This window comes from Roseibium sp. MMSF_3544, from assembly GCF_030732845.1.
GTDB lineage: Bacteria > Pseudomonadota > Alphaproteobacteria > Rhizobiales > Stappiaceae > Roseibium.
This window is the reverse complement of sequence record NZ_JASHKA010000002.1, coordinates 173,015-403,700: the sequence shown is the minus strand read 5'-3', so window position 1 is coordinate 403,700 and position 230,686 is coordinate 173,015. Positions and strand designations below refer to the sequence as shown.

General features: G+C 58.2%; 189 protein-coding genes, 1 tRNA gene and 1 riboswitch (1 of these 191 only partly in view). Of the genes, 70 read left to right on the top strand and 120 right to left on the bottom strand.

Annotation, left to right across the window (positions count from 1 at the left end; genetic code table 11):
- From RBB47_RS04440 to RBB47_RS04425, 4 genes are all read right to left on the bottom strand, one after another.
- Positions 1 to 182: the start of a homocysteine S-methyltransferase family protein gene (locus RBB47_RS04440; RefSeq protein WP_305984536.1), read on the bottom strand. The gene continues 796 nt to the left of window position 1, outside the view; only the first 182 of its 978 coding nucleotides appear in the window; the start codon lies at positions 180 to 182; the stop codon falls past the left edge of the window.
- A gap of 342 nt (positions 183 to 524) precedes the next feature.
- Positions 525 to 1,283: a prephenate dehydrogenase/arogenate dehydrogenase family protein gene (locus tag RBB47_RS04435; RefSeq protein WP_305984535.1), complete on the bottom strand. Its 759-nt coding sequence runs from the start codon at positions 1,281 to 1,283 to the stop codon at positions 525 to 527.
- Between the two features lie 180 nt (positions 1,284 to 1,463).
- Positions 1,464 to 2,717 carry a hypothetical protein gene (locus RBB47_RS04430; RefSeq protein WP_305984534.1) on the bottom strand — a complete coding sequence of 418 codons (1,254 nt, stop codon included), beginning with the start codon at positions 2,715 to 2,717 and terminating at the stop codon, positions 1,464 to 1,466.
- A gap of 100 nt (positions 2,718 to 2,817) precedes the next feature.
- The gene (locus RBB47_RS04425) at positions 2,818 to 3,300 is read right to left on the bottom strand and encodes a type VI secretion system tube protein Hcp (protein WP_305984533.1); all 483 of its coding nucleotides are present in this window, start codon (positions 3,298 to 3,300) and stop codon (positions 2,818 to 2,820) included.
- A gap of 312 nt (positions 3,301 to 3,612) precedes the next feature.
- Here RBB47_RS04425 and RBB47_RS04420 point away from each other — a divergent pair, with 312 nt between their 5' ends.
- Positions 3,613 to 7,077: a BTAD domain-containing putative transcriptional regulator gene (locus RBB47_RS04420; RefSeq protein ID WP_305984532.1), complete on the top strand. Its 3,465-nt coding sequence runs from the start codon at positions 3,613 to 3,615 to the stop codon at positions 7,075 to 7,077.
- 322 nt (positions 7,078 to 7,399) lie between these two features.
- On the top strand, positions 7,400 to 8,419 hold the full coding sequence (locus RBB47_RS04415) for a CHAP domain-containing protein (protein ID WP_305984531.1): 1,020 nt from the start codon (positions 7,400 to 7,402) through the stop codon (positions 8,417 to 8,419).
- Positions 8,420 to 8,510: 91 nt separating this feature from the next.
- Here the strand turns inward: RBB47_RS04415 and RBB47_RS04410 are convergent, their stop codons facing one another.
- The 4 genes from RBB47_RS04410 to RBB47_RS04395 form a co-directional block, all read right to left on the bottom strand.
- Complete coding sequence (locus RBB47_RS04410; protein ID WP_305984530.1) at positions 8,511 to 9,290, bottom strand: IclR family transcriptional regulator; 780 nt, start codon at positions 9,288 to 9,290, stop codon at positions 8,511 to 8,513.
- A 9-nt stretch (positions 9,291 to 9,299) separates the two neighbouring features.
- Entirely contained in the window at positions 9,300 to 10,658 is a 1,359-nt protein-coding gene (locus RBB47_RS04405) for a TRAP transporter large permease (RefSeq protein ID WP_305984529.1), read from the bottom strand.
- On the bottom strand, positions 10,658 to 11,326 hold the full coding sequence (locus RBB47_RS04400) for a TRAP transporter small permease (protein ID WP_305984528.1): 669 nt from the start codon (positions 11,324 to 11,326) through the stop codon (positions 10,658 to 10,660). Before RBB47_RS04400 ends, RBB47_RS04405 begins: the two co-directional genes overlap by 1 nt.
- Positions 11,327 to 11,419: 93 nt before the next feature.
- On the bottom strand, positions 11,420 to 12,583 hold the full coding sequence (locus RBB47_RS04395) for a TRAP transporter substrate-binding protein (protein ID WP_305984527.1): 1,164 nt from the start codon (positions 12,581 to 12,583) through the stop codon (positions 11,420 to 11,422).
- A gap of 177 nt (positions 12,584 to 12,760) precedes the next feature.
- Between RBB47_RS04395 and RBB47_RS04390 the strand changes: the two genes are divergently transcribed.
- Complete coding sequence (locus RBB47_RS04390) at positions 12,761 to 14,359, top strand: GMC family oxidoreductase (protein ID WP_305984526.1); 1,599 nt, start codon at positions 12,761 to 12,763, stop codon at positions 14,357 to 14,359.
- A gap of 90 nt (positions 14,360 to 14,449) precedes the next feature.
- Here RBB47_RS04390 and RBB47_RS04385 read toward each other — a convergent pair whose 3' ends face one another.
- The 16 genes from RBB47_RS04385 to RBB47_RS04310 all read right to left on the bottom strand — a co-directional run bounded on the left by RBB47_RS04385 (position 14,450) and on the right by RBB47_RS04310 (position 37,120).
- Complete coding sequence (locus tag RBB47_RS04385) at positions 14,450 to 15,127, bottom strand: DUF928 domain-containing protein (protein WP_305984525.1); 678 nt, start codon at positions 15,125 to 15,127, stop codon at positions 14,450 to 14,452.
- A 22-nt stretch (positions 15,128 to 15,149) separates the two neighbouring features.
- Positions 15,150 to 17,042, bottom strand: a complete 1,893-nt coding sequence (locus tag RBB47_RS04380) for an adenylate/guanylate cyclase domain-containing protein (protein ID WP_305984524.1) — start codon at positions 17,040 to 17,042, stop codon at positions 15,150 to 15,152.
- Positions 17,043 to 17,240: 198 nt separating this feature from the next.
- Positions 17,241 to 17,612, bottom strand: coding sequence for an H-NS histone family protein (locus RBB47_RS04375; RefSeq protein ID WP_305984523.1), 372 nt, complete (start codon positions 17,610 to 17,612; stop codon positions 17,241 to 17,243).
- A 250-nt stretch (positions 17,613 to 17,862) separates the two neighbouring features.
- A complete protein-coding gene (locus RBB47_RS04370) occupies positions 17,863 to 19,068 on the bottom strand; it encodes an NAD(P)-dependent oxidoreductase (protein WP_305984522.1) in 1,206 nt (401 codons plus the stop codon).
- Positions 19,040 to 21,730 (bottom strand): nitrate reductase, encoded by a 2,691-nt coding sequence (locus RBB47_RS04365; protein WP_305984521.1) that lies wholly within the window; start codon positions 21,728 to 21,730, stop codon positions 19,040 to 19,042. The genes RBB47_RS04370 and RBB47_RS04365 overlap by 29 nt, the downstream gene beginning before the upstream one ends.
- A gap of 77 nt (positions 21,731 to 21,807) precedes the next feature.
- On the bottom strand, positions 21,808 to 22,152 hold the full coding sequence (gene nirD, locus RBB47_RS04360) for a nitrite reductase small subunit NirD (RefSeq protein WP_305984520.1): 345 nt from the start codon (positions 22,150 to 22,152) through the stop codon (positions 21,808 to 21,810).
- The gene (gene nirB, locus RBB47_RS04355) at positions 22,149 to 24,602 is read right to left on the bottom strand and encodes a nitrite reductase large subunit NirB (protein ID WP_305984519.1); all 2,454 of its coding nucleotides are present in this window, start codon (positions 24,600 to 24,602) and stop codon (positions 22,149 to 22,151) included. Before nirB ends, nirD begins: the two co-directional genes overlap by 4 nt.
- 16 nt (positions 24,603 to 24,618) lie before the next feature.
- Positions 24,619 to 26,379 (bottom strand): ABC transporter ATP-binding protein, encoded by a 1,761-nt coding sequence (locus tag RBB47_RS04350; RefSeq protein WP_305984518.1) that lies wholly within the window; start codon positions 26,377 to 26,379, stop codon positions 24,619 to 24,621.
- A gap of 10 nt (positions 26,380 to 26,389) precedes the next feature.
- Complete coding sequence (locus RBB47_RS04345) at positions 26,390 to 27,472, bottom strand: ABC transporter permease (RefSeq protein ID WP_305984517.1); 1,083 nt, start codon at positions 27,470 to 27,472, stop codon at positions 26,390 to 26,392.
- Between the two features lie 80 nt (positions 27,473 to 27,552).
- Complete coding sequence (locus RBB47_RS04340; protein WP_305984603.1) at positions 27,553 to 28,935, bottom strand: CmpA/NrtA family ABC transporter substrate-binding protein; 1,383 nt, start codon at positions 28,933 to 28,935, stop codon at positions 27,553 to 27,555.
- A gap of 387 nt (positions 28,936 to 29,322) precedes the next feature.
- Positions 29,323 to 30,429: a CmpA/NrtA family ABC transporter substrate-binding protein gene (locus RBB47_RS04335; RefSeq protein WP_305984516.1), complete on the bottom strand. Its 1,107-nt coding sequence runs from the start codon at positions 30,427 to 30,429 to the stop codon at positions 29,323 to 29,325.
- 61 nt (positions 30,430 to 30,490) lie between these two features.
- Positions 30,491 to 31,078, bottom strand: a complete 588-nt coding sequence (locus tag RBB47_RS04330; protein WP_305984515.1) for an ANTAR domain-containing response regulator — start codon at positions 31,076 to 31,078, stop codon at positions 30,491 to 30,493.
- 116 nt (positions 31,079 to 31,194) lie between these two features.
- The gene (locus RBB47_RS04325; protein WP_305984514.1) at positions 31,195 to 33,414 is read right to left on the bottom strand and encodes a glycosyltransferase; all 2,220 of its coding nucleotides are present in this window, start codon (positions 33,412 to 33,414) and stop codon (positions 31,195 to 31,197) included.
- Positions 33,415 to 33,428: 14 nt separating this feature from the next.
- Positions 33,429 to 33,881, bottom strand: a complete 453-nt coding sequence (locus tag RBB47_RS04320; protein ID WP_305984513.1) for a hypothetical protein — start codon at positions 33,879 to 33,881, stop codon at positions 33,429 to 33,431.
- An 18-nt stretch (positions 33,882 to 33,899) separates the two neighbouring features.
- Positions 33,900 to 36,821: a caspase family protein gene (locus RBB47_RS04315; RefSeq protein WP_305984512.1), complete on the bottom strand. Its 2,922-nt coding sequence runs from the start codon at positions 36,819 to 36,821 to the stop codon at positions 33,900 to 33,902.
- Between the two features lie 8 nt (positions 36,822 to 36,829).
- Positions 36,830 to 37,120 (bottom strand): hypothetical protein, encoded by a 291-nt coding sequence (locus tag RBB47_RS04310; RefSeq protein ID WP_305984511.1) that lies wholly within the window; start codon positions 37,118 to 37,120, stop codon positions 36,830 to 36,832.
- Between the two features lie 182 nt (positions 37,121 to 37,302).
- Here RBB47_RS04310 and RBB47_RS04305 point away from each other — a divergent pair, with 182 nt between their 5' ends.
- Genes RBB47_RS04305 through RBB47_RS04295 form a run of 3 tightly spaced genes read left to right on the top strand, consistent with a single transcriptional unit; the run spans position 37,303 to position 39,738 of the window.
- Positions 37,303 to 38,382 (top strand): glycosyltransferase family 4 protein, encoded by a 1,080-nt coding sequence (locus RBB47_RS04305; RefSeq protein ID WP_305984510.1) that lies wholly within the window; start codon positions 37,303 to 37,305, stop codon positions 38,380 to 38,382.
- Entirely contained in the window at positions 38,379 to 38,810 is a 432-nt protein-coding gene (locus RBB47_RS04300) for a hypothetical protein (protein WP_305984509.1), read from the top strand. Before RBB47_RS04305 ends, RBB47_RS04300 begins: the two co-directional genes overlap by 4 nt.
- A gap of 1 nt (position 38,811) precedes the next feature.
- Entirely contained in the window at positions 38,812 to 39,738 is a 927-nt protein-coding gene (locus tag RBB47_RS04295; protein ID WP_305984508.1) for a hypothetical protein, read from the top strand.
- 10 nt (positions 39,739 to 39,748) lie between these two features.
- Here RBB47_RS04295 and RBB47_RS04290 read toward each other — a convergent pair whose 3' ends face one another.
- From RBB47_RS04290 to RBB47_RS04190, 21 genes are all read right to left on the bottom strand, one after another.
- Entirely contained in the window at positions 39,749 to 40,321 is a 573-nt protein-coding gene (locus tag RBB47_RS04290; protein ID WP_305984507.1) for a sarcosine oxidase subunit gamma, read from the bottom strand.
- Positions 40,314 to 43,265, bottom strand: coding sequence for a sarcosine oxidase subunit alpha family protein (locus RBB47_RS04285; protein ID WP_305984506.1), 2,952 nt, complete (start codon positions 43,263 to 43,265; stop codon positions 40,314 to 40,316). The genes RBB47_RS04290 and RBB47_RS04285 overlap by 8 nt, the downstream gene beginning before the upstream one ends.
- Positions 43,262 to 43,558, bottom strand: a complete 297-nt coding sequence (locus RBB47_RS04280) for a sarcosine oxidase subunit delta (RefSeq protein WP_305984505.1) — start codon at positions 43,556 to 43,558, stop codon at positions 43,262 to 43,264. Before RBB47_RS04280 ends, RBB47_RS04285 begins: the two co-directional genes overlap by 4 nt.
- Before the next feature lie 10 nt (positions 43,559 to 43,568).
- Positions 43,569 to 44,840 (bottom strand): sarcosine oxidase subunit beta family protein, encoded by a 1,272-nt coding sequence (locus RBB47_RS04275; RefSeq protein WP_305984504.1) that lies wholly within the window; start codon positions 44,838 to 44,840, stop codon positions 43,569 to 43,571.
- 1 nt (position 44,841) lies between these two features.
- Positions 44,842 to 46,248, bottom strand: coding sequence for an amidase (locus RBB47_RS04270; RefSeq protein ID WP_305984503.1), 1,407 nt, complete (start codon positions 46,246 to 46,248; stop codon positions 44,842 to 44,844).
- 4 nt (positions 46,249 to 46,252) lie between these two features.
- The gene (locus RBB47_RS04265; protein WP_305984502.1) at positions 46,253 to 46,456 is read right to left on the bottom strand and encodes a hypothetical protein; all 204 of its coding nucleotides are present in this window, start codon (positions 46,454 to 46,456) and stop codon (positions 46,253 to 46,255) included.
- 36 nt (positions 46,457 to 46,492) lie between these two features.
- Positions 46,493 to 47,644, bottom strand: a complete 1,152-nt coding sequence (locus tag RBB47_RS04260) for a Xaa-Pro peptidase family protein (protein ID WP_305984501.1) — start codon at positions 47,642 to 47,644, stop codon at positions 46,493 to 46,495.
- Positions 47,645 to 47,697: 53 nt separating this feature from the next.
- A complete protein-coding gene (locus RBB47_RS04255; protein WP_305984500.1) occupies positions 47,698 to 48,855 on the bottom strand; it encodes a Xaa-Pro peptidase family protein in 1,158 nt (385 codons plus the stop codon).
- A gap of 122 nt (positions 48,856 to 48,977) precedes the next feature.
- Complete coding sequence (locus RBB47_RS04250) at positions 48,978 to 49,769, bottom strand: arylmalonate decarboxylase (RefSeq protein WP_305984499.1); 792 nt, start codon at positions 49,767 to 49,769, stop codon at positions 48,978 to 48,980.
- Positions 49,770 to 49,791: 22 nt separating this feature from the next.
- The gene (locus RBB47_RS04245; RefSeq protein ID WP_305984498.1) at positions 49,792 to 51,405 is read right to left on the bottom strand and encodes an ABC transporter substrate-binding protein; all 1,614 of its coding nucleotides are present in this window, start codon (positions 51,403 to 51,405) and stop codon (positions 49,792 to 49,794) included.
- A 614-nt stretch (positions 51,406 to 52,019) separates the two neighbouring features.
- Complete coding sequence (locus RBB47_RS04240) at positions 52,020 to 52,829, bottom strand: GntR family transcriptional regulator (protein ID WP_305984497.1); 810 nt, start codon at positions 52,827 to 52,829, stop codon at positions 52,020 to 52,022.
- A gap of 39 nt (positions 52,830 to 52,868) precedes the next feature.
- Positions 52,869 to 53,858: a N(2)-acetyl-L-2,4-diaminobutanoate deacetylase DoeB gene (doeB, locus tag RBB47_RS04235; protein WP_305984496.1), complete on the bottom strand. Its 990-nt coding sequence runs from the start codon at positions 53,856 to 53,858 to the stop codon at positions 52,869 to 52,871.
- Between the two features lie 3 nt (positions 53,859 to 53,861).
- Entirely contained in the window at positions 53,862 to 55,046 is a 1,185-nt protein-coding gene (doeA, locus tag RBB47_RS04230) for an ectoine hydrolase DoeA (RefSeq protein ID WP_305984602.1), read from the bottom strand.
- Between the two features lie 22 nt (positions 55,047 to 55,068).
- Positions 55,069 to 56,061, bottom strand: a complete 993-nt coding sequence (gene eutC, locus RBB47_RS04225; protein ID WP_305984495.1) for an ectoine utilization protein EutC — start codon at positions 56,059 to 56,061, stop codon at positions 55,069 to 55,071.
- Positions 56,062 to 56,063: 2 nt separating this feature from the next.
- Entirely contained in the window at positions 56,064 to 57,071 is a 1,008-nt protein-coding gene (eutB, locus tag RBB47_RS04220) for a hydroxyectoine utilization dehydratase EutB (protein ID WP_305984494.1), read from the bottom strand.
- 8 nt (positions 57,072 to 57,079) lie between these two features.
- On the bottom strand, positions 57,080 to 57,862 hold the full coding sequence (locus tag RBB47_RS04215; RefSeq protein WP_305984493.1) for an aspartate/glutamate racemase family protein: 783 nt from the start codon (positions 57,860 to 57,862) through the stop codon (positions 57,080 to 57,082).
- A gap of 59 nt (positions 57,863 to 57,921) precedes the next feature.
- The gene (locus tag RBB47_RS04210) at positions 57,922 to 58,359 is read right to left on the bottom strand and encodes a universal stress protein (protein WP_305984492.1); all 438 of its coding nucleotides are present in this window, start codon (positions 58,357 to 58,359) and stop codon (positions 57,922 to 57,924) included.
- A gap of 11 nt (positions 58,360 to 58,370) precedes the next feature.
- Positions 58,371 to 59,654 carry a TRAP transporter large permease gene (locus RBB47_RS04205; RefSeq protein WP_305984491.1) on the bottom strand — a complete coding sequence of 428 codons (1,284 nt, stop codon included), beginning with the start codon at positions 59,652 to 59,654 and terminating at the stop codon, positions 58,371 to 58,373.
- An 11-nt stretch (positions 59,655 to 59,665) separates the two neighbouring features.
- Entirely contained in the window at positions 59,666 to 60,244 is a 579-nt protein-coding gene (locus RBB47_RS04200) for a TRAP transporter small permease (RefSeq protein WP_305984490.1), read from the bottom strand.
- Positions 60,245 to 60,329: 85 nt separating this feature from the next.
- Complete coding sequence (dctP, locus tag RBB47_RS04195; RefSeq protein ID WP_305984489.1) at positions 60,330 to 61,340, bottom strand: TRAP transporter substrate-binding protein DctP; 1,011 nt, start codon at positions 61,338 to 61,340, stop codon at positions 60,330 to 60,332.
- A gap of 230 nt (positions 61,341 to 61,570) precedes the next feature.
- On the bottom strand, positions 61,571 to 62,959 hold the full coding sequence (locus RBB47_RS04190) for a PLP-dependent aminotransferase family protein (protein WP_305984488.1): 1,389 nt from the start codon (positions 62,957 to 62,959) through the stop codon (positions 61,571 to 61,573).
- A 63-nt stretch (positions 62,960 to 63,022) separates the two neighbouring features.
- Here RBB47_RS04190 and RBB47_RS04185 point away from each other — a divergent pair, with 63 nt between their 5' ends.
- From RBB47_RS04185 to RBB47_RS04175, 3 genes are all read left to right on the top strand, one after another.
- The gene (locus RBB47_RS04185; protein ID WP_305984487.1) at positions 63,023 to 63,544 is read left to right on the top strand and encodes an Lrp/AsnC family transcriptional regulator; all 522 of its coding nucleotides are present in this window, start codon (positions 63,023 to 63,025) and stop codon (positions 63,542 to 63,544) included.
- Positions 63,545 to 63,635: 91 nt separating this feature from the next.
- The gene (locus RBB47_RS04180) at positions 63,636 to 65,117 is read left to right on the top strand and encodes an NAD-dependent succinate-semialdehyde dehydrogenase (protein ID WP_305984486.1); all 1,482 of its coding nucleotides are present in this window, start codon (positions 63,636 to 63,638) and stop codon (positions 65,115 to 65,117) included.
- A gap of 19 nt (positions 65,118 to 65,136) precedes the next feature.
- Positions 65,137 to 66,507 carry an aspartate aminotransferase family protein gene (locus RBB47_RS04175; protein WP_305984485.1) on the top strand — a complete coding sequence of 457 codons (1,371 nt, stop codon included), beginning with the start codon at positions 65,137 to 65,139 and terminating at the stop codon, positions 66,505 to 66,507.
- 87 nt (positions 66,508 to 66,594) lie between these two features.
- On the opposite strand, the gene RBB47_RS04170 is transcribed toward RBB47_RS04175, so the two are convergent.
- The 4 genes from RBB47_RS04170 to RBB47_RS04155 are packed head-to-tail and all read right to left on the bottom strand — an operon-like array spanning position 66,595 to position 72,596.
- Positions 66,595 to 67,569, bottom strand: a complete 975-nt coding sequence (locus RBB47_RS04170) for a TAXI family TRAP transporter solute-binding subunit (RefSeq protein ID WP_305984484.1) — start codon at positions 67,567 to 67,569, stop codon at positions 66,595 to 66,597.
- A gap of 36 nt (positions 67,570 to 67,605) precedes the next feature.
- On the bottom strand, positions 67,606 to 69,687 hold the full coding sequence (locus tag RBB47_RS04165) for a TRAP transporter fused permease subunit (RefSeq protein ID WP_305984483.1): 2,082 nt from the start codon (positions 69,685 to 69,687) through the stop codon (positions 67,606 to 67,608).
- Positions 69,684 to 70,949, bottom strand: a complete 1,266-nt coding sequence (locus RBB47_RS04160) for an alkyl/aryl-sulfatase (protein ID WP_305984482.1) — start codon at positions 70,947 to 70,949, stop codon at positions 69,684 to 69,686. The genes RBB47_RS04165 and RBB47_RS04160 overlap by 4 nt, the downstream gene beginning before the upstream one ends.
- 3 nt (positions 70,950 to 70,952) lie before the next feature.
- Positions 70,953 to 72,596: a sulfatase-like hydrolase/transferase gene (locus tag RBB47_RS04155; RefSeq protein WP_371932733.1), complete on the bottom strand. Its 1,644-nt coding sequence runs from the start codon at positions 72,594 to 72,596 to the stop codon at positions 70,953 to 70,955.
- A 135-nt stretch (positions 72,597 to 72,731) separates the two neighbouring features.
- Between RBB47_RS04155 and RBB47_RS04150 the strand changes: the two genes are divergently transcribed.
- Positions 72,732 to 73,574: a helix-turn-helix domain-containing protein gene (locus RBB47_RS04150; RefSeq protein WP_305984481.1), complete on the top strand. Its 843-nt coding sequence runs from the start codon at positions 72,732 to 72,734 to the stop codon at positions 73,572 to 73,574.
- 41 nt (positions 73,575 to 73,615) lie between these two features.
- On the opposite strand, the gene RBB47_RS04145 is transcribed toward RBB47_RS04150, so the two are convergent.
- The 8 genes from RBB47_RS04145 to RBB47_RS04110 form a co-directional block, all read right to left on the bottom strand.
- On the bottom strand, positions 73,616 to 74,380 hold the full coding sequence (locus RBB47_RS04145) for an SDR family oxidoreductase (protein WP_305984480.1): 765 nt from the start codon (positions 74,378 to 74,380) through the stop codon (positions 73,616 to 73,618).
- A gap of 62 nt (positions 74,381 to 74,442) precedes the next feature.
- Entirely contained in the window at positions 74,443 to 75,624 is a 1,182-nt protein-coding gene (locus tag RBB47_RS04140; protein WP_305984479.1) for an OsmC family protein, read from the bottom strand.
- A 53-nt stretch (positions 75,625 to 75,677) separates the two neighbouring features.
- Complete coding sequence (locus RBB47_RS04135; RefSeq protein ID WP_305984478.1) at positions 75,678 to 77,189, bottom strand: aldehyde dehydrogenase family protein; 1,512 nt, start codon at positions 77,187 to 77,189, stop codon at positions 75,678 to 75,680.
- Between the two features lie 10 nt (positions 77,190 to 77,199).
- Positions 77,200 to 77,997, bottom strand: a complete 798-nt coding sequence (locus RBB47_RS04130; protein WP_305984477.1) for a nuclear transport factor 2 family protein — start codon at positions 77,995 to 77,997, stop codon at positions 77,200 to 77,202.
- 10 nt (positions 77,998 to 78,007) lie between these two features.
- Positions 78,008 to 78,790: a coniferyl-alcohol dehydrogenase gene (locus RBB47_RS04125; protein ID WP_305984476.1), complete on the bottom strand. Its 783-nt coding sequence runs from the start codon at positions 78,788 to 78,790 to the stop codon at positions 78,008 to 78,010.
- A gap of 17 nt (positions 78,791 to 78,807) precedes the next feature.
- Positions 78,808 to 80,184: a TRAP transporter large permease gene (locus RBB47_RS04120; protein ID WP_305984600.1), complete on the bottom strand. Its 1,377-nt coding sequence runs from the start codon at positions 80,182 to 80,184 to the stop codon at positions 78,808 to 78,810.
- A 5-nt stretch (positions 80,185 to 80,189) separates the two neighbouring features.
- Entirely contained in the window at positions 80,190 to 80,714 is a 525-nt protein-coding gene (locus tag RBB47_RS04115; protein ID WP_305984475.1) for a TRAP transporter small permease, read from the bottom strand.
- Between the two features lie 45 nt (positions 80,715 to 80,759).
- Positions 80,760 to 81,770: a TRAP transporter substrate-binding protein gene (locus RBB47_RS04110; RefSeq protein ID WP_305984474.1), complete on the bottom strand. Its 1,011-nt coding sequence runs from the start codon at positions 81,768 to 81,770 to the stop codon at positions 80,760 to 80,762.
- Between the two features lie 75 nt (positions 81,771 to 81,845).
- On the opposite strand from RBB47_RS04110, the gene RBB47_RS04105 reads away from it, so the two are divergent.
- The gene (locus tag RBB47_RS04105) at positions 81,846 to 82,766 is read left to right on the top strand and encodes a LysR family transcriptional regulator (RefSeq protein WP_305984473.1); all 921 of its coding nucleotides are present in this window, start codon (positions 81,846 to 81,848) and stop codon (positions 82,764 to 82,766) included.
- Here RBB47_RS04105 and pcaQ read toward each other — a convergent pair.
- Complete coding sequence (gene pcaQ, locus RBB47_RS04100) at positions 82,738 to 83,658, bottom strand: pca operon transcription factor PcaQ (protein WP_305984472.1); 921 nt, start codon at positions 83,656 to 83,658, stop codon at positions 82,738 to 82,740. The genes RBB47_RS04105 and pcaQ overlap by 29 nt on opposite strands.
- A gap of 92 nt (positions 83,659 to 83,750) precedes the next feature.
- Here pcaQ and pobA point away from each other — a divergent pair, with 92 nt between their 5' ends.
- The 7 genes from pobA to RBB47_RS04065 all read left to right on the top strand — a co-directional run bounded on the left by pobA (position 83,751) and on the right by RBB47_RS04065 (position 89,721).
- Entirely contained in the window at positions 83,751 to 84,920 is a 1,170-nt protein-coding gene (gene pobA, locus RBB47_RS04095; protein WP_305984471.1) for a 4-hydroxybenzoate 3-monooxygenase, read from the top strand.
- Positions 84,920 to 85,711, top strand: coding sequence for a 3-oxoadipate enol-lactonase (gene pcaD, locus RBB47_RS04090; protein WP_305984470.1), 792 nt, complete (start codon positions 84,920 to 84,922; stop codon positions 85,709 to 85,711). The genes pobA and pcaD overlap by 1 nt, the downstream gene beginning before the upstream one ends.
- Positions 85,704 to 86,081 (top strand): 4-carboxymuconolactone decarboxylase, encoded by a 378-nt coding sequence (pcaC, locus tag RBB47_RS04085; protein ID WP_305984469.1) that lies wholly within the window; start codon positions 85,704 to 85,706, stop codon positions 86,079 to 86,081. The genes pcaD and pcaC overlap by 8 nt, the downstream gene beginning before the upstream one ends.
- A gap of 35 nt (positions 86,082 to 86,116) precedes the next feature.
- Complete coding sequence (pcaH, locus tag RBB47_RS04080; RefSeq protein ID WP_305984468.1) at positions 86,117 to 86,845, top strand: protocatechuate 3,4-dioxygenase subunit beta; 729 nt, start codon at positions 86,117 to 86,119, stop codon at positions 86,843 to 86,845.
- Between the two features lie 3 nt (positions 86,846 to 86,848).
- Positions 86,849 to 87,469, top strand: a complete 621-nt coding sequence (gene pcaG / locus RBB47_RS04075) for a protocatechuate 3,4-dioxygenase subunit alpha (RefSeq protein WP_305984467.1) — start codon at positions 86,849 to 86,851, stop codon at positions 87,467 to 87,469.
- 9 nt (positions 87,470 to 87,478) lie between these two features.
- Positions 87,479 to 88,306, top strand: a complete 828-nt coding sequence (locus RBB47_RS04070; protein WP_305984466.1) for a 3-keto-5-aminohexanoate cleavage protein — start codon at positions 87,479 to 87,481, stop codon at positions 88,304 to 88,306.
- Between the two features lie 95 nt (positions 88,307 to 88,401).
- Positions 88,402 to 89,721: a lyase family protein gene (locus RBB47_RS04065; RefSeq protein ID WP_305984465.1), complete on the top strand. Its 1,320-nt coding sequence runs from the start codon at positions 88,402 to 88,404 to the stop codon at positions 89,719 to 89,721.
- A 16-nt stretch (positions 89,722 to 89,737) separates the two neighbouring features.
- Here RBB47_RS04065 and RBB47_RS04060 read toward each other — a convergent pair whose 3' ends face one another.
- From RBB47_RS04060 to RBB47_RS04050, 3 genes are read right to left on the bottom strand one after another with little or no spacing between them, the layout of a single operon-like run.
- A complete protein-coding gene (locus tag RBB47_RS04060; RefSeq protein ID WP_305984464.1) occupies positions 89,738 to 91,093 on the bottom strand; it encodes a TRAP transporter large permease in 1,356 nt (451 codons plus the stop codon).
- Between the two features lie 7 nt (positions 91,094 to 91,100).
- Complete coding sequence (locus RBB47_RS04055) at positions 91,101 to 91,610, bottom strand: TRAP transporter small permease (RefSeq protein WP_305984463.1); 510 nt, start codon at positions 91,608 to 91,610, stop codon at positions 91,101 to 91,103.
- A complete protein-coding gene (locus RBB47_RS04050) occupies positions 91,610 to 92,644 on the bottom strand; it encodes a TRAP transporter substrate-binding protein (RefSeq protein WP_305984462.1) in 1,035 nt (344 codons plus the stop codon). The genes RBB47_RS04055 and RBB47_RS04050 overlap by 1 nt, the downstream gene beginning before the upstream one ends.
- A gap of 358 nt (positions 92,645 to 93,002) precedes the next feature.
- On the opposite strand from RBB47_RS04050, the gene RBB47_RS04045 reads away from it, so the two are divergent.
- The 4 genes from RBB47_RS04045 (at position 93,003) to RBB47_RS04030 (ending at position 98,618) form a co-directional block, all read left to right on the top strand.
- Positions 93,003 to 93,914, top strand: coding sequence for a LysR substrate-binding domain-containing protein (locus RBB47_RS04045; protein WP_305984461.1), 912 nt, complete (start codon positions 93,003 to 93,005; stop codon positions 93,912 to 93,914).
- Positions 93,915 to 94,013: 99 nt separating this feature from the next.
- The gene (locus tag RBB47_RS04040) at positions 94,014 to 95,018 is read left to right on the top strand and encodes a TAXI family TRAP transporter solute-binding subunit (RefSeq protein ID WP_305984460.1); all 1,005 of its coding nucleotides are present in this window, start codon (positions 94,014 to 94,016) and stop codon (positions 95,016 to 95,018) included.
- A gap of 97 nt (positions 95,019 to 95,115) precedes the next feature.
- Positions 95,116 to 97,047 carry a TRAP transporter fused permease subunit gene (locus RBB47_RS04035; protein ID WP_305984459.1) on the top strand — a complete coding sequence of 644 codons (1,932 nt, stop codon included), beginning with the start codon at positions 95,116 to 95,118 and terminating at the stop codon, positions 97,045 to 97,047.
- Entirely contained in the window at positions 97,044 to 98,618 is a 1,575-nt protein-coding gene (locus RBB47_RS04030) for a sulfatase (protein WP_305984458.1), read from the top strand. Before RBB47_RS04035 ends, RBB47_RS04030 begins: the two co-directional genes overlap by 4 nt.
- Positions 98,619 to 98,703: 85 nt before the next feature.
- Here RBB47_RS04030 and RBB47_RS04025 read toward each other — a convergent pair whose 3' ends face one another.
- The 13 genes from RBB47_RS04025 to RBB47_RS03965 form a co-directional block, all read right to left on the bottom strand.
- Positions 98,704 to 101,361: a methyl-accepting chemotaxis protein gene (locus tag RBB47_RS04025; RefSeq protein WP_305984457.1), complete on the bottom strand. Its 2,658-nt coding sequence runs from the start codon at positions 101,359 to 101,361 to the stop codon at positions 98,704 to 98,706.
- 417 nt (positions 101,362 to 101,778) lie between these two features.
- On the bottom strand, positions 101,779 to 103,569 hold the full coding sequence (locus RBB47_RS04020; RefSeq protein ID WP_305984456.1) for a tetratricopeptide repeat protein: 1,791 nt from the start codon (positions 103,567 to 103,569) through the stop codon (positions 101,779 to 101,781).
- Between the two features lie 38 nt (positions 103,570 to 103,607).
- Positions 103,608 to 104,555: a hypothetical protein gene (locus tag RBB47_RS04015; RefSeq protein WP_305984455.1), complete on the bottom strand. Its 948-nt coding sequence runs from the start codon at positions 104,553 to 104,555 to the stop codon at positions 103,608 to 103,610.
- 49 nt (positions 104,556 to 104,604) lie between these two features.
- On the bottom strand, positions 104,605 to 104,997 hold the full coding sequence (locus RBB47_RS04010) for a DUF4150 domain-containing protein (RefSeq protein WP_305984454.1): 393 nt from the start codon (positions 104,995 to 104,997) through the stop codon (positions 104,605 to 104,607).
- Positions 104,998 to 105,008: 11 nt separating this feature from the next.
- Positions 105,009 to 106,079, bottom strand: a complete 1,071-nt coding sequence (locus RBB47_RS04005; RefSeq protein ID WP_305984453.1) for a pentapeptide repeat-containing protein — start codon at positions 106,077 to 106,079, stop codon at positions 105,009 to 105,011.
- The gene (locus tag RBB47_RS04000) at positions 106,076 to 109,045 is read right to left on the bottom strand and encodes a DUF2169 domain-containing protein (protein WP_305984452.1); all 2,970 of its coding nucleotides are present in this window, start codon (positions 109,043 to 109,045) and stop codon (positions 106,076 to 106,078) included. The genes RBB47_RS04005 and RBB47_RS04000 overlap by 4 nt, the downstream gene beginning before the upstream one ends.
- A gap of 105 nt (positions 109,046 to 109,150) precedes the next feature.
- On the bottom strand, positions 109,151 to 109,855 hold the full coding sequence (locus RBB47_RS03995; protein WP_305984451.1) for a DUF3540 domain-containing protein: 705 nt from the start codon (positions 109,853 to 109,855) through the stop codon (positions 109,151 to 109,153).
- 352 nt (positions 109,856 to 110,207) lie between these two features.
- Positions 110,208 to 111,059 carry a metal ABC transporter permease gene (locus tag RBB47_RS03990; protein WP_305984450.1) on the bottom strand — a complete coding sequence of 284 codons (852 nt, stop codon included), beginning with the start codon at positions 111,057 to 111,059 and terminating at the stop codon, positions 110,208 to 110,210.
- Positions 111,059 to 111,976, bottom strand: a complete 918-nt coding sequence (locus RBB47_RS03985; RefSeq protein WP_305984449.1) for a metal ABC transporter permease — start codon at positions 111,974 to 111,976, stop codon at positions 111,059 to 111,061. The genes RBB47_RS03990 and RBB47_RS03985 overlap by 1 nt, the downstream gene beginning before the upstream one ends.
- Positions 111,973 to 112,854 carry a manganese/iron ABC transporter ATP-binding protein gene (locus tag RBB47_RS03980; protein WP_305984448.1) on the bottom strand — a complete coding sequence of 294 codons (882 nt, stop codon included), beginning with the start codon at positions 112,852 to 112,854 and terminating at the stop codon, positions 111,973 to 111,975. The genes RBB47_RS03985 and RBB47_RS03980 overlap by 4 nt, the downstream gene beginning before the upstream one ends.
- Before the next feature lie 117 nt (positions 112,855 to 112,971).
- Positions 112,972 to 113,844: a metal ABC transporter substrate-binding protein gene (locus RBB47_RS03975; RefSeq protein WP_371932736.1), complete on the bottom strand. Its 873-nt coding sequence runs from the start codon at positions 113,842 to 113,844 to the stop codon at positions 112,972 to 112,974.
- A 203-nt stretch (positions 113,845 to 114,047) separates the two neighbouring features.
- Positions 114,048 to 114,962: a response regulator gene (locus RBB47_RS03970; RefSeq protein ID WP_305984447.1), complete on the bottom strand. Its 915-nt coding sequence runs from the start codon at positions 114,960 to 114,962 to the stop codon at positions 114,048 to 114,050.
- A complete protein-coding gene (locus tag RBB47_RS03965) occupies positions 114,952 to 118,341 on the bottom strand; it encodes an ATP-binding protein (RefSeq protein WP_305984446.1) in 3,390 nt (1,129 codons plus the stop codon). Before RBB47_RS03965 ends, RBB47_RS03970 begins: the two co-directional genes overlap by 11 nt.
- 279 nt (positions 118,342 to 118,620) lie before the next feature.
- Between RBB47_RS03965 and urtA the strand changes: the two genes are divergently transcribed.
- The 6 genes from urtA (at position 118,621) to RBB47_RS03935 (ending at position 126,126) form a co-directional block, all read left to right on the top strand.
- Complete coding sequence (urtA, locus tag RBB47_RS03960) at positions 118,621 to 119,907, top strand: urea ABC transporter substrate-binding protein (RefSeq protein ID WP_305984445.1); 1,287 nt, start codon at positions 118,621 to 118,623, stop codon at positions 119,905 to 119,907.
- 298 nt (positions 119,908 to 120,205) lie between these two features.
- Positions 120,206 to 121,786 carry an urea ABC transporter permease subunit UrtB gene (urtB, locus tag RBB47_RS03955; RefSeq protein ID WP_305984444.1) on the top strand — a complete coding sequence of 527 codons (1,581 nt, stop codon included), beginning with the start codon at positions 120,206 to 120,208 and terminating at the stop codon, positions 121,784 to 121,786.
- On the top strand, positions 121,783 to 123,021 hold the full coding sequence (gene urtC / locus RBB47_RS03950) for an urea ABC transporter permease subunit UrtC (protein ID WP_305984443.1): 1,239 nt from the start codon (positions 121,783 to 121,785) through the stop codon (positions 123,019 to 123,021). The genes urtB and urtC overlap by 4 nt, the downstream gene beginning before the upstream one ends.
- A 4-nt stretch (positions 123,022 to 123,025) precedes the next feature.
- Positions 123,026 to 123,772, top strand: coding sequence for an urea ABC transporter ATP-binding protein UrtD (urtD, locus tag RBB47_RS03945; protein ID WP_305984442.1), 747 nt, complete (start codon positions 123,026 to 123,028; stop codon positions 123,770 to 123,772).
- Positions 123,773 to 123,943: 171 nt separating this feature from the next.
- Positions 123,944 to 124,639, top strand: coding sequence for an urea ABC transporter ATP-binding subunit UrtE (urtE, locus tag RBB47_RS03940; protein ID WP_305984441.1), 696 nt, complete (start codon positions 123,944 to 123,946; stop codon positions 124,637 to 124,639).
- Positions 124,640 to 124,818: 179 nt separating this feature from the next.
- Positions 124,819 to 126,126, top strand: coding sequence for a UDP-glucose/GDP-mannose dehydrogenase family protein (locus tag RBB47_RS03935; protein ID WP_305984440.1), 1,308 nt, complete (start codon positions 124,819 to 124,821; stop codon positions 126,124 to 126,126).
- A gap of 43 nt (positions 126,127 to 126,169) precedes the next feature.
- Here the strand turns inward: RBB47_RS03935 and aroQ are convergent, their stop codons facing one another.
- Positions 126,170 to 126,613: a type II 3-dehydroquinate dehydratase gene (gene aroQ, locus RBB47_RS03930; protein WP_305984439.1), complete on the bottom strand. Its 444-nt coding sequence runs from the start codon at positions 126,611 to 126,613 to the stop codon at positions 126,170 to 126,172.
- A gap of 199 nt (positions 126,614 to 126,812) precedes the next feature.
- Between aroQ and RBB47_RS03925 the strand changes: the two genes are divergently transcribed.
- A complete protein-coding gene (locus RBB47_RS03925) occupies positions 126,813 to 127,043 on the top strand; it encodes a hypothetical protein (protein WP_305984438.1) in 231 nt (76 codons plus the stop codon).
- A gap of 38 nt (positions 127,044 to 127,081) precedes the next feature.
- On the opposite strand, the gene RBB47_RS03920 is transcribed toward RBB47_RS03925, so the two are convergent.
- On the bottom strand, positions 127,082 to 127,624 hold the full coding sequence (locus RBB47_RS03920; protein WP_371932735.1) for a response regulator: 543 nt from the start codon (positions 127,622 to 127,624) through the stop codon (positions 127,082 to 127,084).
- A 275-nt stretch (positions 127,625 to 127,899) separates the two neighbouring features.
- Here RBB47_RS03920 and RBB47_RS03915 point away from each other — a divergent pair, with 275 nt between their 5' ends.
- The gene (locus RBB47_RS03915; protein ID WP_305984436.1) at positions 127,900 to 128,079 is read left to right on the top strand and encodes a hypothetical protein; all 180 of its coding nucleotides are present in this window, start codon (positions 127,900 to 127,902) and stop codon (positions 128,077 to 128,079) included.
- Positions 128,080 to 128,143: 64 nt separating this feature from the next.
- Here the strand turns inward: RBB47_RS03915 and ccoS are convergent, their stop codons facing one another.
- From ccoS to ccoN, 8 genes are all read right to left on the bottom strand, one after another.
- Positions 128,144 to 128,296, bottom strand: coding sequence for a cbb3-type cytochrome oxidase assembly protein CcoS (ccoS, locus tag RBB47_RS03910; protein ID WP_305984435.1), 153 nt, complete (start codon positions 128,294 to 128,296; stop codon positions 128,144 to 128,146).
- 5 nt (positions 128,297 to 128,301) lie between these two features.
- Positions 128,302 to 130,548 (bottom strand): cation-translocating P-type ATPase, encoded by a 2,247-nt coding sequence (locus RBB47_RS03905; RefSeq protein WP_305984434.1) that lies wholly within the window; start codon positions 130,546 to 130,548, stop codon positions 128,302 to 128,304.
- 12 nt (positions 130,549 to 130,560) lie between these two features.
- Positions 130,561 to 131,073 (bottom strand): FixH family protein, encoded by a 513-nt coding sequence (locus RBB47_RS03900; RefSeq protein WP_305984433.1) that lies wholly within the window; start codon positions 131,071 to 131,073, stop codon positions 130,561 to 130,563.
- A gap of 10 nt (positions 131,074 to 131,083) precedes the next feature.
- Positions 131,084 to 132,547: a cytochrome c oxidase accessory protein CcoG gene (ccoG, locus tag RBB47_RS03895; RefSeq protein WP_305984432.1), complete on the bottom strand. Its 1,464-nt coding sequence runs from the start codon at positions 132,545 to 132,547 to the stop codon at positions 131,084 to 131,086.
- 190 nt (positions 132,548 to 132,737) lie between these two features.
- A complete protein-coding gene (gene ccoP / locus RBB47_RS03890) occupies positions 132,738 to 133,616 on the bottom strand; it encodes a cytochrome-c oxidase, cbb3-type subunit III (protein WP_305984431.1) in 879 nt (292 codons plus the stop codon).
- 3 nt (positions 133,617 to 133,619) lie between these two features.
- Positions 133,620 to 133,775 (bottom strand): cbb3-type cytochrome c oxidase subunit 3, encoded by a 156-nt coding sequence (locus tag RBB47_RS03885; protein WP_305984430.1) that lies wholly within the window; start codon positions 133,773 to 133,775, stop codon positions 133,620 to 133,622.
- 4 nt (positions 133,776 to 133,779) lie between these two features.
- Entirely contained in the window at positions 133,780 to 134,514 is a 735-nt protein-coding gene (gene ccoO / locus RBB47_RS03880; RefSeq protein WP_305984429.1) for a cytochrome-c oxidase, cbb3-type subunit II, read from the bottom strand.
- 13 nt (positions 134,515 to 134,527) lie between these two features.
- A complete protein-coding gene (gene ccoN, locus RBB47_RS03875) occupies positions 134,528 to 136,183 on the bottom strand; it encodes a cytochrome-c oxidase, cbb3-type subunit I (protein WP_305984428.1) in 1,656 nt (551 codons plus the stop codon).
- Between the two features lie 295 nt (positions 136,184 to 136,478).
- Between ccoN and RBB47_RS03870 the strand changes: the two genes are divergently transcribed.
- A complete protein-coding gene (locus RBB47_RS03870) occupies positions 136,479 to 137,375 on the top strand; it encodes a DMT family transporter (RefSeq protein WP_305984427.1) in 897 nt (298 codons plus the stop codon).
- Positions 137,376 to 137,391: 16 nt separating this feature from the next.
- Here the strand turns inward: RBB47_RS03870 and RBB47_RS03865 are convergent, their stop codons facing one another.
- A complete protein-coding gene (locus tag RBB47_RS03865; RefSeq protein WP_305984426.1) occupies positions 137,392 to 138,285 on the bottom strand; it encodes a LysR family transcriptional regulator in 894 nt (297 codons plus the stop codon).
- 125 nt (positions 138,286 to 138,410) lie between these two features.
- Here RBB47_RS03865 and glyA point away from each other — a divergent pair, with 125 nt between their 5' ends.
- The 4 genes from glyA to RBB47_RS03845 all read left to right on the top strand — a co-directional run bounded on the left by glyA (position 138,411) and on the right by RBB47_RS03845 (position 143,714).
- Entirely contained in the window at positions 138,411 to 139,733 is a 1,323-nt protein-coding gene (gene glyA, locus RBB47_RS03860; RefSeq protein ID WP_305984425.1) for a serine hydroxymethyltransferase, read from the top strand.
- Positions 139,734 to 139,813: 80 nt separating this feature from the next.
- The gene (locus RBB47_RS03855; protein WP_305984424.1) at positions 139,814 to 140,947 is read left to right on the top strand and encodes a nitrogen regulation protein NR(II); all 1,134 of its coding nucleotides are present in this window, start codon (positions 139,814 to 139,816) and stop codon (positions 140,945 to 140,947) included.
- Positions 140,948 to 140,982: 35 nt separating this feature from the next.
- On the top strand, positions 140,983 to 141,351 hold the full coding sequence (locus tag RBB47_RS03850) for a response regulator (protein ID WP_305984423.1): 369 nt from the start codon (positions 140,983 to 140,985) through the stop codon (positions 141,349 to 141,351).
- A 35-nt stretch (positions 141,352 to 141,386) separates the two neighbouring features.
- Positions 141,387 to 143,714: a methyl-accepting chemotaxis protein gene (locus tag RBB47_RS03845; RefSeq protein ID WP_305984422.1), complete on the top strand. Its 2,328-nt coding sequence runs from the start codon at positions 141,387 to 141,389 to the stop codon at positions 143,712 to 143,714.
- 90 nt (positions 143,715 to 143,804) lie between these two features.
- Here RBB47_RS03845 and RBB47_RS03840 read toward each other — a convergent pair whose 3' ends face one another.
- The gene (locus tag RBB47_RS03840) at positions 143,805 to 144,848 is read right to left on the bottom strand and encodes an AbrB family transcriptional regulator (RefSeq protein WP_305984421.1); all 1,044 of its coding nucleotides are present in this window, start codon (positions 144,846 to 144,848) and stop codon (positions 143,805 to 143,807) included.
- 341 nt (positions 144,849 to 145,189) lie between these two features.
- On the opposite strand from RBB47_RS03840, the gene hemN reads away from it, so the two are divergent.
- Positions 145,190 to 146,566 (top strand): oxygen-independent coproporphyrinogen III oxidase, encoded by a 1,377-nt coding sequence (hemN, locus tag RBB47_RS03835; RefSeq protein ID WP_305984420.1) that lies wholly within the window; start codon positions 145,190 to 145,192, stop codon positions 146,564 to 146,566.
- 18 nt (positions 146,567 to 146,584) lie between these two features.
- On the opposite strand, the gene RBB47_RS03830 is transcribed toward hemN, so the two are convergent.
- From RBB47_RS03830 to RBB47_RS03805, 6 genes are all read right to left on the bottom strand, one after another.
- Complete coding sequence (locus RBB47_RS03830; protein WP_305984419.1) at positions 146,585 to 147,184, bottom strand: hypothetical protein; 600 nt, start codon at positions 147,182 to 147,184, stop codon at positions 146,585 to 146,587.
- Between the two features lie 190 nt (positions 147,185 to 147,374).
- Positions 147,375 to 148,088 (bottom strand): helix-turn-helix domain-containing protein, encoded by a 714-nt coding sequence (locus RBB47_RS03825; RefSeq protein ID WP_305984418.1) that lies wholly within the window; start codon positions 148,086 to 148,088, stop codon positions 147,375 to 147,377.
- A 278-nt stretch (positions 148,089 to 148,366) separates the two neighbouring features.
- A complete protein-coding gene (locus RBB47_RS03820) occupies positions 148,367 to 148,708 on the bottom strand; it encodes a response regulator (RefSeq protein WP_305984417.1) in 342 nt (113 codons plus the stop codon).
- Positions 148,709 to 148,852: 144 nt separating this feature from the next.
- Positions 148,853 to 149,470 carry a response regulator transcription factor gene (locus RBB47_RS03815; RefSeq protein ID WP_305984416.1) on the bottom strand — a complete coding sequence of 206 codons (618 nt, stop codon included), beginning with the start codon at positions 149,468 to 149,470 and terminating at the stop codon, positions 148,853 to 148,855.
- A 33-nt stretch (positions 149,471 to 149,503) separates the two neighbouring features.
- Positions 149,504 to 150,667 (bottom strand): nitrogen regulation protein NR(II), encoded by a 1,164-nt coding sequence (locus RBB47_RS03810; RefSeq protein WP_305984415.1) that lies wholly within the window; start codon positions 150,665 to 150,667, stop codon positions 149,504 to 149,506.
- Between the two features lie 74 nt (positions 150,668 to 150,741).
- Complete coding sequence (locus RBB47_RS03805; protein WP_305984414.1) at positions 150,742 to 151,914, bottom strand: pyridoxal phosphate-dependent aminotransferase; 1,173 nt, start codon at positions 151,912 to 151,914, stop codon at positions 150,742 to 150,744.
- Positions 151,915 to 152,158: 244 nt separating this feature from the next.
- On the opposite strand from RBB47_RS03805, the gene RBB47_RS03800 reads away from it, so the two are divergent.
- On the top strand, positions 152,159 to 155,680 hold the full coding sequence (locus tag RBB47_RS03800) for a PAS domain-containing hybrid sensor histidine kinase/response regulator (RefSeq protein WP_305984413.1): 3,522 nt from the start codon (positions 152,159 to 152,161) through the stop codon (positions 155,678 to 155,680).
- A gap of 21 nt (positions 155,681 to 155,701) precedes the next feature.
- Here the strand turns inward: RBB47_RS03800 and RBB47_RS03795 are convergent, their stop codons facing one another.
- Positions 155,702 to 158,137 carry a bifunctional diguanylate cyclase/phosphodiesterase gene (locus RBB47_RS03795; RefSeq protein WP_305984412.1) on the bottom strand — a complete coding sequence of 812 codons (2,436 nt, stop codon included), beginning with the start codon at positions 158,135 to 158,137 and terminating at the stop codon, positions 155,702 to 155,704.
- A gap of 309 nt (positions 158,138 to 158,446) precedes the next feature.
- Positions 158,447 to 159,127, bottom strand: coding sequence for a response regulator transcription factor (locus tag RBB47_RS03790; RefSeq protein WP_305984411.1), 681 nt, complete (start codon positions 159,125 to 159,127; stop codon positions 158,447 to 158,449).
- Between the two features lie 470 nt (positions 159,128 to 159,597).
- Here RBB47_RS03790 and RBB47_RS03785 point away from each other — a divergent pair, with 470 nt between their 5' ends.
- Entirely contained in the window at positions 159,598 to 160,467 is an 870-nt protein-coding gene (locus RBB47_RS03785; protein ID WP_305984410.1) for a thioesterase family protein, read from the top strand.
- Between the two features lie 100 nt (positions 160,468 to 160,567).
- On the opposite strand, the gene RBB47_RS03780 is transcribed toward RBB47_RS03785, so the two are convergent.
- From RBB47_RS03780 to RBB47_RS03770, 3 genes are all read right to left on the bottom strand, one after another.
- The gene (locus RBB47_RS03780; RefSeq protein WP_305984409.1) at positions 160,568 to 161,098 is read right to left on the bottom strand and encodes a hypothetical protein; all 531 of its coding nucleotides are present in this window, start codon (positions 161,096 to 161,098) and stop codon (positions 160,568 to 160,570) included.
- A 138-nt stretch (positions 161,099 to 161,236) separates the two neighbouring features.
- Positions 161,237 to 162,889: a cisplatin damage response ATP-dependent DNA ligase gene (locus RBB47_RS03775; protein ID WP_305984408.1), complete on the bottom strand. Its 1,653-nt coding sequence runs from the start codon at positions 162,887 to 162,889 to the stop codon at positions 161,237 to 161,239.
- Between the two features lie 106 nt (positions 162,890 to 162,995).
- Positions 162,996 to 165,317 (bottom strand): methyl-accepting chemotaxis protein, encoded by a 2,322-nt coding sequence (locus RBB47_RS03770; protein ID WP_305984407.1) that lies wholly within the window; start codon positions 165,315 to 165,317, stop codon positions 162,996 to 162,998.
- A 332-nt stretch (positions 165,318 to 165,649) separates the two neighbouring features.
- On the opposite strand from RBB47_RS03770, the gene RBB47_RS03765 reads away from it, so the two are divergent.
- Positions 165,650 to 167,719, top strand: a complete 2,070-nt coding sequence (locus RBB47_RS03765) for a DEAD/DEAH box helicase (protein ID WP_305984406.1) — start codon at positions 165,650 to 165,652, stop codon at positions 167,717 to 167,719.
- 44 nt (positions 167,720 to 167,763) lie between these two features.
- On the opposite strand, the gene RBB47_RS03760 is transcribed toward RBB47_RS03765, so the two are convergent.
- Both RBB47_RS03760 and RBB47_RS03755 read right to left on the bottom strand, forming a co-directional pair.
- On the bottom strand, positions 167,764 to 168,870 hold the full coding sequence (locus RBB47_RS03760) for an alpha/beta hydrolase (protein WP_305984405.1): 1,107 nt from the start codon (positions 168,868 to 168,870) through the stop codon (positions 167,764 to 167,766).
- Positions 168,871 to 169,033: 163 nt separating this feature from the next.
- Positions 169,034 to 169,996 (bottom strand): hypothetical protein, encoded by a 963-nt coding sequence (locus RBB47_RS03755; RefSeq protein WP_305984404.1) that lies wholly within the window; start codon positions 169,994 to 169,996, stop codon positions 169,034 to 169,036.
- A 182-nt stretch (positions 169,997 to 170,178) separates the two neighbouring features.
- Here RBB47_RS03755 and RBB47_RS03750 point away from each other — a divergent pair, with 182 nt between their 5' ends.
- A complete protein-coding gene (locus RBB47_RS03750; protein WP_305984403.1) occupies positions 170,179 to 171,345 on the top strand; it encodes a Xaa-Pro peptidase family protein in 1,167 nt (388 codons plus the stop codon).
- Between the two features lie 22 nt (positions 171,346 to 171,367).
- Here the strand turns inward: RBB47_RS03750 and RBB47_RS03745 are convergent, their stop codons facing one another.
- Both RBB47_RS03745 and RBB47_RS03740 read right to left on the bottom strand, forming a co-directional pair.
- Positions 171,368 to 171,811 (bottom strand): DUF4440 domain-containing protein, encoded by a 444-nt coding sequence (locus RBB47_RS03745; protein WP_305984402.1) that lies wholly within the window; start codon positions 171,809 to 171,811, stop codon positions 171,368 to 171,370.
- Between the two features lie 41 nt (positions 171,812 to 171,852).
- Positions 171,853 to 172,875, bottom strand: coding sequence for a ligase-associated DNA damage response exonuclease (locus tag RBB47_RS03740; protein WP_305984401.1), 1,023 nt, complete (start codon positions 172,873 to 172,875; stop codon positions 171,853 to 171,855).
- 133 nt (positions 172,876 to 173,008) lie between these two features.
- On the opposite strand from RBB47_RS03740, the gene RBB47_RS03735 reads away from it, so the two are divergent.
- Together RBB47_RS03735 and pdeM are read left to right on the top strand one after the other, a co-directional pair.
- Positions 173,009 to 175,513, top strand: a complete 2,505-nt coding sequence (locus RBB47_RS03735; protein ID WP_305984400.1) for a ligase-associated DNA damage response DEXH box helicase — start codon at positions 173,009 to 173,011, stop codon at positions 175,511 to 175,513.
- Positions 175,510 to 176,247: a ligase-associated DNA damage response endonuclease PdeM gene (pdeM, locus tag RBB47_RS03730; protein WP_305984399.1), complete on the top strand. Its 738-nt coding sequence runs from the start codon at positions 175,510 to 175,512 to the stop codon at positions 176,245 to 176,247. The genes RBB47_RS03735 and pdeM overlap by 4 nt, the downstream gene beginning before the upstream one ends.
- A gap of 316 nt (positions 176,248 to 176,563) precedes the next feature.
- Here pdeM and RBB47_RS03725 read toward each other — a convergent pair whose 3' ends face one another.
- The 4 genes from RBB47_RS03725 to RBB47_RS03710 form a co-directional block, all read right to left on the bottom strand.
- Positions 176,564 to 177,664: an AI-2E family transporter gene (locus RBB47_RS03725; protein WP_305984398.1), complete on the bottom strand. Its 1,101-nt coding sequence runs from the start codon at positions 177,662 to 177,664 to the stop codon at positions 176,564 to 176,566.
- 611 nt (positions 177,665 to 178,275) lie between these two features.
- The gene (locus tag RBB47_RS03720) at positions 178,276 to 179,061 is read right to left on the bottom strand and encodes a TIGR02186 family protein (RefSeq protein ID WP_305984397.1); all 786 of its coding nucleotides are present in this window, start codon (positions 179,059 to 179,061) and stop codon (positions 178,276 to 178,278) included.
- Entirely contained in the window at positions 179,058 to 179,987 is a 930-nt protein-coding gene (locus RBB47_RS03715) for a sulfite exporter TauE/SafE family protein (RefSeq protein WP_305984396.1), read from the bottom strand. The genes RBB47_RS03720 and RBB47_RS03715 overlap by 4 nt, the downstream gene beginning before the upstream one ends.
- A gap of 126 nt (positions 179,988 to 180,113) precedes the next feature.
- A complete protein-coding gene (locus RBB47_RS03710) occupies positions 180,114 to 184,223 on the bottom strand; it encodes a peptidoglycan-binding protein (protein ID WP_305984395.1) in 4,110 nt (1,369 codons plus the stop codon).
- 420 nt (positions 184,224 to 184,643) lie between these two features.
- Here RBB47_RS03710 and RBB47_RS03705 point away from each other — a divergent pair, with 420 nt between their 5' ends.
- The 7 genes from RBB47_RS03705 to RBB47_RS03675 all read left to right on the top strand — a co-directional run bounded on the left by RBB47_RS03705 (position 184,644) and on the right by RBB47_RS03675 (position 193,548).
- Complete coding sequence (locus tag RBB47_RS03705; RefSeq protein WP_305984394.1) at positions 184,644 to 185,105, top strand: MerR family DNA-binding transcriptional regulator; 462 nt, start codon at positions 184,644 to 184,646, stop codon at positions 185,103 to 185,105.
- Positions 185,106 to 185,471: 366 nt separating this feature from the next.
- On the top strand, positions 185,472 to 187,268 hold the full coding sequence (locus RBB47_RS03700) for an acyl-CoA dehydrogenase C-terminal domain-containing protein (RefSeq protein ID WP_305984393.1): 1,797 nt from the start codon (positions 185,472 to 185,474) through the stop codon (positions 187,266 to 187,268).
- Positions 187,269 to 187,373: 105 nt separating this feature from the next.
- Positions 187,374 to 188,015 (top strand): glutathione S-transferase family protein, encoded by a 642-nt coding sequence (locus tag RBB47_RS03695; protein WP_305984392.1) that lies wholly within the window; start codon positions 187,374 to 187,376, stop codon positions 188,013 to 188,015.
- A gap of 21 nt (positions 188,016 to 188,036) precedes the next feature.
- Entirely contained in the window at positions 188,037 to 189,245 is a 1,209-nt protein-coding gene (locus RBB47_RS03690; protein WP_305984391.1) for an acetyl-CoA C-acetyltransferase, read from the top strand.
- Positions 189,246 to 189,262: 17 nt separating this feature from the next.
- Positions 189,263 to 191,473: a 3-hydroxyacyl-CoA dehydrogenase NAD-binding domain-containing protein gene (locus tag RBB47_RS03685; protein ID WP_305984390.1), complete on the top strand. Its 2,211-nt coding sequence runs from the start codon at positions 189,263 to 189,265 to the stop codon at positions 191,471 to 191,473.
- 143 nt (positions 191,474 to 191,616) lie between these two features.
- Positions 191,617 to 192,747, top strand: a complete 1,131-nt coding sequence (locus RBB47_RS03680) for an AraC family transcriptional regulator (RefSeq protein WP_305984389.1) — start codon at positions 191,617 to 191,619, stop codon at positions 192,745 to 192,747.
- Positions 192,748 to 193,272: 525 nt separating this feature from the next.
- Complete coding sequence (locus tag RBB47_RS03675) at positions 193,273 to 193,548, top strand: DUF6460 domain-containing protein (RefSeq protein WP_305984388.1); 276 nt, start codon at positions 193,273 to 193,275, stop codon at positions 193,546 to 193,548.
- Between the two features lie 23 nt (positions 193,549 to 193,571).
- Here RBB47_RS03675 and RBB47_RS03670 read toward each other — a convergent pair whose 3' ends face one another.
- A complete protein-coding gene (locus tag RBB47_RS03670) occupies positions 193,572 to 194,486 on the bottom strand; it encodes a histone deacetylase (protein ID WP_305984387.1) in 915 nt (304 codons plus the stop codon).
- A gap of 145 nt (positions 194,487 to 194,631) precedes the next feature.
- Between RBB47_RS03670 and RBB47_RS03665 the strand changes: the two genes are divergently transcribed.
- Positions 194,632 to 195,984, top strand: a complete 1,353-nt coding sequence (locus RBB47_RS03665; RefSeq protein WP_305984386.1) for an MATE family efflux transporter — start codon at positions 194,632 to 194,634, stop codon at positions 195,982 to 195,984.
- A gap of 10 nt (positions 195,985 to 195,994) precedes the next feature.
- Here RBB47_RS03665 and RBB47_RS03660 read toward each other — a convergent pair whose 3' ends face one another.
- On the bottom strand, positions 195,995 to 197,089 hold the full coding sequence (locus RBB47_RS03660; protein ID WP_305984385.1) for a quinone-dependent dihydroorotate dehydrogenase: 1,095 nt from the start codon (positions 197,087 to 197,089) through the stop codon (positions 195,995 to 195,997).
- Positions 197,086 to 197,430 carry a DUF952 domain-containing protein gene (locus RBB47_RS03655; protein WP_305984384.1) on the bottom strand — a complete coding sequence of 115 codons (345 nt, stop codon included), beginning with the start codon at positions 197,428 to 197,430 and terminating at the stop codon, positions 197,086 to 197,088. Before RBB47_RS03655 ends, RBB47_RS03660 begins: the two co-directional genes overlap by 4 nt.
- 229 nt (positions 197,431 to 197,659) lie before the next feature.
- Between RBB47_RS03655 and RBB47_RS03650 the strand changes: the two genes are divergently transcribed.
- Together RBB47_RS03650 and RBB47_RS03645 are read left to right on the top strand one after the other, a co-directional pair.
- Positions 197,660 to 198,565, top strand: coding sequence for a thermonuclease family protein (locus tag RBB47_RS03650; protein ID WP_305984383.1), 906 nt, complete (start codon positions 197,660 to 197,662; stop codon positions 198,563 to 198,565).
- Between the two features lie 128 nt (positions 198,566 to 198,693).
- A complete protein-coding gene (locus RBB47_RS03645; protein WP_305984382.1) occupies positions 198,694 to 199,497 on the top strand; it encodes a pyrroline-5-carboxylate reductase in 804 nt (267 codons plus the stop codon).
- A 173-nt stretch (positions 199,498 to 199,670) separates the two neighbouring features.
- On the opposite strand, the gene RBB47_RS03640 is transcribed toward RBB47_RS03645, so the two are convergent.
- Positions 199,671 to 201,329, bottom strand: coding sequence for a lysine--tRNA ligase (locus RBB47_RS03640; protein ID WP_305984381.1), 1,659 nt, complete (start codon positions 201,327 to 201,329; stop codon positions 199,671 to 199,673).
- A gap of 212 nt (positions 201,330 to 201,541) precedes the next feature.
- Here RBB47_RS03640 and RBB47_RS03635 point away from each other — a divergent pair, with 212 nt between their 5' ends.
- Positions 201,542 to 201,955, top strand: coding sequence for a tellurite resistance TerB family protein (locus RBB47_RS03635; RefSeq protein ID WP_305984598.1), 414 nt, complete (start codon positions 201,542 to 201,544; stop codon positions 201,953 to 201,955).
- A gap of 82 nt (positions 201,956 to 202,037) precedes the next feature.
- On the opposite strand, the gene apaG is transcribed toward RBB47_RS03635, so the two are convergent.
- Positions 202,038 to 202,439: a Co2+/Mg2+ efflux protein ApaG gene (gene apaG / locus RBB47_RS03630; RefSeq protein WP_305984380.1), complete on the bottom strand. Its 402-nt coding sequence runs from the start codon at positions 202,437 to 202,439 to the stop codon at positions 202,038 to 202,040.
- Between the two features lie 149 nt (positions 202,440 to 202,588).
- Between apaG and RBB47_RS03625 the strand changes: the two genes are divergently transcribed.
- A complete protein-coding gene (locus RBB47_RS03625; RefSeq protein WP_305984379.1) occupies positions 202,589 to 203,200 on the top strand; it encodes a CDP-alcohol phosphatidyltransferase family protein in 612 nt (203 codons plus the stop codon).
- On the opposite strand, the gene RBB47_RS03620 is transcribed toward RBB47_RS03625, so the two are convergent.
- On the bottom strand, positions 203,197 to 203,970 hold the full coding sequence (locus RBB47_RS03620; protein WP_305984378.1) for a Stf0 family sulfotransferase: 774 nt from the start codon (positions 203,968 to 203,970) through the stop codon (positions 203,197 to 203,199). The two genes, RBB47_RS03625 and RBB47_RS03620, sit on opposite strands and share 4 nt — an antisense overlap.
- A 399-nt stretch (positions 203,971 to 204,369) precedes the next feature.
- On the opposite strand from RBB47_RS03620, the gene RBB47_RS03615 reads away from it, so the two are divergent.
- The 4 genes from RBB47_RS03615 to RBB47_RS03600 all read left to right on the top strand — a co-directional run bounded on the left by RBB47_RS03615 (position 204,370) and on the right by RBB47_RS03600 (position 210,608).
- Positions 204,370 to 206,091 (top strand): AMP-binding protein, encoded by a 1,722-nt coding sequence (locus RBB47_RS03615; protein WP_305984377.1) that lies wholly within the window; start codon positions 204,370 to 204,372, stop codon positions 206,089 to 206,091.
- 3 nt (positions 206,092 to 206,094) lie between these two features.
- The gene (locus RBB47_RS03610) at positions 206,095 to 206,976 is read left to right on the top strand and encodes a bile acid:sodium symporter family protein (protein ID WP_305984376.1); all 882 of its coding nucleotides are present in this window, start codon (positions 206,095 to 206,097) and stop codon (positions 206,974 to 206,976) included.
- Positions 206,977 to 207,210: 234 nt separating this feature from the next.
- Complete coding sequence (locus RBB47_RS03605) at positions 207,211 to 208,329, top strand: 2Fe-2S iron-sulfur cluster-binding protein (RefSeq protein WP_305984375.1); 1,119 nt, start codon at positions 207,211 to 207,213, stop codon at positions 208,327 to 208,329.
- Entirely contained in the window at positions 208,326 to 210,608 is a 2,283-nt protein-coding gene (locus RBB47_RS03600) for a mechanosensitive ion channel family protein (protein ID WP_305984374.1), read from the top strand. Before RBB47_RS03605 ends, RBB47_RS03600 begins: the two co-directional genes overlap by 4 nt.
- 78 nt (positions 210,609 to 210,686) lie before the next feature.
- On the opposite strand, the gene RBB47_RS03595 is transcribed toward RBB47_RS03600, so the two are convergent.
- Entirely contained in the window at positions 210,687 to 211,619 is a 933-nt protein-coding gene (locus RBB47_RS03595) for a DMT family transporter (RefSeq protein ID WP_305984373.1), read from the bottom strand.
- 104 nt (positions 211,620 to 211,723) lie between these two features.
- Between RBB47_RS03595 and RBB47_RS03590 the strand changes: the two genes are divergently transcribed.
- Positions 211,724 to 212,665: a LysR family transcriptional regulator gene (locus RBB47_RS03590; RefSeq protein WP_305984372.1), complete on the top strand. Its 942-nt coding sequence runs from the start codon at positions 211,724 to 211,726 to the stop codon at positions 212,663 to 212,665.
- Between the two features lie 64 nt (positions 212,666 to 212,729).
- Here RBB47_RS03590 and RBB47_RS03585 read toward each other — a convergent pair whose 3' ends face one another.
- Positions 212,730 to 213,929, bottom strand: a complete 1,200-nt coding sequence (locus RBB47_RS03585) for an O-succinylhomoserine sulfhydrylase (protein WP_305984371.1) — start codon at positions 213,927 to 213,929, stop codon at positions 212,730 to 212,732.
- Positions 213,930 to 213,973: 44 nt separating this feature from the next.
- Positions 213,974 to 214,054: riboswitch (SAM riboswitch) on the bottom strand.
- 128 nt (positions 214,055 to 214,182) lie between these two features.
- Between RBB47_RS03585 and RBB47_RS03580 the strand changes: the two genes are divergently transcribed.
- Entirely contained in the window at positions 214,183 to 215,319 is a 1,137-nt protein-coding gene (locus tag RBB47_RS03580; protein ID WP_305984370.1) for a 2'-deoxycytidine 5'-triphosphate deaminase, read from the top strand.
- A 2-nt stretch (positions 215,320 to 215,321) separates the two neighbouring features.
- A complete protein-coding gene (locus RBB47_RS03575; protein WP_305984369.1) occupies positions 215,322 to 215,879 on the top strand; it encodes a YigZ family protein in 558 nt (185 codons plus the stop codon).
- Positions 215,880 to 216,546: 667 nt separating this feature from the next.
- On the opposite strand, the gene RBB47_RS03570 is transcribed toward RBB47_RS03575, so the two are convergent.
- Positions 216,547 to 218,001, bottom strand: coding sequence for a gamma-glutamyltransferase (locus tag RBB47_RS03570; protein ID WP_305984368.1), 1,455 nt, complete (start codon positions 217,999 to 218,001; stop codon positions 216,547 to 216,549).
- 151 nt (positions 218,002 to 218,152) lie between these two features.
- Positions 218,153 to 218,944: an ion transporter gene (locus RBB47_RS03565; RefSeq protein ID WP_371932732.1), complete on the bottom strand. Its 792-nt coding sequence runs from the start codon at positions 218,942 to 218,944 to the stop codon at positions 218,153 to 218,155.
- 154 nt (positions 218,945 to 219,098) lie between these two features.
- On the opposite strand from RBB47_RS03565, the gene RBB47_RS03560 reads away from it, so the two are divergent.
- Positions 219,099 to 219,172: transfer RNA gene (locus RBB47_RS03560), tRNA-Gly, on the top strand.
- Between the two features lie 113 nt (positions 219,173 to 219,285).
- Here RBB47_RS03560 and RBB47_RS03555 read toward each other — a convergent pair.
- Positions 219,286 to 219,690, bottom strand: coding sequence for a hypothetical protein (locus RBB47_RS03555; RefSeq protein ID WP_305984366.1), 405 nt, complete (start codon positions 219,688 to 219,690; stop codon positions 219,286 to 219,288).
- 111 nt (positions 219,691 to 219,801) lie between these two features.
- On the opposite strand from RBB47_RS03555, the gene RBB47_RS03550 reads away from it, so the two are divergent.
- The 7 genes from RBB47_RS03550 to RBB47_RS03520 all read left to right on the top strand — a co-directional run bounded on the left by RBB47_RS03550 (position 219,802) and on the right by RBB47_RS03520 (position 226,273).
- Complete coding sequence (locus tag RBB47_RS03550) at positions 219,802 to 221,223, top strand: tetratricopeptide repeat protein (protein WP_305984365.1); 1,422 nt, start codon at positions 219,802 to 219,804, stop codon at positions 221,221 to 221,223.
- Between the two features lie 45 nt (positions 221,224 to 221,268).
- Entirely contained in the window at positions 221,269 to 221,517 is a 249-nt protein-coding gene (locus RBB47_RS03545; protein WP_305984364.1) for a hypothetical protein, read from the top strand.
- 376 nt (positions 221,518 to 221,893) lie between these two features.
- A complete protein-coding gene (locus RBB47_RS03540; RefSeq protein ID WP_305984363.1) occupies positions 221,894 to 222,145 on the top strand; it encodes a hypothetical protein in 252 nt (83 codons plus the stop codon).
- A gap of 40 nt (positions 222,146 to 222,185) precedes the next feature.
- A complete protein-coding gene (locus tag RBB47_RS03535; RefSeq protein WP_305984362.1) occupies positions 222,186 to 222,968 on the top strand; it encodes a hypothetical protein in 783 nt (260 codons plus the stop codon).
- Positions 222,961 to 223,749 carry an FkbM family methyltransferase gene (locus RBB47_RS03530; protein ID WP_305984361.1) on the top strand — a complete coding sequence of 263 codons (789 nt, stop codon included), beginning with the start codon at positions 222,961 to 222,963 and terminating at the stop codon, positions 223,747 to 223,749. Before RBB47_RS03535 ends, RBB47_RS03530 begins: the two co-directional genes overlap by 8 nt.
- Positions 223,750 to 224,244: 495 nt before the next feature.
- Entirely contained in the window at positions 224,245 to 225,297 is a 1,053-nt protein-coding gene (locus RBB47_RS03525; RefSeq protein WP_305984360.1) for a TRAP transporter substrate-binding protein, read from the top strand.
- 208 nt (positions 225,298 to 225,505) lie between these two features.
- Positions 225,506 to 226,273, top strand: a complete 768-nt coding sequence (locus tag RBB47_RS03520; protein WP_305984359.1) for a sulfotransferase — start codon at positions 225,506 to 225,508, stop codon at positions 226,271 to 226,273.
- A 52-nt stretch (positions 226,274 to 226,325) separates the two neighbouring features.
- Here RBB47_RS03520 and RBB47_RS03515 read toward each other — a convergent pair whose 3' ends face one another.
- Entirely contained in the window at positions 226,326 to 227,054 is a 729-nt protein-coding gene (locus RBB47_RS03515) for a sulfotransferase domain-containing protein (protein WP_305984358.1), read from the bottom strand.
- The gene (locus RBB47_RS03510; protein WP_305984357.1) at positions 227,051 to 228,766 is read right to left on the bottom strand and encodes a glycosyltransferase family 4 protein; all 1,716 of its coding nucleotides are present in this window, start codon (positions 228,764 to 228,766) and stop codon (positions 227,051 to 227,053) included. The genes RBB47_RS03515 and RBB47_RS03510 overlap by 4 nt, the downstream gene beginning before the upstream one ends.
- A gap of 297 nt (positions 228,767 to 229,063) precedes the next feature.
- On the opposite strand from RBB47_RS03510, the gene RBB47_RS03505 reads away from it, so the two are divergent.
- Complete coding sequence (locus RBB47_RS03505; RefSeq protein WP_305984356.1) at positions 229,064 to 229,639, top strand: class I SAM-dependent methyltransferase; 576 nt, start codon at positions 229,064 to 229,066, stop codon at positions 229,637 to 229,639.
- A 28-nt stretch (positions 229,640 to 229,667) separates the two neighbouring features.
- On the opposite strand, the gene RBB47_RS03500 is transcribed toward RBB47_RS03505, so the two are convergent.
- Positions 229,668 to 229,958 (bottom strand): hypothetical protein, encoded by a 291-nt coding sequence (locus RBB47_RS03500; protein WP_305984355.1) that lies wholly within the window; start codon positions 229,956 to 229,958, stop codon positions 229,668 to 229,670.
- 135 nt (positions 229,959 to 230,093) lie between these two features.
- Positions 230,094 to 230,675 (bottom strand): hypothetical protein, encoded by a 582-nt coding sequence (locus tag RBB47_RS03495; RefSeq protein WP_305984354.1) that lies wholly within the window; start codon positions 230,673 to 230,675, stop codon positions 230,094 to 230,096.
- Between the last annotated feature and the right edge of the window lie 11 nt (positions 230,676 to 230,686).

The following is a 230,686-nucleotide window of genomic DNA, read 5'->3' as shown; positions in this document are numbered from 1 at the left end:
GATGCATGGCTCCGGTAATACCGGCGGAGCGCGTCTTGTCCTTCTTCCGTGGCCAGCAACGGGAAAGCAGCGAACAGCGGCAGGTCGATCCCGTAATCGAAAATCAGCGTCGTTTCGATGCCACCGTCCGTGACAAAGAGGTCGCCGCTCATCTGCGGCAGGGTTTTTGCGAGTTGCTTCATGTCGCTTCTCCAATTGCGTTGACAGGAGAAGGATTGGCCAGGGACCGTTTTGCCTGCGTCACAAGTGCCAGCCGGGCTCTGGTCCAAACGTCAAATTTTCGCTAAATCGGCGATCCAGCCCACACTCTCAAAAAAGACTTGGTGCCGAACTTTCCGCAGAGCGTTGCGGCGAAACAGAAACGGCTCGTCGTCCTTTCGGTTCGCGCAGCAGCCCGTTGCGTATGAAACTGCGGCGAAACTTAAAGCAATTGTCGGGATAACGGCGATCTTCAGCTCGTCTGGCGGATCACCTTCGCCAGCAAAGTCAGACGCGCGGCGCGCATGCACACTTGGGCGAAGGGGTCAGTCGTCCGCCTCAAACGCTTCCAGCATTCGAGCCACTTTGGTTTCAGCCGTCTCGAAACGGTTCACGACCGCACGGCAGTGCGGGTTGAAACGGTAAACGTCCCGGAACAGGTCTCCGTCCTCGCGCACGCTTTCGACCGCATCCATCAGAAAGCCGAAGGACAGCGTGTCAATTTCCGTGCGCAGAAAGTCGCCATGCGTGACAACCTGGCCAATGTAGTGCGTCAGGAAAAGGGTTTCCGCCAAAGCCCGGTCGTGCTGATTGGCCGACATTTCCAGAACGACCAGTCCGACCGATTTCAGTGCGGACTTCACGGCATCGTAAGCGGCCGGTTCAAGCGAGTGATCGGTCAGGACGATACGCAGTCCTTCCAGGCTCTGGCCGATCTTCGAATAGCTGTGGGGGCCGAACATCGGATGCGTTGCAATGAAACGCAGCGGGCGCACGGATCGGGCCGAATGTGTTTTCAGTTGCTCGACCGTGTGCATTTTCACAGTTGCCACATCCACCAGCACGCTGCGCTCACCCAGCCTGGGGATGACCGTATCCAGGGTGTCGACGAACTGACCGATCGCGGTCGCAATGATTACGACGTCGCTCTTGCAAACGTCGTCCAGTGAAAAGAATCGGCTACCATCGGGCTCCGCGCGTCTGGAGTGAACGAGGACGCGGACCCCGGGCGCAAACCGGTTGGCAACCTCTTCTAGGAAAGCACCGAACTGCCCATAACCAACGATCCCCAGTGTTTCGATCATTCCCTATTGCCTCCGGACGGTTCCTGTCAGCGTCCGATTAGTTGTTTTTGTGCAGCGGGTAACGATTCCATACCGGCGACACTCGGATTATGCCGTTCTTGCTCGTGCGGGGTAGTCCGCACTCATGCCTTGTATCCGGGTGACCGTGTGCGGTACAGCCCCGTCTTCGCTCGCCACACCTCAAGGATAGGAGTGAAACCCGCGACCATGTCCGGAGCTGTGACCGGCCTTCATGGTGCCGAGCGTGTTTGAGTTCGGCTGCAGAAGCGCCCTAACCTCCGCAAGTTCGGCATCGGTCATAAGCGCGGTAGGATCCCGCTGCCTTTTTTTGGTTTCGATGGTCGCCAGTCGGTCGATAAGCGACTCCTTTCGGGCACTCTGCGTCGCCCTTCTTTTGGCAAGCTTCTTTCCTGCCGTTTTTGCGAAATTATAGCCCAGGCCGACGCCGGTGATGCACGCCACGATTTCGAATGCTTCCACAATCTTCTCAACGACCTGGAACACAGCAAGCGCCTGTTCAGCGCCGTCGATGGTTCTGGAGAGATAGTCTGCCAGAAGGCGGGCGTTCTGCTCGATCAGACACAAGGTCACCAGCATGCAGGTCTGCGCCTTGATGACATCGCCGCTGATCAGGGCATCTCGATATTTTTCCTGGTATTTCCTCGGAAAATTCCAGATTGATTGGTTTGGGAGGTTTCCGCCACCAATGAAATCCGCTGCAAAGGCCGCGATGGGTTGTTCGCGCCGATTGCGCGCGAGTTCCTGATGTTTGTCCCAGGTGTTTTCATAAAAAACGTTTATGCGATCGGCCGCGCGCTTCAGCTTGGTTTGCACCGGCCCCGTCAGAACGGACCGGTAATAGCCGGCTCCAAGCATGGTGACGTCAAGAAGCTCGTCTCGATCAATCATCGCGTCCTTTGTCTCGATGAGATCGCCTTTGATCCCAAGCGAAAACCAGAATTCCCAGACCGTCGGATCCCGCCTCCGTGTATCAAAGGGTCTTCGTAGCCTCAGCCAGACACCTTTGGTGTTCAATATATTGCGCACTCTCAAAAGATAGTCCGCCTCATCGGGATTGTTGGTCCGCGGCGTCAGAGCGTCCGCAGTCAGCATTTTCTTGTGATCGAGGCGGACAAAGGCATCCCGCTCCGAAACCTTTATCCGCTTGTCCAAGATCCGATAAGCCCGGCGTTTCTTCTTCGGGTCGTAGGCAACCAGGTTCCCCCCGCGTCCGATCACCGACGCCTCGATCGCTTTCTTGAATTCCTTCACATAGACCGGGTTCAGGAATTCCGCGTCGATAACCCTTTGAAGCTGAGCAACTTGCCGCTTCGACAACAAGCGCCTCAGGTAAGGCACGGTTGCGATGAGTTCCGTTACATCCGGCGCGCCTAGTTCTCGTGCTTTTCGAAGATTGATTTTCTCATTTGCCATTCGCCTTGCTCCTCAAAAGAACGACCGCTGGCATCGGCGGACCGCCCAAAGGACAAATCCGGCCCATGCCATCAGTTGAATTCAGAATGCACAGGCCTGTTCAGACCTTTGAGTTCCCGGCGATATCCCAGGCAAATTCCGGCGCCGCACCTTTCGAACCGTCGGGCTTTTGCTCGGTGTAGATGTATTTGTACTCGCCGAAGTTCAGAGAAACGCACTCGAACAGCCGCTCATCTTCACTGCCTTCATTGTTGATGCTCGTGACGATGATGTCCTTCATCTCGATCTTGACGTATTCAAGAGGGTTTTCTCCTGCGGCTTTACGGACAATCAGTGTCCCCTTGGAGATGTGTTTGCCGGTGGACAGGTGCTGCAACAAGACGGGTGACGACTTGTCGACATACTTGTTCACCGTGAGATCCATAAAGTGCGCCTTTCCCGATCCCGACCCGCCGCCCATATGCGTGGTGCCGGATTGCGTCGCTCCCCAGGACCAGGCCAGGACGTCAATCTCATCCTTGTGAGTCTTGTCCTGCGCTTCTCCCTTAATGCCTTCCAGTTTGAGAAAATGATCGACAGCCATGTTTGAAATTCCTTCTGTTTGTCTTGTCTGAGGTGTCCCCTCCGGCCTGAATGCTGTCGTGCGTTCAATTGCCGTTAGCCCAAGCTGTTCGCCCAGTGCTGAGAGGCCTGATCAATCACTCATTGGGATCCGCGCTGCGAGGTTACTGCTCGTGTTCAGCGGCGTGTTTCCAAAGCCCTTTTCGCGCGGCTCCTGCAAAGTGACCGGCATTGGATTAAGCGGGCCGCGTTTTGCGTGCGTCACAAAAGCTGGCGAAGCCGCTCCCGAAGCGTTAAATTTTCGCCAAATCGGGTTCTCGGGCGAGGCTGCTGGATGGATCGCGACAATTGTCTGGATATCCGGCTTTTGGGCCGGCTGGAGATACACTTCAAGGACCGTGTGCTGGCGTTCCCGACCAGGCATGCGGGTTTCCTGATCGCGCTCCTTGCGGTAGAAGGACCTTTACGCCGTGAGACCGCGGCCGCCCGGCTTTGGGGTGAGCGTGACGAGGCTCAGGCGCGAGCGTCGCTGCGGCAGACCATCTATCATATCCAGAAGGTCTTTTCCGCCGCTGGCGCGCCGGAACTGGAGGTTTCCCGACAAACGATCTCCCTGGGTCGCCACTCCTTCCGAACCGACATCGACGGCGTTCTAGACAGCCTTGCGACCAATCCCGCCTCTGCGGCAAAAGCTTATCGCGGTGAGCTTTTGGGTGATGTCGGACGCGTCGACCCGGCGTTTCAGGATTGGCTCGACCAGGAACGGCGCTCGCTGGACATGAAGATCTCGGAAGGCACGACTGCTGCCGCGCGGCAGTGTCTGACCAGCGGTGACTGGGCAAGTCTTGAAGCCGTTTCTTCGCTCAGCCTCAAGATCGATCCTTTCAATGAAGAAGCGCTTCGACATCGTATGGAAGCGCTTGCCCAAACGGAAAGACGGGCCTCCGCGCTCGCGCTTTATGAAGACTTCAAGGAAGCTCTGCAGTCCGCACTCGACATCGAGCCCGAACCGGCAACACAAGAGCTCCGCGATCAAGTTGCCAATTGGAACCCCGAGCCGTCGCCGGCGACCGCCCAGGTTCTCCCAACTTCAACTGAATCGGTCTTTCGCGAACGGCGCAGTGTCTCGCTGCTTGCTGTCACACCCTCCGACGTCGCTTCGGATCCGGAAGACTACGCTGCGGACTTCGCGCAGGTGAATTTGCTTTTAAAGGAGATCCTTCAAGACGGCTCGGCACAGGTTCTTGAGCAGGCCGGTCCTGCGGTTGCCTGTGTCTTCGGCGCGTCGGGGCTGGTTGAGCGTCACGCAGAGGCTGCCGCTCACACCGCAAGCGCGTTGGCAGAACGTGCTGTAGATGGATTGAAGATCGCGGTCGTCTCCGGCGACATTGTCGAGGCTGCTACCGAAGGTTCAGACGAAATTGACCTCACTGTCCTAGGCCCGCTCCTGGCAGAGGCGAATGTTCTGTTACAGACAGCCATGCCGGGGGAACCCGCATTCTCGTCGGCGGCGTCATCCAGACTGAAGGCTCGACCGACCCAAAAGTCGTTCATCGCCCGCAACGAAGAGCTGGAAGCCTTACAGTCCGCGTTCCTCCAGGCCCGCGAGGGACAGGCACAGGTTGTCGGTATCGTCGGTGAAGCCGGCATCGGAAAATCAACTCTCCTGCGGCAGTTTCTGGGTTCGTCCAGCGACGCTGAAATACTGATGATCGAAGGCTACGACCGCGAAGCATCACGGTCCTTCGGCGCCATCGCGCGGTTTCTCGCAAGATGGATTTCCGGCGGCGACGATCTGACCCGCGCTTCGGTTGACGAAGCCGTCGCCTCACAAAAGATCCGCGCCGTTCATCGAGACGTGCTTTTGGACCTGCTGGGACTTGCGACCGAGGCCGAACGCGACAGTCTGGTTCGCGAGGAACAACGTCTGAGGGTTTTCAAGCTGGCGAGCGAGATCATTCTCGGGGCGTGCGCAAGAGGCGAGACCATCCTTGCGGTCGAGGATGTGCACTGGCTTGACCGGGATTCAGCTGAATTTCTGGACCGTCTGATTGGAGAGATTTCGGGAGAGTCTCTCACGGTCATCACGACGTTCCGTCCGGAGTTTCAGGTCAGTTGGATCGGACGAAGTTCCTTCCGTCTTCTGCGCCTGACGCCATTCGCGATCGAGGATGCCGAAGCGCTGATTTCGCCCTGGATGACGGGTTTGTCCAACAGCGCGCGCGATCAGGTCCTGCGACGCGCAGCTGGGAACCCGTTCCTTCTCGTTGAGACCGCACGAGCCGTCGCCGGCGGCAGTGCAGATGCCATCAATGTCGTGCCCGCGACTATCCGCGACATTCTCAATGCCACGGTCCATCGCCTGACACCTGACGGGCGCCGAGTGCTGCAGTGTGCTGCGGTGCTGGGTTTCGAGGCGCCGGACAGCGCTATCGCCGCCCTGACGGATTTTGAGGAAACACGCCTGGACGACGCGCTGGCAAAACTCCGGCAGGAGGAGCTGGTGGTTCGAAGCGGGTTCGGAACTTCCTCGCGGCATCGTTTCCGTCACGCGCTGCTTCACGAAGCGGTCTATGCATCGATCCCCAGAGCAGATTCAAAGGTGCTGCATTCCCGGGCAAGCGCGCATCTTCAGGAACGTGAAGACATCGATCCGGCGGCCATCGCACACCACGCCTGGTGTTCGGAGGATTGGCCGGCCGCAGTCGAATGGTACCAACAGGCCGGCGACCGCTTTGCAATGCTGTCTTCCTACGCGCTGGCGGCCGAGGCCTATGGTCACGCAGTGGACGCGCTTGATAAATGTCAGGAGCATCAGGGCTCACAGCAGAAGCGTCTGGAACTTGCCCTCAGACGGCGCCCGGTTCTCGTTCCGCTCGGTCTTTATGAAACAGCCTTGGCGGAACTGGATAAAGCAGAGGCCATCGCCAATCAGATTGACAGCCGCAGTTTCCGCGTCGCTGTTCACATCAGCAAGAGCTACCTGTTCAGTACACATGGCTTTTTGAAAGAAGCCATTGTCCATGCCAGGCATGCGAGTGCCGCATGTGAACCGGAGGAACAGACTGCCTATGAGGCGAAGCTGGCTGAAGGTCAGGCCTTGTCGCTCATGGGTGACTGGCAGTCAACGATCGCGCTCCTTGCCCCGACCGTTCCCTTTTGGGAAGAGCACAGGCACGAAAGGTTCGGCCACACGGGAACGAGATCCGTCTGGTGCCACGGACATCTGTCAAATGCCTTCGGTCTCAACGGGCAGATCGAGGCAGCGCGCAGGCACGCTGAGCGTGCGTTCGACCTTGCCGGCGAAACCAGAAGGCCGCTCGACACCGTCTTCTCGCTCCACCTGCTTGGACGTGTTCAGCTCGTTTCGGGCAATCGCGAAGAAGCACTTTCGCTTTTGATGGAAGCCTTGCGCCGAGCAGAAGAAATCGATGCGCCTATCTTCCGGTCCTGGTTCGCGTGCGATGCGTTCCCTCTGCTTCTGGAGTCCGGGAGAACCGATGAAGCCAGCAATCTGCTGAACCGCCAGACCGAGGTGGCGAAGCAGCTCAAGCTGCACCAGTTTCACGGATGGCTCCGGCTGAACAAATCCGAGCTTCTGCGCAGCAGCAAGCGGTTCAGTGAAGCCGAAGCTGAAGCGGAAGCAGCTCTTTCTTGCGCAAGAGAGATCGGTGACCTTGTTCTGGAGCCGGCGGCGCTGAAGGTGCTGGCACAGTACGAAGACGAAGATGATCGTATGCACGCAATCAAGGATGCACAGAACCTTGCCGAGCAACGCGGCCTTTCGATGTTGCGTTGAAGACCCTCACCAACTCACTTTTCAACCGCGCCGGACGTTTTGACGGTTTTTTAATGCGCCAGGTCACCATTGGCGCAAGGATTTCAGGTGTATGTGACGGCGATTTGACGGGCCACAACGACATTGCGTGGTGTTCGCAGCAAGTCGCAAATTCATACTACGGCTCGTTTTTTTCAGAGTTACGGCACATAAAAGCAATCGATTTGAAAATCAGGAAATGAATTGAAAATTCAAATTTCTGAACGCATTATACAGACTATTTTTCAGCGACTTGCCTGCGAATTCTAAAGTTTTCTCTCATGAGACTTGAGGATCCAGCAAGATGACGTTTCACAATCAACATGCGCTTCAAATACTCAGCAGCAGTTACGCGGACGTTCCGAGCGTCCTGTCACAGCAACAGGCAAAAAAGGCCGCGCGCTACAACGCAAAACGGGCCCGCCGTATCGGTTGGTCGCGCCATTGGTCAGGCGTCTGCCGCGTGCTGAAAATATCTAACGGCCTCTTGCAGGCAGACGACTTCAGCCAGTTTGTTGCACAGTTCCAGATCTCCAGGAAACTCAAACCCGACGGCATGCTGGGAACGGACACCTGGCGGCGCATGCAGGGGGAAGCACGTGTTACGGTCAAAACGTTGCCAACGCCCCCCTGGCTGCCGGTTTCAGCCCCCGGGAGATCCCCGGTCAAGGCGATCGCTGTCGAAGCGCTGAACTTCGACGCGCCCTGGATGGCCATCGCCCTGCGTGAACGCGCGGCCAACTGGATCAATGACGACGGCAGTGCGATCGTCGAGGGCGACACGCGGGTTGACGAAGGCTATTTCGAAGCCTGCCCTTACATGGGAAAACGCGCCTGGGAGCGCAAGCTGAGCGACACACGGAACATCGACAATCATCATTGGTGCTCGGCATTCGTGAACTACTGCCTTCACACCGCGGGGTACAGTCACACCGGCAGCACGGGGGCTTTCTCGTTTCTGCAAAGACGGCGCTGGCGTTTCAAAGCCTTGAACGAACCGAAACGGGGTTGCGTCATTGTGATGAAGCACAACAAGAAGAAGTGGCACCACGTTGCGTTTCTCGATGAAGTCGGTGACCTGCCCTCAGACCCCAAAGGCGACATCAACTCCAAAAAGCACGAGGGCTATTCCATCCTGGGGGGCAACCAGGGCGGCAACAGCGTCAATTCAAAGGAGTTTTACAACTGGACCTTTTATGATGCGAAGGACCAGTACGGTAACAGATCACCCTACCTTTATCCGCTCAGGGGAGCAGATGAAGCAAACTGCAACGTCGAACTGCCGACCGCAGCACCCCACTTCTGCGGAGAGCAATGGCAATAGCGAGTTGTTTCGCTGTCCGGAAACCCGGCCGAAATAGGCAATTGGAAATCCAATAACCCGAGACGACGTTGAGCAAGACGCGCAGCGCGTGTCAATCGAGCACGATCTGTTCGAGACGGGTGGCCGCTTCCTTCAGCTTGGGAAGCTGGGCAATCAGACTGTCAATGTCGAGACGCGGCTTGGGCGCGTGGATGGATAGCGTTGTCATGAGCCTGCCCTGGTCGTCGCATATGGCAACGGCGACGGCGGTCATGTCGTTCATGAATTCCTCGTTGTCGATCGAAAAGCCGCGTTTCCTGGTCTCTGCAAGCTCGCGCTTCAGCTCTGCCGGCTCGACCAGCGTCTGGTCCGTCCTGCGTTCAAGCTCAACGGATGACAGAAACCGGTCAAGAACTGGGCTTGCCAGCGATGACAGGTACATCTTGCCGCTCGCCGTGCAATGGAACGGAACCTGGGTGCCGACCGGAAGCTGAATACGCAGCGGCCAGTGAGTCTCCACACGGTCCAGATACACCATTCCGTCGCGGCCGGGCGCGGCAAGATTGCAGGTCTCGCCGACACTGGACGCAAGATCGCGCATCACCCGTAGCCGTTCCGTCCGGATCCGCTGCGACGAAAGGGTGTTCGTGGACAGCTTTCGCATCCGCCGCCCCGGCCCGAACGATCTGCCATCGAGGCTGCGTTGCAGGAACCCCTCAGACTCGGCCGTGTGCAACAGGCGATGAATTGTCGGTTTCGGCAGTCCTAGCAGATCGCACAGGGTTGAAGGGGCAACTGGAACACCCGCCTTTGCCACTTCCTCAAGAATGACCAGCAAACGTAGATTTGTCGGAATCTTTCCGTCTTCTTCTTTTTCCTGGTCTTCTGACATACTCGGCAATCATCGGTTTGGTAACAACATCAACGCCAATTGAGGTGTCAAAGACACGACGATCCAGACACTAATCAGCGCAAACAGGTATGGAACCGTATAACGAAGTAGCCGGAAATAGGGAACTCCCGTGACACCGGAGGCGACATAAAGGTTGAGCCCATATGGCGGTGTGATGAAGCCAATAGACGCCCCAACCAGGAAAATCACGGAGAAATGGACGGGATCGACTCCGACCGAAGCAGCAATCGGGGCCAGGATCGGCGCCAGGATGATCGTGACCGGCAGGCTCTCAAGAACCATGCCTGAAACGAACACGATCACCATGGACGTGAACAGAACCGCGTGATAGCCGCCCATGGAAGTGACGAAGTCGCCAATCGTCTGCTGCGCGCCAAGCAGGGACAAGATCTGCTGCATGACAACCGAAATGGCAATGAGCGGCGCCAGAATGCCGGTGATCTGTGCCGAGCGGATGACGATGGACGGTACCTCTTTGACAGTGAACCCTTGCACCACCAGCATCTCGGCGTAGCTTTTTTCTGCCACGGGCCGTTCGCTGCGTTTGCCCATGATCTTGTTGAGTGGATAGCTGACAAATCCGGCAATCATGCAGAATCCGACCGTCACACCGGCCGCTTCCGTCGGCGAGAACTTGCCGGTGTAAATGCCCCACAGGACCAGCCCTATGGCGAAAAAGCCGAGCCAGGCACCGAAAGCGGTTTTCAGGATACGGCTGAAATGCAGCGGGATCAGAAAGCCCCAGCCGTTCATCCGACAAATGATCCAGCAAGCCACCTGCATCCCGATCACCATCAATGCTCCGGGGATGATCCCGGCAACAAAAAGGTCAGAAATCGGCAGGTTCATCAGGAAGCCGTAGACGATGAAGATGATCGATGGCGGAATGATAATGCCGACCGTGCCACCTGCCGCCGCCGTCGCGGCAGAGAAGCGCTCGTCATATCCACCCTTGACCATCTCCGGATGGAGCATGGAGCCGATCGTCGCGGTCGTCGCGGAGTTCGATCCCGAGATAGCCGCGAACAGGCCGCACGCCCCGAGCGAGGCCATTGCGAGCCCGCCGCGTATCCAGCCCAGAACGGCATAAGCGAAATCCGACAACCTCCTGGCTATGCCCGACCGGTTGATAAGGTCGCCCGTCAGAATGAAGAGCGGCATCGCCAACAGGGCAAAGCCCTTGTTGAAGACGTTCAGGAGTTCGGCGCCGAGATTGTCGAGCGTTAGTCCGAGCACGAAGGAACATCCGATCACCCAGTAGGCAATCACGAGAAAGACCGGAACGCCGATCATGAACAAAACAGTGACGCTGATGGAGATCAGGGTAACCCAGCTTGCATCCGTCATCAGGTATCCTCCCCGATGACGGCCGCTTTGATCAGCGGCCGGTCGCTGCGCCAATTGCCAATGTCATCCACCAGGTTCTCAAGCACCCGGGCTGCCAGCAGAAGGAACGAGAGAGGTGCGGTGATCAGGAACCACCACTGCATGACATTGTCCGTGCCGAGTACGATCTGAAAATTCGAGGCAGACAGGGCCGTCAGCCTTGTTGTGGTCACAAGAACGATGACAGCGAAGATGAACCACAACACAGCATCGAGGCACAGACACGCCATCTGGGCCCATCGCGGCATGATCATCCGGAATTCGGAAAAGCTCAAATGCGTTCTGAGGCGCACGTTAAATGCCGCTCCAAACCACGTCATGATCATGAAGAGAAGCGGCGGAATGGTGGTTGACCAGGGTTGCTGATTTGCGAAGACAAACCGGTCGATTACGCCCCAAAAGATAATGAAGGCGATGGCGAGATAGCTCCACACCATGATGGTGCGTTCCAGGTGCCGGTCCAGAAACGGGACCAACCGGTAAAGGCCGAGAACAAGCAGCCCACCGATCAATGTCGCAAATGCGCCGAGTACCCAGGCGGCATTCGATTTGAGCGCATTGCGGATTTCCCAACTGTCCTGCGACGCCAAGGCGCTCAGGATCGCACCAAGATCCGACCAGATTGACATGTGGCCCCTCCCATTTCCGCCGGTTTTCCGGGTCTGAATACAATTTGGGCCGGCGCGCTCCCGGCACGCCAGCCCAGATTGCCTAAGCTACGTTCAGCCTCTCCACCAGCGGCGCGGCTCCACGTTTTCCGGCTTCATGTCGGCGGGAATCCGCCGCGCGATGTCGTAGATCTCCTGGTAGGTGTCAATGCCACCTGCCCAGCCGTTCAACCGGTCGCGCCATTCCTGCCAAAGCTGAGGCTGGAATTCAGGCGAGCACATTTCCTCAGCCAGCTTGATTTCGCTTTCCGGCAGGAACGCACACCGGACATTGTTTTCGACAAAGATCGTGTCCGGAAGCTGCGGCTCGGAGAAACCGACCGTCTTGACGAGTGCCGCCTCGTTGGCCGCTTGCACATGAACCTGCGCCCAATAGGCGGACTCCATCACCGCATCCTGCAGCGGTCCTTCGAGGCTGTCGAAGACGCTGGCGGACATGGAGGTGTGCTCGGTGCCGCAGAAGAATTTCAGATCGACCGACTGGCTCACGACGGGCGACATGTTTGCATAGGCGACCGCGCTGGCCCAGGTTTCCGCACCATCGATCAGGCCCTGCTTCAATCCGTCGAGCGTTTCTTCCCAGGCGACCGGAACCGGGTTCAGGTTCAGGGCCTTCATTGCGATACGGCCGAGCTGTGTGCCGGTCACGCGGTTTTTCGTCCCGAAGAGCTGTTCAAGCTTGGTTACGGTCGGCCGCTCTTCCCATCCCAAACCAAGTTGGATGCCGCGCAGCTCGCAATGGCTGAAGAGGAATTTCAGTCCGTGCCGCTTTTCGAGCGGATCACGCAGGATGCGCTGGGATTCAGGGCTGTAGAGGAAATAGTACTGGGATGCCCTGCCCGGGAACATGAAGGCGTAATCCAGAACATTCAGATAGGGCGCGCCACCTGCGGAGTTCTGGGTGGACGCGGCGTAGATGTCGATGATCCCCTGCTGCGTCTTCTCCACACAAGACAGCTGGCCGCAGATCTGATTGTCGCCGATGAATTCGATGCGAATCTCGCCATCAGTGCGCGATTCCAGATCCCGGGCGAACTCGAGCGCGCCCGCCCGTTCGATCAGGAGGTTGCGTGCGTTGAAACCGGCAGCGCCGAACTTGAGTGTGTGTTTGGCCGGTTTTGAAAAGCGCTTATCGTATGTCGATTCTGCAGCCGACGCCAGGTTTGCAAGGCTCATGGCACCGCCAAATGTTCCAGCCGCCAGCAGTGTCGAGCTCATTCCGTAAGTGCCTGCAACGCGGAACAAATCGCGTCGAGAAATCCTGCTCAATTTGTCTACTACACTCATTGCTTCCTCCCTTTTCGCAATTTTTGAGACGTTTTGTTTCAAAAAATGCTAGTTTATTTTCCTCTTTTTGCATAGGCTTTTTTCAAAGAAATAATTGGGAGACCAAAAATGGAGGCTGATTTTGTCGTGATCGGTGCCGGTTCGGCCGGATGTGTCGTCGCCAATCGCCTGAGCGAAGACCCCTCCTGCAAAGTCGTCCTCCTGGAAGCCGGCGGCCCTGATCTGAACCCCTGGATCCACATTCCGGTGGGGTACTTCAAAACGATGCACAACCCCTCGGTTGACTGGTGCTACAAGACCGAACCTGATCCGGGCCTCAACGGACGCTCGATCGATTGGCCTCGCGGCAAGGTGCTGGGCGGATCTTCCTCCCTGAACGGGCTGCTGTATGTGCGGGGTCAGAAAGAGGACTATGACCGCTGGCGCCAGATGGGAAACGACGGCTGGGGCTGGGACGACGTTCTCCCGCTCTTTAAGCGCTCCGAGGACCAGGAACGCGGGGAAGACGAATTTCACGGCACCGGCGGACCGCTTTCCGTTTCAAACATGCGCATTCAACGGCCGATCTGCGATGCCTGGGTCGCTGCTGCACAAACGGCGGGCTATCCGTTCAACCCAGACTACAACGGCGCGTCGCAGGAGGGGGTCGGTTACTTTCAGCTGACAACCAAGAACGGGCGCAGGTGCAGTTCCGCGGTTGCTTTCCTCAAACCTGCCAAAGACCGGGACAATCTCCAGATCATCACGCATGCGCTTGTGAGCCGTGTCGACCTTCAGGGCAAAAAGGTTTCCGGTGTGACTTATCGGGACAGGTCCGGGGTGGAAAAATCGATTACCGTCAGGCGGGAAGTCATCTTGTCAGGTGGTGCCATCAATTCCCCTCAGGTCCTGATGCTGTCAGGTATCGGGGATCCCGGGCACCTGCGTGAAAACGGCATCGAGCCGTTGCACGAACTCTCCGGTGTCGGCCAGGGATTGCAAGATCACTTGCAGGCCCGGCTGGTCTACAAATGCAACGAACCGACCCTGAACGACGAGGTTCGCAGTCTCTACAACAAAGCCCGGATCGCCCTGAAATACGCTCTGTTCAGGGCAGGTCCAATGACCATGGCCGCAAGCCTGGCAACGGGGTTTTTGAAGACCAGGCCGGAGCTTGAAACGCCCGATATCCAGTTTCATGTGCAGCCCTGGTCCGCCGACAGTCCGGGCGAAGGCGTCCATCCCTTCTCGGCCTTCACCATGTCAGTCTGTCAATTGCGGCCGGAAAGCCGAGGTGAGATTCGCCTTGCCGGGCCCGACCCGAAGCAATACCCGAGGATCATACCCCGGTATCTATCAACGGAGACGGACTGCCGGACCATTGTCGACGGTGTCAAGATCGCCCGGCAGATCTCGCGGCACGCACCTCTGAACTCCAAGATCGCGGAGGAATTCCGCCCGGCCGCCAGCCTGGACATGGATGATGACGAAGGCACACTGGACTGGGCGCGCCAGAACAGCGTCTCGATCTATCATCCAACCGGAACCTGCAAGATGGGCACAAACGGCAATTCAGTGGTCGACCCGAAGCTCAGAGTGCACGGTATCGAAGGTCTTCGGGTTGCCGATTGTTCGATCATGCCCGACATCGTCTCGGGCAACACCAACGCGCCGGCCATCATGATCGGTGAAAAGGCATCGGACCTCATCCGCAGCGCCAGCGCCTAGGTGCTGCGGATCAGGCAAAACGGGCCAGCCACGCAGTGCCCGGAAAAGCGCATTCAAGAGACATGCGAAATTTAGAAAACCGGCATCACGTCACTGCGCGCTCGTCTCTGCCTTCAGTCCCGCAGACTGCAAAAGCTGAGTGAACTGTCCTTGATCCTGAATGCGAATCTCGCCGTCAGAACTGCTTTCAACCAGAAACCCCAATGCATCGAACCAGGCACCTTGAGAGGCCGCCTCGGCTGCGGTTTTCGCCGGTTCGCCTGTGACCCTTTCGACCAGACCCCTGGATTGTTCAACGATCTCACTTGCAGTCTCGCCGGTCAGAACGACCGAGAGTTCATAGACCTGCCCGGCTTCCAGCCTGACGTTTTCCGACGCAAGGTCGAGCGTGTAAAGTCCGGGTGCAATTTCGCCATCCAGTTCTATTTTGGCAAGGAGTGGTCCGCCGTTTGCAGGCTTCAGCTCAGCGCGCATTGCGCCCTTGTGGGGCGCAGCCAATGACCAGAGAAGTGCCGGGTGTTCGCTGATACTGATCCCACCGCCTTTGGGAATGAGAAGCTGAACCGTTCCAGGTTTTGCAAAGACCTCTCGCGTTCCCGCCCCTACCCGGTCACTTGGAGCGCCAGAAGCCGGCGGCACGAACACGATTGTCGTTGTCGCGGCCCCATCCAGGGGGTCCGTGTTTACCCAATAATAGAGAAGAGCACCGGCGCCCCCAACCATGGCCGCGACCAGCATCATGATTGTCGTGCGCAAAAAACCGTTCATCGAGATGCCCAACCGAACATTTCTAAAGCAAGTCCTTAATCAGAAATATCTTGTGCTTGTTCCGACCGTCGTCGTGCAGCAATTCTCCGGCGTGCTCGAGCCTGGCGAACTCACCCAAAAGCTGTGCATATTCTTCAGAACAACATACCGTTACGTCATCATCATGTCGATCTTTCACCTGCTTGCCGAAGCTCTCAATGCGTGCAGCGGTATTCACCGTGTTCCCGATAAGATTGTATTTCATGCCATGCGATCCACCGATCGCTCCGCCGAACACTTCGCCGCAGTGCAGCCCGACTCGCAAGTGATAGGGCCAGCCCGTCACATTCTTCGCATTCAGCCGGCGGATGGTTTCACGCATTGCAAGAGCACAGTTGCACGCTGCCCGGGCATTCGCCTGATCTGCTGTTTCTCCGGGGTCAGGCAGAGGCGCACCAAAGGCGACGAGAATGCCGTCACCGGTGTATTTCTCGACAAAGCCCTTGTGACGTGCCGCATCTGCCCCCAGAGCATCAAGGACTGTGCTGATCCATTTCACAAAGTCTTCGGGTTTGGCGATACCGCTCACGCGCGTTGAGCCGGCAATATCAGCATAAAGAAGACTGACGTTCAGTTTGCGCGGAACGGGCTTGCCGCCAACCAGGATCTTTTCCCGCTGCTGCCAGATTTCTTGAGAGAGTTCCGGCGAAAGCTGGCTTTGAAACAGCTTTGACATCATCGAACGTTGACGCCTTGCTGCAATCGAAACAATGGCAAAGGAGATTGAGAACGACGCCAGCCAGGCAAGTGTCACGGGGACGGCCGGAAGCCAGACACCAAACGTCAGAGTAGCAGACATGCCCACCAGAACCAGCATTGCGCCTGCCAGACCGACGAGTATCGTCAGCGCACCACCACGCACAAACAGAGCAATTGCAGCGCCAATCAACGATGCAAGGGCGATCAATACGTTCTGAAGTGTCGTGGACACATCGGACACAGGTCGCAAGCGGTCCGAAGCATGATCCAGGAGCTGTTGCACAACGGCAGCGTGAAGCTGAAGACCGTGCACGAACCGAGCGCCGGTATAGCGGTTTACCGGCGTCTCGAAATGGTCCTTGATCGTTTCGCTGATCAGACCGATCAGCACCACTTTGCCTTCAAGAGCGCTTTTTGGAACAGTTCCGTCGAGCACGTCGCCTGCATTGAAAATGGGAGCGACAGGCAGCTTGTGCTCGTGACGGGTCATGATCTGATAACCGGTCGCATCGAGGCCGGAATAGCTTCCAAAACCCGTTGATAGACGTGCAATTGGCGTGTTGCCGAACATAATGGTTTCCGGCTCGTCCGGATTCGGCTTCGGGTCATCGTAGCCGAGGGCCGTCATCGCGATTTTCATCGGGAAGGACAGTCGCAGCTCTTCCCCATCGGTTACAACGAGGAGTGTTCGCCTGGCCACTCCGTCGACATCGAGAGGCACGTCGGAAAAGCCAAATGTTCCTGCCCGCGCCGATTGCGCCGGGGCCTGAATGAGGATGCCGCCGTCCTGACTGAGTTTTGCGATTGTTATGACGCGAGCGTCTTGCAAAACCTGGTTCAGGTCTTCTGACCCGGGTTGGACGGAGCGATCCCGGTAAATGTCTATGCCGACCACTTTCGCATTTGCGTCAAGAGCTGCCTGGGCGAGCTGTGCCAGGCGCAAATCTGAAAGCGGCCATCCCCATACACCGAGATCGGCTTCTTCCACGGCAACGATCACGACATCAGGTGTCTGGTCCTGGTCAGCCAGGCTGGAGAGAGCGAAGTCGTAGTGAGTCAATTCCAGAGACTGCAACACTCCCAGAAACCGTAGCAGGGCAAAGGCTAGAAAGACGGCGAAGGATATTGCGACCAACAACGCGACCGACATTTTCCTCGACAGTATCCAGCCAGGCATATTCTTCCTTAGGTCGTACTCTCAAAAAACCATTTATCTGTGTGCCAATGGACGAAGAGAGCCACTCACCATCGTAAATGCGTGAGGCAAGATCCTACGCTCTGGTCCGAAAACAACAGCGATTGGTCACAGTGTCACGCTCGCCGTTTGAAAGAAAAGAACCCCTCTCACTGGCATGAGAGGGGCTGATTGAGAAGCTCATTTCTTGATCAGAAAATGATCCTTTTCCTTACCGGCTTTCGCCATTTCGTCCTTGAGCCAGCCGGGTGTGTGGCCTTTGCCACTCCATGTTTTTGCAGCGTCTTTCTTGCTACGATACTTTGGCGGGAGTGTGGTTCTGACCTTGCCTGAAGCCGGTTTGGAGGACGCGATACCGGCCAGTCTCTCAAGCTCATCCACTTCCTTCTGCTTGGCGTCACGTTCCTTCTTTGCCAGATCGAGAAGCCCTTTGGCGGTTTGTCTTATGCTCTCATCAATGCGCTCTCTCAATTTATGCTGTTCCTCAAGCGGAATTTCCTTGAAGAACTCAATTGTCATGTCGCCAAGATCAAGCTTCTTCTTCCCGGTCATTCTTGTCCTCCTAAATCGGGTTTGGCCCCTGAGGACATACTCTTTCCGAAATGAGCGCTTTGTCAAAGGCTCGCCGGCTCTTTCAGTTAATAATCCCAACATGCAATCTAAGGTTCAAACCTTAGGTTCCGAAACCTAAACCCAGTGGGTTCATGAGCAGGAGATCCGATCTGCCTCGTTCAGGACAACTCGCTGAAGTGTGTGTGTCATCCTTCTCATCGGGAGTGCTCTCCAACGCCATAGTCAGTGGTCAGTTGAAAGACAACAGCTGTGGTGAGCTCTTTTCGGGCAGTTTGTTGGTTTGCCCACTTTGCGCCAAAGTCCCGGAAAGAGGCCGTTGATCACTCTTGATTATCGCCTGATCGGGTTCAGGGTCGCCAAACGTGTTGCCTGCGACCCCTGGGATATGGGTTACCTGGACACTCGCCTCGATAAGCCGTTTCACGTCCTTGGACGAAGAGCTGAAACCGTCAGCGCCTGCCGACTTGAGGCGCACGACATGTTTCTTTTGCCGGACGAGTGTGACCATCAGGTCGAATGCCCTCTCGCGTGCAACGCTGTTTGAGTTGTCGCAGCGTCCGACCGATATTCGCTCTGCTTCCCGCCGTGCAAGTTCAAGAACGGCGTCCTCAATTTCGTCGTCGAACAGGATCACGTCGGCGGATTGCAACAGGCGCATGGCTTTCAATGTCAGGTTTTCGACATCGCCTGGACAGACATCCACCAGGCTTACCTTTCCCCCCGGCGCATTATCCGCGTCTTCTAGAAATTCTGCCAAGCCTTCAAATTCAAAGGTTTCCGGCGTGGTATCCGCAGAAAACGCCTGAGCCGTGAAGCGCTCCCAGAAGCGGCGGCGCTCCGCTCCGGCTGACAGGTTCGTCAAAACACGTTTCCGGATGCGTCCGGCAAGCGCCGCCCAGTCGCGCAGTGACAATGGCAGCATCGTTTCGATGCGGCGCCGGATCGCCTGACCGAGGATCGGCGCAACGCCATTCGTCGAGATCCCGATCACAACCGGGGACCGGTTGACGATCGAACCAAACTGAAACTCGCAGTAGCGCGGCGTGTCGATGACATTCACCGGCACGCCTGCGGACCGGGCCGCACAATAGAAGGCCCGCGCCTCACCCTCGTTTGCAGCGTCCGCAATCGCCAGCGCCGCACCCTCAAAGCAATCCACGCTCCAGATACGCCTGTGATGAACGATGCTTCCCTTTACAGTTCCATTGGAGACAAGGGTCGAGAAGGTTTCTTCCAATTGCTCCGCGAAAACGTGGACCTCCGCACCGGCTGCAGCCAGCAATTCCGCCTTCCAGGCAGCTGCATCCGACCCTCCGGCGACAACCACCCTACGCCCTTCAAGCGTGAAGAAAAGCGGCAGAGTCGCCAGACTTTCAATGCGTGCAGGAGCCCGCCTTCGCCGCCGGTCAGCCGGTTTTCGCGAGGTCGCCGGCATCGGTCGCTTCCCTGTTCAACGTGTCCAAAATCGTCTGGATTTCCGAGCGGCAGGAACCGCAATTGGTCCCGGCCTTCAAGCAGCTTCCGATCGCGCTGACGGTTGCCGCGCCGTTTTTCGCCTCAGCAGCGATTTCATGAATGCCGACCTGAAAACAGGAACAGACGATCGCACCCTTGTCCGGGATATTGGCGGGTGGGCGCCCGGCGAGCACCTTGAAGCGCTGAGCCCGCGGCATTGGCGGGGTTTCCAGCAAGGCGCACGCCCACTGCCGCGAAACCGAAACCGGTGCCGATGCGAAAAAGAAGGCAGCCTGAAGCTTGTTGCCGGACCAGCCGGCAATTCGATCTAGACCCGACCTTCGGTCCTCGAATTGCATTATTTCCGCGTCCGCACCCAGGAGGCGCCGACCGAACGATGCCGGATCTGTTGCAGACCCGAAGGCGAACTCGACGCGCCAGCCACCCAGAACCGGCGCGAGCGCCCAATAGTCGGCCTCAAAGAGAGCTGGCTTGTCGCGCATGACTGCAAAGCCATACTGCTCGAGCTCCATCTTTCGCAATGCAACCGGTGTAAACTTCGAGCCCGGCTGACCGGAAACAGGATCCGTGTCCGGTGCGACGACAGTGTCGACCCTCCCGTTCGAGCTCACCTGATCAGTCCAGTGCATCGGAACGAAGACGGTTCCCCGCTGCGCTCTTTCCGTGACCTGTGCACGCACGATCACCCTGCCATACGGGCTTTTGACTTCCATCAGATCCGCGGCGGCAATTCCGGCCTTTTTTGCATCGTCAGGATGGAGTTCGGCATAGGGCTCGGCAATGTGCGAAGACAAGCGCGGTGTTTTCCCTGTCCGCGTCATCGTGTGCCACTGGTCCCTGATCCGGCCCGTGTTGAGCACGAAAGGATATCGCCGTCCGGTCCGCTGAATGTCCCGCTGTTTAACGGGAACAAACGAAGCTTTGCCGCCAGCGGTGTAAAAGTTCCCATTCGCAAAGAAACGGCTGTCGGTCCGACTTTCCCGTTTCCCCCGCAATGGCCATTGCACCGGTTCAAGCGCATCGTAGTTCTCGCTCGGAAGACTTGCCAGGCCACCTATGTCAAAATCGCGTTTCCCGTCATTCTCCAGGGCGGAAAGCGCAGCATGTTCGCGAAAGATCGCGTCTGGTCCCGAATAGTCGAAGGCGTCCTCGAACCCCATGCGCTGAGCAACCTCGCACAGCTGCCACCAGTCGGGCTTCATCTCTTCTGCAAGCGGCAGAAAAGCCCTTTGGCGTGAGATCCTCCTCTCGGAATTGGTGACAGTGCCGTCTTTCTCGCCCCAACCTGCGGAGGGTAACAGAACGTCCGCACAAGCGACCGTGTCGGCAGCGCGGGTGATGTCCGAAACGACGACGAACGGACACGTTTCAAGCGCTGCGGCGACTGCATCTGCATCCGGCAGGCTGTCGACCGGGTTGGTTGCCATGATCCACAGCGCCTTGATCTTGCCTTCCTGAGCGGCGCGGAAGAGATCGACAGCCTTCAGGCCGGGATGGTCCGCGATCACGGGGCTCTGCCAGAACGATTTTACAAGCGACCGATGGTCAACATTTTCGATGGCCATATGGGCGGCCAGCATGTTGGCGAGACCGCCAACCTCGCGCCCACCCATCGCATTCGGCTGCCCTGTAACCGAAAAGGGGCCCATACCCGGTTTACCGATCCGGCCGGTTGCCAAATGGGTATTGATGATCGCGTTGACCTTGTCCGTGCCGGTGACCGACTGATTGACGCCTTGACTATAGACCGTGACGGTCTTCTGCGTCTTTGCGACCATGGTGAAGAAAGTCGCCACGTCCCGGGGCGCCAGACCGGTCTCCTCGGCAATCCGGTTGATCTCGCAAGGTCCTGCCGCTTCAAGCGCTTCGCCAAATCCGTTCGTATGTGCAGCAACATAAGCAGGATCGAATGCGTCCGTGTCTGCTAGAAACGCCAGCAGACCGTTGAAGAGGGCAACATCCGTATCGGGCTTCAGTGCAAGATGCAGATCCGCAATGGCGCAGGTTGCGGTTTCGCGCGGATCGATGACGACCACACGCATATTTGGATTGGCCGATTTGGCGGCTTCGACCCGCTGGAACAGAACCGGATGGCACCAGGCAAGATTGGACCCGACGAGCACAAGAAGGTCGCAGGTCTCCAGATCCTCGTAAGTTCCCGGCACCGTATCGCTGCCGAAAGCACGCTTGTGACCAGCGACCGACGAGGCCATGCAAAGACGGGAGTTTGTGTCGATATTGCCTGAGCCGATAAAGCCTTTCATCAGCTTGTTGGCGACATAGTAGTCTTCGGTCAGGATCTGACCTGAAACATAAAAGGCGACGCTGTCGGGACCGTGTTCGCGGATCGCGTCACGAAAGGTATTTGCGACCAGGTCAAGGGCTGTGTTCCAATCGGTTCGCTCGCCGGCGATCTCCGGATGAAGCAGCCTGTCTTCCATCGAAAGGGTTTCACCGAGGGCCGAGCCCTTCGAGCACAGCCGTCCAAAATTGGCCGGGTGATCCGGATCGCCTTTGATGCCGACCTTGCCGTCAGGCTGCAGAGTGGCAATCACCCCGCAACCTACGCCGCAATAAGGACAGGTGGTCTTGACCGTTTTTGTTTCGGTATTGGCGGTCACCCCCTGCCCTCCTTCTTCTTTCCTCTCCAGACCCGGCCGTTCTCTGCTTGAGCAGGTGCCATCGTCCAAACTTCCACTCATCTCGCCCGGCGGGCGAGATCATCGGCGGCCAGCAACACCTTGCCGTTTTCGACCCTCGCCGCCGTCACCGGCACGGACCCTTCGTCGGCGCCGCGCGCCAGTCCGGTCGCCAGGTCGAAGACCCAATTGTGTAACGGGCAGGTCACGGACGTGCCGTGTACAATCCCCTGGCTGAGGGGACCGCCCTTGTGCGGGCACCTGTCGTCGAGCGCAAAGACTTCGTCTTCCACCGTTCGGAACACGGCAATGCAGCCCGCACCGGTTTTCACCACCCTGGCCCCTTCGCGAGGGATGTCGGACAGGTCGCCGATCGCAACCCAGTTTCTCGTTTCCGCGTTCATTCGGCTGCCTCCGCTTGCAGGACTGCCATCGGCCTGAATTCGTGTTTGTCCTTGCCGGACACGCGCTCGGACCACGGGTCAACCTGGGCAAATTTCTGGCTGAAAACAAAGCGGTCGAAATACGCTTTGCGCTTTTCGGCATCCTCCATGATCTGGCTGCGGATCTCGTCGTAACCGATCCGCTTGGCCCACTTGTAGATCCGTTCCAGATAGTGCCCCTGTTCGCGGTACATCTGCGTCACCGCGACAATGTGCTCGAGCGCGTCTTCTTCCGTCTTCACCAGACCGAGAACTTCGGTACCCTTTATGTCGAGACCGGCCGCTCCGGCGAAATGAATTTCGTAACCGCTGTCGACACAGATGACACCGACGTCCTTGCAAGTTGCCTCGGCACAATTGCGCGGGCACCCCGAAACCGCCATTTTCACCTTGGCAGGCGTCCAGGAGCCCCACATGAACTTCTCGATCTTTACGCCGAGTCCAGTAGAATCCTGCGTTCCAAACCGACACCAGTCCGAGCCCACACAAGTCTTCACAGTCCGAAGTCCCTTGGCATAGGCATGGCCGGACACAAAGCCGGCCTTGCCGAGATCCGCCCAGACCTCCGGCAGGTCTTCCTTCCTGATGCCAAGCATGTCGATCCGCTGACCACCTGTGACCTTGACGGTCGGAATGTCGAATTTGTCGACGACGTCAGCAATTGCTCTCAGTTCCGTGGATGAGGTCATGCCGCCCCACATTCTGGGGACCACGGAATAGGTTCCGTCCTTCTGGATGTTCGCGTGGACGCGCTCGTTGATGAAACGGGACTGATAATCATCCGCGTATTCGTCCGGCCAATCGCTCACGAGATAGTAGTTCAGCGCGGGACGGCACTTGGCACATCCTCCGGACGACGTCCATTCCAGTTCCTGCATGACCTGCGGAATGGTTTTGAGACCCTTAGACTTGATCAATCGGCGCACATCGCTGTGACCCAGATGCGTGCAGCCGCACATTGGCGTCACGGCTGCCGGATTGTAGGCCTCGCCAAGCGTGACCTGCATGAGCTGTTCAACCAGCCCGGTGCAGGTGCCACAGGAGGCCGACGCCTTGGTGTGGGCCCGAACGTCATCAAGCGATGTCAGTCCTTGCTCGGTGATCGCACCGACGATTTTTCCCTTGCAAACGCCGTTGCAGCCGCAGATTTCCGCATCATCCGGCAAGGCTGCAACGGCCGCCGTAGGGTCCAGGGGGGCGCCCCCCTGATAGGCCTGGCCGAAGATCAAAGTCTCGCGCATTTCCGAGACGTCTGACTGTTTTTTCAAGAGATCGAAGAACCAGGGACCGTCGGCGGTTTCGCCGTAAAGCACCGCGCCTATGATCTTGTTGTCCTTCAAAACAAGACGTTTGTAGACGCCGGCAGCAGCGTCACGCAGAACAATTTCCTCACGGTCGTCACCTTCGGCAAAGTCGCCTGCGGAATAAAGATCGACACCCGTGACCTTGAGCTTGGTCGCCGTCACCGATCCGGTGTACTCGGACGCGCCACCCAGAAGGTTTTCAGCGATGACTTCCGCCATTTCGTAAAGCGGCGCGACGAGCCCGTAACACATGCCGCGGTGCTCGACACATTCGCCCAGCGCGAAGATGTCCGGATCGCTGGTGCGCATGTCGTCTCCGACAAGGACACCCCGACCGGTGTCGAGAGACATCTCTTTCGCCAGGTCTGCCGACGGGCGAATGCCGACCGCCATGACAACAATGCTTGCTTCGATTTCCGTCCCGTCGTCCAAGCGGATCGCTTTCACCTTGCCGGTGCCGTCATCGACAATCTCGTGGCTGTTGGCCTTGGTGCGCACATCGATCCCGCGGCGCTTGAACTCCTCTTCCAGCAGAAAACCTGCAGCCGGATCAAGCTGACGTTCCATGAGGGTTGGCATCAGGTGCAGGACCGTCACGTCCATGCCCTGCATCTTCAGGCCAGCGGCCGCCTCCAATCCGAGCAGTCCGCCACCTATGACGACCGCCCGGCCGCCTCTTTTCGCGGCGTCCAGCATTTTCTCAACATCGTCCAGGTCCCGATAGGTCAGAACACCGTCGAGGTCCTTGCCTGGCAACGGAATGATGAACGGATTGGAACCGGTCGCGATCACAAGTTTGTCGTAAGGCGCGCTTACACCGCTCTCAGACGTGACCGTCTTTCCAATGCGGTCGATCTCAGAGACGCGCGCCGACTTGTGCAGCGTGACACCGTGCTCTTCATACCAGGCATCGCCGTGGGTGATGATGTCCTCATAGGTCTTCTCGCCGGACAGGACCGGTGACAGCATCAGGCGGTTGTAGTTCACCCGGGGTTCGGCGTTGAAGATGGTGACTTCGTAGGCGTCCCTGTCCTTTTCGAACAGGTGTTCAAGCATCCGGCCCGGCGCCATGCCGTTTCCGATGATGACGAGTTTCTGTTTTGTCATTCGTCTCCTCCCCGGCTCACTCGGCAGCTTCCACGGCCGCCTTTTGGCGGGCCATGCGGGCAGCACGTTTTTCCTGGATGGATTTCAGTTGCTCCTCGCTCGGATCCGCCCCGCCCTCATAGGCTTCCAGGAAGTCCAGAAGTTCTTCGCGGTAGGCGTAATAGTCCGGGTGCGCGAGCAGTTCCTTGCGCGAGCGCGGGCGCGGCAGGTCAACGTCCATTATGTTGCCGATCCGTGCGTTCGGCCCGTTGGACATCATCACCACCCGGTCGGCGAGCAGAATGGCCTCGTCGACGTCATGGGTGACGCAAACCGCCGTTACCTGGGTGCGCTTCCAAACGTCCATCAGGACGTCCTGAAGTTCCCACCGTGTCAGGCTGTCGAGCATGCCGAACGGCTCATCCAGCAGGAGCAGCTTCGGCGAGAGGGCGAAGGCCCTTGCAATGCCGACGCGTTGCTTCATGCCGTTGGAAAGATCCGCGGCAGCCTTCTGCATGGCGTCGGCCAGACCAACCTTGGAGAGGTAATACTCGATGACGTCGCGCTTCTCGGCCTTTGAGGCATCCGGGTAGACCTTGTCGACGCCCAGAGCGACATTCTCGTAAGCCGTCAGCCAGGGCATGAGACTGGGTGCCTGGAACACAACGGCCCGATCCGGCCCGGCCTCGGACACATGTGTGCCGTCCAGGATAATGGCCCCTTCAGTGATCGGATTGAGGCCGGCCACCATGGACAGCACTGTTGACTTGCCGCAGCCGGAATGGCCGATCAGGGTGATGAACTCACCCTTCTTCATTTTCAGCTCGAACCCGTCGACCACCGTGAGCGGTCCCTTGGGGGTCGGATAGACTTTCTTGAGTTGCGAAAACTCCAGAAAGCGGTCGTCTTTCAAGGTTTCTGACGCCCTTTCATAGGCCGCGGGCAGTTTGTCGTCAGGCTTCATGCGCTGCGTGATCGGAACGATATTCGGAAGAACGATATCGCGTTCCAGATCAGCGCCACGCTCGGCACCGACAGCCATCAGATATTCGGTGATATCAGCGCGGAGCTTGATGAAATCCTCATCGTGGTTCAGCTCGCCGCGGTCGCGCGGACGCTTGAACGGAACAGTGAATTCCGGACCGAGTGTTGCTGTCGTTCCGGGCTTCAATGGGATGATGCGGTCGGCAAGGAGGATCGCTTCGTCGACATCGTTTGTTATCAGAACGATTGTCTTCTTCTCTTGCTCACAGATTGCCGCAAACTCGTCCTGAAGCTTCGCGCGTGTCAGGGCGTCCAGAGCCGACAAGGGCTCGTCCATCAACAGAAGCTCAGGCTGCATCGCAAGCGCTCGGGCGACAGCGACGCGCTGGCGCATACCACCAGACAGCTCAGCCGGCTTGCGATCCCGTGCATGAGCCAGACCGACCATCTCGATATATTTGTCGCAGATGGCCTTGCGCTCTTTCGCGGACTTCTTCCTGAAGACCGTATCGACCGCAAGGGCGACGTTGCCGGTGACCGAAAGCCAGGGCATCAGGGAATAGGACTGGAACACCACGCCCCGATCGGGACTTGGCCCGTCGATCTCCTTGCCCTTGAAGATGACACCGCCTGCGTCGGCCTCGATCAGTCCGGCCAGAAGCGAGATCAGCGTTGTCTTTCCGGTGCCGGAAAATCCGACAATCGCAATGAACTCACCCTCTTCCACCTTCAGGTTGATGTCTTCCAGCACGTCTGTCCGGTCGGCACCTTCGCCGTAGGACTTGGAGACACCGGATATTTCCAGAAAGGACATTAGGGTCTCCTTAGCGGTTGGCGCTGAACGTGAAGGCGCGCTGCAGGGCGAACATCAGCCGGTCGAGCATGAAGCCGATAAGGCCGATGGTCAGAACCGCCACCATGATCTTGGCGAGAGACTGGGAAGACCCGTTCTGGAACTCATCCCAGACGAATTTGCCGAGGCCCGGGTTCTGCGCGAGCATTTCAGCGGCGATCAGCACCATCCAGCCCACACCGAGCGACAGACGGAGACCCGTGAAAATCAGCGGCAGCGACGAGGGAAGCACCAGTTTGGTGATGGTTTTCCAGGTCGGCAGCTGCAGGACGCGGCCGACATTCATCAGGTCCTTGTCAACGGATGCGACGCCAAGCGCGGTGTTGATCAGCGTCGGCCACATGGAGCAGAGCGTCACCGTCACCGCCGAGATCAGAAGAGACTTGGACAGCCAGTCGTAAGGGTTTGCATAGGTCGCGGAGACGATCATGGTCACGATCGGAAGCCAGGCCAATGGCGATACCGGCTTGAAGATCTGGATCAGGGGATTGATCGCACCGTTAAACGATCGGGAGAGCCCTGACGCGATCCCGAGCGGAACGGCGATGATGGTGGCGATCAGAAAACCGAGACCGACTGTCTTGAGCGACGTGCCGATCTGATCGATGTATGTTGGCTTTCCCGTGTAGTTGCGCCACTTGACGCGGTCGGTCTTGCCTTCCGCCTCGAATTTGGCGTTTCGGGTTTCCTGGCGCTCGTAAAAGGCTGCGGCTTTCTCGCGCTCGCGGACATGATCCTCCCAGAGGTTGACCGTCTGTGACCAGACCTGTGCCGGTCCCGGCACGGCTCCGAGCGAGGTTTGAACCTGCGGTGCCAGAGTGCCCCAAAGAACCAGGAACGCGACGATCCCCAACAGCGGGATCAAAAGCACACGTTTCAGTTCGCCCAACTGCTCCTTCGGATTGTCACCGGCCGCGATTTTCATCAGCGGTACGAGCCAGGAAAACCCGAGTGCGTCCAGCCATCCGCCGGTCTTGTTGATCCAGGTGAAGAGTTTTTCTTTCCGGGCAGCCCGGGCGAGATCCGGGGATCCGGCAGTGTCGGCATTGGCCATTGGGTGCGTCCATTAGATTGAAGTAGAAATCTTAGAAGGTGAGCAGCGGACAAAATGCCCGCTGCTCCGGATATCCGGCCTTAGCCGCCAACAACTTCGCTGCCATCGACGATCTGTTTGCCTTTCAGGCCGATCGGCAGGCTGTCGATGTAGGCATTCGGTTGCTTCCCGTCGTAGGGAATGCCGTCGATGATGTCTTCAGCCGGGGTCGGCGCACGATAGCCGTCGGAATCCCACGGGAAATCCTCTTCTGCCACATGACCTTCCTCGACCAGCATGCGCGCGGCTTTCAGATAAGTTTCCGGGAGATAGACGGACTTGGCGACTTCGTCGTACCAGCTATCCGGCTTGTGCTCGGGGATCTGACCCCAACGGCGCATCTGAGTCAGGTACCAGACCGCATCGGAGTAGTACGGATAGGTCGCGTAGTACCGATAAAAGACGTTGAAGTCCGGGATCTCCCGCTTGTCGCCTTTTTCGAACTCAAAGGTGCCGGTCATGGAGTTCGCGATCACTTCCGCATCCGCACCCACATATTCGGACCGCGCGAGCATCTCGACCGCTTCCATGCGGTTGGCGTTGTCGTTTTCATCCAGCCACTTGGCGGCCCGGATCAGCGCTTTGGTGATCGCAAGCGTGGTGTTCGGGTTTTCCTCGGTGAACTCCTTGGTCAGGCCGAAGACCTTCTCCGGGTTGTTCTTCCAGATCTGGTAGTCGGTGATGACCGGGACACCGATCCCTTTGAAGACTGCCTGCTGGTTCCACGGCTCACCAACGCAATAGCCGTAGATCGTGCCGGCTTCGAGCGTTGCGGGCATCTGCGGCGGCGGCGTCACGGAAAGTAGTGCCTCACCCTGGATCTGGCCTGAAATATCGGTCTTGGAATAAAAGCCAGGGTGGATATCTCCAGACGCCAGCCAGTAACGCAGTTCGTAGTTGTGGGTCGAGACCGGGAAAACCATGCCCATGTTGAACGGCTTGCCTTCGTCGATGAACTGATCCACGACGGGTTTCAATGCCGACGCCTTGATCGGGTGAACCGGCTTACCGTCATCCTGCATCTCGATATGCGGCTTCATCATTTCCCAGATCTCGTTGGAGACGGTGATGCCGTTGCCGTTTAGGTCCATGGAGAAGGGCGTCACGATGTGCGCCTTGGTGCCAAAGCCGATGGTCGCCGCGAGCGGTTGACCGGCGAGCATATGTGCCCCGTCCAGCTCGCCCGTGATCACGCGGTCCAAAAGTACCTTCCAGTTGGCTTGCGGCTCCAAAGTGACGAAGAGACCCTCTTCCTCGAAATAGCCAAGCTCATAGGCGACGGCCAGCGGCGCCATGTCGGTCAGCTTGATAAAGCCGAAAGTCAGTTCGTCCTTCTCGACGTCCAACATTTCTGCGAATGCAGACGATGCCGGTACAAAGGCTGTTGCGGCCATCAGGGCCCCCAACGCCAGCCGGCGGGTCATCTGGAATCTTTTTGTGTTCGTCACGTCCTGTTCCCTCTTGTCTTCCGCGTCCGTTTCGGACGCTGGCTCAAAACAAAAAAACCGCCGTCTTGGTCTGCGAAAGGGAGGAGAGGTTGCAGACCAGAACGGCGGCTTTGCCTGGGCGTCCGTCAATGGACGCGATATGATTTAGGCCAGCGTCGGCCACGAAACATTGATAGCACGAAGTGTGCCAACTCAGCCGAAACACCATTTCTTCTTGTTTTTAAGCATGTTACCCCTACGCCCAAATTTGCATCACTGCATGTGATGCACGAATTGTTGGCTGCGAATTGAGGCAAGTGACAGTTTTTTGTGCAGCGCACACACTTGGAGACGCCCGTACCGGATGCAGTCCGCGCGCGCCTGTCATGCCGGCGCGCTGTCAAAAAGACGGATCGATTTTTCCGCCGGCAACACGTCGATCTGCAGTGCGTCCCGGTACAATGCAGGCGAGAAAATGGTGCGGACATCGGCCTCGCCGGCGGCAGAAAATTTCGCCTGCCCCCATCTGACCATCTGATCGTAGAACCATTTCCCGTGAGCGGGAGATGGAGCGGCGGCAGGACCGCCGGAAAACTTCAGAAAGTCAGGACGTGCAACCGAAGTCGTCGCGCCCAGGTGCACATTGCCGCCGAGTGCCGGCCGGCAGAGATCCGGCGCGCAGGCAAGGTAATCAGGTCCGGCAAGCAAGCCGGTCAGGTGTTCGGTATTCTGCGGGTCGGCGCACCAGTCGGCCGCGCGCGCCATGGCACGCATCAGTGCAGCCAGCGTTTCGGGGCTCGATTGCGCCCATTTTCGCGTCACGCCCAGAACCTTTTCAGGGCTGTCCGGCCAGATGGCCTGTTTGTAGGTGACGATTCGCCCCGTCCCGGCGGCAACAGCGGCCGTGTTCCAGGGTTCGCCGACGCAGTATCCGTCCAGTTGCCCGGCCGCGAGCGCGTCTGCCATCAGTTGCGGAGGCAGGACCGTGATCTCGACATCCTTGTCCGGATCGATCCCCGCCGCGGCGAGCCAATAGCGCAATTCGTAGGCGTGACCAGAAAACGGATGTACGACCCCGAACCGCAAAGGTGTTCCGCCATTTGCACCATGCCGGGCAACCGCTTTCGCGAGGGCCAATCCGGTCGAGGACGGATCGCCGTTCCGGTCCGCGCCAAGCTCCGCCATCTGCTGCCAGAGTGCCGCCGACACGGTAATCGCATTGCCGCCGAGCCCCAGGATCATCGGGGCCAGCATGGGAACGGCAAGACTGGTCAGGTTCAGACTCGCGGCAATCGGCATCGGCGCGAGCATATGGGCAACGTCAAAGTGACCCACAGCGACCCGGTCGCGGATATTGGCCCACGAGGACTCGCGCACCAGCTTGAGCGCGATCCCCTCTTCTTCAGCGAAACCGATCTCCTTGGCCGCGACAAGCACCGCGCTGTCCAGAAGTGGAATGAAGCCTGCAAATACAGGTGTCAGCTGCCCCACGACGATCCTCCGATTTCCGATTTGGCCGCCTCTCCCCGGCAAAAATTCTGATTAGGCATGTTCAGTCTCCCAGCAATCCGCTGGCAATTACCAGGCTCTGAGCCACATCGATGATCTTGCGGCTCTGGTTCATGGCCGTGCGCCTGAGGAGGTCATAGGCCTCCTGTTCCGACAGACCTTTCGATTTCATGAGAATGCCCTTGGCACGATCGATGGTTTTGCGGTCCGCGAGTTCGGTGCGCGCATCTTCCAGCTCTTTGGACAACCTGGAAAAGGCCCTGAAACGGCTGACGGCCATGTCGAGGATCGGTTTCACACGCTCGCGCTTGAGCCCGTCGACGACATAGGCCGAGACGCCTGCCTCGACAGCGGCTTCGATCGAGTGGCTGTCCGCCCTGTCCACGAACATGGCGATCGGTCTCTGCGCAGCGCGGGAGACCTGAAACATATGCTCAAGCTGGTCACGATTTGGGTTTTCCAGATCGATCACGATTACGTCCGGATCGATATCCGCGATCTGGCGCAAGAGCCCGTCCATCTGGTGCACGACAATCACCTCGTCGTGGCCGGCATCACGCAGTCCCTCTTCGATGATGGACGCGCGGATCTTGTTATCATCAATGACGAGGATCGAAATGCCACTGCTCATGCCCACATTATGCGCAGCGCTACTTTTTATGCAATCACTTTGCTGCAGTGCGAAAACTGTGTGGCCATAAGATGTGGAAAGCTCACAGCACCGAACCGTTGCAGCAACAAAAATTCTTACCTGAAGACCAGTGACGGCTGCGTCGTATCCCTTGCAAGGACTGTGTCGCAGAGGCTGGCAATTGCCTCCGCCGCAGCACCTGCGCCATTGCCGGCGACGTCTTTGTCGATGTTTGAATGGGCCGCACGCATTGCAGCCCGCACATTGGGATCGAGAAGCTTATCGATCGCAGCGGCGAGGTTGAAATCGGCTGCATGGCGTACGAGTGCCCCGAGGCCCCGACCCTCGGCGAAGCGTGCCCTCAGAATCTGGCGATCCTGCTCGGCGTGCTCGTTCGGCACCCAGACTGTCGGCAATCCTTCGCGAAGATGTTCGGCAAACGTGTTGTAGCCGGCAGCGGCCACGGCGAAATCGAACGCGCGCAGAAATTTGCCGAATGGATACTCGGTCAGCCGGGCCACACCTGCCGGCAATTCGCCTTTGTTACCCGCAATCCGCCACTGCGCAACGGCCGTGCCGACCCCGCTTCGCCCATGCAGGTGGGCGAGTGCGCGCGCGGTCATCACGCTGGTGTCGATATTGTTTCCCGAGCCCAGTGCCACGAGAATGTTGACGTGGCCGGGATCGAGCCCAAGTTCGGCACATGCAGCTTCCCGCTCCAACAATTCCTGACCATCTAGCAGCGTGACCGGTGGGACAGTAAGTGCCTGGTGACGCCGCTCCACTGTCGGGCCATCGTCGCGCGCCCAGGCACTTTCACCCGGCTCCACGACAAGATCGAACATGTCACCCCGGTCGAGGGCATCCAGATCCCGATTGGGACCCCAGAGCGCCCGCCTGATCCAGACACGTGCGACACCGGGACTGGCCTCCAGCGCCTTCATCAGCCCGACGAAGGGAACGTTGCCGTCGAAAATGAGCGCCTTGGGGCGGTAGAATGCGATTGCCGCCGTAAGCGCGCCGACCAGAGCCGCGTTCCAGTGGTCCCGCCGCTCGCCATAGGCAGCGTGGTAGGGCAAATACTCAGCCGCGTAGCCAAAGTCGTGGACAATGTCGACGGCCTGGGAATGACTGAGAAACACGGGAGTGATGCGTTTAGGCAGGCGGCGCGCGATCGCGAGCTGCCGGGTCAAATGCCCGAGGCCAACACCGTTGGTGGAAAAAAACAGGGCCCGGGCTGGCGGAGCAATGTGAACGGCCGGGGCATAGGAGTCCTCACGCGGCTTGCCAATCAGGTCGCGGACACGGGAAACCGCGGCCTGCGGTGAGAAGGCACTTGCAATAAGGTCGCCGGCATTGTCGCGCAGGTCAGCAGCCAGCCCCCTGTTGTCCTGGAACTCGATCGCCCGAGGCGCAATTTCCGACGGCCGGCCATAGATCGCAGCACCTGCAAAAACCGGTCTGTAGCGCGGTTCAAGGAACGGCACGACACCGGCGCGCAAAGCATAGAGGACCTCGACCGGGCAAGGATCGTCAATCGCCTGATCTGCATTTGCGAGAATGTCCAGGTTGGCGAGAAACTCCGTCAATGAAATTTTGTCGTCCGGCCAGATTTCGATTGGTGCCGCCTGCGGCCAATTTGGTCGTTCTGCATCCGGCGCGCCGCGCAGCCGCCACATGATATTGGGCCCGCCAAAGGCGCGCGCGCCTTCACCGACTGTTACCGGCCAAGGGCCCGGCCTTGTGCGGGCGATACTGGCGATACCGACAACCGGACGGGCACGTTCGATCACAGTGCTTGGCTTGGGTGTGAAAGCCGGGACAGTCGGACGCCAGTCATCATTGGTCACGAGCCAGTGGGGGACGGAAAACGAAAGTGCGTCCCGGCATCTGCTTGTCGTCGGTGCCCAGGCAACCGAACCGCCCAAGGTCTCAGCGGCAAAGTCATTCATGCGCTCTCGCTGTTCGTGACCAAGCGAAGCGAATGCCAACGGCCGTTCAAGCGTGACAATGCGGTGATCTGAGCGGATGTTGACCGCCGTTTCGGATACTTCTGAAAACAGACGCGCATCAAACCCAAGGGCCAGTGCGCACTCCACGGATGCACCGGGAGCAAGACGTTTCACCTGACCGCCTTCAATGAGACGGCTGTAGCTCGGATCAATTGTGTAGGGATCGGCCTTGATCGCGTCAGGCGCAACCGCCAGCAATCCGATGCGGTAACCGGCGCCGGCCAACGCTTCCAGCGTGGCCGCATGGGACGGCGCTGCAACGTCACCTCTTCGAATATCAGCAAGAACGCATAGATCAAGCCGGACGGCGGAAGATCGAGCCAATTATTTTATTCCGGTCAAGCTGCCCGGCACCTGAGACCTCCGGGCAATCTGCCCTGGCCGCGCGGGCTGAAAGTGGCACCGCTGAGCTTCGTTTCGCCGCCATCGCGCTCCCGGATCGTTACAATGTAGATGCCATTGCGTCTGACCTGGTTTCGCCCGCTCGCCGGTGAAATCCGCAAATATGCGTCAAGCTTGACGGTTTGGAAGCCACCAGCATTCGTCTGGCTGCGGGCCTGTATCGGCGCATATCCGCCTGATCCGCGACGGCATTCGACAGAGCGGTTGATCGGACCACTGTATCTGAGGATCTGCGTGCCGGTGTCAGTCTGCGTCACATGCCGAAACCCGAGTTGTTTCAGCCTCGAGACCTCAGCGGCAACACCAGGGTCGGCAATGTTAGTGGTCGAGCTGACGCACCCTGCGAGGAAAACCAGCATTACGAATAGAGCTGCACCGCTTTTCATCATTGGTATCCCGCCTGAGTGTTATTGCAATTGCGTCAGTCTCGACAAGACGTCGAGCGTTACGTCGTCGCCCGGCGGGGAGAGCTGGCGCGAGGTAAATGCCTCGTTCATGGCTCTTCTCGTCGCCGGCCCATATTGGCCGTCAGCCGAACCGGACAATGCGCCAAGGCGCGCAAGGATTGTCTGGGCCGCAGCAACGAATTCCGTACGGCTGTAACCAGACGTGCCCTTGGCGACGGCATCGGCGAGATTGGCATCGTCGCTAAGCCCCGCCGCCGTCGCGAACCAGATCAATGCCGCCACCCGATCCTGCGGCACGCCCCGGCCTGCTTCTGTCAACCGGGCCAGATCAAGTGCGGCCCAGGGAACGTCGCCTTCTGCTGCCACACGGAACCAGCGTGCGGCTTCCTCAAAATCGGGCTCAGCACCGTCCGAGGACGCCCAGGCACGACCGGCATCGCGCGCAGCCCAGGGGTTCTTGTCCGCTTCCGAGGCAAGCAGGTCCCGGGCGCGCGGAAGATCCTTGTCAACGCCCCGGCCTTCGACGAGCAAGCGGCCAAGCGCGCGGGCAGCGCCGTAAACGTTGTCCGACATTGCACGCTCGAACAGGGTTGCTGCCCGCGACGGATCGTCGAACAGCGGATGGCGCGACGCATAAACCCTGCCGAGCCGGAAAAACGCTTCGGCATCGTCCTCACGCGCTGCAAGCGAAAACAGACGAACGGCTGCCTCCACGTCCTGGCCGACGCCCTGACCGTTTTCATACATGATGCCGAGCCGCGTCAGAGCATTCGGCACGCCTCTCCCGGCCGCCGTTTCAAACCAGAACCGCGCTTCTTCGAAGTTCTGGGAAATACCGTCGCCGTTCTGATACATGCGCGCCAGCCGGGTCTGCGCCGTCAGCTCGCCGCTCTTTGCCGCCGCCGTATACCACCTCACGGCCTCGTCCGCGTCCTGCTCGACGCCAAATCCCTTCTGGTAGAATTCAGCGATGTTTGTCATCGCCCAGTCGTTGCCCAGATCCGCGCCCTGACGGTAAAAATCGAGAGCCTGGGTGTAGTCCTGGGGAACACCGACGCCAGCCCGGTAGATCCAGGCAAGTGCCGTATAAGCTGCCGTTTCGCCGCGCTCGGCGGCCTGTTCAAACAGCTCCTTTGCGCGGGCGAAATCGCGCGGAACAGCCTGGGCATCCAGATGCATCTGACCGAGATAGACCATTGCAGAGGCGTAGTCCGCGTCGACCGCTCTCTGCTGCCAGACAATCGCCTGATCGTAATCGCCCGCCGAGCGATACGCCCGGGCAAGTTGCGCCCAGAAACGCACCACGTCCGGGAAATTGGCAACAGCAATCTCGCAAACCTCGATGGCGGCATCGAAATTGCGATCTATGATGAACTGGCGCGTTCCGGCCGTGACGCGCTGGCTGTCATAGGGATTGCCCGCCAGGATGTCACAGGCGTCCACATAGACATCCAGTTGAGCCTCAATAGGACTGGTCTCGCCCTCGTTACGCAGAGCCACGCTCTGGAACGTGTCGCGCCCGCCATTCGAGCCGACTTGCGGTGTGTAAGTGAGCTGCTCGTCCTCAGACAGCCAGTGAACCGTACCACCATGCAGTGCTGCTCCGGTGTCCTCGGTCACGACGCCAAGACGTGCTGCGTTCTCCACAAACACCCATCCGGCCTCAACGGCCTCCTTTTTGAGAGGAGTGTCGCCGACACCGATCGCGATTGCCTGCTGCGTCTCGTCAAGCGCAGAGATCAGATCCGACCGCGTGCCGGCCGAAGAGGCAGCGCCCGCATCCGCCGCGGCATCAGGAAGCGCGGTATCGGAAACCAGGATTGCATCCGGATCACCACCCAGTTCCCTGAGCCGGGTTTTCGCGTCCTCCACAAAAGCGCCGCGTGGCATGGTCCGGACATAGGAAGCAAAAGCCTCGGGCCGATCGCTGTCGCGTATGGAGCGCCAGAACGTCCGGTCGATAACGCGACGCGGCGGCAATCCGCCCAACGTGTCAGACGCAACGGACATGCCCGTGGTTGCTGCCCGCAGATCATCGACTTGCGGCAGGAAATAGAACCGGCTTTCGAGGGTACTTGTGGTCCAGGTGATCTGCTCACCACCCGTCGACTCGCGAACATGGCCCCGGATCCGGCGGAAAAGATCGATGATCTCCAGCCCCGGTTCACTGATGTTGTCAGCGATAGCCTGGGTATAGGGGCTGTGCCGGCCCTCGCCGTCATAGGCGACCGACCCTGGAGCAGTGGCAAAGCTGATTACCGTCTCGGTGTCTCCTGCCGTCATTTCCGCAAGACCGGAGCGTCCGGACTGCGCAAGTTGCTCAAGACCCCGGGAGACCTCATCGCGCGAAGCTCCAAGGCTGATGGCGCGCGAGGCTATGGCTTCGGTTTCTTCCTCGGCGATTTCGCCGAACGGGTTGTTGCGGCACGCGTCAAGCAGAACGATGTTCAGCTTGGCCCCTGAGTTGGACATGATGTCGACGAACAACTGCGCGTCGATAGACTGATCGATCAGCTCTTCCACCGAACTCGGCGCGACCGACACAGGCAGCAGGTAATTGCGTCCACCGATCTGGACACCATGCCCGGCATAGTAAAAAAGCGCTTCGCTGCCTTCGCGCAGACGGCTTCTGAAAGTCGCGAGGTCTGCGAGCATTTTCTCGCGATCGCCGTCTATGGTCTCAATGACCTCGAAGCCGGCTTCCCAGAGCTTTTCGGCAACCAGTTCGGCATCATTGACCGGGTTGGGGAGCGCGCCCACTGCGCGATATGCCGAGTTGCCGACGACGAGCGCGACGCGGGACGTGGAACCGGAAAGCGCGTCAGCGGTCTGCGCTTGAGGTTTGACCGGAACGAACAAGACCATCATCGCCACCATGGCGGCGCCTGCTGACCTGAGTAATACCCTCTTTGGCTTGGGCATTCGCGTTCTCAATACAGTCTTTGTCCCTGAGCCTGACTGACGCTGGACCTTTGAGGCCGTCGGACACCGGTCGCGGCGGACGTGCTTTGGTTGAAAGTCGCGATAATCTCGTTTCGCGTCAGGCCGGGGTTTTCCCGCATCAGGCGAAACTCGACAAGCGCCAGAAACGCCGCGTCAGCCTGCGGTCCATCCGGATTCGTGCGCAAGTAGGCACGGGCGGCATCCGCTGTCTCGAACTGTCTTGAGTTCTGCGCAGCGGCCGTGCTCAGGGGGATGCCGAGCACGCTCAACAATGCCAAGACTTTTCCAAGAACCCAACGAGGCATGAACGCATTCACCTGAATTGATTAACGGATAAATATAGAAATTCCTTACGTCAATTAGATGCGACACCGTATATCGTGTCAAGCCTCAGACCGGCTGTCCGAACGTCCCGAGAAGGCCTCTGGCCTGCTGTCCACAGACATGCAAAACTGATCGCATGAACGAAAACGTACTCGTAAACCCAACACCGATAACGTTTTTTCCAGACTATAGGGCAACCAACCCCTATCAGACGTTGCATTACGAGAGTCTTGAGCCAGCATTCAGGGCGGAGCCCGGTACGATCGAGGATGCGCTTGAGCGCCAGGCGGCGGCCCCTGGCAAGCCGCACCTCTTTCATCTGCACTGGGAACACGCAGCCTTCATAGGTTCAAGAGCCGCACGCATCATTGACCGGTTTCTCGACGACATCAGCCGGTTTCAAGCCGGTGGCGGCAAGGTGATCTGGACCATTCACAACCTTGCTCCACACGATGAGCAGAAAAGCGCCGCCAACGCAGATCTTCAGTCAGGACTTGCCCAACTGGCCGACGTGCTGCATCTGCATTCGCTCCCGGCCCTAGCGGCTGCGCGGAGCGAGATAAATCTTCCCGACCGTCAAATTCGCGTGATCGCGCATCAGAACTATGAGGGCGCCTATCCGGTCTACGCACGTACGGCAGCGCGCACGGACCTCGGACTTGCCTCGGCGCGCTTGGTCATTCTGTGCCCGGGGCGCATCGCGCCTTACAAACAACCCTCCGAACTGGCCGAGGCATTTCTTGCCGTCGCAGGATCTGACGACCGGCTTGTGATTGCGGGTGAGACGGCCCGGAATTTCATCTTGAACCTCCCGAAAGACGAACGCCTGGTGCACCGTGACGGCTTCGCGACCCCGGAAGATGTCGGCAAGCTGCACGCGGCCGCCGACTTCGTGATCCTGCCCTACCGCGCTTCGCTCACCTCAGGATCAGCCATTCTCGCGGCAACACTTGGCCGCGCTGTCGTCGGCCCGGATACAGCCGGGCTTCGCGATGTGGTGGCCCCAAATCAAACCGGGCTGATCTACCAGACCGGCGACCTGTCCGAAGCGCTCAAATCCGCCGTTCAGGATGACGCGGAGACATGGGCCGCACGCGGCCGGGCCGCGGCAGAACTTGTGAGCGCGCGCAACAGGACAATCATCGCGGCTCAATGGAAGGATGTTCTCTTGTCCCTGGTACGACCCGCCTTCAAGAGCATCGGAGCCCCCATATGAGAGTGCTTGTTCATCCGCAAGACAAGAGCAAGGAGATTGATATTCCGGCGGCAGACGACACCTCCTGGCCGTTCAATACTGACAGCCCTCTTCTCGAAGACAGAAAGGATCCGGAGACACCCCTGTCGATCATGCTGGTAAACCTTTGCGGCCTGAGCTGGCCGGAGATCGAGCCGCTTCTGCCAGTCGCCCGCACCGGCGCTGACGATCAGGGCATGCTGGCGGTCATTGTCGTCGATCTGACCGACATCGTACCCTTGCGAAACGCGGGTTTTGCGTATGATGTGCTGCCGAATGTTCAGGTGAATTCTTCCATCCTTCCGGATCTTGATTGGCGGGCCTATGTCGCCAGGCGGCGCGCGCTTCTGATCGAGAAGTGGCAGCCCTCGGCGATTGTTCACCTCGGCGATGATCAGGATTGGCAATAGCGTGCTCGATCTTGCGACATGTGACGTTGTGTTTTTGAGTTTCGACGAGCCGAACGCTGACACCCATTATACCCGCGTTCTTGATTATGTGCCGCATGCCAAGCGGGTCGACGGCGTCAAAGGGTTCGACGCCGCCCATCGCAAAGCAGGTGAGATCTGCGACAGCGGCCACGTGGTCACCATCGATGCTGACAACCTGTTGGTGGACGAGGAATTTTTTTCAGGCAGGTTCGAATTCTCACCACGCGACAGGGGCGTGGTGTTTTCGTTCAGTGCGCGCAACGTGCTGAATGCCCTGGAATACGGCAATGGCGGTGTGAAGATCTGGCCGCGCGAAACCCTTATTACGCTGAGATCGCACGAAAACGCCAGGCGGCCGGAGGCAGCCGTCGATTTCTGCTGGACGGTCCCTTACTACCAGGTCAACCGCGTCTTGTCCGAGGTCCACATGACCGCAACTCCGTTCCAGGCATTTCGGGGCGGCTTCCGGGAAGGCGTGAAATTCAATCTTGCAAACGGCACGCTTGCCTATGAGACGTTTCCGGAACTGCCCAAGGGAGAAGCCCTTCTCCAGCATATCGGCGGCGCAAATTATGAACGGCTCCGGATCTGGTGCAGCGTTGGTATGGACAGGCCGAACGGGGACTGGGCGATCTTCGGCGCGCGTCTTGGCTGCGCAATGACTGCGCTCGAGGGGTTCGATCACACCCGCATCGCGGACTATGGCTGGATCCAGAATTTCTGGGATCAGGATGTTCTTGCCGAATGGCAGGACGAGAGCCGACGGCGCGAAAGGACTACAGAACTCGGCAAACGTCTCAACGCGGAATTAGCGCTCGGCATCGCTGATCTCGACGCGGACGCGTCGCGCTTCTTCAAGTCCACTTACCGCGTCCGGCGCGCATTCGGCCTGACCGAAACAGTCTAGATCCCGTCGTTTACGCGACTTCATATCCGTATTGAACGGCGCTTTCGACAAGCAGTTCCCAGAGCGAGACGGCAAAGCTTCTGGGGAGGAAAAGGTTGTATCCGGGTTCGTCGCGCCAAAGCGTTACCCCAATGTGGTGAAACGACGAGGAAGCAACCGAGCCCTCGGGGAAGGCCTGTTCTGAGAGGTTCAGGGGGAGGAAGTGGTTCAGAAGAACGCTTGCCTTGGGACCACTCAAGCGTATCCAAGTTCTTGCAGCCGAAAGATCAAGCACCGCCCTGTCAGCCCCTGAGACCGATGTGCGACCACTTGTTCCGGCTGCCTCAACCAGCCACCATTTTAGCGGCTCGATCCTGAGAAGCGTTCCGTTTGTACCTTCATGAGCACGTCCGGGCCCGGGAGCGCTATCGCACCCGGCAGCTTTCGCGATGTCACCACCAACGCGCGCGAGACTGTCCGGCCAGGCGGCAATCTGGGTCAGGTGAAAACTGGCAACTTCAGCCAGTGTCACACCGCGCGTGCCGTCCCGGTCCACATTGGTCCTGGGCCAATGTCCCTTCAATGCAGATAAGGTCTCAGCCATGCATTCTCACTCCCTCAGGATCGAACATGTGGGGCGATACGATCTCAACGTCGACATTACCGGACCGGACCGGGTCCGCGGCCACGGCGGTCTTGTCCTTCCAGGCCGCTGCCCCCCCGGAAATATAGCCGATGCCGATCCAGTGACCGAGCGCAGGCGAATGGGTAACGGCCGTGATCCACCCTTCCCCAAAACCGGTCACCGCGTCCGGATCGCACAACAGGGAACCGCCCTTGAACCGTTGGCTGCGATCTACCGGAAAAATGCCGACAAGCTGCGGGCGATTTTCACGTAATAGTTCAGAACGTTGACGCAATGCGCTGCCAACAAAAGATTTTTTTGCTGAAGCCATCTTTCCGAGGCCAACATCGTCGATGGTCACTCGGCCATCCAGTTCAGCCCCGGTCACATGGCCTTTTTCGATCCTGAGCGTTCCGAGCGCTTCGAGCCCGTAGAGGCAGCCGTCAACTGCTTCGGCAGCGGGCCACAGCAGGTTCATCATGGCATCGGCCTGTCCCGCAGGAACGTAAAGCTCATAGGCAAGTTCCCCGGAAAAACTGATCCGAGCGATCAGCCCCTCGATCCCGTTCTTGAGCGTTATCCGCGCGACGCCCATGAAAGGCAACACATCGTTGGAGATGTCCTCATCCGCCGCAAGACAGGCTGCAATGACCTCGCGCGCCTTCGGTCCGGCGATCGAAACACCTGCCCAATGATCCGACACGGAAGTCACATGCACTTTCAGGTCCGGCCAGCGCGACTGCAGTAGCTCTTCGAACCATACCATGACCTTGCCGGCATGCGCCGTCGTCGTCGTCGTCAGGTAGTCTTCTTCCCCAAGCCGCCAGGTCGTACCGTCATCCATCACGATGCCGTCGTCGCGCAGCATGATGCCGTAGCGCGCCTTGCCGACGGGCAGTTTGGCAAAGGCGTTGGTGTAAACCCGGTTCAGGAACTCCGACGCATCCGGCCCCTGCACGGCGATCTTGCCCAGCGAGCTGACATCGCAAATGCCAACGGTCTTTCGCACGGTCGCAGCTTCGCGAATATAGGCTTCTTCGATCCCTTCCCCCTCACGGGCGTAGTACCAGGGCCGGTGCCAGACACCGGCATCGGTCATCGTTGCGCCGTGACGCAGGTTCCAATCGTGAAGCGGTGTGCGCCGAAGGGCTTTGAAATGCCCCGCGACACTCCGCCCGGCCAGTGCGCCGATGGCAACCGGCGTATAGGGCGGTCGGAAACGCGTCGTGCCGACATCGGGAATGTCCTTGCCGAGCGCGTCGGCCATTAGCGCCAGGCCGATGACATTTCCCATCTTGCCCTGGTCGGTCGCCATACCGAGTGTGGTGTAGCGCTTGAGATGTTCGACCGAGACAAACCCTTCCTGATGGGCCAGTCTAACGTCATCGCCGGTGACATCGTGCTGGTAATCGACGAAGGCCTTGGCGTGACTGTCCGGGAGGCGCACCTCGTAGACCGGCTGGATCGCATTTTTCCACCCCCCGGGCGCGACTTCCTCCACCTCCTCGCCCATGGCCTTTCTGGCCGCAGCAGCCCCGGACGCGAGGCAGTCTTCACGGCGCCACACACCGGCCGCCGAACCTGCATGGAAAATCGGTTCACTGGTTTCGCCTGGCAGAAAACAGGCAAGACTTTCGTTCCAGAACGGTTTCGCGCCACGGTGAGAAGACAGGTTCACCACAGGTGACCAGCCTCCGGAGACAAGCAACAGGTCGCATGGTTCCTTGCCGGCTGGCTTCCAGCTGTCGCCGGACCTTGAGGCAAATTCGACACCTTCGACGCCAGAACGTCCGATCGCCCTGAGCGGTGCCACGCCGCTTTTCTGTGTGACACCGGAGGGCGTTTCCGGCACGTCTCCGTTGCGCATGTCTGCAAGGAGAACCTCGGCGCCCGCGGAAGCCAGTTCACCGGCAATTCCATAAGCGCCGTCATTGTTGGTTGCGATCGCAATCCGCTGTCCGGGCAAAACACCGAACCTGTTCAGATAGACCCGCGCAGCCTCCGCTGTCATCACGCCTGGCCGGTCGTTGTTCTCAAAGGTAACCGGTCTTTCAAGCGCCCCGGATGCCAGAACCGTTGCCCCGGCCCGAACCGTCCAGAACCGTTGGCGCGGTATCCCCTCGTCCGGGCTGGCAATGTGATCCGTGACCCTTTCCAGAAGCCCGGCCGCTCCATTGTCGTAAAGTCCGAAGGCTGTCGTGCGCGTCATGATGCGCGCGCCCGCAGCTTCAACCGCCCGCACGAGATCAAGACGCTGTTGCTCGGCAGCCGGGTCGGTCAGAAGATCTCCGCCAAGTTCAAAATCCTGCTCCACCAGGATCACATCGCGGCCAGCCTCAGCGGCTGTCAGGGCGGCGCTCAGGCCAGCCGGTCCGGAACCGACAACGAGCACATCGCAAAAGGCATGGGCGTGGTCGTAACAGTCTGGATCAGGTTCGCGCGAGGCCGTTCCCATCCCTGCAGCCTTGCGGATCAGCTTCTCGTACAGCATCCAGAGCCGTGTGCCGTGACCCCATTCAAAAGGCGGCAGGCCCATGAAAGTCTTGTAGTAGAAACCGGCTGCAAAGAACCGTCCGAAAAGACCGTTTACCGCCCCCAGGTCGAAGCGCACGTTCGGCCAGGCGTTCTGCCCTTCAGCGCTCAGACCGTCGTAGAGCTCCTGCATGGTTGCCTTGACGTTCGGCTCCCGCCGAGCGCCCTCGCCCACAGTCACGATCGCCCCGGACTCTTCGACACCGGCCGACATGATCCCCCGTGGGCGATGATATTTGAAGCTCCGCCCGAGAACGCGTTCACCGTTGGCGAGCAGCGCGGAAGCCAGTGTGTCACCTGCGTAGCCGGTCAGTGCCTTGCCGTCCCAGGTGAAGTTGACCGGTGTCGAACGATCGATCCGGCCACCCTTGTCGAGCCGCCGTGCCGTCATTGGTCTGCCTCTTGTTCGTTTGCAAGAGCCGACGCCAGTCCGGGATGAGCTGGACGGACAGACAGGATTTCATGGGTCATCGTATCGCGTTCAACGACAAGCCACATGCGGCAGCCATGTGTGTGCTGCCAGGTCTCAAACTGCACGCCGCAGATGTTGTCTCTGAGGAAGACCGCGTCGTGCCACTCTTCCTTGGACGCATCGAGCGGCGGGTATTCGATCGAGCCGTCGCCGCCATAGGTGAATTCGCTATGGTCACGCATGCCGCAGAACGGACAGGGTATTCTGATCATCTTCTTTTCCTCATCCGTGCAGCTTCGGGTCGGGACCTGCGCCCCGTTCGTCAATCTGAAGCCCCCGCTCGAACCGCTTGAGGTCGAAATTCCGGATCCGCTCATGCGGGCGGTCATTGGCGATCAGGTCGGCGTAATACCAGCCGGAGGCCGGGCTTGCCTTGAAGCCACCGTAGTTCCAGCCGGCGTTCAGGTAGAGATTGGACAGCGGCGTCTTGCAGATGAAATGCGTGCCGTCCATCGACATGTCGACAAGACCCGACCAGTGCCGCAGCAGCTTCACCCGTCCGAGGCACGGCAGAATGGACATGGCCGCCTCCGACACATCCTGGACGATCGGAAGGTTGCCGCGCTGCGCATAGGATTTGTACCAGTCGATGTCGCCGCCGAAGACCATTCCACCCTTGTCCGATTGTGAAATGTAGAAATGGCCGCCGCCGACGCCGAAGACCACGACCTGGTCAAGCAGCGGTTTCAAGGGTTCCGAGACGAAGGCTTGCAGTTTGTGTGATTCAATCGGCAGCTTGCCGAGACCAGCCATGTTCCAGAGCCGCGACGTGCTTCCGGCGACGGCAAAGGCGACCTTCCCTGCGCGGATTGTACCCCGGCTCGTCTCAAGGGCGGTGACGCTGTCACCTTCCCGCTCGATCCCCCGAACTTCGCATTGCTGCAGAATGTCGACACCGCGCTGGTCCGCGCCTCTTGCATATCCCCACGCGACCGCATCGTGGCGTGCCGTGCCGGCACGCTTTTGCACGGCTGCGCCCATGATCGGGAACCGGGCGTTCGGGGCGTAGTTGAGATGCGGTATCGTGCGCTTGAGCGTTTCGAGGTCCCAGATTTCCGCATCGGGCGTGCCGGTCATGCGCATGGTGTTGTAATTGCGCGAAGCTGCGTCAATTGCACCGGGACTGTGCAACAGCGCAACGTGGGACCTCTGGGAGAACATCACGTTGTAGTTCAGTTCGTGGCTCAGGTTTTCCCACAAACGCAGTGAATGCTCATAAAACTCACGATTGCCCGGGCGGGCGTAGTTGGAGCGCACGATCGTCGTGTTGCGCCCGGCATTGCCGCCGCCAAGCCAGCCCTTTTCAAGAACGGCAATGTTCTTCAGGCCATGATTGGCGGCCAGGTAATAGGCTGTCGCAAGACCGTGCAATCCTCCGCCGACAATAACGATGTCATAGTGCGGCTTCGGTTCCGGATCGCGCCACTGACGGCTCCATCCCTTTTGGCCCTTGAGACCGTTCCAGAAGACATTCCAGGCTGAAAATCGCGTCATATCAAGTGTCTACTTCAGGTAATGGGATCGAAAACTTCCCGCATTTCTCAATCTCGTGAGCCACTCGGAACAGACTCTTTTCATCAAAATACCGACCGACGAGCTGCAGCCCGATGGGTAGTCCTTCCGGGTGCAAGCCACAAGGCATCGTGAGTGCCGGATGACCGGTCATGTTGAAGAAAGTGGTGAACCGTGTGATAGCGTTGCCGACGGCTTCGTCGACCCCGTCTCTGGTGGTTTTGACCGTTCCGACCTTCTGCGCGATTTCGGGTGTCGCTGGCGTAAGAATAACGTCGACGTCTTCAAACAATGCGTTTGTCTGTTGCCGGTAGGTCTCGATGAAACGCTTGGCCTTCACATAGTGTTCGGCCAGGAGGCACTGCCCGAGCGCGAGACCTGCCCTGAATTCCTTGCTGTAGAGTTCCCCGCGGTTCTCAAGATGGGCAGAATGTGCGCTAAGCGCTTCCGGCATCTGCACGGTCAGCGAAACCGTGCGGGTATGCCGCATGTCGGGGAAGGTTACCGGAACCAGTCTAGCACCCTTTTCCGCAAGATGATCCTTTACCCGTTCGAGCGCTGATAGAATCTGAGGGTCAGATCTCTCAAAGAAGAAATTGGACGGTATTCCGATTCTCACCCCGGAAATGTCCTCTCCGAGACTTTCTGAATAGTCTTCCTTCGGCAGCTTGACGGAGGCCGGGTCTCTGGAGTCGTATCTGGCAACGAGGCCCAGAATGTCGGCGCAGTCGGCAACCGTTCTCGTCAGGATGCCGACATGATCGAGCGTCCAGCAATAGGGCACGACGCCATGCGTCGGCACACATCCTATAGTCGGCTTCAGGCCAACGAGGCCGTTCAGCGCCGCCGGGGCACGCACGGAGCCGCCGGTATCCGTTCCCAGTGCCGCCGGAACAAGGCCGAACGCGACCGCCGCCGCGGATCCGCTTGACGACCCGCCTGCCAGACGAGTCGGATCGTAAGCGTTGACACACGTCCCATAGACCTCGTTTTCTCCGGTCGCGCCATAGGCGAATTCGTGGAGATTGGTTTTGCCCATGCTCAAGGCACCAGCGCTGCGCAGGCGGGCGATCACAAACGCATCTTCGGTCGCAATCCGGTCGTGGAAGACACGTGATCCCGCAGTCGTCCTGACACCTTCGACATCGAACAGGTCCTTGCTGGCATAAGGAATGCCCGCCACCGGAGACCGCAAGATGTCTTCTTTTGTCAGAGCAGCAGCGCTGCGGGCCGCCTCTTGTGGTGTCTGGGTTATGAATGCGCGGGAAACGGCATTATGCGCGGCAATGCGTTCAGCGAAGACGGAAACGAGTTCTCCCGGCGTGATCCTGTCCGCCCTGATCAGCCCCCTCAGTGACCGGATATCTGCAAATGCGATTTCCGTTGTCATCCCGTTATCTTTTTTGTACCCCCAACGCTGGCGCAGTCGTTCCAAGATCGATCTTCCTCAATGTCTCGAGTTCATCGAGAAGATCCTGGAAACCGGTGATGATGCCCAGTCTCGGGTCGACCAATTCGTCAAGTTCAGCCTGAGACCAGTCATGGCTGGCCATCTGGCTGCAAATCCCTTCCAGGGTTGATCTGGTAAGCGGTTTCAATCGCCGCCTCCTCTTTTCACGATGTCTGATGGGCGTTCATCTGACATTGAGGGTCTCCGGTGTCTGGCCGGTCAGGATTTCCGCACCATCTTCCGTGAGCAGAACGGTGTTGGAGATGAAATAGTCGACAACACCGGTATTGGTGAACCAACTGTGCGCATGAAACACCATGCCGGTCTCCAGTTTGCGTTCGGACTTCGGAAACAGCGATGTCACCATCGACCCGCCGGTCCAGCTCGGCGGAAATCCAATGCCGACCATGTAGCCGCAATGATGGCGATGGTAGTCATGAAGGCCAGCGCTGGCCGCAACCGCCCGCCAGGCATCATAGGCGTCGCCCGCCCTGGCACCCGGTTTCAGTGCCGCACAAATTGCCCTCATGCCCTCTATTGCCAGCTCGGATGACTTTTCGGCACCTTCCGGTGCGCCGCCCACATAGACAAGACGACCCATCGGCGCCTGATACTTGCGGTAAGCGGCACAGGTTTCCAGAAAGACGGCATCACCGTTTCGGAAGACGTCGCCTCGCCAGGTTGTGTGCTCCTCTCCCAATCGTGTGGTTGGTCGGATGAACGGACCAAATCCCGGATATTCGCTGCCCTCCAGTATCATCCTGTTGTGGTAGGCCGCCGCGATCTCGTAGTCACTGGCCCCGTCGCGCACCGCCTCGATCGCCGCCAAAGTCCCAAGATCTGCGGCACGGGCGGCTTTTCGGGTGAATTCCATTTCAAGCGCCGACTTGACTTGCCGCAGATCGTCAACGATGCCGGACGCATCGACCCAGTTCGCATCACCTTCTTGGATAAGTTCAGCATGTCGCGGGGTCAGAAAGAGGCTGCGTTTTTCGATTCCGAGTTGACCTCCCTTCAACCCGAGATCTTCGATGGCTTTCAGGACGAAGTCGGACAGTTCTTCATGATCCTGATGACCGTAGAAGCGCGCGTTTTGAACCTGATTTTCGACCGTGATCTTTTCCATGGCGCGACAGCACAGTGCCATTTCGCCGTTCCGGTTAACTACGAGCACATGCGCGGCAAAGAAACCCCAGTGGTCCAGACCGGTCAGCCAGTAAATGCTTTCGGGAACAGATACCAGGATTCCGTCAAGGTTGTGGTGCGACAGTGCCGCACTGACACGTTCGACGCGTTGCGCGAGCTCGGTTGCCGGAAACGGTTTGGTATCGGGCATGGTTCAAGCGTCCTGGTTTTTCGCCTCGTCGACTGCTCGAGAGCGAATGAGTGTCAATGTTTGCTCAAAAGAATCTGGCGGGGATAGTCGGTGATATAGTCAGATCCTGTTGCAGTAACGACAATCGAGTCACCTATGCGGCCCGCCGTGACACCATCAACCGAAATACCGCCATCCACTGCGAAGGTCATGCCGGGCTTGAGGACGGTCTTGTCCCCCTCTTTCAGTTCAGGTGCTTCGAGATAGGCAACTCCGATGGACCGGCCTGTGCGGTAACCCGTCTCGTAGCCGCGCTCGCGGTAAATCTCGTTGGCGGCTGCAGCGACGTCTTCAGCCGTTATGCCAGGCCGGATCGCGGCAATAGCCGCCTGTTGAGCCGCAATGGCGGCCTCCTGCACATCACGCGCCTGGTCGGTGACGTCACCGATGTGAAACATGCGGTCAAAGCCCAACTTGTATTGCTTGAATTGCGCCATGTTGCAGAAGCAGAAGTAGACAGGGTCGAACTTACGATAGGCCCGGACGCCAGCGCGCCGGTGCACCATCGATGTCTCCGCCCCGCTCTGCAATATCTGTAGATTGTGGATCATCGGCGAGACAAAACGGTCCCATCCGGTGTCTGTCAGGAACCCGGCCGCTTTCCGTGAACCGGCCTCAATAACGGCGATCGCGGATTCATACTCTAGCGCTCCCTCGCTCAACGACTCGTGGGCGGCCGCCATCATGGCGGCCGCGATCTGGCCCGCTTCCGTCATGACGCCTATTTCAAAGTCTGTCTTGATCATGCGCATCTCGCCCAATAGCGAGGAGATATCCTTCAGCGGAACACCGGGATAGGTCTCATCCAGGTAATTGCGAACGATCGCTGGAATGGAGTTCTTTTCAATCCAGACTTCGCGCGGTTTATCACCCAGCGTTTCTGCCAATGCGCGTCCCCATGTGCGTTGACCGATATCTTCCCAGACCCTGATGTCCTCAACCCAGGTCATCTCTGCCACCATCTCGCTTTCCATCAGAGGCGTGATGACAGTTGGAGGACCGTCAGCATGAACAACAAGCAGTGTTGGCCGCCCGAACTCGATGCCGAGATATCCCCAGAAACCGGCGAGATAGGCGATAGAGCTCTCGTCTGTAAAGACGGCAAAACCGATCTTCTCATCGCGCATGCGCTGCTGAAGTTCCGATGTTTTCCGTTTTGCATGCTCTAGCATTCAGAAGTCCCTTTTCGCCCGCTCGTGTTGCACTGGAGTTCGCGAAATTCGCATATAACTGGAGAGACTGCGACGCATCAGTCACAGCGATGAGATCACCGGCTCAAAAACGGGGCCGGCGGTCAGTGGTCCCGAAACAGGATTCCGAGGCCGGGCAATTTGTCGTCAATTCCTGCAAGCCGCAAACAATCCCAAAGCATGGCCTGGTTGCTGGCAATCACCGGTTTTGCCAATGCCTGCTCGATTTCGTCGACAACTTCAATTGTGCGCAATGCGCCGCAACTCATCACGAACGTGTCAGCCTCCGGAACGTCGACCGCCTTTGCGAATTCAACCAGATAATCAGGCGCAACACGGATCATGTCACGATCGTATTGCAGGTTGAGGCCCTGCAGATTGGCGACCTCAAATCCTTGACCTTCGAAGTAGGCCGCCATATTGCGGTTCAGCTCGTCCAGGTAAGGTGTACCTACCGCTATCTTTCGGGCATCGACTGCGTTCAGCGCTCTTCGGACGCCTGACACGAGCGACGTTGCTTTCGCGCCGGGTTGGGCTTTATTCAGCTCTTGTAGCGTCTTTTCTTCTCCAATTGCGACCGAGCCGGATGTGCACGCGAAACAAACCACGTCCAAGCCGTCGTCCGGCAGAATGCGCCGCGCAGAATCTGCAAGCGTTGCTCTGCATTGAGACAGGCTTTCCGTCGAGATTTCGTGCGGCATGACTGCTCTTGAAAAATAGACGCCAACACCATCAGGGGCCCATTCGATCATGTCGCCCTCGATGGTCTGTTCGTTCGGGATCAAAATAAACCCGATTTTAGCACGATGGTTGCGACCCTGGTCGTAGCGAACGTCCCAGCGTCTCGAAGAGAAGCTGGACCGTTCGCCTTCCATCGGTAAGCCATGGTTGGACATCACAACCTCCGGCTCGGGAGCGTTATGCTTCAAACCACCAGCGGCTTGGCGCGCGTGCGCCGTCGCATTCCCAACTGGCAGCAAGGTTGCCACTATGCGCCACGTTGGCACCACGCGCATAGACGAAGTTGTTGAACATCGGGATCACTGTGCCGCCGTCGTCGCGCATGATCACACACATCTCGCGATAGATTTCAGCCCTGATTTCGTTGTTTAACTCAGACTTTGCCTGCAGTAGAAGTTGGTTGAACCGTTCGTTTTGCCAAAAGCTTTCGTTCCATGCCGCATCGTCTTTGTAGGCAAGCGTAAACATCACATCCGGCGTCGGGCGCGCGCCCCAGGATGCGACCAGGAACGGGCGTTTCATCCAGACATCTGAGTAGTAACCATCGTTGGGTTCACGTACGACGTTGATGTCAATGCCTGCACGCTTTGCCTGTTCGGCATAAAGAGTGCACATATCCACCGCACCGGCGAAAGCGCTGTCGGCAGCGGACAGATTGACCGTCAACCCCTCCATGCCGACCTTGCGCAGAAGCGACTTTGCCTGATCAGGATCATATTCGCGCTGCGGCAACCCGTCCGGCCAAAAGGGCTGCACTGGTGACAAGTGAAAGTCGTTACCGATCGTCGCCGTTCCGAACGCTATCTTTTCAATGATTTCGTTCCGGTCGATTGCGAGCTTGAACGCGTTTCGAACGTTTACATCGTCGAACGGTGCTTCGTTGCTTCTCATCGGCATCGTGATGGCGCCACCGGAGGCAACGTTGTCAATCTGTATGCCAGGATGACGCTCAAGAAGGGACAACGTCTTGAGGTCGACCAGCGAAATCGCATCGACATCGCCAGTAATCAATGCTGATTGCCGGGCATTCGGATCATTAAGAATGACAATCCTGAGTTCATCGAAGTAAGCGCCTTCCAAATGCCAGTCCTCGTGGCGCACAAGGTTCCAGGACACGCCGAACTCACCGTCGATAATCTTGTATGGACCACTGCCGTCACCAGATTGCCAGTTGGCTGATCCATCCTCGTTTGCTGGCAGGATTGGCAGGTGATAGTCCGTCATAAGCCATGGCAGGTCGGCATTACCTGACTCCATCTCGAAAACGACGACGTGATCACCATCTGCAGCGATGCTTTTGACACTCGCAAGCAAAGCCTTTGCCGCAGACGTCGTTTCTTCACCCCGATGATGGTTCATGGACGCAATGACATCGGCCGACGTGACGGACTTGCCGCTGTGAAACTTCGCCCGATTGTTCAACTTGAATGTCCAGACCGTCGCATCCTGATTTGCCGACCATTCGACGGCGATATCCGGTCCGAGTGAATTGTCAGGCTCGATCAGCGTCAGATAACTGCGGTGCTGGTGTGCGAGGTGGATCATCTGGCGCGTCGTGTAGGTCGCTGGATCGTGGGTGTCGGACGTATTGCCGTCATGAATACCCCAGCGAAAAGTTCCACCGCGCTTGGGTGCCGCCTTCGCAGCACTGACGCCTAGCAAACTCGAAGCAGCGGCCGTTCCCAAGCCGAATGCCGCAGCCGTCCGAAGAAAATCCCTTCGGCTCAGTCTGCCGAAGCGTGTGGCCGTGACCAAATCATCAATAGAGTCGGTTCCGTAGGTTTTTCGCATTGAAGCTCTCCTGTTAGATCTCGGTACACCGCCGCCGGACATGAACGAGTTATTGGCTTGTTTTCGCCAATCTTGTCGGTGCCTTGTGCGCCCGAAGGGCATCCTGACGATCGCTCCCTTCAGCTCCGGGAAAACGCCGGATTGGAAACAGATTCAGCTGACGGAAATGCCGATTACCTCCAGCTGCGCGTTGTAACCGCACGCCGCCCTTGCTTCGATGTCAGGAAAACATAATTGGTATACCTTTTCAAGCATCTGTTTTGACATTCGGACTTGTCTTCGTTGATTTGCATACCCAATTTACTTTTAACTATTTGTTTTTCAGTTATTTCTTTAAAGGCGTACCAATTTGAAAAAATCTCTCTGCGCTTAAATTTGGAAGGTTTATAAAATATGTATACCAATTTTCGGTGGGGTCGGATCAGTCGAAATCTCACAAGGCTCCTTGCGAGAAACCGTCAGTTTGCCAATCTGCTCAGCGCCGGGAAGCTTGACTTTCTGGAGGTTTAAAAGCCTGTCATCGAACTCAGGGGACTAGCCGCCCGTACAGGCCGACACCTTATCGGTTTGGTGTCAGCACAGCTCATACGCCAGAAAGTGTCATGAATGACCGGTCATTCTTCGGCAATTTCAGGAAAACTCTCTATGTGCGCGATGCGTGAAAGAACAAGAGCAAGATGAAGCTTCCTTGACAGCGCGGCTGCCTGGATATCGCCCAGCAATATGCAATTCTTCAGCAATCTGACTTCGTCGAGCATCTCGCGCGTTTCCGACTTCCAATCGAAGTGAGACAAAAGCAGGAACCAATATCTGGCCGATTGATAAAAAAGCACGTCGGAAAAGTCTCGCAGCGTTTCGTTGTCTGTCAGCGACTGCAGAACTTCATGTATTCTTATGCTGATTTCGCCGAAAGCTCTTTTTTCGGACTTTCCAAGAAGCGACGCTCCCTCAGCGGGCATTTCGAGCAGCGACTTGATGTCACCTTCGAGGTGCTCCAGTTCAGCCCGCACTTCATCACTTATGATTCTTGCCGGCGCATCGGCGATTGCCTCGGTGAGTTTTATCCTGAGCGCGTAGATCCCGCGCATTTGCTCGAGGTCGATGGACGTCACTATTGTACCGCGACCGTGTTGACTGGAGATAAGGCCGTCGTACTCAAGGCGCTGCAAAACCGCACGCATCGGCGTTCGGCTAACGCTGAACTCGTCCGCCAGCAAACGTTCGTTCAAACTGGTGCCAGGAACATAGTCAAGCAAGCAAATCCGTTTGCGAAGCGTCTCGTAAATCGAATTCTTATCCAAGGCACCGCTTTGCTGCATATTCTCCCCTATTGCGGTGTTCTCCGTCGGAAACCGCGAACCAGAGCATTTGCGGGTTTCAGTCGTAACCGCCACAAGACAATTTGGGAATGTCCTTGTTTCCACAAGGTGAACCGCAGCAACACTATCGTCGTTGAACAGTCTTCATACAACCACCGCAATCACGGCGAGGCAGTCGCCCGACTTGATAAGGCCGGGGAAATGACGCGCCATCAGAATGCCGGATCGTTTGGCGTAGTACTCCGTTGGAGAGACGCCCGTTCGGTCGGTTTGCCAGACCTTTGCAACCAGATCCCCTTCCGACACCTCGTCGCCGAGATCCACAACCGGTTCGATCATGCCGTCGATTTCGGAGAACACGAAGCAGTTGCCGTCGGGCATATCGAGGGAGACCGACAGGTGGATTTCCGGCGAACCTTCCAAGATCCCGGCATGGCGGAGCACGTTGCGAACACCCTTCTTCGCAATCGCGATGGAGCGGGCCGTCGCCGTTCCACCACCGCAAAGCTCGGTGGTCACGAAGACCTTGCCCTTTTCCTCAACCGCCGTGTCATACATCCCGACACTGTCGATTTCGAGCATGATGGCCGTATAGGGGGCGTTAAATGCCCGTGCGGCAGCAACACAGGCGGCCTGCTGTTCCTTGTCCTCCAGCACATGCGCGGACGCAAACGGCACGAATTCAAGGGTCTTTCCACCCGAATGGAAGTCGAGAACGATGTCAGCCATCGGGACCAGATGGCTGTCGAAATAATGGGCGATCTTTTCCGTAACCGTGCCATCGGGCCTGCCCGGAAAGGATCGGTTCAAATTCCCTTTGTCGATCGGTGATGTGCGCGTGCCGGCGCGAAACGCGGGGTAATTGAACGCAGGCACGATGATGACGCGACCGCTGACGTCCGATGCTGACAGCGTTACGGCGAGGTCCTGCAGCGCGACGGGCCCCTCATACTCGTCGCCATGATTGCCGCCCGTCAAAAGAGCCGTTGGTCCGTCCCCGTTGCGGATCACCGTGATCGGGATCATGACCGAGCCCCAGGCGGAATCGTCGCGGCTATAGGGCAGGCGCAAAAAACCATGATGGACCCCGTCCTGATCGAACGGGACGGTTGGAACGATCGGATTTTCAGCCATGGATCACTCCTTCACGAACAACTTGCGGGGAACATTGGCCAGACATTCGGGCGCACCGTCTCGAATGACAATGCTCTCGGTGATCTCAAAACCCCAATCCTCCATCCAAAGACCGGTCATGAAGTGGAAGGTCATGTTTTCCTGAAGGACGCTCCGGTCACCGCTGCGCAAGGACATGGTGCGTTCGCCCCAATCGGGAGGATAAGAGATGCCAATCGGATAACCGGTTCGGTTGTCCTTGGTGATGCCGTATTTTTTCAAGGCGGCGAAAAATGCGTGTGCGATGTCTTCACACAGATTGCCTGCCCTGGCCGCCTCCAGACCAGCCTCCATGCCTTCCAGAACCGCCTTTTCAGCGTCGAGGAACGTCTGGGTCGGTTTGCCGAGGAACAAGGTTCTGGAGAGCGGGCACTGATAGCGATGATAGGCTCCGGCCACTTCAAAGAATGTCCCTTCGCCGGACTTCATCGGCCTGTCATCCCAGGTGAGATGCGGAGCGGCTGCATCGCTACCCGATGGCAGAAGCGGAACGATGGCGGGATAGTCTCCGCCGGCACCAAGGTTCGGATCGTATCTGAGGCCGGCATCGTAAATGTCGGCAACGAGATCGCATTTGCGCAATCCCGGCTCAGCCTTTTCCAGGATCCGCGCGTGGATCTTCCCCACCAGCTTCCCTGCCGTGCGCATGTAGGAAAGTTCCTGCTCGGATTTCACCGCACGCTGCCAGTTCACAAGCGCGGTTATGTCCTGGAAACCGGCATTGGGAAGATGCTTTTGCAGCGACGCAAAGGCCGCCGCCGAGAACCAGTAATTGTCCATCTCGACGCCGATGCGCGACGAGGCCCAGCCACGTTCCTCAATCCGCGCCGCCAGATAGTCCATCGGATGCCGTTCCGTTGACTGAACGTAGTTGTCCGGATAGCCGATGATGTTGTCCGGGTCCATGAAACAGGTCCGGAGCGCGCCCTGTGCGTCCTGACCGCGGCCAAACCAGACCGGATCGCCGCCGGGCCCGAGCAGAACAGCCTGATGCACGTAGAAAGACCAGCCGTCATATCCGGTCAGCCAGGCCATGTTGGACGGGTCGGAGACGACAATCACTTCAACGCCGGCTTTTTCCATTGCCGCGCGGGTCTTGTTGATCCGGTCCCGGTATTCTTCCTGTGTGAAATGGAGCGTTGGCTCAATCATGAAGGTCTTCCAGTAAGCGTCAGGAATTGAACGGAGTTCCAGCACCGGCAGCTACTGCCCGCTGACGTGCAAATGTCGCGATGGCCGTGTCCTGTATGCCGGTCCCGGTGAGATCGCAAATCGTCAGGTCTTCCGGCGTGCGCCGTCCTGGCGCCTTGCCCGCAACGATGTCACCCAGTTCATCGAACTGCCTGTCATCGGCGACATGTTCGGCAGCAAGCGCGTGATGCAGTTCGCCGAGTATCCGGGTCTGGGACTGGCGGTCCGGAACATAAAGATCCGCGCGCGTGAAACAGGAAGGATCGAGCTCGTTCTTGTGGTCCTGGTCGGACCCCATCGCCGTGACATGCTGACCCGCCCGCAACCACTCTGCCTTGATCAAGGGCTGTGAGCTCGGCGTCGTCGTGACGATCACGTCCGCTTCCCCGACCGCGTCCTGCAGATGCGTCGTCGGTTTCACGTCAATTCCCAGCGCCTGTGCCATTTCGTGCGCGGTCGCCTCGGCCTTCGCGACGTCCCGCGCCCAATAGCGGGCCTGTTCTATCGGCCTGACAAGACGAAGGGCCTGAAGCTGGAGCTTGGCCTGCGTTCCGGCGCCGACAATGCAGGCCGTCCTGGCGTCTTCAGGCGCCAGATGCTTCGCCGCGACGGCGCCCGCTGCAGCGGTCCTGACATCCGTCAGATAACCGTTGTCCAGAAGCAGCGCCTCGACCATTCCGGTTCGGGCGGAGAACAGGATCATCAGACCGGACGTGCTCGGAAGCCCGATCTTCGGATTGTCGAAAAAGCCAGGCGACATCTTGATCGCAAAACTCTCAACACCGGGCACATATGCAGTCTTTACGTCGACCTCACCGTTATGGTCCGGGATTGCCATTGACAGGATCGGCGGCATCACAACACCGCCTTGCGCCAGAGCGGCAAAGGCGCGCTCGACGCAATCGACGGCCTCAAGGTCGAGATGTGCGATTTCGCGGAGGTCCGCTTCTGTCAGTATCTTGATTTCCGGCACTCTCAGGCCTCCCCTTCGCGTGCCACATCGACGTCTTCGCCGGATATGATGCGCAAATGCATGTTCATGTCGATATTGCATCCGGACAGCACCGCGACCGTCGGTCCCGAAACAGTTACCTTTCCGGCCACCAGAGCCGCCAGGCATACGGCGCCGGATCCTTCAACGACCTGTTTCTCCTGCCTGTAGCCGTGACGAATACCGGCCGCAATCTCTGCTTCGCTCAAAAGAACAATGTCATCCACCAGATCGCGGACCACGTTGAACGTGAACTGGTTGTCGAGCCCGATACCGCCGCCGAGCGAATCCGCCAGCGTCGGCAGTTCCGGCACCTGAACCGGACGACCGGCGTCCTGTGAGGCCGCCATGGCAGCACCACGCTCCATAGAGATGCCAATGATCTTCACGTTAGGCTTGGACGCCTTGATCGCCGCGGCGACGCCGGAAATGAGGCCGCCTCCAGACAGAGGCACAAGCACGGTTTCAACGTCCGGAACGTCTTCCAGAATTTCAAGACCCAGCGTTCCCTGGCCCGCAATGATGTCCTTGTGATCGAAAGGTGGAATGAGGGTCATCCCCTCCTCCGCAACCAGACGATCGACCTCGAGCTGGGCCTCGTCCTGCGACGACCCGACAATTCGGACCTCCGCACCCAGTGCCCGGATACCGTCAATCTTGTTCTGCGGCACAAGTGAAGACATGCATATGATGCAGCTGACACCCGCCTCTTTCGCGGCAAAGGCCAGACCACGGCCGTGATTGCCCGTGGAGACACCGACGACGCCGTTTGCCTTTTCGGCATCGTCGAGCGAAAGAACGGCATTGGCCGCACCACGCAGCTTGAAACTGCCGGTCTTTTGCAAGTGTTCAAGTTTCAGATGAACCGGCTCACCGCGTGCATCAGTCAGGGCTTGGGAGAAAACCGTCGGTGTGCGCAGGATCGTATCCGATATTCTCGCGCGGGCCTCGGCAAAAGTTTCGGGATAAAACTGAAATGCGTGCTGGTTCATGCGGAGCCTTAGGCCTTCTCGCGCGCGAGATCGAGTGAATAGAGTTTTCCGAATTCGGTCGGATGATGATCGGTAAGACCACCCAGGCGGGTCAAGAGCCAGCCCGCAGCCTGGTTTGAAGTCACCACCGGTTTTCCGATACGGGACTCAATTTCACCGACAGCGGTAAGCGCCGGCAAGGCGGTGCAGGAAATGAACAGTGCCTCGGCATCTTCCCGGTCGGCGGCGACGGCGGCATTCACGATCGTCTCGCGACTGAGACGCGCCATGTCACGATCGTCCTCCACGCCGAGGCAGTCGAAATTGACGACATCCAGGCCCTGACCGCTGAAAAACGCCGCCATCGGTTCGCTCGTCGCAATCGTATAGGGCGTCAGCACAGCAATGCGCTGAACGCCGAGTGCCTGAAATGCTGTCATCGCTGCGGCGGTCGGCGTGACGACCGGGACGTCCGGCAACGCCTTCTGAATGGATCTGCGCACTGCATCGTCGCCGATGACGACAGTTGCTGCCGTGCAGCTGTAGCAAACAGCGCTCAACGGCAAGAGGGGCGCAAGCAGCCCGGCCGCATCGGTCAAGCGGGGGGCCATCTGGCGAAGGTTTTCCGGTGTCGTCGGATTTTCGAAGGCAAGCCGCGTCACATGAATTGCGACATCACTGCCTTCGGTTTGCCGGTAAAGATCCCGTTCGCTGGTCATGTCCGTTGCCAGTGCAATCAGGCCGAATCTGGTTGTCGCCGTAGGGCTGAACCGTGCCGCTTCCGGTGACACTGATAGCGCAACTCTTGCCATACTGACTTCCTGATGAAGACGTACCGGTTCAAGCATGAACCGGCCGTTGAGAGAAATGTTCAGACGACCAGCACCGGGCAACCGGCCAGACTGGTAATCTTGTGAGACACGCTGCCGAGAAGAAATCCCTCGACATCGCCAAGGCCGCGGCTGCCGACGACGATCACATCGGCCTCATGCTCCCTGGCAAACTTGACGATCGTTCGCGCCGGCTGGCCAACCTTGACGAAAGCTCGCACAGGATCGGCTCCCGCGTCCCTTGCGAAGGCCTTAGCCTGTTCTGCAATCTCCTTGGCATGATCCCTTAAGGAATCGTCCGTCGGTTCGGGATCGTCCGGGCGCACCATCGACATGGAGGCTTCAAGGAGCGAGTGGTGGCTATAGACAGTCAGGATCTGAAGTTCAGCGCTGCAGGACGACCGCAATCCCACCGCAACTTCCAGCGCCTTTTGTGCACCAACCGAACCATCAACCGCGACCAGAATGTTCTTGAACATGGTTGGCTCCATCAACGGAATGCCAGGTCGCGCAGGAAAAGCGCAATCTGTGGAAAGAAGATCAGTGCGACGGAGACCGAAAGCAGGATCACCGTGAATGGAAAGATTCCGCGGATGACGTCAATATAGGGCCGCTTGAAAATTGCGATCGCCGTGAAGATGTCGCACCCGAAGGGTGGAGTCGCCGAGCCGATGGCCACCTGCAGCGTGATGATCGTTCCTACCAGCACAGGATCAAGCCCGACCGATTTCACGACAGGTGCGAAAATCGGCACCAGGATGAGGATCACGACGATCGGATCGACGAACATGCAGCCGATGAAGAAAGCAATCGAGATCACAGCGAGGACGCCATGCGGTCCCATCTCGGTAATGCCGATACCGGCGAGGATCTGCTGCGGCACCTGTGCGAATGAGATGACCCAGGAAAACGCCGCGCCTGCGCCGACGAGAATAAAGACAACCGCTGTGATCAGCCCCGTGGATTTGGCGATCATGTACATCTCCGGCCATTTCAAGGACCGGAACACGATAAACTCGAGAAACACTGCATAAAGCACGCAGACGGCTGCCGCTTCGGTCGGGCTAAAGACCCCACCATAGATGCCGCCGACGATGATCACCGGAAAACCGAGAGGCCAGACGGCCTTTCTGACTGCGTCGAAGCGTTCGCTCCAACTGGCTTTGGGTTCTGTCGGCACGACCTTTATGGTCGCATAGATCATGCTGTAGGCAGAAAAGAGAACGAGCAGCAGCAGGCCCGGCCCGATACCCGCAATGAAGAGTTCGGCAATCGAGGTGCTCGAAATCACGCCATAAATGATCATGCCTATGGATGGCGGAATGAGAAAGGCAATGTCGGACGCATTGATAATGAGCGCGAGAACGAACGAGTCCTTGTAACCGGCCTTGAGCATGCGTGGCCGAAGGGGAGAGCCGACTGCGACAACTGTCGCCTGTGTCGACCCGGAAACCGCACCAAACAACGTACAGGCCGTTGCGGTGCTGACTGCAAGGCCGCCTTTGACGTGACCGACGAATTTCATGACCATGTCGATCAGGCGCCCGGCGGACTGCCCGCGTGTCATGATGTCGGCTGCCAGAATGAACATCGGCACGGCGATCAGCGATGCCGGGCGAATACCGGCCATCATCTGTTGAACCATGAACTCGGTCTTGCTGAGGTCGCCGAACAGCATCATGAAGCCGGTAAAGGTCGCTGCCAGCAGTGGGATCATCATCGGAAAGCCGACCAGCAGCAGCACGATCATGATGAGGAAAATTGTCAACGCCATCGATTTTCCTCCTAAACCTCGAATTCATCTTCTTCGTACCCCTCAAGCACCTGCGTGGAGAGGTAGATGTCCTTGTCGAAAATGTTCTTGATGGCGGTCAGTGCGTACTGCACACCGGTCATGAAAAATCCGACGGGGACCCAGAGAAAAATCCAGTAGACGGGAATGGCCAGCGCCGGAAGGACCCTTCCAGATGCTGCAACACTCATGATGTAGCGGACGGCGAAATAGCACAGGGCGAACATGGCCAGCGACGTGACCGCCGCAATCACGATCATCACGAGTTTGCGTACGGGAGCTGGCATCATGTCGAAGATCGCGGACATGCGGATATGACGCCCCTGCCTCGCGGCATAGCTAATCCCGGCAAAGGTGATCAGGATGATCAGGATCCGGTTCAGCTCTTCGGAAAAGAAAAGACTGTGCTGAAAAACGAAGCGCCCGACGACGTTGATCACGGTGTTGGCCGCCATCAGAAGAACGCCGAATGCGAGCATCACGGATTCGATCCGGCTGACCACATCGTCGAGCATCCCGAGGATACAGGTCATCTGCGGTTGCTCCGTACCGGTGCTTTCGTCGTTTTTCACCGTTCTCTCCAGCCTGTCTCGAGCCTTACGGGAGCCCGCAAATTTCCGGGCTCCCACACGCGGTTTGTCACCCTCCGGCGACGGGTCAGTCGCGCGTTGCTTCCAGATCGGCTTTCATCTGATCGAGAATGGCCTTGCCGCTGTCACCGGTCATCTCGATGAATTTTGCCTCGACCTCGGCGGCGGCGTTCTTGAAGCAAGCCCGCTCATCTTCCGAGAGGACCGTGATGGTCATCTCCGGCTTGGCTTCCTTGATCTTATCCAGCTCGCTGTCCGCCAGGCTCTTCTGATAGCCGACGATGTAATCGAAGGCTGAAGCGGCCGCGTCCTGGATCACCTTCTGGTCTTCCGCGCTGAGGCCGTCATAGAACTGCTTGTTCGCCATCAGGGCCGTGGTGAAGTTGTTGTGGCCGGCATAGGTGATGTGATCGGTCACTTCGTAGATTTTCGTGGAGTAGAGGAAGAAGGTCGGGTTTTCCTGCCCCTGGATAATGTTGGTCTGAAGACCGCCATAAACTTCGCCCCAGGGCAAAGGCGTCGGTGTTGCACCGAAAGCCTTGTAGGATTCGACCAGAAGCGGGTTGGTCATCACCCGGAACTTGACCTCGTCCAGATCCTCGCAGCCCCTGACCGGTGACTTCGTGGTCATTGCCACCTCACCTTCCGGATACATGGACAGCAGCTCGAGCCCCTGGTTGGCATAAAGCCCGACGAAATCTTCGTTGATTGCCTTTGAGTTCTTGAAGAACCGCCCGAGATGATCCTGATCGGTGGGCAAGAGATAGGGAACGAAGAAAACCTGGGCTTCGGGGATCAATGCGCCCGTGAACCCCGGGGACTGGTTCACAAACTGGAGAAGACCCGCCTGAGTCTGCTCCATGATGTCGGCGGACTCGCCCAAGGAACCATAGGGAAAGAGCGTGATCGTGTGATCGGAATTGGCCTCCACGGCTTCCTTGAATTTCGTTGCATAGACGCCCTGCACATCCGTCAGGGCTTCTTCGAATGCATATTTCCAGTCTGCTGCCTGTATCTGCGAGATACCCGCAAGCAGCATGGCGGTGCCGGAGAGAAGGGCGGTGATTTTGCTTTTCATGTGCTTAACCTGCTTTTGCTGTTCCCTGGCAGCCGCTGCCTTGAGCGCACACACAGACAGTCCGCAGCGGCGAGCCGTCAGGCCTGCCCCTCGGAACCGGTCCACACGCCGAGACGTGGCGGCCGTGAAAAATGTTCTGGGTTGTTGTTATTGTCCTAAATTGAAATGAGGACAATTAAGAGTCAATCAGAATATTAAATCATGACAATTTTTGACTAAAAGGACAATCGTCAAAGCGCCAGCAAAGCAGGCTCCGGCGGGCTCTTGTAAAGACGAGCGATCAATTGCAGTCCATGCGCAAGGGCGCCGTCTTCCATTCCTCCGATACAAATACGAACCCCGGCAGAGACGGCCTGATCCGAAACGGCAAAGGCCGATCCGGGTGCGACGGCGACACCCTTGCGCCGCGCGTGGGCGACGAAGGCTTCCTCGGTCCAGGAGCCCGGAAGCGGCAGCCAGACATGCATTCCGTTCGGGCTCGATCCGAAGGGAATGCCTTCCAGGACCTTCGCCACGACCGCATTGCGCCGCCCAAGCGCGCCCATCTGCCAGGCCAGAAGTTCGTCGGCCGTACCGTTTTCAATGAAGAGTGACGCAATCTCGGCCATGATGGGCGTTGCCACCCAGTCCGTGACCAGGTGCCGGTTGGCGGCAGCGGATGCAAGAAGATCGGGAACCACGAGATAACCGTGCCGGAGTCCCGGCAGCAGGCATTTGGTGAAGCTTGTAAAATAGAAGGTCCGCTCCGGTGCGAACACGGCGATCGGCGGCGGTCTGTCTGGCTGCAAAGGCCCCCAGGCATCGTTCTCAATGATCGTGAAATCGAATTTTCGCGCCAGTTCAGCGAGCGCTTTTCTGCGCTCCTCACCCATCATAAGCGCCAGAGGATTCAGGCCACTCGGCATGACATAGAGAGACTTTACAGGCTTGGCCTTGCAAATCTTTTCAAGTTCGCCCGGCACAATACCTTCGCTGTCGATGGGCACACCCTCCAGACGCAAGTCCAGATACCTGGAAAGTGGCACCAGCGTGTGATGAGACATGGCCTCTGTCAAAACGAGGTCACCTGCATTTGCCGCCGTCAGCAGCGCCGTCGTCATCGCAGACGTCGCACCGTTGGTCATGACGACCGCGTCCGGCGCGCAGCTCAAACCGCAGCGTGCCAGCCAGGAAATGGCCGAACTTTTGAAAGGTTCCAGAGCATTTGAAGGCTTGAACGAAAAGATGCTCGCGTCTGCGAGCGTGCCAGAAAGCTCGGCAAGTGCAGCGCTCATCTTGTCGCGGTGCAACGGTGCGGTTACAGGTTTGAGAATTGAAAGATCGATCAACTGACCGTCGTGACCTGCCGGAACGAACGGCCAATTGGACTTCGCCGGTCCCGCGCTGACAAATGTCCCTCGACCAACCTGCCCTTCTATAAGACCCCGGCGGATCAGCTCGTCATAAGCCCGGCTGATCGTCTGAACGCTTAAATTGAGCTGATAGGCAAGCTCCCGATGGGTCGGCAGGCGCGCGCCGACCTCCAGATCACCGGTGTCAATCGCATTTGAGATCAGGTCGGCCAACGACCGGTAGGCCGGGCGCTGGATTGTTTCGGGGAAGGTCTTCCATATTGTCATGATTTCATACTGACGTTTTTCATTACAATTGACAAGTCAATTCAACCTGTCCATGGTCGCCTCATGCCCGGGCTGAAACTCGACGAACGTGATCTGAAAATCCTGACCATCCTGTCGCAAGAGGGCAGGCTTTCCAAAGCCGACCTTGCAAAGCGGGTCAACCTGTCCCCTACCCCGCTCTGGGAACGTCTCAAGCGACTGGAAGCTGCCGGGATCATCCGCGGATACAGTGCCGACATTTCGCTCAAAAACATTGCCGCCCATATCGAGGTCTTCGTGACTGTCGAACTGGAGAACCACAGGGCTGAGAGCTTTCAGTCCTTTGAGCGCATCATCGAGCGGTTTGAGGAAGTCGTCGCCTGCTGGGCCATCGGTGGCGGCTTCGACTACATTTTGCGGATCATCACAAAGGATATCGACAGCTATCAACGCCTCATTGACCAGCTTCTGGACGGAAAAGTCGGACTGGCGAGGTACTACACATACGTCGTGACAAAACCCGTGAAGCTGCACGGCGCACCGCCGCTTGACCTTTTGCTCAGCGACAACGCCGCAGAGGAAACAGCTGCCAATCAGCCTGAATAAAGAGAATTCCTCTAGCAAGGTTCACCCATTCAGAAGTTTCATCGCGATCCACTCTCTTAATGTCGGCGCATGACAACAGGAGACCGGATTGATGGAAATGTCCCTTCGTCAGGAATCAACACCTCCATTTTTGAACGACAAACGCCTGCTTCGGTCTTTCGCCTATGTCGACGGCAAATGGATTGCCAACAAGGACGGCAGCACTCTCAAGGTTACCGATCCGGCGACCGGCGACGAGATTGGTGAAGTCGCCAGTCTCGATGTTGCAGAAAGCAGGGGCGCGATTGAAGCGGCACATCGAAGTTTTGCGCCCTGGGCGGCACTGCTGCCACAAGACCGTTCAGCCATCCTGAAGCGATGGTACGAGCTGATATCGGACCACCGTGAGGATCTTGCGTTGCTGATGACGCTCGAGCAGGGAAAGCCCATTTCCGAGGCGCGGGGGGAAATCGACTATGGCGCCTCTTTTGTCGAGTTTTTCGCCGAAGAAGCCAAACGCCCGAATGTCGAAGGCGTGACCTCGCATCTTGCCGACGCGGAGGTCGAAGTGTGGATGGAACCGGTCGGTGTGGCCGCGCTGATTACACCCTGGAACTTTCCGAGTGCGATGGTCACCCGCAAGGCGTCTGCGGCTCTTGCAGCTGGTTGTACGGTGGTCGTGCATCCGTCTGCAGAAACACCGTTTTCCTGCCTCGCCCTGGCTGAACTGGCGGAACGCGCGGGCATCCCGGCGGGTGTTTTCAATGTGATCACCGGTGAACCGGCCACAGTCGTTGCTCCCTGGATGGAAGACACACGCGTCAGGGCCCTCTCCTTCACCGGTTCCACGGAGATCGGAAAGCTGCTTTACCGCCAGAGTGCGGACACGATCAAACGCATGGTTCTCGAACTCGGCGGGCACGCGCCGTTTCTCGTCTTTGCCGACTGCGACTTGGACCGGGCCGTGGACGAAGCGGTAAAGGCAAAATTTGCGACGTCAGGACAGGATTGCCTTGGCGCCAACCGTTTTCTGGTGGAGCGGCCGGTGTATGACGAATTCTGCGAGCGCTTTGCGGCCCGCACGGCCGAACTAACGGTTGGATTCGGATTGGATGACCCAGACATCGGCCCGCTGATGAACCACAAGGCGATCGACAAACAGGAAAGCCACGTCGCGGACGCCTTGGCGAAGGGGGCAGCGCTTCTGTGCGGTGGAAGGCGTCATGCCGCCGGTCCTCTGTTCTACGAGCCCACGGTGCTCCGGGACGTTCCCTCGAACGCGAAGATCATGCACGAAGAAACGTTCGGCCCGGTCGCCGCAATCGCACCCTTTGACGACGAAGACGAAGCGCTACGACGCGCCAACGACACCGAATACGGTCTGATCGCCTATGTGCACACAAGCGATCCACGCCGGATTTACCGAGCGAGCCGCCGCCTTCAATTCGGCATGGTCGCGGTGAACCGAACCAAGGTAACTGGCGCGCCCATTCCCTTTGGCGGAATGAAACAGTCCGGTCTCGGCCGCGAGGGCGCCCGCATCGGCATGGCCGACTTCATGGATATCAAATACGTCTGCCGCGACTGGGCGTGACCAAACAAAAGGACAGGAAATGCTTCGCAACGACCAGCTCGATCAGTGGGATCGCGAAAACTTCTTTCACCCCTCAACGCACCTGGCACAGCATGCGCGCGGAGACGCACCGAGCCGGATCGTGGAGACCGGCTCGGGCGTTTACATCGAAGACCGGGACGGTACCAGACTTCTGGACGCCTTTGCCGGGCTTTATTGTGTCAATGTCGGTTATGGGCGTCGGGAAATCGCGGACGCCATTGCCGATCAGGCGCGGAAACTTGCCTATTATCACGCCTATGTCGGTCACGGCACAGAAGCCTCGATCACGTTGTCGAAAATGATTCTGGACCGTGCACCGGCGAACATGTCCAAGGTCTATTTCGGTCTCGGCGGGTCGGACGCCAACGAAACCAATATCAAGCTCGTCTGGTACTACAACAACATTCTCGGCCGCCCGGAAAAGAAGAAGATCATCTCCCGCTGGCGCGGCTATCACGGCTCCGGGCTGATGACGGGGTCGCTTACGGGCCTGGAGCTGTTTCATAAAAAATTCGATCTGCCCTTCGACAATGTCCTGCACACGGAAGCGCCCTACTATTTCCGACGCCCCGATCTTTCGATGACAGAAGCGGATTTCGTTGCTCATTGCGTGTCCGAGCTGGAACTGCTGATCGAGCGTGAAGGGGCCGATACAATCGCAGCGTTCATTGGCGAACCGGCCATGGGCACAGGCGGGCTGGTGCCCCCGCCTGAAGGTTACTGGGAGGCGATCCAGCCGATCCTGAAAAAGCACGATATCCTGCTGATCGCCGACGAGGTCGTCACCGGCTTCGGCCGCCTCGGCTCAATGTTCGGGTCCGGGCACTACGGCATTGAGGCGGACATCATTACGATTGCGAAGGGGCTGACGTCGGCTTACGCACCGCTGTCCGGCTCCGTCATTTCAGACAAGGTCTGGAATGTGCTGATGCAAGGCACGGACGAGACGGGTCCAATAGGACATGGCTGGACTTATTCGGCGCATCCGATCGGCGCAGCCGCGGCGATCGCCAATCTTGAATTGGTCGACAAGCTCGAACTGGTCGCGAACGCCGGCGAAACCGGCGCTTATCTGAAACAAATGATGGCCGAAGCCCTTGGAGATCATCCGAATATCGGCGAGATTCGCGGCGAAGGGCTCCTTGTTGCCGCTGAATTTGTGGAAGACAGGGACAGCCGGACCTTTTTTGACCCCTCGCGCAAAATCGGGCCCGCTTTGGCGGCCGCGCTTCTCAAGCATGGCGTGATTGCGCGTGCGATGCCGCAAGGCGACATCCTGGGGTTTGCCCCACCTCTATGTCTCACTAGAGAGGAAGCCGACGTGATCGTCGACAGGACCCGGAAAGCCGTTTCGGACGTTCTTGGGTGAGACGTCCTCTGGTCTCCTGAGTCGCCCGCAATATAGCCTGCTGCAAAGTGAAATTGGGCGGGAGGCCTTTGCCTCCCGCCCCTGTTCTCATTCAATCGCGCCGACTTCGCGGTAGTAGCGCTCTGCACCCGGGTGAAGTTCCATAAGGCCGCGTTTTGTTGCGGCAAACTTCACGTCGAGGGCCTCTGCCCAGGGGGCTTCGGACGTGACCTGTTCCAGATTGTCCCAGAAGGTCTTGGTGACCTTGTAGACGGTTTCCTCGTCCAGATCGGCGCGCACGCCGATCCCGACAGCCGTGTCGAAGGACATCACCGCATCCTCGTTTTTCTGGCCCTCATACATGCCGGCCGGAACCTCGGCGCGGTAGCGCCATTTGCCGAGCCACTTGTCGACCTCCTCGCCTTCATGGCTTTCCGGACCGATGAAGCGCAGGTTTTCCGTTTCTGTAAACTGGATGAACTGACCGCACGGGTCGAGGCAGCCATTCACGTAGACATCGATCTTGCCGTCCAGAAACGCCTGGAAGCCGGTTTGCCAGTTGGCCTTGATGGCATCGTAGTCCTCGCCTTCGACCAGACCGGTTGTGGATTCAACCCAGCCGCGCGCCGCGTTATAAGCGCCGCCGCCCTGGGGGCCGAGAAAGACCGAAGCTCCCTCGATGTCGTCGAGAACCTGGATGTCGCTGTCGTCGCGAACGGCGAAGTGATACTGGCCGTAAGGAAACCACATCAAGAGCCGATAATTCTTGGCAAGTTCCGGAGCGTCCGCTTCGTTGGCATACATCGCCTTGCCGGCGGACATGAGATTGTAGATCACCGGACTGGTCATGGACATGTCCAGGTTGCCGCGGGCAACTTCCATCATGTGAAGCGTTGCCGCGCCGCCGCCGGAAACCTCGATTTCAATATCGTCGAGATTGTCCGTGACGATATTGGCGAAGGTGGCCATGGTGATCGCCTGCCCGAGGCTGGGCGCGATCGTCGCCATCTTCAAGGTGTCCTGCGCCTGGGCCGGTGCTGCCCAGATCATTGCCGCGCTTGCGGCGATTGCCAGATTCCGCATGTATTGTCCTCCCTGACCAATGCGTATTCAGTTGTTTCAGGCCGACTTCGCGTCGACCGGTGACGGGTCTCCCCCCAGAAACCGATGTCCAATGACGAGGCCGATGCCGGCGACCAACGCGATGCCGGCGACTGCCATGTTCGGGATGAGCAGCGCAACGCCCGCGACACCCCGCAATATGCGCTCGGCGACATTCAGGCGGTTTTTCTCAAACCCTGTCAGGGCCGAGGTCAATAGCCACATGGCGAGCGAGAAGGCGACGATGATCCAGCCGAGATCGAACCAGCTCACGGTGGAAATGTCGATCATTGCCTTCGATGTCGGCACCTCGCCGCCGAACCAGCCAAACAGGACCTGGAGTTTATACAAAACGGCGGGGTGATAGACGAAGACGAACGGAATGATAAAGCCCGCCAGCGCAAGACGCGCGGCCTGGAAGCCCGTGCGGACCGGGTCCGCTCCTGCAATGGGCGCGGCGGCAAAAGCTGCAAGCGCCACCGGTGGTGTCACGGTCGAAATCACCGCGAAGAAGACCACGAAAAGATGCAAGGTGAGCGGTGCGATCCCGACCGCATCAATGCCGGAGCTGAGTGCGATGACGATGATGAAATAGGTTGCCCCCGGTGGCAGCCCCATGCCGAGCACGATCGCGCCAAGGGCGACGACGACCAGCGTCCCGAACAAAGGCCCGCCCGCGAGCTGGGCGAGCAACAGCGACAACCGTCCGCTGAAGCCGGACACCTGGATCAGGCCGACGATCAGACCGATCGCGGTGACGATCACGATGATCGACGCCGACATCTTTCCGGCGCTGACGAAAGCCGCGTACAGCTTGTCAGGCGAGCGGAAACTGCGGAACAGAAGCAACGCGCTGACGAGCGCAACGATGAAGCCATAAAACCCGGCTTTGGGCACTGACGGCTGAGCAAACAGGAAGTAGCTCAAAACACCCAGGGGCAACACGAAGACAAGACACTGCACACGTTCTGCACCGGTCAGTCTCGGACGTGCTTCCTCAGGCAGCGGACCGACGCCCTGCCGCCGCGCTTCGAAATAAACCGTCAGGAACGTGCCAAGGTAAAAGAATGCCGCCGGGATGATCGCGGCAATTACGATGTATCGGTATTCGAGCCCGATCTGTCCGGCGACGAAGAAGGCAACCACACCCATCACCGGCGGCATCACCTGCCCGCCGGTCGAGGCTGCCGCTTCCACGGCAGCCGCAAAGGCGGGCCGGAACCCGGAGCGCTTGATCACGGGAATGGTCATGACCCCGGTCGAGACCACATTGGAGATCGCCGCACCACTCAAGGTGCCGAACAACGCGGAACTCGCAACGGCTGCGTGGGCGGCCCCGCCAGTCAGACCGCCGGTCAGCCGGTTGGCGATCTTCATCAGGAGGTCGCCTGCACCGCTCGCCATCAACACGGCTCCGAAGACGATGAAGATCAGCACGTTGCCGGACACCACCTGAAGGGGCTGGCCGAACATGCCACCGGTTTGCGACCAGAAATTCAGCACCATGGAGCGCATGCTCTGTGCAAGCGTTGCTTCGGACCCAGCCAGAATGCCGGTCCATTCCGGAAGCCAGCCGCGCACGAAGAAGTAGATGACCCAGAAGAGACAGAAGCCGACGATGAAGGAACCGAAATTGCGCCAGGTCAGATATAGAACCAGCACCGTTGCGATCGGAAAGAGGATGAAGTCCAGCGGACGCGCCGACGGCAGGGCACCGCCGTCAACGGCAAAAAGATTTGCGACCCACATGCAGAAGACAAAGGTGGAGAGCGCCGTCAGAACCCACTTTATCCATGGCCGGGTGTCATTCAGACTGAGGAAAGCAACGGCAAAGGAAAACAGGATCGGCAGTCCGAGGATCAGGCCGGTCGGCAGCAGGAAAGCGCGTTCGAATGACCGGAAGCTGCCGCCGAGCCAGTGATCACGCAGAAGCAGCCGTTGCTGGCGACGGGACAGTTCGTCGAAACCGGGTGTCGTGACCTCGATCACCCAACGGACAAACTCGGACAGCGGCCCAGAGGCTGCATAAACCAGAATGACCATGGCGAAGATGAAGGACAGAATGTCGGCGATCCGCTGTTCAAATCTGGTCTCGCTCATTTGGCCGCCTCCGCATTCCGAAGCTGGCGTGCGTTCCAGAGGTAAGTATTGCGGGCCGTCGCGTTAACTTCGCCCTCGGCCAGCTGTTCCATCGCTTCGGCCTTGAGAGTTTCAGCCGGCTCACCGAGCGCTATCAAATGGTCGCACAGTTCCAGGCGCCACTGCGGGTTCGCCGCAGACCGTGCAGCTGTTGTCAGCGCGTCGACACCGCCGGCAAGCTCTGCCATTTGTGTTGCGCGTTCTACCGAAGAGAGCGTGCCGAGATGGGTCGGATTGCCGTCGTACCAGCCGAGAGTCCCCGTCGCAAAAGCGCGGGCCGACCAGCTCGCCTTGCCGTAGAATTCACCGAGCCAGGGTTTTTGTGCAATCTCTTCCGGCAACCTCAGGCTTGCGGCAATGTCGTCCAGGGACAGGCCCTTGTCCATGCCGTCCGCGGTGTGACGCATCACATGCCGGATCGCCGCACCGGTCGTGCTCAGAACGTCGCGGACCCTGTCTTTTCCGAACACCGGCATCGTGTGTCCCGGAGCCAACACGGTGGCACCAAGTCCGGCAAGCAGGTCGAGGCTGTCCGCCCAGGCAGCAAAATCACGATAGGGCGTGCCGCGGATGGCGTAGAGATTGGGAAAAGCGTGATACCAGTTGTCGCCCGGGAACAGAACGCCGGCATCTTCCAGCCAGACGGCCATGTGATCGGCGGTCTCGCCGGGCGCCATGATCAGCTTCGCCCTGACGCCGTCAAGGTCGATTTCCCGATTGCTGTCCACAAGTTCCGTCGGTGGCAGAAAGCCTGCGCCCAGACCTTCCATTGGCCGATCGCCGGGGCCGCAGCCCAGGGAGACGCGCTCTTCCGGTGTTAACCCGACGCCGAACTGCGCAGCGGTTCTGCGGTTCAGCGCCTTGTGTGGTGCAATGATACTGTCGTCCTGGCCAACCAGATCAGACTTGAACTTCGCGTTCGCCAGCACCGGAACGTCGCGACCCTCGGCGAATATGCTCGCGCCCGAAATATGGTCGCGGTGGCTGTGCGTGTAGATGATTCGCCCCACAGGCTTGTCGGTGCGCTTCCGGATTTCCGCAAGCACATTTTTCGCCGCGCCCGTGCTCTCAGACGTGTCGATGACAGTCAGAGAGGTTTCGCCTTCAACAATATGCTGCGTTGATGCCGCGTAGCCCACCGCCGTCCACATGCCCGGCGCCAGTTCGACGATCGACTTTCGAAACTGTGTCTCATTGTGGTGGAGCAAATCGGCGTTGGGCATGGGTCAGTCTCCGGTGTGATCTTGCATCGCCGGGCCGCGATATTTTTCAGTCAACTCGGAAGGTACTTCCGAGCCGTCGACCAGGAACGGCAGAATGCCTTTCCGGATTGATTTTCCTCGCATATTCCTGATGTCGTCGTCGGAGCGCGTGACCCGCTGCGCGCAGCGTCTGCCCCAATCGGCCAACATGGCGTAGAGACGGTCAATCTCCGCCTGATGAGCTGTGCCCTTCGCAAGATCGTGGAACTCGTCCGGGTCCTCTTTCAGATCGAACAGCATCGGCCGGAACCCACCTTCGGCATGCATCAGCTTGTAGCGTCCGTCGAACACCATGAAGAGGCGGCAGTCCTTGGGATCGAGACCCAGTTTCACCGCCTGCTGCGTCGGAGAATAGTCGAATTCGGAAACGGCAAATTCCCGCCACGCCGGGGTTTCGCCGCGAAGCCAGGGCACCAATGAGCGGCCCTCGAGAATATGATCTTGAACCTTGCCGCCCGCGACTTCCACAAAGGTCGGCGCGAGATCGATGGATTCGATCAGAGCGTCGCAGGTCGTGCCGCGCGTGCCGTCGGCTTCAGGGCGCGGATCGTAGACAATCATCGGGATCTTCACGGACGGGTCGTGAAAGAGATCCTTTTCGCCCAGCCAATGATCTCCGAGATAGTCGCCATGGTCCGAAGTCAGGACGATCATGGTGTCCTTCAGCCGTCCGCTGGCTTCAAGATAGTCCAGCAGGATGCCAAGCTGATCGTCGCATTGCTTGATGAGCCCCATATAGGCCGGGATGACCTTTTGCCGGACATCGTCTTTTTGAAAGGCAGACGAGATCAGGTTGTCCATGTAAGCGGCAAAAACCGGATGCGGGTCCTCCCGCTCGGCCTCGTGGCGGCAGGGCGCGGGAACATGGTTTAAGCCGAACATGTCGTGATAAGGCGCCGGGACGATATAGGGCCAGTGCGGCTTGATGTAGCTGACATGAGCGCACCAGGGCCCATTCTGCTCTTCGATGAAATCGATGGTCCTGGCCGTCAGCCAGGGGGTTTCGCTGTCCTTTTCCTGAATGTTTGCCGGCTTGTCGGCATTTTCAAACATCCAGCCGGACGCGATGTTGCCGTCTTTGTCGATGCCCGCATTGGCGAAATCGGCCCAGGGGTTGTCGCCCTCATAACCTTTCGATTTCAGATATTCGTTATAGGGGGAGCGCTTCTCGTCGTAAAAACCATCCGGACCGTAGCCCCAGAGCCCGTCGTCCCGGATCCAGACATCGAACCCGCACTCGGCCTGTCTTGCGCCGATCATGCTGTCAGGCGCCAGCCCCAACCGCTTCATGCCGTCCTTGTCTGCTTTCATGTGCGTCTTGCCGATCAGCCAGCAATCCATGCCGGAGGCGCGCAGGTGATCGCCGAGGGTCTGTTCACCCACACGAAGCGGGAACCCGTTCCAGGCCGCTCCGTGAGAGGACACGTACCGGCCGGTGTAGAAGCTCATCCGGCTTGCGCCGCAGATCGGCGACTGGACATAGGCGTTTGTAAAGCGGACCCCCATCTGCGCCACCTTGTCGAAATTCGGTGTCTGCAGATGCGGGTGTCCGGCGCAGCTGAGGTAATCAAACCTTAGCTGATCATACATGATGAACAGAATATTCAAGCGCGGATTTCTCCACTTTTTTGCCAACCGTACCGGCCGGCTTCCTCCCTCGGGCAGCGCCCGTTTGTTGACAAAGTATTGCCCTTCTTTTTCAGGCTGTCTATTCTCCAGTCCGCTAGGCGGACCGATTGAACCATGGCCGAAACAGACCGGAACGAACGCGTCAGATCGCTGGAACGCGGGCTCGAAATCATCGAGTATCTGTCGCGCCACACACGCTCGTCGCTGGCCGACCTGCGCCAGGCGACCGGCTACTCGAACGCGACCTTGCTGCGCCTTCTCGCAAGCCTTCAACATCGCGGATGGGTCCGGCGCAATATCGTCGAGGGGCAATACGAACTGTCACATTCCATCGGCAAGGTCCTTGGAGAAAAGGCGCGCGCGCATCCGCTCGCAGAACTTGCGGGCCCTATTCTTCTGGAGCTCAAGGGACGGCAGACCGGGCTGCCGTCTGATCTCAACGCGGTGGTCGGCGCGGGGCGGATCGAAATCATCGAGAGCACCCGCCTCCGCGGCCCGATGGCGCCGACGCGGACTGCGCTCGGTATCCGTCCGTCGATGGTTCTGTCTGCGCATGGCCGCGCCATTCTCGCTTTTTCTCCCGAGCGGGTTGCCGAACGCCATCTGGAAAGTATCCGCAACATGGCGAGCAAAGAAGAAACACGCCTTATCGAGAGCGGATTTCTGGAACGTGAAATTGCCGAAACGCGGCAGCGGGGCTTTGGGCTGCGCGAGGCTGCCTATTGGCAAGCACCTTTCGACCCGGGTCCGGAGCTCGGCGCGATGGCAGTCCCGATCATTTCAAAGTCCGGCGTGCATGGATCGATCAGTATTCTCTGGATGATAGATGACATGGATATCAACGAAGTGCTGGCCTTCGGCTGCCTGGACGATCTTCAAAAAGCGGCAAAACGCGTTGCAGAGGTGCTGGACCGAGAGCGAATAAAGGCTCCGGATGTTTTGTCGACGCCTCATTGATCCTGTAGTGACCGCAAGAGACGGGTCGCAATTCCCAACCGCTAAAGTTCCAGCCTGTCGCTCATCGCCATCGCGCTCATGCCGCCGTCGATGGTGATGTCCAGCCCCTTGATCCAACCGCTTTCCGGTGAGGCGAGGAAAACGATAACGTCGGCCACTTCCTCCGGCAGGCCTGGCCGTCCGGCCCGTGCGACATTCCTGGCCATCCGATCTCCGAACGCAGCCGCAAAATCCTTCAGGATACCGGTGCTGACCGCTGCCGGGCTGGCTGAGTTCATTCTGAGATCACGAGCGATCATGTTTTCAGTCTCAGCCATGGTCATGACGATCACTGCTTCTTTGGAGAGATTGTACGCCCGCGTCGCGTCGATGCCGCGGTCCGCGATGAAGCCTGGCAGCGCGTGGCGGTCCAGCGCCATCAGGGCCTTGACCTCATCAAGATTGTCATGCCAGTGCGCACCCGCCCGAGAGGCCGTGTTCACGATGGCACTGCCCGGAACCAGCTTGTCGAGCATGCTGTCCATAAAGCTGCGCAGGCCGAACCAGTTCACCTGCAGGATTTTCTCTTCCAGCCCATCGCGTGGCGGCAACCCGGCATTGTTGATGAGCGCATCGTACGTTCCAGACGCGGCATCCGTCGCTGCGCGGATCGAGTCCGGATCGCTGAGATCCGTCTTGATCCAGTTCGCCACCTGAACCTCGGGTTCGGAGATGTCGAACGCGGTAACCTCGTGCCCGAGGTCGCCCAGTTTCTTCGCGACTTCCGCCCCGATGCCCGATGCCCCTCCCGTCAAGGCAACCCTCATGTCGATCCTCCCAGATCCTCTACGGCTTTGACCCTGAACAATCAGGTCATAGAACCTTCACGTCAAATGCGAACCACTTTCAGCTTGGTCTTCAGATCGGTGCGGCAGAACGCGTGCAGGAAGCAGGTCTGTTCGGAGATATCGAGCATTTCCTGAGCCGTCTCGTCGCTTTCGGTGGTTTCCAGGTAGACATGTGTCTCGATCGGATCGGCCTCGCCCGCCTTTCCGGTGCCACCGGAGGCACCGCCGAGCGAGAAGTGGGTGTCCTGGACAATGCGATAGTCGGGAAGGTCCAGTTTCAGCATGGAGACGAAGCGGCCGAACTGGGTCATGAAACAGAAACCGACACCTGCGCTTATCAGCGTGTTGGCATCCGGTGCCCGGCCGTCTTCAGAGCTCAGGAAACGGAAACTTGTTCCGTGCGGCGAATAGAGCATCTGCTGAATGTCCTTGATGCCGTCGGGCCTCAATTCGGCGATGGCACCCGGGTTGAGGCGCCGGTTCTGTTCGTCGGCCAGACTTGAGGCGGCAGCTGCCGTTCCAAGCGCGACCTCCTTTTTCGGCGTCATGCCGACGGGTTCCACAAGCACGAGGTCGGATGCAGCCGCCGCGCTCTTGGCAAAATGATTGCCAGGGTCTTCGAAAAGGTCGCCCTCGATCTCGGCGACCTTGGCTGTCGGCAGCTCCACGCCGTTCTTGCCGAGTTTGAACAGGCTCTCCAGTTTGCCACGCATGAGGCCATTGAGCGGAGACGCATGAACAGCGTTCATCAGGAACGTGTTGAGCTCGCCGTCCTCCAGATCGCAATCGATCTCGACGCGCAGCTCAACAGGTTCTGCTCCGCCTACCATCGTGCGTTTCGGCATAGAACCTTTCATGGTGTAGTAATTGTCCTGGATCAGCCTCAGCTTGCGGATCTCGACACCCTGCATCTCGGCAAGAGCCAGGATCTCGTTCATGTAGCTGGCGATCATGCCGGTCGTCAGAAAAGCCAGGGGGCACGGCGCCTCGTCATAGCCATTGAGATAAGCGCCCTCATCGGAAACGAGACGCCAGGTGTCACCTGTCTTGGCGGATCTGACCAACGCCTCTTTCTGGAACCCGGACAAGGACCGTACCCAGGTCCGCAAGGCGTCACCCTTGCGGTTGTCCGGCGCATCGATGGTCACTTCATCGGCATTCGAAACCTTGAAGAACGGCGCAAAACTGCTCTCACCGATGATGTTTTCGCCAAGCTGTGCCATGTCTCTTTCCTCCGGAAATTCGTTTTTGTTCGCTAGTTGTCGGGGCAACCGGATCAGTTCGTCTCGCTGAGCAGGAAACCGGCAGGCGCTGAGATGGAATGCGGTTCGGCGAAGGCGAGCGCCCCGTCATAGCCAAGGTTCCGGCCGATGCCGGAATGCTTGAAACCGCCGAAGGGGCCGCGCCCGTCCTGCGCCATCGGTCCGTGACCGTTCAGATAGGTGTATCCGGCCTCAAGACGTCGCGCGATCCGCACAGCGCGTTCAGCATCGACGGTCCAGACGGAGGAGCACAAGCCGAACTCGCTGTCGTTCGCCTTTTCGATCGCCTCTTCCTCCGTGCGGAATTTCATGATCGGAAGGCAGGGCCCGAACTGTTCCTCGCGAACCATCTTGAGCGACGGATCGGCGTCGTAGACCAGCGTGGGTTTCTGGAAAAATCCGCCGCCATTGTAAAGATCCTCATCCGGCACCTGGCCGCATTCCTTCAGATCCGCCCCCTTTGCGCGCGCTTCCGCGATCATGTCCTTCACGACCTTGAGCTGACGCGGATTGTTGACCGGGCCCATGGTGGTTTCCGGCAAAAGCCCGTCACCGACCACGGCGCGTTCGCAGGCGGCGGTAAAGCCGTCAACCACCTCGTCGTAGCGGTTTTCGTGCACATACATGCGCTTGAGCGCCATGCAGATCTGGCCGGACGATCCGAAAGTGCCCCAGTACATCTTGTTGAAGGCGTCTTCATTCAGCTCCGCATCTTCCAGGATCAGAGCCGCGTCATTGCCGCCGAGTTCCAGGGTCACCGGCGTCAGGTTCTCGGCTGCGACCTTCATAACATGACGCCCGACCCCGACGGAGCCGGTGAAATTGACCATCCGCACCAGCGGGTGGCCGGTCAGCGTGTCGCCGATCTGTTTGGCATCGCCAGTGATGATATTGACGACGCCAGGTGGCAGCATTTTTGCGATGATTTCAAGCGTCAGCACGGGCGCCATCGCAGAATCTTCCGACGGTTTCACCACCACCGTGTTGCCGGTGACAAGGGCCTGCGGCAGCTTGGCCCCGAGGATCGACAACGGCCAGTTCCAGGGCACGATCAGCGCGGCGACACCGCGCGGCTGACGGGTGATGATCGTGTCGAACTTCGGCCCGACCTCTGCCGGTCCAAGTTCTTCATCGATGGCAATGCGCTCGCCGTAAGCGGCCGCCTGCATAAACCGATCACCGAGCCTGCTCATTTCCAGAAGCGTTTCGCGGGCGATCTTGCCGTGCTCTCGGGTAAAGAGACGCGAGCGATATTTGACGTCTTCCTCATCTGCCGTCAGCGCCGCCGCAATATCTCGCAGCCTGCGCGCCCGTTCCTGATAACCGAGCGCTGCCCAGGCCGGAAAGGCGGCGTGGGCCGCCTCAACGGCGGCGTTCATGTCTTCACGCGACGCGGCTGCGGCATGACCGACAAGTTCGGCCGGCCTTGCGGGATTGTAGAGATCATAGACGGCACCGCCGGAGGCCGGACGCCCTTCCCCGTTGATGAAAATGTCCGTGGTGATGACTTGGTCCATGTTGGTCATGATCTTGTCCTCAGAACTTCCCCTGGTTGTTCCATTCCTCCGGCGGGAGGATTTTTTCAATGACGTCCCAGTGCTCAACAATCCTGCCGTTTTTCAGCCGAAAAATGTCGAAGACGCAGTAGTGGCTTCTGCCCATCTGCATGTGGCTAAGGGTGACGACGAAATTCCCCTGGCCGATCAGCTTGTGGACTTTCCAGTAACGCATCGCTTCGCCACGGGCTGCAAGCCCGGCCGCAAAGGCTTCGAAACCGTCAAGCCCGTCGCCTGCACCCGGATTGTGCTGATGGTATTCGGCGGCGGATAGGAATTCCGGCGCACGGTCCGCTTCGCCGCGGATAAGGCAGGTATCACAAAACGCCTGCACCAGCGCCTTGTTGGCGTCCGTTTTGTCGAGGTCCTCTATCGCCGTGGCACCGTTCGTCATGGTCCGGCCCGACTTTGTTTCCGTCTCGTAGGCCTGGATGACATCCCAGTGTTCGATCACCCGATCGCTTTCGTCGGTATCGAACAGGTCGCCCGTCACCCACCGGCTCTCTTCGTTGTTGAGGCTTTGATAGACATGCAGGAAGACGTACGGCCCGTCCTCGATTGCCCGGACCACCTCGATATGGCGCACCGGGTTGCGTTCCAGGAACGGGCCGAAAAAATCTGCAAAGCCCTGCTGCCCGTCACCAACGCCGGTGGAATGCTGCGTGTAGCGCGCACCCGTGTGTGCGTTCAGCGCCTCCCAGACCTTGCCGTCCCGGATGCCTTCCAGATAGAGCCCGGCGGCGTGATGGATTTTCTGCGTGCCTGTCAGCGATTGCATGGCGAAGGCCTCAAAGCTGGTGGATTTTGCTCAGGATGTGGCCGGACATGCCGCCATCGACCGTCAGGTTGGCGCCACGAAACCACTTCGCATGATCGCTTAGCGCAAAGGCAACAACGGGCGCGATGTCCTGCGGCGTGCCCGGCCGATCCATATGCTTGCGGTCTTCCTCGGCACGCTCGCCCAGCGTTTTCAGGAAGTCTCCCAAGATGGGTGTATCGACCGGTCCCGGACTGATGCAGTTCATGGTGATGTTTCTGTCCCGCCAGGCCCAGCGGTTCTGCATCGTCCACACGATCAGGGCTTCCTTGGAGAGGAAGTAGGAGCGTCCGCCTTCAGCCTCATTGAGACCTTCGGCTGCGCAAAAACCGGCGACGTCGTCCTCCAGCGACAGGTCCATCGTGCGTTTGACCTGGTCGACCGCATTCGGCCAGCCGAAACCCGCCAGCGAGGCAAGGTTCGCAATCGAGGCGCCATCGGCGAGCTTCGGAACCAGCCCGAGCGTCAGGCGTTGCAGACCGTAAAGATTGACCTTCAGAACGGCCTCTGCTGCCATCGTTGGCGGAACACCTGCGATATTGGCGAGACCGTCCGTGCCCTCAGGCAAGTCCGCGACGAGCGCGTCGATCGAATCCGGATCGCTGAGATCGGCCTGGAAGAAACGGTCCGCGTTCTGAGTCTCGTTGCGGTCAACGCCAATGACGGTTGCCCCCTGCTCCTTGAGCAGCCTGCAGGTTTCAGCACCAATCCCGGATGCCGCACCCGTCACGATAAACGTCTTGCCAGTGTTCATTTGAAACCCTCCCGAGGTCAGCCCACCATCGTCAGTGGCAGGAATATTGCGATTTGAGGAAACAGCGCGAGCAACAGCAGCATGAAGGCCATGGCGAACCAGAACGGCCAGATGCCTCTGAATATCTGTCCCATCGGGACACCCGGCGCGATCGACTTCACGACGAAAACATTGAGCCCCACCGGCGGGGAAATCATGCCCATCTCAAGCACGATCACGACAACGATCCCGAACCAGATCATTTTCATGTCGGCCATGGACGGATCGAACCCGAATTCCAGCGCCGCGATGATCGGCAGTACCACCGGAATGGTCAGCACGAGCATGGCAATGCCTTCCAGGAACATGCCGAGAAACATGTAGATGAGGATGATGATGAGAAGGATGCCATAGTCACCGATTGGCAGGGAGGTCATCAGACTCACGAGCTGTCCGGGCAGTTCGGTGATCGACATGAACGGGATGAAGATGAATGCACCGATGATGATGAGAAACACGGTTGCGGACGCCTTCACCGTTTGAAAGATCACCTCCTTGAGGGCTTTGGCGTTGAGCGAGCGCCGCCAGAGCGCCACCAGGAGCGTCAGGAACGCGCCGACGGAAGATGCTTCAACGGGTGTGAAGAAGCCGGTGTACATGCCGCCAATCGTAAGACCCACGACGACGACAAAGGGGAGAGCCGCGAAAGCGGCGGCCCGGCGTTCCTGCCAGCTTGCGCGAGGACCGGGAGGTCCGGCCTGTGGCCGGCGCAGAACCGTCAGATAAATCGCAGCGATGAAGAGCAGCGTCATCAGAATGCCCGGAATGACCCCGGCCATGAACAGGCGGCCAATGCTCTGTTCCGTAAGCACCGCGTAGATGATCATGCCGCCGGACGGTGGGATCAGGAAGCCGAGCGTTCCGCCCGCTGCCACCGATCCGGTCGCAAGACTGTCCGAATACTCAAACTTCTTCATTTCCGGTAGCGCCACCCGACCCATGGTGATGGCGGCGGCGAGCGACGATCCGGAAAGAGCCGCAAAGCCTGCACAGGCGGCAATTGTCGCGGAGGCGAGACCGCCTTTCATGTGCCCCATCCAGCGGTAGGCGGCCGCAAAGAGATCAGCGGACATGCCGGAAACGCCGGCAAGGTTGCCCATCAGTACGAACATCGGAATGACGAGCAGATTGTAGTTCGACGCCGCCTCAAAGGTTTCGCCGGACAGATTGGACATTGCCGTCTTCAGACCGCGGGCCCAGGCCTGGTCCGGGTCCATGCCGAGCAGCAGGAACCTGTTGGCCGTTGCAACGATGGTTCCGACGACACCAACCAGGATCATTGCCAGTGCGACCGGGAACCTCAGCGCCAGCAGCACGAACAGGATCAGGAGCCCGATGACCCCGAGGGCGGTCATGCTGATCACAGCTCTTCTCCCAATCTGATCTGATTGATTTTACCGCGCAGGACCAGCTGGACCGCATCGCTAGCCAGCACGAGCGCGTAGACCGCTACGCATGTGGCGAGCAGGTAATAGAAGGGCTCGTAGGAGATCAGGAGCTGCTGGGTGGTCTCACCGAATTTCGTGGCCTTCTGTCCTGCCGCGATCAGTTCAAAAGCCATCAGCAGCATCAGCGCACCGCCGACGAGACGCAAAACGAACATCGACCATCGCGCAAAGCCAGGCGACATCCGGCTCTCCATGATTTCAATCTCGATATGCGCGCCGCAGCGCCCGCCAAAAGGAATGGCGATTGCCACAAGGATCACCAGGGAGAGGATCATGAGGTCTTCCGCTCCCCGGATCGGTGCGTTCATCACCTTGCGCATGACGAGCACGTTCCAGGTCCCGAACAGTGTCATGAAGGCCAGCATCGCACCGCCGCACAGGAGCGCGACCCAAACGAGCAGCTTGTCCAGCGCCTTGATCCACAACAGATCGGACATTGGTGATCCTCCACGAAATCGGGCGGCGAAAAGCCGCCCGCGCCATTACTTGTTGATCGCGTCGTAGATTTCCTCGGCATTGTCGATGCCGCGGCTGGAATAGTCTTCGAAGATCACCTTCATGCCTTCGGCAACGGCCGCGTCCATCTTGGCGCGCTCCTCGTCCGAAACCTTGATCCAGCTGACCTTTTCCATCTGCGGGGCGGACTTCATGGCTTCAAGCGAACGCTCGTCCGCACCGTGAAAGCTCTGCGCCCCCATCATGGAGAACGTTTCACCGGCGAGATCATCAATGATCGCGCGATGCTCGTCCGACAGTTCGAGATAGCGTTCCTTGTTCATGGCGACAAAAAACACGGCGAACTGGACCGGCACGTTTTCGATGAAATGGCTTGAAACGTCCCAGAAATTCCAGGGCGGCGTCATGTTGTTGTAGGTCGCCGTGGTGCTGTCGATGGTTCCGGTGCTGAGCCCTGTATACATCTCGGTGACGGGCATCTGTACCGGCACTGCGCCAAGAGCTTCGACCAGCGGTGTCGTCATCGCGGCGTACGGCACCATTTTCGTACCGGCCAGCGAGTCGAGCGTCGAATAGTCACCGGTTGCAGCCCAGGCATTGCCCGCAACGGTGAAAACGCCAAGCAGCTTCACGTCTTCGTATTCATCGGCCAGATGCTCGTCATAGACGGACAACAACCGTTCCGTTGCTTCAAGCGCGGTTGTCGCCTTGCCCGGCGGGATGATGAGCATCGTTTTCGGGAAAATCAAAGGGGTGTAAGCCTGAAGGCCAAACGTGATGTCTGCGACACCTTCCACGGCGCGCTTGTACTGCTGCACCGGTCCGGCGCCGAGCTGTCCGGCCGGATAAACCTTGATGGTCAAGGTCCCGTTGGAACGTTTTTCAACCTCTTCCCCGAACCACTTGAACAGCACCGAGTTCGTGTGGTGCTGCGGCGGGACGAAGTTCGCAACGGACAATTCTTCCGCGGAGACTGTGAGCGGGATCATTGACGCGAGCACAATTGCGGCCGCGCCCAACAGCGATTTCGATTTCATGATTTCCTCCCAAATGTCCGCATCAAGGTAGGGGGGATTCGACATCGAAACCATTCATGCTTATTCATAATAGATATGAACAAATTCGATTTTCACAATCTGGATGGCCAGATCCTGCGCACGTTCCTCGTGATTTTGGAAGAGTCCTCCGTCTCTCGTGCGGCGGAGCGGCTCGAAGTCACCCAGTCGGCCGTAAGCCACACGCTGGCAAAGCTTCGGCAAATCCTCGGCGACCCGCTTTTCGTCAGATCCGGGCAAGGCCTGACACCCACGGAAACTGCGCTTTCCCTGAAGGTTCCGGTGCTTGAGGTTCTCGACGGTCTCAAGTCGCTGACCGATCAACGACCCTTCAACCCGACATCGGAAGATATGCATTTTGTTGTGGCTGCGAACGACATGCAGCGCGACCTGATCTTCCCGCCCCTGGTCCGGCGGTTTCAAACGGAGGGCGTGAAGCTCTCCCTTGAATTCAAACCGTCCGGCGTTCCCAGCGTTTCGCTGCTGCGGGACGCCCGGTGCGACATGATCCTGACACCGATCCCGCCCGATGCACCAGACATGATCCAGCACAAGCTGTTTTCCGGCGAGATGATGTGTTTCTTCGACAAGACCTGCACCGAACCGCCAGCGACGATGGCGGCATATCTGGCGGCACAGCATGTGACGGTGCAGTTCGTCCTCGGCGGCGGATCGAACGACGTGTTGCGGGCACCTGACCTGCCTTTCATCCCTAAGCCGACCGTCACCGTTTCGAATTTCTCCGGCATCACACCCTTTGTTCGCGGCACGAAGATGTTGGCGACCGAACTGGAGTACATGCACCTGTCGACGTTACGCGAACTGGATATGGCACCGCTTCCTTTCGAGACGGAAGTCCTGAGCGTGTTCATGGTCTGGCACGAGCGCTCCACAAACGATCCCGCACACAGGTGGCTGCGCGACACGGTGATCGCCAGTTCCCGTCAGCTCAGGATTTCAGATCCAGATCGTCGATGACCGATTGCACCGCCAGTCGAAAGACGTGCTCTTCGGGGCTCGGCGGTGTGTCCGGCCGTGTCATGAGACCGACAGGGCCCTGGGTCATGTCACTGTCGAACGGCAAGCGGACGAGATGGCCGTCGGCCGTCTCGTTATGGACGACACCGGAGGAGATGATCCAGACGGCATCGGTCCGCCGCGTATAGACCCTTCCAAAGGCACCGGACACGGTCACGATCTTGTTCGGGATTTCACCGACGCCATTGGCGATCAGGAAGCGCTCCACCAGCGGTCTGATTGCCGCCCCTTCCGGCGGATAGATCACAGGCCAATGGACGATGTCCTTGACGTTGGGCCTTTCAAGAAGCGGATGGCCTGTGCGGACGACCAGATCGACACGTTCGGAATAAAGCTGCGTGAAAGACACACCCTCCATCGAGGCGGGACGGCCCAGCCTGCCGATGACAAGGTCCAGTTCTCCAAGTTTCAAACGCTCGATCAGGTACCCGTGCGGGCCGTCCATGATCTGCACCGTGACCTTCGGAGCCAGCTCGGAAAACTCCTTGATGACCGGTGGCATGAAACTGGCCGCGACACTCGGCAAGGCGCCAACCTTGAGCATCGTGCGTGCCTGGTCGCCTTCCTGCTCGACCCCATCAAGGCCCTGTTGAAGACTGGCCAGCGAGATCTGCGCGAAGTGCAGAAAGACCTTGCCCTGTTTCGTCAGGGTTATCCCTGCCCTGTTCCGCGTCATCAGCGTCGCACCAATGATCTCTTCAAGCTCCTTGAGCGTCTTGGAAATGGCTGGCTGTGTCAGGCTGAGTTTGTCCGCAGCAAGCTTCAGGCTCGCCTCCTGAGCGATTTCCACGAAGCACTGGATATGGCGGAACTTGATACGCCGATCGATCATTTACATGCCCATATTGGAAACTAAGTGGCCGAATTTCTCATTTTACTTCTCTTTTTTGAACATTCAATATGAAATCAATCAGGGAGGACTGCATGCGCACACAGGTTGTCATTGTTGGAGGAGGCCCCTCCGGGCTGCTGCTTGGCCAGCTGTTGCACCGAAAGGGCATCGAGACGATCATTCTTGAACGCAAGACGCGCGAGTATGTGCTCGGCCGGATTCGTGCCGGCATCCTGGAAACAGGCCTTGTCGACATGATGCGCGAGGCCGGTGTCTCGGAGCGGATGGACAAGGAATGTTTCATCCATCATGGCACCTGCATCTCCTATGAAAACGAGATGTTCGACATCAATTTTCAGAAACTGATTGGTCAGAACGTCATTGTCTACGGCCAGACCGAAGTCACCCGAGACCTCTATGACGCCAGGGATGCATCCGGTGGCCAGACAATCTTTGAAGTCGAGGATGTCGAGATCCGGGACGTCGACACCGACAAGCCCTTTGTCACGTTCACCGTCGACGGCAGTGCGAGACGGATCGACTGCGACTTTGTCGCCGGGTGCGATGGTTTTCATGGCGTCAGCCGCAAGACGATCCCGGACACGGTTCGCAAGGATTACGAGAAGGTGTTCCCCTTCGGTTGGCTCGGCGTCCTGTCTGAAACACCGCCCGTGCATGAGGAACTGATCTATGCCAACTCCGAGCGCGGTTTTGCGCTCTGTTCCATGCGCAACGAAAACCTGTCACGCTACTATGTGCAGTGCAATCTCAGCGACGATGTCTTTGAATGGAGCGATGACCGGTTCTGGGATGAATTGAAGCGCCGTCTGCCGGACTCCGTCGCCGAAAAACTGATCACCGGTCCATCGATTGAAAAGTCGATCGCGCCCCTCAGATCCTTTGTCTGCGAACCAATGCGTTGGGGCAAACTGTTCCTGTGTGGCGATGCCGCCCATATCGTACCGCCGACCGGGGCAAAGGGCCTGAACACGGCTGCCTCCGACGTGCACTACCTGTTTGAAGGTCTCGTCCAGTACTATCAGGACAAGGACACGCAGGGCATCGACCAGTATTCAGAGCGCGCGCTGGCGCGTATCTGGAAAGCAGAGCGCTTCAGTTGGGCGACCACAAACATGCTGCACCGGTTCCCGGATCAGTCGGACTTCGACCTGAAAATGCAACGGGCCGAAATCGAGTCGCTGCATCACAACGAAATCGCGCAGAAATGGTTCGCGCAGAATTATGTGGGATTGCCGTACTGATGCGGATCGCACGGCTGAAATCTGCGGACCTTCACTGGCAGGAGGACGGCGACCCGGGCGGGTTGCCGGTGGTGTTCGCCAATTCTCTCGGAACCGACCTCAGGCTCTGGGACAAGGTCATTGCGCTTTTGCCGCAGGAGGGCCTTCGGCTGATCCGCTTCGACAAGCGTGGGCACGGCCTGTCGTCCTGTCCGCCACCGCCCTATACGATGCAAGGCCTTTCGGACGATACCGAGCAACTTCTGAACGCGATCGGTGTTTCGAGCTGTGTGTTCGTGGGCCTCTCCATCGGCGGCATGATCGGACAGTTATTGGCGAGCCAGCGACCGGATCTGATCCGCGGCCTGGTTCTCTCCAACACGGCTGCCAAGATGGGAACGCCGGAGATGTGGCAGGATCGGATCGATCGCATCCGACAGGACGGTATCGTTTCCATGGCCGACGCCATTCTTGAACGCTGGTTTGGCGCGGATTTTCGCCGGAGCGAGGAATGCACTGCATGGCGATACATGCTGACGCGCACACCTGTTAACGGTTACAACGGTTGCAGCGCGGCGATTGCGGCAACTGACCTGACCTCAACAACCGCCGAGCTCCGCCTGCCCGTGCTTGGCATCGGCGGCGAACAGGATCTGGCAAGCCCGCCGGACCAGGTGCGGGCAACCACCAGTCTGGTGCCGGGAAGCCGATACGCAGAGATTGAAGATGCAGGGCATCTGCCTTGTGTTGAGCGTCCCGACATTTACGCCGCTCACCTGCTGACGTTTCTGAAGGAGGATCTCCATGCCTGAACGCTATGACCAGGGGATGGCCGTCCGCAGAGCCGTCCTTGGAGACGACCATGTTGACCGGGCCGAAAACGGTCGAACGGACCTGGACGGACCGTTTCAAACGCTGATCACCGAGAGCGCCTGGGGCAATGTGTGGGCGTCGGACGGCATCAGCCCGCGCGAACGGTCCATGCTGACGCTTGCCCTTTTGGCGGCGCTTGGGAATTTCGAGGAAATCCCCATGCACATCCGGGCGACGCAGCGGACCGGTGCGAGCAAGCAGGATGTGCTGGAAGCCTTTCAGCACGTTGCGATTTACGCCGGTGTGCCGCGCGCCAACCAGGCGCTGAAACTGGCCAAACAGACATATGCGGAGATGGAGTCCGAATAGGGCTTTCGTCTACCCTGGCAATCGAGGGAGAAACCATGCTCAAACCAGGCGAATACTACCAGCGCGATCGCACCCGCCAGCCACCGGCGCTTACGCCGGACTACAAGACTTCGGTGTCGCGGTCGCCACAATATTCGATGATCAGCCTTCAGAATTCGGTCTCGGAAATTACCGGTCCCGTCTTCGGACACAACGACATCGATCCGCTCGACAAGGATTTGCTGCAAAACTACGCCAAGCCGGGTGAAAGCGCGATCGGCGAGCGGATCATCCTGCACGGACGCGTTCTCGACGAAAGCGCCAAGCCGGTGCCGAACACGCTCGTGGAGATCTGGCAGGCAAATGCGGGTGGCCGGTACCGGCACAAGAAGGACACCTATCTTGCTCCCATCGATCCGAATTTCGGCGGCTGCGGGCGAACTCTCACCGACGAAGACGGCTACTACTATTTCCGCACCGTGAAGCCCGGCGCCTATCCGTGGCGCAACTGGGTGAACAACTGGCGCCCGGCCCATATCCACATGTCGGTCTTCGGTTCCGCCTTTTGCCAGCGCCTGATCACGCAATGCTATTTCGAGGGGGATCCGCTGATCCCGATCTGCCCGATCGTCAACACGATCCCGGACCCGGATGCGATCGAGCAGCTCACCGCGAAGCTGGACCTCAATGAAACAATTCCGCTGGACACGATCGCCTACAAGTTCGACGTGGTCCTGCGCGGACGGCGCTCGACCCTGTTCGAGAACCGTTTGGAAGGGAACTGACCGATGCCTCAGACGCTGAATTACCTCAAGGAATCCGCCTCCCAGACGGCCGGTCCCTATGTTCATATCGGTCTGGCGCCGGGCGCTGCCGGGTTTGATATCTACAAGCAGGAGCTGGGTTGGGACATCGCCGGCCCGCACGCCGCCGGCGAACGCATCCGTGTTGAAGGCATCGTGATGGACGGCATGGGATCCCCCATCAAGGACGTCCTTCTCGAAGTCTGGCAGGCGAATTCCGCCGGCAACTATGCCCATCCGGAAGGCGGCGGCGAGGTCGAAGAAGGGTTTCGCGGCTGGGGCCGCGTCATCACCGATTTCGAAACCGGCGAATGGGCCTTCGAGACGGTCAAGCCCGGGCCCTGCCAGGGCCGCAATGTCGGAACACAGGCACCACATCTCAGCCTCTGGCTTGTTGCACGCGGCATCAATATAGGCCTCAATACCCGCATGTATTTCGAGGACGAAGCGGACGCCAATTCGAAAGATCCCGTTTTGAACCTGATCGAGTGGGAACGCCGGCGGGCAACACTGATTGCCAAAAGAAGTGAACGGGACGGCAAAGCCGTGTATCGCTTTGAGATCAAGCTTCAAGGAGAAGATGAAACCGTCTTTTTCGATATTTGAGTGAGCCAAATGACAAAGCCCTGCATTATCTGCGTTGCCATCACGGGATCGGTAGCGACCAAGGAGAACAACCCGGCAGTACCCGTCACGGTCGCCGAGCAGCTTGAGAGCACCCATGAAGCGTTTGAGGCCGGTGCGTCCATTGTTCATGCCCATGTGAGGAATGACGACCAGTCGCCTTCGTCGGACCCGGAAAAATTCGCCCGCCTCAAAGAGGGCTTAGAAAAACACTGTCCGGGCATGATCGTGCAGTTCTCGACCGGTGGCCGGTCCGGCGCCGGCCAGGCGCGTGGCGGGATGCTTCCGCTCAAGCCCGATATGGCGTCGCTGTCGGTCGGGTCGAACAATTTTCCAACACGTGTCTACGAAAATCCACCCGATCTTGTGGACTGGCTGGCCGGTGAAATGCGGACTTACACGGTCAAACCCGAGATTGAGGCCTTCGATCTCAGCCATATCCACCAGGCGGCGGCCATGAACAAGGACGGGCGCATTCCTGGCAGGCTCTATGTGCAATTCGTGATGGGCGTGAAAAACGCAATGCCGGTCGACCGCGACGTTTTTGACTACTACATCAAGACCGTCCAGCGGCTCGTGCCCGACGCCGAGTGGTGCGCGGCCGGTATCGGAAGATATCAGTTGACGGTCAACGAGTGGTGCATTGCCGCCGGTGGCCACACCCGCACGGGCCTTGAAGACAACGTCCGCTTCGACAAGGACACGCTTGCCCCGTCCAATGCCGCACTCGTTGAACGCGCGGTTGAGCTCTGCGAAAAGCACGAGCGCCCGGTCGCAACCTGGCAGCAGGCCCGCGAGATCCTGGAGCTGCCACTCTAGGGTGCGGACCCATAAATGAAGCCGTACCCCAGGCGGCTTGACCTGAGTTACCGCTTGGCTCTCAAATGAGGGCATCGCCCAAACTGTTGAGAGCCATGCCCGTTTCCCTGTTTTCCAGCCAAGTTCACGCCGGTCTCTTTTCCGATGACGAACTCCTTCCGCTGCTCGATGATGCCGGCGACGTCGCGCAAATGGTCCGCTTCGAGCAGGCTTTGGCCGTTGTACAAGGACGTCTTGGAATCATTCCCGCAGACGCGGCAAACACCATCGACCGGCAATTGCAGGATGCGGCGATGGAGCCAGAGGGCCTTGCCGAGGGAACCCGGTCGGCAGGCGTACCTGTTCCAGCACTTGTCGCAACATTGCGAAAGATCACCGGTGAAGATGCCGGTAAATGGCTCCACTGGGGGGCAACCAGCCAGGACGTCATCGACACCGCTCAGATGCTACAGGCGAAGGCGTGCCTGGATATCCTGGAAGCGCGGCTCGACCGATTGATCGACACGCTGGAAACGCGCAGCAATCAAAATGCGGAGCAACTGCTTGCCGGCCGCACCCGCAGCCAGGTGTCAACGCCGGTCACGCTTGGATACCGGATCGCGCAATGGGCGCAGCCACTGATCGATGCGAAAAACGATCTAGCTGCGCTCAGAGCGTCTGCCTTGCGGGTCCAGTTCGGCGGCGCCTCCGGTGTGAACAGCGCCATCGCGCCGGACGGAACCCTGGTAGCGCGGGCCCTCGCAGCCGAACTCGGTCTTGAAGACGGGCCGTCCTGGCATGTGAACCGGACGCCCCTTCTGCACCTTGCAGCGTGGCTTCAGCGCGTTTCCACCGCGCTTGCAAAGATGGCCGGCGATCTCATTGTTATGGGGCGCACCGACATTGCAGAAGTCTCGAGCGGAACTGGTGGCGGCTCGTCGACCATGCCCCAAAAATCCAATCCGGTTCAGGCGGAAACCATCCTTGTTTTGAACCAGATAGCCAATCTTTCTCAAAGCGGACTTGCAGCAGCTTCAGATCCACTTGAAGAGCGGGACGGAACGAAATGGCCGCTGGAGTGGATGATGCTGCCCCAGGCGTTCATGGCTGCGGGGTCGGCCCTTCGCCATGCTCAAGCGCTTTCGGACAGCATGCACACGAACGCTAAGCATCTCGACGCCACCGTGGCTGCCAATCCGGAACTCATGGCCGAAACCGCAAGTTTCGTGCTGGCAAAGGCCGGACTGCCGAGGGCCGAAGCGAAAGACCTCGTTGCGAGAGCCGCCAGTGACAGCGCACCGTTCGCAGAGGCTCTCAATAAACTCAGTCCTCTCAAGATCGACTGGCAGACGGCGCTTGATCCGCGCCTGGTCATCGAGCCTTGCCGGGAAATGTCCCGAAGGATATTTGCCAGGCGCACCACTGGACGCGATTGACCTGATATCGGTCGGGCTACCGCAAGACCTGTGGCAACCAGAGGGTGATTGCAGGGAAACTCACCAGAAGGACCACCCGGACGATCTCAGCTCCGAAGAACGGGGCGACGCCCTTGAAGGTCTCGATCATCGGCGTGTCGCGTGCGAGCGATGAGATCACGAAGACGTTCATGCCGACCGGTGGCGTGATCAGGCCGAGTTCCACCACAATCAGGGCCAGGATCCCGAACCAGATTTTCAGGTCTTCGGTGCTCATGCCGAACCCGGCGCCATCCGCTCCCTGGTAGATGCCACCGTTGATTTCGACCAGAACCGGCCAGAAAAACGGGATGACAAGCAGGATCATGGACAGGCTGTCCATAAGGCAACCGAGGAAGATCAGAGCGATCAGCAAAATGATCAGGACCGTCATCGGCTCCAGGCCGGAGCCGGCAATCCAGGCTGCTGTTTCCTGCGGCAAGCCGACCCGCGACATGAAGATCTTGAGAAGCTCAGCCCCCAGGATGATCAGGTAGATCATGCCGGATGTTGCGGCTGTTTCCTTGAGCGCGGACACAAAGTCGCTGCGTGACAGATTTCTTTGAACGAGGCCGAAAAAGAGAACCAGAAACACCCCGACTGCGGCAGCGGGTGTCGGATTGAAGAAGCCAAAATAGATGCCGCCGATCACCAGACCGAAGATCACCAGAACCGGGATCATTCCGACAGTCGCTTCGACGAATTCTGTTTTGTCGGCAACACCGCCCTTAGGGCCCGCCGCCGGTTTGATCGCGACGTAGACTGCAATCGTCAGCAGGAACAGAACAACAGCCAAAAGTCCTGGCAGGAACGCTGCCATGAACATCGTGACAATGTTTGCTTCCACGATGACGGCGTAAATGATCAACACGACGGAAGGCGGGATGAGAATGCCGAGCACACCGCCTGCAGCCAGCGTTCCAGTCGCAAGCGCGCCGGAATAATTGTAGCGGCGCAGCTCGGGCAGCGCGACTTTGCCCATGGTCGAGGCCGTTGCCAGCGACGACCCGCAAACAGCTCCGAACCCGGCGCATCCGGCAATCGCGGCCATCGCCGTGCCGCCGCGCAGCCAGCCGAGCCAGGCATTCGCGCCCCTGAACAAGGCCTGGCTGAGACCGGTCTTGGACGCGATCGCCCCCATCAGGACGAACATCGGCACGACCGAAAGATCGTAGATGGAAAACTGACCATAGGCCAAGGTCTTGAGCTGGCTGAGGACGAGCGCCGGACCGTTCAGCATCATCGTGCCGACGCCGCCAACGAGGATCATCGCATAGGCGATCGGGATCCGGATCGCGATCAGGAAGACCAGCACGGCGAGCGCGCCCAGGCCGAGGACGAGTGCATCTGTCATAGTCCGGTTATCCTCTCGACAGATCTTCCACGTCGCGCAGCAAGGTGACGATTGCCGCCAATGCCAGCAGTGCAAGCGAAATCAGGATCGGGATGAAGGCGAGCCAGTGCGGCACTTGCAGGATTGTTGTTGTGTAGTCGTATTCCCTCTGGTCGAGCATGCCGAAATACATGCGCCAGATCAGCAGAATGGCAAAGCCAAGAGCGGTCAAAGAGCCCAACAGCGTGAAAAAGGCGATCACGCGTTTGGGGGCGCTCGATGTAAAGATATCGGCAGAAACATTGGCACCGACGAGCTGGCAATAGGGCAGAAAGCAAAAGACTGCGACCGCCACGCCCATTTCCGTCAACTCAAAGTCGCCTGGAAAAGGTTTTCCAAAGATCGATCCGATGATCGATACCATGTTCACGGCGACCACCAGCAGCAGCAATATGCCACCAATGAGCGCCCAGCTCGTGATCAGGTGCCTGGCAGCTCCGGCAAGACCGGAGCTGCTTTCTTGTGTTTCAGCCGACATCAGTTGGACGCGTTATTGGCGACGGCCGCCTTGGCTTTTTCGACCAGCGCGTTGCCGTCGATGCCCTTTTCGGAGACCTCATCCACCCAACGGTCGACGACCGGTGCGAGCGCTTCGTTGAAGGCCGCGGTTTCCTCAGGTGACAGGGTGATGTGCGTGTTGCCGGCCTTGGTCGCCAGACCGATGCCGAAGTCGTCGGCGCCTGCCCAGATGTTGCCGACTTCGGCGGCCCAGGTTTCATCGGAAGCGTCGCGGAAAGCCTGCTTCACGTCATCCGGCAGGCTGTCCCAGCGCGCCTTGTTCATTGAGACCTGGAACACGGTGGTGCCGAAACGTTCCTTGTCAGCGCCTTCGATCTGATACTTGGTCTGCTCCTGGATCTTCAGCGGCGGAATGATCTCCCAGGGGATCATCGCACCGTCAATGACACCTTTCTGCAGCGCAGTCGGCAGTTCGGGCACAGGCATTGCGACCGGTGAGGCGCCAAGCGCTTCGATCACCCAGGCGCCCGTGCGGGTCGGAATGCGAATTTTCTTGCCCTCAAGATCCGATGGTGACCGTACTTCGGACTCGGTCATATGGATGCCCTGGCCAGCGTGAACGTGCAGGAACATGACTTCGACACCCTTGTAATCGTCCTTCAGGTCGCTATCGAAAAGTTCCTTCAAGGCAAGGTTTGTTGCCGCGGTATCGTTTTTGTGGACCCCGGGCAGTTCGAATACTTCCGAGCGTGGAAAGAGGCCGGGCGTATAGCCGTTCACGGTCCAGACAAGATCCACGACCCCGTCGCGCACCTGGTTGATCAGCTCCGGCGGACGGCCGCCGAGCGTCATCGCCGGATAGATTTCGATAGAAACCTTGCCGCCGGAATTCTCTTCCACGCGCTTGGCCCAGGGAACCAGCATCTGAGCATGTGCCGGTGCCTTTTCGCCGATGAAATGGTGCAGCTTGAATTCGTGATCCGCTGCCGCGGCGAATGTCGTGCCCGTCATTGCAAAAACAGCAGCGAGTGCGGCATTCTTTAAGTTGAACATGTTTCCTCCTCCAGAAAGTGTTGTGACGCCTGGCTCTCAGGTTCTTTTTTAGGTTGAATTGAAAGTCGACCTGCTCCGCTTGCCTTGGGTCCGTACCCTAGTTCGTCAACAATCGAAAACAACCATTCTTCCGTTGGTCAAGCAAGAATGCAAACGGGTTGCCCGCAGCTTTCAGCACGTCTCTGGGCGTTATCATCATTGATAAAATTGGTAATGTAAATTGAGATATCAGACCATTTAGTTTCCAAATTCAGAAACTAAAGGCAATCCGTGCGCAGTCCACCAGTTTCCCTAGAAGAGTGCGGGGATTGATGGGTCAGCGTTTGACGACAGGCAGCCGTCCCGGCACTGTGGGGGCATGCAACGTGCCGTTCTGACATCGAAAATCCGTTTGCGCCAGTTGCGCTGCTTCGTGGTCGTCGCGCGCAAGAAAAGCTTCGTTCAGGCCGCTGAAGAGCTTGGGCTGACACAACCTGCCGTCAGCCGCAGCGTTCGGGAACTTGAGCAGGTTATCGGCCACAACCTGTTCGACCGGTCCCAGCGGGGCGCCCAGCTCACGAGCCGGGGGCGTGCCCTGATGGAGGCAGCGGAGCTTGGTCTATTGCAGATCAGCCAGGGTATCCAGGAGGCCACAACAGAAGTGGATCTCACGGAAACAATCCGGGTCGGCGCACTTCCCAATGTCTGTTCCCAGTTTCTTCCGGGCGTAATCAGGGATTTCAAGGCCGCCTTTCCGGACGTTACCGTGAGTGTCATTCCAGGTCCCAATGCCGACCTGCTGAGCGATCTCCGGAGCGGAAAAGTCGACATCGTCATCGGTCGCCTGTCGACCGGGGACGCCATGCGCGGTCTGGTGTTCGAGGCGCTCTTCGACGAGCCGCTTGTGTTTGTTGTCGGACAAAGCCACGTGCTCGCATCGGGAAACGCCACGCTCGAGGACGTGCTGGAATATCCGCTGATGTTGCCGCCACCAGGCACAATCATCCGGCAGGAAGTCGATCGATTCCTGGCCAGCCAGGGTGTCGTGAAACTTCGAAACGTTATCGAGACGACGTCCTCTGAGTTTCAAAGGGCGTATTTGCAATGCACGGACTGCGTTGCAGCCGTTCCGCGCGGTGTGGTGCAACAGGACCTGGAACGCGGCGCGCTCATCCAGCTCCCGTTCGGAGAACAGGAACTGACTGGTCCGGTCGGATTGACAACCAATCCAGAGATCGGCCGCAGTCAGGCCCTTTCGGAGCTGCTCACACGGATCCGGCAAAGGCCATAACATACCAAAATTGGTATTCACTTGGCGTATCTTTGCATTTTTTACAACAAAATCGGCATGTTACGGTGATGTATCGATCGGTACAGGGAGGACATCATCGTGCTTGATCTGAGAAAAGTTATCGCCGCAGCCATCTTCGCCACAGCAGCATCGGCCGCAAATGCCAATACTTTGAGCCTTGAAGGTGGTGGCGCAGCTTCGCTGACCGGAATTGTCCCGCAAACCTATGCTCAATTCACATCGTCTGCCGGGCAAGACCTGCAAGTTGTGTTGGGCCAAACGCTGACCCGATCCGCCCTGAAGCTTGCTGCGGGCAAGGTCGATATTGCCGTTGTGCCGCCCCCCGCCTTCCGGGCCATGAGCAAGGGTGTCGGTCCCTATGCAAAGCAGGGTGAACAGGCGGCCAAACTGTCGGAAAACGTTCGTGCGTTGTTTGCCTTCCCGGGCGGTACGTTCCACGCAATCACCTGGGCCGACAGCGGCATTGACGACTGGACCGGCCTTGCTGGAAAACGGGTCTATATCGGCCCGCCGGCCGGCGCTGCCAGCGCCCAGATGCGCGGTTTGGTCGAACAGGCCTCCGGAGGCTTGAAGGCCGGTGACGATTACGAAGGCATACGTGCACCCTGGGGTGCTGCGCAGCAATCCTTCCAGGACGGACAATACGATGTCTATATCGCCTCCGCTGCCGTCGGGTCCCAGGCACTCAACGAGCTCAGCCTCCAGCGCGAGATCCGCATTCTGGGCGTGCCGGATGAGGTCCGCGGAACGGACGGCTGGTCGGGACTTCTGGAGACCGGCGCTTTGACGGAAAGTACAGTTCCGGCAAAGACCTATGCCGGCGTCGTCAATGGCGATGAGGATCTGGTCACCGTGGCGACCTCGATGATGATGTCGGTGAACAAGTCCATGGACGACGACACGGCCTACGCACTGACCAAGGCGTATTGGGACAATCTCGACGCCATGAAGAACTCCAACGCGCTGATGCAGTCGATCAATCCCGACCTGCCACTGGCCGGCGTCAATGCACCGCTTCATCCAGGCGCTGTACGCTACTATCAGGAAGCCGGGATCGAGATCCCCGCAGAGCTGATGCCTTAACGCATCCCGCAGATCGCCGCGCCCCCGACAACCGGGCGCGGCAGCCTCACGCGACTTTCGAACCACCTCATCGTTCCAGCTCAGGGAGGAGCGGACCATGTCCGGTGCCAACGAACATGCCATTCGTCCGACAGGATACCTTGTTTTCATCATCGGGCTTGTGATCGCAATTGCCGGTTTGCTGAACGTCCTGCCGACATACAATGTGCTGCCCCGCATTGGCCCCTTTCCGGTCGAATGGTTCCGCCCATTGTTCTTCTGGCTGTGCGTTCTTTGTTTCCTGGCGGCCGATGCCGATATGCGTCTGAAGGCGCGCAGACTGAGCTGGCTTCATCTCATTGCCTATGCCGTCGCATTCTGTGCGATCACATATGCCTGTTACGATTACTGGCACGTCGGCAAGATCATCGCTGAAAGCGTCATGTTCTTTGGTGCGAGAGAGGCCACGATCGCCTTCGTCGCGGCAATCATCTCCATCTGGGCCTGCGCGATCCTGTGGGGCACGCCGATCGCAATTCTCGGCGGCCTGGCGCTCCTTTACCTAGCAACAGGACAATACTGGCCCGGTCCGTTCCAGACGGCACCGTCTGACTTCTATGACACGATTTCAGCAAATATCTGGTACAACAGCGACCAGGGTATTCTCGGCTCGATCATGGGTGTCGTGCTGACCACCGTCCTGCCCTTCATCATTCTCGGCGCCATTCTGGAAGGGTGTGGTGCGGGCGGGTCGATGATCCGCATCTCCTTCCATCTCATGAAACGCTTCAAAGGTGGCCCCGCATATGCCGCGATCCTTGCCTCTGCATTGTTCGGCACGGTGTCCGGCTCGGCCGTCGCCAACGTGGTCGGTACCGGAGTTGTGACCATTCCGATGATCCGCAAGCGTGGGTTTTCGCCGAATTTCGCTGGTGCTGTCGAGGCCTCGGCCTCAACGGGCGGCCAGATTCTGCCCCCGATCATGGGAGCTGCTGCGCTTGTCATGGCCGATATTGTTGGCGTGAGTTATCTCACGGTGGTTCTGGCCGTGATCATTCCTGCCCTCGCCTATTACCTCAGCCTGTTTCTGGCCGTCTATTTCGAGGCGCAGAAGCTCGGCATCGAAGCCGTCACCGTCGACGACGGCGTCCCGGCGCCGACCGCACAGGACTGGCTGAACCTGATCCTGGTTTTCGGCCCGATCTTCATCATCGTGTGGCTGCTGGTTTCGGGTCTCTCGGCCGCCGGCGCGTCCATTGCAGCAATCCTGCTGCTGGTGCCGCTGAGCTTTATCAATCCGGACATCAGAAAGGCACCTGGACGGCTGATCGGCGCATTGGCTGATGGCGGCAAAACCGTCGGTCAACTGGCCATCGCGATCGCCATTGTCGGCATCGTCGTCTCGACCTTGTCCGCAACCGGGATCCCGACCAAGTTCGCCGTGCTTCTCGCCACCATGTCTAACACCTCGCTGCTGTTTGCTCTGCTGATCGCGGCCCTCGGCTGCATCATCCTCGGAATGGGCATGCCGACGCTTCCAGCTTACATCGCCATCATTTCCGTGATGGGCCCGACGCTGCAGGGCTTTGGCATGGAGCTGTTGAGCGCGCACATGTTCGTGTTCTTCTTCGGTGTTGCCGCGGGTATCACACCGCCGGTTGCCATCACCGCCTATGCCGCCGCGTCGGTCTCCGGCGGCAAACCGATCGGGACCGCGATCGAGGCGACCCGGATCGGGGCGATGATCTTCCTCGTGCCGTTCGCCTTTGCCTTTGACGACGCGATCCTGCTCGGTACCGGCGAAACAGCGCTCTTGCCGGTTCTAACCGCCATCGTCTTCCTCACGGCCTCACTTTACCTGTGTGCCAGCGCTCTGATCGGTCACGACCGGGTGCGCCTCAGCGCTGTGGAACGGTTGATCCGCCTTGCCGCTGCTCTAGCGCTGCTGTCACCGGATCTGTGGAGCGAAGTCGCGGGCCTTGCCGTTGGCGCCGTCCTTGTCGGGAGGCATCTCCTCTTTCAACGCCGTGAACCCAAAGGTGCAGCATGACCAAGCGCCCGAGTTTCGTCCTGTTCATCACCGACCAGCACCGCGCGGACTTTCTCGGCTGCTATGGTCACCCTGTGCTCAAGACGCCGAATATTGACCGCATGGCAGCGTCCGGGACCGTGTTCGACCGATTTTACGTTGCAAGTCCGGTGTGCATGCCGAACCGCGCCAGCCTGATGACCTGCCGCATGCCGGCAAATCACGGGGTGCGCTACAACGGAATTCCGCTGGCGGAGCGCAATGTCACCTTCGTCGATCTGTTGCGCGACGCTGGCTACAAGACTGCGCTTGTGGGCAAGAGCCATCTCAGAACGTTTACCGGCGTTCCGCCCACGCAGAATATTCCACCGGCGCGGCGCGGCTATTACCGCGCCAACGGGCCGCTTGCCGAGGCTGTGCGCCATGACCTGATGGACCCGATCTACCGCGTCGAGGAGCCGGACTTCTGGGCGGGGCCGCAGCCGCGCGTTCCGACCCCGTTTTACGGGTTTGATCACGTTGATCTCGTCACCGGTCACGGGGATCATATCGGCGGCGATTACACGGCCTGGCTGCTGGAGCGCGCGCCCGACGCGGCACAACTCATCGGCGCAGATAATCAACTTCCACACAGTTACACGTGCCCGCAAGCCGTGCGTACCGCCGTTCCTGAAGAGCTCTATTCAACAAGGTACATCGCCGAGCGCGCCGTCGACTTCATCAATGCGCAAAAGGACAGCGACCAGCCGTTTTTCCTGATGGTCAGCTGGCCGGATCCCCACCATCCGTTCAATCCGCCCGGACGCTATTGGGATATGTATGACCCCGAAGACATGCCGGTGCCCGAGGCCTTTCAGCGCAACAACTGGACACCACCGCCACACGTCACCGGTGTCTTGAAGCGCCGGAACGACGGCAAGGCAAATCTTCAGGGCATGAATGCCATCGGTTGCAGTGCTCGCGAAGCCCAGGAAGCGCAAGCCTTGACCTGCGGCATGATCACGATGATCGACGACTCGGTCGGCGACGTTCAGTCCGCTCTGAGCAATGCCAGCCTGCAGGAAGACACCGTGACTATCTTCACTTCAGATCACGGCGATCACCTGGGCGATCACCGCCTTCTCTTCAAGGGAGCGGAGCAGTACGAGCAGATCACGCGCGTTCCCTTCATCTGGTCGGATCCGCAGGCAAATGCTACAGGCCGCACGAACCAGATTGGCCAGACCCAGGACATAGGCACAACTGTCCTGGAGCGTGCCCGGATCGAACCGGCCTGGGGAATGCAGGGACGGGATCTTTTCGGGTCAAAGCAGCGCCCGGTGGCCTTCATCCAATATGCTCATCAGAACAAGATGGACGAGCTCGGTGTCCCGCCGCAAATCCACTCGGTGCGCGATCACAGATACCGTCTTTCCGTCCTGCACGGAATGGATTGGGGTGAGCTCTATGACCTTCAGGAGGACCCGGGTGAGTTCCACAATCTTTGGAGCGATCCCGCTTCAAGCGGGCCCAAGCAAAGGCTCCTGGAATTGCTTGTCCGCGCCGAAATTGCCCATGTCGATCAGACGCCGATGCCAACATCGCGGGCATGAAAGCGGCTTGCCCAGAAAGACTTGCATCTGAAACGCAACAAGGGCTTTCCCGATTTGGGAAAGCCCTTGCTAGGAGCGCAGTCGCTTAGGCAGCTCGCAGCCGGTTGAGGAAACTGTCGATCTTCTGATCGAGATCCTCGGCCTGGTTGGAAAGCTGCTCGGCAGCTGTCAGGACTTCGCTGGCAGCGTCACCCGTTTTCTGTACAGAGGACTGAACCACCGAAATATTGTTGGCAACATCCTGCGTTCCGACCGCAGCTTCCTGTGCGTTTCTCGAAATTTCCTGTGTCGAGGAATTCTGCTGCTGAATGGCAGAGGCGATGGACGAGGATGTCTCGGAAATCTGTGTGATCACGTTGCGGATCTCGTCGATCGACAGAACCGAACTGTTGGTAGCCGATTGCATCGCATTGACCTGCTCCTCGATATCGCTGGTCGCCTTTGCCGTCTGGCTTGCAAGCGATTTGACTTCCGAGGCGACAACCGCAAAGCCCTTGCCTGCCTCACCTGCCCGCGCTGCCTCGATAGTCGCGTTGAGAGCCAGCAGATTTGTCTGTTCGGCGATGTCGTTGATCATGCTGACGACCGTGCCGACATTCTGTGCCATGTCGGCCAGAGCCTTCATCGTGTCGGTTGCCTCGCCGCTGGTCTTTTCGGCATTCGACGCAACGTCGAGCGCTGTATCTACCTGCCGGCTGATTTCCGCAATGGAACTCGACATTTCCTCGGATGCCGCGGCCACGGTCTGCACATTTGCAGAAGCCTCTTCCGTCGCACCGGCAACGGAGGTCGACTTGTGGTTCGCATCGTCGGAGATCTGAGCCATGTTCTGTGCGGTGTCGCGCATCTGAACGGCTGCCCCGGCGATCGATTGAACCACGGCCTTCACTGCGTCTTCCAGATCGTCGGCCATCTGGATCTGGGCCTGCCGCTTCTCTTCGGCGCTGCGCAGTTCCGCTTCCTTCTGCTCGGCTTCGAGCTGTTCCTTGGCAATGGCATTGTCCTTGAACACCTGGACCGCACCGGCCATGTCGCCGATTTCGTCCTTGCGGTCGGCTCCGGGCACTTCGGTTGATGTGTCGCCCGACGCCAGGCGCTTCATGGCCGCCGTCATGGCGTTCAACGGGTTGGCAATGCCTGCCCCGATCAACCAGGCCAGAAGGCCACTGATCATCAGCGCAAAGGCGGTGCAGGCGATCAAAACAGTGTTGGTCGTTGAAACGGTGCCTTCCTTCGCCGCGAGCCGCTTGGTCATGAGGGCCCGTTCCTCGGACTGGAAGTCAGCCATCACAGCACGGAACGCGTCGAAATACGTCTTGCCCCGCGCCTCGCCGACGAGATCCGCCATATCGTCCATGGTCCTGGCATCGCCGATCTGACGCCGCAGTGCGATGGTCGGTTCCGTGACTTCCGCCTGCCACTCTTCCAGCGTGGTCTTGATTTCACCAAGCAGCTCGACCTGCGGCGGGTTATCGCTCACCGTTTTCTGAAGACCCGCGACGGAGGCGTAGAATTTCTCCGCACCGTTGGTGTAAGGCGCCAGAAATTCCTCCTTGCCGGCCAGCAGATATCCGCGCATTCCCGTTTCCATGTCCACGGCATGCGAAAGTATCGCGTTGGCCTCTCCGATGACCTTGTAGGTGTGAGCAACCCAGGCTTCATTGTCGACCATCTGTTTCAGCGCGGCGGCACTGGAAGCCTCGGCTGCGACGGCCTTTGCCTTGCGTTCCTCGATCAATTCGCTTTCGATCGCGGCGAATTCCGCCATTGTCTTGCGAAACTGGTCGAAATAGGCCTTGCCTTCCTTTTTCTGAATTTTCTCAATGACATCGGAGAGCGGACGGACGTTGGCGGATACGTGACGGCGCATGCCAATGACGGGTTCTGCGATCCGGATCAACCACTCCGTCATCTGGTTTTCCGCGTTCTGTAGGCGCTCAACTTGCGGAGGATTGTCACTGACAGTTTGTTTCAAGGCATCAATTTCATCAAAGAGAGAGTCAAGACCTCTGCTATAGGGCTCAAGAAATTCGTCATCGCCGCTGATCAGAAAGCCGCGCATGCCGGTTTCCATGTCCACACCATGGGCAACAATCCGCGACGCGGCGGCGAGGACTTTGTTTGTGTGTTCCACCCAATCCATGGCGGAAACGAGCTCCAACTTGGCTTCACCCACCATGGTTTTCGCGTCAGTGAACTCCTTGCGGCGCTGTTTGAGGAGTGTTTCCTCGCGCGAGATGAAGGTTGCGATCTTTTTACGAAAACCATCGAAATAGGTCTTGCCGCGCGCTTCGCCGACCAGTTTCGCCATGTCGTTCATCGTCTTCGCGTCGCCGATCTGCCGGCGCAGTTCAATCGTCGGCTCTGTCACGTCGGCCTGCCAGTCCAGCAGAATGGTCTTCGCTTCGTCCAGCCGCTCAACCTGGGCTGGATTGTCGCTGACGGTCTGTTGGAGCGTTTCGATCGCACTATACGTGCTTTCTTCGCCCTGCCGGTAGGGATCAAGAAACTCTTCCTGTCCGGCAAGCAGGTAGCCGCGCATACCGGTTTCCATATTTACCGCGGATGACACAATGCCCGAAGCCTCGGACAAGACGTTATGCGTGTGCTGCACCCATTTGTCCGTCTGCACGATGCGCCCGATCGACAAGTATGCGGTGACACTCAAAACAACCAACAACCCAATGGGAAAGGCAAATCCGATAAATACTTTCGATTTTGTCTTGATGTTCTGAAGGCGCATTTTTTTCTCCGATTCGAAGCACCGTCCAAGCGTGTTCTGTCAAATTGCGCCTAATAGTTTAAGGTGGTGTAAACCTTTAATTTCACTTATTAAATAAATACAACCACAGGACTGATCTGTGGCTGCACGCCTCACATTTTGAAGATCAATTCTAGGAATATTTGACAGTGATTTTGCACGGCGCCACGTCGAATTTACAAACAGCGCCAAGTCGCATGATTATTTTTTCTGAGTCATATCAGAGTCTTGCAGCACCTACACATCGAGCACCCGCAAAGCGAGCAAAAAAACTGCAAAGGCGAGTGAAAAAGGACTCGCTAATTCGCTGATGGAAGCGTGTTTTACCTCAAAAAAGTTGCACCAACCCGAAAGAGGACAGCAAACCGAAGTTGGTTTCTTCGCTGTCCGTTTGGTTACCTAAACCAACAGAGCATCAATCTCCGCCGCTACCGCATCAGCAGCACCTTCCCAAGTGGGACCGATCGCGGTGACGACCCGTTTGACGCTTGGGTACCAAATGCTCTCGCTCCCGGTCCCGGCCCAGTACCACTCATGATTTTTCTGCAGCAGTGCCACACCTTTGCGCCCAAGCGCGCCTGCAATATGAAGCGGAATTCCGTCCGGACCGACAATCAGATCCAGACAGTCAATCAAATCGACAAGATCTTCCAGGCCGCCCAATGCGACGCCGGCATCCATGGCTTCAGGCCAGGTGCGCAACTGATGGCGGGCATCGTCAAACTGGAGGCTAACCGGAACGACGTCTTTTCCGGCAAAGGCCGCTTTCAGATGATCGATCATCAATCCGGGTGCTCTTTCCTGCCAGAACACGCCAACAAGAGGCCCACGCCCGCTTGGCAAGGCATTGCGCCATTCGGCTACTCGAGTGCTCGGCGCAAGGTACGGATTGAAGGCGGCAACTTCTGGCGCGAAAAGGCAAGTCCGGGCAGCCAGATCAGCCAGCAGTTCGTTGCTTTGATCCTGTAGATCCCGACGATCAGCTGTCCGACCGATCTGAGCCGCTGACGTCAATCGGCCCCAAATTCCTTCCAAAGGGCTCTTCGAAACCATCGAGATGGGATCTTTTTGCGCCCAGCTATTTGCAAACCGCATCAGCACGATTTCGTCGAGAAGCGGCGTCCGCTCCGGCAGCTCAACAACGATCGGCGGCGTAGGAGCTTTCGCTTCAAGGCCGCGCCGTGCCGTCCAGGATCGCCAAGCCTCTTCTGACCGGCCAAGGGCGTGGAGCGCTTCCTCATAGAGGCTTTGCACCATGTCTTCCGACGCCGTTTTGTCCGGAAGTTTCAGATACATGTCGACAATTTCTTGCCAGGCGCCGGCCTGCTTCAAGACCTTCAGGAACGCCGCGATGCGCATCTGATCGTTCGGTGCCTTGCGCAGCCATTTCGCGGTATCCGACAACGCCTGTGCAGTTTGCCCGCGCGCTATTGCAATCTCGGCGCAAACAAGGACCACCGGTGTGAAGTCGGCAAGGCGGGCTTTGAACCGATCCATCAGCTTTTCAGCTTCACTCGGAGCGCCGGCGGCAAGATATACCTTTGCGAGCGTAACCGCGACTTCCGGGTCCTGGGGCGACAGGAGGTGTGCTCTCTTTGCCAGCTCGCCGGCGCGATCAAATTCACCCAGCAGGCAACTCAATTGGGCAAGCCCGGCGAGCGCACCTACGTGGCCCGGATCAACATCGAGCGCTTTTTCAAAAGAAGCCTTGGCTTCCGATATCTTTTGGTGGGCAAGAAGAAATCCTGCTCCGGCAGCCAGCACGTTGGCATCTCCAGGAGCTAGTTTTGTTGCCTTCGTCAGCCAACTGGCCGCCTCAGTTGCCTCTCCCGACTGACTGCGTATCTGCGCCAGCAGAAGGATCGGGGGAAGGTAGTCGGATCTTTCCGCATGCGCCGTCTCAAGGTGGACGACTGCGTCGTTGATGCGGTTTTCAAGCAACGCGACATTCGCGAGATTTGTCTGAACCACTGCATCGGAAGGGCTGCGTTCATAAGCGGACTGCAGCAGAGCTTTTGCTTTCTGCAGGTCCCCGGACTTGATGAGCAAAGCAGACTTACCGACAAGTGCCCGTATTTCCGCAGGATGGCTTTCAAGCACCTGATCCAGCAGAAACTCCGCGTCCTCCAGCTTGCCCTTTTCAATCAGATCTTCAGCGGCGTCACATTTCTCTGAAACCGTAAGGTTCATTTTCTTCTTCCCGAAGACGAAACGCCAGGGTCTGAACCCTAGCCGATGATCTGCAGTCCGGTTGCAAGCTTCACCGCTGCCTTTGACAGCTTCACACCATCTGCCTCGCACTTGATGGCATCATTGGTTTCAATTTCGATGAGGTTCCGAGACATATCGATGGTCGTGCTGTCGATTTTCAACTCCTGGACCTCAACATCGATCTTTCTGTATCCCATTTCTATGCCGCCGGCACTCAAGCTGAGCGTACCGACCGAAATATCGACCAGCAGGTTGATCGATATGTTCACCGCAAGAGACAACTCAATCGTTCCTGCGATGTTGAACGTAAACTTGCCGCCATAATATTCTTCGGTCGTCCACCCTCCAAAACGGCTGTGGGTCGTTCCAGTGGTAACGTCGATCGCATCGGCGAAGTTGGTTTCCCAGAGACCTTCGCTGGAAATCTTGGCGTAGTGACTGCTTCCGACGGCGAGCTTGACGCCACTGTCACTTTCAATGTCGACCTTGTTGTCGGACTTCAAGCGAATGTCTTTTGAGTTGCTCGGCTGAATGTCGGTGTAGCTGCCGGTCGAGATCGTGAAGCCTTCGCCGGTATGACGGCTCACTCCGGTTGTGTTGACGTCATTTGTTCCGGATATCGTGGTCGTGTTGTTGCCCTCGATCTTCCTTGTGACGTTGCCCTGGACATGGTGGTCAAGATTGGAGACGAATTGCTGGTAGGCATCTTCGTTGACAGTGAAGAACAGTCCTCCCGTCGTCTGAATAAGAACGCCCCTTGCCGCGCTGGTCAGGTTTGTCGGCGACCGGTCACCTTCTTCGGAGGCTTCATACTGCCCGATCCTCAGAAAGCTGCTGTTAGCCTTCGTCAGTGAGGACACGGCCAGGGCAGAACTGCCGGGATCGGGGATCAGAACTGTGGCGTTGAGTTCTTCACCCACATTGCTTTGCGTGACCACGTAGTCAGCATCATCTACGGTTGACATGCCGGTCTCCTTTTGAACTTGCCCAAGGCTTCCCTGCAATTCTCATTATTCAAGACAGTACCAAGACGGAAACTTGGCTCGGTGTCAGCGTCATGCCGACGATGTTGGTCGAATTTTGCATCGTGGTATCGGTGAGCCGTGTTGCCGGCGCCACGCCGTAAAACGTCTTGAACGAACTCGTGAGGTGGCGGCTCGGGCCGATAAAGGTTCCCGATGCCACTCCCATGCCGACGCCCGCTTCATCGCCGCTCGTTATGACGCTGCTCGTCAGAAGATTGTGCGCGGGAGCACCGCTGAGAAAGACGGTGAGCACGTTCGGAACTGCGGTGGTCGAAAGAGCAACATTGACAAAGGGCGTCGGTACGGGACCGGCCGGTGTAACCACGTTGCAGACATCGACGATGCCAAGGCTCATGCTTCCAAGCTGATTAATGGCAAACACAGTCTTCTCCTTTAATCGGCCAACGCGACTTTGCGGGGATCGTAGATCTCGCAGATCAGCCGCAAATCATCGGTTTGTCGTATTGATCCGTGCGCGCCGGTCATCACGGTCGAGTTGACGCTCGCATTGTGGAAGTCAGTCATGTGCATTGCCGCCCGAGACATGTCCGCACCATCCAGGTTGCTGTTTGAAAAACTGCTCATGTTGAGATCACCGCCGGTGAAAACAGTCCCGCGGCAATCCGCCTGATCGAACAGGGCCTTTGCGCAAAGACTTCCCGTAAGGTCAGCCTGCCGGAGGTCGCTCCCAGTGAAATTGGCCATTTCAAGCTTGGCTCCGGCGAACACAGCCTGCTGCAAATCCGCGTCGCAGAAAAGCGCCATATCGGCGATCGCTTCGGCAAATGAAGCACCTTGCAACTTGCTTCCAACCAATACGCTTCCCGTGAGATCTGACCGTTCGAAGCGGCAGCCGTCGAGTGCCGTTTCGACGAACCCGCATTGCGTGACCGGGGTGTCGGAGAAGTCCATCGACGTCAGGTCACACTTGATGAACATCGCTGCCTGGAGCATGACGTCTGCGAATGTGGCAGTGGAGAAGTCCATACCGACCAGCACTGCGGATTCAATGAGAGCGTCGCTGAAGTTCGTGTTCGTTGCAGTGCATTCGACCATCGAAGAATTCAACAGCGCGGCACCGCTCAAGTCCGCACCTTCCAGATCTGCGGCGACAAACTGGCAGCTTATGCAATTGGCCCCGGCCAGATTGCTGCTTTTCGCCGATGTTTCCAGGAACGATACCTTTTCGAACCAGCAGCCACCCATGCAGGCCCGGTCGAGGGTTGATTTCAGGAAAACGGCTTGTTCGGTCTTGATGTCGTCGAAACGCGCATCCTGGAGATTGCATTCTGTAAACAAACACTTGGAGATGTCTGCTCCGGTCAGGTTCGCACCGGAAAAATCAGAGCGCAAAAACACTGCTCCGGCGAGATTCCACCCGGACAGGTCACAGCCCGAGAAATCCGCTTCCAGGATCGGCTCGCCATACCGAATGAAGTCCGCAAGGGTCTCGAGTGTGATCATGGCCGCGCTTCCATGTTGGTGAGCTGCAAATTCGAATGGGAGAAATCTGCAAAGGCGATCGACGCTTCAGAAAGATCTGTGCGGAAGAAATTCGCCGAGCGAAAATTGCTCTGTGTCAGATCGGCCCCCCGAAAGCTCGCTTCGCGGAGGTTGGCGCCGAAAAGATCTGCCTGCTTGACCCTTGAAAAGGCGAACACGCTGCCTTTTAAGGAGGACAGCCGCATGTCGGCCAGCTCAAGATCCGTGCCAGCCAGGTTACAACCGTCAAAAACTGCCTGAAGAAACGCGGTTTCCCGCATTACGGCATCCTGAAAGCCGCACTTGACCGCGTCGACATTTGAGAAATTCGACTTGGACATGTCGGTCGCGCCGAACCAGCCACATTCATCAAGATTGGCATTCGCCATGGTGGAATTTCGGAAGGCGACATCGGCGAACGATACTTTTTTCAGTTCGGCCCTCGTCCAGTCCGAATGGTTGAGTTGGCTCGACAAGAAACTCGTGTGCGTAAGATTTGCCCCATCGGCCTTGAGGCCGTTCAGGTCCGAGGTCGCAATTGAGCAATCCTTCATTGTGACGCCGGAAAAGCGTGCATTGGGGAACTTGCATTCGACGAAGGTACAGTTCTCGAAACTTGCGCCGGAAAAATCACAATCCGAGAAATCCGCTCTTATGATGGTCGCGTCCCTGAATGTCGCTTGTTTGAAAGTCGCTCTTGCTGCCTGAACGTTCGACAGACTGGCTTGTGAAAAGTCGGAACGGGAAAAATCAGCGTCAGTAAGGCGCGCACCGGTCAAGGCTGCACTCTCACAGACCGCTCTGTGCAAGACTGCCCCGGAAAGATCACTGTTTTCCAGGAAACCGCCCTTGAGGTCCGCGTCTTCCAGCGACAAATCAACAAGTGACGCGCCGGCGGCGTCCCGGCCAGCCAACGCGCCTCCCTGCTCGAGATGCGACCTGACGAATGCGCCCAGCAACTCGGCGGCTTGGGGTCCTATCGGTTCCAGTGGGGCGATCGCTTGCGCAGCGGTTCTTCTTGCAGTTGCGAGCGCGTCCTCAAGATTTTCTTCCGCGTCTGCCAGTTGATCCTTTGCAGCCGTCAATGACGTGGCGGCCGTTTCACCTTTTGCTCCGGTGCCTGCAAGAGCAGACTTCAGCATTTCGGAGGGCTGCGCATCTTCCTCATCAGCCAATCCGGGAAAGGCGTGGCTGAGATAATCGTCCAAACCCGTCGCTTCGCTGGTTTCCTGCGCGGAAGACGTCGCCTCGTCGTCCTCAGGCGTACTGTCGACGCCGCTAAAATCAACCGGAAGCAAATCCGCTGAAGGGGGCGTCGGGCCATCGGAACTTTTGCCGATCATATCTTTCGCAACCGACAAGAGCCCTGCAGACGGTTCGTTTAAGAACCGGGCCTTGGCTTTTTCGAACGCCACTTGCGGATCCTGCTCCTCGGGAGCCGATTGATCGGACTTTGGAGCCGCTTCGAAGTCTGCCAGCATTTTGTCGAGGGTGTCTTGCGGAAGGAGATCTTCAAATGCCGGCAGGAAACCTTGTTCGGTGTCAGTGGTCTGGCTCAGTTTTTCGATGTCGCTCTCGTCAGCTTGAGGCAAAACGGGCGGTTTCAGGCCAAGCTGGCGAACAACACCGAGGATTTCTGCGTTTGCCAATCCGGACTTCAGTTCAGCTTCTCGCCGCAGATCCTCGGCATCGGACATCAGCCGCGCGATATCGACGTCGCCGCGTGCAATATCCTCGGTGCTGGGCAGCAGGATCGGTTTCAGGTCCGGCTCGTCGACGGCAGGCACGAGAGAAGACGGCAGACCGTGATCGCCAAAGTGGCGTTCAAGACGCCACTGGCGGCCTTCCGTCCATTTTTCCAGGCGGGTTTGCGCTTCAGCGATCCTGTCCTGCTCCCGCCGTTCGATTTCTTCCGGATCTTCCTCGTGCGACAGCTGGCCGTCGGCCAGAAGGTATTTGTGCCCTTCGTCCGGGTCGCTGCGAAGATCGAAAACACCCTGGTAGTAGCTGGTTGGCCTCGGGGCATCCTTGAGCCGCTCATAGGCAACCATGACCGCGCTGATATCGCGGCCGTCCAGGTCCGAGACTTCGAGCATGCCCCGATTAACGACAACGCCCTTCATCTGTGAGCCGAAGACCCAGACCGTGTCGGTGCGCATCTGGATTTCCGTCAGCTGCACCTCTTCAGCGCCAAGGGTCACGAAGGCGCGCGCGCGAATACCGGGCAAGTGAGTTTGCAGATCCGGAACGCTCGCAGACATGCCGACAACCCTGACAGCCTCGTCGCCCGCGTAGAAGGACTGGCGGCGTTGTTCCAGGGGCGCAGACATGAAAAAACGCGGGTCGAAATCGGTAGGCCAGTCCGGCATTTGCTGGTCGACCCAGGCCTTGTTGAATGATCCGGCAAGCGAAAGGCGCGCCGGATCGTCCAGGGCGATCGGACCAACAAGCGCAGGTGCCGGACGGTCGCCGATCGACTTGATCTCAGATCCGGCGAGTTCCACGTTTGGCAGCGGGAGGCGCGGTATACTCGCATTCAACTCAGCCGCATGTGCCCCCTGCCCGACCGGATTTGGCACAAACCCTTCGCCACCAAACGCGCGGTCCGGCGTCAGAGGCATTTCCGTAAACGGATCAGGCTCTGAAAAGACAGGATCGTCTCCGTCGGTTTCCCAGTGCCTGTCACCAAAAACGGACAGATACCGGCTTTGCTCGCCAACGGTCACACCAACATGCATTGCCTTGACGGGGTCTTGCGACATCGCGCTGCCGGCAATTAGGAATTCACCAAATGGCTTCGGGTAGGCCGCGTCGAACACGGTCCCCTTGGGCAATTCCTCGGCCACCATGGGCCACATCGCCGTTTCGGCCAGAATGTCACCCGGATCGCGCAGATCAAACAGCGTGAAGGTCGAGACGATGAAAAGCCCCGCGCTATTGTGCGGCATTGTTTTGGTCATCAGACCAAGACGTTGGGGTTTTATGACGCGCATTCACCAGACCTCGGTTTGCGGCAACGACAACGAGGCTGATCCACTTTCAACGAAGCGGCATCAGCCCATGGTTATGCGCTTGCCGTCCATGCGCACATCTTCTTTGGCAACGATGATCGATGATCCTGCCTGCGTAATCGACACCGTCTCGGCCTGCGACTGAATTGCGCCTGCCTTGAGCTGATCCGTGTCGCTGACAGTGTCGATGCGGTTCTTGGCACGCGTCGACGACACATCGTAAGTTGCCAGCAACTTACCGGCCTGACTGACGATCTCCTGCATTGATGTCATGAGCCTTTGGCCGACAAGGGCAATGCGGCTGCCGGACATCAGGATATTCTCAAATTTAAATCCGAGTTGTCTGCCGGAGGCTTCCAGCCGGTCTTCCGCTTCCAGTTTGAGACTGCCGGCAGAAAGCACGGCTTCTTGTGGTGATCCGTCTGTTCGCGAGAGATCCAGCGTCAGCGTCGAGCTGTCCTTTTCGGGTCGGAGCAACACATCGGTTACAAAAACACCCTCATTGGTCTCCAGCAGCGCGACCACATCGTCAATCTCGGGTTTGACAAGACAAGATACCGCTCTCGACGCCGAGAGGGCTTTGCCGGCTGAGCGGATTTCGAAAAAGGCCCCGTCCTGGTCGATTATTTTTCCTGTTGATCGCTCAACAGTTGTCTCCATGACCGTTGGCGTAAAGCCGTGTGCAACGTGGTTGTCAGCGGTATCGTGTGGGGCTGCAAAAGCCTGGGATTTGTTCTGTCGTTCCAATTTATCCTCCGCGCTCCTACCAACCCTGATTTATTCACACTTGATACAACTAATTACTCACTTATTCTTGTCGATATCAGACATTATTTCAGAAATTCTAAATGAAAATCAGAATATTTCTGAATATTTCCGCCCACACTTTACGATTCTCTTAAGGCTATATTAGTCCACTCCCATTTCACGATAGAATCGCGTGAGAATTTCTTAGCCAGATATTATGTTATGTCACTGATACCGAAATACAAGCAGGGTTTCCCAACTTCTTTTGCACTCGGTTAAAATGTCATTTGCACATCATGCGTTCACGCCCACAAGGGCATGTGTCGTAACGTCAATCAGCGATGAATTTCGACTATTGGACTGGCGCAATCCGCTGCAACGAAGCCCGCCGGGTCAGGACAAGCCGCCGAATAAAGGCGATGATGAAAACCGCAGTCATAATGAGAATAATGGTCGGCGCCGGCGCGCTGTCCAGAAAGAAGCTGGCATAGGTTCCCGCGAGCATTGAGGCCATGCAGACGAGGACGGAAACCCAAAGCATGGTGCCGAACGTGCGCACTAGCAAAAAGGCGATGGCTCCGGGGGCAATCAGGAGGCCAATTGCGAGGATCAGACCGACGGCTGACAAGGTCGCAACGATGGTTAGCGACAAGGCCGCCAAAAGACCATAATGCAGTAAGTTGACAGGCAACCCTGACGCCTGTGCCTGGGCCGCGTCAAAACTGTGCAGGACCAAGTCCTTCCATTTCAGAACCAGCGCGCACCCCACAACAGCGGCGATGATCCCGGCGGTCAGAAGATCGCTGGCTCCGACACCGAGCATGTTTCCGAAAAGGATATGGTCGAGATGAGCGTTGGTCTCAACGGCAACATAAAGAACGATGCCGAGGCCAAACATGCCTGAAAAGACCACCCCCATTACCGTGTCCTGTTTCACCCGGCTGTTGCCCGCAAGATAACCGGTCGCAAGCGCGCACAGCATCCCGGCGGCAAAGGCACCGATCAGGAGCGGAATACCAAAGATGTAGGCGAGCACAACGCCTGGAAGGATGGCGTGGCTGACCGCGTCGCCCATCAGTGCCCAGCCCTTCATGACCAGGAAGCAGGACAAGAGTGCAGTCGGAACGGAGACGATGATGCAGATCAGGAAGGCGTTCTGCATGAACGGAAATTTGAAGGGGAGAAGGAGCGTGTCGAGTTCCATCAGACCGTCTCCCCCTTGTCCGCACGGACGGCAGTCAGATCAGTCGGCGCAGTCGCATCTAGGGGTCTGTTTCGCAGCGCTGCGGCTGCCTTGCGGCGGGCCGCCAGAAGGCCGTGTTTGGGGGCAAGCAGAAAGACAAACAGAAAGATCAGCGTCTGCAAGGTGACGATGATACCGCCAGTCGCACCATCCAGAAAGTAGCTGATATAGGCGCCGGTGAAGCTTGTCAGTGCGCCAATCGCCACGGAAAGCGCGATAAGCCGTGGAAAGCGGTCGCACAAAAGATAGGCGGTTGCGCCGGGCGTGACCACCATTGCGATCACCAGAAACGCGCCTACCGTCTGCATCGCCGCAACGACGGAGGCGGAGAGCAAAACGAAGAAAATCGCTTTCAGCAGACCGGGATTGAGACCAATGGAGCGCGCATGGTTCTCGTCGAAGAAGGTCACCATAAGGTCCTTCCATTTCGCCAGCAGAACCGCCAGGGAAACGAAACCGATGATGGCAAGTTGAAGCGTGTCTTCCGGCGTGATCGCCAATATATTGCCCATGGTGATGGTCTGGATGGAAACGGACGCCGGGCTGACCGAAATAATGAACAGCCCGAGCCCGAAAAAGGACGTGAAAATCAGGCCGATGATCACATCGGCCTTGAGACCCGAGCGTTCAGACAGAAACAGCATTGTGCCTGCGGCAAGGCCGCCGGCAATGAAAGCCCCGAGCGCGAACGGCAGGCCCAGGATATAGGCGCCCGCAACACCCGGAACGACGGAGTGGGACAGGGCGTCGCCAATCAGCGACCAACCCTTCAGCATCAGGTAGGCTGAGAGGAACGCGCAGACCCCGCCGACCAGTGCCGATACCCACATGGCAGTCACCATGTAGTTGTAGGCAAAGGGCTCCAGTAGGACGCTCATTGCTGACCGCGCTCGGTGGTCTGAACCTCGTCGCCATATTGAACGAACGGGCGTTCATCGTCGGTGAGGATCGTCACCTTGCGCTGGTCGCCATCAGTGTGCAGCGTCTCGTCGGAAATGGTGAAATGGCGCAGCACACCGCCAAAGGCCTGCTCCAGGTTCTCGCGGGTAAAGGTCGTCTGCGTCGCCCCATAGGCAAGGACAGTCCCTTTAACAAGCACCGTCCGGTCGCAGAATTCGGGAACCGAACCCAGGTTGTGGGTGGAGACCAGCATCACCCTGCCCTCGTCACGCAACTCCTTTAACAGCGCAACGATCTGCTCCTCCGTCTTGACGTCCACACCGGTGAAGGGTTCGTCAAGAAGGATAACCTGCCCGTCTTGCGCCAGCGCGCGGGCCAGAAAGACGCGCTTTCGCTGACCGCCGGAGAGTTCTCCGATCTGGCGGTGACGGTAGTCCTGCATATTGACCCGGCGGAGTGCCTGATTGACCGCGTCGTGATCAGCCTGTTTCGGGCGCCTTAAAAAACCCATGTGGCCATACCTGCCCATCATGACGACATCTTCAACCAGAACCGGGAAGGACCAGTCGACTTCCTCGGACTGCGGCACATAGGCGACGAGGTTCTTGCGCAGGGCGTCGCGAACAGGAAGGTCCAGAATGCGGATGGTGCCTCTGGCAGCCGGGACGAACCCCATGATTGCCTTGAACAGGGTCGATTTTCCCGCCCCGTTGACCCCAACCAGCGCCGTCACTGTGCCGCGGGGAATGGCAAAGCTCGCATTCCAAAGCGCCGTATGACCGTTGCGATAGGTGACGGTCACGTCCTCAGCGGATAGTCCGCCTGTTTCCGCGGTCACGATCGCGGGCGCATCCATCTCCGGGTCCTTGACGATTTGAAGCACAGATCACCCTATTAAAAAGCACATTTCACCGCTTCACAATTGCGACCCCGCGGCGCAGATCCGCGAGGCCGGTCATCACGGGGACAGATGTCAGTTGCTGGCTGACTTCAGTCCGTCCGCGACCGTTCCCGCGGTGACTTTCAGAAGATCGAGGTAAGTCGGCACCTTGCCGCCGGCTTCGCTCAAGGAATCCACATAAAGTTCGCCGCCATATTCAGCCCCTGTTTCACGGGCGACCTGCTTGGCCGGCGCTGTGTTGACCGTGCTCTCGCAGAAGACCACAGGGATTTCGTTTTCCCTCACGCCGTCGATGACAGCCCGAACCTGTTGTGGGGTCCCGACCTGATCGGCATTCATTGGCCAGAGGTAAAGCTCCTTCATGCCGAAGTCGCGGGCCAGATAGCTGAAGGCGCCCTCACAGGTGACCAGCCAGCGCTGCTCTTCCGGAATGTCGGCGACTGCCTGCCGGAGCGGTTCGATGGTCGCGCGAAGCTGGTTCTTGTAGGCAGCTGCGTTCTTCTCGTAGGTCGCCGCGTTGTCCGGGTCCTGTTCCGAAAAGGCCTTGACGATGTTGTCGATATAGACCAGCGCATTGTCCAGCCCCATCCAGGCATGGGGATTGGGTTTACCCTCATAGGACCCGGATCTGATCGCGATCGGGTCGATGCCGTCCGTCAAGGTCGCCGAGGGGACATCCCCCAGATTGGACAGGAATTGTTCGAACCACAGCTCCAGGTTCATGCCGTTCCACAGAATCAGGTCGGCATCTGACGCCCGCACGATGTCCTGCGGTGTCGGCTGATAGCCATGGATTTCGGCACCGGGCTTGGTAATCGACACGACCTCGGCCGTGTCCCCGGCAACGTTTTTTGCAATATCGGCGATCACGGTGAAGGTGGTCACGACTTTCATCTTGTCCGCGGCAAACGCAGCCGGGGACAGGGTCGCCGTCATTGCCGTCATGGACGCAGCCAGAACGAGTTTCTTCAGCATTCCAGACTCCTGAATGGGGTTCGTCCGCATTTCTGCAATTGATATTGCAAATCATTTGCAACTGTCAAGCTTGTTGCGAATGAGTTGCATTAAAAAGTGGTCATGTCTGCTGTGATGTAGAGCGCTTCACGCACGTGAAAAGCGCGGCAGCCGTCACAGATGTCACCGGCCGCTCAAAACGCGTAAATGATCTCTGCCGCGCGCACGGCCGCCGACGCGCGGTTTTCGACGCCGAGTTTTACGAAAATCTGTTCCAGATGCTTGTTGACCGTGCGAGGCGACAGGCCGAGTATCTCGCCGATGTCCTTGTTGGACTTGCCCTTGGCGATCCATATGAGGACCTCAGCTTCGCGCAAAGTCAGTTCGAACCGGTCCTGAAGCGCCTTGATCTGACCGGCTTCATCTTCTGCGGTCACGCGGAAGAGGTTTTCATCCGGCCCAACACGTCCCAGAGGGTGGAGTTGCACGGCAAGGTCCTCGGCCATGCCGAGCATGAAGCTCTTGTGGTGCACGTCCGACTGTGCGGCCGCGTCAAGCCACTCTCCCAGAGCCTTGCCCAGCTGAACCAGGCTCGCCTCAGAATTCCCGGTTCGCTCAAGAAGCGTATGGATCTGCGGTGTGGACCACAGAATGCTGCCGCTCGAGGTCACGGCAACCAGATGACGGCCAGCGGCATCAAGTGCCACATGCGCACTTTGCACGGACCGGGCGTTCTTGAGGTGGACCTTGATCCGGGCTTTCAACTCGTCAACGTCAATCGGCTTCGTCAGGAAGTCGACACCACCGGATTCCAGTGCCTTGACGATATGCTCGGTCTCCGACAGACCGGTCATGAAGATCACCGGGACGTGCTGCAATGACGGATTGTCCTTGAGCTGTTTGCAGGTCTCGAACCCGTCGAGACCCGGCATGACCGCGTCCATCAGGATCGTGTCCGGTGTCACCTTGTCACAGATCTTGAGCGCCGCTTCACCGCTGGTTGCCACCAGAACCGCAACACCGGTTCTCTTCAGCGCCTCGGTGACAAACCCGAGCGTTTCCGGACTGTCGTCCACCACCAGAACCGTATCGCGGCGATCATCCGTCATGGGTTTCCAATTCGCTCAAGACATCCCTGTAGGCATCGAAGTCAAACCGGTCGAGATGATCGTTCAGCGCCTCCACCAGCGGACGGTTCTCAGGGGTGCCAGCAAGTTCAGCAAGCTTTGCTTCAATGCCTTCCACATATCCGATTTCTGCAAGCGAGATCAGATCGGCGACATGCCTAGCACCGGGCGACCTGATTCTGGCCGTCGAGGACTCGTCTGTATTTTCCGGCTGTCTTGTTTCTGCCCAGGTCACCCCAAGGTGCTTTTGAAGAAGATCGAGCAGCTGGCCGATTTCCAATGGTTTTGCCAGCGACGCGTCGTTGAGCGCCGGCCCTTCCGGATGCAGGGACTGGTCGCCGATATTCGCCGACAGCATGATGATGGGCGCGGTTTCGTCTCCTTCGCGAAGCGCTTTGGCGAGTTCCCAACCGTTCATTCCAGGCATCAGGATATCAATGAGATAAAGGTCGGGCTTCAGCTCACGGATCTCGTCAAGACAGGCAGCGCCACTTTCCGCCTCAAGAACCGTAAAGCCGATCGGTGCCAGAACATCTTTGACAAGCGCGCGGTGATCCGGGTTGTCGTCAACGACCACAATTGTCTTGCGGGCCCCGAGGTACCCCCGCACCTGGTGCTCAAGGCGTACGACGTCCACGGGCCTGTCGACTGCAGCCAGCATAAGGCGCACTTCGAAAGAAGCCCCCTTCCCGGCCTCGCTCGACAGCGCGATCGCGCCGCCCATGGTTTCGGTCAGCAGTTTGGTAATCGTCAACCCAAGACCAAGACCGGGCGCCCTTCGACTGCTGGCCGCCGCGCTGCGCCCGAACGGTTCGAAGACCTTGGACTGGTCTTCCAATGCAATGCCTGGCCCCGTGTCTGAAATGACGAAACTGGCAACCTGCGACCGGTAACCAACACGCAACAAGACGTGTCCGCTGTCGGTGAACTTGATCGCATTGGACAGAAGGTTCACGAGAATCTGCCGAAGGCGTTTTTCGTCGGTCCGCACAAAGACCGGCAGGTTGGAGGCCTTTTCAAAACCGAACCCGAGGCCCTTCGCAGCGGCCTGCATCCGGAACATGTCGACAATCTGGTCGAGAAATTCGTGGATGTTGATCTCATTGGAATAGACCTGCAGGCGACCGGCCTCGATCCGGGAGATGTCGAGCAAACCGTCAATCAGGCCTGAAAGGTGTTCCGCGCTCCGGCGGATCGTACTGACGGCGGGTTTTCGTTCCGCAGGCAGCGTTTCGTCGCGTTCCAGAACCTGCGCATACCCCAGGACCGCATTGAGCGGTGTGCGAAGCTCGTGACTGAGGCCGACGACATACCGACTCTTGGCAAGGTTTGCCGCTTCCGCATCTTCCTTCGCCTTCTGCAATGCGGCGTCGGTGACGCTGTGGGCGTCGATTTCCTTTTGAAGAAGCGCGTTCTGGCGGGCGGATTCTTCCTCGGCGACCTGCCTTGTGTCATGGGCGAGCACGAGAAACCATGAGGAGATACCGGCCACGATTGCAAAAACGAAAAAGATCAGAGTGGTAGTCTGGGCGATGATGCCTGTCGGATCACCGAGCCTGCTTGCCGCCTGGGCGTAAATGATCCAGAGGACGAGACCAATCCCGGCAATCGAAAAGGCCGAGACCAGCGCGTAGCGGCCAAGCCTTGAACGCAAAGTCACAAGGACCTTTTCGGGCAGAACAAGCGAGGCAACGGTGCCAACCTGATAGGCTAACCGGGCTTTGGGCTTGCAGGAATCGTGACAGCGGGCATCCAGCGAACAGCACAAGGAACAGATCGGTGCCTGGTAGGCCGGGCAATAAGCCATGTCCTCCGGCTCGAATGGGTTCTCGCAGATGGAACAGGAAATATGATCGCGTTCCTGCCAGTGCGCGCGCGGCTTGCGCGCCAGATAGAATTTTCCCCCGGTCGCAAAGGCTATGACCGGTGCGGCGACAAATGAAATCGCCATTGCAAGAAAGGTCGCGAGCGCAGCGGCGGTTTCGCCGAACTGTCCGAATTGCGCGGCAAGGGCAAATCCGGTTGCCAGCAGCATTGCACCCGTGCCGACCGGATTGATGTCGTAAAGATGAGCGCGCTTGAACTCGATGCCTGGCGGAGACAGTCCGAGCGGCTTGTTGATGAAGAGATCGGCGGAGATCGCCGACAGCCACGCCATGGCGATAATGGAAAAGACGCCGAGCGTTTCCTCCAGCAGCGTGTAAATGCCGAGTTCCATCAACAGAAGCGCAATGCCGACATTGAACACCAGCCAGACCACGCGCCCGGGATGCGAATGGGTCAGGCGGGAAAAGAAGTTCGACCAGGCGAGCGACCCGGCATAGGCGTTCATCACGTTGATTTTCAGCTGAGCCACCACAACGAAAGCAGCCATCAGGAGCAGGACCACGGTCTCGTTGGGGATCATGTAGCCGAAGGCAACCGCATACATGCGCGAAGGTTCGTCTGCATGCTCAACCGGCACGCCGTGCGACAGCACCAGAACGGCCAGGAAGGAGCCTGCAATCATCTTCGGTGCACCGAGGATTACCCAGCCAGGACCGGCAAGAAAAAGGGCCAGCCGATGCCTGCGGCGGCCGAAATCCTCTGCTGGCAAAAAGCGCAGAAAGTCGACCTGCTCGCCAATTTGCGCCATCAGCGCGAGGATCACGGCCGTCGCGGCACCGAAACTGATGAGATTGACACTGCTCCAGCCACCGGCCTCGGTGCGCGGTGCCTGTGTGGCCGGATCAATTCCGGAGAAGGTCAGCCACTCACCGACCGCTTGCCAATCGGTGAACGCGATGAACACAAAGGGCAGGATGTTCAGGATGATCCAGAACGGCTGCGTCGCGAGCTGAAATCGGCTGATCCAGGTGATCCCGTGCGTGACCAGCGGGATGACGGCGACGGCACTGATGATATAGCCGATCCAAAGCGGCACGCCGAACGCAAACTCCAGCGCGCTCGACATGATCGAGGCTTCGATTGCAAACAGGATAAACGTGAAACTGGCGTAGATAAGCGACGTGACTGTCGAACCGATGTAACCGAAGCCTGCACCGCGTGTCAGCAGGTCGATGTCGACTCCATAACGCATCGCATAACGGCTGATCGGCAGGCCGACAATCAGCAGGACGAGGCTGCCGACCAAAATGGCGACAAACGCATTCGCAGTCCCGTGCGACAGGGTGATTGCACCGCCGATCGCTTCCAGTGCCAGAAAGGAAATCGCACCGATGGCCGTCTGCGAAATCGCGCGCGACGAAAACCGGCGCGCGCCCTTGGCCGTGAAGCGGAGCGCATAGTCCTCCAGCGTCTGGTTGTTGACCCATTTGTTGTACTGGCGGCGAATGGGCAGGATGCGCTGGCGGGCGGTCATAAAGATACCGCCGCCCGAATTTGCAGCACTTGCCTAATAATTGGGCAGCTCGCCGTCACCAATGCCCCGATTTCCCGCCCGTTATTCATGAATCCTGTGAAAGAGCACAATTCATGCCGAACAGACGCGCACGGTGCAGGATTGCCAACCAGCCTATTACGTCAATTGACGTATGTTGCGGCGCAATGATTCCGGCGCACGATCTTTTCCCGATGGCGGCAGTCCTTCCAGCCGCTATGCACCGGATGGGAACCGGTGCCTTCAAACAGGGGAACTGGCATGAAAAACACTCTCACAAAATTCGCACTGGCAAGCCTGATGGCTTCGACCATGATCGGCGGCGCGTCTGCCCAGGAAGATACGATCAAGGTCGGCATCCTGCATTCGCTCTCTGGCACCATGGCGATTTCGGAAACCACCCTCAAGGACGCCATGCTGATGCTCATTGAGGAGCAGAACAAGAAAGGCGGCCTTCTCGGCAAGAAACTTGAGGCGGTTGTCGTCGATCCCGCTTCCGATTGGCCGCTCTTTGCCGAAAAGGCACGTGAACTGATCGAAGTGAACGGCGTCGATGCCGTTTTCGGCTGCTGGACGTCCGTGTCGCGCAAATCCGTTCTTCCGGTGTTTGAAGAACTGAACTCCCTGCTCTTCTATCCCGTGCAGTATGAGGGCGAAGAGTCCCAGCGGAACGTCTTCTACACCGGCGCAGCGCCGAACCAGCAGGCTATTCCGGCCGTCGATTACCTGATGAACGAAGAAGGCGTCGAGCGCTGGGTGCTTGCCGGAACAGACTATGTCTATCCGCGCACGACCAACAAGATCCTGGAAGCCTATCTGAAGTCCAAGGGTGTCGCTGAAGAAGACATCATGATCAACTACACGCCGTTCGGTCATTCCGACTGGCAGACGATCGTCTCCGACATCAAGACCTTCGGGTCCGCCGGCAAGAAAACCGCCGTGGTCTCCACGATCAATGGTGACGCCAACGTTCCTTTCTACAAGGAACTGGCAAATGCCGGCATCAAGGCGGAAGACATCCCCGTGGTTGCGTTCTCCGTGGGTGAAGAAGAACTGGCCGGGCTCGACACCGAGCCGCTCGTCGGTCACCTGGCCGCTTGGAACTACTTCCAGTCCGCAGACACCGACATCAATGCCGAGTTCATCGATGCCTGGCATGCATTTATCGGCGACGAAGATCGTGTCACCAACGATCCGATGGAAGCGCATTTCATCGGCTTCAATATGTGGGTCGAAGCCGTTGAGAAAGCCGGCACGACCGATCCGGATGCTGTGATCGACGCCATTGTCGGTGTGTCCGTCCCGAACCTGACGGGCGGCTATTCCGCAATGATGCCGAACCACCACATCACCAAGCCGGTCCTTATCGGCGAGATCCAGGACGACGGACAGTTCGAAACCGTGTGGGAAACCTCCGGCCTGGTCGTTGGCGATGCATGGTCCGATTATCTGGACGGTTCGAAAGACCTGATCTCCGATTGGCGCGCACCGCTTTCCTGCGGCAACTTCAACACCGCCACCGGCAAGTGTGGGGGCTCCGGGTCCTAAGGGAGGAGACGGAGTTGGGGCGGGCCGACGCGGCCCGCCCCCTACCATTCGTTCCACTTGTTGTCCCGAAGGCGCAAAGCGCGATCCGGGAAGAATTCAGAACCAGTACCTCATCCTGAGGAGGACAGTCAGGTCCGTCTCGAAGGATGGGCGGCAAACCAAAGAGCAAGTGGCCCATCCTTCGAGACACCGCAGAGCGGCTCCTCAGGATGAGGCGTTTATCCAAATTCACAACGCCGGTGGACCGATGTCCTGTCTGAAATCGCTTTTTGTTTTCCTTTGCTTGCAGATAAGTCTCATGGTCGGACTCGCCGGTCCGGCAAATGCCCAAAGCGACAGCGAAACGCTGCGCCCGTTGATCAACGAACTGGCCGAGGGCAAGTTTGCAGAAACGGAACGGCAGATCGGAGCCCTGGTGGCAACGGGCGATCCAATTGTGGCCCCTGCCCTTGAAGCGCTCAGCGCCGGCGACCTTTACGTCCGCAAATCTGATGGCCAGGTGTTCATTGCAGAAAAGGACGGGAAACAGTTCAAACTGACGGACCCGCTGACGCTGGAAGCACAAGGTGAAGCCGGCAGGCGCGAGGTCAAGAAGATCAAGGTGAACAACAAGCTGCGACGGGTTATCCGTTCAGCGCTCGGTTCCCTGACACTGATGGCGCCAGACCCGAAAGTCCGCATCGCGGCCGCCGAGGCTGTCTTCAAGGCGAAAGATCCCGGCAGCATCGAAGCGCTGGATACCGCGATTGCCGCCGAGCAGGACGCAAACGTGCTCGAGGTCATGCAACAGGCGCGCGCCGCGGCGGTTCTCAATTCCGACCTTGAAGAAGCCGAGAAAATCGCAGCCGTTGAAATCCTTTCCGAGATGGGCAACCGCGAGGCCTTGTCGCTGCTTATCGGTGTCAGGTCGAGTTCGGAAGGCGCGGTTCAAGGTGCCGCCGCAGCCGCCGTCACGAAAATCGAAAAGTCCATCGCCGCCTGGGATGCGGCACAGAACATATGGTACGGCATCTCGCTCGGCTCGGTCCTGTTGCTCGCCGCTATCGGGCTCGCCATCACGTTCGGTGTGATGGGCGTCATCAACATGGCCCATGGCGAGATGGTGATGATCGGTGCCTACACGACGTTTGTCGTCCAGGATCTGATCCGCACCTCGATGCCGGAATTGTTCGACTATTCTCTTTTCATTGCCCTTCCCCTCGCCTTCCTGACCGCAGGCGTGATTGGCATCGCAATCGAGCGCGGTGTGATCCGATGGCTTTACGGCAGACCGCTGGAAACGCTCCTGGCCACGTGGGGTATCTCGCTGATCCTGCAGCAGGCGGTTCGCTCCATTTTCGGACCGACAAACCGCGAGGTGGGTAACCCGGACTGGATGTCCGGCGCCTTCGAATTGGGGCAAATGACGATCACCTATAACCGCATGTGGATCGTCGTGTTCGCGCTTTTGGTGTTTGCCGGGCTCATACTGGTCCTGAAGAAAACACCGTTCGGGCTCTACACCCGCGCCGTCACCCAGAACCGCCGCATGGCCGCGAACATGGGCATCCGCACGCCGTGGATCGATGCGCTGACCTTCGGGCTGGGGTCGGGTATCGCCGGGATTGCCGGCGTGGCTCTGTCCCAGATCGACAACGTGTCGCCCAATCTCGGCCAGGGCTACATCATCGACAGCTTCATGGTCGTGGTCTTCGGCGGGGTCGGCAATCTTTGGGGTACGCTTGTCGGCGCCATGACGCTCGGCGTCGTGAACAAGTTCCTCGAACCGTATGCGGGCGCCGTCCTTGGCAAGATCTTCGTGCTCGTCTTCATCATCCTCTTTATCCAAAAGCGTCCGAGGGGCCTCTTCGCCCTCAAGGGCCGGGCAGTTGAAGCATGATGTCCTCTTTCCTATTCCGCGCCATGGACGCCCGCGCCGGTATATTCCTGGCACTCATGGCGGCCGTCATCATCCTGGTGCCCGTGGGCAATCTTCTTGTGCCAGAGACCTCACCTTTCCACGTGCCGACCTATGCCGTCACGCTGATGGGCAAGTATCTCACCTATGCCCTGCTCGCGCTGGCGGTGGATCTGGTCTGGGGCTATTGCGGCATTCTTTCGCTCGGTCATGCCGCCTTCTTCGCGCTTGGCGGTTATGCGATGGGCATGTATCTCATGCGCCAAATCGGCACGCGCGGTGTTTATGGCGATCCGCTGCTGCCTGACTTCATGGTGTTTCTCAACTGGCAGGAATTGCCGTGGTACTGGTACGGCTTCGACATGTTCTGGTTCGCAGCCCTGATGGTTCTGCTGGTTCCGGGCCTGCTGGCCTTCGTTTTCGGCTGGTTCGCCTTCCGTTCCAGGGTCACCGGGGTCTACCTGTCGATCATCACGCAGGCTCTCACCTACGCCTTGCTGCTTGCCTTTTTCCGCAACGACATGGGCTTTGGCGGCAACAACGGCCTGACCGATTTCAAGGACATACTCGGCTTTGACATTCAAGCCGACACGACCCGCGCCGGCCTGTTTGCAGCCTCAGGCCTGGCGCTGGTCGTTTGTTTCCTGATCTGCCGCTCCGTGACCCGTTCGAAGCTCGGCAAGGTGCTTGTCGCCGTGCGCGACGCGGAAAGCCGGACGCGTTTTCTCGGTTACAGGGTCGAGCATTACAAACTTTTCGTCTGGACGCTTTCGGCCATGATGGCGGGCGTTGCGGGCGCGCTCTACGTCCCGCAGGTCGGCATCATCAATCCGGGCGAATTCGCACCGGCCAATTCCATCGAGGTGGTCATCTGGGTGGCCGTCGGCGGGCGGGCGACCCTTGTCGGCGCGGTTCTTGGAGCCGTTCTGGTGAACTTTGCCAAAACCTGGTTCACCGCCGCACTCCCCGACATTTGGCTCTTTGCTCTGGGTGGTCTCTTCGTCTTCGTCACGCTGTTCCTGCCCAAAGGCATTGTTGGCACCCTGAGCGACGGCTGGACGGCGCTCCGCCAGCGGCGGATATCGTCCGACTTCGGCGAGGGATCTGGAGATCCGCCCTCACAAGCACCACAGTCGCCGGGTGCACCGGCAAACGTACCTCCTCCCGGCCCTGCCGTCTCGCGTGCCGGCGCAGCCCACCCCCAGCCGGCGGAGTAGATCGATGACCAGAGCAACAAGCCTGCTTTACCTTGATGGGGTTTCGGTCGCTTTCGACGGGTTCAAGGCATTGAACGATCTCTCGCTCACGATCGACCCGGGCGAAATGCGGGCCATCATCGGCCCGAACGGTGCGGGCAAGACAACCATGATGGATGTGATCACCGGGAAGACCCGGCCCGACAGCGGCGAGGTGTATTTCAGCGGTGCGATTGACCTGACCAGCGAGGACGAGGCTGCCATTGCCGAACTTGGGATCGGCCGGAAATTCCAGAAACCGACGGTGTTTGAAAGCCATACGGTCTGGGACAATCTTGAACTCGCCCTGAAGGCACCGCGCGGTCCGTTTTCGACTCTGTTTCATGTCATAACCGGCGCTGAAAAGACCCGGATTGAGAACCTGCTTGAACTCATCCGGCTGACCGACAAGAGCAGTGAACTTGCCGCCAATCTCAGCCACGGACAGAAACAATGGCTCGAGATCGGCATGCTGCTTGCCCAGGACCCGAAACTGCTTCTGGTCGACGAGCCCGCAGCCGGCATGACGGACGCGGAAACGGCCGAAACGGCGGATCTGCTAAAGGACATCGCCAAGGATCATTCGGTCGTCGTCGTCGAACACGACATGGATTTCGTGCGCTCGCTCGATGTCAAAGTTACCGTGCTTCATGAAGGATCGGTGCTTGCCGAAGGCTCGCTCGACCATGTTTCCGCCGATGAGCGCGTCGTTGAAGTCTATCTGGGGCGGTGAGATATCAGCCTCATACACCGTTGTTATCCCTGCGAAGGCAGGGATCCAGTGCCCGAAGCATTGTTTGGTCAGCAGGCGGCAATGGTTACCGGATCCCGGTCTCGGCTCGAAGCCGAACCGGGATGAGAAAGAGAATGCTTGAATTCAATCTTTGAACGAAGGTTCAAAATAATGCTCAAAGTCGAAAACATCGATCTCTTTTATGGCGCGGCGCAGGCCCTCAAGGGTGTTTCGCTGACAGCGGAAACCGGAAAGGTGACGTGCCTGATGGGACGCAACGGTGTCGGCAAGACGTCCACCTTGCGTGCAGTCGCGGGTCAGCAGGGCATCGCCGCAGGCAAGATACTCTGGAACGGCGAGGACATCTCAGCGCTTCCTGCCCATGCCCGGGCCCGCAAGGGCATCGCGATCGTGCCGCAGGGTCGTGAAGTCTTTCCGCTTCTCTCGGTAAAGGAAAATCTCGAAACGGGCTTCGCTCCGATCCGGCGCAAGGAACGATACATTCCAGATACGGTTTTCGAACTGTTTCCCGTTCTGAAGGACATGCTGAACCGGCGTGGGGGTGATCTCTCCGGTGGCCAGCAGCAGCAGCTTGCCATCGCCCGGGCGCTCGTGACCCGGCCGAAACTGCTGGTGCTCGACGAACCGACCGAAGGTATTCAACCGTCCATTATCAAGGATATCGGCCGGGCCATATCCTGGCTCAGAAACCAGGGAACGATGGCGATCGTGCTCGTGGAGCAGTATTTCGAATTTGCGCGGGAACTGGCAGACGATTATGCCGTCATGGACAGAGGCGAGATCGTCCTGTCCGGAACAGGTGCCGAGTTGTCGGAAAACGAAGTGCGCCGCTACCTGACCGTCTGAATTCAAAGAACGCAGAGCCATCTCAAGCCTTTCGCAAATCGTGCGGGCATGACGCACCCTTGGGGGTAGCAATTCTGTCGGCAGTCGTGCTAGGGGGCTGTGCAGCTAAGATGCTGCCCAAATCCAAACGCTTTTTCTCCCTTTGATCGGGGATCTGCCTCAGAAACTGGAAATCCAAGATGCGCGTTGCAATGATTGGGACCGGCTATGTCGGTCTGGTATCCGGGACTTGTTTTGCTGATTTTGGTCACGTTGTGACCTGTATCGATAAAGACGCCATGAAAATCGACGCTCTGAACAACGGACAGATTCCGATCTACGAACCGGGGCTTCAGGAGCTGGTCGCCAAGAATGTTGCTGAAGAGAGGCTCTTTTTTACAACCGATCCCGGCGAGGAAATCAGAAAAGCAGATGCTGTTTTCATCGCGGTCGGGACGCCGACACGCCGCGGCGACGGCCATGCCGACCTGACTTATGTCTATGCCGCCGCTGAAGAAATTGCCGGGTTGCTCGAAGGTTTCACGGTAATTGTCACCAAATCGACCGTCCCGGTCGGCACAGGCGATGAGGTCGAGGAAATTATCCGACGCACCAATCCCGATGCGGATTTCGCGGTAGTCTCAAACCCGGAGTTTTTGCGCGAAGGCGCTGCCATTAGCGATTTCAAGCGGCCGGACAGGGTTGTTGTCGGCACTGAAAGCGAACAGGCTGTCGAGGTCATGCAGGAGCTTTACCGGCCTCTTTACCTCAACGAGACGCCGATTATCGTCACGAAACGCCGGACGTCCGAACTGATCAAATACGCCGCCAACGCTTTTCTGGCGGTCAAGATCACGTTCATCAACGAGATCGCGGATCTGTGCGAAAGCGTTGGAGCGAATGTCCAGGAAGTCTCCCGCGGCATCGGTCTCGACAACAGGATTGGCGGAAAATTTCTGCATGCCGGGCCGGGCTACGGCGGATCGTGCTTTCCAAAGGACACCCTCGCCCTTTCCAAGATTGCAGCGGATGCCAACTCCGATCTCAAGATCGTCGATTCCGTTATCGAGGTAAACTCGGCACGCAAGAAGAAGATGGCCGACAAGGTCATCGACTTCATGGGCGGTGACGTGAACGGATTGACGATTGCGCTTCTCGGTCTGGCCTTCAAGCCGAATACCGACGACATGCGGGAGGCGCCGAGCCTCGACATTGTTGAAAAACTGCAGTCGGCAGGTGCCAGGATCCGGGCGTTCGATCCGGCCAGCATGGATGAGGCCGGCAAGATGATGTCGGACGTGCTGTTTTGCGACGGTCCCTATCACGCCATCGAGAACGCGGATGTTGTCGTGATCGTGACGGAATGGGATCAATTCCGCGCGCTCGACCTGGAGCGCGTCAAAACGCTTTTGAAAGCGCCAAAGGTGGTTGACCTGCGCAACATCTACAAGCCCGACTACATGCTGGCCCAGGGCTTCGAATATACAAGCGTCGGCAGAAGTTACTGATTGCAACAGTCCACGCTGCACGCGCCTTGAATAGCGGCGCGTGTCAGCTTTTGCCGAGTGTCGTCGCGACCCAGTCAATGGCAAGCAAATAGCCTTCGACGCCGCAGCCAGCGATCACGGCATCTGCGCGCTGCGATACGTATGAATGATGACGAAATTCTTCCCGTTTGTGGATGTTCGAGACATGCACTTCTATGATCGGAAACTCACAGGCATTGAGCGCGTCCAAAATCGCGATCGACGTGTGAGAATAGGCTGCGGGATTGATAACGATGGCCTTAGCAGCCTCACGTGCCTCCTGAATCCAGTCGATCAGTTCATGCTCGGCATTGCTTTGCCGAAAGACAAGCTGCAGGCCCTTTTCGGCCGCTTTTGCCTCGCACATCTGGCGGGCATCATCCAGGGTCTGAAAGCCATAAAGCTCAGGCTCCCGTTTGCCTAAGAGATTGAGGTTCGGTCCGTTCAGAACGTAGACGACTTTTGCCATGCGGGCCTCTTCGATTGCTACGCGCAGAATGCGCCTAAACTGTTAATTTTACAAGCAAAACAGCCGCTACATTCGAGCAGCAGCGGAGACGGAAATTCATGACCGTCATACGAGCAAAAGTCACTCTTGCGCCTGTCAGATTTACCCATTATTAACTATAAATTCTCACGATGGCAGATAATCAAATCAACGGAAAATCATGATCAAGCTGCGTGAACGTTTGGACACTCCCGAGGCTCTGATGGCGGCTATCGATGGCTACCATCATCTGCCAATCGACGTATTGTCACAATTTCTGCTCGAAAACTACACCGTCGATCTCGATGTTCTCGCACAATTTGCCGATGCGCTTGAAGCACGGTCGGCCCAGATTGCAAAAAGCGTCAATTCTTCCGTAGAACCACCACAGAGCGCCCATTCGGCAGCCTGATTTCCAACACCAGGTTTCAGGGACTTAATTGACAGACCCTAGCCGATGGCGGTGACGTCGGCGTTGTCGTCGATTGGCTGGTTCGGCTGGTTCGGCATTTGACCGGCTCCACCCTGCCAGATCTTCTGTCTGTTTCTGATTTCCCGGGGTGCAGGGCCGAAATAGGTCGCGGTCTTGATGAAGTCGCGCGGATGAAGGATCACGCTCGAAACGCGTTGATAGAGCGATTTTGCCGAAATGGGTTTCGACAACAGTTCGTGGACCCCCAATCTTCGGGCTTCGACAATCCTGCTGCGCTCCGTATGAGCCGTCACCATGATGATCGGAATGTAGGCGAAGGGATTGTTCGGGCTGCGGATCATGCGCACCATGTCCGCCCCGTCCAGAATGGGCATCACCCAGTCCAGGATCAGGATGTCCGGATTGGCACGGTCCATGGCTTCGAGACCGGATGCACCGTCCTCGGCTTCAACAATACGGCGCGCACCGAAACCCTGCAGCATTGTCCGCAGGATTGTCCGCATATACGCGCTGTCTTCGACCAGCAAAAACGTCAAAGAGGCAAGATCCAGGCTCACCAATTCCTCCTTGTTTCTCACTGTCTTGCCACGAAAATCTGAAGATTGGGTTAGCCGGTTGCCAAAGGACGTCAGCTGCCTCTGCGGCAGATTCCATTCACGCTGGCAAAGTGCTGATATGTCTGAACAAATCCTTAAATCCGGCTAAGCGCATTTGTCCGTTTTCATGACTTGGTAATGTTGCGGGCAATTAACTTTTTTGCGCGTACCGGATTAACGGGACTTTCAGAGCTGACGTTCATTTTGGTCGTAGAAACAAAAAGAGATGTCACTGTTCAATGATCACAAGCCTAATGACCACAGACCCGGACCAGAGCAGACAGGACAAGCCGCATGTGAGCGAGCATGAGCCGTCTGTAAACGGTCCGACCGGCATGCGCGACAACGTGCTGCTGTTTTCCGGAGTCGGGCTTGTGCTTCTCGCCGTGGCGATGGCGCTGTCAAACATTCTGGCTTGAGACGCACCGCCCCCAGGGCGACTGGATCCGCAGTCCGCGTAGCTGAAACCACACCTTCACATCATCATTTGTCCGGCAGGTCGTCGTCGTCCAGGATGCGCCATTTGGCGCCTTCCAGGTCGTCATACTGGCCGCTTTTCAAGGACCACAGGAAAGCAATCAGTCCCAGCGCGCCGAGAAACAGGGCGATCGGAATCAGGAAGATGAGAACATCCATCGCGGTTATCCCTTGCCCGCCGGCTTGAGTGACTGCCGGGTTTCTGCAGGCTCACGCTGGCTTCCTTCACCCCACCTCAGTTTCAGCGCATTGGCCGTCACGGCGATGGACGAGGCAGACATGGCAACAGCGGCCATGAGAGGCGTTACGAACCCGGCGACAGCAATCGGTACTGCGATCACGTTGTAGAGCGCCGAAATCCATAAATTCTGCTCGATTGCCGCGCGCGCCTTTTTGGAAAGCCGCAAAGCGTCGGCGACCGGCATCAGCCTGTCGCCCAGGAAAACCGCATCGGCTGCGGCCTGGCTCAAGTGGACTGCAGTGACCGGCGACAGCGACACATGCGCTCCGGCCAGCGCCGGTGCGTCGTTCAGGCCATCTCCGACCATAAGCACCTTGCGTCCCTCGGCCTGAAGATCTTCCAGACGTGCGATCTTCTGGGCGGGCTTCATGCCGGACTGCCACATATCAATGTCGAGAACCTTCGCGCAATCGGCAACAGCTGGCTGGGTATCGCCGGACAGGATCTCGAGCCGATAGCCCTCATCCCGAAGCAGATCGATCACCTCTCTTGCATCCGGGCGCAGGCTCTGACGGAATGCAAGCACGCGCACTGGTCTGTCACCATGACGCACGGCAAGCAGCGACGCACCAGGGACAGCCGCCAGAGCTGTATCGATCTCATCCCGGGACGCCCCACAAAAGAGCGGGCTGCCGAGGCGGAGACATTCCCCGTCAAAAATCGCCTCAAGACCTGCGCCGGGAACCTCCTCCACATCCGGCAGCGGGACCAGCGCACCGGTTGCCTTGACCAGGGCGGCCGACAACGGATGCCGGCTGGCCAGTGCGAGCCGGCCACCAAGCGCAATCGTTTCATCATCCGGGTCAATTGAGCCGCAAAGCTCCGGTTCGGCGCGCGTCAGTGTTCCGGTCTTGTCGAACAGGATTGTATCAATCTCGGCAAGCCGCTCGATCGCATCTCCGGAATTGAGCAGGATGCCGCAGCGGAACAACTGACCGGACGCCACGACCTGAACTGCCGGAACCGCCAGACCCAGAGCGCAGGGGCAAGTGATGATCAGAACCGAAATGGAAATCACAAGAGCGGGTTGCCAGGAAAGACCCGCCAGAAGCCATCCGAGGAAGGTCAATGCCGCTGCCCCATGAACCAGCGGGGCATAAAGACGCGCAGCGCGGTCAGCGATGCGGACATAGGCGGACTTGGCCTGGGAGGCGGTTTCCAGCAGCCTGTTGACCTCATCGAGGAGCGTTGCGCCGCTGGCCGCTTCGACCCGAACTTGCAAGGCTCCCGCCCCGTTCAGTGTCCCAGCGTAAACTCTTTGCTGCGGCCCGACGGGAACGAGGACGCTCTCGCCCGTGACAAGGCTCTGATCGATTTCGGACTGGCCTGTCTCGACGACACCGTCGACCGGCACCCGTTCACCGCCGGAAACCAGAACGAGATCACCGGAATTGACTTTCGAGAGCGGCACTTCGCGAACACTGCCGTCAGGATTGATCCTGGCAGCAACCTCGGCCTTGAGGGCCGCAATGTTCTCGGCAAATGACCGCGTTCGACCACGCATGTTGTGATCGAGATAGCGCCCCACCAACAGGAAGAACAACAGCATCACGGCAGATTCGAAATAGGCGTGATGGTGGTGCTGAAGCGTCTGGACGATGGAAAGCGCGACCGCAAGGAACACACCGATCACGATCGGAACGTCCATATTCAGCCGACCTGCTGCCAGCGCGCCGAACGCGCTTTTGACAAACGGTCGTCCCGCATACGCAACGGTCGGCAATGCAATCAGCGCCGACAGCCAATGGAAGAAATCGCGTGTTTCCGGTGTGATGTCCGTGGCGTTGCCTGACCAGACGGAGACGGACAGGAGCATGATGTTCATGCCCGCAAAACCGGCAACGGCAAGGCAGCGCAGGAGCTGCTTGCCCGTCTTGTCCTGGCGCTCTTTCTGACTGGCCGGGTCAAACGGATGTGCCGTATAACCAAGCCGTGCGAGCTCGCTGACGATCTCATCCGCCCCGGTCTGGTCTTCCACCCAGTCGACAGCGAGACGCTGGCTGGTGAGGTTGACGCGCGCAGCACGAATGCCCGGAAGACGTTTCAGGCCCCGCTCGATCTCTCCCATGCAGGCCGCACATGTGATCCCGTCGACGGCGAGGTCCATGTGGACCGCGCCATCTTTTGCCGGTGTAACGAATGCCTGCCAGTCTCGCTGATGTACTGTCACTGAACAGGATCCCTATTCCTTCAGGAAGATCCGGTTTTCGGACTTGAACCTGCGACTTCCGTCCTGCTCGATTTCTAAAACCAGTGTCCAGTTGCCTGCCGGCAAGGAGTCCAGCTCGGCTATGTAGCGGCCGCCGCCGTCGGCCCGCAGGAATGCTTCCATATCCGCCGTTTCCTGAGCCGGGTGACGCAACATCGCCTTGATTTCAATGCCGTAAAGGGGAGCCCCTTCTGCATCTGCCGCGGTGACCATCAGTTTCGTGGCACCTGAGCTTTCACGTGCGATTTCGCTGGAGACCTGCCACTTGAGATCGGCCTGGGCTTTTGCTGCCGCGATCTCCCGATTGTAGGTCTGGCCGGCCTCATAGGAGCTGTTCACCACCACGCCCGGGAACGACCCGAGCGCGAAGTAGATGAAAACACCGTTGGCGGTAAAAATAACGCCGAAGAAACACAGCAGCCAGACAAGCACGGTCTTACCCGTGATTGGCTTCGGATCTTTCATGTTCGATTGCGCTATCGTCATCCGTTGCTCCTCAGGAATCGCCGGGGGCTTTGAAGGTGTCATTGGCTGTTACCACTTCCCCCATCACGCTCTCGGTGATGCGGAATGTGACCGGTGTTGAATGGGGCATTTTTTCGCCGGGAGGCGAGCTCACAAGAACGCGCACTTCTCTGGTCGTATCCGGTCCGACTTCGATGATGGGACGTCCGGCAAAGGTCGAATCAGCGCCCACGGCCTCAACCGATGTGTTCGGCGGCATGCCTTCGACGTGCAGCATGAAAGCCCTGGAGTGGCGCCGCTTGTTGGACAGGCGGACCGTGTAGCCGTTCCTTACCGAGCCGTCGGACTGTTCGACGAAGACGGGATTGCGGTCATGCAGCACACTGATGTCGGCGAAATCGCGATTGAGCAGGGTAAACAGCATGATGGCGCCGACAACGGCGATGATCGCTGCGTAGGCGATCGTGCGCCAACGGACGATCTCGTAGACCGGTTCCTTGCCTTCCAGACGCCGCTCGATGTTTTCATCGGTGTCATAAGCGATCAAGCCGGTCGGCTTGCCGACCTTTTTCATAATGTTGTCGCAGGCATCGATGCACAGACCGCACTGAATACAGTCAAGCTGCAAGCCCTTGCGGATATCAACGCCGGTCGGACAAACCTGGAAACACTGGTAGCAATCGATACAGTCGCCTGCCGGCAATCCCTGGGCTTCAAGCTTCTTGTTGTGCTTCAGCGAGCCGCGTGGTTCACCGCGGTCCCAGCGATAGGTGACATTGAGTGCCTTTTCGTCCGTCAGCGCTGCCTGAATGCGCGGCCACGGACACATGTAGATACAGACCTGCTCACGCATGAAGCCGGCGAGCAGATAGGTGGTCGTCGTCAGGATCCCGATCCACATATAGGCGACCATCGGTGCCTGGAACGTCAGCAACTGCCAGACAAGGGTCGGTGCATCGTTGAAGTAGAGAACCCAGGCCCCGCCGGTCCACCACGCGATCATCAACCAGAAGAAATGCTTGGTGACCAGCTTGCGCACTTTCGAAAAGGACCAAGGTTCCTTGTCGAGTGCAATTCGCTCCCGCCGGTCGCCCTCAACCTGGCGTTCGACCCATAAAAACAGGTCAGTCCAGACGGTCTGAGGGCAGAGATAGCCGCACCAGATTCGGCCCGCGACGGCGTTCATGAGAAACAGCGCCACAGCCGCGATGATCAGTAGGCCCGTGAGATAGTAAACTTCCTGCGGCCAGATCTCGATGAAGAAGAAGTAGCCCCTGGCATTGTCCATATCGACCAAAACGGCCTGATTGGGTGCTTTCGGACCGCGGTCGTAGCGGACGAATGGCAGGAAGTAATAGATGCCCAGGGTAATGAACAGCAGCGCCCACTTGATCCTGCGGAACAGGCCGTGGGTTGCCATGGGGTAGATTTTCTTGGCCGACGCAAACCACTCTTCGGAGTGCTCGCCCTCATGCGTTTCGGTGTCCGCAGACATACCGTCCGTCCTTTATAACGCGATCCTGCCCCAATAGGATCCTGGTAAACTGCGGAGCGGGTTCGTCCCGCTCCCAAGTGCCGATCTTTATCAGCGCCATTTCAAAATAAACCGGCGCAAAGCGTCACACCTTGCGCCGGATCAAATGTGTCAGACGATCCGGCGCATTTGCCGCATCCTCACCACCTTGTTACTGACCACCGCCGAAGGAGTGGACATAGACGGTCAGGGACTTGATGGTCGCAGGATCAAGACGGCCTTCCCAGCCCGGCATCACACCGTTCCGCGGATTGGCAATCTGTGCCTTGATCTCGTCGAGCGAGTTTCCATAAAGGTAGTTCGCAGACATCAGGCTCGGTGCACCGACTTCCTGGATACCTTCCAGGCTGTCACCATGGCAGGCAGCGCAGTTGTCCTCGTAGAGAACCTGGCCGGCTGCAAGGTCAACACCATCTTCTGTCTCCTGTCCCGCGCGTGAGGCGACAAAGTTGGCAACCTGGTCGATTTCCTCGCGGGACAACAGTTCGTCCGCTCCGAAAGCCGGCATGTCGCCGAACCGGGCATCGTCGCTCTCGTTGCGGATGCCGTGGAGCAACGTGGTGTGGATATCATCCAGCGTGCCGCCCCAGATCCAGGTATCGTCCTGAAGGTTCGGATAGCCCTCCGCACCGGTACCGCCGTTGCCGTGGCAAGGTGCGCAGTTGTCGCCAAAGGCTGCACGGCCATTGGCAAGCGCGAACTGAAGCAGTTCCTGGTCCTGAGGAATGTCCTCAAGTGCCGTGGACACGATCTTGTCGGCGAATTGCGATCTGTCCGCGACGCCCTTGTCGTAGGCGGCAATCGCCTCTTCGCGCTGGCTCGCCCCCAAAACACCCTTGGTGTAGGTGGTCACCAGCGGCCAGGAGGGATAGAGCACCCAATAGATCACGGCCCAGACCAGCGTTGCGTAGAAGATGTAGAGCCACCATTTCGGCAACGGGTTGTTCAGTTCCTTCAGACCATCCCATTCGTGGCCGGTCGTCTCGACCCCGGAGATTTGGTCGACTTCCTTGTTTTGTGTGTCCGCCATGGATCAATCCTCCCGGAACGGGATCTGAGCAGCATCGTCGAACTTTTTCCGGTTCTTCGGCCACAAGGCGTAGGCCAGAACAATGCCAAACATGATCATGAAATAGATGAGGCCCCAGGTCTGAGCGAAGCCCGCGAAAGCGCTATACGTCTCGTTCATGGCTCTACCTCGCGTTAGCCGCATCGTCGTAGATGGAGAAGTCGACCATTGTGCCGAGCACCTGGAGATAGGCGACCAGCGCGTCCATTTCGGTGACTTCCTTGGGGTTGCCGTCGAAATCGCGGATCAGGGCTGTCGGCCAGCGTTCCTCGAACTCATAGGCCGCATCGGAGTCCGGCATGGCCTGTCCAAGCACATCCGACGCCGCGCTTTCGATCTGCGCTTCGGTGTAAGGCACGCCGTAAATGGAGTTGACTTCCAGATGTGCCTTGATGTCCCGTGTTTCCAGCCTGTTTTCCGCCAGGAACGGGTAACCGGGCATGATCGAGGCCGGAACCAGCGAGCGCGGGTTGACCAGGTGCTCGACGTGCCAGTCGTCGGAGTATTTGCCGCCGACGCGGGCCAGATCCGGTCCGGTCCGCTTCGATCCCCACTGGAACGGCCGGTCATACATGCTCTCTGCTGCCAGAGAGAAGTGACCGTAGCGCTCGATCTCGTCGCGCATCGGACGCACCATCTGCGAATGACACAGATAGCAGCCCTCGCGCACGTAGATGTCGCGCCCGGCAAGTTCCAGCGGCGTATAGGGCCTCATGCCCTCGGTCTTTTCGATCGTGCTCTTCAGGTAGAAGAGCGGTGCGATCTCGACCAGACCGCCAATGGCGACCGCCACCAGGATACCGACCAGAAGAACGAAGGAATTCTTCTCGAAGATTTGGTGTTTATTCCATGCAGACATTGGTGTCCCTCCCTTATTCGGCCGGAGCCAGGGAGCCAGCCGGCGTGGTGTCGGCTTCTTCAGCCTCACCATGACGGACGGTCATCCAGAGATTGTAGGCCATGATCAGGGCGCCGACCACGAAGAGCGCACCGCCGAGAGCACGGATGATGTAGAAGGGATGCATCGCTTCCACGGTTTCAACGAAGGAGTATTCCAGGAAACCGAGACTGTCATAGGCGCGCCACATCAGGCCCTGCATGATGCCGGACACCCACATTGCCGTGATGTAGAGAACGATGCCGAGCGTGGACAGCCAGAAGTGCCAGTTCACCAGTTTCAGCGAATAAAGGCCCTTCTTATTCCACAGCCACGGAACCAGACAGTAGATTGCACCGAAGGAAATGTAGCCCACCCAGCCGAGCGCACCGGAGTGAACGTGACCAATGGTCCAGTCAGTATAGTGCGACAGCGAGTTGACCGAACGCAGGCTCATCAAAGGTCCTTCGAAGGTCGACATGCCGTAGAAGGCGACAGACACGACCATCATGCGCAGAACCGGGTCGGTCCTGAGCTTGTCCCATGCGCCTGACAGCGTCATCAGTCCGTTGATCATGCCACCCCAGGACGGCATCCACAGAATGATCGAGAAGGTCGCACCGAGGGTCGAGGCCCATTGCGGCAGAGCCGTGTAGTGCAGATGGTGCGGACCGGCCCAGATATAGATGAAAATCAGCGCCCAGAAGTGCACGATGGACAGGCGGTACGAATAGACCGGTCTGTCAGCCTGCTTGGGGATGAAGTAGTACATGATGGCGAGGAAGCCGGCGGTCAGGAAGAAGCCCACCGCGTTGTGGCCGTACCACCACTGCACCATCGCATCCTGTACACCCGACCAGACGATGTAGGACTTGGTCGAGTAGATCGAGACCGGGATCGTCAGGTTGTTTGTGACGTGCAGCATGGCAATCGTGACGATGAACGCCAGGTAAAACCAGTTGGCCACATAGATGTGGGGTTCCTTGCGCTTCCAGAGCGTGCCGAGGAAGAGGAACAGGTAGAACACCCAGACAATCGTCAGCCACAGATCAGCGTACCACTCAGGCTCTGCATATTCCTTGCCCTGTGTCGCTCCGAGCAGGTAGCCCGTGCCAGCGATCACGATAAACGCGTTGTACCCGAGCATCACGAACCAGGGCAGGATCTTGCCCGGCATGCGCACGCGGCAGGTTCGCTGAACCACGTACATGGAGGTTGCCAGAAGCACGTTTCCGCCGAAGGCGAAAATCACCGCTGACGTATGCAGCGGGCGCAGGCGACCAAAATTGGTCCAGGGAAGATCGAAATTCAATGCCGGCCAGGCCAGCTGAAGCGCAATCACGAGGCCAACCGTGAAACCGGCCAAGCCCCAGAACATAGCGGCTATCGCACCAAACTTGATCGGTCCGAGGTTGTAGTTAGGCTTTCCGTCGATTTCGGCCGGGATTGGTTGTCCGCCGTCGTCGAAGAAGTTCTTAAAGATCAGGAAAACGCTGACCGCGGCGAACAGTGCGCCAATGCCAGCGTGAAAAGCCATGACCTGATCAAAGGTCTTGCCCGCAACGATTATGCAAGCGAATGCAAGCAGCACGAGGAAGATGGCGAAACCACCCTCCTCGAGCGAGACCAAACCGGTCTTTTTATGTGCCATTTCAGCGCCCCAGTTATTAGATTCCATGCAAGGTGCCAACGATGGCACGACCATGCGCACGTCTCCCGGCGAGCCGCGTTGATTCATATCAACAGCTCCGGGTTTCCCCCTCAGCCTTTGGTCGTAAGACGGGTTGCGCGACAATTTGGCAGCAGATTAAGGGCCTGTTGGCATTGTCATTTTCCGAAGGAAACAACCGCCCAATCGTGGTAAGCGTCGAAGCGGACGCACCTTTCCGCGCACCGTCCGATCTTCCATCCGCCAGCAGGCGGCACCTTCCCTCGCGAACCGGCCAGTGACTGATCGATCCTTCAAATCCGCGATCCTCTCCCCGAATCTCGCCGGCAGTCTCTGGATGATTGCCGCAATGGCGGCCTTTGCGCTGGAGGATGCCTTCGTCAAACATGCCGCTCTGGAACTCCCCGTGAGCGAAGTCCTGATCCTTTTCGGCCTCGGCGGAGCACTTGCGTTTTGGGGTCTGGCCGGGTTGAGGCGGGAGACCGTGTTTCATGCGGACGTGTTGTCGCCTGTCATGAAAGTCCGGTTCGGTTTCGAACTGGTCGGACGGTTGTTCTACATTCTTGCGCTTGCCTTGACCCCGCTCTCTTCGACGACGGCCATCCTTCAGGCGACACCTATCTTCGTTGTGCTTGGTGCTGCGCTGTTCTTTAAGGAAACTGTCGGCTGGCGGCGCTGGAGCGCGATCTTCGTCGGATTGATCGGCGTGCTGATCGTGCTGCGCCCAGCCGGAGACAGTTTTTCCGTGCTCTCGCTGCTCGCGGTTATCGGCATGCTCGGTTTTTCCGGCCGCGATCTCGCAAGCCGGGCAGCACCTGCGACCTTGAGCACGAATGTTCTGGGTTTTTACGGCTTTCTCACAATCATCATTGCCGGCGTGCTGTTCAGTTTCTGGGAGCAGCAGGCGCTGATCGTGCCCTCAACTTCGGCCCTTCAGGCCCTAGCGGCAGCCGTCGCTTTTGGTGTTGTTGCCTATAGCTCCCTGATGAAAGCCATGCGCACCGGCGAGGTCGCCACTGTCACTCCATTCCGCTATTCAAGGCTCCTGTTCGGCATTCTCCTTGGCGTCCTCTGGTTTGACGAAACGATCGATTTTCAGATGCTGATCGGCTGTGGCGTCATCGTGGGATCCGGTCTGTTTATTCTGTGGCGCAGCAACAAGGCCCGAACGTAAGGTCCTGAACCTGCAATCAGTCCAGCTTCGCCGACATTCTTTGCAGCTCAGCTGTCACGAGCGCAACGGCCTTGTTGGCGCGACCTCCTGGCAGGCCCCACATCGAGATTGCGTGAGGCAGGGGCACTTGCGTGGCAAGGGGTGCAACAAGCGCCCCGGACTTCAGATGCTCTTCAACCAGAGCCTTGTGAGCCATCAGGACGCCAGCACCGTTCAAGGCTTCTTCAACGGCCAGCGCATACAAGGAAAAAACAGGACCTTTCGGAACCAACCCGACTTCGGGACAGGCCTCTGCCGCCCAGATGCGCCAGTCGTCTGCCCAGGCTGTATCCGTCAGACAAACGGCCTGAACAAGGTCACGAGGACTTCGAATGGTTTCGGCGATCTGCGGCGAACAGACCGGCAAAAGGGCATCACCGGCAAGTGGTGTTTTTCCGGCGGCATCCGCATCGTCGTAGAAGAGGCACAGGTCGAACGGCACGCGTTTCAGGTTAGGCGGTGCCTCTGTCGCCGTGACGGAAATGTCGATCTCGGGGAAACGGGCGCGCAATTGCGGCAGCCGCGGCGCGAGCCAGAGCTGGGCGAGCGCGGGTAGCGCTGCGATGTGAACTTTGCCGGGCGCCGCCTCATGCTGCAAGTCGCGTATCGCGGCCGTCAATGCGTCGAACGCTGACTGGAACCGCGGCCTCGCCCGTTCCCCCAGTGCCGTCAGATGCACGCCCCTTGCGTGACGTACAAAAAGATCTGCGCCGAGCTCCTGTTCGAGGATCTTGATCTGGGCGGCCACGGCGCCCGGCGTAACCTGCAATTCCTCGGCCGCTTGCGCGAAACCTCCCAAACGCGCGGCGGCTTCGAATGCACGCAAGGCGTTGAGAGACGGCAGTCGTGGGAAGGGCGGCGCAACGGGCATTGGTAAGACTCAATTTTTCTAGCCCTTATTTTTCTAAAATCTGATTTGCGCAATGGCAAGCAGACGTGGAAACTGCGAGCAATCAAGAGCTAGGGTACGGACCCTGACACCTCCGGAGCGACAGCATGACCATCATGGAAAAATATCCCTGGCTTCCCGCCGCCGCCCTCGCCCGCATCGAGGAGGTCACAGGACAAACCGCAGATCGGTCGAGCTCGGACCTTGCCGCACGCATCGAAGACCTGGTGGCGCAAAACAAGACCATCCATGAACGCGATTGTTTCAATTTGAATCCGGCCACCAATGTCATGAACCCGCGCGCTGAGGCCCTGCTCGCCAGCGGATTGGGTTCTCGCCCCTCGCTCGGGTATCCAGGTGACAAATACGAGATGGGTCTGGAGGCGATTGAGGAAATCGAGGTGATCGCCGCCAATCTGGCCTGCGAGATTTTCAAGGCCGAGTATGCCGAGATCCGTGTCGCCTCCGGTGCCCTCGCCAATCTTTACGCATTCATGGCGACGACGAAGCCAGGCGACGCCATCATTGTCCCGCCAGCGACGGTCGGAGGGCACGTAACGCATCACGCGCCTGGTTGCGCGGGGCTCTACGGACTGGAGATTCATGAAGCCCCCTTCGATGCGGACGGCTACACGATTGATCTGGACGGTCTGCGCGCGCTGGCGCTCAAGGTGAAGCCGAAACTGATTACCATCGGCATGAGCCTTAACCTGTTTCCGCACCCGGTCCGCGAAATCAGGTCAATCGCCGACGCAGTCGGCGCCAAGGTGTTGTTCGACGCAGCTCACCAGTGCGGCATGATCGCCGGTGGTGTCTTCGCCAATCCACTTCAGGAAGGCGCGCATGTGATGACCATGAGCACCTACAAAAGCCTCGGCGGACCCGCAGGAGGGCTGCTGGTTACCAATGAACCCGATCTTACCGAGAAACTGGACGCCATTGCCTTTCCGGGCCTGACCGCGAATTTCGACGTCGCCAAGTCGGCCGCGCTTGCCATCTCACTTCTGGACTGGCGGGAATTCGGTCCGGGATACGCCGCAGAAATGGCCGCTGCGTCAAAAGCCCTGGCAGTCGCGCTTTCCGAAGCGGGCCTGCCGGTTTTCCAGACCTCGAAAGGATTTACGGCATCGCATCAGTTCGCCCTTGAAGCGGCTGCGTTTGGCGGCGGTCAGGCGGCTTCCAAGAAGCTCAGAAAAGCTGGGTTCCTTGCCTGCGGCATCGGTCTGCCGATCGCACCGGTCGACGGCGACATGAACGGCCTGCGGTTTGGAACACCCGAACTCGTGCGCTGGGGCATGACCGCATCGGACATGCCTCGGCTGGCAAGCCTCATAGCCGAGGCACTGCGTTCAAACGATCCGGAAGCAATGGCAAAAAGGGTCTCCGACTGGCGCCGGCAATTCGACACAATGCACTTCGTTCGGACTTGAAAAGCGGCCTTCCGTTTTCGCCCATCTCTGCCTACCCTTAAAGCGGCAGGCGCGTAAGCGCTTGAAGGGGGACACGAGACATGAAAAGAGACGCGAACCAGGGATATGCAGCCCTTGAGCAAATCGCAGTCAACTCACCTGACCTGCTGAAATCCCTTCTTGAGGGGTCTCCGGACACAATCAGTCTCTCCGACGTCAGGCATCCCGATTTGCCGCTTACATATGTCAATCCGGCCTTTACCAGGACGACAGGGTACAGTCCCGACGAGGCCCTGGGCCGCAACTGCCGTTTCCTGCAAGGCGAAGATACAAACAAGGACGATGTCGCCAGGATCCGCAAGGCGATCAACGCGCGTGAGCCTGTGGACGTCGTTCTGCTGAATTACAAGAAATCTGGCGAGCCCTTCATCAACGCACTGCGCATGGCGCCGATTTTCGACAGTTCCGGCCAGTTATCTGCCTATCTCGGCATTCAGCAAGACATCACCGAAGAGCGGTTGCGAGCGGAGCGGGACATTGGCCAAAACCGCTTGGAAGCTCTCGGAACGGCGACCGGATCCCTAGCGCATCAGCTCAACAATCTTCTGCATCCGGTCACCAGCCTCATTTCGCTGCACCTGTCCGACATAGAGAACGCTGACGTCCGGAGGGATCTGGAGATGGCGCACTACAGTGCGCAGCAGGCAGCCGACCTATCGGACAACCTTCTTGGCTTGTCCCGTGGCAGTTTTCGCGAGGAAACAGACACCACCAGTCTTTCGGACGGGTTGAACCGCGCGATTGATCTGGTGCGGCTCATGCTGCCGCCGACAATCACCATTGAAACAGCTTTCGGGAACCTTCCAAAAGAACTGAATATTCCGATCAATGAGACTTTGTTTGCACAAGTATTGATCAACATTGTCACAAACGCCTCCCAGGCGACGAAGCATTCAGGGATAATACGTATAGACGTCACCCAAGACGAAGACTCGAGCGTGAAAATATCGATTGCCGACAATGGCCCGGGGATACCGGCCGAACTTCGCAAAAAAGTATTCACGCCCTTTTATTCAAAAAGCATTAGTAAAAATAGCAGTGGACTCGGCCTTTCTGTTGCTTCGCAAATTATTAATAAAGTTGGTGGAAAAATAATATTTGGAGAGGGCCTCATACAACCTGATGGTGACGGATTCGGTTGTATGTTTACTATAGATGTACCGATAATTACGTAGGGTTGTATTTCGGCACATCTGGGAGAGACGGACCAATGTGCCAAATTCTACTGATTGACGATATGAAGCCGGTTCGCCATGCCATTGCAGCAACGCTGCGCAGGGCCGGGCACGACGTTGTGGAGACGGACGACGGCAACAAGGGGCTCGAGATCGCCTCGAAAAAGCGCTTCGACCTAATCATCACCGACATCATGATGCCCGCTTCCGACGGCACCGATGTCGTGTTCGCACTCAAGTCCGCGCCGACGGGCCCGAAAGTGGTTGCAATGTCGGGCGGAGGGTCGGGTATTCCGGCGGACGACGCCTTGACCCTGTCGGCTTCGCGCGCCGATGCAGTTCTGAAAAAGCCATTCACCAATGAGCTCCTGATCGAGACCGTGAGCAACCTCACCTCGAACTGAGCATCTATTCATCCACGCTTTCGGAGGGGAAATTCGTGGCCTGGTTTTACAATATGCGACTGACGCAGAAGCTTCTGCTCGCCTTTGGTGCATTACTTGTCGTGATGCTCTTTCTGGGCGGGAAATCCGCCCTGATGTTCCGAACGCTTGATCAGGAGTTCACTGAATTCACTGAACATGGCAACGCGCTTGCCGCGGCGACAGACATCACCCAAGCCTTCTCCCACATGGAGATCAAGGCGATCGAGTACGTCGAGAATTCGTCGGATGACAAGCTTCAGGCAGTCGATGCCGCCCACACGAATGTGCTTCAGCTGATTGACGAAAAGATCAAGAAGCTGCACGTGCCGGAAGAGATCGAACCGCTCGTAGACGCTCGAAAGCACGTTGAAATCTACTGGAAGAACTTCCAGAAGGTCGCCCATGAGCGCGCGCTGCAAAAGGACATTGTCGATAACAGCCTGCACAAGGCCGGCGACAAGCTCCAATACGAGATTGTGACGGTCTTCAAGCACAAACAGGAACAGGACTCAAAGAACGGCAAGCCGTCTGAGACTGTCGAGCTTGTCACGGACGCCATGATCCACCTTCTGATCGCCCGGGACCACGCGAACCGGTTCATCTATTCAGGAATGGAAAGCGAACTCGATTATGCGCTTTCGGAGATCGACAGGGTCAAGAAGGACCTGACCAGCGACGCCATGGCAAAGCTTGATGGCGAGGACAAGCAACTGGTCGACGATGCCCTTAAACAGATTGAGGTCTATGTAAGCGCTCTCAACGAGTTCCGGACGCTCGAAACGGACATCCGGCACCTGGAACATGACGTGATGTTCGCCGAGGCGAAGATCGTCGCCGACGACCTTGCCGCCATCAAGCAGTATGCGATCGATGCGGAGCACAAGATCGAAAAGCTCGTTCACGCGCAGACCAGCAATGCGATCCTGTTTTCGGTGATCGGCACGGCGCTGGGTGTCATCCTCGGGCTGACAGCCGCCTTCTTCCTGGGGCGCATGATCAGCCGTCCGATTGTCAACCTGTCCGGCACGATGAAGGATCTTTCGCAGAATCGGCTCGAGACCGAAATACTACCTCCACGCGGCAGGGATGAAGTGGCGGAGATGACCGAGTCGGTGATCATTTTCCGCGACGGCCTTGTCGAACGCCAGCGGATGCGCGAGGAGCAGGAGAGAAACCGCGAAACGACCAACCGGCGACGCGACGAGTTGGATCAGATGATCGGCATCTTCGGCAATACCATTCGCGGCATTTTCCAGCGCATGTCGCATTCCTCGACCGAAATGTCCGAGACAGCTGTCACCTTGACAGAAACGTCCGAGAACTCGACGAACCAGGCAACCGTGCTCGACAAGGAAGCCAGTGACACGTCCTCGATGGTGGCGACCGTTTCCTCGGCGGCGGAAGAACTGATTTCCTCCATTCAGGAGATCCGGCGCAATGCCGATCACTCCGCGGAAATCGCCGCTCGCGCTTCAGACCGCGCGGAGGAAACCAAGTCCAACTTCACCGAACTGGTCACCGCGTCCGATCAGATCACGAGCGTCGTCGACCTGATCCGCGAAATCGCCGACCAGACAAACCTGCTTGCGCTCAACGCGACGATCGAGGCGGCGCGCGCCGGTGAAGCCGGCAAGGGTTTCGCCGTCGTAGCCTCCGAAGTCAAGGAACTGGCGGCACAGACCTCCCGGGCAACCGGCGAGATCAGCAACCAGGTCGGTGCGGTTCAGCGCACGGCCCAGAGCGCGGAACAGTCGATCGGCGAGATCTACGGCACGGTCCGCGAGATCAACGATGTCGCGACCAGCATCGCCTCCTCTGTTACCCAGCAGGAAAGCGCAACCTCTGAAATCGCCCGCAGCATGGAGACGGTTTCCAGCAGCGCGGCGCGTGTGCGAGACAGCGTTTCGATGATGCGCCAGAATTCGGAGGATACCGCCAATTCCTCCAAGATGGTGAAAGACGGCAGTTCGGTTGTCTATGACGAGGCGGTTCTGCTTGGCGATGAGGTGGAAACGTTCCTGGACGCTATCGGCAATCGCGGCGATGACGAAACCTACCGGATCTACGATGTGAACTGGCCGGCCACTCTTGAAGTCAACGGCAATCAGGTCGCAACGACAACGACGAGGATTTCCTCCGCCAATTGCACGATCGATGCCAAGATCGATCTTGACCCCGGTACACGTGTCGTCTTCGTCTGCGAGCAGCTTTCAAATCCGATCGAGGCACGCGTCGCGATGACGGAAGGCAACAGCACGACCCTGCAATTCCCGCTCAATCTGGATCACATTGCAGATCTCAGGATCAAACTTGAGCAGATGAACCTCTCAGCGGCTGCCTGAGCCAAGTTTGACGATTATAAGGGGCGCCGGAGACATCTCCGGCGTCTTTTTTTGCGCGGTCCCGCTTCCAAAAGCCAGCCAAGTCTACGCTTACCGTCGTCCCAGCACGAGCGCGGTGATCATCGGCAGTAGCAGCACCATGCCGGTGAACCTTGCAATCTGATGAGCGGCAACGAAGGCCGGGTCGAGATCGAGCATGAAAGCCAGCAGCGTCATGACTTCAAGACCGCCTGGCGCGTAAGCCAACAGCGCCTGGCCGAAGGGAATATCCATCAACGAAGACACGATCCATGCACCCAGAATCGACATCAGGAAAGCGGCGCTGAAGGCGGCAACGGACGCGCCGAGCACGCTCATGAACTGGCGGAAAGTCATGTTGGCGAAACGGCAACCGATCATCGCGCCCATCAGGATAAAGCACGGGATGACCATGTAGGCCGGCAGGACAAGTGTCCACGCGCCGGACGCGTTGAGGCCGGCACTCATGAAGAATGAACCGGTCATCAAGCCTCCGGGGACTCTCACCTTCAACGCCACAAGGCTCGCCAGGAGACACAAAGGCAGCCCGATTGCTATCTCGAACAGGCTGGAGACCTGCACGACACCACCCTCACCGTCCAGCGTTCCGCTGGTGGATACGACCGCGAAGGGCAAAATGGCAACCAGCACGAAAAGTCTCAGCGACTGGCTGGATGCGATCCTGGGAAGGTCAGCGCCCCGGTCTGTCGCCAGGGCGATCACATAAGACAATGCTCCGGGAATAGCGCCGAAAAAAGCCGTTTCCTTGGACCATTTCGCCCCAAAATGCAGGACCACGTATCCGGCAAGCGTCACGCAGACAACGACAATCAGCATCAACGCCATGGAGACCGGCCAGTCACCCATACGTTCCACGACATCCGGGCGCACACCTGCTCCCATGGAGACGCCGATGACGACGAAGAGCGCGTCACGCAGCGGATTGGGCAAGATCGTAGGGACGCCCGCCAGCGTGGCAACCGCCACAAAAACCATCGCACCAGAAAGCCAGGCCGCCGGCAGGTTCAGCAGATAAAACACGCCACCTCCCACCACGGCGATCAGGATCGTCAATGGCAGTCGTGTGGCGGTCGTGCTGAGGAAGGCAGAGTTCATGAGGTCCGTCTGGCGTCTGTTGGAGAATTCAGAACCACTCCGTACTATTGTTGATCGTTGCCGTCATGGTTGATTGCATAGATCAACATAAATGCTTTTCAGTCGATCCCGAACGAGGGAAGCCAGGACCGGCACCACGATGGCAGCTCTTCAAAAATCCACGCCAACAATTAGCACAGATCCGTGACACGCGCGCGGCAGAGAGTGAAACACGCTGGTAGCGTGCGTGTTTGCTCTCAGACCCGAATTTTTTCCGTCAATTGAAGCAATTCGTCGATTTCCGTCCCGCGAACTTGAGCGATGTCAAAGCTCCGGATCGCAATTGCCGGAAAGATGCCGCCATGACAAAAGATCCGCTTTCATATGCACTGCGCAACGTGCCGCGCTACACCAGCTACCCGACAGCACCGCACTTCCACGGCGGCGTGACGGCCAGGACGTATGCAGACTGGCTCGAAGCGATCAAGCCGGATGACAGCCTGTCACTCTATCTGCATGTGCCCTACTGCCGGGAGCTTTGCCATTATTGCGGTTGCCATACCAAGGCAACGCGCCAGGATGCGCCGCTGAAGACCTACGCAACGACGCTCGGACAGGAAATCAGTCTTGTCGCCGACCATCTGGAGTCTGCCGGACCGGTGCGTCACATCCACTGGGGTGGCGGTACACCCAGTCTTTTGCCGCGTCAGAGCCTCATTGACCTGACCGGTCTGATGCGCGTCCACTTCGATTTCGCCAAGGATCTGGAGCACGCCATCGAGCTGGACCCGAGACTGGTCACCGAGGAGCTCGCGGAAACTCTTGCACTGATCGGCATCAACCGGGCAAGCCTCGGCGTTCAGGACTTCGATCCGAATGTTCAGGAAGCAATCGGGCGGGTTCAGCCCTTCGAGATCGTTGCAAACGCCTCACGGTTTCTCAGGTCAGCCGGTCTTGATGCCCTGAATTTCGATCTCATGTACGGCTTGCCCGGACAGTCGCGCGAAACGATCCTGGACACAGTGGACAAGACGTTGTCACTTGCGCCCGGACGGATCGCGCTCTTCGGTTACGCGCATGTACCATGGATGCGCAAACACCAGCGACTGATCGACGAATCGACACTACCCTCAGCCGCCGAACGGCTCGAGCTGGCCGATCTGGCCAGAGCCGAGCTGCTGGATGCCGGCTACGTTGCAATCGGCCTCGATCACTTTGCACGTTCGGATGACAGCATGGCCATTGCGCTTGCTGACGGCTCGCTGAAACGGAATTTCCAGGGCTATACAACCGATCAGGGCGAACAACTCATTGGTTTCGGTGTGTCTTCCATCGGCAAGTTGTCCAATGGCTACATCCAGAACATGCCCGATGTAGGCAGCTGGCGGCGCAGCATCCTGTCGGGCGAGTTGCCGGTTTCCAAGGGACTGGCGCTTTCTTCGGATGACAGGATGCGCGGCCAGATCATCGAGGAACTGATGACCAACTATGCCTGCGACCTTACACCGGTCTGCAAAGGGCACGGACTGTCCGTTCAGGACCTTGGTGGTGCCTTTGATGCCTTGGAGGATCTGGTGACAGACGGGTTGGTGAAACTCGATTTCGGCACCGATGACGACGTAACGGTTTCCGTGACTGACAGTGGCCGTCCTTATGTCCGGCTCGCGGCTGCGGCTTTTGACGCCTATCTTGCGGAAAGTCAGGCAAGCGGCAAGGCAAGGCATTCCGCAGCGGTCTAGCGACAGCTGGCACAACGATCAGCCTGCGCGCGCGCCACGTACCGTAACCTCGATCAATAGCAGCACCGACGCGATCGCCAGGTAGGCTTCTTGTGACGTGAATGGCCTTTCTAATTCCAGGCACCAGTCGCGCGGCTTCAAAAGCCCCTTGAACTTCTGCAGCCTTGTCCGAGGTTCCTCCTCTCCCGGACGCAAGGCACGCCTTACGACACCAATGCAGGCCTCTTTGGAAACGAGCGCATAACTGTCCGGCCAGGACCCCATTACGGTTTCAAGTGTTTTCGTTGTCAGTTTGCGCGGATCCAAAACCCGGAAAAGCTCATTCTCAAGAACATCGCTCGCAAGCCACCCTTCCGTTCCGGTCGCGGCCACATTGCCGTTCTCCCGCTCCTCCTGCCCGGAGAGCTGCCAGCGCCTGTTGAGGATTTTGCGTTCGGGGGAAAGCGTTCGGCTGGTCGAATCCAGGACATTTACAATCTCGACCGGCTTGGCAATCGTCCTCTTGGAAAGGTCGCAACGAACAAAAGTTTGTTCATTCGCGTGGACATTGTACTGCTTGTGCGCGCCGCCATCGGGCACCGGCACCTCGACAAAACGAAGCGACTCTATCTTCATCACGACGACATCCGATTTTCACGAAACCGAACGCATTCTAGAGAATGAGCCCTAAATACAAGTTCCCGCGCGACCGGATCGAACCCGGTACTTGAGAACATGATTTAATTTCCGTTTCTTTGTTCGTGTCGCGCACCTGGAACAAAAAGGCTGCGAACGATGCGCAGCCTTTCGATAGATCAATGTTTTCGGTTCAGTGCATACCGGTCATCTGGCACAAGCTGCAGATCCGATTGAGATGGATCTTATCGGCCTTGTCTACACGAATAACCCCGCGGCGCTTCAGATCCGAAACCACACGGCTGACGGTTTCAATGGTGAGACCGAGATAGTCGGCGATTTCCTGCCGCGTCATGTGAAGCTGCAGATCAAAGCTGTCGTTCTCTTCATCCTGCGGACCGGTGCAGCCCAGACCGCCGCGGTCTGGAACAAGATGCATGAAAAAGCTGGCGACGCGCTCGACCGCCGATTTACGGCCCAGGAGAACCGCATGCTCGTGAAGAACACGCATCTGGTTGGTCAGGCACTTTGTCAGGGTTCTTTGCAGCTCGTCGGAGCGCTCGACTTGCCTCAAGTCGATTTCCTGAACGACCGAATCCGTCAGTGTTTCCGCCGTGCAGTCGTGTTCATTACCGTTGGCCAAGCCAAAAATGTCACCGGGACGAAGGACTTCCACGACCTGGCGGCGTCCGTCAGGGAGGAGTTTATAAAGCATCAGCGAGCCGCGAACGAGCTCATAAAGACGTTTTGCGTCGTCACCTTCGTAGTAAACGACGGCATGTGTCTCGTATTCAGACGTTTTGCCGCCGAATTCGGAGAAGCTTGCTTTGACCGGAGCGCATAGTGCTGCGCCGCCCGTCCTTGCGCCGGAGCCCTGACCTGTAACACTTGCTTCGAAATACGCCATCTTCCCCTCCTAAATGCGCTACCGCACCGATTAGGCTAATGGCAGTCCCTGTTGTGAATGACCCGATCGACCGATGGTCGACATGAGAAAACAAGGATTGCCCCAGGTTGCCAAAGCGTCCCGTCCGACGTTTGCAACTTGTAAGCCTGACTCTAGAACCAGGAATCCGTTGAAGAAATTCGGTCGACTGCGTAAGAGAAACTACATATGAGCTGAAACGACGCACGCGACAAAAGTCGTAGGGATGGCGTGCAAGCGAAAGCTAAAGAGCACCAACCTCAGGCCATCGCCGCCGTCAGCATCTCCAGGGACAAGGGCTTTCGCAAAACGGGCAGGTCATGCAGTTCGCGGGTCTGCCGGAGGATCTTGACGCGTGACTTTCCAGAGATGACGATAATCCTTGGCGGTATCGGCAAGCTCTTCAGTTCCTTGACAATTTGCGCTCCGCTCACGCCGGGGAGACCAAGGTCGACAATGACCCAGTGGCCGGCCGAGAGCTTCGCTTCGGCCAAGAATGTTTCGCCATCGAGGTAAATCCGGGGATGATGGTCCAGCTGCTCCAGCGCCACGGCGAGCGCATCGGCAACGGCTTCGTCATCCTCTACGATGTGAACAACCACGCAATCGGTTCCCGGTGTGCCGGCGAGATTGCCGGATCACCGTCTATACATACGCCAGAAACAGTGCGACGAATGTACGCAGAAATACGCCCTAAGGCATATTGCGGACAATTCACTTCCCAAAGCTAAGTAGATTTGCGTGTGTCATCCCGAAGCGGGATGACCGAGCACGATCCGGACCAGATCGGCCGCATTCCGGGCACCAAGTTTTTCCATGATGCGGGCTCGGTGGACTTCCACCGTGCGTGGGCTGATTCCGAGCGTTCGTCCGGCTTCCTTGTTGGAAGCACCATCCGTGATTTCCTTCAGGACTTCCAGCTCCCGGCGGGTGAGCAGCTCTGCGCCCTGAAAAGTCTGGGTGGTATCGACTTCCTGCCGCTGTTTCATGGCGGTTACGGCGTCTTTCACCCGCTCAAGAACGGATTCAGCTGAAAAAGGCTTCTCGATGAAGTCAAACGCGCCATTGCGAATGGCTTCAACAGCCATCGGAATATCACCCTGCCCGGAAATGATGAAAATCGGAGCCGGGTAATTCTCAGCATTCAGTGCCTTCAGGATTTCGATCCCGGAACGTCCGGGCATGTGGACATCAAGCATGACGCAGGCCGGAACGGACTTGCTCGCGGAATCAATGAAGGTGTCGCCGTCGGAGAACGTTTCAACGACATATCCCTCCATGTTGAACAGGACGGACAGCGCGTCGCGCACCGCAGGGTCATCATCGACGATATAAACGGCCTCTGCGTCTGGTTCCATTGTCATTCCGTCCCCAAAAATGTCTTCACTTCCTGTACGTCACGTGGCTTCATCCGGCAATTCTTCTCTCGGATGAACCGGCAACGTTAACAGAAACGATGCGCCGCTACCCGCCGGCGACGTTTCCAACTTCAAATCGCCACCATGGTTTTGAGCGATTGACCGCGAAATCGCCAGTCCGAGACCGACGCCTTTGTGTTTTGCCCCGGTAAAGGCCCGGAAAAGACCTTCAACGACTTCGGGAGGCACACCTGGCCCATTGTCCTGAACCCTGAATTCAAGCGTATCGTCATTCAGACGCACCGACAAAGACACATGTTTTTGATGCTGCTCGGCGACGGCTTCGCGTGCGTTCCGCAACAAGTTTACCAGTACCTGACGTATCTGAACCGGATCGGCCTGCAGCGGTGGCAATCCGGGTTCGACATTTGCGAACACATAAGCCTGATTTTCGCCACTGCCGAGTTGTGCAAGTTCCAGACAGGACTTGACGAGTTCATCGACATCGACCGTCTGCCGTGCCGGTGCCTTTTTTTCCACCAGCTGCCGCATGCGCTGGATGATGTCACCGGCCCGTTCCGCCTCTCGGACAGCCTTTTCGATGACCGACAGGATCAACGGATCCATCGACTCGTCCGTTTTGGCCTTGCGCGACACGGATTGCAGGTAAAGGAGCACTGCGGTCAAAGGTTGATTGAGCTCATGCGCGATGGCCGCACCCATTTCATCGAGTGCGCTCAGCCGTGTCATGTGCAGAAGTTGCGCCTGGGCCTTTGCAAGTCGGTCCTCGATCTGCTTTCGCGAACGCAGGTCTCTTAGAATGCCGATGAACTGGCGCCCGTAAGGCGTATCGGCTTCGCCGACGGACAGCTCGATGGGGAACTCGGTTCCGTCCTTGTGCCGTGCGCGCACTTCCCGACCGATCCCGATAATCTTTTTCTCGCCCGTGTCGATATAGTTTTTGACGTAGGTGTCATGCTCGCGGGCGTATTCTTGCGGCATGATCTTATGGACGTTCCGGCCTAGCAGGTCGGCCGCCTCGTAGCCGAACAGGTCCTCACAGGCCTTGTTGTAAGCCAGGACCAGGCCACGCTCGTTGATGACGATGATGCCGTCTACCGCCGTGTCGAACACGCTCGCAAGGCGGGCCTCTGAAACAGCGGCCGTTTCCGCTTCACGATCAATTACACTGTCGTCCGCCATTAAGGCACCCAAATGGAAATCACGTCCATTCAAGGTTTAAGGGGTTTCACGTAGACCAGCAACCCGTCATATGCCTAAATCTCTGGAAGCCAAGCGCTAATTCGCCGCACCGCGTCTTCCAGCTGAGCCGGGTCACGGGCGTAGCAGAGGCGGAGAAATTTCTCGCCTCCTGGGCCGAACGCCGTGCCCGGCGCAAGACCGACACCGGTCTGGCGAACAAGGTCAAGCGCGAACCTTCTAGTATCCGCGACGCCGTCGATGCAGAAGAACAGGTAAAAAGCGCCGTCAGGCGGCACCACGTTGACCCGGTCGATCTCTTGCAGTCCGTTCAGAACGATGTCTCTACCTTCTCGTGCGCGCTCAATCTGGGACGCCAGAAACGACTCGCCCTCGGTAAGCGCAGCCACCGCTCCCCACTGCAGGAAAGCAGGCACGCCCGACGTCGAATACTGTACAAGATTTTCAATAACTTGACCGACAGCCGGCGGCGCAGAGATCCAGCCGACCCGCCACCCGGTCATGGCCCAGTTCTTGGACATGGAATTGACGAAGATGATGCGATCGTCTTCTTCAAAAAGGTCGTAAAATGATGGCGCCCGCCGGCCCTCGCCATAGTAGTAGAGTGCGTAAATCTCGTCGGCGATGATCCAAAGGTGATGTTTGCGGGCAAGTTCCAGATATTCCTTCAGAAGATCTTCGGAGGCGACCCACCCGGTTGGATTGCTCGGTGAATTCAAGAACAGCGCGGCCGTGTTCGATGTGATCGCAGCTTCGATATCCTCGATGTCCAGGCTCCAGCCGGCATTGCTTTCGCACAGCTTGACGGGAACGCTCCGCGCGCCGTGGATTTCGATCGCAGCCACGATGTTTGGCCATGAGGGTGATGGCGTAATGACGTCGCGCCCCGGATCAACAACAGCCTGAACAGCAAGCTGAATCGCCTGCATTCCCGACCCGGTGACAAAAAACCGCTCAGGTGAAAAGGAGCGGTTGAAAACTGCCTGGTGGTAGTCTGCCAAGGCTTCGCGCAGCTCCGGGATACCACGCTGGTAGGTGTAGAAGGTCTCCCCCCGATCCAGCGAGTCCTTTACCGCCCTGTTGATAAAGTCAGGTGTCGGAAGGTCACCCTCTCCTGCCCACAATGGGATCAGGGATTCGTGATGCCTTCCGGCGTTGACCAGTTCGACTATGCCGCTTTCAGGCGTGTTTCTTGCGCCCTTGCTCAATCGCTGAATCAGGTCGGACAACTCTTGTTTCCCCTCAATGACATTCGAGCGCAAGTTAGCGTGTTTGGACTGAAATGTTTCATGAAACCATGTGAACAAGACTTCACGGACGTTGATCGGTTCCAACCCATTGCAAACCGGTCCATAATCAGCACGAGGCCTTGGTCGCAAGACGAATGGACAGATCGCCGCGGCTGTGCTCCGATCAAGCAACGCAGCGGGACAGACAGCTGCAACACCGGTCGGGAGGACGGTAAACCAAAAGATGCTGCATGGATGGATCGTGATATTGGCCGCAACGGCCTATATCCTGCTGCTCTTTGCCATTGCCAGCTATGGCGACCGCATGAAGCGCCGTACGTCTTCACGTGCAGGCGGGCGCCCGTTCATCTACGCTCTGTCGCTTTCCGTCTATTGCACGTCGTGGACCTTTTTCGGTTCGGTCGGCAACGCCACCCGGAATGGCGCGGAGTTCCTGACGATTTATATCGGGCCCCTTCTGGTGTTCGCGCTCGGATATCCGCTGCTTCGCCGGATCATCCAGATATCGAAAACCGAGAGCATCACGTCGATCGCCGACTTTATCGGTGCGCGGTACGGAAAGAGCCAATCCGTCGCGGCCCTCGCAACCATCATCGCCGTCATCGGCGTGATCCCCTATATCGCTCTTCAGCTCAAGGCGGTGTCGTTTTCGGTGACCACGATGGTCGGACCGCTTATGTCCCAAGGGTTTTCCTTTGCACCGTTCTTCAACGACCTCACGCTTCTCATCGCCCTTGGCATGGCCATATTCAGCTGGGCATTCGGCACGCGGCACATTGATGCGACCGAACACCAGGAAGGCCTCATGCTTGCAATCGCGACGGAGGCGATCGTCAAGCTTCTGGCGTTCCTCGCGGTCGGCATCTGGGTAACCTACTGGCTTTTCAGCGGTCCGTTCGACCTCGTCCGGGCAATCTCCGAAGCTCCCGAGGTTGCCCAGATTTTCGAGCAGCCCATCAATGTGAGCAACTGGATGATCCTCTCGGTGTTGTCCGCTTTTGCCGTATTGATGTTGCCGCGACAGTTCCACGTGACGGTTACGGAAAACAATTCCGACGAGGAACTCAAATGCGCCACGTGGCTGTTCCCGCTCTATCTCGTCCTCATCAACCTGTTCGTGATCCCGATCGCGGCGGCCGGGATGCTGCGGTTCGGGCAGGATATCAATCCTGATACCTATGTTCTGGCCCTGCCGATCGATGCCGGGCTGGATTGGCTAGCCCTGTTTGTCTTCATCGGCGGGCTATCGGCGGCGACCGCCATGGTCATCGTCGCGACCGTTGCGCTCGCAATCATGATCTCCAACGACATCGTCGTCCCGCTGTTGCTGCGCCGGCACAGCGAAGCAGAGCTGGTCAATACCGGCGGGCAGGACATGAGCCGCCTTCTGCTGACGATCCGCCGTCTTGCGATTTTCGCAATCCTTCTGCTGGCGTACGCTTATTACAAGGCCGCCGGCGACACTGCGGCGCTGGTGTCCATCGGGCTCTTGTCCTTCGCCGCGATCGCGCAATTTGCGCCGGCATTCATCGGCGCGCTGTTCTGGCGCCGGGCAACCTCGCTCGGCGCGCTCGCCGGCCTGAGCGGCGGTTTCTTGTTTTGGGCCTATACGCTTTTGTTGCCAACCTTTGCGCAATCGGGGCTGATTTCCGTCGGCTTCCTGACAACCGGGCCCTTCGGCATCGGGTTCCTCAATCCGCAATCGCTCTTCGGCATAGACATTGATCCCTTCATCCACGGGACGCTCTGGAGCCTTACGGTCAATGTCCTTCTTTTTGTCGGTTGTTCCTTTTTGCGAAAGCCGCTTCCGGCCGAAACGCTGCAGGCCAATGTGTTCGTGCCTGCAGAATTCACCCCTGCTCCGAGCCTGCGATACTGGCGGACGTCGGTAACGGCAGGCGACCTCCAGTCGACGGTTGCGCGCTATCTCGGCGAGGAGCGCACGGAGCGCTCGTTCAGCAGATTTGCAGGCGAAAGGGGGATCTCTCTAGATCCGAACACGCTAGCCGATGCCAATCTGCTGCGGTTTTCCGAACAGCTGCTGGCCAGCGCCATCGGCGCAGCCTCTTCCCGCCTCGTCCTGACCCTGATGCTGAAGCGGCACGACCCGTCAACCAAAGGCGCGGTGAAGCTTCTCGACGATGCGTCCATCGCGATCCAGTACAACAGGGATCTGCTGCAAACGGCGCTCAATCAGGTCCGTCAGGGCATCGGTGTGTTCGACCGGGACCTGCGGCTGATCTGCTGGAACCGACAGTTCCGCGACCTCCTGGGACTTCCGGCCGAGTATGGTCAGGTGGGCACGACACTCGATGCCATTTTGCGTTTCAACGCAGAGCGCGGCGAACACGGGCCAGGACCTGTCGAAGCAATCGTCGCAGACCGGCTCGAAAAGCTCGTTATTGTTCAGGAAACCTTCCAGGAAAAACTGGCATCCAACGGCACAGTCTTTGAAGTCCGCATCAGCCCGATGCCCGATGGCGGCATCGTGACAACCTATACCGACATCACCGAGCGTGTTCTGGCCGAAGAAGCACTTGCGCGTGCGAACGAAACGCTGGAGCGGCGCGTGCGTGAACGCACGGAAGAGCTCACCCATGTCAACGAACGCCTTGTCGAAGCGACGCGCGAAGCCGAAGAAGCCAATTTGGGCAAGACACGGTTTCTGGCCGCAGCAGGACACGACATTCTGCAGCCTCTCAATGCCGCCCGCCTCTACTCGTCCGTTCTGGTCGACAAGCTGAAGGCCAGCGATGACGGCGATCTCGTCCGTAACGTGGAATCGGCCCTTGAGTCTGTCGAAGACATTATCGGGGCCGTCCTCGATATTTCCCGCCTTGACACCGGCGCCTTGAAACCGGAACCGACAGTGTTTCGCCTCGACGAACTCTTGCGCGGTCTAGCGCTCGATTTCCAACCGGTCGCCCAGGAAAAGGGGCTGGAGCTCAGAATTGTGCCGACGTCGGTCTCGGTGCGGACCGATCGCAGGCTGCTGCGCAGGCTCTTGCAGAACCTTGTCTCAAACGCGCTGAAATATACCCAGAAGGGCAAGGTGCTGGTCGGCTGCCGGCGGCGTGGAAACCGTATCCTCGTCGAGGTCTACGACACCGGGATGGGCATTCCAAAGAGCAAGCAAAAAGCCATCTTTCATGAGTTTCACAGGCTCGACGACGGTATGCGCGTTGCCAAAGGTCTCGGGCTTGGCCTGTCGATCGTCGAACGCATCAGCCACGTACTCGACCATCCGGTGGATCTTCGTTCGGAGGCCAACAAGGGCTCCTGCTTCTCGGTCGAATTGCCGCGCTCCGCCTCAATGCCCGATGCCATACCGACAAAGCAGGCGCCGGCTTCCGTTGGCAATCTGGATGGCCTGTGCGTCGTGGCCATTGACAATGAACCCGATATTCTCAGCGGCATGCGCCATCTGTTGACCAATTGGAATTGCACGGTGGTCACCGCCGCGGACGATCAGGAAGCTGCGGCGCTGTTGAACAAGGCGGGGCTAACGCCGGACGTGATCCTGGCCGACTATCACCTGGACAACGGCACGGGGATCGAAGCGATCATCAAGCTGAGATGGAAGTTTGGCGGCCATCTTCCAGCGATACTGATCACCGCCGATCGCAGCCGCCCCGTGCGGGCAGAAGCCAGCGAGAAGGATATTGCGTTCTTCAACAAGCCGGTCAAACCCGCCGCATTGCGCGCGCAATTGGCCCGTTGTCACGCAGGACAGGCGGCAGAATAAGGCGGATGGAAGCGCCCGCGCTCAGGATGTGGAGGAAAGTGCCTGGGTGTCTTGCGGCGGCGTGCCGGAAACCTCGCCCTGCCACTCATCGGTTCTGACTTGCGTGATCTTCATCGGATTGGGGTGCGGTTTTCCGAAGAAATAGCCCTGTAGAGTATCGCAGCCCAGTGTGCGCAGCGCATCGACCTGGAACTGGCGCTCGACCCCCTCGGCGGTGACCTCCAGTCCGAGATTGTGCGCAAGGGCGATCACAGCAGAGATGATGGCAAGACCGTCGCTTCGTTCACCGATTTCATCCACGAAGGACTTGTCGATTTTGATCTTGTCGAATTTGTACTGGCGCAGATAGGACAGTGACGAATAGCCCGTGCCAAAGTCGTCGAGCGAAATCTTGATGCCCAGGTCCCGCAATTTCGCCAGTTTCTCCGGCGCCGAACCGAAGTCGCGCAAAAACACGGATTCGGTGATTTCGAGAACCAGACGCTCAGGGGGAAATCCGGTCTCATCGAGCACGGTTTCGATGTGCCCGACAAGGTTCGGGTCTATGAACTGAACCGGTGACAGGTTGACCGCAACGCTCTCCAACTCGGGACACTGTGCGGCTGCTGTGCAAGCCTTTCTCAAGACCCAGTTTCCAAGTTGCAGAATGAGGCCGGCCTGTTCCGCGATCGGAATGAACGTGTCCGGGGTGACTTCACCGCGCGTCGGGTGGAACCAGCGGACCAATACTTCGCTTGAGACGACCTTACCGGACCGCGCATTTACGATCGGCTGGAATTCGACGCTCAGCTTTCCGTACTCGAAAGCCTCGCGCAAGTCCGCTTCCAACTCGCGGCGTTCACGCACCTCGCGCTCCATGTCGCTTTCGAATGCAAGCGCACGGCCACGCCCGCTTTCCTTGGCCTTATAAAGTGCAATATCCGACTTGCGCATCAGGTCGTCGACGGTGTCGCCCTTGTCGCGCAGGCGCGTAAAGCCGACGGTCGCGCCAATTGCAAAGTCACGTCTGCCAATCCTGAAAGGCTTTCGGGTCACATTGACAAGTTCTTCGGCAAACGCACCGGCGGCCTGATCGCTAACAAAGCTTCCCAGCGCCGCAAATTCGTCACCGCCGAACCGCGCCAACACAGTCCTGCCCTCGCTGAGCGCCGTGAACCTGGCAGCCACCTGCTTCAACAGTTCGTCGCCCGCCGGGTGGCCGCTGGTGTCGTTGACGACCTTGAAATTGTCGAGGTCGATCAGAAACAGTGTCAGGGTGTTCTGTCCGGACCTGACCTGATCCGCAAGCAGGCTCTCCGCCTCTTTCAGGAACCAGCTCCTGTTGCCGATACCGGTCAGTGAATCGTGTTCGGCAAGATGCGAAACCAGCTCGCTGGCGCGGCGGGTTTCGGTGATGTCGGACGCCACACCGCGGTAACCGGCCAGAGACCCGTGATCGTCATAAACCGGTTTTGCCGACAATGACCACCACCGTTCCTCCTCGTTGACGGTCAGCCCGATAACGGCGTCGCGGAAGGACTTTTGCAGATCAATCGACTTTTCCAGCGCGTAGACGGCTCGCCGTGCCTGGTCATTGTCAAGCGAGTAGGCAAGGTCAACCATGCGCATCGATTCCAGCTGCGCCCGATTGCGCCCGCTCGCGTGCAGGAACCGGTCGGAGACATTGCGGAAATTCCCGGTGCTGTCGGTTTCCCAGATCCAGTCACTCGACGTCTCCTCGAATTCGTTCAAGAGGAGTGCGATCAACTCACCGCGCTGCTCAAGCTCGGCTTCGGCAAGAAAGTGCGATGTGAACAGCCAGCCCGCAGCTGTGGTGCTGCCGACGACGATAAAGGCGTAGCTTGTCAGCAGGAACAGGAGCGGCCACATCATCACGCTTTGGTCGATCACAAGTGCGGTGACGGCAGCTGCGTAGAGAATGGCTACCCAGCGAAACGCTGCCTGCGGCACCGTCGCAAGTGCAAAGCCGCCGCCGCAGATCATGCCCGTCGTGACGCAGGAGGCAATCCAGATCGCGTTCAGGTTACCACTGGCAAAGGCCGCAATCGGAACGACTGCCCAAAGCGCGCTCAATATGGTTGCATGGCGTACGGCAGCGGACAGTGCTCCACGGGAGGCCAGTTCAATCGGCGAGCGTTTCGAAAGCAGCCACTTGACCGTCGTCACTGCCATGAGGCTAACGACTGCGCACAGCCACGCAACCACGTAGGGGGCAGGAAGCTCCTGCGCCAGAACCGGTGTTACGACAATTGCGTTGACGATATTCGCCAGAACGGTGAGTGGCGTGAGACGGGCAATGCTCGAGATCTGGGCCGCCCGAACCCTGCAGGCGAGATACTGCTCGACAACGGGATGCCCGAAGGCAAGCAGCAGGGCCCTATCCGGACTGGAGCTGGATTGCTCGCGCGCCTCCGCTGCCGCAGACTTTAGACGGGCCCCCGGTGACACAAACGCCATAAAGATCGTCTTTAGGATCAGTCTCCAATTGGCGCCGGGCCGCATCTCGTCTCCGCATCTGCTACTCTTTACTGTGTGCGCCACAGCTCAATCAGTCACAGTGCTACAACCATTCCCTGAAATTCCGGTAAAGAGGCTTCGCGGATTTTTGGAATTTTCTGAAACATTTAAAGAATTTAGAGCTAATTTCCGTTTACCTTAACAAACTCGGTCCTGCCGCATCAGCCGGATGAAAAAACAAAACGGCCGGAGTGTCCAAGCACTCCAGCCGCCTTGTCAGAAGTCAGTTTGATAGCTCACGCACCGACGTCAGGCGCCGGCTGCTTCCTGCTCCTCGCCCCCAAGCTGCCATTGCCCGGCTTCGATCTTGGACGCTGCGATAACGGCCTGTGTACGGCTTTCGACACCGAGTTTTTGCAAAATCGCTGAAACGTGCGCCTTCACGGTCGCCTCCGACACAGACAGCTCATAGGCGATCTGCTTGTTCAGCAAACCTTCGGACAACATCATGAGAACCCGAACCTGCTGCGGTGTCAGTGTCGACAGGCGCTGTACAAGGTCGTCGCTGCCGTCATCGGCTTTCAGATCGACATCAGGCGGGGTCCACATGTTGCCCGACATGACTTCGGAGATCGCCTGGCGGATAACTTCGATGCCGTGCGACTTGGGTATGAAACCGGATGCGCCGAACTCTATCGCGCGCCGGATCGCCTGCGGCTCCTCATTGGCCGAAACGACAACAACGGGAACGCCGGCATATTGCGCGCGCAGATACATCAAGCCCGAGAAACCCCGCATCCCCGGCATGGTCAGGTCAAGAAGGATCAGGTCCGCGTCGCCATCCTGCTCCAGGCGTGCCGTGACGTCTTCGAGAGCTCCCGCCTCTTCGATGGACGCCTCGGGATACTGCGATTCCAGTGTCTGACGGAGCGCTCCTCGAAACAGGGGGTGATCATCTGCGATTATGAATCGATACGAAGTCGACGACACGTTGCTTTTCCTCCCTCAACGGTCATTTTTCCCGCCTTGCCAACCCGGCCATGCCGAGCGCTCCGTTCGTCGTATGCGCTTCCAGACTTGTTTTTGGCTTCTCGGTTCGCATTGCGGCCTCTTCGAAGTATGTTTGCATCATGGGTTGCACGCAAGTCAAACAATGCTTTTGCTCCACATATGCACGACTTGCAGCCCCACTGCGCGCTTCAAAAACGGTATTTCATTGTATCAAGCGGCATCTCGCGCAATAGAACGCTGCAATAGATCTCTTGTGACGCAGTGCAACTACCAGTTTAATTTCAAACTTCCGCAGCGGTGTCAGTTCTTGTGTTAATAATCCGGCCGCCAGCAAAACAATTTTTTCCACAGACTGCATTTCTTATTGATAATCTTTCAAAAGAGAGCAACTAATAAACTTGAACGACTTTTCAAAAACTAATTAATCACTGAGCATACGAATTTACAGAATGACCATTAAAGCCACTCTATTTTCATTTGTGAATCGCTGGGAATGCGACGAAAACGATCATCTAAACGTTCAGTTTTATTTCAGCCGCTTCGAGGAAGCCGATCGCCAGTTTCGGCTGATGTCTGGTCTGGGCGAAACCCTCGTCGGTGCCCGGCGCGTTCGTCATGTTCGCTACCACAAGGAACTTCGGACCGGTGATCTCATCACCGTGCATTCCAGCGTTGCCTTTGACGGCCCGCATATGCTGACCGTTGTTCACGAAATGCGGGACGGAACCACCGGAACCCTGGCCGCAACGGCCCTTGACGGATACGAGCCCAGCCCGAATTCGGCCAAACCCTTGCGTCAGCGCTTCAAAGAGTTTCAAACGCCCATGATTTCTGAAGCCGCTCCGCGCGGCATTCAGTCGGGACCCGCTGGTCTGCGTACCTCCCTTTCCGGCCTTTTGTCACAAGGCGCAGAGATTTGTTATCGGGGAACCGTTTTGCCACGCGACATAGGACCCGACGGCAGGGCGGACGACCAATATGCCCTGTCGTGCTGCACCGACGGTGTTCCGCATGTCTGGCAGCGCACGCCGATGGACCATGCCTACCTGACAGAAAACGGGTTCGGCCGCGTTGCCGCCGAAATGAAACTGACCTGGGCAACACCTCTTAAATCCGGTGATGCAGTCGTGGTCGCAACAGGTTTCACCAGCGTCGGGCCCAGCACGTTCACCATGCGGCATCATTTGTTCGAAAGCCGCACGTCCCGGCTTGCAGCGACCCTGGATGTTGTTGCTCTGACGATGAACTTGTCGACCCGCAAGGCGGTCCGTCTGCCGGAAGACGCTCACGCCGGTATTTCAAAAATGCTGATCGACTGAGCCGCAAAGCGCTGCGACGCGGATTGTCGCCCCGCGCAAGGCACTTTTCGTAAGACTTGATCAGCAGCAACCGAGTGACGCCCTTTATTCCGGAAGGGCTCTAGTTGCCCTCGCCGTCGAAATCCTTTTGCAGATCACGAACCATGCCGAAGAACCGCCGCATGGCGCTTTCGGTGAACGAGAGCACACGCTCGAATTCTTCGTCTTCCTCGGTCCATCTTGATGTTTCATTTCCGCTTCCGGATTCGGGCCGTTTCAAGACCGATCCCGGCGCTTGAGGCGATGCGTCGGGGTCGTCGCCCTCAATCTGCTCAAGGCGCGCCTTCAGTCGGTCGACTTCTGATGCCAGTTCGTTGATTTCGGCAAGGTAGGCTTCTTCAGCCAGTGGTACCGGATTGCATCGCCAGGAACTGTTCTGCTTTCTGCAAATCGACACGGTGCCGTTTTGCTTGTCGACCCGGAGAATGTCGCCATCCGCCTCAACCAGAGAAAACCGGTCCGGCTGTCCCTCGGTCACGGCGTCCGCATCTTCAGTTACGATCTTCAACCCGGCATGCGCAGTCGCTGCAAACAGGAACACTGCCGCACCAGCTGCCAGGAACGAAAGAAAAGTCGTCTTGCGCATTGTCATTGGATCTCTCCGAATTCCGGACCAAGACTTCGCCAGTCACGCCGCGAAGCCTTGCAGGATCTGAATGCCACAATTCCATGGCCAAAGCACGACCAATCGCATTTGCGCGAACCGATTGCCCATATGGCACCAGTCGGGTTATTCGCTGGCGGGGAGTAATGCCTCGAGTGTTTCAATACGGTCCGCCTCCGCTGACGGTTTGTCCCAACGCAGTCTCGAGATCCTCGGAAACCGCATGGCGACGCCCGATTTATGGCGACCGGAGCGGTTCAGGCCTTCGAAAGCGATCTCAAGCACGAGCCCAATGTCCTTGTTGTGCGTGACTTCGCGGACCGGACCATAGCGATTGATGGTGTTGTTGCGCACAAACCTGTCAATTTCCCGCAGTTCTTCGTCGGTAAATCCGAAATAGGCCTTTCCGACCGGAACGAGCTCCTCGCCCGCTTCCGTCTGACGCCAGACGCCAAAGGTGTAGTCGGAATAAAACGAGGACCGTTTCCCGTGTCCTCGCTGGGCGTACATGAGAACCGCATCAACGAGAAACGGTTCCCTTTTCCACTTGAACCACAATCCTCTCGGGCGTCCGCTGACATATACGGAATCCCAGCGTTTGAGCATCAAGCCTTCAACGGCCTCCGCATTGCCGTCCTCAAGATGTGGTTGCGGGTCGGATCTTGCGGCCGCGATTGCCTCCCAGTCACTCACCGCGACCATGGGAGACAATTCGATGCGCGGGTTGGAGAGCGATTCAATAAAGGCTTCCAACCGTTTGCGCCGCTCGGAAAACGGCAACTCCCGCAAATCCTCATCCTTGAGGTGAAGAAGGTCATAGGCCCTGATGGCCGCCGGATAGTCTTTCTGCAGCTTGGGGCCGGCGCTCTTGCGATTGAGACGCTTTTGAAGGTCGGAAAACGGCCTGATTTTTCCGTCACTTACGACCAGCAATTCCCCGTCGATGCACGCATCGAAATCCAATACGTCAACTATGTCGGGAAAAGACCTGGAGATATCCTCGCCTGTCCGGCTGTAAAGGCGGCGGACGATTTCACCACTGGATGTCCCTCCGGCAGACGCCTGAACCCGAATGCCGTCCCATTTCCACTCGACCGCAAAGTCGGCCGCTGCCAGACCTGCGGGATCCCGATCCTCGTCCAGAGGATGCGCAAGCATGACTGGCCGGAATGGCGCCGGGTCCTTGTTGTCGGGTCGTTCCGCCTTCCCTTCCGCCCAGGCGAAGAGGTCTTCATATGGCGGAGCCAATCCGTGCCAGACCTCTTCCACCTGCGCAACCTCAAGCTCACCAAGGCGGGCAAGTGACGTCTTGGCAAGCCGCGCGGAAACACCGACACGCAATCCACCGGTGACCAGCTTGAGAAGTGCCCACCTTCCGGTTTCGTCGAGCCTGTCGAGCCAGTCGGTCAGAAGCCGGTGCACATCGGATTTGCCGGCAAGATCAAGTGCGGTTACGACTTCGGAAAGCGCCAACTCCTCACCAGGTCGATCGGCGTCCAGGCCCTCAGGAGTGGGCCACATCAAGGCGATCGTCTCGGACAGATCGCCGACAAAATCATAAGACAGCGAGAACAGCTGCGGATCCGTTTTGTCGCTGATCAGCGCCCTCAGAACCGCTGGTTTGGCATTCTTGAAGCTGAGACCACCTGTGAGCGCCGCCAGGGCGTAACCTCGGTCCGGGTCGGGTGTTTCCCTGAAATAGCGCACCAGCAGCGCTTCCTTGGCGAGGCGCCGGGGTTCCAGTGAAAGCCTATCCAACAATGCTGAGAATGCGCGCATTGGCAAAAAAATACCGGGAAAGACCCGTGGGGCAAGTCTTTCCCGGAAATTTGCGTCTCAGCAAACCTGCGCCGAGCCGCCTTTGTTTTCTTTATACCTCAGTGAATTAGGCTGCCGCGTAGCTCAAATTGTCTTCCGCGCGGTACTGAAGCCCGACGATGCCATCCTTCTCCCACCTGATTTCCATCGGGAACCGATCCCCTGCGTGGTCTTCGTAGGTCACGTGCATACCTATGACGACGCCTTCAAAGGACGTCACGCCGACGCCGCCTTCCGAACTGTTGACCAGATTGGTCACGATCGCGTCGCCTTCGGCGGTGATCAGCCTGATCTTCTGCCCCATTTCCTGTTTGCGGGACGCCCGACGGCGTTCCTCGACATCCTGGGTCATTTCCAGAAGGAAGCCCTCGATCCCTTCTGCCATCTTGTCCGCGACTTCCTTGACTTCCCCGGAAATGCGATCGACCGTTTCGGCCTCGCCTGCAGTCGTCTGGATTGCCTGATCGACACTCTCAGCACTTTGAACAGCGTTGCTTGTCTCGCTCGCGGCCATGGTGATGCTCTGAGAAATCTCCTGGGTTGCGACGCTTTGTTCGCCAACCGCTGTCGTGATTGCACCGGTCACTTCGCTGATCATCTCGATGGAACCGGAAATCTTTCGGATGGAGTCGACCGCTTCATTGGTGAGGCCCTGAACGGAAGAAATCTGGCTGGAGATCTCCTCTGTTGCCTTCGCAGTCTGTGTCGAAAGTTCCTTCACTTCCGCCGCGACGACCGCGAACCCCTTGCCGGCTTCCCCTGCCCTGGCTGCTTCAATTGTTGCGTTCAGCGCCAGCAGGTTGGTTTGCTCCGCAATCGCCCGGATCATCTCCACGACCGTGCCGATCTTCTCAACCGCATCGGCGAGGCTTGAAACATTTGCATCGGTGCGGTGCGCCACACCGGTGGCATCGTCAATAACCGCGTTCGCCCGGTCCGCCTGGTTCATGATTTCCTGGATCGCTGCAGACATTTCTTCGGCTGCAGCGGCCACGGTCTGCACGTTGTTCGACGAGGAAGAAGATGCATCCCGGGCCTGTGTCGCGGCGCCGGATGCGTCCTGCGATATCGAGCGAACGCGGGCTGCAATATCTGTCATGGACCCGGTTTTGTCGTGGACTTCGCCAGTTACGCTTTCCATGAGGTTCCTGAACTTGCTGATCAGGGTCTCGACATGGTTCTGGCGCATACGTTCGCGATCCCGCTCCTTCGCAGCTTCACCCTCAAGGGTTTGCCGGATACGGGCGTTTTCCTGGAAAACCCCGCCCGCACGGGCAAGATCACCGATGGCGTCACTGCGATCCGCATAGGGCATCGCAAAGTCAACGTCACCCTTGGATATCCGGACGAGGTTATGCGTGAGGTTTGCCAGCAATCCATTGACGCTGCGAAGCTGCCAGATACAGATCGCAATCGTGACGAGGATGACCCCAAGCGTCTCGGCGATCACAAAATTAAGGTGATTGTTTGCGGCGCTTGCCAGTTCCTGCGCGCGTGCTTCCGCAGCCTTGAGCATTCCGAGCGACGCTTCACGGATCAAGTTCAACCGTTCCGTCGCCTTTCCAAACCAGACCGAGCCTTCGATGCCCAGCCCGTCCTTGGTTTCGGGAAGCGAGCGCAACACCTTGCGCCATTCCATGACCTGATCCACCGCAGGGCCGGACACGATCTGTTTGTATGCTTCCATCTCCTTCGGGGTCGCAACCCTGTTGAAATTGTTCAGGAACGCGGTTTCAACCGACAACCGGTCGAAGTAAGCGAGAAAACGGTCGTTTGGCACGTCTCCGGTTTTGCCGACGATGGTGAAGAGCTGCCCACCAATCGCGCGTTCAAGTCCGCCTGCTTCGATCGCTTCTGTCAGGAGCAGGAACGGGGTCATCTGCTCGGCATATTCGGGGTCAGCACTGGCGTTCTGAGCCGCCTGGACGATTGTAATGAGGTCGCGGATCTTCCCGGAATAGAAAGCAAGGTTTTTCTTGCCGTCCGCAGCTTCATTGTCAATTGCAGTCCGGTGCGCAGCGACCGCGTCCAGGCCTTTGACTGTCGCGTGCACTTCGTCGAGAAGTTTCTTGTTGCTGACATCGAATTCGGCGACCGTGTTGCGCAGATCATCCAGCGCCGTGTTGGTGGCTTGCCTCTGGCTGTTAAGCAGGTCGCGTGCGTTGTCGCCGTACCCGGAGGCCAGCAGAACCGCAGTCCTGCCGCGCTCCTTTTGAAGTTCGTGCAATACCGCTTCGGACTTTTCCGCAACCAGTGCGGTCGGGTAGATGTCCGACGCAATTTTACTTTCATTTAGAGCTTCGTTGAACGCGATCAGACTTGCGACCGCATAAGCAAGCAATGGGACGATCGCCAGCATGGCAATCTGCATGCGAATCGATTTCAACATTAGGAACCCCCAACCACGAGAATTGGGAGAATCTAAGCTCCGGTTCGGTTAACAAACTTACTAACCAGAGCGAGAAAAACGGTTGCATACACCTACCTTAGGTAATTTTGCTGAGGTCGCGTTCACTCCCCGCGCGGTCTCCATCGCCACTCCTTTCATGGATGCCCAAAAATTCATCATTGAGGCGGAGTGGACGACGTGTGGTTTTAACGATATAAGCCGCGCAATTCGGGTTCATTTGCGAGACCGAACCCTTGCCCGGCACACGTCCGGGCCGATCCGGTAGACTGCTGATTGGCATGCAGATGATCCGGAGCAGTTGAAAGATCTCTATGACTGATTTGACGTCTCTCGCCCCGGCCCTGTCGGCCGCGCTGGCGAAACGAGGCTATGAAAGCCTCACTCCCGTGCAGGAAAGCGTTCTCAACGATGCACCAGCGGAAGCGGACCTACTGGTTTCCGCTCAAACCGGATCCGGCAAAACCGTCGCCTTTGGCCTTGCTCTGGCGCCGACGTTGCTCGGCGATCGCGAGCGCCTCGACAAGGCCGCTGCGCCTGTCGCGCTGGCCATTGCGCCAACCCGCGAACTGGCGCTGCAGGTAAAGGAAGAACTGACCTGGCTCTATGAGGAGGCTGGCGCAGTCACCGCGTCCTGCGTTGGCGGCATGGACCCGCGAACCGAGCGTCGTCAGCTCGAACGTGGCGCACATATCGTTGTCGGCACCCCGGGACGCCTGCGTGATCACATCGAAAGAGGCAGCCTCGACCTTTCCGAACTGCGTGCAGTCGTCCTCGACGAGGCCGACGAAATGCTGGACATGGGCTTCCGCGAGGACCTGGAATTCATTCTGGATGCCGCGCCCCAGGAGCGACGCACGTTGATGTTTTCGGCAACCGTTCCAAAACCGATTGCGGAGCTGGCCAAGCGCTTCCAGAAAGATGCCGTCCGCCTCTCAACCATTAATGCACGCGAACAGCATGGCGACATCGAGTATGTCGCCCATCCGGTTGCTCCGAACGAACGTGAGAACGCCATCATCAACGTCTTGCGGCTGCATGAAGCGGAAAAAGCGATTGTTTTCTGTTCCACCCGCGAGGCGGTGAGCCGTCTGACATCCCGGCTTGCAAACCGGGGCTTTTCGATTGTCTCGCTGTCGGGTGAACTCAGCCAGGAACAACGCTCGAGCGCCTTGGCAGCCATGAAGGACGGTCGTGCCAGGGTTTGCGTTGCAACCGATGTCGCCGCGCGCGGGATCGATCTGCCCAATCTTGACCTTGTGATCCATGCGGACCTGCCGACCGGCAAAGCCGCGCTCCTGCACAGATCCGGTCGCACAGGCCGCGCCGGACGCAAGGGAACTTGTGTGCTCATGGTCCCCTTCCCGCGCCGCCGTCAGGCCGAACGGGTGCTTCAATATGCAGGGGTCAAGGCAACATGGACCGGCGCGCCGACGGCAGACGCCATCCGGGCAAAGGATAAAGAACGTCTTCTCGCCGATCCGTCGCTCTCCGTCGAGCTTGAAGAAGAAGACCGGGCGCTGGCGATGGAACTCCTTGCGCTCCACAGCCCGGAGCAACTGGCAGCGGCCTTCGTGAAACTGCGCCAGTCACGCATGCCGGCACCGGAAGAGATCACCGAACTCGACGAAACCTCGCTCAAAGGCCGCGACGCAGGATCGCGCGGTGGCCGCAGTGCAGAGATCTCAGGCAAATTTGAGGATGGTGTCTGGTTCTCGCTGTCGCTCGGACACCGGCAGCGCGCGGAACCGCGCTGGATCCTGCCGATGATCTGCCGGGCAGGTCACGTCACCAAGAAAGAGGTTGGTGCGATCAAGATCTTTCAGAACGAGCTCTATTTCGAAATCGCCGGAAGCCACGGGCAGCGTTTTGCCGAGGTGATCAAGCGCGATGGCACCGGCGAGGACAATGCGACGATCAAGCTGCTGGATGCACGCGGCGGCAAGGTGCCGTCGCCACCCAAGGAAGGCGGTTTTCGCAAGGAGCGCGGCAATTCCCAAAGGCGCCGGCCTCGTGGCGCGGATACCCCCGACTATGAAAATCTCGGGCCGGAAGACAGCTTGAAATCAAACCGTCCGAAACGGGCTCCGAAACGCGACTTTGACGCGACGCGCGGCCGCAAGCGCCGCCGGTCCGGCGACGACGATGCTGTGCCGCATCACCCGGCCTACGAGCCGCTCGATATGAAGGCGCTTGCGCGGGATATTGACAGCGATGGCAGCAAACCGTCCCGCAAAGGCCGGGACAGTGATGGTGCGGATGCTGACCAGCGCCGCAAACCAAAGTCACGAACAGCTGCAAAAACGGCCCCGGGCAAGAAGAAATCAGCGAAGAAGAACAAGCCTTCCCGCGCAGAACGCAAGGCGTCCAAATCGAAAAAGTGAGACTGGCCGCCTCGGTGAAGTCCCGATGCAGCCAATTCGTCTTCCTACTTGACTGGTTTCAGGCTCCAGCTTCGCCCGTGCCTGATGACCTCTCTCCCGGGCCGGCCTTCTTGCGGCGTGTCTGAAAGTGTCAGCTGCACATCCTGGATGGCCTCGTCGCGCAGGCGGTAATACTGGTGCCTGCCATGAGACACCTTGTTCGTGTCGCTGATCCTCGTGCAGTCGATCGCGAACATGCGCTCGCTGATTTTGTCCAGGTTTTGGGGGCCGTCTGACCCCAGACGGTCCGGCATCCCCTTTGTTGTATCGGAGATGGTCAGAGCGACGTCATTCGCCGCGTGATAGACGAAGATCCGGTTCGCAAGTTCGTCGAGACGTTTGAGCTTAAGGCTCTCTTCCAGCGCGTCGTTATCCTCATCGGCTGCCATCAGGAATACACTGTCCAGGATCCTGTCGACACGCCCGTTGTTGAGTTCTGCGTATTTCCGGAGCGCGTGGCGAAGCGCCCAGTTGCCCATGGAATGCGCGAGAACATGCATGCGGCGGGTGCATTGCACAAGTTTTTTGGGATCCGGTACTTCACCTGCCGCTCGCGCGTTAAGGATGGTCTCCTTGTCCTTCTGCCGCATCTCCTTCAGGAATTCGACCAGGCGCATGAGTGTGCGTCCCATGGCAATCCCGGAAGCTTCTGCATCTTCACGATCGGAAAAGTAATTCCAGGCCGGTTGAACGCTCCCGTTCGACGGCCAAGAAAAGAGAAACACCACAACCTGCTGGTCCTTGGAACTGTAAAGCTCCTGCAAAGCGGCGGCGCGCAAGACGGAATTCTGGAAGGAATTTGCAAAGCCGTGAATGTACAGAATGACGTCCGTGTCCTGCTTCTTCAGGAGCTTGCGCATCTCTTCAAAGAGGCGCGACGAGCCGAGCAATTCGCCTTCTTCGCGGCTGCTGTCCAGATCCTCGTCGTAAAGTCTGGTTTTGCCGACCGACCAGCTGTCGTCATCTTTTGGCTTTCGCCCTTTGTAGTCAACATTCGCTTCACCGACGCGAAAGACTTGCGGTCCGCCTTCGTTGAACCTGTTCCCAAAGATGTTTCCGCTTGAAGATGTCTCGTGTTTTACATCCCTGTTGCTTGCGAAATAGATTTTCATGACTCAAAACTCTTGCTGAAAAAGATCGTAAAATCTACCACGAGACGATGCCCGGGATCAAAGCAACCAGAAGATGAGAGACTGCGTGTAGCCGAACCGCCTTGACGTCATCTTCGAATTTCAGAGTGGCGCTCAAACGAGGAAATTGAGTGCACCAACCTGGTCAGGTGTTTTCCTGCACTGAGAAGATCGGTACCTGAAATTCGGCCTTCAATGACCGATCGAGCACGGATCCCGGCCGAACCTTGAGTTTCCATACAATTTGCGGGTCATCCAGGATGTGCCCGCTTTCGGGCAAATTGGCTGGAATTCGGAAGCGGACGCGCAGCGTAATCCAGCCCTTGTCATAGGTCGTCTGCGTCGGATGAAACTCTTGTTTTTCCGCCCACAATTCGTCCGTGATCCAGACGGTTTGCCAACTCCCGTGCACGTCCCGCTTCTCGCTTCGGAGGCTGCCGCAGGTCAGCGTGATGCCGACCGGTTCGGTAAGTGCATTCTTCAGCCGCGCCATCACCTTGCCGCGAAATTCCCCGCCAAGGACCCCCGGCAGCGTGTCGATGATCATCACGGCGTCGCCGAACCGGACACGCCTCCAGGTTACACTTATCGCCACCAGGAGTGCGATGACGCCGACGACGATCGGCAGTGCGGTCGGGATCGCCTGATCCCAGGTTCCCTGGAGGTCTGCCAGGATCAGGTCTTTGTTGACGGACCAGAGGAAGCCCATGATCCCCCACCAGCCAATGCACCAGAACCACATGAACCACGCCGTATACTTTGTCGAATGAACCACGCGGCGCGCGCGCCATTGACGATTGAGCAGCCAAGGCTTGTCCCGGTACTTTTTGCGCCGGCGTTCGAGATTGGCAAGAAATCGGGGGGCGCCGATATAGGCGACATAGAAGAAACCAACGCCGATCACGACCATCAGCAGACCGAACGCCCCGAAGAAGATCGCCTCAGTTGTCCCGGCTTCCCCGGTGCGCCACGCATCGGCCATGCCATAAACGACCAGACCACCGAGGAGCGCAATCACGATGAAAAGCAGGTGGATGGTGACCGCGAAGCCGAGATCGAAAGCCTGCTTCAGCCGGTCTTTCAAGGATCTGTTGTTCTCACGGCTCATCGGTCAGGCTTCCCCTGTGCAGCCCTGAGCCAGTATAGGCAATGTCAGGTACTTGAACCAGAAAACAACCTGCTGGTCGTTCACGCTTGCGGTCAATCGCAGCCCGATGCACAAAGGGAAAGATCCTTTGCTCTTCCGCCAAAAAATTTGCTGCTTCAAATTCTGGGACAGGGTGCTTAGCCATGGAAATTGACCGCGCCGACCTTGTCAGGCAAACCCATAAACGGCTCTTGAAGGTCATGGCTGACCTGGATGTCCCCGCCGTCCTGACGTCAAACCCCATCAATATCCTTTACGCGACCGGTGCCCGGAACATGACGGTTTTCAGTTTGATGGGGCCGTTCCGTTTCGCCCTCATCCTGGCGTCGGGCGATGTTGTCCTGTGGGAATTTGCTGGCTGCGAACACCTTCAGGTAGGTAATCCAGTTGCGACGGATGTTCGCCCGGCCCCGGGCCTCTCCCCCATATCCGGCGCAAGTTACACCAAGGAGATCACCCGCTTTGTTGCTGATCTTCAGTCTGCCCTTGGTGGAGAAAGGCGTTTGGCGGTCGAAGGCTTCGACCTGCCTGTCATCGACGCGCTGCGAAGCGGCGGTCTTGAGCTTGCCGATGCAACAAATGTCTTTTCGACCGCCCGCCTGATCAAGCAGCCGCTGGAAATTGCGGTGATGTGCGAAGCAGTCAGCCGCGTTGAAGCTGCCGCCGCATCGCTTGAAGCCGCCATTTCCCCAGGAGCCAGCGAAGTCGAAGTCTGGTCGGAATTTCACCGGCACCTGATCGCGACAGAGGGCGAATACATCTCGACCCGGCTGTTTCAGTCCGGCTCCAGGACATTTCCCTATTTTCAAGAAGCTGGAGCGCGGCAAATGCAGTCGGGCGACCTTGTCTGTTTCGACACGGATGCCCTCGGATATCTGCATTATGCCGTTGACTTTTCAAGAACATTCCTGTGCGGAGACAAACCGGCTAACCAGAGGCAAAAAGACCTCTACAAGCTCGCTTACGATCAGCTCCACCACAATGCCGCGCTGCTCGGACCAGGTGTTTCCTACGAGGACTTTGCCCGCGCTGCGTGGCCTGTCCCGCCCGAGTATCGCGGCCACGGCTATTATTGCCTCGGCCACGGGCTTGGGCTCTGCGGCGAGTTTCCCTACGTACCGCACTATTTCGACGATGTTCCTTACGCGTTTGACGGGCAGTTCGAACCCGGCATGGTAATTTGCATCGAAAGCTATATCGGCGCGGAGGCTGACAGCGAAGGCGTAAAGCTGGAGGAACAGTTCCTGATCACCGCAGACGGCATGGAGCGTATGACGACATATCCGTTCAGCGATACGCTGCTTGCATGATCATTTGCCGGCTTATCGCGGTCTATTCGTTGATCACACAGGCAATCACCCAGTCCGCTCCGTCCTGGATCAACTGGTAATGACAGGTGAATTCGAAAACCGCTTCACCGTCTGCACTTTCCTGGATCCAGTCCAGTGTGACCAGCGCCGCGGATCCACTGACATGGCTTGAGACGACCTGGAAATCGGAATGCGTCACGCCTTCCTTTTCCAGGGCTTTCAAAAGTGCCTCAATGTTTTCGATCAGCTCTTCGTCGTCGGCGAAGACGTGGCCCTTCTGGTGCTGCCAAATGATTGCAGGCAGCGCGAAACAGTCACAGATCCGATCGATCTCGTAGTCATTGAACCCGGCCTGGTAGTCGTCGAAGAGCTGCGCAATCGCTTCTTCCGCATCACCGTTTGTGCCTGAGCCAGCCCCGTTTGTGTGACCGTCGCCGGTCTTTTCGATACCACCGTCATCCGCCATGACTGCCTCCCCTGAGGAGCTGAACAATCGCGCAGGCCTGATCAAGCCCCTTCAAGCTGCGCACCGTCGGCATCCTCGCCATCGTCGTAGCCTATCATATTGAGCGGGCGGGCGTTTCGTCCATTTAATTCGCACCAGTGAACCAGGGCTTCCTCGGCGCCATGCGTAACCCAGATCTGGTCAGCACCGGTTTCAAGGATGGTCCGACACAGATCGTCCCAGTCGGCATGGTCGGACAGAATAAGTGGCAATTCCGCCCCTCGCTGGCGTGCCCTTGCCCTGACCCGCATCCAGCCTGACGCCATGGCCGCGACCGGATCGCCGAACCGGCGCGCCCAGCGATCACTCAACTGCCCGGGCGGGCACAACACGATCTCGCCCTGCAGTTCCTTGCCCCGCTTTCCAACCGGCTCCAAGGGACCAAAGTCGATCCCCTGGCTCTGGTAGTAGGCCGTCAGCTTCTCAAGGGCACCGTGCAGGTAGATAATCTTGTCGTAACCTGCCGCCCTGATTTCGGCTATCACGCGCTGAGCCTTGCCGAGCGCATAGGCTCCAACCAGATGGGTTTGATCCGGAAAGAGATCGAGCGACGCCAGAAGTTTGGCGATTTCGCTCCGCGCGGGCGGGTGGCGGAAGACAGGCAGGCCGAAGGTCGCCTCGGTTACGAACGTGTCACACGTCACCAGCTCGAAAGGCGCACAGGTCGGATCGGACTGGCGCTTGTAGTCTCCCGAAACAACGGTCCGCTTGCCGCCGGCCTCAAGCAGAACCTGGGCCGATCCCAGAACGTGCCCCGCCGGATGGAGCGAGACATCCACAGCGCCAACTTTCAGAGTGTCGCCATAGCCGGTGTCCTGGGCCGTCCCGCAAAAATTCTCGCCGTAGCGGATCGCCATGATGTCGAGGGTTTGACGTGTTGCAAGGACAGCCCCATGACCAGCACGGGCATGATCCGCGTGACCGTGGGTAATGATTGCCTTTGCCACCGGCCGGACCGGGTCGATATGAGCGTCAGCAGCCGCGCAAAAGAGGCCTTCGGGTGTGATCGTCAGGAGATCGGACATTAGCGGTATTAATTCCGGAATGAAGACCACAATCAAGTGACCATCGAATATCGAAGCGGCGAGCGGAACACAAAGTGAACATTTTTGTGTCCATCCCCTCGCCTTTTCGCGGTCCGTCGCCTAAAACCGTCTTATGGACGCACTGCTGCTACCAAACCGCTTTCAATCGTGGTTCGCCTCTCGGGGTTGGGCCCCGCGGCCGCATCAGTTGCAGCTCATTGACCACCTGTCTCAAGGCCACTCCACCTTGCTGATTGCTCCGACAGGGGCAGGCAAGACGCTGGCAGGCTTTCTGCCGAGCCTTGTGGAGCTCGACCAACGCGGCAAACGCAAGCCGGGACAGGCAGGGAACGGAATACATACGCTATACGTTTCGCCACTGAAGGCGCTCGCTGTCGACATTGCCCGTAACCTGGAAGCTCCAGTCGCCGAGATGGGGCTGGGGATCCGGCTGGAGACCCGCACTGGCGATACCCCGACGCACAAACGTCAACGCCAGAAGCTCAACCCGCCGGATATCCTGCTGACGACGCCGGAGCAGATCGCGCTGCTTCTGTCGGATCCAGGCTCCGCCAGGCTGTTTTCTTCCCTCAAGACCGTCATCCTGGACGAACTCCATGCGCTTGTAACCTCCAAGCGCGGCGACCTTCTAGCACTAGGGCTTGCGCGCTTACGCCGCCTCGCTCCAGAGCTGCGCACTATCGGCCTGTCGGCAACGGTTGGTGAACCCGATGATTTGCGCGCCTATCTGGTCGACCAGCCGGGCGACAACACCAGAGCACTTTCCCATGTTGTTGAAGTCACCGGAGGCGCGCAGCCCGAGATTTCCATTCTGGACTCTGAGGAGCGCCTGCCGTGGTCAGGCCACTCCTCTCGCTACGCGATCGGCGACATCTACCGGATGATCAAGGCACACAACGTGTCGCTGTTGTTCGTGAACACGCGCAGCCAGGCGGAAATGGTCTTCCAGGAGCTCTGGCGCATCAATGAGGACACGCTTCCGATCGCGCTTCACCATGGATCTCTCGACGTCGGCCAACGCCGCAAGGTCGAAGCGGCGATGGCCACGGGCACGCTCAGGGCCGTGGTCGCGACGTCATCGCTCGACATGGGTATCGACTGGGGCGATATCGATCTTGTCGTCAATATCGGCGCTCCCAAGGGCGCAAGCCGTCTCGCACAGAGGATCGGCCGCGCCAACCACAGGATGGACGAGCCGTCCAAAGCCGTGCTCATTCCCTCTAACCGCTTCGAGGTGCTGGAATGTCAGGCTGCGCTTGCAGCCTCCAAGCGGGGCGAGCAGGACACGCCGCCGCTGCGTACCGGCGCGTTGGACGTGCTTGCCCAGCACATTCTCGGCCTTGCCTGTGCCGATGCCCTGGACCTATCCGCGACCTATGATGAAATCTGCTCGTCCGAAACCTACCGTGCGCTTGACTGGGAAACCTTCGAGCGTGTCGTCGATTTTGTCGCGACCGGCGGTTATGCGCTGAAGAGCTACGACCAGTATGCCAAGCTGCGCAAGGGCAAGGACGGTCTCTGGCGCATTGCTCATCCGAAGATCGCACAGCAATACCGGCTCAATGTCGGCACCATCGTCGAAGCGCCCAAGATCAAGATCCGGCTGGTGCGCTCCAAGGCGGACGGTCGGCGGACACCGGTTGGGCGTGGTGGCCGCGTGCTCGGTGAAATGGAGGAGTATTTCATCGACCAGATGGTTCCGGGCGATACCTTTCTGTTCGGTGGCGAGGTCGTCCGTTTCGAGGGCGTTCGCGAGAACGAAGCCTTTGTCTCGCGAACCAACTCCGACAATCCGATGATCCCGTCCTATATGGGCGGCAAGTTTCCGCTGTCGACTTACCTGGCCAAGAGTGTGAGAGCGATGTTGGCGACACCGTCGAGCTGGAAAGAGCTGCCCGTCCAGGTGCGCGACTGGCTGGAAATCCAGCGCGAGAAGTCCGTTCTGCCGGCGCCCGATGGCCTCCTGGTCGAGACGTTTCCGCGCTCCAACAAGCACTACATGGTCTGTTATCCGTTCGAGGGGCGCCTGGCGCACCAGACGCTTGGCATGTTGCTGACAAAGCGGCTGGAACGGCTGGGAGCGCGACCGATGGGATTTGTCGCCAATGACTATGCTTTGTCCGTTTGGGGTCTTGGCGATCTCTCGCTCCTGTTTTCATCAGGCCGCATTCCGCTCAATGAGCTCTTTGAGGAAGACATTCTCGGCGACGATCTCGACGCCTGGCTGGCGGATTCCAGCCTGATGAAGCGCACGTTCCGCAATTGCGCGGTCATTGCCGGGCTGATTGAACGCCGGCACCCGGGGAAGGAGAAAACCGGACGCCAGGTCACTGTGTCCTCGGACCTGATCTACGACGTGCTGCGCGCTCACGAGCCGGACCATATTCTGCTGAAGGCCACGTGGAACGATGCGGCGGAAGGACTTTTGGATATCTCGCGTCTTGGAGAACTTCTTGCCCGTATTCAAGGGCGAATCACTCATACTGCGCTTTCGCGCGTCTCCCCTCTCGCCGTGCCCATCCTTCTTGAAATAGGAAAAGAACCGGTCTACGGCGAGGCTATGGATTCCCTTCTGGAAGGCGCGGCAGAAGATCTGGTTCTGGAGGCCATGGAATGAATGTTCTGACATCGCGAATGCGCAAATATGCATCTGCGCCGGTATGTCATGACATTCAGATCAACGGCCAGCTGGTCGGGCTGCACGACAGCGGTGTTATGTGGTGGCCGGATGAATCCCTTCTGGTTGTCGCCGATCTCCACCTGGAAAAGGGCTCAAGCTACGCCCGGCGCGGCGTCATGCTGCCGCCCTACGATACAGCCGCAACGCTGGAGAAGCTGGCCGGTGTTATGGATGCCTTCGACCCGGCTTGCGTCATCTGCCTTGGAGACAGCTTTCACGATGCCAGCGGTTCCGACCGGCTGCCCGCGCCATATCGTGCCATGCTCACGACATTGCAGCTTGGCCGCGAATGGATCTGGGTGACGGGCAACCACGATCCAGTTGCACCGGTGCGGTTGTGCGGCGAGACCGTCGACGAAATCAGTGTCGGGCCGCTCAAGTTCCGGCACGAACCGGTCGAAAAGATCGGCCTGAAGGAAACCGCCGGAGAAATCTGCGGACATCTTCATCCGGTTGCCCGGGTGCGCCGTTTCGGCCGCTCGATCCGGCGTTCCTGCTTCATCACTGACGGAACCCGCCTTGTCTTGCCGGCCTTCGGTGCATTGACGGGCGGGCTCAACGTCACCGACCGCGCCTACACAACGCTCTTCCGCCGTAGGCAGTTTTCTGTCTTTCTACTCGGCAATGACCGGCTCTATCCCTTCACGGCGAGCCGGCTGGTGGTGGATTGATCGTCAGAGAGCCATGCCGCGAGGCTTTGTCGAGGATGCGCTCTGTCTTGAAACCATTTCCATTAATGTTGAGAGTTCTGTCCCCTCACCCGGAGCTGCGCTCCGACCTCTCCCACGGGGAGAGGTAAATTTAAGCCCTGCGATTGCGCGGGCTGGTAACATTTACCGCAACCCATCGGACTTCGGTTCATACAACAAGTCACCGCAATACGGTAAATGCCCAAGAGGCAGACAGTCCTCCCTCTCCCATTGGAAGAGGGTTAGGGTGAGGGGACAAATGTTTGCGAAGCGAACTATCGCCTCGATTTGTCCCAAGTCAGCCTTCCTCACCCACCTTCACCCAGGCGATGACCAGTTCGTAGAAAACCGCCAGGATGACCGGGCCCAGGAACAGACCGAGCAAGCCGTAGGCAAGTGTTCCGCCGAGAACGCCGATCAGAATGACCAGCATCGGCACATCGAGACCGCGCGACATCAGGATCGGGCGCAGTACGTTGTCGACCAACATCACCGGCACCATGAGGACCGTAAACAAGAGCGCAGGCACAAGATCCCAGGAACTCCACGCCCAGATGATCGTCGGAACGATGACGAGCGCCGGGCCGATCTGGATGATGCACAGGAACAACGCCACAAAGGTCAGAAGACCCGCGAGCGGTACGGCAAAGACAATCAGAAGAATCCCGGTCAGCAGGCCCTGGATGACGGCGACACCGATCACACCGCGCGACACGTTGCGGATCGTGGCACCCGCAAGGTCAACGAATTCGGCGCCGCGCGGGGCAATAATGCGGTCGGCGAAACGTTTCGCACCGTGCGCAAGCTTGGGCCCTGGAACAAACAGGCAGCCGGCCAGAATGATTGAAACGATAAAGAAAAGGACGCTGCCGCTGAGCGAGGCCAGCGTAGACAGGATGCGTCCACCGGCCGGCACGACCATCGGGCCGACCTTTTCAAAGAACAGCTCAAGGCTGCGGCTGGCCAGGTTCCAAAGTTCGGCAATTCGGTCCCCGATCACTGGCAAACCGGCGAGCCTTTCTGGAAGCGGGGGCAGCTTGAGGCCTTCCCCTGTCATGCCGTGAAACCAGCCCTGCAGGGTTTCAACGAGGCTGATAACGAGCACCGCCACCGGTCCGATGACGATTGCCAGGCACAAAAGGGTGATCAGGATCGCAGAAAGAACCTTGCGCCCGCCAAGTTTTTTCGCAAGCCAGCCATAGGCAGGATAAAGCGCCACTGTGAGCACGACAGCCCACAGCAAGAACAGGAAGAACGGTGCGATCAGTTGCAGGGAGAAATAAGCGAACAATCCCAGGACACCGAGACGGATCGCTATGTCGATGACCTTGGCATCCAGCGTTAGCTCGCGCTTGCCAGATCCCCCACCTGACGGTTCGGAAGAAGACTGATCGGTCATGGTGCCCCACTTTGTGATTCCCGAAACTTTCCTTGCGTCAGAATAGCTACAGCAAGCCCGAGTTCCAGCGGAATGTGGGAGGGTTAGGGTACGGACCTATAAATGAATTTGATTTGGCGGCAGAAATGGCAAAATCTCGCAAGGAAGCGTGCGAAGAGCGGGCTTTGTGCCCGGTCAAGCAAGATGACGCTGCGAGGCAAAGCCATTTTGCCGTCCTTCGGATTTGGCCGTTTAAGAGCCCTTTTGAAGACTACGGAGCCACTTGATGGAGCCAATTCAGCCCATATCCAAGGCGCGGAGCGCAGTGCGATGTGGCGCATCGGGCAAGCTCCGCAACGCTGGAGATGGGCTGAATTGGCCCACCGAAGGCCCAGTTTTCAGACCCGCCGGACGTCGTTGCGCCCTGCTTGCGTTCATCAGACCGCCACGCAGATCGCGCCTAGCCGCCAGACCCGAAAACCGGGTCAAGCGGCTCTGTAGTCTTCAAAAGGGCTCTAACCATCTGCCGTGTCGCGAAAGGCTTGAAAATGAACCACATTTCCTGCGCGTTCGCTCCTTTCATATGGCCAAAACGATCCAAACCAAACCGACTTCATTTATGAGTCCGTACCCTAATCTTTCTTGAAAATGACGCCGGCAAGCCAGCCGGTGAAGATCGCCAGGATCACAGCTAGAACGCCATAAACGAGCGGATAGTTCTGTGCGAGTTCGAACGTCACCTGCTCAAAGCCGATTTTGGCAACCGCCAGGGTTTCTTCCGTGTGAGAGACCAGTTCGCCCCCGTTGAACAGGAAACTTTTGACGGAATAGTCGCCGACGGGAATGTTCGCCGGAAGGGGAATAGTGGTGCGGAACATGGTTTCGGTCAGAAACTCGATCGACGTTTCCCGTTCCGAATAAAGGTCGGATTCCTCACGCAACCTGATGAACGCCCGGCGGAAGTCATCGCGGTCCGAAAGCGGTACGTTTGATACGCCCGACACAGCAAGATTGATGTGATTGAGCCCGATGCCGTATTCGTCCAGCAAGGTCCGGTCGGCGATCTCGCCGATATCGGCGGTGCTGGCGACCGCGTAAAAGGACGGCACGTTCTGAAAGCGCTCGGCTTCACGGTTGACCCAGACACCTAGGAAACGCCCTTTGCGCCTGGTGGTTATGTCCTGCGGCGGTCCTTCCACAACGATCGCAAGCTCGAATTCCTCCGCGGCATGGGGCGCCCGTTCAATGTCGCTTGCCTGACCGAAAATCACGATTTCGGTCCCGGTGAAGTTCGACTGGATCGACACCATGTCAGACGACAGCGCAGTCACCAGATCATTCGAATGGTCTTCGTCCTGCGCCACACTGACCGACGCGCCCAACAAGGAAACAACCAACAAAAGGGCAAACCGGATCATGCGCCTGCCCCCTTGCGGATTGCGATCGAATAAAGATCCTCCGGTGTCAGCAACAGATCCACGGCAAAACGAAGGCCGACACCCAGAACCAAAAGGGCCAGCAGAAGGCGAAGCTGGTCACCGCGCAGGTTCTGGCCCATGCGGGCACCGAACTGCGCGCCTATGACCCCGCCGATCATCAGCGTCATCGCCAGCACGATGTCGACCGTTTTGGTCCCCATGGCGTGGAATATGGTCGCAGCCGCCATTGTGAACAGGATCTGAAAGAGAGACGTGCCGATGACGATGTTTGTCGGCACCCGGAGCAGATAAATCAACGCCGGAACCATCATGAAGCCGCCGCCGATACCCAAAATCGTCCCGAGGAAGCCGATGATCGCTCCGAGGCCGACGACCGGAATGACGCTGACATAAAGCTTCGACTGACGGAAACGCACCTTGAGCGGCAGGCCATGGATCCAGTTGTGCTGACCCGGCTTTCTTGCGCTCGGCGTAGCACCGGCCTTTCGGCGCCGGATCGCCCTGACGGACTCAAACAGCATCAGGCCGCCAATCGCGCCCAGAAATGTCACGTAAGAAAGCGAAATGACGAGGTCCAGCTGTCCGACGGATTGCAGCACATCGAATAGGATGACACCGATAAGAGACCCGAAAACACCCCCTGCCAGCAGGATCGTTGCGAGTTTCATGTCAATCGCCTTGCGGCGCCAATAAGTCACAACGGCCGACGCAGAGGACGCCACCACCTGGGTTGTTACGGTGGCAACGGACACGGCGGGCGGGATGCCGGAAAAGATCAGCAAGGGCGTGAGAAGGAACCCGCCACCAATACCGAACAGGCCGGACAGAAAACCCACAGCACCGCCCATGGCAAATATCACGAAGATATTGACCGGAATCTCGGCTATGGGCAGATATAGTTGCACAGGGTTACGCCGGAACAGACAGCAGATAAGACTGCAAGGATAATAGACTGAACTGGTTAAAGACCGGTGCTGACCGGTGTGTCAACCAGCCAGCGGGTCACTTCGGTTTGGCAGAGTGAAATTTCCTCAAATTGCCTGACTCTTGAGCTCTTCGATCAGCTTGCCGTCGACTTCTCCCGTTTCGGGAATGCCGATACTGCGCTGGAAGGCGCGGATCGCGCTGCGCGTGCGCGGTCCCATCTGGCCGTCGGGCGTGCCCGTGTCAAATCCGAGGTAGTTCAACTTGTCCTGCGCTTCCCGGATCATCGCGGTGTTGTCAGGAGGAGGCGCGACCGAGACATTGGATGCCGGAAGCGAGGCCTCTTCGGCCCAATCCGGTTCTAGCGTGACCTTGTTCGCCGCAGGATCCGGCTCTTCAAGCGTGAAGCCTTCGACCGCCAGTCGCGCATTGGCAAGTGTCTGCTGATCCATCATGTTCGCGACGTCGTCCCGCCGCTTGGCAGCTTCCGGATCGCCCTTGTCCGCTGCGATCGCGAACCACTTGTAGCTGGCTACCAGGTCCTTATCGACGCCGATGCCGCCTGCATAAAGAATTCCGAGATTAAAGAGGCTGTCCTTGACACCGTAGTTGGCGGCAGCTTCGAACCACATGGCCGCCTTGGCGTAGTCGGGTTCAGCGCCCCCGCCTTCTGCATAAAGGACGGCAAGATTGTGCATGGCCTTGGCGTTGCCTGCCTGTGCTGCCTGGGAATACCAGGCCTTGGCCTTGGAAACGTCCCGTTCGACGCCCCGCCCCTTTTCGTAAAGGCTGGCGAGGCGATACTGCGCCGGGGGCAGTCCCTTGTTGGCCGCTTTCTGATACCAGGTCGCAGCCTCTGCCAAATCGGCCGGAACACCCTGACCCTCGGTGTACCTGACACCGACCAGGAATTCCGCCGCCGGGTTGCCGCTTGCTGCAGCGCTGCGCAGCGCCACCGTGCCGACGCCTTCCGGTGGAAGGCTCGCGATCAGGTTTGAGGCGGCATCCTGGTTGGCGGAGGCCGCCGGTGTCTGGGTAAAGGTTGCAGGATTATCCGCCGGCTTGGTGTCGAAACCGCCAGAGACGCCTGCGGGTGGCGCAAACGCAACCTCAGCTTCAGGACCGCCTGCTGCAGAAGCCGCCTGAACGTTGCGCGGTTGGGCAACTGCTCTCGGCTGTGCAGCTGGTGCGGGTGTTGCCGCTTCGGCGACTGTTGCAGGTTCCGTCGGTGCAGGCGGCGGCTCCGCATTCGCGACGGCAGGCGCCGTTTCTGCGGTGTCTTCACTGGCCCCGAAGGCGTTTCCGGGATCGCTCTGGAAATCGGCAAAGTCCGACGACGGTGCAGGCGCTGCTTCAACATCGGAGAATGTCGGCGCTGCATCGGCAACTGTCGTTGTCTCCGGTGCCGCGGATGCGACGTTGTCGCCCTCCTGGGATGTGTTCGCGACGAACCTGTACGCTGTGAACGTGCCGAGTGCCAGCACGACGGCGACTGCGGTCAGCAGAATGGCGCGGCGGCGACCTCCGCCGGATTGCGCAGCTTCCGGTGCCGGACGGTCACCGGGAAGAACCGGTGCCTCCGGCATTTCGAACGTTTCTTCAGCGACATCATCAACGCCCAGCTCCAGGTCGTCCTGTTCTTCGGGCTTCTCGTCCTCTTTCTTGGCGGACTTGTCGCGTTTCAGAACATTGCGCAACCAGCCAACCCTTGCCTTGCCACGCTCTTCGTCGGCGTTCTCCGCACTCTTGCTCTCGGCTTGCGATTGCTCCAGCCGCGCCGCCTCCACGGAAGCGGCCTGGGCGGCGCGCCGGGCAGCGGCAATGAAGTCGGCCTTGCGGTCCCGCGAGCGGTCGTCCTGCTGAATGGTTGTTGCGTCTGCAGCAGCGGCCGGGCTTTCCAGGGGTTCCTGAGTCTGCTGCATCTGGTGCGTGAAGGCCGGCGACGTGTCTTCAACGATCACCGACGAGATGCTCGCCGCGGGCGATGCATCTTCAACTGCCGGTGCCGAAACCGGAGCGGCTTGAGCGGTCTTGATGTCCACCCGCTCCAGGTTGTCCAGTCTTTCCGTCAAAGACCCGAGAACCGACTTCACACTGTCAAACGTGTTGCGCGTCCGCTGTTCACCACCTTCTGCCGCATCGAGAAGCCGCTTCAGATCGCCCTGCAGGGCGTTAATGGCTTCGTCATATTGGGCGAAATGTGGCTGCGGTGCCTGGGCAACCGCGTCGAAGGCCGCTTTTCTGGCAATGTCGGTCACGTCGGTGCGGGTTTGCACAAGACCCTGCTCAATCCGCTCCAGAACCGGGGCAACTTTTTCGATCCCCGGCGTGTTCGCCGAACTGCTTTCGATCTGTTCCGCCAGGGCCGCAACCTTGGCACCCAGTTGGTCGAAACGCGCATCATCGGCAACATTTGCGCCTTCGGACACAAGCTGCGCCAGATCCGAAATGCGTTGTTCGAGTGCATCCGTTGACTGCGGCGCCGCGACGCTTGCACGCATGGAACCGATTTCCTCGCGCAATTTGTCCAGATCGGCGGAGGTCACGGTATCCTTTGGTTCATCTAAGCGTGCAGACAGATCGTTCAGGCGCTCCTGAAGCTGGACCAGGAATTTTTTGTCCTCGCCCGACACAGCCTTAATTGCCTCTGCATCAATAACCGGCGCGGGACGGGAAGCCTTCTTCTCGATCACATCGATCTTGCCGGAAATGCTCTCCAGGCGTTTTTCAAGGGCTTCGAATGCACCGGCATCGGCTGACGGCAGCGGCGCGGCCTGTTCCATGCGCTCGAGCCGGTCGACGATATCGTCAAGACGCCTGTCGACCTGCGTCAGATGCTCCATGTCTGCCGGGTTGGAACGATCATCCGCCATCATGCCGGCGATATCTTCAAGCCGCCCTTGCAGCCTCGCAATTGTTTCGGGCTCGGGCATCCGCTCTTCCATCGCGGACAGACGGCTGTCGAGGCCTCTTTGCTCGCGCGCCAGAACTTCAATGTCATCCAGCCGTCCGGAGACGAACTTCATGCGGTCGTCGATGCCTTCAACGAGCCCGTTGATATCGATCTGCTCGACATAGCCACGCACTTCGCGCAGCTCGGCCCGGAGCGGTTCCATCTCCGCCTGGCCCTTGCGCTCCAGCAACTCTTCCATGCGCTCGGCAATGTTCACGACTCGGTCTTCCAGGACCGTCATGTGCTCGGAGCGGGGCAGCGCGGCAAACGCATCCTCGATTTCGTTCAACCGGGCGGTCACACCACGCAGAACGCGCGGATCTATCGCGGCTCTGGAGAGTTCATCAAGCCGCTGAAGAATGTGCGAATAGCCGTGCTCCAGTGTCTGCAGCGCCCCTTCCACATTGGTGCTGCCGACCATGGTTTTCAGGTCTGCGATTTCCTTGCGGATTTCCCTTGTAGACTGATCATTGCGCTTGTCGGCGCGAAGGCGCTCAACCATGTCGGCAAGACGGCGCAGTTCGGCATTTTGGCGGCCAACGGTTTCGCTGGTGCCGCGTGTAATGGTTCCAAGCGCGTCACGCAGGGACCCCAGTTCCTCGCGGACCTGGTTTAGAGCCTTTTCCTGAGGCGCTCTCAACGCGTCAATACGTCGACCGAGGTCCTTATACATATGGAGAGATGCATCACGCTGAACCCGCGTGCGCTCACGATAGGGTTGCGGGTCGTATCCGTACGGGTCGTCGAAACCCTCCGCATCCTCCTCGCCGGGGTATCTGTGAGGGCTGGAATAATGATCAGCCTCTTGCAGAGCATCGACCGCGTACCGGCCCGGCTGGGGCTGGGACCGCATTGACGACGACCTGCCGGGATCGCCTGCACCTGTCGCATTTGCGAGGCCCTGGACCTGCTCGTCAAGGCGATCCAATGCCCCCAGAACGTCATCCATACCGGTCATTTGGCGCGGAGGCGTCCGGCCAGCGCTGGCGCGGTGAGGCCGGCTTGTGGCGGCCGGGCGGCCGGCTGCGGGTCCACCGCGTTCCGACAGCATCCTGTCCAGTTCGTCGGCAACTGCAGTCAGGTCATCGTCGTCACGTCCGCCCTGTGAGCGAGGATCGTAACCGTGTCCCAGTGCTGTGGCGGTGCGCGTCAGACGCTCTATGCGTTCTTGCGCCGTCTCCCTGCCCGTTGCTTCATAGAAGTCGTCGCTTTCATACGCATCACGGCCGCGGCGTCCTGCCTCGTGTTTCTTCCAAGCCGGCATATCTTGACCCTGGACTGACGGTCGGTGTGACCGCTGATTTAGCGTGCTGCGCCCATTCTCCGACAAACACCGGACCGGGGCAGTGTTTTAATAGACTTTGTCGACTTAGGGTAAACAGGGCGTTAATGGTGTTGCTAAATGCGAAAATCAGCGCTTTTAGCGTAAAAACGCCTGTTCATATCTCCACTTTCAGTCGTTTTCGCCTCGCGCACGTTAACGAATTGTCGCGCCCAGACGCCACTACTGGACCTTGACGCAAACGTAAGCTAAAGAAAGGTCAGAAAACCGGTGGGTAGAGCTGTGCAGGCGCAAGTTCGATTTTGCCGCTGAATTGCGTGAGCTCGAAACAGCCGGTTTCGATGAACTGAAAAACACCTGACAATAAGCCGGATAACGGCTGGAAATTGAGTAAAGACTGCCATGAGCGAAGCGCTTTCAATCCTCAACGAAGACGACCTTGTCGACGTTGTGTCCGCCTCGGACGACAGCACCAAGAAAACCCAGTTCACGATCGGCGATCTGGCAAAAGAGTTCGACTGCACCCTGCGGACGTTGAGATTTTACGAAGACAAGGGGCTTTTGAACCCGAAACGCGACGGTCTTAACCGGGTTTATAACCGCCGCGACCGTGCCAGGCTGAAACTGGTTCTTATGGGAAAGCGCGTCGGCTTTTCCCTCTCCGAAATCCGGGACATGCTGGACCTTTACGACCTGCGCGATGGACAGGTCACCCAGTTGCGGGTCGCCCTGTCCAAATTCAAGGAGCAGATTGCCGTCCTTGAAGACCAGCGTAAGGACATCGAGCAGGCAATCGAGGAACTGTCCCGAACCGTCGAGATCGTGTCCGGAATGCTGAAACACAAAGAAGCCGAAGAAGGCTAGGTCATTTCGACAAAAGCCAAGGTCATCGACCCGCTATGTCATGACCTGGCTTTGCTGGATCGACACTCATTCGAAAACGCCGTGCCTGACCGCACGGCGTTTTTTTGGTTGAAGCGATTGTGTCTACCCTTCAACAAACGCCGGCGCAGCAGCGTTAGTTTTCTCAAAAAAACGTCATCACGACATGATTCCGGGGTAGCCAACCTCAAAAAACAGTCCAATATGCGTGTTTTGAGCACATTTTTTTGCAATCCCTTCCGTTGGGACACCACTTGCCGGACCCAATCGAGATGCGTATATAGATCCCAAGATGACGTTTACGCAAACGTAAAGCTGAACATACCCGGCAAATCTGGGAGGATTTAGATGCCAAGCTATACCGCGCCCGTCGATGACACGCTTTTCCTGTTGAAGGATGTCTTCGGCTATGACCGTTATTCCAATCTTCCCGGCTTTTCTGATGCACCGCTCGACCTCGTTGAAGCGATCCTGCGTGAGGGCGGAAAATTTGCAGAAGAAGTCCTGCAGCCGCTCAACCAGGTCGGCGACCAGGAGGGCTGCGTCAGGCATGACGACGGCACGGTAACAACGCCGAAAGGATTTTCGGACGCCTACAAAGCGTTTTGCGAAAACGGCTGGGGTACGCTGTCCGGGCACCCGGACTATGGCGGACAAGGTCTGCCGCACACGCTCGCGACAATCTTCAACGAGTACGCCACATCCGCGAACATGGCGTTTGCGATGTATCCGGGGTTGACCGGCGGTGCCGTTGCCGCTCTCACGATCCACGGCACGGATGACCAGAAGCAGACTTACCTGCCCAACATGATCGCCGGAACGTGGACCGGAACCATGAACCTGACGGAGCCGCATTGCGGTACCGATCTGGGCCTGATCCGAACCAAGGCGGTTCCACAGGCTGACGGGTCCTACAAAATCTCCGGAACAAAGATCTTTATTTCGGCCGGCGAGCACGACATGTCGGATAACATCATCCATCTGGTGCTCGCCCGTATCGAGGGCGCTCCGGACGGTGTCAAAGGCATTTCTCTTTTCGTGGTTCCCCGCAATGCGATCGGCGATGACGGATCGGTCGGCGACAACAATGGTGTTTCCTGCGGATCCATCGAACACAAGATGGGCATTCACGGAAACGCCACCTGTGTGATGAACTACGACGAGGCCACCGGCTGGCTCGTCGGCGAAGAGAACAAAGGCCTGAAGGCCATGTTCGTGATGATGAATGAAGCCCGTCTCGGTGTCGCAGTTCAAGGTCTTTCGCAGTCCGAGGTCGCCTATCAGAATGCGGCCACCTACGCGAAGGAGCGGCTGCAGGGACGGTCCCTGACGGGTCCGAAGAACAGCGACGGTGCGGCGGACCCGATCATCGTTCATCCGGATGTACGCCGCACCTTGATGTCGATACGCGCCTTTAATGAAGCGGCCCGTGCTCTTGTCATCTGGACAGCCCTTCACGGCGACGTTGCGCACCGGTCCGACGACGACAACGACCGCCAGTATTCCGACGACATGATGGGACTGATGACACCCGTTCTGAAAGGCGTCCTGACCGACACGGGCTTTGCCAATGCGGTCAATGCGCAACAGATGTATGGCGGCCATGGCTACATTGTTGAATGGGGCATGGAACAGTTCGTCCGAGATGCCCGCATCGCGATGATCTACGAAGGCGCCAACGGCATTCAGGCCCTCGACCTCGTCGGCCGGAAACTGCCGGCGGACGGCGGCCGCGCCGTGATGAGCTTCTTCAACGAAGTCAACACTTTCCTGAAAGAAAACAAGGATAACGAGGAACTTGCAGCCTTCACCGCCCCCTTGAAGAAAGGTGCCGACGACCTGCAGGCGGCAACCATGTGGTTCATGAACAATGCCATGAAAAATCCCGACAATGCGGGTGCCGGGTCGGTCGACTATATGCACCTCTTCGGGCTGGTGGCACTCGGTTACATGTGGGCCAAGATGGCCAAGGCGATACACGAGAAGCTGGCAGAAGGGGCCGGTGACAAGTCCGAGTGGCTGGAAAACAAATTGGCGTTCGGCACCTTTTTCATGGAGCGCACAATGCCGGAAACGGCGGCGCATCTTTCCCGGATCTCTTCCGGGTCTGAAATGATGATGTCGCTCGACGCAAACGCATTCTAATCCATCCTGGCCCGGCGGCACCGGGCCGGACATTCGCCCGAGCAAATTCACCGCTGCCGTAGTAGCCTCGCGCTGAACAGAATCTGCCAGGGAGACGACAAACGTATGGCCGAACACATTCTTTACTGCATGGCCCAGTCAGGCCATTCCTACAAAGTGGCCTTGATGCTGGAGCTGTGCGGCGCCGATTGGGAGACCAAGTGGGTCGACTTTTTCAACGGTGAAACACGCACTGAAGAATTCCGCAGCAACGTGAACGAGATGGGCGAGGTCCCGGTCCTGATACACGGCTCACAGAAACTGACACAGTCCGGTGTCATCCTGGATTACCTTGTAGACCAGTTCGGCAAGTTTGGTTGGGCTGACGACGATGAGCGCCGTGAAATCCTGCGCTGGACAATTTTCGACAACCAGAAAGTCTCCGGCGTGGCCGCGCCTTTGAGGTTCTTGCGGGTCTTTGCCAAGACCGGCGAAAACGACGTGACGAAGTTTCTGGACGGCCGGATGCGCGCGGGGCTGGCAATCCTTGAAAAACACTTCGAAAACAGCGCGTTCGCGGTCGGCGACAAGCCGACAACCGCGGACTTTTCCTTGTGCGGCTATCTATACTGGCAGGACGAGATCGGGACCGATTTTACGCCTTACCCGAATGTCATCGCCTGGCTGGAAAGGCTCAAGGCCCTGCCCGGCTGGAAACACCCCTATGACCTGATGCCCGGCCACCCGTTGCCGGATGCAAAACAATAAACCTTTCAAGCGGAGGACCAGATGGCTGAAGCCTATATCTACGATCACGTTCGAACCCCGCGGGGCCGCGGCAAAAAGGACGGTGCGCTTCATGAAGTGACGTCCGTGCGCCTTGCGGCAACCGCGCTGGAATCGATCCGGGACAGGAATGGCCTCGACACCGCCAAGGTGGATGATGTCGTTCTCGGCTGCGTGGATCCGGTAGGCGAAGCCGGTGGCGACATCGCGCGGGCAGCCGTGTTCGCGGCAGGATACGATACCTCCGTGCCCGGCATGCAGATCAACCGCTTCTGCGCCTCCGGTCTCGATGCGGTCAACATGGCGTCTGCTCAGGTCATGTCCGGTCAGCACAAACTGGTCATTGCGGGCGGTGTCGAAAGCATGAGCCGCGTCGGCATCGGCGCATCGGGCGGCGCCTGGCCGATCGAACCTCAGGTTGCCATGCCGTCCTATTTCATGCCACAGGGCGTCTCTGCCGACCTGATCGCGACCAAGTACGGTTTCAACCGCGACGATTGCGATGCCTATGCGGTCGAGAGCCAGAAACGGGCAGCAAAGTCCTGGAAAGAAGGCCGTTTTTCCAGGTCGGTCATTCCGGTCAAGGACGTCAACGGCATCACCATCCTCGACCGGGACGAGCATATGCGGCCCGAGACTGACATGCAGTCTCTCGCCTCGCTCAATCCGTCCTTCGAACTGATGGGCAACATGGGTGGATTTGATGCAGTCGGCATTCAGGCTCATCCGGAAATCGAAACCGTCAAGCATGTGCATCATGCCGGCAATTCGTCCGGGATCGTCGACGGCTCCGCTGCCGTTCTCATCGGCTCCAGCACCGCGGGACGCTCGTCCGGTTTGAAACCCCGCGCCAAGATCAAGGCATTTGCCAATATCGGCTCCGAACCGGCGCTTATGCTGACCGGGCCGGTGGATGTTACGCAAAAGCTCCTGAAGAACGCCAAGATGGACCTGAAGGACATTGATCTCATCGAGATCAACGAAGCCTTTGCATCGGTTGTCCTGCGCTACCGGCAGGCGTTCGACCTCGATCCGGACATCGTGAATGTCAATGGCGGCGCGATCGCAATGGGGCATCCGCTCGGAGCCACCGGCGCGATGATCCTCGGCACGGTTCTTGACGAGCTGGAGCGCCGCGACCTCAACACTGCGCTCGTGACCCTGTGCATCGGCGCAGGCATGGGCACGGCAACAATTATCGAACGGGTCTGAGACAGGGAGATTTTTCGATGAGCTACAAGAATTTTTCTGTCGAGACAGATGCGGACGGTATCGCCCTGGTGACCTGGGACATGCCGGAAAAGTCCATGAACGTCATCGACCTGACGGTGATGGATGAACTCGATGCGATCATCGATCAGGTCGCGGGCGACGACGCCGTCAAAGGAGCGGTGATCACGTCCGGCAAGAATGCCTTTTCCGGCGGCGCCGACCTGACCATGCTGGAAGCCCTCCTGAAGGAGTTCCATATCAAACGGGGCAACGATCCGGAAGGCGCTGCCAAGGCGCTTTTTGAAGGTTCACGGCGGCTGACGCAGATCTATCGCAAGCTTGAAACATGCGGCAAGCCGTTCGTTGCGGCCGTTACCGGCACCTGCATGGGCGGGGGCACCGAACTTGCACTTGCCTGTCACGCGCGCGTGGTCGACGAAGGCCTCAAGATGGGGCTTCCGGAAGTCAAGGTCGGTCTGTTTCCCGGGGCCGGCGGGACACAGCGCGTGATGCGCATGACCGACGGTCAGCAGGGGATGCAGTTTCTGCTGCAAGGCAGAACACTGCGCGCTCCCCAGGCAAAGCAGATGAAACTGGTCGACGAAGTCACCGGCACCAAGAAACTTGTCGCCACCGCGAAGAAACTGCTGAAAGCCGGAGTTGATCCGGTCAAGGATTGGGACAAAAAGGGCTTCAAGCTGCCCAATGGAAAAGTGTATTCGCCGGCAGGGTTCCAGTTTTGGCCCGCAGCGAACGCGATCTACCGCCGGGAGACGTACGACAACTATCCGGGAGCGCGGTACTTGCTTCAGTCGGTGGTCGAGGGACTGCAGCTGCCGATGGATCTCGCGTTGCAGGTGGAAAGCCGGTATTTCGCCAAAGTTCTCCAAACCCCGGAAGCGGCCAACATGGTGCGTTCGCTGTTCGTCTCCATGCAAGAGCTGAACAAGCTGGCGCGCCGTCCGGTGGATCAGCGGCCAAACAAGATCAAGAAGGTCGGAATTCTCGGCGCCGGGTTCATGGGTGCCGGCATCGCCTATGTCACGGCCAGTGCGGGCATCGATGTCGTCCTCATCGACCGCAACCAGGAAGCTGCCGACAAGGGCAAGGCGCATTCCGACGAGCTGATCAGCAAAGCAATCAAACGTGGCCGGGCAAGCGAGGACCAGAAGGAAAAGCTGCTGTCCCGGATTACTGCGACTGTCGACTATGAAGCCCTTGCGGACTGCGACCTTGTTATCGAGGCCGTGTTTGAAGACCGGGACATCAAGAAAGGCGTTACCGAGCAGGCGGAAGCCGTGATGAAATCGCGCGCCATTTTCGCCTCCAACACCTCGACACTTCCAATCACGTCGCTGGCGCAGGCCTCGAAGCGGCCGAAGAACTTCATAGGCATCCACTTCTTCTCGCCGGTCGACAAGATGATGCTGGTGGAGGTGATCCTGGGCAAACGTACGTCCGACCGTGCCCTGGCGATGGCACTCGACTACATCAAGGCGATCAAGAAAACACCGATTGTCGTCAATGACAGCCGGGGCTTCTACACCTCCAGAGTGGTCATGACCTACATCCGTGAAGGGCTGATGATGCTGGCCGACGGCATTCCGGCGGCCATGATCGAGAATGCCGGCAGAATGGCAGGGATGCCGGTCGGCCCCTTGTCGCTTGGCGATGAGGTCGCGCTTGATCTTGCATGGAAGATCGTTTCCGCGACACGCAAAGACCTTGGCGTCAAATATGTTGAAGGGCCGCTGGACAACATTCTTGAGGAGATGGTCGTCAACCGGGAACGCTTCGGCCGCAAGAATGGCAAGGGCTTTTACGACTACAAGGGCAAAGACAAGAGCCTTTGGCCCGGTATCACGGAAGTCACCGGCCAACCGAAACCGGCCGAGGCTTTCAATGTCGAGGAACTGAAGCAGCGTTTGCTTGTGATGCAGGCGTTGGAAACAGCCCGGATCTTTGAGGAAAACTGCCTGACTGATGTGCGCGAAGCGGATGTCGGCTCGATCCTGGGCTTTGGGTTCGCGCCCTATACGGGTGGCACGCTAAGCTATATCGACATGATGGGAACACCTGCTTTCGTGGATCTTTGCAAGAAATTCACCCGCAAGTGGGGCCCGCGGTTCAAGCCGAACAAATTGCTCCGCGACATGGCGAAGGCGAACGAATCGTTTTACGGAAAATTTCCACCAAAAGTAGAGCAAGCAACTAAAGACGCTGCGTAAAATTGCGGGAACCATCTCCAAAAAGGGGATGGTTCCTTGCACAGTCCAAAATACGGCGACTAATGTCGGACAAAACTTGATCCACGCCGTCTTGTCATGCACAGTTCACACAATAACTGTGCACGGGCTGGCCGGAGAAAAACATGTCGCTTGAAGGCGAATGGGCACGCGCGGACGTTTTCCGAGTCCTGCGCGACATAAGTTCAAACAGCGATTTGAACTGGCCACAGATCGCTGAGAACTATCAATTCGACCTTTCTGTTATTGAAGATCCCCAGGGTGTCGTGCCCATCACGGCATGGCACGGCGTGTTTGAACATGTCGCTGAGGCGCTTGGCGACGATGCTGTCATGTTCGACCTGTTCAACAATGTCGACATCGGTTGCTTTTCGATTTTCGACTATCTGTTTTCCTGCGCGCCAACACTGCGGGACGCCTGTCTCGCCTGGGTGAAGTTCATTCCAATCCGCACCAACGCATACCGCATGTTGTTTGAAGAAGATGAGACAGGTGGCTATGTCGAATGGCAGATCCTGGAGGGCCGCGGCGAATGGCGGCAGAACATGTTCGCGCGGATCGGTTGGTCGACCCAGCAATTGGAACGCGCGCTTGATATGCAGGTGCCGCCCATTCTCATTGAGCTTGCAACAACAGCCCCGCAAAACACCTCCGCGTTTCAGAAGAAATACCAGGGCCGCCTGAAGTTCGGAGCGCCGCACAACCGGATTTTCATTCCGAGATCGCTCTTGTCCCGCCCTCTCAGACAGAGCGACACACATCTATATGAAATCATTCAGAAAGCCGCGATGGAAGAGCTGGACCGTTTTGGCCAGCTTGAATCGCCGCTGACCAGAATTGCCAACGAGATTGCCACGAACCTGGCTCACGGTGCCTGCACATTGCCGCACATTTCCGCAAAACTCGGCATGTCGCAAAGAGCGGTGCAAAGGCTGCTCGAAAAGGAAGGTACCAGCTTCCGGAAGCTCAGTGAAGAAATCCGGCGCTCTGCAGCAGAGAGATATCTGCGCGGCACCGATCTTCCGATGAAGGAAATCGCCTACCTCATCGGGTTTTCCGAACTCAGCACATTTTCAAGGGCGGTGAAGACCTGGTTCGGCGTTTCCCCGCGCAAGTTTCGAGAGGGCGCGACCCGGGTCAGCGCGCTCAACGGAGGCCCACGGAAAAAAGTGCAGCCTTCCCGGGTTGCGTCGATGCCGCGAAGCGTTGGTCAGCCGAAACAGACGCGATCGGGAAAGTCCGCGCGGGTTGAATAACACCACATGCGAAATGACGAAGCTGCGACCGGAAGAAGAGAGAATTTCGGCACGGTGGCAGTTACGGGCTCGATACCACCGCCGTGCCAGAGATTGTTTCCTAGGCCCGCAAACATCCGATACTCCCTATCGAACGCAACTTTCATTCCCGGCCTCTGGGACACATGACAAAAATCGCCATGTCAGCCGGTTTTGGACCGATCCCGCAATGTGGCCCATTTTTGTGCGCGCCGGAGGGAGCCGGCTCGAACGCTGTCTTTCACTGCGGGTGGAGGTATCTTGTCGTAAGAAGAAGTGGGCTTCCCGCTAACGATAAGTTTCACATACCTGAAACCTTAGATACGTCAGGGATTCACTCCTGTCTTTGGCGTGAGATCTCCAGGATTTAACTATTCACGACACCAACCCTTGCGTATATGAAGAATTGACGAGGTGTCTCGTGGGCCAGACGCCGATGCGTTGTAATTTTAGAGAACTGATCCTAACTATCCGTCAGCGATTTTGACGACACTTTTGGAGCAACAAATGTCCGACAGCGGTTTGAGCCGGTTTATTGGTGGTTCGCCAGCACAGGTGGTCTTAAGGCTCATCTTCCTTTCCTTCGTTGTCGGGATCATCTTGTCCGCGCTCAATCTGGACCCGATAGACCTGGTCCACATGACCGTTGATTTCTTTGAGCGCCTTTGGAACATGGGCTTTCATGCAATTGGACGACTAGGCAATTACCTTGTCGTTGGCGCCATCGTCGTCATCCCGATCTGGCTCGTTACCCGGCTTCTGGCGATGGGGCGTTCGCGCTGAGAAACGGCGTCCGGGATCCTCGTCTATGGTTTCATTTCTGCAACGTCTCTCGCCGTCCGGTGCAAGGTGACGTGACGATCTGCCAGTTCATCAATGTCGGTTGAATAGCCCCCTCCAAGAACACCGGCGAGCGGCAACCCCTTTGCTCTCACCGTTTCGATCACATAGCGGTCCCTCCGGCCCAATCCGTCGCGCGTGAGCTTGAGCCGTCCGAGGCGATCGTTCTCGTAAGGATCGACACCTGCATTGTAAAAAACGATGTCCCAGCGCTCGCGCGTCAGAAGTTCCGGCAAAGTCTCCTCAAGCGTTTTCAGATACGCCTCGTCACCGGTTTCGTCCGGAAGACCGATATCCAGATGGGACGGGATCTTGCGCACGGGGTAGTTCTTCTGGGAATGCATCGAGAAGGTGAAGACGTCCGGATCGTTTTGGAAAATATCAGCGGTCCCGTCGCCCTGATGCACGTCCAGATCGACAACGAGCGCCTTGCCAATGGCGCCGTCCGCCTGCATGACCTTGATAGCAACCCCAACGTCATTGAAGACACAGAACCCGGCACCATGCAGCCTGCGGGCGTGATGACTGCCGCCGGCCGTGTTGCAGGCGATCCCGTTTTCGAGTGCTAGATAGCCCGTCAGCACCGAGCCTCCGGTGGCGCAGCGCGCGCGCAGAGCTATGTCCTCGCGCATCGGAAAGCCGATCTCTCGGGCAACCTTTTCCGGAACTTTCCCATTGAAGACCTGATCCACATAGGCGGGATCATGGGCAAGGGCGATCCATTCGAACGGCGCCGGGCGGGGCCGGACAAACGAGCCGCCGTCAAGCAGGCCTTCGGCCCGGATCAGATCCGCGACAGCACGGAACTTGTCCATCGGGAACCTGTGATTTGCGGGAAGGTCGGCGCAGTAAGCCGGGTGATGAACGATAGGCAGCGACATTATCTGCAATATAGTCAGTCCATAGCGGGCTGGAAGCTTTTTGGCACCTGAAGACTGCAGCGCTCATACCGGGTATGTGAGGAAAGCAATTGACGAGACCGGTGGCGCTGGACGAGAAGGTCTGTGAACTGAACACGAGACTTCCATGTCGCCATCCCAAGCTGCGAACGACCCGTCCAAGCTCGCTTTTTCGGTAACGCACCGCTCCGTACTGGCCATCGCCATTCCGATGACACTCGGCTATTTGTCGACGCCCTTGCTGGGCGTGGTCGACATGGCTGTCATCGGGCGTCTCGGCGACGCGGCTCTGCTTGGCGGCATCGCACTCGGCGGCATTATTTTCGATCTGGTTTTCACGACTTTCAATTTTCTGCGCGCGGGAACCACAGGACTGACCGCCCAGGCGCTCGGCGCGAAGCATGACGAGGAAATCAAGGCGACGCTGCTCCGAGCACTCCTGATCGCGCTTGCCGGCGGCCTTCTCGTCATTTTGCTCCAGTCACCGATCCGCGAGGCAGGGCAATGGTTTCTGGGCGGCAGCGCGGAGGTCCAGTCTGCCACTGCACGGTATTTCGACGTTCGGGTCCTCAGTGCTCCGTTCCTGCTGGCCAACTACGTCATCCTGGGCTGGTTCATCGGTCTTGGCAGAGCCGGCACCGGCCTGCTGCTGCAGCTTTTTCTCAATGGGCTGAACATCGCTTTGAGCGTTTGGTTCGTCGTCGGTCTGAACTGGAGCGTGGAAGGCGTCGCATTCGCCACCGTCCTCAGCGAAATCGCCACGACCATGCTCGGACTTGTGCTGGTACTTGCAACGGTGGGGCGCGGGTCGTGGCCGAAACCTGCCGTCATTTTCAATCGCCGGCTTCTGATACGCATGATGGCGCTCAACCGCGACATCATGATCCGCTCCTTTGCGCTTCTTTATGCCTACGCCTTCTTCATGGCCCGCTCCGCCGATCAGGGCGATACAGTCCTTGCGGCCAACGCGGTTCTTGAAAAATTCATTATGGTCTCAGGCTATTTTCTCGACGGGCTTGCGACCTCCGCGGAACAACTGGCGGGCCGCTCCGTTGGCGCGAAGCACCGCCCGGCATTCGACAGGACGCTTAAGCTGACGGCGATCTGGAGTTTCGCCATGGCCTTTCTCCTGTCTGCAGTGTTCTACCTGTTCGGACCGGCGATGATCGATTTCATGACGACGGCACCTGACGTGCGTGCCATCGGCAACACCTATCTGATCTGGGCCGTGCTGGCGCCGCTCCTGGGCGTTCTCGCCTTCCAGATGGACGGCATCTATATCGGCGCGACATGGTCCGACACCATGCGCAACATGATGCTGCTGTCACTGGCCGTCTATATCGCCGCCTACTATGCGCTGTTCCCGCTAATGGGCAATCACGGTCTTTGGCTCGCCCTCGGCCTGTTCCTGGGCCTGCGCGGCATCACGCTGCTGGCAGCGTGTCGTGGGCGAGCCGACAGGACGTTCGCCGAGGCTTGAAACACCAGCCTTACAGTTCTTCCGATGCCCACGCTTCGAGTTCGGTATCCCGCGCCTCGCGCAGCGATGTCAAACCATGCTGATCAAGTCTGTCGGCAAGCCCTGACAGAATTTCAGAGATAAGGGACGGCCCCTTGAAGACCATCGAGGAGTAGAGCTGCAACAGGTCGGCCCCAGCGGTGATCTTGGCCCAGGCGGTTTCCGCGCTGTCAATTCCACCGACCCCCACAATCGGAAGGTCCGGACCGGCCAGCTTGCGCGCGCGTGCCAAAACAATCGTCGATTTCCTGAAGAGCGGCTTTCCCGAAAGCCCCCCTCCTTCCTGATGCGGCCCCTTCCCGCTCAAGCCTTGGCGGCCGATCGTCGTGTTGGAGACAATCAGGCCGTCGATCTTCTTGTCCAGCACTTCCTCAACGATGTCCTTCAGGTCGTCGTCGACGACATCCGGTGCAATCTTGAGAAGCAACGGCACTTGGCGGCCGATCCGGTCCGTGCTCGCATCGCGCGCGGACGTCACTGCGCTCAACAAATCTGCCAAGGCTGAACGGGCCTGCAAATCGCGGAGGCCAGGCGTATTGGGGGACGAGATATTGACCGTGAAATAAGACGCCAAATCAGCGAATTCTGTTATTCCCGAGACATAGTCTGCAATCCGATCCGCTGCGTCCTTGTTTGCACCGACATTGATGCCAACAATACCGCTGCTGGTCTTTCGATTGGCCAGGCGTTGCCGCATCGCGGAATGACCGTCATTGTTGAAGCCATACCGGTTGATGACGCCCTCGTCGGCATGCAGCCTGAAGACACGGGGGCGCGGATTGCCCGGCTGTGGCTGCGGCGTGACCGAGCCGACTTCCGTAAACCCAAACCCAAGTTTCAAAAGAGCATCCGGGACTTCAGCATTCTTGTCGAAACCAGCGGCCATGCCGAGCGGGTTTGGAAATTTCAGATCCCAGAGCGTGAGCGCAAGACGCTCGTCCTTTGGCACTTTCGGTGCCGAGAGCAAGCCGGATCTGAGAGCCAGAACCGTCAGACGGTGGGCGTTTTCCGCGTCAAGCGCATGAAGCCCCTTGAGAGCAATGCCTTCAAACAAGCCGAAACTCATCCATCAAGCTCCGGGAACAAATGGGCGCCATCTTCGGAGAGCGGAAGGTCTTTCACCCAGACCGCGACCGACGGTTGGAGCTCGGCATAAAGATGCGGAAACAGCGCTCCGCCCCGCGACGGTTCCCATTTCAATGCGTCCCCGAATACGGCGGCATCAAAGGCCGCCAGAAGCAGGTCCGTTTGACCGCTGAAATGCTTTGAGGCCGTTTCCCGGACCTGGTCAGCAGTCGAAAAATGTATGAAACCGTCTGCGAGATCGACCGGTGCGCCCTGAAAAACGCCTTTCTCAACCGCGTCCTGCCACATCGACCGTGGAACGATCTTGAATATCAACGTCATATGCGCCTGTTCCCGTAACGAATTGCCTCTTGGCCGATCGTGTCCGACGAGCGGCCGCTGTCGGCGCGGACACTACTCACAGGTCTTTCGTCAAACAAGCGAAACGGTCCGACTTTCTCGGTGCATGACAATTTCACAATAAAAAAACCGATTGGCGTTACGTTAAGTGCTCGGATTTCGAGCAGCCGGTACGTATAATTCCGGCTGAGAAGAACAAAAGTGACTCGCGATGATGCTTCGGCCATTCCTGGTGCCTGCCATCCTGCTGACCGTTTCCGGCGGTGTCGTTGCATGGCTGCTGCTGGCAGAACCGCCCGAGATTCCTGAAAAACAGGTTGCCGGAGCGCTCAGGCCCGGCATTGCCGAGACTAGCGAGGACATTTCCCGTTCAGAGCCAAGTTCTCCTGAACCCCAGTCTCCCACTGAAGCGCCCTCTTCGGCTGCGCCCTTGCCGGATGACATTCGAAACGTTTCGCCGGACGGCGTTTCCTCACCCTTTGTCAGGGGGAACCTGAAGCGGATCGATCCTTCCGAGCGCTTTCAGGAATTGCTCAATCCGCCGGTCGAGGAGATCCCGGACGGACCGCTGCAATACAGGCGTGTTCAGGTGCTGGACGGCGGGAGGATCAAAGCGAAGCAGCTTGTGATCACGCTTGCCCATATCGAGCCGCTGAAGATCGACGAAATCTGTGTTGCCGAACAAGGTGGCGAATGGCCGTGCGGAGCCCGGGCGCGCACGTTTCTGCGTGGTTTGATAAGGCAGTTCAAGGTCTCGTGCGAGAAGGTTGCCGATGTTAGTCCACGGCAAATCGTGGCGACTTGCAAACGCGGCAAGATGGACCTGAGCAGCCGTCTCGTACGGTACGGATGGGCGGACCCCGCCCCCGATGCGCCCGAAAGCTTTGAGGAGTTTGCTCTCCTTGCCAAGGAGCGCAAGCTCGGCAAGTGGCGGGAAGTCTGGCAACATGCGCCGGTCCAGTCGGGTTGGGACAACGATCCGAATGCACCGCTTCCCGGTTTGGCCGACTTGGCGCCGGAAATTATCGACTGGAGCGAACAGGCGAACTCGAGCGATTTGAATCAGGAAAGCTTCGGATTTGAAGCGGAGCCCGCTGAAGACATTCCGCAGCAATAAGCTTTGGGCCGCCCATCGCGGTCCAAAGCGAATTATCTCAATTCGGCGCCCGCCTCTTCGTCGCACCGCCTCCAGATCGTGTCAAACGGATGAAGCGTAAGCCCTATCCAGATGAAGGGAGCGACTGCATGTCAGGTAATCTGAAGATCGGCATCATCGGTGGAACCGGCCAACTCGGCAGTGCCATCGCGACGGGCTGGCTTGAAGCAGGGTGCGTTGCCCCGGACGATCTCTGGATTTCAAACCGGTCCGGCACTGCATCCGGGTTCGATGCCTGGCCCGAAGTGAATTTTACGGCATCGAACCAGGAATTGGCGGATGTATGTGACGTCATTCTTCTTTCGGTCCCGCCCGCCCTGATCGGTACAATCGGCATAGTCGCGCCGGACAAGCTCGTCATCTCCGTGATGGCCGGCGTGTCGCGCGAACAGATCATGCAGCTGACCGGATCGAGCAGGGCCGTGCGCGCCATGTCGAGCCCTGCCGCACGATATCGACAGGCTTATTCGCCCTGGTTTGACGAAAGGACACTGAACAAGGCGGATCGCGATACCGTATGCGCCCTGCTATCGGCCATCGGTGCTTCGGACGAATTGCCGGACGAAAGCCAGATCGAAGTCTTCACAGTTGTGACCGGTCCGGTGCCGGGCTTTGCCGCCTTCTTTGCCGACTGCATGGTGCAATTCGCTGTTGCCAACAATGTCGACCCGGACGTCGCAGTTCGCGCGGCCAAGCAACTCATGACATCAAGCGCTTCCCTTATGTCCAGCCAGAACTTGCCGCCGAGCGCCTATGTTAAGGAAATGATCGACTATGGCGGCACGACGACTGCTGGCCTCGTCAAATTGCAGGAGTTGGGCGTCGCCGGCTTGTTTGGAGAAGGGCTGAAAGCCAGCCTGGAGAGGGTTCGAGCCATTGCGCCGGATGACTGACATGACGGCCAAATGGCAAGGACACCGTCTCAAAGCATCTGGGGCGTGATCTGGTGCCAGTGGCTCATCAAGCGAGACGGACCTGCGGTCCTCCTCACGATGACGACACTATTTCAGGTGATCCTTGATAAGAGGCAGAGAAATTACTCCGCCTCAAATCTTGCCCGACAGGCTTACGCAGACAGTTCGCCCGCAAGCGCCTTGCGGATCATCTCACGTGTTTCCGCGATGCCGTAAAGCGCCACGAACGATCCGAAGCGGGGTCCCTTTTCCTGACCCAGAAGGAGCTGGTAGAGCGCTGAGAACCAGGCGACGGAGACGCCCGGCCCGCCATCCGGACCTTTCTTGTTGGGGTCCTGATAGCGCTCGATTGCACGGGCAACGTCCAGAACGGCATCCTGGATCGACGCACCGTCCGCATCCACGGGCAGTTCGGCGAGCTTTGCGTCGAGCTGCTGCAAGGCAGCCCGCTCGACCTCATCCGGCACCTTGAAGGATTTCGTCGGCTTGACGAAGTCGTCGAAGTACCGGATTGCATACCCGACGAGAGCGTCCAATTCCGGATGCGTTTGGGCTGTGACACCGGGCGCATAGCGCGAAATGAACGCCCACAGAACATCCTTGTTCTCCGCGTTCGACGCCGACACCAGGTTCAAAAGCATGGCGAAAGGAACCGGCATGTCGATCTTCGGAATGTTTCCGGAGTGGATATGCCAGGCCGGGTTCTGAAGCTTTTGCTCCACCGGCATCTGCTTATACTTCTGAACAAAGGTGTAGTATTCGTCCACCGCCTTGGGGATGACGTCGAAATAGAGCTTCTTGGCAGTCTTGGGCTTCTGGAAATTATAGAGCGCAAGACTTTCCGGAGACGCGTAGGTCAGCCACTCGTCGATGGTCAGCCCGTTGCCCTTGGACTTTGAGATCTTCTCGCCCTTGTCATCCAGAAAGAGCTCGTAGACATAGTGCTCCGGTGCCTTACCGCCCAGAATGTTGCAGATCTTGTCGTAGATCGGCGCGTTGGACATGTGATCCTTGCCGAACATCTCGAAGTCGACATCAAGAGCCGCCCAACGCATCCCGAAGTCAGGCTTCCACTGCAGTTTCACATTGCCGCCGGTGACAGACAGCGTGATCTCTTCACCGGTCTCGTCGTCAAACGTGATGGTGCCGTCGGCCGGGTTCACGGACTTCATCGGCACATAAAGCACACGACCGGAGGTCGGTGAAATCGGCAGGAAGGGAGAATACGTCGCCTGGCGTTCCTCGCCGAGGGTCGGAAGCATCACGTCCATGATCTTCTGATACTTCTCGGTCGCCCGGATCAACACGTCATCGAATTTTCCGGACTTGTAGTATTCGGTCGCGCTGGCGAATTCGTAATCGAAACCGAATGTATCTAGAAACCGGCGCAGCATCGCGTTGTTATGCGCGGCGAAACTGTCATAGTCGCCGCCGAACGGGTTCGGTACTGCGCTCAACGGCATCTGAAGATAAGGTTCGAGCGCAGCCCGATCCGGAACGTTTTCCGGGATCTTGCGCATGCCGTCCATGTCGTCGGAAAAGCACAGGAGCCGCGTCGGGATCTTGTCCTCGGTGAGCAAACGGAAGGCCGTGCGCACCATCGTGGTGCGCAGCACTTCGCCGAAAGTTCCGATATGCGGCAGACCGGAGGGACCATAGCCCGTCTCGAACAGAACCGGCTTTTCCGCATCCTGCTTTTCGATCCGTTTGATCAGTTTCCGCGCTTCTTCGAACGGCCACGCTTTCGATTTCGCGGCCGCTTCGACAAAGTCTTGCGAAAGGTCAAGCGGAGGCAGGGATTGGTCGGTCATTTTCGGGTTTCATTCTGTTGTCTGGATGGAAACATCGCAATTCCGGCGGGCAGCTTGCACCCATGCCGCATGTTGCGGCGCGACACTAGAAAAGCGTGGCGCAAACGTCAATCAATTGTCGCCTTTGTGTGACTTGAAGCTTGACCCTCAACCCTATAAACCGGGCAGTCGATTAGCCCAAAAACCGGCGCAGTGGAGATTAAATAGTGTCTATCAATGAACCGATCAGTGTTCAGGAAGCCCTCATCTACATCATGGTGATCGTATCCGCGTCAGACAATGCAATGACAGACAAGGAACTGGCCACGATCGGTGACATGATCAAAATGCTGCCGGTCTTTGAAAGCTACGACGGCAACAGGATCATCCCGGCGGCCCAGCGCTGCGGGGACATTCTCCAGGAAGAAAACGGGTTGTCGCTGGTTCTGGAACTGGTTGGCGATGTTCTGCCGCCAAAGCTCTATGACACGGCATATGCGCTTGCGGTGGAAGTCGCAGCCGCAGACCTGCATGTTGAACAGGAAGAGTTGCGCATCCTGCAGATGCTCCGCGACCGCTTCAGCCTCGACAAACTGACCGTTGCCGCGATTGAACGCGGTGCGATCGCCCGTCACCGGACCGTCTGATCCGCAACGCCACCGATTGTCTGGGCGCGGATCGAATTCAAGTTCCGCGCTCACGGTGGCAATCCAAACGGGTTTGGTTCGGTCAGTTCAGGCTGCGGATCGCGTCGGGCAAGTCGAGTGAAAAGGCGGGAATGACGACGTTGAAGCGCGTACCGTCCGGGCGCTCCATCGCATAGGACCCCGCCATGATGCCATTGTCGGTCGAAAGCGGGCAGTGTGAGGAATACTCGAAGGTTTCCCCCGGCTCGATCACAGGTTGCTCGCCAACCACGCCGTCGCCGCTGACTTCTTCCTGGCGGCCAAGACCATCCGTGATTTGCCAATAGCGGGTCTTCAGCTGAACAGGTTCCTGGCCACCATTGTGGATCTCGACCATGTATGCCCAGATAAACTCGCTCTCTTCCGGCTTCGATTCATCGTCCAGATAGAACGGCTCGACGGAGACTTCGATCCCATGGGTCGTGGCGCTGTAACTGCCTGACACGGTAGTTCCTTTAAAATTTTCGCGGTTGGCCGCAACTTCAGGATGGGCTTATAGGGCGAATGACATAAGCGTGAAAGAGACTTACTTGTGATTTCCTGAAGGATTTTGCAATTACAGCGCTGTTTTGTCCAAGTCAGGGACCACATCACGTGTTCGACGCACGCATCCGACCGCTGATCGACCCGCCGCTGAACCGAATGGGGCAGTTGCTGGCCAATGCAGGCATTGGTCCCAATACGATAACCCTGACCGGGTTCGCGATCGGCTTGGGTGCCGCCGTTGCCATTGCGACAGGTTTTTTCCTGTTGGGTTTTGTTCTCATCGCACTCAACCGCCTGGCCGACGGGCTGGACGGTGCCGTCGCGCGGGTCACGAAAAAGACCGATCTCGGCGGCTATCTGGATATTACACTGGACTTCTTCTTCTACGGCGCCATCCCGCTTGCCTTTGCAATTCAGAACCCTGCTTCCAATGCCCTTCCCGCTGCGGCGCTGCTTTGCAGTTTCTACGCAAATGGATCTGCGTTTCTGGCCTTTGCAATCATGGCGGAACGGCGTGGCCTTACCACTGATCGGCAGGGCAAGAAATCGCTCTACTATCTCGGCGGCTTGGCGGAAGGCACGGAAACGATCGCGCTGTTCCTGCTGATGGCGCTTTTGCCGGCTTGGTTTCCGGTGCTTGCCTGGGCTTTTGCGGCGGTCTGTTTCGTTTCCGCAACCGCGCGCGTCCTGATCGGCGTCAAGTCCCTGGACAGGGACTAACCGGCTTTTTCATTCTGAAAACGTTCGATCCATTCGCTGTTGACCCTGTCCGACAACCGCGCGACAGGCAGGTCGATGTCCTCTGCGGACGCGGTGTCGAGGCCGAGATGGTTCAGGATCAGAGCAGTGACCGAGACAGGGTCATTCGACAGCGTGTCATAGCTTATCCGGAGCGGCGCAATCTTTTCCGCTTCGAACCATTCGTTCCATGCGCGGTCATTGTCTGTGAAGAGGTCGACATGCTCTTTGATGCGGTCCGCATCATACTGAGGCTCTTTCGGCGGCGCGAGCCTTTCCAGTTCCCGTCCGTCCGGTGCTTTGTGCCAGAGGCCCGTCTGGCTCGCCTTCACAAAGGATACCGCCTGCGCAATCTTGTCGGAGCGTGTCAGGTGAATGAACAACGGCTTTCCAAAAACGGCTTCTATCTGGGTGACCCTGGTGCGTTCCCCAGGACGCAGTTTTGCGAGCTGCTGGAAAAAGTAATCGAAGCTGCGCCTTTGGAGTCTCAAACCAAATATCCCGGTTCCGGCGGAGCCTTTTTCAAGTGCCGTTGAAAAGAGAGCTTCCAACCGGTCCCCTTCTGTCGCAAAGCGTCGGGTTTCCAGTCCCAGATAGGTCTGCCATGCATCGATGTCCGGCTCGTGAAAATACGATTTCGGATTGCCCGCTTGACCGGTTGCTGCAAGGAGCTTGCACAACAAGGTGCTGCCACTGCGCGGTGATGTGCAGATGACATAGGCTTTGTAGGCCGCTTCAGTTTGCACTTTCATATGTCAACCTGTTTTGAAGGCACACTTAAATTGGTTCGCCGCCTTAAAAGCCAATGATCAGAATCGGTTCCCGGACAAAGTTCGCGCTGCAGGCGAGCAGGAAAGTGCTGCTCGAAACGACTTTAAGTCAGTCTGTTTGGAACGATCTGACCAATCCGGGTCTTCACCTTTTGCTTTAAGAAGACTACACATCCGGATCTCAAGGTCTCTGGTCGAAAACGGACGGCGTCCTACGTAAAGCAGAGACAAGACAATCCAATGACGGCGCGTTCATGCCCAGCCGGATGACGGTGACGGCCACTGCCGCGGCTTTGTGCACCTTCCGTCGGCTGAACAGCGGCTTTTTCTTCTTTTCGAAGAGAGTGCCGCAGGACCGGAATCGGAAGCCAGGAGCAAGGCATGACATCAGATGAACGGCCGTGGACAGCATTTTACGGACCCGATGTTCGCGCCGATATCGACAAGGCTTCCTACCGTACGATCGGCGATCTGATCCGGTCCGTTTCCGACACCTACGGCGAGGCTCCCGCGTTCACAGCCTGTATGCCTAATGGCATGAACGGGACGTTGAGCTACGAACAGGTCAACGCGTTGTCGGACGCATTGGCGGTGTACCTGCGTGAGGTCGCGGGACTGAAACGAGGCGACCGGGTGGCGCTGCAGTTGCCGAACTGCCTTGCCTTTCCGGTTGCTGCTTTCGCGGTCTTCAAGGCAGGCTGTGTGCTCGTGAACGTCAACCCTCTCTACAAGGCCGAAGAGATGGCGCGCCAGTTCGAGGACGCCACTCCGAGCGCGCTTATCATCATCGACATGTTCGCCGACAAGATTCCGGAAGCAACCCGCAATCATCCGATCCCCAACATCATCGTCACACGGATTGCGGAATTTTTGCCAGTCCTGCCCCGCGGGATCATCGGGCTCGTCCAGAAATACTGGGACCGTACGGTTGCTCCCGTCGAAGTGCCCCATATTCGCTTGCCGGACGCACTTGAGGCTGGTCGCGCGCACCGCATCAAAGACCACATTGAGGTGGATACCTATCACCAGGACGTTCTGCCCGGGGACGTCGCCTGTCTTCAGTACACAGGTGGAACAACCGGCGTATCGAAGGGTGCGATGCTCACCCACGAGAATCTCATCATGAACATGGAGCAGACACTGGAAATGATCCCAGTGATCGAGCGCGGCAAGGAAGTCGCGCTGACAGCGCTGCCCATGTACCACATCTTCGCCTTCAACCTGAACCTGCTCGCCTTTTTCTGGCTCGGCGGCCGTAACATCCTGATCCCCAGTCCGCGCCCACTGTCTAACCTCAAACGAGCATTCGAAAACTACAAGATCACGTGGATGAGCGGGGTCAATACCCTGTTCAACGGGCTGAACAACGAATTGTGGTTTCGAGACAGTCCGCCAAAACACCTCAAGCTGGCCTCTGCCGGAGGCATGGCGCTGCAGGCGGAGGTGGCCAAGAGATGGCAAGGAATCACCGGCAAACCCGTCATTCAGGGTTACGGGCTGACCGAAACATCGCCGGTGCTCAGCTTCAATCCGGTGGGTAAATCACGCGACGGGTCGATCGGCGTGCCCCTCCCCTCTACATTCATGCGCTGCGTCAATGACGACGGCGCTCCCGTCGCGCCAGGCGAACCCGGTGAGATTGCGGTAAAGGGCCCACAGGTGATGGCGGGGTATTGGAACAGACCGGACCAAACGGAGGCCGTGTTCCGGGATGGCTGGCTTCTCACAGGCGATATCGGCGAGATGGATGCAGACGGCTACTTCTCCATCGTCGACCGAAAAAAGGACCTCGTGATTGTGTCGGGCTTCAATGTTTATCCGAATGAAATCGAAGACTGCCTGACCTCGCACCCGGGTATCTTCGAAGCCGCCGTTATCGGGGTTCCGGACGAAGCGACCGGAGAGGCCGTAAAGGCCTTCGTTGTCCTCACGGACACCAGCCTGACAGAAGCCGAGATGCGCGCCCACTGCAAGAACCACCTGACCGCCTACAAGGTGCCGAAAAGGATCGAGATCCGCACCGAGCTGCCCAAGTCGAATGTCGGCAAAATACTCAGAAAACTCCTGCGCGCCGAAAATGCTGGCGCCAACGCGGGGGAATAACCGATGGTCGGTCCCCTGGAGCAAGCACTTCTGGCTGCGATGATTTTCGTCATCATGCTGGGCATGGGTGCCTCGCTGACGCCGCGCGACTTCTACCTGGCGCTGCGGCGGCCTTACGGGCTCGGTATCGGCGTGTTCACGCAATTTGGTTTCATGCCGCTAATCGGCTTCCTCATGACGCTCGCGTTCGCCCTGCCGGAACCGGTCGCCATCGGGTTGCTGATTGTCTCCTGCATGCCGGGGGGAACGACCTCGAACATCTTTACCTATTTTTCCAAGGGCAATCTGGCGCTGTCGGTTCTCATGACCGTCACGTCCACGATCTTCGGTGTGGTTCTGATCCCGATTGTTCTGCTCGTCTATGCTTCCGCGCTTGATCTGACGATCCCGCGCGAGAACATCATTGCTACGCTGGTCATTTTGCTCGTACCGGTCGCCGTCGGGATGATCCTGCGCCGGCTTAACGCCAACGCCGGCGCCGTAACCGAATTCTTCGGTTCGGTCCTGGCGCTTGTTTTCATCGCATTCATCGCGATTTCCTGGATACCGCGTAACTGGCAATTCCTGATGACCACAGCACCGTCGACCTATTTTGTGGCGATCATGCTGGGCGTTTTCGGAATTGCGCTCGGGTATCTGTTTGCCCGCTCCATCCGGCTGCATCCAAGGAATGCACGCACCGTTGCCCTTGAGACCGGGATCCAGAATGCCCCGTTGGCGATTGCAATCATTGTGCTCACGTTCCCAAGCGACCAGCAGCAGCCGATCATGGCAGTCGGCGCGCTTTATTCGCTCTTCATCGTGATCACATCGACGCTCGTGACGCTGATCTTTCGCCGAGCAAACACCGCTGCAGAGCAAAAAATCACCGACAGCCTTCTCTAGGTAAGCTGCACGCACTGGCTTCAGTAGAAGCGTGGCACACTTCAAGTATTCAGTTGTTGCACTGACAAATTGTGGACGAAAGCAAATCAATCATTTTTGATGGAGCCGGGATCTACAATACGCTAACCATGGCAGAAGAAGAAAAGCGAGCGACCGGATAACTCGTTGCAACGTTCTGCTGTGTTCAAGGGTGCGGATCAGCTTGGCAACAACAATCATTGAGATGGAAGCAACATGATAAGCAGACTACGTATCATAAGCGGCCTGCTTTTGTTTGTGTTTGTGATTGGTCATTTGCTCACCCTTGCATTTGGACTGTACTCAATCTCCGCGATGGAAACTGCCGGGCGGTTCCTGATGGGGCCCTTCAGCAATCCGATCGGCGGACCAATCCTGATTGTGAGTTTTTTCGTACATGCTGCCCTGGGTCTATGGACAGTTTACTGGCGCAACAGCCTGTTTTCCAACTGGGCTGACACCGCACAGGCAGCACTGGGCCTGGCGATCGTTCCGCTGCTGCTGCCGCACATCATGGGCACCGTTGTCGGCCCGGCGATGACCGGTGTCCACACAAACTTTAAGTGGGTGCTCGCAGTTTACTGGATGTTCGTACCGCATCTGGGCATCCAGCAGGTCGTCGCCCTGATCGTCATCTGGGTGCATGCCTGCTACGGCCTCTTTCTGTGGATGCAGGTCCAAAAATGGTGGGGCCGATATGCCACTATTTCCTACCCGTTTGCGGTGATCGTGCCGGTAACCGCGCTGCTCGGTTTTGTCGAATCCGGCAAGATCCTGATTGCCAATAGAGGCGACCCGGAGTTCATGGCACCTGTCCGGGAAGCTGCCGCTGCCTACGGCACCGTTGGGGCGACCCTGAACAACATTCAGAGCCAGGTTCTGTGGTGGTATGCCGCCCTGATTGCAGCCGTTCTATTGGCCCGAGCAGTCCGCCTTTGGGGCAAGCGGCCAAAGATTACGGTCACCTACACGGACGGGCCGACCATTGAGCGGACCGCCGGCTTCAGTTTGCTCGAGACTGCGCAATCAATGGACACGGCTCACGCGGCGCTCTGCGGAGCAAGAGGGCGCTGCGGTTCGTGCGCCGTGCGTGTTTTGGAGGGCCACGAAAACCTCGCGCCTCCTGGTAAGACCGAAGCCGAGACGATCGCGCGCCGGTCACTTCCCGAGGGCGTCCGGCTCGCCTGTCAGGCAATGCCGACCGGAGGTCCAGTCACTGTCGAACGTCTATTTGCTCCCACAATATCTCCCGTGGAGTACCAGGAGCTGCTCCGGGGAGAGGACCCTCCAGCGCGTGATCCGGAGCCAGGCCTTGAGCGCGAGGAAATCGCATGATCAGATTGTTCTTTGCGCTGGTCTTTCTGGGGTTCCTGCACACATCAACACCCCTTTCTGCGCAAATGATGCTGCCAGGCGGCACAGCCACAGAGACCGCAGAAACACCAGCAGAACCCTCGCCTAACGATATCAAGGAGCTGGCGCGATTGCTGGCTGATCCGACAGTGGTCAACTGGCTGCAACAAAGGGCAGCAGGGCTCGGCGAGGATGGTGCATCCACCAATCTGACATTCCGTGAAAGCATCGAACTGGGCCTGATCCAGATCCAGGTGCGGGTACAGGAGGTTGGCGCGGCGCTGGTCCTTTTGCCGAACATCCCGTCCATTGTTTCCACGACCTGGCAAGAAGGGCTGACGCCAAGAGAACAGCTGAATTTTGTCGTCCTTCTGATCATCTTCGTTTTTGTCGGTGTCGGCCTGGAATGGCTTTACTGGCGATATGCAGGGTACCTTCGAAGGCGCATCGAACTGACCCGCTCGAACCGTTACATTGACAAGGTACGTTCGGCGCTCACGCGCCTTGCGCTTGTCTCAGGCGGCGCCGTGTTCTTCTCGCTCGGGACAATCGGGACCTTTGTCATTTTCGACTGGCCGCCGAACGCCGAAGAGTTCGTTCTAGAACTCCTGTTCGCGCTGGTCATGTTGCGTGTGGTGTCCGCCCTGGCGCTGTTCGCCCTGGCTCCCAGAATTGAAGCCTTGCGATTGGTGCCGCTGTCCAGGCAGGACGCAAGAGGCCTCTATCTCGGCGTCATGCTGGCATCGGCGGTCATGTTGTTCGGACATGGCCTTGCCGAAACAATCGTGGTGCTTGGGGCCGATGAACCGGCGGGTTTGACAATCGATATCATCGCGGCCGCCTTGACGACTGTCTTGGCAATCTTGCTGCTTTGGCTGATGCATACGCGCAGCGAACCCAAGCGCCTGTCAATCGCGGCGCCGGTCGTTGGGTCGCTGGTGCTGTTCATGCTCTTCATATTCTGGCTGATCGGAGCCTACAGCGCTGCCGGGACCCTTGCGGTGGTCGCCCTGCTTATTCCCACAGAGCGCCTGGTGCGCAAAACAATCGAGCAGGCCTTTGAAGAGAGCCGGGCCGAAGCACAGTCGGAGCAAGTCAGCGCCGACGAAACACTAGCGGCAGCGGAAGAAGCCGGAGCCGAGGCGGAAGCCGTCGTTGAGCCGGATGCCGCCGCCGAAGCTGAGGCACCCGGCGAGGCGGAACAGGAGGCTATCACCAATGCCGAGGCGATACACGGCGTCTATCTGCCGGTCGCCGTGCGGCTCGGCCGATTTGTGGTCGTGGTTGCCGCTGTCGTCTGTATCGGACTTTTCTGGGGCGTTCAGCCCTGGAACATGTCCGCCACCAATTCGACGCCAGCCCAAGTCGTCAGAGTTCTGATTGATATCATGGTGGCCTTCCTGATTGGTGATCTGATCTGGACCGCAACCAAGACGGCGATCGACCGGCGCATGGCGAGTATGCCCAAACTCGTGCCTGGCATGGCGCCCGGTCCGGAAGCCCGGATGGCAACCTTGCTGCCGCTTATCAAGAAGGTTGTCCTGGTGACAATCCTGGTGATGGTGGGCCTGATAGGGTTGTCGTCCATGGGCATCAACATTACTCCGCTCCTGGCGGGCGCGGGTGTCGTTGGCCTTGCGGTCGGCTTCGGCGCTCAGGCCCTGGTGAGGGATATCGTCTCCGGCGTCTTCTTCCTGATAGACGATGCATTTCGGGTCGGTGAATACATCGAGATGGGCGACATTCGCGGCACCGTGGAATCCATGTCAATTCGCTCCCTGCAATTGCGCCATCACAGGGGTGCGGTTCACACCATTCCTTTTGGAGAGCTCAAGTCGCTCACCAACTACAGTCGCGATTGGGTGATGATGAAGCTGGAGTTCCGGGTACCCTTCGACACGGACCTGAAACTCGCCAAGAAAATCGTCAAAAAAATCGACGCGGAATTGCAGGAAAATCCCGAATATGGCGGGAATTTCCTGCAACCTCTGAAGTTTCAGGGCGTCCGCCGCATGGAAGAGTTCAACATGGTGGTCGGTGTCAAGTTCATGACGAAGCCCGGCGGCCAATGGACCATCAGGCGCGACGCCTACCAACGCATTCGGGACGAATTCGAAAAGGCAGGGATCAACTTCGCCCAGCGGAACGTCAAGGTGGAAGTCGTGGGTGCGGACGAGCTTGACGAAGACACGAAAGAAAAAGCTGCAGCTGCCGCCATGGATGCGATTGAGCAGAACGTCGAAGGACAGGCGACGGGCTAGTCACTGTTCGGAGTTCGGGTGCCAAAATGTGTGCCGTGCGAACGCCAGGCGAAAGTTGCGCTGGCGAAAGACGACGCCTCATATTGCCCGCCGGCGTAGAACCAGCAGCCCTGCCGTGACAATCATCACCATGCCCGAAACGGATGCAAAATCAGGTGCAATTTCGAAGAAGACAATGTCCCAAACAGCAACAAAGACCAGGTAACTGTACTCGAATGTAGACACAATGGCAGGCGGCGCGATCTGATAGGCCCCGGCCAGCATCATGCCGATCACGATCGCAAGTCCTGCAAGCAACAGAAGCACAAGCCAATCCGTCAGGTCGACATCCGACCATTGGCCGAAGATATAGGGATAATCCTGGGCAAGACCGCCCTGTGGTCTCAGCCAGACCAGGAGCCCGCTGACGATCAGGCCAGCGGACAACATGACGATGGTCTGCGACAAGGCCAGGGCCGGAAGTGGCGTGTCCTGACACTTTGATCGTGTCGTGATGTGCGCCAATGCGTAAAAAGCGGCCCCGGCAACCGGAAGGATCGCCCAGGCGGAGAAGGCGTCCGTGCCGGGCTGCAACAAGACAATTACCCCGGCAAATCCAAGCAGCACACCCAGCAGTCCGTAGGGTCCAACAGCTTCCCTGATTACAAATGCCGAAAGCAACATCAAGAAGATCGGGGCAATGTAATTGGCAGCGCCAACGGTCGACAGGCTCAAAAACGGGATCGCAGCGTAAAACGCCAGGAAGGTGGTCGTGATAAACACCGACCGCAACAGCGGCCACTTTCCGAAGGCAGCGCGCAGGATGCCTTTGTGCGCCCCCCGCAGCCAAAGCACTGCCATCAGCATCGGCACCGCAAGAACACCGCGCAGGGCAAATATTTGCCAGAGGGTCAGTTCACTGCTGTGGAATTTGAAGACGACATCCTGGATCGAGATTGTGAGAGCTGTCGCGACGATCAGCAAAACACCTCCCGTGATGTTCTGCGGCCGGGTGTCCACGCTGCCCGTCAAAGCACTGCCCCTATTGAGGAATTCACGATTTGCAAGGAATACAGCAGCAGCATTGATTTGAATATGCGTTGTAAACTGAAGCTATTATTTGATATTCTCAAACAATGGAACGCATACCCACCCACGGCATTGAAGTCTTTCTGACCATCGTTCGCGAGGGTTCGATGCGCTCGGCAGCAACCGCCCTTGGTGTCGGAGCTTCCGCCGTAAGCCTGCAATTAAAGGCGCTTGAAGAACGGTTGGGTATTGAGCTGTTTTTCCGGACGACGCGCAGCGTTGAATTGACAGAAGCCGGAAGGGTCCTGTTCGAGGCTGCGGCCCCGGCGCATCGCGATCTGACCTATGCCTTCAAGAAAACCAAGGAGATGGCCCGGTCCACCACGGGGACCTTGCGGCTGAGCCTGTCACGAGGGGCCTATATCGCAGCCCTCGCCCCACACTTGAAAGATTTCCTGGCCGATAACCCCGGCATTAATCTGGAGTTGTCGTGGAACGAGGAACTGGTGGACATTAACCGCCAGGGCTTCCATTGCGGCATCCGCATGGGTGACGTGCTGAGCCAAGACATGATCGCCGTCCGCATTACCCCGCCGATCAAGTCCGCATTCTTTGCCGCTCCGTCCTATCTCCGCGCCCACGGCACACCCGTAAGGCCGCGTGATCTGCTTGGCCACCAGTGTGTTCGGCACAGGCACCCAACATCTGGCATGCTGCGGGAGTGGTGGGTTTCCGAGGACGGTCAAGACACGTGCATTGATCCGCCGGCACGGCTGATTTTCGATTCTGCGGCGGGTGTCATTCAGGCGGCGTGTGAGGGCCACGGCATTGGCTGGTCGATGAAGGCGACGATGCAGGAGCATCTCAAGACCGGAGAACTCGCGACGCTGCTTGAACCTTTTGCCAAGGACTTGCCGCCGTTCTATCTCTACTTTCCAGAGCAAAACAAACGGGTCGAGTGCCTCAGGCTGCTCGTCAATTTCTTGAAATCGCAGTCAAAAAGCAGCGTCGCACCTGACGCAGTTGCCGTCACCAATAGCTGCTCCTGAATGGGCAACACCACATGGTGCGCCCATTCCGCGACCGTTCCGCATCGAGATACCCGGCTTGTCCTCAGACTGCACTTAGCGCCTTTTCGACGTCCTCCAGAAGATCCTCCGGATCCTCGAGACCGACTGAGAGGCGCAGAATGCCATCGGTGATCCCAAGTTCCGCGCGCGCTTCCTCACCGATCGACTGGTGTGTCGTAGTCGCCGGATGGGTGATGAGGCTCTTTGCATCGCCCAGATTGTTGGAAATCCGGATGATTTCCAACGCATTGGTGAAACGGAATGCGGCCTCCTTGCCGCCTTCGATTTCGAGCGCCACCATTGTGGATCCGGCACGCATCTGCCGCCTGGCAAGCTCCGCCTGCGGGTGATCGTCCCGCCCGGGGTAGATCAGGCGGCTGACCTTGGACCGGCCGGCGAGGAAATCTGCAATCCGTCCGGCAGTATCGGTCTGGCGGGCAACGCGTATGGGAAGTGTTTCCAGCCCCTTCATAAGCACCCAGGCATTGAACGGGCTCATGTGCGGACCAGTATGCTTGACGAAAGGCATTACCTCTTCGGTGATCCATTCCTCATCCGAGAGCACCACCCCCCCAAGACACCGGCCCTGTCCGTCAATGTGCTTGGTTGCCGAATAGACAACCACGTCCGCGCCAAGCTGGAGCGGCGATTGGTAAAGCGGCGTTGCAAAAACGTTGTCGACGATCAGGCGCGCGCCTGCCGTCTTGGCAATGTCGGCAACAGCTGGAATATCAATCACTTCCAGCGTCGGATTGGTCGGGCTTTCCAGAAACAATGCGCGCGTGTTCGGTCGCACAGCAGCCTTCCACTGCTGGATATCGGTTCCGTCAACCAGCGTGCTTTCCACGCCGAAACGTGGCAGCAGGGTTTCACAGATATAGCGGCAAGAGCCGAAGAGCGCCTTGGCGGCAATCACGTGGTCACCAGCCTTGACCGACGCCATCAGCGCCAGATTGACAGCGGCCATGCCGCTGGCGGTTCCGCGGGCGGCTTCTGCGCCTTCCAGTGCCTTGATACGGTCCTCGAACATGGAGACGGTCGGATTTGCATACCGGGAATAGACGAAACCCGGGTCTTCGCCGTTGAAGCGCGCTTCTGCTGCTTCGGCGTTGTCGTAGACAAAGCCCTGGGTCAGATACATGGCCTCCGAGGTTTCACCAAAGGGCGAGCGCATGGTGCCGCCGTGAACCAGAGTTGTCGCAGGACGCCAGTTCTTGTTTCCGGTCTTGGTGGTCTCAGTCATCTTCTTCTTCGCTCCAAACGCAAAAAACCCCAGCCTCAAGACCGGGGTTCGCACCTCCGGCCTTTTTTAGCGAGTTGTTTAACGTGGCTGCAAGCCGGCCGGCCCAAATCACCACGGAATGGGTCTGTCCTACGGGAAAAGGGTGCGAGGGTCAATCATCTTTGGCGAAAAGGCAGCACCTTCGACAAACACGGTTGGCTGGAACCAAACCATCCTTTAAGGATTCCAAAGGGAAAGAATCTGGAAATTCTCGATGAACGTGTCAGCGGGGCGGGCCTTGGACGGAAGCGCAACTCTTAAAGCAAACGGTATCTTGCCCGAGCGGATCATTCGCGCGATGTTCGTGGCCGGAGAAATTTCTGCAACCGAGGCCCCGGTGAGCGGCCAGATCCAGCCGGCAAGCCTCGATTTGCGCCTTGGAGCGGTCGCCTACCGCGTGCGCGCCAGTTTCCTGCCCGGCCCCGACATCCGCGTTGCCGACCGGCTGGAAGAGCTGAAGCTTCACACCGTCGACCTGAAGGACGGCGCGGTGCTGGAGACCGGCTGCGTCTATATCGTGCCGCTGCAGGAGAGCCTGGCCCTGGCCGCGGACATCTCGGCGACCGCCAACCCGAAAAGCTCAACAGGGCGGCTCGACGTCTTTACCCGTGTCATCACCGACCATGGCCTTGCTTTCGACACCGTACCTGCCGGGTACACCGGCCCTCTTTACGCGGAAATTTCACCCCTTACCTTTCCAATCCTCGTGCGCAGTGGATCCCGTCTCAGCCAGATCCGTTTCCGGCGCGGGCAAGCACTGATTCCGGACGCCGATCTGGAGGACGTTCACAGAACGCACACATTGATGAGCGGCGGCAACGAACGCATCGGCGGCGGTGTGCAGTTGTCGATCGATCTGGAAGGCGATGGCCCCGGAAGTCTGATCGGCTATCGGGCCAAACATCATTCCGGCCTGATCGACGTCGATGCAGTCGGTGCACAGGACCCGCTCGACTTCTGGGAGCCCATTCATCGGCGCCGGAAAGGCGAGCTGATCCTTGACCCGAATGCATTCTACATTCTGGTGAGCCAGGAAGCCGTGCACGTGCCGCCGGACTATGCGGCCGAGATGGTGCCCTTCGACCCCCTCGTCGGCGAGTTCCGCGTTCACTATGCCGGTTTCTTCGACCCCGGCTTCGGCCATGCCGGCGCAGGCGGCGTCGGCTCGCGGGCCGTGCTGGAAGTGCGCTCGCATGATGTGCCCTTCATCGTCGAACACGGCCAAACCATCGGACGACTGGTTTATGAGCACATGGCCGAACGTCCCGAGACACTTTACGGCGAAGGCATCGGTTCGAACTATCAGGGACAGGCCCTGAAGCTGTCGAAACACTTCAGGGTGCCCACCTAAAAATGCCCTTCAAAACCGTGACCCGGGAGTCGGAGGGGTTTCTGGAAGATCGGAAATCCCGCTTTCTGGCGTATCTGGTACCGGTTGACCGGTTTGACTTGCGTCTCGAGGAACTGCGTAAGGAACACAAAAAGGCCAACCATATCGTCACGGCGCACCGCCGCCTCATGAACGATGGCCGTATCGAGGAAAGTGGCAAGGATGACGGCGAACCGGCCGGAACCTCCGGCATGCCGACGCAGAGGGTTCTGCAGGGTGCAGAACTGATCAATTGTGCCGTTTTGGTCGTGCGCTATTTCGGTGGCACGAAACTCGGTGGCGGAGGCCTTGCCCGCGCCTATTCCGGCGCGGCGCAGGACGCGATCAACGCAGCCGAGCTGGTCCCATTCCAGAAGATGATCACCCGGACCATCAGTGCAGACTTCGCATCGAGCTCCGAGCTTGAACGCCGGATCGCCGCGCTCGGGCTCAAGGTGGTCACAAGGGCTTTCACCGAAGATGGCGTCACGCTGACCGTCGAGGGGCCGGAAGAGGATCTCGCCGCGCTGCAATTGTCGTGACCCCCGACGCTTTCGCGAAGGATTTGCAGATTTCGGTGATCGGCGGAGGCTGATGTTTACGTAACTCCGGTGTACGAAGAGACGGAGTTGAAGATGAAAGTGAAACTGTTGCTGGCCGCGATGCTCTTGGGACCGGTGCTCGCCGGTTGCCAGACAGCCGGACCGACGACCTCTGAGCCGCCGTCCACGGAAGAACGGCGAGGCTATTGAGGTGGCCTGAGGTTCGAAAGGCCCAGGCGCAGCCTTCGAGGTTTCAGGACCGCACGAAAAGATCCGCGCTTGTTAGAGAGCTTCCAGCATCACCCGGGACACATGGCTGGCAAACGGTCTTCGACAGCAAGGGGGGACACCGCGCTCCGCTCGCGCCCGTTCATACGCAACTCAAGAACCGACGTTAGCGCGGCGCCTTCAGAGACAGGGAGGACAATCGTTGCGAATGTGCTCTGTCGACGGGCGCCCTTGCCTAATCCTGAGGAGGAGCGCCAGGTCCGTCTCGAAGAATGCTCTGCCAAATCAAGAGCCTGCCGCCTATCCTTCGAGACGCCGCTAAAGCGGCTCCTCAGGATGAAGAAGACGGTTTTGAGGGTAGATTTTCGTGATATCCATACCCTCCACCGTCATCCCGGACGAGCTACAAGCTGATTTGGCCGCGCCCTGCGATCCAGCCTCACGCAACGACGATCGCTGCACCTTCCCTGCGATCGTCTCCAATGCTCGTAAACTGCCCGCTGCTGTCGGCGCAGACAGCATGCACACCGCCGAAGAACATGTTTTTTTCCGGCCAGATGCGGTGATCCGGGAAAAGGTCTTGCAGGGGCGCAATCGCACCGCCTGCGCCGGGTTCTTCGACGTCGAGATGATCATTTTCGACGTGGAGCCGCGGTGCGCGTACAGCCTCCGCCAGCTCGGCGTCTGCAAGGCACATGCGGGCGACAACCTGAAAGATCGCCGAGCGGATCCTGTTGGACCCACCTGACCCAAGCGCGATCAGGCGTCCATCCGGTGCGTCGATCAGGGTCGGGCACATCATCGAGGCAAGCCTCGTGTCCGCCGGCCAGTCGGCCGAACCGTGCGGATTGACATCCTCTTCTCCGAGAATGTTGTTCGGCATGAAACCGTAGCCGTCGACGATCTCACCATTGCCGGTTCCGTTGGACACGGTGACCGAACAGGCGTTCCCGGAGGCGTCGACAGTCGAAATATGCGTCGTTCCCTTCTGGCGCAGCGGGCGATCCAAAAGCCTGCCGAGATCTCCACGGGCCGACAGGCGCGCCTTGTCGGTTGCGTTAAGCGCATTGGCCATGCCGGTCATATCGCAGCCATCCAGTTGCATGAATGCGTAGCTGATCAGCGTACCGCATGCGGCCGGCAACGGATTGAGAAAAACGGTTGCGCCGCCAACATCAACACCAAGCGGCTCACGCGCAACCACTTCGTATCCTTCCAGGTCTTCCCGTGTCAGATGTCCGCTGCCTTGCTGCATCGCCAGCAGCCGGTCGGCGGCACCTGTTTGAAGCCAGCTGGAGCGCGCCAGTTCGGAAAACAGATCGGCAAGGTCTGAATTGTAGAAATCCGATCCGGCAGCCGCGAGATCACCTGAAGGGGCGAAGAGAGTTCGCGCAGGCGCAGTCGCGGTCAGAATCGGCCGCACCACCGTCGACAGGTAATGCTGATACCGGGTGACCCGGTGACCGGATCGGCCGGCCTCGATCGCGGGAGCGAAGAGGTCCGCGAAAGAGAGAGCCGCGCCGTTTTCATGCAATGTTGTGAGACCGGGGAGAAAGCCCGGCGTTGCAACTGTCGCAGGACCGATGTGGAACGTCTGTGTCGCTGATCCGAAATCGGCCGTGATACTGCGAAATCCATCTGCCAAATCACCGCGTTTCTGCTTCGGTGTTTGCGGAAAAAAGTCGAGCAATGCCGTTCTTCCGGTCTGCCCGTCGCGGATCATGGCAAAGCCGCCACCGCCGGGAGACGCCAGAACCGGTTCGCACACGCAGGCCATGGAGAGTGCGGCAATGGCTGCATCAATGGCGTTCCCGCCCTCACGCAGCATGGACGCCCCCGCCTCCGCGGTGAGCTGATGACCTGCTGCAATGGTGCCCTTTGGTTCTGCTGTCATGTCTCTGACAAATCACGCGTTTCACGGAAAGGCAAGCGCGGTCAATTCAGAACCCTGCGGGAGCGCATTTCGGTTAGCCAAAAAGACGCAAAGTCGTGAACTTCATGCAACAAGTTCAGCGCAGTGGTTTTGGCGAAACCAACATGACCCGTCACTGCCGGACAGCGGTCCGCAGTTCCTTCAGCTCTGCGCGCAGTGCCTTGACCTCTTCCAGAATCTGACCTGTTTCATCGTGGATTGCCTGCCGGTTGGCATCGGCTTCTGCCTCGTGCTCCTCCTGCATGGCGGAAACGATAATACCGATGAAGAGGTTTAGAACCGTGAAAGCAGTACAGAGGATAAAGGGCACGAAAAACAGCCAGGCATGGGGGTAGACCTCCATGACCGGGCGGACGATGCCCATGGACCAGCTTTCCAGCGTCATGATCTGGAACAGCGAATAGAGCGATGCGCCGAGATCACCGAACCATTCGGGAAAGGCCTCACCGAACAGCTTGGTCGCCATGACGCCGAAGACATAAAAGACCAGCGCCATCAGCACGACAATGGAGCCCATGCCCGGAAGCGCGGCGATCAGGCCGCCAATCACCCGGCGCAGCGACGGGACGACAGATATCAGGCGCAGGACACGCAGGATACGCAAGGACCGAAGAACGGCCAGGGTGCCCGTTGAAGGAAGCAACGCGATCGCGACGATGACAAAGTCGAAGATGCTCCAAGGATCCTTGAAGAATTTCAGCCCGTGCGCGTAAAGCCGCAAGGCCAGTTCAACGACGAAGATGCCCAGAATGATCTGGTCGATCAGAACCAGCCAGTCACCGACGCTGTTCATCACGGGTTTGCTTGTTTCCAGCCCAAGCGTCACCGCATTCAGCACGATGATCGAAATGATGCAGAATTCCCAATTGCGTGAGGTGACCAGCGCCCTGACCTGATTTCGCATGTACCTGACCCGGAGTTTGACCGTTTTGCTGAAGCGCTGCCGCGCCGGCGCGAACATGGCGATTTCTACGCTGCAGCGCAAGATCAACTAAGACGGAAAAGCAAACACCCAGCTTGACACAGTCACCAAGTCAGCTCAGATAACACCTCACGCGGCGGGTGTAGCTCAATGGTAGAGCAGGAGCTTCCCAAGCTTAAGACGAGGGTTCGATTCCCTTCACCCGCTCCAGATCATTCGATGACCAAGTCTGCGCCAAAGACACTTTCCAAGTTCACTGAAAGACCGCTCAAAGGTCTTCCCGCAGCTTTTTCCGGAGCGCCCAAGCGGTCAGAAATCAGGGGCTATTCGTTCCCCGCGTCGGCGTCGTATGACTTGATTTCATCACTGTCATCGGAAAAGAGGAGGTCGATTTCGCGTTTGAGCGCGGACCGGTCCTCGTTGAAGGAGAATATCGCCCGCGCGACGGAAACATAGTCTTCCATTTGAGAAGACTGAAGGGGATGCGTGAACGTGCGCACCCGGTTTTCAAGGTCCCAAAGGTCCTCGTTGCGTTTCTTCAGCTTCTCCTCAAGTGCTTCCAGCTCTTGCCCATCGTGGAAATGCGTTCGCCGAAGTGCTTCGAAGGCTGCGAGTTTCGCTTGGGCAGCATCGGTTTGCGGAGCGTCGGAACGCAGCTTCTTTATTCGCAGGATTGTGAGCCTGTCGAAAAAGTCTCCCGGAGACACCTCAATTTTTATGTTTGCCATTTCTCGGCCACCTGCCTCTAATCCGAACAAGCACGAAATTCTAGGTGCACGGCAATCGGGCTGCAATATGAAGCACCTGCCGTGACGGGCGAGCTACCGGGCGGTACCAAGATGGCAGACACTCAACAGGATGAAGAGCGGGCCGTCGAGCTCTATCAGCAGGCACGTCAACTGCACCTTGAGGGTGAGGTCGAAAAGGCCCGAGCACTCTACAAAAGGGCACTCGCGAACCATCCCCGGCAAAGCGCGGTCTATAACGATCTGGGTGTCGCGCTGCGCGCCATGGGTTATCCGCGAGCTGCGATCGGCTGCTATCGCCGCTCCCTTGCGGATGAGCCCGAGGATGCAGACGCCTGGTCGAACCTTGGAAACGCCTATCTTGAAATCGCAGACAATGTCTCTGCCCTTCATGCCTTCCAGCAGGCGCACAGGCTCGACCCCGAAGAGCCGATCTACCTGAAAATGCTGGGTATGGCGCACTTCGCCAACCGCCATTTCGAAAAGGCGGAAACAGAACTCAAGGCTGCGCTGGACCTGGAACCGGACGATACTGAAACACGGTTGACATTGGGCATAACCCGGCTGCATCTCGGCCGAATTCAGGAAGGTTTTCAAGACTATGAAATACGCCTGAGCCTGGAACCCGACACGCAGAGCGAACACGTCGCCCCGGCCTGGCAGGGAGACGCCCTAAAGGGGCGCAGCCTTCTGGTTCATGCCGAGCAGGGACTGGGCGATGTCTTGCAGTTCTCACGTTTTCTGCTGCCCCTCCAGGAGCGCGCTGACGGGCCCATTTGCGGACTGGTGCAGAAACCTCTCTTGAGGCTGTTTCAGGCGAGTTTCCCGGAGATCCCCTTTGTAGCCGTTGGAGAACCAACGCACCCACACCATGTGAGTGTCGCCTTTCCCTCCCTGCCGGCCAAACTCGGGACAGGTTATGATCAGATCGCCACCCGCTTCCCCTATCTCAAGGCCGGGCAACCTTCATGCGTTCTTCCTCAAACCGGTCAACCGAAAGTCGGTTTGACCTGGTCCGGAAACCGGGAAAAACTGAACCGAAGCTGTCCCTTTTCGCACTTTGTCGGATTGACGGAAGTGGCCGGTGTGGACTTTTACAGCTTTCAACGCGGTGCTCCGCAAGGCGACATCGAAGAACACGGAGCTGAAGCCCTGATCGTTGATCTTACCGGCGACCTTGAGGACTTTGCCGACGACGCCGCGCTTGTTCAGCAGCTTGATCTCGTCATCACGATTGACACCTCATTCTGTCATCTGGCCGGGGGCCTCGACGTGCCGTGCTGGACACTCCTCACACCCAGGGCGGACTGGCGTTTCATGACCGATCAGCTTGAGACGCCATGGTATCCCGGCATGAGATTGTTTCGCTTCGACGAAAATGACAGCTGGGCCAGCTTCATTTCGCGCGTTCGCGACGCGCTTTCCGCCTGGACGGAGCAGTGGCAGGAGGTTTGCAAACCCGCCGAAAAAGACGCTATAGTGCACGGATTGAGTGAACGAACACATTTTCCATGACCGAAATTTTATGGCGGTCGAAATCAAGCGATAGTGAGCAAACAAATGTCCGACGACAAAAAAGATTCAACTGAAGACAAGCCCGAGCAGCTGACCGACGAAGAGCTGAACGATGTGGTTGGTGCCGGCAAGTTCACCCAGGCCCGTGTCACGAAAGCGATCAGCGTTGACGCGTTGGTGAACAACGACACGCTGTTTGCAGGTCCCGGTGTTGTCGGTGATACGATTTTTGGTGGCCGCGCCAACACAATCACAACGCCCGGCGTCAAGGGCATCGACAAACTGAAACGCTAGGATCTCAGCTGACAAGTCAGCCTGCAGTCCGGGTCCGGATATAGGTTTCGGAACCTGCGATACCGGTTGACTTGCCTGCCATGAAGAAACACTTGACCGGCCTCGATACCGTGAGGCCGGACGTTTGCGTGCGAGTTGCACAGCGCTCTACGGGGCAACATCACAGAACAGGAAGCGGACGCCCTGCTATCCCATTGTGAGCACCGGGCGAGGCTCGTCTCGCGCGTCTGCAATGGGCTGTCCGACTGGACTGAGCGATGGTTCGAGGTTTGCCAATCAGCCGAAGAAGACGCTATAGTCGCAGCATTGAGCAGCGGACTAAATTTTCCATGACCGCAATTTAATGGCGGTCGACATCAAACGATAGCGAGAAAAAATGTCTGACGAAAAAAAAGATTCAACTGAAGAAAAGCCCGAGCAGCTAACCGATGAACAGCTGGACGATGTGGTTGGAGCCGGAAAGTTCACCCAGGCAATGGCCACAAAGGGGCTAACCATTGACGCAAAGTTGAACAAAGACACCATTAATGCGAGCCCTGGTTTTGCTGCTGCCACGCTGTTTGCGGGTGACCCTGACAAGCCGATCTCGACTCCAAGCATTAAGGGCACCGACAAGCTGAAGCGTTAGGACCTCAGCTTGCAATGAGCCGCCAACCAGGGTCCAGGGTATGAGTTTCAGCACCGGCGATCCCGGCTGGCTTGCCTATTATGAAGAAACGCTCGATCGGCCTCGGTACCGCGAGGCCGGGCGTCTCCTTGCGTCCGGCGCAAAGATTTACTCGCAAAACGACGAAGACGGGATCCTGCAAGAGATCTATCGCCGTATCGGCGTTGAAAATCGCCGATTTATAGAGTTTGGCGTGCAGAACGGCCTCGAATGCAATTCTGTATTCTTGCTGTTGACGGGTTGGAGTGGGCACTGGTGCGAAAGCGACGCCTCAGCCGTCGAAGACATTCGCGGTACATTTGACGTTTTCCTGAAGGCTGGCCGATTGCGCTGCCAGAACGCCGTGGTCACGCCCGACAATATCAACGAGCTGTTCCGCGACGATGGCGATGTGGATCTGCTTTCGATCGACACGGACTACCACGACTACTGGCTCTGGAAAGCGCTTGAGGCAATCCGGCCCCGTGTCGTTGTCATTGAATATAACGCCACCTTGAAACCTCCCCTTTCCCTGACGGTGCCGTATGAACCGCACGAACATTGGGACGGGAGCAGTTTTTTCGGCGCAAGCCTCTCCGCATTGGAAAAGCTTGGAAGCGAAAAAGGGTATGCGCTTGTGGGCTGCTGCTTTTCCGGCGTGAATGCCTTTTTTGTGCGCAATGATCTGATTGGAGATCACTTTTGTGCACCCTACACCGCCGAAAACCACTATGAGCCTCCCCGATACGGTATGCGATACCCGAGGGGCCATCCACCAGGCCTGGGTGTTTACGAAAATGTGTGAGGCTCAAATCGATGGACGGCATGGCCGGTTTCGATTTCTGCGTCACGACACCTGGATCGGCGCATCGCTCGCCAAATACGGCGAATTCTCTGAGCTTGAAACGGCCTTTCTGCTCCGTTTGTGCAAACCAGGACATACGGTTGTTGAGGTGGGCGCTCACATCGGAACGCAAAGCGTCCCGCTGGCACGCCATTTGACCGAACGCGGCACGCTGCACGTATTTGAGCCACAACCACGGCTTTTCCGCCTGCTGGAAGCAAATCTCGCGCAAGTAAAGCCCAGCAATGTGACGATCCACAATGTCGCGGTCGGGGATAGCGCAGACGCGCTTTGCCTGCCGGAGACCGACTATTCGACGGAAGGCAATTTTGGCGGTGTTGCGCTTTCGACTTCGACCGGCGGCGAACAGATTGCCCAGGTCCGCCTCGATGACGTCCTTGATCCTGGCGCGCTTCATCTGATGAAGATCGACGTGGAGGGAATGGAGCTTGCCGTTCTCAAAGGTGCATCCGGGTTGATCAGCCGGTACCGGCCGTTGATGATGATTGAAAACGACCGGTCGGAGAACTCCGCTGAACTTATCGGGCACTTGTTCGACCTTGATTATCGGCTCATGTGGAGCACACCGCCGCTGTTCAACCCCGACAATTTTTTCGGAGAAAGCGAGAATATCTTCCCGGGAATATTCTCCGTGAACATGCTGTGCATCCCGGCGGAACGGTTTGGCGGCGAGATTGGAGAAGACGAGATCACCTCACGGCAAGACCGTCCCTGGCCATAGGAAGACATGGGTGAAACCGTCTAGCGTTATGCGAAAGACACTCTTTTGGCTATTGCCGGAGCCCAGCCCAGCTCCGGGTCTACTTTGCTGGCCCGTCTTCTGACCTCCGTGCCGGAAAACTTCGATGAGGTACATCCCATCTGGCTGGAGGACTGCCGCACCCGGGCGCGAAATGCCCGCGTGGTCGTTGAAAAATCACATCATTCAAATCTGATCCAAACGTCAAGCATTTCTGACCCAGATTTAGAAGCAGCCGTTGGTTGTGCGCGTGGCGAATGCGGCTATGGAGCCCAAATTGCGTGACGCTGCGCGTTTCGCCAAGGCCAGCTTTTCCGGCCCTTGCGATCTTTAGAGTTGTAGCGGAAGCTCCTTTCAAGAAGCGAATTTGAGGTAGAGATGTCGGTGATAGTCCGGCCAGTAACGGAGCATGATCCAATGCGCCGCATCGACTATCGCGTACCCTAAGAAACTAGCGCAACAGTCCCGGAGGACAACATGACAAAGATGACGAAACTGGCCCTAGCTGCATTACCCTTTGTGGCCATGAGCGGGCCGAGCCTTGCGCAGGATATCACAATCACCCTGCAATCTGCTTTTTCGACCAGCCTTCCGGTCATAAACACGATCCGGCAGTTCGAAGCAGAGGTCGAGGCAGCCTCCGGCGGGACGATCCAGATAGAGCTGGCGGAACCTGGCGCGATTGTCCCACCGTTCGACATTCAACAGGCGGTCTCTGACGGCGAGATCGAAGCGGGCTATACCGCTGCGGCATACCTTCATGGGTCCTTGCCCGTTGCGTCGTTTTTCACGTCGATGCCGTTCGGTCCGCAGGCGCTCGATTATATGGCCTGGTTCTACGAAGGCGGCGGGCTCGAGCTCAATCAGCGTATGTATGACGATGCGGGCTTTAACCTTGTGACTATGCCACTAACCTTCACCGGCATGGAATCGGGCGGCTGGTTCAACACCCCCATCGAAGGGACCAACGATTTTGACGGGCTCAAGCTGCGCTGGACGGGGCTGGCCTCGGAAGTGCTGGCAAGCATAGGTGCGGATACTGTGCTGATCCCAGGCGGAGAGATCTTTCCATCGCTTGAACGTGGCGTCATCGACGGGACCGAGTTCAGCTTTCCTCAGGTGGATCTTGCGCTGGGATTTCCGCAGGTGGCTTCTTTCTACTATTTCCCCGGCTGGCACCAACCCTCGACGATGATTGAGTTGGTCATCAACCGCGACGTTTGGGACGGCCTGACAGACAGCCAGCGCACGATCATCGACATGGCGGCCAGAACCAACGCGATGCGTTCGGTCCTGCGGATGGAATACTCACAAGCCGCCGCCGTCGCACAACTGGCAGAACAAGGCGTGGACGTCCGCCTTTACAGCCCCGAGACACTGGACAGCCTCCGGGCAGCCTGGGACGCGCTTGTTTCCGAGATGGCCGCGGCTGACCCCTTTGTGGCAGAGGTCTGGGACAGCTTGCAGGCCGCGCGAACGCAAGAAGACGCCTGGGACGCGTTAACCGAAAAACCTATGCAGCGCCCATGATCGGACGTCCCTGCGCGATCCCTGGGCCTCAGCGCCCGGGGGCTGAGATGAGCCTCTTGCACAACATGAGCCGGGCCACAAAGGGCTCGCAGCCGACATTTTCTGCATTGCAACATGAAGTGAGGCGGGGCCGATGGTCCTGCCGCTCTTGTTTTTGGGCCAGTGGGATTTGGACAAGCCAAACGCCCCTGGCCACCGGAAAATTCCGATGAAACCGTCTAGCGGTATGCGAAAGACACCCTCCTGGATTTTTGTCGGAGCCCAGCCCAGCTCCGGGTCCACTTTGCTGGCCCGTCTTCTGACCTCCGTGCCGGGGTTCACGGGCATTGAGGACCGATGTGAAGGACAGTGGCTCACGCCACAGCTTTACAACGGGGAGACCCGGTGGAACCCCCCTGTGCCGGAAAACTTCGATGAGATACGCCCCATCTGGCTGGAGGCCTGCCGCACCAGGGCGCGAAATGCCCGCGTGGTCGTTGAAAAATCACCGCCAAACCTTTGCCGGATGCATCGCCTGATGGAAGCGTTTTCAGAGTTCCCCCAGTCCCTGGTCTTGCTGACACGGCATCCTCTGGCAATTTGTGCGAGCTGGTCGCAGCGCTATCCTCCTGAAGTCGTCCAATGCAACTGGTGCCCGTACGGGCGCGTGGATCTTCCGGATGCTGCGGCCTACTTTCGGTTCTTGGGGAAAATTTGCGGAGAACGGTTCGCGATGCAGGCCGACCTGCATGAGGTCAGCGACATTTGGATCAGTTATGAAGATCTGACCAGCGATCCCGAAACAGTCTTGGGCAGTGTGTTGGACGCCAGCAAGGTGCGTGAGCGGCGCGAACCGATCGGAGCGCCGATCGGAGACTTTGCGGATCGAAACCGTGGTCTCATCGAAACGCTTTCAACCAGTGCCAGAGCCTCGATCGTGGAAGGCCTGGCACCTTATGCCGGTGCGCTGGAGCGCTTTGGCTATCGTATCGAATGACTGTCTTGGCGACTTTCGGTCTGCATCCTAGGTTCGTTGTCCAGACCTGCGTTCATTCTGATGTGAGATCGGGAAAACTTGTGAAGGCGGCTGTAACCGTGGCCTGTTGCTCCGGGGAGAGCTCCCGTCGCCAGCGGCCAATCTCACCAGACTGAATATGCCGGTCGTTGATGAGGCTGTGAGCGTCTTCGCGCAAATCGCGGTGCCTGTTTTTGCGCACGATCATGTGGTTCACATTGCCGGCGCGAAGCTGCTCCATGATCGCCCGGTGCCTTGTAACCGACGTCGCATCATCGATTTGGTGAGCACGTTCTTCGGAAAGCTGGAACCCAAGATGCTTCGCAATACCGTGGATCTGATCCAGCTTGCGGTCATGAAGATCCCGGTAGTCGATCGTGGGCCATGCCGTTTGAGATCGCATTGCATAGAACAGCGACAAATTCCCCAACGTGAACTCGACCGCCTCTTCAAAAGTCATATCGTGCAGACCCATCAAAGAGACACAAACATCGCGAGGGTCACGATGGCAAAGGAACCCCGTGACGTTGTCATTCGCCAAAAATTCATGCGGCAGCACATCCGGCCAGCCATGCGTATGGATGAGGTCGACCTGTGCCCCTTCTGAACGTGCTTCCAGAAGCTTTGACAAGAGGACGGCCAATTCCGGGCCATGGGGGTTATGCTGCGTGACGGTTGCGCCCTCACCTTCGAACATGGCGCGGACAATCGCTCCCACCAACACAGTTCCGGATCGTGGGAGGCCGGCATTGAACACAATCATATCCGCTCCTCTGCGCTGGAAATCTGCACCAGATTGAATTTGGCCAACCAGATTACCGCGGCTGCGATCTCGTCAAAGGAGTGATCCAGGATCTCTGCCAGTCCACCAACAGAAACCGTGCCGCTGCGAACCAGTTTATGGCTGACCTCCAGCAGCAGATTGGGGGAAACCGGCATGAAGTCGGGCAAGGTGGCTCCGGTCAGCCTGATGTGATCAAGCATCTGTTCACCGGTCAGAGGCTTCGCGTTGCGAAGCAAGTGGTCGCTGGTCAGTTGCGCGCTGGCATAACCCCGGTACTGCAGCAACGGGTTCGGATGGGATGGAGGCGTGCCCTGGGGCGCTTGAAAAGGCTTCGATCCGGCGCCACGCGCACGTTGTGCCATGGCTGCCCACAGTTCCTCCAGCTGCGGGACAATGACCGACCAATCATAGGCCTCGCGGGCCCGGCGACGCGCTGCGGCTCCCATTGCCTTGCGTTTTTCCGGATCTGCAGCAAGTGCGACGATCGCCTCGGAAAAACGTCCGAGATCGACCGCCACCCTTTGTTGTATGCTTCCAAGATACTGCGGATAAGGGGCCGATCCGTCCGTGTACATTTCTGCAAGTCCATCGCCGGTGCGTGGCGCCGCCATAAAGGTGGCAGCCTTCAGTCCGGTTTCACCATCCACGATCGTCTCTGACAAACCGTTCCAGTCCGAGGCCACGACCGGTAACCCGGCAGCCATTGCCTCAACGGGCGCCAGCCCGAAGGTTTCCTGGATATTGTCGACCGGAAAAACGAACATGTCGGCCGCCCGCAACAGACCCAGCTTGGTCTGTTCGTCGCGGCCGTTCGGGAAAGTTACCCGGATGTCGGGTGCAAAGGCTGCTGCCATTTCCCGATGTGCCTGCTCTTCACGGTCATCCTGAAACCAGCCGCACATCATCAGATGCAGTTTTGAAGATATGCTTGATGAAGCCCGCTGGACAGCTGAGAACAGCGGTGCGGGATGCAGTTTCTCAAACGTTGCCAAGCGTCCGATCGACAGCAGCATTATGTCGTCCTGATCAAGCTTCAGTCTCTTGCGCCAAAGGGCTCGATCCTTCGAACTTGATGCGAAGCTTGCGCAGTTGATGCCGAGCGGTATGACGGGCAGATCCGGAGCATGACCGGCAGGTGCCCAACCTGTCTCGATGGCGCGATCGAACTGATAACGCACAACGTCACGCACCGCCTTTGACGTGCATATGATCGTGTCCCCCGGCATTAGAGGAACGCAAAAAAGTTGGTAGATTTCGTTGACCATTTGCGCGGTTGCCATCGTGTGGGTGAGCCCGCAAAGAGCATGGCGGGACCCGATGGAACTTGCCCGTCGTTGCGCGAACGGCGCGAGCGAAGGCCCGGGCAAGACCAGCGTCCCTGGTCCGGCTTGCTCGAAAAACGTATCCAGGCCGTAGAACGCGACCTCGCCTTTCCAACCCGCCTGAGCCGCGAGGTCAGTGAAATGATCTGCGTGGCCAGGATGTTCGGTCACCGCATGCAAGGACTGTTGAACGGTGTGCTGAAAAATACCATTAAGCATGCCGCGCCCGGCCACGTGCCTGCCGATGGGGGGCAATCCCGGCCGTTCAACAATGTCGGGATGATGCAAAAGGGCATAGGGCGCAGCAGTACGATGAGCATCATTCTTGGATTGTGAGGACATCATCGAGGGCCTAAGGTCGAGGCTCATTCACTTGGTTGAATTGGCTCATCAAACGGCGATGAGCTGCAAGGAACGGCCGACAAACGGTTTTCCTGGAGCTTTGCGCTTCGTATCCGAGCAAATTCATCCCTACCAGTTGAGCCAAATGAATGGGTCCGTACCCTAACAACTTGCAAACAAAAACATCGCCATCAGACGCGCGCATTCAGGTTTCAGCGCCAGATAATCAACTGAAGTATACAACATCATCCTGTTGTTGCATGTTTGGATAGCAGCGGTTTCGGTCAGCCGGATTTTCCGCCTTTCAGGATGACGGAGACCACAGTGCAATCTTTCCGCGACCACATCTTGTCCCTGTTTCCAGAACATGCGGAAGGCGCCGAAGTTGGAGTCTGGAGAGGCGACTTCAGCGAACGAATCCTTTCAATTGCAAAGCCCCGCCGCCTGCACCTGATCGACCCGTTCGGAACCCGTCACGAGCCGACCTATGACAAGGCCTGGTATGGCGCACAAAGCGCTGAAGACATGACTGCGATCAGGTCCGGCGTCGAAAACCGGTTCTCGGAAGACATTTCAACAGGCCGTGTGATCTTGCATGCGGAACGTTCCGAGGACGCACTCGCAAAGCTTCCGGACGGTTCCCTGGATTTCATTTACATCGACGGCGACCATACCTACGAGGCTGTTGCCGCAGATCTTGCACAGAGCTTCCGGGTCTGCCGGGACGGCGGTTTGATTTGTCTCGACGACTACGTTTTGGGACGCTGGTGGGAAGACAGCGTTGTTCGGGCCTCAAATTCCTTTTTGGGCGCGCACGCAACAAAATGTCAGATCGTGTTGTGTCATGCAGGGCAACTGGTGATCCAGAAACGCGACGTCGCCTCGCAGGCGATGAAATAGGACCTGCCTGCACCACGGCACACTCAGTTCAACCCGTTGATACCGAGGCGATTTTCACACCCAAAGGCTCTCTGGTTTGATGCGTTGGAGCCTCAGTTTCCGAAGCCGGGACCTCGGCTGCGTGCGATGCCAACCAGTGTTGGTGCTTTTCCTTGAGTGCGTCCATCTCGTTGGAAAAGGCTGCCTGCATCGCGATGAAGGCATCGAAAGGCATATGAACAGTGGTGCCGGCATAACTGGATTGGTCGCTCTCCAGACAGAAGCTCACTGTTCCACCGCTGTATTTGAGGCGCACACACGCGTCTGAGAAGATATTCAAAGGTTACATCCTCGCAAAATCAGTGTTTCCAGATCGACTAGTTCCCTGGGAAACCGGGGCAGGCTCAGATTTCGAGCGTGTCTTCGCAGGCCGTAGCCGCTTGCAGACTTTTTTCTGGCGTCCTCGAAGTCCCGGTTAAATCTCCTCAAGCAACTTTTCCGGTCTGTATTTTTCAATCTCCTGGAACAAACTTTCGGCATTCGGCGTGTATTGTGTGACGCCTTCAAAGCGTGCGCGGTAAGTTGCCAGCGCCTGTGTCATCTTTGCCGGAACAAGTTCTATCTGACCGGCGGGATCTTCTGTTTCCGGCAGCAGATAGCAAAGCGGTTGCCCCCGCGACATCTTGAAATCGACGTCTTTGTCGCTCCACTCGAACGCGAAGTTGATGCTGCGCGGCCACTTGTGCATCGGGTAGCGGCCGGAAACCAGCATACCCGGCGCCCTGACCCCGTCGGGAGACGCAAAAGCCGGCAGCATGTTCAAGTAGCAGACAGTGTCGCAGACAAAAAAGTGCGGAATGGAAATCTGGACAACAGGAACCTTGGGTGTCCGCCACCCGTGAGGCTCATGCACGTAAAACAGGTCCTTGAACCGGTCCGCGGCGATATGCGTTCCCTGATTGATGAGATGAAAATCAAATGTGCCCGGCTCTGACTCCACACATCTGATCTGAACTGAATAGGGTGCAAGGACCTCGATCACGCGTTTTTCGAGCACGTTCACCGCCG

Coding starts and splice junctions, on each gene's coding strand:
- RBB47_RS04435 (WP_305984535.1), bottom strand. CDS start 1,283: ATGATCGAAACACTGGGGATCGTTGGTTATGGGCAGTTCGGTGCTTTC.
- RBB47_RS04430 (WP_305984534.1), bottom strand. CDS start 2,717: ATGGCAAATGAGAAAATCAATCTTCGAAAAGCACGAGAACTAGGCGCG.
- RBB47_RS04425 (WP_305984533.1), bottom strand. CDS start 3,300: ATGGCTGTCGATCATTTTCTCAAACTGGAAGGCATTAAGGGAGAAGCG.
- RBB47_RS04420 (WP_305984532.1), top strand. CDS start 3,613: ATGGATCGCGACAATTGTCTGGATATCCGGCTTTTGGGCCGGCTGGAG.
- RBB47_RS04415 (WP_305984531.1), top strand. CDS start 7,400: ATGACGTTTCACAATCAACATGCGCTTCAAATACTCAGCAGCAGTTAC.
- RBB47_RS04410 (WP_305984530.1), bottom strand. CDS start 9,290: ATGTCAGAAGACCAGGAAAAAGAAGAAGACGGAAAGATTCCGACAAAT.
- RBB47_RS04405 (WP_305984529.1), bottom strand. CDS start 10,658: ATGACGGATGCAAGCTGGGTTACCCTGATCTCCATCAGCGTCACTGTT.
- RBB47_RS04400 (WP_305984528.1), bottom strand. CDS start 11,326: ATGTCAATCTGGTCGGATCTTGGTGCGATCCTGAGCGCCTTGGCGTCG.
- RBB47_RS04395 (WP_305984527.1), bottom strand. CDS start 12,583: ATGAGCTCGACACTGCTGGCGGCTGGAACATTTGGCGGTGCCATGAGC.
- RBB47_RS04390 (WP_305984526.1), top strand. CDS start 12,761: ATGGAGGCTGATTTTGTCGTGATCGGTGCCGGTTCGGCCGGATGTGTC.
- RBB47_RS04385 (WP_305984525.1), bottom strand. CDS start 15,127: ATGAACGGTTTTTTGCGCACGACAATCATGATGCTGGTCGCGGCCATG.
- RBB47_RS04380 (WP_305984524.1), bottom strand. CDS start 17,042: ATGCCTGGCTGGATACTGTCGAGGAAAATGTCGGTCGCGTTGTTGGTC.
- RBB47_RS04375 (WP_305984523.1), bottom strand. CDS start 17,612: ATGACCGGGAAGAAGAAGCTTGATCTTGGCGACATGACAATTGAGTTC.
- RBB47_RS04370 (WP_305984522.1), bottom strand. CDS start 19,068: ATGCCGGCGACCTCGCGAAAACCGGCTGACCGGCGGCGAAGGCGGGCT.
- nirD (WP_305984520.1), bottom strand. CDS start 22,152: ATGAACGCGGAAACGAGAAACTGGGTTGCGATCGGCGACCTGTCCGAC.
- nirB (WP_305984519.1), bottom strand. CDS start 24,602: ATGACAAAACAGAAACTCGTCATCATCGGAAACGGCATGGCGCCGGGC.
- RBB47_RS04350 (WP_305984518.1), bottom strand. CDS start 26,379: ATGTCCTTTCTGGAAATATCCGGTGTCTCCAAGTCCTACGGCGAAGGT.
- RBB47_RS04345 (WP_305984517.1), bottom strand. CDS start 27,472: ATGGCCAATGCCGACACTGCCGGATCCCCGGATCTCGCCCGGGCTGCC.
- RBB47_RS04340 (WP_305984603.1), bottom strand. CDS start 28,935: ATGACCCGCCGGCTGGCGTTGGGGGCCCTGATGGCCGCAACAGCCTTT.
- RBB47_RS04330 (WP_305984515.1), bottom strand. CDS start 31,078: ATGAGCAGTGGCATTTCGATCCTCGTCATTGATGATAACAAGATCCGC.
- RBB47_RS04320 (WP_305984513.1), bottom strand. CDS start 33,881: ATGATGAAAAGCGGTGCAGCTCTATTCGTAATGCTGGTTTTCCTCGCA.
- RBB47_RS04315 (WP_305984512.1), bottom strand. CDS start 36,821: ATGCCCAAGCCAAAGAGGGTATTACTCAGGTCAGCAGGCGCCGCCATG.
- RBB47_RS04305 (WP_305984510.1), top strand. CDS start 37,303: ATGAACGAAAACGTACTCGTAAACCCAACACCGATAACGTTTTTTCCA.
- RBB47_RS04300 (WP_305984509.1), top strand. CDS start 38,379: ATGAGAGTGCTTGTTCATCCGCAAGACAAGAGCAAGGAGATTGATATT.
- RBB47_RS04290 (WP_305984507.1), bottom strand. CDS start 40,321: ATGGCTGAGACCTTATCTGCATTGAAGGGACATTGGCCCAGGACCAAT.
- RBB47_RS04285 (WP_305984506.1), bottom strand. CDS start 43,265: ATGACGGCACGGCGGCTCGACAAGGGTGGCCGGATCGATCGTTCGACA.
- RBB47_RS04280 (WP_305984505.1), bottom strand. CDS start 43,558: ATGATCAGAATACCCTGTCCGTTCTGCGGCATGCGTGACCATAGCGAA.
- RBB47_RS04275 (WP_305984504.1), bottom strand. CDS start 44,840: ATGACGCGATTTTCAGCCTGGAATGTCTTCTGGAACGGTCTCAAGGGC.
- RBB47_RS04270 (WP_305984503.1), bottom strand. CDS start 46,248: ATGACAACGGAAATCGCATTTGCAGATATCCGGTCACTGAGGGGGCTG.
- RBB47_RS04260 (WP_305984501.1), bottom strand. CDS start 47,644: ATGCCCGATACCAAACCGTTTCCGGCAACCGAGCTCGCGCAACGCGTC.
- RBB47_RS04255 (WP_305984500.1), bottom strand. CDS start 48,855: ATGCTAGAGCATGCAAAACGGAAAACATCGGAACTTCAGCAGCGCATG.
- RBB47_RS04250 (WP_305984499.1), bottom strand. CDS start 49,769: ATGTCCAACCATGGCTTACCGATGGAAGGCGAACGGTCCAGCTTCTCT.
- RBB47_RS04245 (WP_305984498.1), bottom strand. CDS start 51,405: ATGCGAAAAACCTACGGAACCGACTCTATTGATGATTTGGTCACGGCC.
- doeB (WP_305984496.1), bottom strand. CDS start 53,858: ATGGCTGAAAATCCGATCGTTCCAACCGTCCCGTTCGATCAGGACGGG.
- eutB (WP_305984494.1), bottom strand. CDS start 57,071: ATGAACCAGCACGCATTTCAGTTTTATCCCGAAACTTTTGCCGAGGCC.
- RBB47_RS04215 (WP_305984493.1), bottom strand. CDS start 57,862: ATGGCAAGAGTTGCGCTATCAGTGTCACCGGAAGCGGCACGGTTCAGC.
- RBB47_RS04210 (WP_305984492.1), bottom strand. CDS start 58,359: ATGTTCAAGAACATTCTGGTCGCGGTTGATGGTTCGGTTGGTGCACAA.
- RBB47_RS04205 (WP_305984491.1), bottom strand. CDS start 59,654: ATGGCGTTGACAATTTTCCTCATCATGATCGTGCTGCTGCTGGTCGGC.
- dctP (WP_305984489.1), bottom strand. CDS start 61,340: ATGAAAAGCAAAATCACCGCCCTTCTCTCCGGCACCGCCATGCTGCTT.
- RBB47_RS04190 (WP_305984488.1), bottom strand. CDS start 62,959: ATGACAATATGGAAGACCTTCCCCGAAACAATCCAGCGCCCGGCCTAC.
- RBB47_RS04185 (WP_305984487.1), top strand. CDS start 63,023: ATGCCCGGGCTGAAACTCGACGAACGTGATCTGAAAATCCTGACCATC.
- RBB47_RS04180 (WP_305984486.1), top strand. CDS start 63,636: ATGGAAATGTCCCTTCGTCAGGAATCAACACCTCCATTTTTGAACGAC.
- RBB47_RS04175 (WP_305984485.1), top strand. CDS start 65,137: ATGCTTCGCAACGACCAGCTCGATCAGTGGGATCGCGAAAACTTCTTT.
- RBB47_RS04170 (WP_305984484.1), bottom strand. CDS start 67,569: ATGCGGAATCTGGCAATCGCCGCAAGCGCGGCAATGATCTGGGCAGCA.
- RBB47_RS04165 (WP_305984483.1), bottom strand. CDS start 69,687: ATGAGCGAGACCAGATTTGAACAGCGGATCGCCGACATTCTGTCCTTC.
- RBB47_RS04160 (WP_305984482.1), bottom strand. CDS start 70,949: ATGCCCAACGCCGATTTGCTCCACCACAATGAGACACAGTTTCGAAAG.
- RBB47_RS04150 (WP_305984481.1), top strand. CDS start 72,732: ATGGCCGAAACAGACCGGAACGAACGCGTCAGATCGCTGGAACGCGGG.
- RBB47_RS04145 (WP_305984480.1), bottom strand. CDS start 74,380: ATGAGGGTTGCCTTGACGGGAGGGGCATCGGGCATCGGGGCGGAAGTC.
- RBB47_RS04140 (WP_305984479.1), bottom strand. CDS start 75,624: ATGGCACAGCTTGGCGAAAACATCATCGGTGAGAGCAGTTTTGCGCCG.
- RBB47_RS04135 (WP_305984478.1), bottom strand. CDS start 77,189: ATGACCAACATGGACCAAGTCATCACCACGGACATTTTCATCAACGGG.
- RBB47_RS04130 (WP_305984477.1), bottom strand. CDS start 77,997: ATGCAATCGCTGACAGGCACGCAGAAAATCCATCACGCCGCCGGGCTC.
- RBB47_RS04125 (WP_305984476.1), bottom strand. CDS start 78,790: ATGAACACTGGCAAGACGTTTATCGTGACGGGTGCGGCATCCGGGATT.
- RBB47_RS04120 (WP_305984600.1), bottom strand. CDS start 80,184: ATGACCGCCCTCGGGGTCATCGGGCTCCTGATCCTGTTCGTGCTGCTG.
- RBB47_RS04115 (WP_305984475.1), bottom strand. CDS start 80,714: ATGTCCGATCTGTTGTGGATCAAGGCGCTGGACAAGCTGCTCGTTTGG.
- RBB47_RS04110 (WP_305984474.1), bottom strand. CDS start 81,770: ATGAAATCGAAATCGCTGTTGGGCGCGGCCGCAATTGTGCTCGCGTCA.
- RBB47_RS04105 (WP_305984473.1), top strand. CDS start 81,846: ATGAACAAATTCGATTTTCACAATCTGGATGGCCAGATCCTGCGCACG.
- pcaQ (WP_305984472.1), bottom strand. CDS start 83,658: ATGATCGATCGGCGTATCAAGTTCCGCCATATCCAGTGCTTCGTGGAA.
- pobA (WP_305984471.1), top strand. CDS start 83,751: ATGCGCACACAGGTTGTCATTGTTGGAGGAGGCCCCTCCGGGCTGCTG.
- pcaD (WP_305984470.1), top strand. CDS start 84,920: ATGCGGATCGCACGGCTGAAATCTGCGGACCTTCACTGGCAGGAGGAC.
- pcaC (WP_305984469.1), top strand. CDS start 85,704: ATGCCTGAACGCTATGACCAGGGGATGGCCGTCCGCAGAGCCGTCCTT.
- pcaH (WP_305984468.1), top strand. CDS start 86,117: ATGCTCAAACCAGGCGAATACTACCAGCGCGATCGCACCCGCCAGCCA.
- pcaG (WP_305984467.1), top strand. CDS start 86,849: ATGCCTCAGACGCTGAATTACCTCAAGGAATCCGCCTCCCAGACGGCC.
- RBB47_RS04070 (WP_305984466.1), top strand. CDS start 87,479: ATGACAAAGCCCTGCATTATCTGCGTTGCCATCACGGGATCGGTAGCG.
- RBB47_RS04065 (WP_305984465.1), top strand. CDS start 88,402: ATGCCCGTTTCCCTGTTTTCCAGCCAAGTTCACGCCGGTCTCTTTTCC.
- RBB47_RS04060 (WP_305984464.1), bottom strand. CDS start 91,093: ATGACAGATGCACTCGTCCTCGGCCTGGGCGCGCTCGCCGTGCTGGTC.
- RBB47_RS04055 (WP_305984463.1), bottom strand. CDS start 91,610: ATGTCGGCTGAAACACAAGAAAGCAGCTCCGGTCTTGCCGGAGCTGCC.
- RBB47_RS04050 (WP_305984462.1), bottom strand. CDS start 92,644: ATGTTCAACTTAAAGAATGCCGCACTCGCTGCTGTTTTTGCAATGACG.
- RBB47_RS04045 (WP_305984461.1), top strand. CDS start 93,003: ATGCAACGTGCCGTTCTGACATCGAAAATCCGTTTGCGCCAGTTGCGC.
- RBB47_RS04035 (WP_305984459.1), top strand. CDS start 95,116: ATGTCCGGTGCCAACGAACATGCCATTCGTCCGACAGGATACCTTGTT.
- RBB47_RS04030 (WP_305984458.1), top strand. CDS start 97,044: ATGACCAAGCGCCCGAGTTTCGTCCTGTTCATCACCGACCAGCACCGC.
- RBB47_RS04025 (WP_305984457.1), bottom strand. CDS start 101,361: ATGCGCCTTCAGAACATCAAGACAAAATCGAAAGTATTTATCGGATTT.
- RBB47_RS04020 (WP_305984456.1), bottom strand. CDS start 103,569: ATGAACCTTACGGTTTCAGAGAAATGTGACGCCGCTGAAGATCTGATT.
- RBB47_RS04015 (WP_305984455.1), bottom strand. CDS start 104,555: ATGTCAACCGTAGATGATGCTGACTACGTGGTCACGCAAAGCAATGTG.
- RBB47_RS04005 (WP_305984453.1), bottom strand. CDS start 106,079: ATGATCACACTCGAGACCCTTGCGGACTTCATTCGGTATGGCGAGCCG.
- RBB47_RS04000 (WP_305984452.1), bottom strand. CDS start 109,045: ATGCCGCACAATAGCGCGGGGCTTTTCATCGTCTCGACCTTCACGCTG.
- RBB47_RS03990 (WP_305984450.1), bottom strand. CDS start 111,059: ATGGAACTCGACACGCTCCTTCTCCCCTTCAAATTTCCGTTCATGCAG.
- RBB47_RS03985 (WP_305984449.1), bottom strand. CDS start 111,976: ATGAGCGTCCTACTGGAGCCCTTTGCCTACAACTACATGGTGACTGCC.
- RBB47_RS03980 (WP_305984448.1), bottom strand. CDS start 112,854: ATGGATGCGCCCGCGATCGTGACCGCGGAAACAGGCGGACTATCCGCT.
- RBB47_RS03975 (WP_371932736.1), bottom strand. CDS start 113,844: ATGACGGCAATGACGGCGACCCTGTCCCCGGCTGCGTTTGCCGCGGAC.
- RBB47_RS03970 (WP_305984447.1), bottom strand. CDS start 114,962: ATGACGGATGATCGCCGCGATACGGTTCTGGTGGTGGACGACAGTCCG.
- RBB47_RS03965 (WP_305984446.1), bottom strand. CDS start 118,341: ATGACCGCCCGCCAGCGCATCCTGCCCATTCGCCGCCAGTACAACAAA.
- urtA (WP_305984445.1), top strand. CDS start 118,621: ATGAAAAACACTCTCACAAAATTCGCACTGGCAAGCCTGATGGCTTCG.
- urtB (WP_305984444.1), top strand. CDS start 120,206: ATGGTCGGACTCGCCGGTCCGGCAAATGCCCAAAGCGACAGCGAAACG.
- urtC (WP_305984443.1), top strand. CDS start 121,783: ATGATGTCCTCTTTCCTATTCCGCGCCATGGACGCCCGCGCCGGTATA.
- urtD (WP_305984442.1), top strand. CDS start 123,026: ATGACCAGAGCAACAAGCCTGCTTTACCTTGATGGGGTTTCGGTCGCT.
- urtE (WP_305984441.1), top strand. CDS start 123,944: ATGCTCAAAGTCGAAAACATCGATCTCTTTTATGGCGCGGCGCAGGCC.
- RBB47_RS03935 (WP_305984440.1), top strand. CDS start 124,819: ATGCGCGTTGCAATGATTGGGACCGGCTATGTCGGTCTGGTATCCGGG.
- aroQ (WP_305984439.1), bottom strand. CDS start 126,613: ATGGCAAAAGTCGTCTACGTTCTGAACGGACCGAACCTCAATCTCTTA.
- RBB47_RS03925 (WP_305984438.1), top strand. CDS start 126,813: ATGATCAAGCTGCGTGAACGTTTGGACACTCCCGAGGCTCTGATGGCG.
- RBB47_RS03915 (WP_305984436.1), top strand. CDS start 127,900: ATGATCACAAGCCTAATGACCACAGACCCGGACCAGAGCAGACAGGAC.
- ccoS (WP_305984435.1), bottom strand. CDS start 128,296: ATGGATGTTCTCATCTTCCTGATTCCGATCGCCCTGTTTCTCGGCGCG.
- RBB47_RS03900 (WP_305984433.1), bottom strand. CDS start 131,073: ATGACGATAGCGCAATCGAACATGAAAGATCCGAAGCCAATCACGGGT.
- ccoG (WP_305984432.1), bottom strand. CDS start 132,547: ATGTCTGCGGACACCGAAACGCATGAGGGCGAGCACTCCGAAGAGTGG.
- ccoP (WP_305984431.1), bottom strand. CDS start 133,616: ATGGCGGACACACAAAACAAGGAAGTCGACCAAATCTCCGGGGTCGAG.
- RBB47_RS03885 (WP_305984430.1), bottom strand. CDS start 133,775: ATGAACGAGACGTATAGCGCTTTCGCGGGCTTCGCTCAGACCTGGGGC.
- ccoO (WP_305984429.1), bottom strand. CDS start 134,514: ATGTCTGCATGGAATAAACACCAAATCTTCGAGAAGAATTCCTTCGTT.
- ccoN (WP_305984428.1), bottom strand. CDS start 136,183: ATGGCACATAAAAAGACCGGTTTGGTCTCGCTCGAGGAGGGTGGTTTC.
- RBB47_RS03865 (WP_305984426.1), bottom strand. CDS start 138,285: ATGCCCGTTGCGCCGCCCTTCCCACGACTGCCGTCTCTCAACGCCTTG.
- glyA (WP_305984425.1), top strand. CDS start 138,411: ATGACCATCATGGAAAAATATCCCTGGCTTCCCGCCGCCGCCCTCGCC.
- RBB47_RS03855 (WP_305984424.1), top strand. CDS start 139,814: ATGAAAAGAGACGCGAACCAGGGATATGCAGCCCTTGAGCAAATCGCA.
- RBB47_RS03850 (WP_305984423.1), top strand. CDS start 140,983: ATGTGCCAAATTCTACTGATTGACGATATGAAGCCGGTTCGCCATGCC.
- RBB47_RS03840 (WP_305984421.1), bottom strand. CDS start 144,848: ATGAACTCTGCCTTCCTCAGCACGACCGCCACACGACTGCCATTGACG.
- hemN (WP_305984420.1), top strand. CDS start 145,190: ATGACAAAAGATCCGCTTTCATATGCACTGCGCAACGTGCCGCGCTAC.
- RBB47_RS03825 (WP_305984418.1), bottom strand. CDS start 148,088: ATGGCGTATTTCGAAGCAAGTGTTACAGGTCAGGGCTCCGGCGCAAGG.
- RBB47_RS03815 (WP_305984416.1), bottom strand. CDS start 149,470: ATGACAATGGAACCAGACGCAGAGGCCGTTTATATCGTCGATGATGAC.
- RBB47_RS03810 (WP_305984415.1), bottom strand. CDS start 150,667: ATGGCGGACGACAGTGTAATTGATCGTGAAGCGGAAACGGCCGCTGTT.
- RBB47_RS03800 (WP_305984413.1), top strand. CDS start 152,159: ATGCTGCATGGATGGATCGTGATATTGGCCGCAACGGCCTATATCCTG.
- RBB47_RS03795 (WP_305984412.1), bottom strand. CDS start 158,137: ATGGCGTTTGTGTCACCGGGGGCCCGTCTAAAGTCTGCGGCAGCGGAG.
- RBB47_RS03785 (WP_305984410.1), top strand. CDS start 159,598: ATGACCATTAAAGCCACTCTATTTTCATTTGTGAATCGCTGGGAATGC.
- RBB47_RS03780 (WP_305984409.1), bottom strand. CDS start 161,098: ATGACAATGCGCAAGACGACTTTTCTTTCGTTCCTGGCAGCTGGTGCG.
- RBB47_RS03775 (WP_305984408.1), bottom strand. CDS start 162,889: ATGCGCGCATTCTCAGCATTGTTGGATAGGCTTTCACTGGAACCCCGG.
- RBB47_RS03770 (WP_305984407.1), bottom strand. CDS start 165,317: ATGTTGAAATCGATTCGCATGCAGATTGCCATGCTGGCGATCGTCCCA.
- RBB47_RS03765 (WP_305984406.1), top strand. CDS start 165,650: ATGACTGATTTGACGTCTCTCGCCCCGGCCCTGTCGGCCGCGCTGGCG.
- RBB47_RS03760 (WP_305984405.1), bottom strand. CDS start 168,870: ATGAAAATCTATTTCGCAAGCAACAGGGATGTAAAACACGAGACATCT.
- RBB47_RS03755 (WP_305984404.1), bottom strand. CDS start 169,996: ATGAGCCGTGAGAACAACAGATCCTTGAAAGACCGGCTGAAGCAGGCT.
- RBB47_RS03750 (WP_305984403.1), top strand. CDS start 170,179: ATGGAAATTGACCGCGCCGACCTTGTCAGGCAAACCCATAAACGGCTC.
- RBB47_RS03745 (WP_305984402.1), bottom strand. CDS start 171,811: ATGGCGGATGACGGTGGTATCGAAAAGACCGGCGACGGTCACACAAAC.
- RBB47_RS03740 (WP_305984401.1), bottom strand. CDS start 172,875: ATGTCCGATCTCCTGACGATCACACCCGAAGGCCTCTTTTGCGCGGCT.
- RBB47_RS03735 (WP_305984400.1), top strand. CDS start 173,009: ATGGACGCACTGCTGCTACCAAACCGCTTTCAATCGTGGTTCGCCTCT.
- pdeM (WP_305984399.1), top strand. CDS start 175,510: ATGAATGTTCTGACATCGCGAATGCGCAAATATGCATCTGCGCCGGTA.
- RBB47_RS03725 (WP_305984398.1), bottom strand. CDS start 177,664: ATGACCGATCAGTCTTCTTCCGAACCGTCAGGTGGGGGATCTGGCAAG.
- RBB47_RS03720 (WP_305984397.1), bottom strand. CDS start 179,061: ATGATCCGGTTTGCCCTTTTGTTGGTTGTTTCCTTGTTGGGCGCGTCG.
- RBB47_RS03710 (WP_305984395.1), bottom strand. CDS start 184,223: ATGCCGGCTTGGAAGAAACACGAGGCAGGACGCCGCGGCCGTGATGCG.
- RBB47_RS03705 (WP_305984394.1), top strand. CDS start 184,644: ATGAGCGAAGCGCTTTCAATCCTCAACGAAGACGACCTTGTCGACGTT.
- RBB47_RS03700 (WP_305984393.1), top strand. CDS start 185,472: ATGCCAAGCTATACCGCGCCCGTCGATGACACGCTTTTCCTGTTGAAG.
- RBB47_RS03695 (WP_305984392.1), top strand. CDS start 187,374: ATGGCCGAACACATTCTTTACTGCATGGCCCAGTCAGGCCATTCCTAC.
- RBB47_RS03690 (WP_305984391.1), top strand. CDS start 188,037: ATGGCTGAAGCCTATATCTACGATCACGTTCGAACCCCGCGGGGCCGC.
- RBB47_RS03685 (WP_305984390.1), top strand. CDS start 189,263: ATGAGCTACAAGAATTTTTCTGTCGAGACAGATGCGGACGGTATCGCC.
- RBB47_RS03680 (WP_305984389.1), top strand. CDS start 191,617: ATGTCGCTTGAAGGCGAATGGGCACGCGCGGACGTTTTCCGAGTCCTG.
- RBB47_RS03675 (WP_305984388.1), top strand. CDS start 193,273: ATGTCCGACAGCGGTTTGAGCCGGTTTATTGGTGGTTCGCCAGCACAG.
- RBB47_RS03670 (WP_305984387.1), bottom strand. CDS start 194,486: ATGTCGCTGCCTATCGTTCATCACCCGGCTTACTGCGCCGACCTTCCC.
- RBB47_RS03665 (WP_305984386.1), top strand. CDS start 194,632: ATGTCGCCATCCCAAGCTGCGAACGACCCGTCCAAGCTCGCTTTTTCG.
- RBB47_RS03660 (WP_305984385.1), bottom strand. CDS start 197,089: ATGAGTTTCGGCTTGTTTGAAGGCATTGCTCTCAAGGGGCTTCATGCG.
- RBB47_RS03655 (WP_305984384.1), bottom strand. CDS start 197,430: ATGACGTTGATATTCAAGATCGTTCCACGGTCGATGTGGCAGGACGCG.
- RBB47_RS03650 (WP_305984383.1), top strand. CDS start 197,660: ATGATGCTTCGGCCATTCCTGGTGCCTGCCATCCTGCTGACCGTTTCC.
- RBB47_RS03645 (WP_305984382.1), top strand. CDS start 198,694: ATGTCAGGTAATCTGAAGATCGGCATCATCGGTGGAACCGGCCAACTC.
- RBB47_RS03640 (WP_305984381.1), bottom strand. CDS start 201,329: ATGACCGACCAATCCCTGCCTCCGCTTGACCTTTCGCAAGACTTTGTC.
- RBB47_RS03620 (WP_305984378.1), bottom strand. CDS start 203,970: ATGAAAGTGCAAACTGAAGCGGCCTACAAAGCCTATGTCATCTGCACA.
- RBB47_RS03615 (WP_305984377.1), top strand. CDS start 204,370: ATGACATCAGATGAACGGCCGTGGACAGCATTTTACGGACCCGATGTT.
- RBB47_RS03610 (WP_305984376.1), top strand. CDS start 206,095: ATGGTCGGTCCCCTGGAGCAAGCACTTCTGGCTGCGATGATTTTCGTC.
- RBB47_RS03605 (WP_305984375.1), top strand. CDS start 207,211: ATGATAAGCAGACTACGTATCATAAGCGGCCTGCTTTTGTTTGTGTTT.
- RBB47_RS03600 (WP_305984374.1), top strand. CDS start 208,326: ATGATCAGATTGTTCTTTGCGCTGGTCTTTCTGGGGTTCCTGCACACA.
- RBB47_RS03590 (WP_305984372.1), top strand. CDS start 211,724: ATGGAACGCATACCCACCCACGGCATTGAAGTCTTTCTGACCATCGTT.
- RBB47_RS03585 (WP_305984371.1), bottom strand. CDS start 213,929: ATGACTGAGACCACCAAGACCGGAAACAAGAACTGGCGTCCTGCGACA.
- RBB47_RS03580 (WP_305984370.1), top strand. CDS start 214,183: ATGAACGTGTCAGCGGGGCGGGCCTTGGACGGAAGCGCAACTCTTAAA.
- RBB47_RS03575 (WP_305984369.1), top strand. CDS start 215,322: ATGCCCTTCAAAACCGTGACCCGGGAGTCGGAGGGGTTTCTGGAAGAT.
- RBB47_RS03570 (WP_305984368.1), bottom strand. CDS start 218,001: ATGACAGCAGAACCAAAGGGCACCATTGCAGCAGGTCATCAGCTCACC.
- RBB47_RS03565 (WP_371932732.1), bottom strand. CDS start 218,944: ATGCGAAATCAGGTCAGGGCGCTGGTCACCTCACGCAATTGGGAATTC.
- RBB47_RS03555 (WP_305984366.1), bottom strand. CDS start 219,690: ATGGCAAACATAAAAATTGAGGTGTCTCCGGGAGACTTTTTCGACAGG.
- RBB47_RS03550 (WP_305984365.1), top strand. CDS start 219,802: ATGGCAGACACTCAACAGGATGAAGAGCGGGCCGTCGAGCTCTATCAG.
- RBB47_RS03545 (WP_305984364.1), top strand. CDS start 221,269: ATGTCCGACGACAAAAAAGATTCAACTGAAGACAAGCCCGAGCAGCTG.
- RBB47_RS03540 (WP_305984363.1), top strand. CDS start 221,894: ATGTCTGACGAAAAAAAAGATTCAACTGAAGAAAAGCCCGAGCAGCTA.
- RBB47_RS03535 (WP_305984362.1), top strand. CDS start 222,186: ATGAGTTTCAGCACCGGCGATCCCGGCTGGCTTGCCTATTATGAAGAA.
- RBB47_RS03530 (WP_305984361.1), top strand. CDS start 222,961: ATGTGTGAGGCTCAAATCGATGGACGGCATGGCCGGTTTCGATTTCTG.
- RBB47_RS03525 (WP_305984360.1), top strand. CDS start 224,245: ATGACAAAGATGACGAAACTGGCCCTAGCTGCATTACCCTTTGTGGCC.
- RBB47_RS03520 (WP_305984359.1), top strand. CDS start 225,506: ATGAAACCGTCTAGCGGTATGCGAAAGACACCCTCCTGGATTTTTGTC.
- RBB47_RS03515 (WP_305984358.1), bottom strand. CDS start 227,054: ATGATTGTGTTCAATGCCGGCCTCCCACGATCCGGAACTGTGTTGGTG.
- RBB47_RS03510 (WP_305984357.1), bottom strand. CDS start 228,766: ATGAGCCTCGACCTTAGGCCCTCGATGATGTCCTCACAATCCAAGAAT.